The sequence below is a fragment of the Leifsonia sp. LS1 genome (assembly GCF_020521355.1).
In the GTDB taxonomy this organism is placed as follows: domain Bacteria; phylum Actinomycetota; class Actinomycetes; order Actinomycetales; family Microbacteriaceae; genus Leifsonia.
Window position 1 is genome coordinate 169492 of the sequence record NZ_BPER01000005.1, and the last position, 182057, is coordinate 351548.

General features: G+C 71.1%; 173 protein-coding genes, 2 tRNA genes, 2 pseudogenes and 1 riboswitch (1 of these 178 running past the window's edge). Of the genes and pseudogenes, 99 read left to right on the top strand and 78 right to left on the bottom strand.

Translation table 11 applies throughout. The annotated features are described in order from the left end of the window. Positions 1-690, bottom strand: partial view of a glycosyltransferase gene (locus LLS1_RS10960; RefSeq protein WP_226655497.1) — the 5' end (the start) only. 1824 nt of this gene lie to the left of the window's left edge; only the first 690 of its 2514 coding nucleotides appear in the window; the start codon lies at positions 688-690; its stop codon lies beyond the left edge, outside the window. 139 nt (positions 691-829) lie between these two features. Then, positions 830-1342, bottom strand: coding sequence for a MarR family winged helix-turn-helix transcriptional regulator (locus LLS1_RS10965; RefSeq protein WP_223357517.1), 513 nt, complete (start codon positions 1340-1342; stop codon positions 830-832). A gap of 101 nt (positions 1343-1443) precedes the next feature. Between LLS1_RS10965 and LLS1_RS10970 the strand changes: the two genes are divergently transcribed. From LLS1_RS10970 to LLS1_RS10980, 3 genes are all read left to right on the top strand, one after another. Then, positions 1444-1515 (top strand) — tRNA-Gln (locus LLS1_RS10970). Between the two features lie 32 nt (positions 1516-1547). Continuing rightward, positions 1548-2972, top strand: a complete 1425-nt coding sequence (gene glmU / locus LLS1_RS10975) for a bifunctional UDP-N-acetylglucosamine diphosphorylase/glucosamine-1-phosphate N-acetyltransferase GlmU (RefSeq protein WP_226655498.1) — start codon at positions 1548-1550, stop codon at positions 2970-2972. Continuing rightward, positions 2973-3950 (top strand): ribose-phosphate diphosphokinase, encoded by a 978-nt coding sequence (locus tag LLS1_RS10980; RefSeq protein ID WP_223357515.1) that lies wholly within the window; start codon positions 2973-2975, stop codon positions 3948-3950. It begins immediately after the preceding gene. Positions 3951-4052: 102 nt separating this feature from the next. Here LLS1_RS10980 and LLS1_RS10985 read toward each other — a convergent pair whose 3' ends face one another. The 3 genes from LLS1_RS10985 to LLS1_RS10995 all read right to left on the bottom strand — a co-directional run bounded on the left by LLS1_RS10985 (position 4053) and on the right by LLS1_RS10995 (position 6928). Then, complete coding sequence (locus LLS1_RS10985; RefSeq protein WP_226655500.1) at positions 4053-4397, bottom strand: hypothetical protein; 345 nt, start codon at positions 4395-4397, stop codon at positions 4053-4055. Positions 4398-4493: 96 nt separating this feature from the next. Then, on the bottom strand, positions 4494-5903 hold the full coding sequence (gene gndA / locus LLS1_RS10990; RefSeq protein ID WP_374758267.1) for an NADP-dependent phosphogluconate dehydrogenase: 1410 nt from the start codon (positions 5901-5903) through the stop codon (positions 4494-4496). A gap of 101 nt (positions 5904-6004) precedes the next feature. Beyond that, on the bottom strand, positions 6005-6928 hold the full coding sequence (locus tag LLS1_RS10995; RefSeq protein ID WP_226655504.1) for an NAD(P)-dependent oxidoreductase: 924 nt from the start codon (positions 6926-6928) through the stop codon (positions 6005-6007). Positions 6929-7020: 92 nt separating this feature from the next. Here LLS1_RS10995 and LLS1_RS11000 point away from each other — a divergent pair, with 92 nt between their 5' ends. The 12 genes from LLS1_RS11000 to mfd all read left to right on the top strand — a co-directional run bounded on the left by LLS1_RS11000 (position 7021) and on the right by mfd (position 20300). Then, a complete protein-coding gene (locus LLS1_RS11000) occupies positions 7021-8073 on the top strand; it encodes a D-2-hydroxyacid dehydrogenase (protein ID WP_226655506.1) in 1053 nt (350 codons plus the stop codon). A gap of 27 nt (positions 8074-8100) precedes the next feature. Next, a complete protein-coding gene (locus LLS1_RS11005) occupies positions 8101-8901 on the top strand; it encodes an IclR family transcriptional regulator (RefSeq protein WP_223357510.1) in 801 nt (266 codons plus the stop codon). Between the two features lie 180 nt (positions 8902-9081). Then, positions 9082-10512: an MFS transporter gene (locus LLS1_RS11010; RefSeq protein ID WP_226655508.1), complete on the top strand. Its 1431-nt coding sequence runs from the start codon at positions 9082-9084 to the stop codon at positions 10510-10512. Further along, entirely contained in the window at positions 10512-11270 is a 759-nt protein-coding gene (locus tag LLS1_RS11015) for a fumarylacetoacetate hydrolase family protein (RefSeq protein ID WP_226655516.1), read from the top strand. The genes LLS1_RS11010 and LLS1_RS11015 overlap by 1 nt, the downstream gene beginning before the upstream one ends. Then, positions 11267-12037: an SDR family oxidoreductase gene (locus LLS1_RS11020; protein ID WP_226655518.1), complete on the top strand. Its 771-nt coding sequence runs from the start codon at positions 11267-11269 to the stop codon at positions 12035-12037. The genes LLS1_RS11015 and LLS1_RS11020 overlap by 4 nt, the downstream gene beginning before the upstream one ends. After that, on the top strand, positions 12034-13104 hold the full coding sequence (locus tag LLS1_RS11025; RefSeq protein WP_226655519.1) for a zinc-binding dehydrogenase: 1071 nt from the start codon (positions 12034-12036) through the stop codon (positions 13102-13104). The genes LLS1_RS11020 and LLS1_RS11025 overlap by 4 nt, the downstream gene beginning before the upstream one ends. A gap of 65 nt (positions 13105-13169) precedes the next feature. Further along, a complete protein-coding gene (locus LLS1_RS11030) occupies positions 13170-13670 on the top strand; it encodes a gluconokinase (protein WP_226655521.1) in 501 nt (166 codons plus the stop codon). A gap of 178 nt (positions 13671-13848) precedes the next feature. Further along, positions 13849-14466 (top strand): 50S ribosomal protein L25/general stress protein Ctc, encoded by a 618-nt coding sequence (locus LLS1_RS11035; protein WP_223357505.1) that lies wholly within the window; start codon positions 13849-13851, stop codon positions 14464-14466. Between the two features lie 9 nt (positions 14467-14475). Next, positions 14476-15075, top strand: coding sequence for an aminoacyl-tRNA hydrolase (gene pth, locus LLS1_RS11040; protein ID WP_226655522.1), 600 nt, complete (start codon positions 14476-14478; stop codon positions 15073-15075). Between the two features lie 162 nt (positions 15076-15237). After that, positions 15238-15942: an alpha/beta fold hydrolase gene (locus LLS1_RS11045; RefSeq protein WP_223357503.1), complete on the top strand. Its 705-nt coding sequence runs from the start codon at positions 15238-15240 to the stop codon at positions 15940-15942. A 10-nt stretch (positions 15943-15952) separates the two neighbouring features. Further along, positions 15953-16675 (top strand): 4'-phosphopantetheinyl transferase superfamily protein, encoded by a 723-nt coding sequence (locus LLS1_RS11050; protein WP_226655524.1) that lies wholly within the window; start codon positions 15953-15955, stop codon positions 16673-16675. Between the two features lie 10 nt (positions 16676-16685). Next, a complete protein-coding gene (mfd, locus tag LLS1_RS11055) occupies positions 16686-20300 on the top strand; it encodes a transcription-repair coupling factor (RefSeq protein ID WP_226655525.1) in 3615 nt (1204 codons plus the stop codon). A 314-nt stretch (positions 20301-20614) separates the two neighbouring features. Here the strand turns inward: mfd and nhaA are convergent, their stop codons facing one another. Beyond that, positions 20615-21760, bottom strand: a complete 1146-nt coding sequence (nhaA, locus tag LLS1_RS11060; RefSeq protein ID WP_226655527.1) for a Na+/H+ antiporter NhaA — start codon at positions 21758-21760, stop codon at positions 20615-20617. 104 nt (positions 21761-21864) lie between these two features. After that, complete coding sequence (locus tag LLS1_RS11065) at positions 21865-22233, bottom strand: VOC family protein (protein ID WP_226655529.1); 369 nt, start codon at positions 22231-22233, stop codon at positions 21865-21867. A gap of 59 nt (positions 22234-22292) precedes the next feature. On the opposite strand from LLS1_RS11065, the gene LLS1_RS11070 reads away from it, so the two are divergent. The 13 genes from LLS1_RS11070 to LLS1_RS11130 all read left to right on the top strand — a co-directional run bounded on the left by LLS1_RS11070 (position 22293) and on the right by LLS1_RS11130 (position 35079). Then, on the top strand, positions 22293-22955 hold the full coding sequence (locus LLS1_RS11070; protein ID WP_226655531.1) for a MazG family protein: 663 nt from the start codon (positions 22293-22295) through the stop codon (positions 22953-22955). 98 nt (positions 22956-23053) lie between these two features. Continuing rightward, positions 23054-24109: an iron-siderophore ABC transporter substrate-binding protein gene (locus LLS1_RS11075; RefSeq protein WP_226655533.1), complete on the top strand. Its 1056-nt coding sequence runs from the start codon at positions 23054-23056 to the stop codon at positions 24107-24109. Between the two features lie 6 nt (positions 24110-24115). Continuing rightward, complete coding sequence (locus tag LLS1_RS11080) at positions 24116-25177, top strand: iron ABC transporter permease (protein WP_226655535.1); 1062 nt, start codon at positions 24116-24118, stop codon at positions 25175-25177. After that, a complete protein-coding gene (locus tag LLS1_RS11085) occupies positions 25174-26196 on the top strand; it encodes an iron chelate uptake ABC transporter family permease subunit (RefSeq protein WP_226655537.1) in 1023 nt (340 codons plus the stop codon). Before LLS1_RS11080 ends, LLS1_RS11085 begins: the two co-directional genes overlap by 4 nt. Before the next feature lies 1 nt (position 26197). Then, positions 26198-26998: an ABC transporter ATP-binding protein gene (locus tag LLS1_RS11090; RefSeq protein WP_226655545.1), complete on the top strand. Its 801-nt coding sequence runs from the start codon at positions 26198-26200 to the stop codon at positions 26996-26998. Positions 26999-27321: 323 nt separating this feature from the next. Beyond that, on the top strand, positions 27322-28614 hold the full coding sequence (gene hisS / locus LLS1_RS11095) for a histidine--tRNA ligase (RefSeq protein ID WP_226655546.1): 1293 nt from the start codon (positions 27322-27324) through the stop codon (positions 28612-28614). Beyond that, entirely contained in the window at positions 28611-29213 is a 603-nt protein-coding gene (locus tag LLS1_RS11100) for a DUF1349 domain-containing protein (protein WP_226655547.1), read from the top strand. Before hisS ends, LLS1_RS11100 begins: the two co-directional genes overlap by 4 nt. Before the next feature lie 142 nt (positions 29214-29355). After that, positions 29356-30636 (top strand): phosphopyruvate hydratase, encoded by a 1281-nt coding sequence (eno, locus tag LLS1_RS11105; RefSeq protein ID WP_223357491.1) that lies wholly within the window; start codon positions 29356-29358, stop codon positions 30634-30636. A gap of 116 nt (positions 30637-30752) precedes the next feature. Next, positions 30753-30995, top strand: coding sequence for a hypothetical protein (locus LLS1_RS11110; protein WP_226655549.1), 243 nt, complete (start codon positions 30753-30755; stop codon positions 30993-30995). A gap of 133 nt (positions 30996-31128) precedes the next feature. Beyond that, positions 31129-31794 (top strand): septum formation initiator family protein, encoded by a 666-nt coding sequence (locus LLS1_RS11115; RefSeq protein ID WP_226655550.1) that lies wholly within the window; start codon positions 31129-31131, stop codon positions 31792-31794. A gap of 10 nt (positions 31795-31804) precedes the next feature. Next, positions 31805-32320, top strand: a complete 516-nt coding sequence (locus tag LLS1_RS11120; protein WP_226655551.1) for a DUF501 domain-containing protein — start codon at positions 31805-31807, stop codon at positions 32318-32320. Further along, a complete protein-coding gene (locus tag LLS1_RS11125; protein WP_374758261.1) occupies positions 32317-33633 on the top strand; it encodes a S8 family serine peptidase in 1317 nt (438 codons plus the stop codon). Before LLS1_RS11120 ends, LLS1_RS11125 begins: the two co-directional genes overlap by 4 nt. A 39-nt stretch (positions 33634-33672) precedes the next feature. Next, complete coding sequence (locus LLS1_RS11130) at positions 33673-35079, top strand: NAD(P)/FAD-dependent oxidoreductase (RefSeq protein WP_226655554.1); 1407 nt, start codon at positions 33673-33675, stop codon at positions 35077-35079. A gap of 76 nt (positions 35080-35155) precedes the next feature. On the opposite strand, the gene LLS1_RS11135 is transcribed toward LLS1_RS11130, so the two are convergent. Together LLS1_RS11135 and LLS1_RS11140 are read right to left on the bottom strand one after the other, a co-directional pair. After that, positions 35156-35743 carry a YigZ family protein gene (locus tag LLS1_RS11135; RefSeq protein WP_226655555.1) on the bottom strand — a complete coding sequence of 196 codons (588 nt, stop codon included), beginning with the start codon at positions 35741-35743 and terminating at the stop codon, positions 35156-35158. A gap of 28 nt (positions 35744-35771) precedes the next feature. Further along, the gene (locus LLS1_RS11140; protein WP_226655557.1) at positions 35772-36215 is read right to left on the bottom strand and encodes a MarR family winged helix-turn-helix transcriptional regulator; all 444 of its coding nucleotides are present in this window, start codon (positions 36213-36215) and stop codon (positions 35772-35774) included. 118 nt (positions 36216-36333) lie between these two features. Between LLS1_RS11140 and LLS1_RS11145 the strand changes: the two genes are divergently transcribed. Then, complete coding sequence (locus LLS1_RS11145; RefSeq protein ID WP_226655758.1) at positions 36334-37665, top strand: MFS transporter; 1332 nt, start codon at positions 36334-36336, stop codon at positions 37663-37665. A 308-nt stretch (positions 37666-37973) separates the two neighbouring features. On the opposite strand, the gene LLS1_RS11150 is transcribed toward LLS1_RS11145, so the two are convergent. Next, entirely contained in the window at positions 37974-38303 is a 330-nt protein-coding gene (locus tag LLS1_RS11150) for an ATP-dependent DNA ligase (protein WP_223357483.1), read from the bottom strand. Positions 38304-38383: 80 nt separating this feature from the next. On the opposite strand from LLS1_RS11150, the gene LLS1_RS11155 reads away from it, so the two are divergent. Then, positions 38384-38713: a hypothetical protein gene (locus tag LLS1_RS11155; protein ID WP_226655564.1), complete on the top strand. Its 330-nt coding sequence runs from the start codon at positions 38384-38386 to the stop codon at positions 38711-38713. Between the two features lie 27 nt (positions 38714-38740). Here the strand turns inward: LLS1_RS11155 and LLS1_RS11160 are convergent. Continuing rightward, positions 38741-38814, bottom strand: a tRNA-Leu gene (locus LLS1_RS11160). A gap of 227 nt (positions 38815-39041) precedes the next feature. Between LLS1_RS11160 and LLS1_RS11165 the strand changes: the two genes are divergently transcribed. Together LLS1_RS11165 and LLS1_RS11170 are read left to right on the top strand one after the other, a co-directional pair. Beyond that, positions 39042-39413, top strand: a complete 372-nt coding sequence (locus tag LLS1_RS11165) for a VOC family protein (protein ID WP_223357408.1) — start codon at positions 39042-39044, stop codon at positions 39411-39413. A gap of 243 nt (positions 39414-39656) precedes the next feature. Further along, positions 39657-40028 carry a YchJ family protein gene (locus LLS1_RS11170; protein ID WP_223357407.1) on the top strand — a complete coding sequence of 124 codons (372 nt, stop codon included), beginning with the start codon at positions 39657-39659 and terminating at the stop codon, positions 40026-40028. Positions 40029-40046: 18 nt separating this feature from the next. Here LLS1_RS11170 and LLS1_RS11175 read toward each other — a convergent pair whose 3' ends face one another. Next, positions 40047-42173: an Ig-like domain-containing protein gene (locus LLS1_RS11175; protein WP_226655565.1), complete on the bottom strand. Its 2127-nt coding sequence runs from the start codon at positions 42171-42173 to the stop codon at positions 40047-40049. A 235-nt stretch (positions 42174-42408) separates the two neighbouring features. Between LLS1_RS11175 and LLS1_RS11180 the strand changes: the two genes are divergently transcribed. From LLS1_RS11180 to LLS1_RS11195, 4 genes are read left to right on the top strand one after another with little or no spacing between them, the layout of a single operon-like run. Then, positions 42409-43092, top strand: coding sequence for a TetR/AcrR family transcriptional regulator (locus LLS1_RS11180; protein WP_226655567.1), 684 nt, complete (start codon positions 42409-42411; stop codon positions 43090-43092). Further along, positions 43089-44345 carry an MFS transporter gene (locus LLS1_RS11185; protein WP_223357404.1) on the top strand — a complete coding sequence of 419 codons (1257 nt, stop codon included), beginning with the start codon at positions 43089-43091 and terminating at the stop codon, positions 44343-44345. Before LLS1_RS11180 ends, LLS1_RS11185 begins: the two co-directional genes overlap by 4 nt. After that, positions 44345-45610: an amino acid deaminase/aldolase gene (locus LLS1_RS11190; protein WP_226655568.1), complete on the top strand. Its 1266-nt coding sequence runs from the start codon at positions 44345-44347 to the stop codon at positions 45608-45610. The genes LLS1_RS11185 and LLS1_RS11190 overlap by 1 nt, the downstream gene beginning before the upstream one ends. After that, a complete protein-coding gene (locus LLS1_RS11195; protein WP_226655570.1) occupies positions 45607-46929 on the top strand; it encodes a D-arabinono-1,4-lactone oxidase in 1323 nt (440 codons plus the stop codon). The genes LLS1_RS11190 and LLS1_RS11195 overlap by 4 nt, the downstream gene beginning before the upstream one ends. A 3-nt stretch (positions 46930-46932) precedes the next feature. On the opposite strand, the gene LLS1_RS11200 is transcribed toward LLS1_RS11195, so the two are convergent. From LLS1_RS11200 to LLS1_RS11220, 5 genes are read right to left on the bottom strand one after another with little or no spacing between them, the layout of a single operon-like run. Continuing rightward, positions 46933-47370, bottom strand: coding sequence for a hypothetical protein (locus tag LLS1_RS11200; protein ID WP_226655572.1), 438 nt, complete (start codon positions 47368-47370; stop codon positions 46933-46935). 31 nt (positions 47371-47401) lie between these two features. After that, positions 47402-48163, bottom strand: coding sequence for a hypothetical protein (locus tag LLS1_RS11205; protein ID WP_226655573.1), 762 nt, complete (start codon positions 48161-48163; stop codon positions 47402-47404). Beyond that, complete coding sequence (locus tag LLS1_RS11210; RefSeq protein WP_223357399.1) at positions 48160-48483, bottom strand: hypothetical protein; 324 nt, start codon at positions 48481-48483, stop codon at positions 48160-48162. The genes LLS1_RS11205 and LLS1_RS11210 overlap by 4 nt, the downstream gene beginning before the upstream one ends. Next, entirely contained in the window at positions 48480-49022 is a 543-nt protein-coding gene (locus tag LLS1_RS11215; RefSeq protein WP_226655575.1) for a hypothetical protein, read from the bottom strand. Before LLS1_RS11215 ends, LLS1_RS11210 begins: the two co-directional genes overlap by 4 nt. Next, a complete protein-coding gene (locus LLS1_RS11220) occupies positions 49013-49303 on the bottom strand; it encodes a WXG100 family type VII secretion target (RefSeq protein WP_223357397.1) in 291 nt (96 codons plus the stop codon). Before LLS1_RS11220 ends, LLS1_RS11215 begins: the two co-directional genes overlap by 10 nt. Before the next feature lie 295 nt (positions 49304-49598). On the opposite strand from LLS1_RS11220, the gene LLS1_RS11225 reads away from it, so the two are divergent. Beyond that, a complete protein-coding gene (locus LLS1_RS11225; RefSeq protein ID WP_025158674.1) occupies positions 49599-50165 on the top strand; it encodes a LemA family protein in 567 nt (188 codons plus the stop codon). A 7-nt stretch (positions 50166-50172) separates the two neighbouring features. Next, the gene (locus tag LLS1_RS11230) at positions 50173-51084 is read left to right on the top strand and encodes a M48 family metalloprotease (protein WP_223357396.1); all 912 of its coding nucleotides are present in this window, start codon (positions 50173-50175) and stop codon (positions 51082-51084) included. Between the two features lie 71 nt (positions 51085-51155). Here LLS1_RS11230 and LLS1_RS11235 read toward each other — a convergent pair whose 3' ends face one another. After that, positions 51156-51722 (bottom strand): AAA family ATPase, encoded by a 567-nt coding sequence (locus LLS1_RS11235; RefSeq protein ID WP_226655576.1) that lies wholly within the window; start codon positions 51720-51722, stop codon positions 51156-51158. Between the two features lie 102 nt (positions 51723-51824). Next, positions 51825-53051, bottom strand: a complete 1227-nt coding sequence (locus tag LLS1_RS11240; protein WP_226655760.1) for a winged helix-turn-helix domain-containing protein — start codon at positions 53049-53051, stop codon at positions 51825-51827. Between the two features lie 151 nt (positions 53052-53202). Between LLS1_RS11240 and LLS1_RS11245 the strand changes: the two genes are divergently transcribed. Genes LLS1_RS11245 through LLS1_RS11260 form a run of 4 tightly spaced genes read left to right on the top strand, consistent with a single transcriptional unit; the run spans position 53203 to position 57255 of the window. Beyond that, positions 53203-54342: an ABC transporter substrate-binding protein gene (locus LLS1_RS11245; protein WP_226655578.1), complete on the top strand. Its 1140-nt coding sequence runs from the start codon at positions 53203-53205 to the stop codon at positions 54340-54342. Then, positions 54321-55313: an ABC transporter permease subunit gene (locus LLS1_RS11250; RefSeq protein WP_226655762.1), complete on the top strand. Its 993-nt coding sequence runs from the start codon at positions 54321-54323 to the stop codon at positions 55311-55313. Before LLS1_RS11245 ends, LLS1_RS11250 begins: the two co-directional genes overlap by 22 nt. Further along, positions 55310-56125 carry an ABC transporter permease gene (locus tag LLS1_RS11255; protein ID WP_226655580.1) on the top strand — a complete coding sequence of 272 codons (816 nt, stop codon included), beginning with the start codon at positions 55310-55312 and terminating at the stop codon, positions 56123-56125. The genes LLS1_RS11250 and LLS1_RS11255 overlap by 4 nt, the downstream gene beginning before the upstream one ends. Positions 56126-56127: 2 nt before the next feature. Further along, the gene (locus LLS1_RS11260; RefSeq protein ID WP_226655581.1) at positions 56128-57255 is read left to right on the top strand and encodes an ABC transporter ATP-binding protein; all 1128 of its coding nucleotides are present in this window, start codon (positions 56128-56130) and stop codon (positions 57253-57255) included. On the opposite strand, the gene ftsW is transcribed toward LLS1_RS11260, so the two are convergent. After that, complete coding sequence (ftsW, locus tag LLS1_RS11265; protein ID WP_226655583.1) at positions 57173-58483, bottom strand: putative lipid II flippase FtsW; 1311 nt, start codon at positions 58481-58483, stop codon at positions 57173-57175. The two genes, LLS1_RS11260 and ftsW, sit on opposite strands and share 83 nt — an antisense overlap. A gap of 246 nt (positions 58484-58729) precedes the next feature. Between ftsW and LLS1_RS11270 the strand changes: the two genes are divergently transcribed. Together LLS1_RS11270 and ilvA are read left to right on the top strand one after the other, a co-directional pair. Further along, positions 58730-59974 (top strand): AI-2E family transporter, encoded by a 1245-nt coding sequence (locus LLS1_RS11270; protein ID WP_226655585.1) that lies wholly within the window; start codon positions 58730-58732, stop codon positions 59972-59974. Positions 59975-60047: 73 nt separating this feature from the next. After that, the gene (gene ilvA, locus LLS1_RS11275) at positions 60048-61307 is read left to right on the top strand and encodes a threonine ammonia-lyase (RefSeq protein ID WP_226655587.1); all 1260 of its coding nucleotides are present in this window, start codon (positions 60048-60050) and stop codon (positions 61305-61307) included. Positions 61308-61405: 98 nt separating this feature from the next. On the opposite strand, the gene greA is transcribed toward ilvA, so the two are convergent. Both greA and LLS1_RS11285 read right to left on the bottom strand, forming a co-directional pair. After that, the gene (greA, locus tag LLS1_RS11280) at positions 61406-61897 is read right to left on the bottom strand and encodes a transcription elongation factor GreA (RefSeq protein WP_223357386.1); all 492 of its coding nucleotides are present in this window, start codon (positions 61895-61897) and stop codon (positions 61406-61408) included. Positions 61898-62006: 109 nt separating this feature from the next. Beyond that, entirely contained in the window at positions 62007-62408 is a 402-nt protein-coding gene (locus LLS1_RS11285) for a DUF4307 domain-containing protein (RefSeq protein WP_226655590.1), read from the bottom strand. A gap of 129 nt (positions 62409-62537) precedes the next feature. On the opposite strand from LLS1_RS11285, the gene LLS1_RS11290 reads away from it, so the two are divergent. Further along, positions 62538-62804: a hypothetical protein gene (locus LLS1_RS11290; protein WP_223357384.1), complete on the top strand. Its 267-nt coding sequence runs from the start codon at positions 62538-62540 to the stop codon at positions 62802-62804. A gap of 3 nt (positions 62805-62807) precedes the next feature. Here LLS1_RS11290 and LLS1_RS11295 read toward each other — a convergent pair whose 3' ends face one another. Further along, positions 62808-63626 (bottom strand): hemolysin III family protein, encoded by an 819-nt coding sequence (locus LLS1_RS11295; RefSeq protein WP_226655593.1) that lies wholly within the window; start codon positions 63624-63626, stop codon positions 62808-62810. A gap of 72 nt (positions 63627-63698) precedes the next feature. Between LLS1_RS11295 and LLS1_RS11300 the strand changes: the two genes are divergently transcribed. From LLS1_RS11300 to LLS1_RS11315, 4 genes are all read left to right on the top strand, one after another. After that, positions 63699-64493 (top strand): isoprenyl transferase, encoded by a 795-nt coding sequence (locus tag LLS1_RS11300; protein ID WP_223357382.1) that lies wholly within the window; start codon positions 63699-63701, stop codon positions 64491-64493. Positions 64494-64616: 123 nt separating this feature from the next. After that, entirely contained in the window at positions 64617-65732 is a 1116-nt protein-coding gene (locus LLS1_RS11305; RefSeq protein WP_226655595.1) for an aminotransferase class V-fold PLP-dependent enzyme, read from the top strand. A 253-nt stretch (positions 65733-65985) separates the two neighbouring features. Beyond that, a complete protein-coding gene (locus LLS1_RS11310) occupies positions 65986-67329 on the top strand; it encodes a PhoH family protein (protein WP_226655597.1) in 1344 nt (447 codons plus the stop codon). Positions 67330-67436: 107 nt separating this feature from the next. After that, entirely contained in the window at positions 67437-68069 is a 633-nt protein-coding gene (locus LLS1_RS11315; RefSeq protein WP_226655599.1) for a prepilin peptidase, read from the top strand. Positions 68070-68173: 104 nt separating this feature from the next. Here LLS1_RS11315 and LLS1_RS11320 read toward each other — a convergent pair whose 3' ends face one another. Genes LLS1_RS11320 through xseA form a run of 5 tightly spaced genes read right to left on the bottom strand, consistent with a single transcriptional unit; the run spans position 68174 to position 72546 of the window. Next, positions 68174-69580, bottom strand: coding sequence for an aspartate ammonia-lyase (locus tag LLS1_RS11320; RefSeq protein ID WP_223357378.1), 1407 nt, complete (start codon positions 69578-69580; stop codon positions 68174-68176). A gap of 38 nt (positions 69581-69618) precedes the next feature. Then, on the bottom strand, positions 69619-70287 hold the full coding sequence (locus tag LLS1_RS11325) for a carbonic anhydrase (RefSeq protein ID WP_226655601.1): 669 nt from the start codon (positions 70285-70287) through the stop codon (positions 69619-69621). After that, positions 70288-70944: a DUF4245 domain-containing protein gene (locus LLS1_RS11330; RefSeq protein ID WP_226655603.1), complete on the bottom strand. Its 657-nt coding sequence runs from the start codon at positions 70942-70944 to the stop codon at positions 70288-70290. It lies immediately after the preceding gene. Next, a complete protein-coding gene (locus LLS1_RS11335; protein ID WP_226655605.1) occupies positions 70941-71234 on the bottom strand; it encodes an exodeoxyribonuclease VII small subunit in 294 nt (97 codons plus the stop codon). Before LLS1_RS11335 ends, LLS1_RS11330 begins: the two co-directional genes overlap by 4 nt. 10 nt (positions 71235-71244) lie before the next feature. Next, complete coding sequence (gene xseA / locus LLS1_RS11340) at positions 71245-72546, bottom strand: exodeoxyribonuclease VII large subunit (protein WP_226655607.1); 1302 nt, start codon at positions 72544-72546, stop codon at positions 71245-71247. Positions 72547-72623: 77 nt separating this feature from the next. On the opposite strand from xseA, the gene LLS1_RS11345 reads away from it, so the two are divergent. Continuing rightward, positions 72624-73664, top strand: a complete 1041-nt coding sequence (locus LLS1_RS11345) for a 4-hydroxy-3-methylbut-2-enyl diphosphate reductase (protein WP_223360983.1) — start codon at positions 72624-72626, stop codon at positions 73662-73664. A gap of 11 nt (positions 73665-73675) precedes the next feature. Here LLS1_RS11345 and LLS1_RS11350 read toward each other — a convergent pair whose 3' ends face one another. Together LLS1_RS11350 and LLS1_RS11355 are read right to left on the bottom strand one after the other, a co-directional pair. Continuing rightward, entirely contained in the window at positions 73676-74884 is a 1209-nt protein-coding gene (locus tag LLS1_RS11350; protein ID WP_226655609.1) for an MFS transporter, read from the bottom strand. A gap of 7 nt (positions 74885-74891) precedes the next feature. Further along, a complete protein-coding gene (locus tag LLS1_RS11355) occupies positions 74892-75875 on the bottom strand; it encodes an L-tyrosine/L-tryptophan isonitrile synthase family protein (RefSeq protein ID WP_226655611.1) in 984 nt (327 codons plus the stop codon). 302 nt (positions 75876-76177) lie between these two features. Between LLS1_RS11355 and LLS1_RS11360 the strand changes: the two are divergent. Continuing rightward, positions 76178-76296 (top strand): annotated as a pseudogene (locus tag LLS1_RS11360) (4-hydroxy-3-methylbut-2-enyl diphosphate reductase); the annotation flags it as partial. Between the two features lie 7 nt (positions 76297-76303). On the opposite strand, the gene LLS1_RS11365 reads toward LLS1_RS11360, so the two are convergent. Next, positions 76304-77134 carry a PP2C family serine/threonine-protein phosphatase gene (locus LLS1_RS11365; RefSeq protein WP_226655763.1) on the bottom strand — a complete coding sequence of 277 codons (831 nt, stop codon included), beginning with the start codon at positions 77132-77134 and terminating at the stop codon, positions 76304-76306. After that, a pseudogene (locus LLS1_RS11370) lies at positions 77111-77488 on the bottom strand (winged helix-turn-helix transcriptional regulator); the annotation flags it as partial. The gene LLS1_RS11365 and the pseudogene LLS1_RS11370, both read right to left, overlap by 24 nt. Positions 77489-77582: 94 nt before the next feature. Between LLS1_RS11370 and LLS1_RS11375 the strand changes: the two are divergent. Then, on the top strand, positions 77583-78455 hold the full coding sequence (locus LLS1_RS11375; protein ID WP_226655613.1) for an SDR family oxidoreductase: 873 nt from the start codon (positions 77583-77585) through the stop codon (positions 78453-78455). A gap of 41 nt (positions 78456-78496) precedes the next feature. Here the strand turns inward: LLS1_RS11375 and LLS1_RS11380 are convergent, their stop codons facing one another. Both LLS1_RS11380 and fbaA read right to left on the bottom strand, forming a co-directional pair. Continuing rightward, positions 78497-79135: a DUF6264 family protein gene (locus LLS1_RS11380; protein ID WP_226655615.1), complete on the bottom strand. Its 639-nt coding sequence runs from the start codon at positions 79133-79135 to the stop codon at positions 78497-78499. Positions 79136-79198: 63 nt separating this feature from the next. Continuing rightward, positions 79199-80227: a class II fructose-bisphosphate aldolase gene (gene fbaA / locus LLS1_RS11385; protein WP_223357370.1), complete on the bottom strand. Its 1029-nt coding sequence runs from the start codon at positions 80225-80227 to the stop codon at positions 79199-79201. Positions 80228-80432: 205 nt separating this feature from the next. Here fbaA and glpX point away from each other — a divergent pair, with 205 nt between their 5' ends. Further along, complete coding sequence (gene glpX, locus LLS1_RS11390) at positions 80433-81434, top strand: class II fructose-bisphosphatase (protein WP_223357369.1); 1002 nt, start codon at positions 80433-80435, stop codon at positions 81432-81434. 27 nt (positions 81435-81461) lie between these two features. Here glpX and rmuC read toward each other — a convergent pair whose 3' ends face one another. Further along, positions 81462-82868 (bottom strand): DNA recombination protein RmuC, encoded by a 1407-nt coding sequence (rmuC, locus tag LLS1_RS11395; protein WP_226655621.1) that lies wholly within the window; start codon positions 82866-82868, stop codon positions 81462-81464. Between the two features lie 199 nt (positions 82869-83067). Beyond that, positions 83068-83649, bottom strand: coding sequence for an exonuclease domain-containing protein (locus LLS1_RS11400; RefSeq protein WP_226655623.1), 582 nt, complete (start codon positions 83647-83649; stop codon positions 83068-83070). A 97-nt stretch (positions 83650-83746) separates the two neighbouring features. Here LLS1_RS11400 and LLS1_RS11405 point away from each other — a divergent pair, with 97 nt between their 5' ends. Further along, on the top strand, positions 83747-84493 hold the full coding sequence (locus tag LLS1_RS11405) for a class I SAM-dependent methyltransferase (protein WP_226655625.1): 747 nt from the start codon (positions 83747-83749) through the stop codon (positions 84491-84493). A 32-nt stretch (positions 84494-84525) separates the two neighbouring features. Next, positions 84526-85599, top strand: a complete 1074-nt coding sequence (ychF, locus tag LLS1_RS11410; RefSeq protein WP_226655631.1) for a redox-regulated ATPase YchF — start codon at positions 84526-84528, stop codon at positions 85597-85599. Between the two features lie 295 nt (positions 85600-85894). Here the strand turns inward: ychF and LLS1_RS11415 are convergent, their stop codons facing one another. Continuing rightward, a complete protein-coding gene (locus tag LLS1_RS11415; protein ID WP_226655633.1) occupies positions 85895-89023 on the bottom strand; it encodes a LamG-like jellyroll fold domain-containing protein in 3129 nt (1042 codons plus the stop codon). Positions 89024-89208: 185 nt separating this feature from the next. Here LLS1_RS11415 and LLS1_RS11420 point away from each other — a divergent pair, with 185 nt between their 5' ends. The 6 genes from LLS1_RS11420 to LLS1_RS11445 all read left to right on the top strand — a co-directional run bounded on the left by LLS1_RS11420 (position 89209) and on the right by LLS1_RS11445 (position 95273). Then, positions 89209-90495: a sugar ABC transporter substrate-binding protein gene (locus LLS1_RS11420; protein ID WP_226655635.1), complete on the top strand. Its 1287-nt coding sequence runs from the start codon at positions 89209-89211 to the stop codon at positions 90493-90495. A gap of 67 nt (positions 90496-90562) precedes the next feature. Further along, positions 90563-91504, top strand: a complete 942-nt coding sequence (locus tag LLS1_RS11425; RefSeq protein WP_226655637.1) for a carbohydrate ABC transporter permease — start codon at positions 90563-90565, stop codon at positions 91502-91504. A gap of 1 nt (position 91505) precedes the next feature. Beyond that, on the top strand, positions 91506-92360 hold the full coding sequence (locus tag LLS1_RS11430; protein ID WP_226655639.1) for a carbohydrate ABC transporter permease: 855 nt from the start codon (positions 91506-91508) through the stop codon (positions 92358-92360). A gap of 30 nt (positions 92361-92390) precedes the next feature. Further along, the gene (locus LLS1_RS11435; protein WP_226655641.1) at positions 92391-93305 is read left to right on the top strand and encodes a nucleoside hydrolase; all 915 of its coding nucleotides are present in this window, start codon (positions 92391-92393) and stop codon (positions 93303-93305) included. After that, a complete protein-coding gene (locus LLS1_RS11440; RefSeq protein WP_226655643.1) occupies positions 93305-94213 on the top strand; it encodes a ribokinase in 909 nt (302 codons plus the stop codon). The genes LLS1_RS11435 and LLS1_RS11440 overlap by 1 nt, the downstream gene beginning before the upstream one ends. A gap of 19 nt (positions 94214-94232) precedes the next feature. After that, entirely contained in the window at positions 94233-95273 is a 1041-nt protein-coding gene (locus tag LLS1_RS11445; RefSeq protein WP_226655645.1) for a LacI family DNA-binding transcriptional regulator, read from the top strand. Here the strand turns inward: LLS1_RS11445 and LLS1_RS11450 are convergent. After that, positions 95252-96169, bottom strand: coding sequence for a ribokinase (locus LLS1_RS11450; RefSeq protein WP_226655647.1), 918 nt, complete (start codon positions 96167-96169; stop codon positions 95252-95254). The genes LLS1_RS11445 and LLS1_RS11450 overlap by 22 nt on opposite strands. A 73-nt stretch (positions 96170-96242) precedes the next feature. Continuing rightward, positions 96243-96740 (bottom strand): DUF427 domain-containing protein, encoded by a 498-nt coding sequence (locus LLS1_RS11455; RefSeq protein WP_226655649.1) that lies wholly within the window; start codon positions 96738-96740, stop codon positions 96243-96245. 35 nt (positions 96741-96775) lie between these two features. Between LLS1_RS11455 and LLS1_RS11460 the strand changes: the two genes are divergently transcribed. Together LLS1_RS11460 and LLS1_RS11465 are read left to right on the top strand one after the other, a co-directional pair. Then, the gene (locus tag LLS1_RS11460) at positions 96776-97387 is read left to right on the top strand and encodes an LON peptidase substrate-binding domain-containing protein (RefSeq protein ID WP_226655651.1); all 612 of its coding nucleotides are present in this window, start codon (positions 96776-96778) and stop codon (positions 97385-97387) included. A 57-nt stretch (positions 97388-97444) separates the two neighbouring features. Continuing rightward, positions 97445-97786, top strand: coding sequence for a hypothetical protein (locus LLS1_RS11465; protein WP_226655653.1), 342 nt, complete (start codon positions 97445-97447; stop codon positions 97784-97786). A 7-nt stretch (positions 97787-97793) separates the two neighbouring features. Here LLS1_RS11465 and LLS1_RS11470 read toward each other — a convergent pair whose 3' ends face one another. Then, the gene (locus tag LLS1_RS11470) at positions 97794-98141 is read right to left on the bottom strand and encodes a YciI family protein (protein ID WP_223357355.1); all 348 of its coding nucleotides are present in this window, start codon (positions 98139-98141) and stop codon (positions 97794-97796) included. A gap of 49 nt (positions 98142-98190) precedes the next feature. Between LLS1_RS11470 and LLS1_RS11475 the strand changes: the two genes are divergently transcribed. After that, on the top strand, positions 98191-98556 hold the full coding sequence (locus LLS1_RS11475; RefSeq protein WP_226655655.1) for a hypothetical protein: 366 nt from the start codon (positions 98191-98193) through the stop codon (positions 98554-98556). A gap of 103 nt (positions 98557-98659) precedes the next feature. On the opposite strand, the gene LLS1_RS11480 is transcribed toward LLS1_RS11475, so the two are convergent. The 3 genes from LLS1_RS11480 to LLS1_RS11490 are packed head-to-tail and all read right to left on the bottom strand — an operon-like array spanning position 98660 to position 100263. After that, on the bottom strand, positions 98660-99202 hold the full coding sequence (locus LLS1_RS11480) for a sugar O-acetyltransferase (protein WP_226655656.1): 543 nt from the start codon (positions 99200-99202) through the stop codon (positions 98660-98662). A 12-nt stretch (positions 99203-99214) separates the two neighbouring features. Beyond that, positions 99215-99769: a phosphoribosyltransferase family protein gene (locus LLS1_RS11485; RefSeq protein WP_226655659.1), complete on the bottom strand. Its 555-nt coding sequence runs from the start codon at positions 99767-99769 to the stop codon at positions 99215-99217. A 26-nt stretch (positions 99770-99795) separates the two neighbouring features. Further along, positions 99796-100263, bottom strand: a complete 468-nt coding sequence (locus LLS1_RS11490) for a hypothetical protein (protein WP_226655661.1) — start codon at positions 100261-100263, stop codon at positions 99796-99798. A 57-nt stretch (positions 100264-100320) separates the two neighbouring features. On the opposite strand from LLS1_RS11490, the gene LLS1_RS11495 reads away from it, so the two are divergent. Further along, positions 100321-100887 (top strand): GNAT family N-acetyltransferase, encoded by a 567-nt coding sequence (locus tag LLS1_RS11495; RefSeq protein WP_226655663.1) that lies wholly within the window; start codon positions 100321-100323, stop codon positions 100885-100887. 88 nt (positions 100888-100975) lie between these two features. Here LLS1_RS11495 and LLS1_RS11500 read toward each other — a convergent pair whose 3' ends face one another. The 11 genes from LLS1_RS11500 to LLS1_RS11550 all read right to left on the bottom strand — a co-directional run bounded on the left by LLS1_RS11500 (position 100976) and on the right by LLS1_RS11550 (position 113454). Next, complete coding sequence (locus LLS1_RS11500; RefSeq protein ID WP_226655665.1) at positions 100976-101752, bottom strand: ABC transporter permease; 777 nt, start codon at positions 101750-101752, stop codon at positions 100976-100978. Continuing rightward, the gene (locus LLS1_RS11505; RefSeq protein WP_226655667.1) at positions 101749-102537 is read right to left on the bottom strand and encodes an ABC transporter ATP-binding protein; all 789 of its coding nucleotides are present in this window, start codon (positions 102535-102537) and stop codon (positions 101749-101751) included. Before LLS1_RS11505 ends, LLS1_RS11500 begins: the two co-directional genes overlap by 4 nt. Next, positions 102534-102905 (bottom strand): DUF1048 domain-containing protein, encoded by a 372-nt coding sequence (locus LLS1_RS11510; RefSeq protein ID WP_226655669.1) that lies wholly within the window; start codon positions 102903-102905, stop codon positions 102534-102536. The genes LLS1_RS11505 and LLS1_RS11510 overlap by 4 nt, the downstream gene beginning before the upstream one ends. A gap of 1 nt (position 102906) precedes the next feature. Further along, positions 102907-103239 (bottom strand): PadR family transcriptional regulator, encoded by a 333-nt coding sequence (locus tag LLS1_RS11515; protein ID WP_025158723.1) that lies wholly within the window; start codon positions 103237-103239, stop codon positions 102907-102909. 173 nt (positions 103240-103412) lie between these two features. Then, positions 103413-104174, bottom strand: a complete 762-nt coding sequence (locus LLS1_RS11520; protein ID WP_374758262.1) for an ABC transporter ATP-binding protein — start codon at positions 104172-104174, stop codon at positions 103413-103415. Next, positions 104164-105069 carry an ABC transporter ATP-binding protein gene (locus tag LLS1_RS11525; protein WP_226655671.1) on the bottom strand — a complete coding sequence of 302 codons (906 nt, stop codon included), beginning with the start codon at positions 105067-105069 and terminating at the stop codon, positions 104164-104166. The genes LLS1_RS11520 and LLS1_RS11525 overlap by 11 nt, the downstream gene beginning before the upstream one ends. A 5-nt stretch (positions 105070-105074) precedes the next feature. Continuing rightward, positions 105075-107810 carry an ABC transporter permease gene (locus LLS1_RS11530; RefSeq protein ID WP_226655673.1) on the bottom strand — a complete coding sequence of 912 codons (2736 nt, stop codon included), beginning with the start codon at positions 107808-107810 and terminating at the stop codon, positions 105075-105077. Beyond that, positions 107807-110911 (bottom strand): hypothetical protein, encoded by a 3105-nt coding sequence (locus LLS1_RS11535; RefSeq protein WP_226655675.1) that lies wholly within the window; start codon positions 110909-110911, stop codon positions 107807-107809. The genes LLS1_RS11530 and LLS1_RS11535 overlap by 4 nt, the downstream gene beginning before the upstream one ends. Positions 110912-110991: 80 nt before the next feature. Continuing rightward, complete coding sequence (locus LLS1_RS11540) at positions 110992-111651, bottom strand: alpha/beta family hydrolase (RefSeq protein WP_226655677.1); 660 nt, start codon at positions 111649-111651, stop codon at positions 110992-110994. 133 nt (positions 111652-111784) lie between these two features. After that, positions 111785-113185: an MFS transporter gene (locus tag LLS1_RS11545; RefSeq protein ID WP_226655679.1), complete on the bottom strand. Its 1401-nt coding sequence runs from the start codon at positions 113183-113185 to the stop codon at positions 111785-111787. Between the two features lie 23 nt (positions 113186-113208). Continuing rightward, complete coding sequence (locus LLS1_RS11550) at positions 113209-113454, bottom strand: hypothetical protein (RefSeq protein WP_223357324.1); 246 nt, start codon at positions 113452-113454, stop codon at positions 113209-113211. A gap of 78 nt (positions 113455-113532) precedes the next feature. Between LLS1_RS11550 and LLS1_RS11555 the strand changes: the two genes are divergently transcribed. Next, positions 113533-113898 carry a hypothetical protein gene (locus tag LLS1_RS11555; RefSeq protein WP_226655681.1) on the top strand — a complete coding sequence of 122 codons (366 nt, stop codon included), beginning with the start codon at positions 113533-113535 and terminating at the stop codon, positions 113896-113898. Then, positions 113898-114218, top strand: coding sequence for a hypothetical protein (locus tag LLS1_RS11560; protein ID WP_226655683.1), 321 nt, complete (start codon positions 113898-113900; stop codon positions 114216-114218). The genes LLS1_RS11555 and LLS1_RS11560 overlap by 1 nt, the downstream gene beginning before the upstream one ends. A gap of 8 nt (positions 114219-114226) precedes the next feature. On the opposite strand, the gene LLS1_RS11565 is transcribed toward LLS1_RS11560, so the two are convergent. The 5 genes from LLS1_RS11565 to LLS1_RS11585 all read right to left on the bottom strand — a co-directional run bounded on the left by LLS1_RS11565 (position 114227) and on the right by LLS1_RS11585 (position 120264). Further along, positions 114227-115018: a DNA polymerase beta superfamily protein gene (locus tag LLS1_RS11565; protein ID WP_226655684.1), complete on the bottom strand. Its 792-nt coding sequence runs from the start codon at positions 115016-115018 to the stop codon at positions 114227-114229. A 24-nt stretch (positions 115019-115042) separates the two neighbouring features. Continuing rightward, positions 115043-115978: an NADP-dependent oxidoreductase gene (locus LLS1_RS11570; RefSeq protein ID WP_226655686.1), complete on the bottom strand. Its 936-nt coding sequence runs from the start codon at positions 115976-115978 to the stop codon at positions 115043-115045. A gap of 94 nt (positions 115979-116072) precedes the next feature. Beyond that, positions 116073-117239 (bottom strand): NYN domain-containing protein, encoded by a 1167-nt coding sequence (locus LLS1_RS11575; protein WP_226655688.1) that lies wholly within the window; start codon positions 117237-117239, stop codon positions 116073-116075. A gap of 96 nt (positions 117240-117335) precedes the next feature. After that, positions 117336-118751 carry an aspartate aminotransferase family protein gene (locus tag LLS1_RS11580; protein ID WP_374758263.1) on the bottom strand — a complete coding sequence of 472 codons (1416 nt, stop codon included), beginning with the start codon at positions 118749-118751 and terminating at the stop codon, positions 117336-117338. A 28-nt stretch (positions 118752-118779) separates the two neighbouring features. Beyond that, on the bottom strand, positions 118780-120264 hold the full coding sequence (locus tag LLS1_RS11585) for a CoA-acylating methylmalonate-semialdehyde dehydrogenase (protein ID WP_226655689.1): 1485 nt from the start codon (positions 120262-120264) through the stop codon (positions 118780-118782). A gap of 182 nt (positions 120265-120446) precedes the next feature. Here LLS1_RS11585 and LLS1_RS11590 point away from each other — a divergent pair, with 182 nt between their 5' ends. After that, positions 120447-121988, top strand: coding sequence for a PucR family transcriptional regulator (locus LLS1_RS11590; RefSeq protein ID WP_226655691.1), 1542 nt, complete (start codon positions 120447-120449; stop codon positions 121986-121988). Here the strand turns inward: LLS1_RS11590 and LLS1_RS11595 are convergent. Together LLS1_RS11595 and LLS1_RS11600 are read right to left on the bottom strand one after the other, a co-directional pair. Further along, positions 121973-122275 (bottom strand): cupin domain-containing protein, encoded by a 303-nt coding sequence (locus LLS1_RS11595; RefSeq protein ID WP_226655693.1) that lies wholly within the window; start codon positions 122273-122275, stop codon positions 121973-121975. The two genes, LLS1_RS11590 and LLS1_RS11595, sit on opposite strands and share 16 nt — an antisense overlap. Then, positions 122272-123687: an FAD-binding oxidoreductase gene (locus LLS1_RS11600; RefSeq protein WP_226655694.1), complete on the bottom strand. Its 1416-nt coding sequence runs from the start codon at positions 123685-123687 to the stop codon at positions 122272-122274. The genes LLS1_RS11595 and LLS1_RS11600 overlap by 4 nt, the downstream gene beginning before the upstream one ends. A 116-nt stretch (positions 123688-123803) precedes the next feature. Between LLS1_RS11600 and LLS1_RS11605 the strand changes: the two genes are divergently transcribed. From LLS1_RS11605 to LLS1_RS11625, 5 genes are all read left to right on the top strand, one after another. Then, complete coding sequence (locus LLS1_RS11605) at positions 123804-124814, top strand: LacI family DNA-binding transcriptional regulator (RefSeq protein WP_226655696.1); 1011 nt, start codon at positions 123804-123806, stop codon at positions 124812-124814. A gap of 240 nt (positions 124815-125054) precedes the next feature. After that, positions 125055-126359 carry a sugar ABC transporter substrate-binding protein gene (locus LLS1_RS11610; RefSeq protein ID WP_223357309.1) on the top strand — a complete coding sequence of 435 codons (1305 nt, stop codon included), beginning with the start codon at positions 125055-125057 and terminating at the stop codon, positions 126357-126359. Between the two features lie 89 nt (positions 126360-126448). Then, positions 126449-127420 (top strand): carbohydrate ABC transporter permease, encoded by a 972-nt coding sequence (locus LLS1_RS11615; protein ID WP_223357307.1) that lies wholly within the window; start codon positions 126449-126451, stop codon positions 127418-127420. Beyond that, positions 127413-128252 (top strand): carbohydrate ABC transporter permease, encoded by an 840-nt coding sequence (locus tag LLS1_RS11620; protein ID WP_226655698.1) that lies wholly within the window; start codon positions 127413-127415, stop codon positions 128250-128252. Before LLS1_RS11615 ends, LLS1_RS11620 begins: the two co-directional genes overlap by 8 nt. Beyond that, positions 128249-130183 (top strand): cellulase family glycosylhydrolase, encoded by a 1935-nt coding sequence (locus tag LLS1_RS11625; protein ID WP_226655699.1) that lies wholly within the window; start codon positions 128249-128251, stop codon positions 130181-130183. Before LLS1_RS11620 ends, LLS1_RS11625 begins: the two co-directional genes overlap by 4 nt. A 96-nt stretch (positions 130184-130279) precedes the next feature. Here LLS1_RS11625 and LLS1_RS11630 read toward each other — a convergent pair whose 3' ends face one another. Continuing rightward, positions 130280-131734: a helix-turn-helix transcriptional regulator gene (locus LLS1_RS11630; RefSeq protein ID WP_223357301.1), complete on the bottom strand. Its 1455-nt coding sequence runs from the start codon at positions 131732-131734 to the stop codon at positions 130280-130282. Positions 131735-131866: 132 nt separating this feature from the next. Between LLS1_RS11630 and aceA the strand changes: the two genes are divergently transcribed. Together aceA and aceB are read left to right on the top strand one after the other, a co-directional pair. Continuing rightward, entirely contained in the window at positions 131867-133186 is a 1320-nt protein-coding gene (gene aceA / locus LLS1_RS11635; RefSeq protein ID WP_226655701.1) for an isocitrate lyase, read from the top strand. A gap of 32 nt (positions 133187-133218) precedes the next feature. Beyond that, positions 133219-134853, top strand: a complete 1635-nt coding sequence (gene aceB, locus LLS1_RS11640) for a malate synthase A (protein ID WP_226655703.1) — start codon at positions 133219-133221, stop codon at positions 134851-134853. Between the two features lie 25 nt (positions 134854-134878). On the opposite strand, the gene LLS1_RS11645 is transcribed toward aceB, so the two are convergent. The 7 genes from LLS1_RS11645 to LLS1_RS11675 all read right to left on the bottom strand — a co-directional run bounded on the left by LLS1_RS11645 (position 134879) and on the right by LLS1_RS11675 (position 142798). Then, on the bottom strand, positions 134879-135448 hold the full coding sequence (locus LLS1_RS11645; RefSeq protein ID WP_226655705.1) for a carboxymuconolactone decarboxylase family protein: 570 nt from the start codon (positions 135446-135448) through the stop codon (positions 134879-134881). Positions 135449-135579: 131 nt separating this feature from the next. Then, entirely contained in the window at positions 135580-137112 is a 1533-nt protein-coding gene (locus LLS1_RS11650; protein WP_374758264.1) for an MDR family MFS transporter, read from the bottom strand. Positions 137113-137211: 99 nt separating this feature from the next. Further along, a complete protein-coding gene (locus LLS1_RS11655; protein WP_226655706.1) occupies positions 137212-138363 on the bottom strand; it encodes a cysteine desulfurase family protein in 1152 nt (383 codons plus the stop codon). Beyond that, complete coding sequence (gene nadC / locus LLS1_RS11660) at positions 138360-139220, bottom strand: carboxylating nicotinate-nucleotide diphosphorylase (protein WP_226655708.1); 861 nt, start codon at positions 139218-139220, stop codon at positions 138360-138362. The genes LLS1_RS11655 and nadC overlap by 4 nt, the downstream gene beginning before the upstream one ends. After that, complete coding sequence (gene nadB / locus LLS1_RS11665; protein WP_226655710.1) at positions 139214-140776, bottom strand: L-aspartate oxidase; 1563 nt, start codon at positions 140774-140776, stop codon at positions 139214-139216. Before nadB ends, nadC begins: the two co-directional genes overlap by 7 nt. Before the next feature lies 1 nt (position 140777). Next, positions 140778-142067, bottom strand: a complete 1290-nt coding sequence (gene nadA, locus LLS1_RS11670; RefSeq protein WP_374758268.1) for a quinolinate synthase NadA — start codon at positions 142065-142067, stop codon at positions 140778-140780. A gap of 5 nt (positions 142068-142072) precedes the next feature. Continuing rightward, the gene (locus LLS1_RS11675; RefSeq protein WP_226655712.1) at positions 142073-142798 is read right to left on the bottom strand and encodes an NUDIX domain-containing protein; all 726 of its coding nucleotides are present in this window, start codon (positions 142796-142798) and stop codon (positions 142073-142075) included. A gap of 137 nt (positions 142799-142935) precedes the next feature. After that, positions 142936-143031, top strand: a riboswitch (glycine riboswitch). Positions 143032-143206: 175 nt separating this feature from the next. Here LLS1_RS11675 and gcvT point away from each other — a divergent pair. The 3 genes from gcvT to gcvP are packed head-to-tail and all read left to right on the top strand — an operon-like array spanning position 143207 to position 147695. Next, positions 143207-144391, top strand: coding sequence for a glycine cleavage system aminomethyltransferase GcvT (gcvT, locus tag LLS1_RS11680; protein WP_226655713.1), 1185 nt, complete (start codon positions 143207-143209; stop codon positions 144389-144391). 1 nt (position 144392) lies between these two features. Then, positions 144393-144764, top strand: coding sequence for a glycine cleavage system protein GcvH (gene gcvH / locus LLS1_RS11685; RefSeq protein WP_226655715.1), 372 nt, complete (start codon positions 144393-144395; stop codon positions 144762-144764). Between the two features lie 15 nt (positions 144765-144779). Continuing rightward, entirely contained in the window at positions 144780-147695 is a 2916-nt protein-coding gene (gene gcvP, locus LLS1_RS11690; protein WP_226655716.1) for an aminomethyl-transferring glycine dehydrogenase, read from the top strand. Positions 147696-147720: 25 nt separating this feature from the next. Here the strand turns inward: gcvP and LLS1_RS11695 are convergent, their stop codons facing one another. Further along, positions 147721-148515, bottom strand: coding sequence for a CPBP family intramembrane glutamic endopeptidase (locus LLS1_RS11695; protein ID WP_226655718.1), 795 nt, complete (start codon positions 148513-148515; stop codon positions 147721-147723). Between the two features lie 281 nt (positions 148516-148796). Here LLS1_RS11695 and LLS1_RS11700 point away from each other — a divergent pair, with 281 nt between their 5' ends. The 3 genes from LLS1_RS11700 (at position 148797) to LLS1_RS11710 (ending at position 153325) form a co-directional block, all read left to right on the top strand. Continuing rightward, positions 148797-150587, top strand: coding sequence for an ABC transporter family substrate-binding protein (locus LLS1_RS11700; RefSeq protein ID WP_226655720.1), 1791 nt, complete (start codon positions 148797-148799; stop codon positions 150585-150587). Positions 150588-150778: 191 nt separating this feature from the next. Continuing rightward, positions 150779-152311: an ABC transporter permease gene (locus LLS1_RS11705; RefSeq protein WP_223357271.1), complete on the top strand. Its 1533-nt coding sequence runs from the start codon at positions 150779-150781 to the stop codon at positions 152309-152311. Further along, positions 152312-153325: an ABC transporter permease gene (locus LLS1_RS11710; protein WP_223357269.1), complete on the top strand. Its 1014-nt coding sequence runs from the start codon at positions 152312-152314 to the stop codon at positions 153323-153325. 32 nt (positions 153326-153357) lie between these two features. Here LLS1_RS11710 and LLS1_RS11715 read toward each other — a convergent pair whose 3' ends face one another. Next, the gene (locus LLS1_RS11715) at positions 153358-153984 is read right to left on the bottom strand and encodes a PH domain-containing protein (protein WP_223357267.1); all 627 of its coding nucleotides are present in this window, start codon (positions 153982-153984) and stop codon (positions 153358-153360) included. 68 nt (positions 153985-154052) lie between these two features. Between LLS1_RS11715 and LLS1_RS11720 the strand changes: the two genes are divergently transcribed. Together LLS1_RS11720 and typA are read left to right on the top strand one after the other, a co-directional pair. Beyond that, positions 154053-155909, top strand: a complete 1857-nt coding sequence (locus LLS1_RS11720; protein WP_223357266.1) for an ABC transporter ATP-binding protein — start codon at positions 154053-154055, stop codon at positions 155907-155909. A 128-nt stretch (positions 155910-156037) separates the two neighbouring features. Further along, complete coding sequence (gene typA / locus LLS1_RS11725; RefSeq protein ID WP_223357265.1) at positions 156038-157954, top strand: translational GTPase TypA; 1917 nt, start codon at positions 156038-156040, stop codon at positions 157952-157954. 82 nt (positions 157955-158036) lie between these two features. Here the strand turns inward: typA and efeB are convergent, their stop codons facing one another. The 3 genes from efeB to efeU form a co-directional block, all read right to left on the bottom strand. Beyond that, positions 158037-159350, bottom strand: coding sequence for an iron uptake transporter deferrochelatase/peroxidase subunit (efeB, locus tag LLS1_RS11730; protein ID WP_226655721.1), 1314 nt, complete (start codon positions 159348-159350; stop codon positions 158037-158039). Positions 159351-159357: 7 nt separating this feature from the next. Continuing rightward, entirely contained in the window at positions 159358-160539 is a 1182-nt protein-coding gene (gene efeO, locus LLS1_RS11735) for an iron uptake system protein EfeO (protein WP_226655723.1), read from the bottom strand. 66 nt (positions 160540-160605) lie between these two features. Then, positions 160606-161469, bottom strand: coding sequence for an iron uptake transporter permease EfeU (efeU, locus tag LLS1_RS11740; RefSeq protein WP_226655724.1), 864 nt, complete (start codon positions 161467-161469; stop codon positions 160606-160608). A 98-nt stretch (positions 161470-161567) separates the two neighbouring features. Here efeU and LLS1_RS11745 point away from each other — a divergent pair, with 98 nt between their 5' ends. The 4 genes from LLS1_RS11745 to LLS1_RS11760 all read left to right on the top strand — a co-directional run bounded on the left by LLS1_RS11745 (position 161568) and on the right by LLS1_RS11760 (position 164977). After that, positions 161568-161978 carry a hypothetical protein gene (locus tag LLS1_RS11745; RefSeq protein WP_226655726.1) on the top strand — a complete coding sequence of 137 codons (411 nt, stop codon included), beginning with the start codon at positions 161568-161570 and terminating at the stop codon, positions 161976-161978. 90 nt (positions 161979-162068) lie between these two features. Next, complete coding sequence (fdxA, locus tag LLS1_RS11750) at positions 162069-162389, top strand: ferredoxin (RefSeq protein WP_185276994.1); 321 nt, start codon at positions 162069-162071, stop codon at positions 162387-162389. Between the two features lies 1 nt (position 162390). Then, positions 162391-163509, top strand: a complete 1119-nt coding sequence (gene dapC / locus LLS1_RS11755; protein WP_308443810.1) for a succinyldiaminopimelate transaminase — start codon at positions 162391-162393, stop codon at positions 163507-163509. 205 nt (positions 163510-163714) lie between these two features. Beyond that, on the top strand, positions 163715-164977 hold the full coding sequence (locus tag LLS1_RS11760; protein ID WP_223360977.1) for a citrate synthase: 1263 nt from the start codon (positions 163715-163717) through the stop codon (positions 164975-164977). Positions 164978-165037: 60 nt separating this feature from the next. On the opposite strand, the gene LLS1_RS11765 is transcribed toward LLS1_RS11760, so the two are convergent. Further along, the gene (locus LLS1_RS11765; RefSeq protein ID WP_226655727.1) at positions 165038-167656 is read right to left on the bottom strand and encodes a penicillin acylase family protein; all 2619 of its coding nucleotides are present in this window, start codon (positions 167654-167656) and stop codon (positions 165038-165040) included. A gap of 75 nt (positions 167657-167731) precedes the next feature. Continuing rightward, the gene (locus LLS1_RS11770; protein WP_226655729.1) at positions 167732-168346 is read right to left on the bottom strand and encodes a TetR/AcrR family transcriptional regulator; all 615 of its coding nucleotides are present in this window, start codon (positions 168344-168346) and stop codon (positions 167732-167734) included. Between the two features lie 101 nt (positions 168347-168447). On the opposite strand from LLS1_RS11770, the gene LLS1_RS11775 reads away from it, so the two are divergent. The 8 genes from LLS1_RS11775 to LLS1_RS11810 all read left to right on the top strand — a co-directional run bounded on the left by LLS1_RS11775 (position 168448) and on the right by LLS1_RS11810 (position 177334). Continuing rightward, positions 168448-170010, top strand: a complete 1563-nt coding sequence (locus LLS1_RS11775; RefSeq protein WP_226655731.1) for a carboxyl transferase domain-containing protein — start codon at positions 168448-168450, stop codon at positions 170008-170010. A gap of 5 nt (positions 170011-170015) precedes the next feature. Continuing rightward, the gene (locus LLS1_RS11780) at positions 170016-172142 is read left to right on the top strand and encodes a biotin carboxylase N-terminal domain-containing protein (protein ID WP_226655733.1); all 2127 of its coding nucleotides are present in this window, start codon (positions 170016-170018) and stop codon (positions 172140-172142) included. Further along, entirely contained in the window at positions 172139-173356 is a 1218-nt protein-coding gene (locus tag LLS1_RS11785; RefSeq protein WP_374758265.1) for an acyl-CoA dehydrogenase family protein, read from the top strand. The genes LLS1_RS11780 and LLS1_RS11785 overlap by 4 nt, the downstream gene beginning before the upstream one ends. Positions 173357-173382: 26 nt before the next feature. Next, positions 173383-174144, top strand: a complete 762-nt coding sequence (locus LLS1_RS11790; RefSeq protein WP_226655735.1) for a CoA transferase subunit A — start codon at positions 173383-173385, stop codon at positions 174142-174144. Further along, the gene (locus LLS1_RS11795; protein WP_226655737.1) at positions 174141-174788 is read left to right on the top strand and encodes a CoA transferase subunit B; all 648 of its coding nucleotides are present in this window, start codon (positions 174141-174143) and stop codon (positions 174786-174788) included. Before LLS1_RS11790 ends, LLS1_RS11795 begins: the two co-directional genes overlap by 4 nt. Next, the gene (locus LLS1_RS11800) at positions 174785-175270 is read left to right on the top strand and encodes a MaoC family dehydratase (RefSeq protein WP_226655739.1); all 486 of its coding nucleotides are present in this window, start codon (positions 174785-174787) and stop codon (positions 175268-175270) included. Before LLS1_RS11795 ends, LLS1_RS11800 begins: the two co-directional genes overlap by 4 nt. Further along, positions 175267-176106 (top strand): CoA ester lyase, encoded by an 840-nt coding sequence (locus tag LLS1_RS11805; RefSeq protein WP_226655741.1) that lies wholly within the window; start codon positions 175267-175269, stop codon positions 176104-176106. The genes LLS1_RS11800 and LLS1_RS11805 overlap by 4 nt, the downstream gene beginning before the upstream one ends. 163 nt (positions 176107-176269) lie before the next feature. Then, entirely contained in the window at positions 176270-177334 is a 1065-nt protein-coding gene (locus LLS1_RS11810; RefSeq protein ID WP_226655743.1) for an aldo/keto reductase, read from the top strand. A gap of 304 nt (positions 177335-177638) precedes the next feature. Here LLS1_RS11810 and LLS1_RS11815 read toward each other — a convergent pair whose 3' ends face one another. Next, positions 177639-178223, bottom strand: a complete 585-nt coding sequence (locus LLS1_RS11815; protein ID WP_226655745.1) for a TetR/AcrR family transcriptional regulator — start codon at positions 178221-178223, stop codon at positions 177639-177641. A 197-nt stretch (positions 178224-178420) separates the two neighbouring features. On the opposite strand from LLS1_RS11815, the gene LLS1_RS11820 reads away from it, so the two are divergent. Both LLS1_RS11820 and LLS1_RS11825 read left to right on the top strand, forming a co-directional pair. Continuing rightward, positions 178421-179770: a pitrilysin family protein gene (locus tag LLS1_RS11820; RefSeq protein WP_226655746.1), complete on the top strand. Its 1350-nt coding sequence runs from the start codon at positions 178421-178423 to the stop codon at positions 179768-179770. Positions 179771-179809: 39 nt separating this feature from the next. Beyond that, a complete protein-coding gene (locus tag LLS1_RS11825; RefSeq protein ID WP_223357241.1) occupies positions 179810-180412 on the top strand; it encodes a histidine phosphatase family protein in 603 nt (200 codons plus the stop codon). Here the strand turns inward: LLS1_RS11825 and LLS1_RS11830 are convergent. Beyond that, positions 180409-180906, bottom strand: coding sequence for a GNAT family N-acetyltransferase (locus LLS1_RS11830; RefSeq protein ID WP_226655748.1), 498 nt, complete (start codon positions 180904-180906; stop codon positions 180409-180411). The genes LLS1_RS11825 and LLS1_RS11830 overlap by 4 nt on opposite strands. Positions 180907-180972: 66 nt before the next feature. Between LLS1_RS11830 and dapB the strand changes: the two genes are divergently transcribed. Further along, positions 180973-181752 (top strand): 4-hydroxy-tetrahydrodipicolinate reductase, encoded by a 780-nt coding sequence (gene dapB / locus LLS1_RS11835; protein ID WP_226655750.1) that lies wholly within the window; start codon positions 180973-180975, stop codon positions 181750-181752. Between the two features lie 7 nt (positions 181753-181759). Then, the coding region (locus LLS1_RS11840; RefSeq protein ID WP_226655752.1) for a hypothetical protein at positions 181760-182057 on the top strand (298 nt) is incomplete at its 3' end.

A 182057-nucleotide genomic window follows, 5' to 3' on the forward strand; every position in this document is an offset into this window, starting at 1 on the left:
GTAGAGCACGACCGCGCGGTCGCCGAGCGGGATGCCCGCCGCCGTGAGACGGGTGCGCACGGCGGCGCGCCCCGCGTCGTCGAGGAACTGCCGGTCGATGCGCGGGTAGCCCTCCTCGACGAGGGTCCCGCGGTAGATGCCTCTCAGCTTGTACGCCGTCTCGTACATCTGCTCGGTCATGAACGGGTTCGCGGAGAGCAGATAGTCCGCCTGGACGAAGTTGCGGAGGATGTTCGCGGTGCCGAGCGCGCCGTCCTCGATGTCGTATCCCATCCGCTTCAGGGGCGTGCCGTGCCAGGTGTTGAGGTACACCTGGCCGTCGCGCTTCGAGAAGTCGGGAGGGAAGGTCGCATTGTTGACCAGGTACTGGCTGGTCGCGAGCGCCCGGTAGTACGAGGCCGAGCCGTAGCGCACGAACGTCACCCGGGGGTCCCCCGAGAACTCGTCGATCGCCGACCGGTACTGGTCGAAGTCGGAGAGCGCCCACACGTGGGTGAGATGCTGCAGATCGGGAGCGGCGAGCAGCGCCCGGAAGACGGCCTCCGGGTTGTCGAGCATCCCGTTGCCCGAGAAGGACTCGTAGAAGACGCTCCCGGCGACCAGCGGCTGGCGGCGCCAGTGCGCGTGGATCTCGAACCGGGCGGCGCGTTTCACCCGCGACGGCAGGCGCTTCAATCGGGAGAGTCTCATCGCCAGCGAGTTTATGAGAGCGGGATAACGGTCTCCTGGGAGTGGGGCACGAGCCGGCTGCGTGCGCCCCTCCGCGGATGTGGACCAAATGTCGGGTTGGAGGCGCGCTTACGCCACATTCGGCCCACATGGGCGAGGGTCAGGCGTCGAAGCCGAGGCTCAGCTTGCGCAGGAGGGACGCCAGCCGCTCCTGGTCGGAGGGCGAGAGCGCCTCGAGCAGATCGGCCTCCGCGTCCACGAGCCGGGTGATCGCGGCGTCGACGCGCGCGAGGCCCTGGGCGGACATCTGCACCAGGATGCCACGGCCGTCGTTCGGATCGGTGCGACGCTCGACCAGGCCACGGGCCACGAGGCGGTCGATCCGGTTGGTCATGGTGCCGGAGGAGACGAGGGTCTGCTGCAGGAGGGACTTCGGACTGAGCTGGTAGGGGGCTCCGGCGCGTCGGAGCGCCGAGAGCACGTCGAACTCCCAGGAGTCGAGGTCGGAGCGGTCGAAGGCCGCGCGGCGGGCGCGGTCGAGGTGCCGGGAGAGGCGGTCGACGCGGGAGAGCACCTGCAGCGGGGAGAAGTCGAGGTCGGGGCGCTCGCGCAGCCACGCACCGACGATGCGGTCCACCTCGTCGCGCGGTCCATCGTCGCGTGCGTCACCCATCCCTCCATCGTATTCACCGCTCGCCGGTCTCGTCGCGCGCTGTGCCCATCTGATGCACGGGACGCGTCTGGCAGACTGTCATCTGCGCGTCTCCCGCGCGGTCCGCCTTGGTGTAATGGCAGCACGACAGCCTTTGGAGCTGTGAGGTCCAGGTTCGAGTCCTGGAGGCGGAGCGGCATCCCGCCGCACCGACCCTTGGAGGGACATGACCGACCAGAATCTCGCCATCGTCGTTCTCGCGGCGGGGCAGGGGACGCGGATGAAGTCCGCCACCCCGAAGCTCCTGCACGAGCTCGGAGGCATCCCGATCGTGGGGCATGTGCTCGCCACGACGCGCGAGCTCGGCGCGGCGCACGTCGTCGCGGTGGTGCGGCACGAGCGCGACCGTCTGGCCGCGGTCATCGAGGCCGACCTGCCGGAAGCCGTGATCGTCGACCAGGACGAGATCCCGGGCACCGGCCGCGCCGTCGAGCAGGCCGTCGCGGCGCTTCCGGCCGACTTCGCCGGAGACGTGCTGGTCGTCAACGGCGACGTCCCGCTGCTCGACGCCGAGACCCTGCGCGGGCTCATCGCCGACCACCGCGGGAGCGGCTCGGCGGCGACCGTCCTCTCCAGCTTCCCCGCCGATGCCACCGGGTACGGCCGCATCGTGCGCAACGCCGCCGGCACGCTCGACCGCATCGTCGAGCACAAGGACGCCACGGCGGAGGAGCGCGCCATCGGCGAGATCAACGCCGGCATCTACCTCTTCGGGGCGGCGGCACTGCGCGACATGCTCGCGGCGGTCACCACCGACAACGCGCAGGGCGAGAAATACCTGACGGATGTCATCGGCCTCCTCCGCGAGGCGGGCTTCGACGTCGACGCCCTCCCCGTGGCCGACTCGTGGCTCGTCGAGGGCATCAACGACCGCGCCCAGCTCAGCGAGATGGCGGCGAAGCTCAACGCCCTCCTCGTGCGCACCTGGCAGCTCGCCGGCGTCACCGTGCAGGACCCGGCCACCACGTGGATCGACGTCAAGACGAAGCTGGCTCCCGACGTCACGATCCTGCCTGGCACGCAGCTGCGCGGCGCGACCCTCGTCGAGACGGGCGCCACGATCGGACCGGACACGACCCTCCTGGACTGCGAGGTCGGCGCCGGCGCGACGGTCACGCGCACCGACGCGACGCTCGCCGTGATCGGCTCCGGGGCGACCGTCGGCCCGTTCGCCTACCTGCGACCGGGAACCGTCCTCGGCGCGGACGGCAAGATCGGCACCTTCGTCGAGACGAAGAACGCCACCATCGGCGCGGGCACCAAGCTGGCGCACTTCAACTACGTCGGCGACGCCGAGGTCGGCGAGAAGTCGAACCTCGGCGCCGGCGTCATCACGGCGAACTACGACGGCGTGCACAAGCACCGCACCGAGATCGGCTCGCACGTGCGCGCAGCCAGCAACACCGTGTTCGTCGCGCCGGTTAGGATGGGTGACGGAGCGTACACGGGAGCGGGAACCGTCGTCCGCAAGGATGTCCCGGCCGGCTCGCTGGCCATCACCGTCGCCCCGCAACGCAACATCGAAGGCTGGGTCGCGCAGAAGCGACCGGGCACGGACGCCGCCCGAGCTGCGGAAGAGAGCGGAGAATAAGTGTCTGGGATCACCGCGAACGGCCAGAAGCGCCTCGTCCTCATCTCGGGGCGGGCGCACCCCCAGCTGGCCCGGGAGATCGCCGACTGCCTCGGCAGCGAGCTGGTCCCGACCGACGCGCGCACCTTCGCGAACGGCGAGATCTACGCCCGGTTCGACGAGAGCGTGCGCGGGTCGGACGCCTTCGTCATCCAGTCGCACACCTCGCCGATCAACGAGTGGCTGATGGAGCAGCTGATCATGGTCGACGCGCTCAAGCGGGCCTCGGCCAAGCGCATCACCGTCGTCGCGCCGTTCTACCCGTATGCCCGACAGGATAAGAAGGGTCGCGGCCGCGAGCCGATCTCGGCCCGCCTGGTCGCCGACCTGTTCAAGGCGGCGGGCGCCGACCGCATCATGTCGGTCGACCTCCACGCCGCTCAGATCCAGGGCTTCTTCGACGGCCCCGTCGACCACCTCTTCGCCATGCCGGTGCTCCTCGAGCACATGCGGCGCGAGCTCGACCCGGCGACCCTCACGGTCGTGTCGCCCGACATGGGCCGCGTCCGCGTGGCCGACAACTGGAGCGACAAGCTGGGCGTCCCGCTCGCGATCATCCACAAGCGCCGCGACCCGCTCGTCCCGAACCAGGTGTCGGTGCACGAGATCGTGGGCGACGTGGAGGGCCGCGTCTGCCTCCTGGTGGACGACCTGATCGACACGGGCCGCACCATCGTCAAGGCGGCGGAGGCGCTCAAGGCCAACGGCGCCACCGGCGTCGTCGTCGCGGCGACGCACGCTGTGTTCAGCGACCCCGCGGTCGAGCTGCTGCAGTCGGACGTCATCGACTCGGTCGTCGTCACCGACACCCTGCCGCTGCCCGAGCACAAGCGCTGGGACAAGCTCACGGTCCTGCCGATCGCCCCGCTTCTCGCGGACGCGATCGAGCAGGTCTTCACCGATGGCTCGGTGACGTCGATGTTCGACGGGGCCGCGTAGCCCCGGACACACGCGCAGAATCGACCGCGCACTCGACCCCGTCGAGCGCGGCCTGATCCGAGGGCGTCGCCTGATCCGAGGCTGCCGCCGGGTCGGCGACGCTCAGGGGAGGGAGTGCGGCGCCGACGGGATGAGGCCGAGCGGCGCGACGAACGTCGCGTCGCCCTCGGTGTTGAGCGCGTAGCACTGCCAGCCCGGCCCTGCGGGGGCGACCAGCTCGAAGCGGGCGGAGGATCCCGTCGCGTCGGGCTGGTAGTGGCGCACGTAGACGCCGCAGGTGTACTCGGCCGTGGACGTCTGCATCCCGATGGTCAGCAGGATGCCGGGCAGCAGCAGGCCGCCGAGCGCGAGCATTACGACGACGCGGATCACGATCACGCGCCGGGCGCGCGGCGACCGGTCGATGGGCTCGTACGCCGCCAGCTCAGGATGCTCCTCGTACGTCACCCTCCGAGTCTCACCCGTCGCGGCCCCCGAGTACACAGAAAGTGCTCCGAATCGGGCGGATTCGGAGCACTTTCTGTGTACGCGGGGGCTGTGAGCCTAGTGCGAGGAGCCCTCGGTCTCGATCTCGGTGCGGTCGCCCGACCACAGCGTGTGGAAGGTGCCGTCCTTGTCGACGCGCTTGTAGGTGTGGGCGCCGAAGAAGTCCCGCTGTCCCTGCACCAGCGCGGCCGGGAGGCGCGTGGAGGCGAGCGAGTCGTAGTAGGACAGCGCGGAGCCGAACCCGGGGACCGGCACGCCCGAGAGCGCGGCCGTGGCGACGATGCGGCGCCACGCGGCCTCGCCTTCGCGGACCGCGTCCGCGAAGTACGGCGCCTCGAGCAGGGTGGTGATGTCGGGGTTTTCGTCGTACGCGTCGGCGATGCGGTTGAGGAACTGGGCGCGGATGATGCAGCCGCCACGCCAGATCTTGGCGATCTTGTCCTTGTTGATGGTCCAGCCGTACTTCTCGGCGCCGGCGATGATCGCGTCGAAGCCCTGGGCGTAGGCGACGACCTTGGACGCGTAGAGCGCTTTGGAGACGTCGTCCGCGAATGCGGCCACGTCGAACGCCTTCTGCACCTCGGGGCGGGACCGGATGGTCGCCTGCACGGCGGCGCGCTGGTCCGGCTTGGAGGAGACGGCGCGGGCGAAGACGGCCTCCGCGATGCCGCCGACCGGCACACCGAGGTCGAGCGCGTTCTGCACGGTCCACACGCCCGTGCCCTTCGACCCGGCCTGGTCGAGGACGATGTCGACGAACGGCTTGCCGGTCTCCGCGTCGACCTGGCGCAGCACCTCCGCCGTGATCTCGATCAGATACGACTCCAGGTAGCCCTGGTTCCACTCCGAGAACACGTCGGCGATCGCGGCGGGCTCGAGGCCGCCGACGGTGCGGAGCAGGTCGTACGCCTCGGCGATGAGCTGCATGTCCGCATACTCGATGCCGTTGTGGATCATCTTCACGAAGTGGCCGGCGCCGTCGGTGCCGACGTGGGTCACGCAGGGCTCGCCCTCGGCGACCGCGGCGATCGACGACAGGATCGGGCCGAGGGTCTCGTACGACTCGGCCGAGCCTCCCGGCATGATCGACGGGCCCTTGAGCGCGCCCTCCTCACCGCCGGAGATGCCCGCCCCGACGAAGTGGATGCCGGTCTCGGAGATGCGCTTCTCGCGGGCGATCGTGTCCTGGAAGTTCGCGTTGCCGCCGTCGACGATGATGTCACCCGGCTCGAACCGCTCGGCGAGCTGATCGATGACCGCGTCGGTGCCCTTCCCGGCCTGGACCATGATGATGGCGGTGCGCGGCTTCGCCAGTGACGCCACGAAGTCGTCGATGGACTCGGAGGCGACGAACCCGGCCTCCGGGTGGGCGCCGATCAGCTCTTCGGTGCGCGCGTAGGTGCGGTTGTAGACGGCGACCGTGTTGCCCTCGCGGGAGGCGAGGTTGCGGGCCAGGTTCGACCCCATCACCGCCAGTCCGACGACTCCGATGTTGGCGGTTGCTTCCTGTGACACGTGGTGCTCCTTCGTGCTCGGTGGTCTGCTGCGGCGGGTGCCGCGTCGAGGGGTCAGGGGAGGGTGTGGTCGGTGGCCGGGGAGGAGGCGGCGATGAAGCCCTGGGCGACCGTGATGTCGTCGTCGCCGAGACCGGCCTCCACCAGTCGGCGGAAGAAGTCCTGCAGCGTCGTGAGCTGGGGAGTGGCCGTCGCGGTGCGCTCCGCCTCCGCGCGGGCGAAGCCGAGGTCTTTCACCATGAACTTCGCCGGCCCGGAGACCGAGTAGTCCTTCTCGGCCAGACGCTGTTTGCGCGACTCGAGCAGACGGCTTCCAGCGTAGCCGCCGCCGAGCAGGTCGAGCAGTCGCGTTACGTCCAGGCCCGCGCGCTCGGCGATGACCGTTGCCTCGCTGAGGGCGACGATGGTGGAGGCGACGATCATCTGGTTGCAGGCCTTGGCGACCTCGCCAGAGCCGAGCGGGCCGAGCAGGACGGGCGTGCCCATCGTGGACAGGATGGGCTCGGCGCGGGCGAAGTCGTCCGGGTCGCCGCCGACCATGATGGCGAGCGAGCCGGCCTCTGCGCCGTCCGTCCCTCCGCTGACCGGGGCATCGAGCACGCGGACGAGGCCGTCGGTCCGGGTGCCCAGCTCGGCGGCGAGGTCGCGGATCCCGTCGGGCGCGGAGGTGGAGCCCACGATCAGCAGGAGCGGGTGGTCGACGCCGGCCAGGAGGCCGTCCGGACCGTCCAGCACCGAGCGCAGCTGCGGGAGGTCGGGGAGCATCGAGAGCACGATGTCGCTCTGTGCGGCGAGGCCACGGGCGGTCGGAGCGACGACCGCGCCCGCGGCCCCGGCATCGTCGAGGGCGGCGCGCGTGCGTCCGTGCACCACCACGGATGCGATGCCGCTGCGGAGCAGGTTGAGCGTCATCGGGCGGCCCATGTTGCCCAGCCCGAGGACGCCGACGGTGGAGCGAGGCTGTCGTTGGCTCGTCATATGGTCAGTATAGTGAACGCGGTTCAGTAGGGTGAATCCTTGGTAGACTGTGTCCGTCTACCGGACTCTACCCGCAGACAGTGAGGACGAAGGTGACCACCACCGAGCTCCGCGTCGCCGTGGCGACGCCCCTGAAGCCCGAGCATGCCGACCTCCTGGTGGAGCGCGAGCCGCGCATCCGCCTGGACTTCGAGCCGGACCTGCTGCCGCCGATGCGCCACCCGGCCGATTTCGGCGGCGACCCCGGCTTCCGGCGCACGCCCGTTCAACAGGAACGCTTCGACGCCATGATCGACGCGGCGGACGCCGTCTACGGCGTGCCCGATCTCGACCCGGCTCAGATCGCCCGCGCGGTCCGTGCGAATCCCGACCTCCGTTGGATGCACACGATGGCGGCCGGAGGAGGAGGCACGGTCAAGGCCGCGAAGCTCACCGCGGAGGAGCTGGAGCGCGTCGCCTTCACGACCTCCGCCGGGGTGCACGGCGGCCCCCTCGCCGAGTTCGCCCTTTTCGGGCTGCTCGCCGGGGCGAAGGGCCTCCCGCGCCTGCAGGCCGACCAGCGGGATCGCCACTGGCCCGGACGGTGGGGGATGGGTCAGCTGGCCGAGCAGACCGTGCTCGTGCTCGGCCTGGGCGGGATCGGGGCGGAGGTCGCCCGGCTGCTGAAGGCGTTCGGTGCCCACGTGATCGGGACCTCCCGGCACGAACGGGCCGTCCCCGACGTCGACGAGGTGGTGCGACCCGCCGCGCTCGCCGACGTCGCCGGCCGCGTCGACGCGGTGGTGGTCGCCCTTCCCGGGACGGCCGCGACCGAGCGGATGCTGGGCGCGGCGTTCTTCGAGGCGGCGAAGCCCGGGCTGACGGTGGTGAACGTCGGCCGCGGCACCGTGATCGACGAGGGCGCGCTGCTCGCCGCCCTCGAGGCGGACCGCGTCGGCTTCGCCGCGCTCGACGTCACGGCGGTCGAGCCGCTGCCGCAGGAGAGCCCGCTCTGGGCGCACCCGCGCGTGCTGATCAGCCCGCACACGGCCGCGTTGACGACCGGGGAGGAGCGCCGCATCGCAGAATTGTTCGCAGACAACGCCACGCGCCTGCTGGACGGGCGCCCGCTGCGCAACCGGGTCGACACCGTCGACTTCTACTGACGCGGCGACGACCGATGAGGAGCCGACATGTCCGATGCCGCAGAGAAGGCTCCCGCGGTCGCGCGGGCCGTGCGGGTGCTCGATCTGCTCGGCGACGCCCTCGGTGAGCCGCTGACCCTGAGCGAGCTGGCGCGCGGGCTCGGCGCAGCCAAGTCGTCGACGCTCAACGTGGTCTCCGCGCTGGAGGAGGGCGGCCTCGTCCGCCGCAACGACACCGGCTACGTGCTGGGTCGCAAGGTCGTGGAGCTGGGCGGCGCCTATCTCCGTGCATTCGACCCGGTGCTCGAGTTCTATCGGGCCTGCGCCGACTCCGAGCTCCTGCGCCATGAGCGCACCCAGCTCGCGGTGCTCGACGGCACGCACGTCATCTACGTCGGCGCGCACGTGGGCCGCGCGCCGTTCCGCCTCTCGGCCGGTATCGGCTCCCGCTACCCCGCCTCGATCACGGCGGTCGGCAACGCCCTGCTCGCGGAGCTGAGCAACGACGAGATCGCGCGTCGCTTCGCCGACGACGAGACCCGGCCCGGATTCACCGACCAGTCCACGACCTCCCTCGACGGGCTGATCGCCAAGATCGACGCGACGAGGGAGCGCGGCTACAGCCTCGACCACGGCGAGGTCTATCCCGGGCTCGCCGGGTTCGCGATCGTCGTCCCGCCGCAGTCGAGCGGCGAGGTCTCGCTGGCGCTGGGAGCCTCTCTGCTGGAGTCGGCCTTCACCGACGACGTGCTGGCCGCGCTGCTCACGGAGCTCCACATCGTCGGCCGCCGGATGTCCAACCCGATGAATCTCGCGACGGAGGCGCTGACCGGGCACATCGTCGCCTGACGTGCCGGAGTGGTCCTGTCACCAGGCAACAAGTGTTCAGTGGGTTGAACCGTGTTCAGCATAGTGTTATGGTCGACGGCAGCGGGCGACGACGCCCGTGCAAGCCGACCCCCGACGACGATGTCACGCGACGACGTCACGCGACGACGCCGAGGGGGTCCTGTGCAGGAGGACACCCCGATGAGCACTGACCGCTCTGCGAGCGAACTGCGCGGCTCGAACGACCCCGACTACGCGGCGAACCTGCGCCGCGCCACTCTGGCCTCCAGCGTCGGAAGCGCGCTGGAGTACTACGACTTCGCCCTCTACGGACTGGCCTCCGCCCTCGTGTTCGGCCAGCTGTTCTTCCCGGCCCTCGGGCCGGGCGCGGCCGTCGCCGCCGCGTTCGCCACCTACGCGGTCGGCTTCTTCGCCCGGCCGTTCGGCGGCCTGTTCTTCGGAGCGCTGGGGGACAAGATCGGCCGCAAGGCCGTCCTGATCGTCACGATCGCGCTCATGGGAGGCGCGAGCACGCTCATCGGCGTGCTGCCGACCGGGGAGCAGATCGGCGTCTGGGCGCCGATCCTCCTCGTGGTCCTGCGCGTTCTCCAGGGCTTCGGAGCCGGGGCGGAGCAGGCCGGCGCGACCACGCTCATGGCCGAGTACGCTCCCGTCCGCCGGCGGGGATACTTCGCGTCGCTGCCGTTCGTCGGCATCATGATCGGCACCATCCTGGCCTCGGTCGTCTTCTTCCTGCTCGGCCTCGTGGACCGGCAGATCGTGCACGACTGGCTGTGGCGCATCCCGTTCCTCGCGTCGGTGCTGCTCATCATCGTCGCCATCTTCATCCGGCTCCGCCTGCGCGAGTCGCCGGCCTTCATCACCCTCGAGGCGCAGGAGCAGGTCGCGAAGAACCCGCTCGGCGAGGCGTTCACTCAGTCGTGGCGCACCATCATCCGGGGCATCGGCCTGCGGATGGCGGAGAACGGCGGGTCCGCGCTCTACCAGACGCTCGCGGTGACCTTCGTGACCACCGTGGTCGGGGCCGAGCCGTGGATGGGCCCCCTGGCGATCGCCGTCGGCGCCGCCCTCGGCATCATCGTCATCCCGTTCGCAGGCTCCCTCAGCGACCGGTTCGGGCGGATGCGCGTCTACCGCATCGGCGCGCTCATCCAGCTCGTGCTCGCCGTCCCCGCCTGGTGGCTGATGTCGATGGGGTCGGTCTGGCTGATCATCCCCGTGCTCGCGATCACCTACGGCGTCGGCGTGAACGTGATGCTGGGCGCGCAGTGCGCCACCCTCCCCGAGCTGTTCGGCAACCGCCGCCGGTACATCGGCGTCGCGATCTCGCGCGAGTTCAGCGCCGTGCTCGCGGGAGGCATCGCCCCGCTCATCGGCGCCGTGCTGCTCGGCGCGTTCGGGAACTCCTGGTGGCCGCTCGCGGTCTACGTCCTCGCCCTGACGGCGATCACCCTCTGGGCGACGTTCGTCACGCCCGAGACGCGAGCCCGCGACCTCAACCTCCTCACCGACGCCATCGACGACTCGTATGTCGACGTGACGAGCCGCCCGTCGCCGACCGTGTCGCGCCGGGAGCACCAGCGCACGCTCGCGGCGTCGCGCGCCCACTGATGCGGCTCGCCCGCGTCCGCACCGGCCGCGGTCCCGTCCCCGTGGTGTGGTCGGACGGCGAGTGGCACGTCATCGACGACCTGTTCGCCGATGCGCCGCGTCGCACCGGGGAGCGATTCGCCGCCGATGCGCCGCTCGCGGCACCTGTCGAACCGCGGATCGTGCTCGGGATGGCGCACAATTCCGGCCCCGCGGACGCGCTGCTTCCACCGCAGGCGTTCGCCAAATCGGCCCGCACCGTCGTCGGACCCGGGGAGCCGATCGGGCTCGACCCGGCGGTCGGCTCCGTGGTCGCGGAGGGGGAGCTCGCGGTCGTCGTCCGCCGCCGCGCGCGTCACCTCCACGCGGACGAGGTGGCGGCGCACGTGCTCGGCTTCACGATCGGCAACGACGTGACAGCGGTCGAGCAGATCGCCCGCGACTCCCTGCTGACCCAGGCGAAGAACGGCGACGGCTTCACGCCCCTCGGCCCGTGGATCGAGACCGATCTGGATCCCGCCGGCCTCGGCATCCGCGCCGAGGCCGGCGACCGGGTCGCGACCGGTTCGGTGGACGGGCTCGCGCGAGGAGTCGTCGAGCTGCTGGTCCACCTGACGGGCGTGCTCGAACTCGGTCCCGGCGACGTCGTGCTGACGGGCTGCCCCGGAACGGGGGTGCCCGTCGCAGCCGGCGACACCGCACGCATCCACATCGACGGACTCGGCGAGCTCGCGAACCCGGTCGTCGCGGCCGGGCGACACAGGAGAGGATCAGAATGACAGCCAACCCCTTCGATCTCACGGGACGCGTGGCACTCGTGACCGGATCGAGCCGCGGCATCGGCCGGGCGCTGGCCGACGGGCTCGCCGCCGCGGGCGCGACGATCGTGCTCAACGGACTCGACCCCGACCGCCTCGCGGGGACCAGGGACGCGCTCGCCTCCGAGTACGGCGACCGCATCCACGCCCTCCCGTTCGACATCACCGACGAGAGCGCGGTGGTGGCCGCGGTCGACCGCATCGAGGCCGAGGTCGGACCGGTGGAGATCCTGGTCAACAACGCGGGCGTCCAGCACCGGGAGCCGCTGCTCGACGTCAGCCGCGAGGACTGGGATCGGGTGCTCCGCACCGACCTGACGAGCGCCTTCCTCGTCGGCCGGACCGTCGCGCGCGGGATGGTCGGCCGCGGACACGGCAAGATCGTCAACATCGCCTCGGTGCAGGCCGACCTCGCGCGCCCGACCATCGGTCCCTACACGGCGGCGAAGGGCGGTCTGCGCAACCTGACCCGTGCGATGACGGCGGAGTGGGCGGCCAGCGGGGTGCAGGCGAACGCGATCGCGCCCGGGTACATCCACACGGAGATGACTCAGAACCTGGTCGACGACGCAGCGTTCAACGACTGGATCGTCGGTCGCACGCCGGCCGGCCGCTGGGGGCGCGTCGCCGACCTGGTCGGCCCGACCGTGTGGCTCTCGTCGTCCGCGTCCGACTACGTCAACGGCCAGGTCGTCTTCGTCGACGGCGGCATGACGGTGGTGGTGTGACCGTGGACACGACGAGGGCCGTCGTCGCCCACGGCGCCGGCGACCTGCGCGTCGACCACCTGCCGCTCGCCGATCCGGCCCCCGACGAGGCGATCGTCGCCGTCGCCTACGGCGGCGTCTGCGGTTCCGACCTGCACTACTGGACCCACGGCGCGGCGGGGGAGTCGGTCCTCCGCGCGCCGATGGTGCTCGGTCACGAGGTGGTGGGCATCGTGGCGGACGCCGCGGCGGACGGATCCGGCCCGGCCCCCGGGACGGCGGTCGCCGTGCACCCCGCGACGCCCCTCCCGGGTGACGGCTCGCGCTACCCGGAGGACCGCCCGAACCTGGCGCCCGGTGCGACCTACCTCGGCAGCGCGGCGCGCATCCCGCACACCGCGGGCGCCTTCGCCGACCGGGTCGTGCTGCCGACGCGGATGCTCCGCGCGCTGCCGAGCGGGCTCCCGCTGCGGACAGCCGCGCTCGCCGAGCCGGCCGCCGTCGCGTGGCACGCCGTGCGCCGGGCGGGGGAGGTGCGCGGAGCGCGGGTGCTCGTGATCGGCAGCGGACCCATCGGTGCTCTCGCCGTCGCCGTGCTGCGTCGGGCCGGCGCCGCGGAGATCGTCGCCACCGACCTGCACGAGCTGCCCCGATCGATCGCGACCGCCGCGGGTGCGACACGCACCATCGACGCACGCGATGCCGCGGCCGTCGCCGCCGTCGACGCCGACCTCGTGATCGAGTCGTCCGGAACCGTCCCCGGCCTCGCCGCGGCGATCCAGGGCGCGACCCGTGGCGGCCGGATCGTGCTCGTCGGGCTGCTGCCTCCCGGGGACCAGCCCGTACCGATCGCCCGGGCGATCGCACGGGAGCTGGAGCTCGTCGGATCGTTCCGGTTCGTCGACGAGCTGGACGACACGATCGCGGCGCTCGCCGACGGCTCTCTCGACGTCTCCGCGGTCGTCACGCACGAGTTCGCGGCCGACGAGGCGCTGCACGCCTTCGCGATCGCGCGCGACGCCTCCGTGTCGGGCAAGGTGCTCCTGCGCTTCGCCGCGGCGACCGGCGACGACGGCGAGGGCCGGTGAAGGCCGGGCGGAGCCTCCCGTCGCCGCGCGCCATACTGGAGGCGTCGCGAATGGAAGGGGCGTGCGTGGGTCCGCTGGTGGTGGTCATGGGCGTCTCTGGCTCGGGCAAGAGCACGGTCGGCGCCCTCGTCGCCGCCGAGCTGGGCGTGGTCTTCGTGGACGGCGACGCGCTCCATCCCGCCGCCAACGTCGCCAAGATGGCCTCCGGCATCCCGCTGACGGACGCCGACCGCGAACCGTGGCTGGACGCGGTCGGCCGGACACTCGCGGACGCGGCCGCCGACGGACTCGTGCTCGCCTGCTCGGCGTTGAAGCGCGTCTACCGGGATCGCATCCGCTCCCACGCACCGGCGACGCTCTTCGCCGAGCTCGACGGGACCGAGGAGGAGCTGGCCGCCCGCATGGTGCGGCCTGGGCACTTCATGCCTCCCTCGCTCCTCGCGTCGCAGCTGGCGACCCTGCAACCGCTGCAGGAGGACGAGTCCGGGCTGCGGCTGCACGTCGACCAGACCCCGGAGGCGCTGGCCGCGACGATCGCGGAACGCGCCCGCGCGGATTTCCGGTAGACTCGGTCACTGAACTTCGGCGAGGGAGGCCAGCGGATCTCCGCAGGCCTCCGTGATCGACGCGGTGGAGCAGGCTACGCAGTCTTTCCTCGCGCACCTCGATGCGCTCGAGTCGACAATCCCACACTGCGAGCACCGCTCGCCCGATCCCCGGCCTGCGGCCGGCAAGGAGAACATCATGGCTGACGAGTCCAACAAGGTCGTCGCAGAGGTCCGCGACAGCTTCGGCAAGGGCGCCGCCCGCAAGATCCGCGCAGCGGGCAAGATCCCCGCGGTCATCTACGGCCACGGCACCGACCCCCAGCACGTCACCCTCCCGGCCCACCAGGTCGGCCTGCTGCTCCGCAAGGCGAACGCGGTCCTCGACCTCGACATCGCCGGCGCGAGCCAGCTCGTCCTGGTCAAGGACGTGCAGAAGGACCCGGTGCTCCAGATCATCGAGCACCTCGACCTCATCGTCGTGCGCCGCGGCGAGAAGGTCCAGGTCGAGGTCCCCGTTCACGTCGAGGGTGAGCCGTTCTCCGGCACCATCGCGGTGCTGGACATCCCGACCATCAAGCTCGAGGTCGAGGCGACCCACATCCCCGAGCGCATCGTCATCGACGTGACCGACGCCGAGGAGGGCACCCAGTACCACGCGAAGGACTTCGCGCTGCCGACCGGCGCCGTGCTCGCCGAGGACGAGGACCTCCTCATCCTGAACATCGTCGTCCCGGCCGCCGCGCGCGCCGAGGACGAGGAGGGGGCCGCCGAGGCCGCCGCGGAGACCGAGGCCTCCGCCGAGGCCGCGGAGTAATCCCTCCCGATGGAATCCTCCCGTCCGACGGACGGACCCTGGCTCGTAGTCGGGCTCGGCAACCCCGGGCCCGGCTACGCCGCCACCCGTCACAACGTGGGGCAGATGGTGCTCGACGAGCTCGCCTCGCGCGGCCGTCTCACCTTCAAGACCCACAAGACGAACGCGACCGTGGCAGAGGGGCGCCTGACGCCCGGCGGCCCGCGGTTCGTGCTCGCGAAGCCGAACACGTTCATGAACGTGTCCGGAGGGCCGGTCGCGCAGCTGCTGCGCTTCTACTCCCTCGACCCGTCGCGCCTGATCGTGGTGCATGACGAGCTCGACATCCCGTTCGACACCCTGCGCCTGAAGTCCGGCGGCGGTCACGGCGGACACAACGGCGTCCGCGACGTGATCGCCGCGACCGGCACCGGCGATTTCACCCGCGTGCGCGTCGGCGTCGGGCGTCCGCCCGGCTCCCAGGCCGCCGCGGACCACGTGCTCAAGGCGTTCAGCGCCGATGAGCGCAAGAACCTCCCGATCCTCGTCTCCGACGCCGCGGACGCCGTCGAGCAGATCGCGTCCGACGGCCTCACGTCCGCCCAGAATCGCTACCACCCCGCCCGCTGACGCACCGCGGTGAGCCGACATTCGTGCCGAATGTGCGGAAGACCTGACGCTTTCCCGACATTCGTGACGAATGTGCAGGGCTACGCCGCGACGGACGCGAGCACAGGTCCCGCCCGGTGCCCGCACAGTCGTCGCACAGCGCGCCGTCGTACCGTGTCGGCCATGGAGCTGTTCACACGCGAGTGGGGCCGGGGCGATCGTTACGCGATCCTGGTCCACGGTGTGATGTCGGACTCCCGCACCTGGCGCCGCGTCGGCCCCGTGCTCGCCGACCGCGGCTACCACGTCGTCGCCGTCGACCTGCGGGGGCACGGTCACAGTCCGCGCACCGAAGAGTACTCGGCCGAGCTGATGGCGCAGGACATCGTCGACACCGTGCCCGCCGAGCCGGAGCTCGTGATGGGCCATTCGCTGGGCGGGCTGACGGTGAGCCTGGCCGTCGAGCGGCTCCGCCCCGAGCGCGTCGTCTACGTGGACCCGGCGTTCTCGTGCCCGGTGGCCAATCGCCTCCAGCTGCTCCTCGCGCCGGCGTTCCTCAAGACGCTCGCACGCCAGTCCGCCGCGCGCATCGCCCGGCGCAACCCGCGCTGGGACCCGGCCGACGTCGCGATCGAGGTCGAGTCGTTCCGCGCCTTCGACCGTGCGGCGATCCCGACGGTGCTCGCCCCGAGTGTGATGCGCGCCCCGACGATCATGATGGTGCCGTCGCTCGTGATGCTCGCCGACAACTCCCGTCTGGTGAAGCCGGAGGCCGCCCAGCGTCTGCGCGACGCCGGTTTCGACGTGCGCGTGGTGCCGGGTTCCGGCCATGTGATCAACCGGGACGACCACGACGGCTTCATGCGCGCCCTCGACGGGTGGATCTGAGCACGGACGGATGCGGAACGCACCCCGGAGCGACGCCGTGATCCCGTCCGGCTCGGCCCTCGTCCTGGTGGCCTCGACCGCCCGCGTGCTCGAGGCGCTGCCGGACGAGCCTCTCGCAGCGGATGCGGCGGCCCGGCGCGACCGGTTGCGCCGGGCCGCGGACCGCGACGACTTCACCGCCGCCCGCCTGCTCGCGGCGGCGGCTCATCGCGCGCTGACGGGCGACACGATCGCGGCCGAGGAGCTCGTGCAGCGGTGCGACAGCTGCGGTGGAGCCCACGGGCGCCCGCAGCCCACCACGGCCGGTCTCCACCTCTCCTGGTCGCACGCGAACGGAACCGTCGCGGCCGGAGCCGCACGGGGTCGGCTCGGCGTCGATGTGGAGGGCGGGACGCCGGCGAGCGACGGGATGCCCGACGCCGCCCTCTCGCCCGCCGAGCGACGCATCCTCGCCGGGAGCGCCGATCCCGGCGCCGCCTTCCTGCTGAGCTGGACGGCGAAGGAGGCTCTCGCGAAGGCGGGAGCGGCCCGGCTCGACGGATTCGCGGGTCTCACCGTGCTCGCGGACGACCGCCGTCTCGCGACAGGGCACGGCCGGTTCGCTCTCGCTTCCCGCCGCGGGGAGGGATTCTGCGCGTCCGCGGCGACTCCCGGCCCCGTGCTCTGGCGGACGCTCGACGCCGACGGAGGTCTCGTGCCGTTCACCCATCGGGCTGTCGGGGGCGCCGCGTAGACTCTGGCGAGTGATACTCCAGGGCTTGATCACGGCGCTTCAGCGCGCCTCCACGTTCGCTGACGCGCTCACGTATGCTTCGCGCGACGCCGACTTCTCGCTCACGGAGGGGCTGCGTGCGCCGCTGCTCGCCGGACTCATCCGACGCCGCGCGGAGCAGGATTCGTCTCAGGCCGTCCTGGTCGTCACGGCGACCGGCCGCGAGTCGGAAGCGGTCAGGGCCGCCCTGCCGTGCGTGCTCCCGGATGCCGAGATCGTCGAGTTCCCCGCCTGGGAGACGCTCCCGCACGAGCGGTTGAGCCCGAGCGCCGAGATCGTCGGCAAGCGGCTCACCGCCCTCCGGCGGCTCGTCGATTGGGGAGCGGGGGAGCGTCGCACGCCCTTCGTGCTCGTCGCGTCGGTGCGCGCGGCCCTGCAGCCCCTCGCCGACAACCTCACCGACTACGCCACCGTCGACCTGACGGCCGGCGGTCGCGGGTTCGACCTCGCCGGCCTCGCCGCGCAGCTGGTCGACCTCGCCTACGCGCGGGTCGACATGGTGACCCGGCGCGGCGAGTTCGCCGTGCGCGGCGGCATCCTCGATGTCTTCCCGCCCACCGCCGACCACCCGTACCGGGTCGACTTCTTCGGCGACGAGGTGGAGCAGATCCGCGCCTTCTCGGTGGCCGACCAGCGGTCGCTGCCCGAGCCCATCCCGTCGGTGGCCCTGCCGCCGAGCCGCGAGCTGCTGCTCAGCGAGTCGGTGCGCCAGCGGGCGCGAGAGATGGAGCACGAGTTCCCCAGCCTCTCCGGCATGCTCGCCAAGATCGGCGAGGGCATCCCGGTGGAGGGCATGGAGTCGCTGGCCCCGGCGCTGGTCGACCGCCTGGTGCCGCTCACGCACTACCTGCCCGACGGGGCCGCCGTCGCCGTCTTCTCGCCGGAGCGCGTCGCCTCCCGCGCCGTCAGCCTCGCCGAGACGAACCGTGAGTTCCTGTCGGCCGCGTGGAGTGCCGCCACGGTGGGGGCCGCAGCGCCGATCGACCTCGCCGCCGGTGACTTCCTCACGCTCCAGACGCTCCACGACTCGGTGAAGTTCAGCCGGCCGGGAGCTCCCGCACCCGACCATCCGTGGTGGACCATGAGCGGCTTCCAGACGGATGACGTGCTGCCGGAGCACCGCGAACTCGAGGAGCACCTCCAGGTCCGCATCGCCGCCGACGCCGTGCCCAGCTTCCAGGGCAACGTCTCGGGCGCGGTCGGCCACGTCGCGGCGCGGCTGCGCGAGGGCTGGCGGGTCGCCGTCGTCGCCGAGGGCAACGGCCTCGTCGAGCGCGCCGCGCAGGTGCTGGGCGAAGCCGAGCTGCCCGCGCGCCCGGTCGACCAGTTCCCCGTCGATGCGGAGCCCGGCGTCGCCTACCTGCTCAAGGCCAACGTGGAGCACGGCTTCGAGGTGCCCGAGATCAAGCTCGCCGTCGTGGGCGAGAGCGAGTTCTACGGACGCACGATCGGCTACGACTCGCGGCAGGTCAAGAAGCTCGCCGCGCGCCGCAAGAACGTCGTCGACCCGATGCAGCTGAAGCCCGGCGACTTCGTCGTGCACGAGACGCACGGCATCGGCAAGTTCGTCGAGCTGACCCAGCGCGAGGTCCCCAGCGGCGGCCGCAACGCGGTCAAATCGAAGCGCGAGTACCTGGTGCTCGAGTATGCCCCGTCCAAGCGCGGCTACCCCGGCGACAAGCTCTACGTGCCGACCGACCAGCTCGACCTCCTCAGCCGCTACGTCGGCGGCGAGGCCCCGCAGCTCAGCAAGATGGGCGGCAGCGACTGGGCGGCCGCGAAGGGCCGCGCCCGCAAGGCCGTGCGCGACATCGCGGTGGAGCTCGTCAAGCTCTACTCCGCCCGCATGGCCTCCAAGGGCCACGCGTTCGGGCCGGACACGCCCTGGCAGCACGAGCTGGAGGAGGCGTTCCCGTTCGCCGAGACGCACGACCAGCTGCAGACCATCGACGAGGTGAAGGCCGACATGGAGCGGCCCATCCCGATGGACCGGCTCATCTCGGGCGACGTCGGCTTCGGCAAGACCGAGATCGCCGTGCGTGCGGCGTTCAAGGCCATCCAGGACGGCAAGCAGGTCGCCATGCTCGTCCCGACCACGCTGCTGGTGAAGCAGCACGCGGAGACGTTCCTCGAGCGCTTCGCCGGCTTCCCGGTGCATCTGCGCCAGCTGAGCCGCTTCCAGACCGACAAGGAGGCGCGGGAGACCCTCGCCGGCTTGGCCGACGGCACCGTCGACATCGTCATCGGGACGCACCGCATCCTCGCCGACGGGGTCACCTTCAAAGACCTGGGCCTCGTCATCATCGACGAGGAGCAGCGCTTCGGCGTCGAGCACAAGGACCAGCTGAAGAAGCTGAAGACCAACGTCGACATCCTGGCGATGAGCGCGACGCCCATTCCTCGCACACTCGAGATGGCGGTGACCGGGATCCGCGAGATGTCGACGCTCGCGACGCCTCCCGAGGACCGCCACCCGATCCTGACCTTCGTCGGCCCGTACTCCGAGAAACAGGTCGCCGCGGCCATCCGGCGCGAGCTGCTGCGGGAGGGCCAGGTGTTCTTCGTGCACAACCGGGTCGGCTCGATCTCGGCCGCGGCGGCGAAGATCGCCGAGCTGGTTCCGGAGGCGCGCATCGGCGTCGCCCACGGCAAGATGAACGAGCACGCGCTCGAGCAGGTCGTCGTCGACTTCTGGGAGCGTAAGTTCGACGTGCTGGTGTCGACGACCATCATCGAGACGGGGCTCGACATCGCGAACGCCAACACCATCATCATCGACCGCGCCGACAAGTACGGGCTCAGCCAGCTGCACCAGCTGCGCGGTCGTGTCGGCCGTGGGCGGGAGCGCGCGTACGCGTACTTCCTCTGGGATGAGAACAAGCCGCTCAGCGAGACCGCGCACGACCGCCTCTCCACCATCGCCGCGAACAACGACCTCGGCAGCGGCATGCAGGTCGCGCTCAAGGACCTCGAGATCCGAGGAGCGGGCAACCTGCTCGGCGGTGAGCAGTCCGGCCACATCGCCGGTGTGGGCTTCGACCTCTACCTGCGCATGATCGGCGAGGCCGTGTCGACGTTCCGCGGCGAGGTCGCGGAGGGGCAGACCGAGTTGCGGCTGGAGCTGCCCGTCGACGCCCACATCCCCGAGGAGTACGTCGACAGCGAGCGCCTGCGTCTCGAGGCCTATCAGAAGCTGTCGGCTGCGAGCGCGCCGACGTCGAAGGACGGCCAGATCGATCTCGTCGTCGAGGAGCTCTCCGACCGCTACGGCGAGCCGCCCGTCCCGGTGCTCAATCTCGTCGCCGTCTCGCGCCTGCGCCGGCACGCGCAGAAGGCGGGCCTCGGCGAGGTCGTCGCCATGGGCTCCAACCTGCGACTCGCCCCCGCGTTGCTGCCGGACTCCCTGCAGGTGCGGCTGCAGCGCATGTACCCCGGGTCGAAGTACCACGCGGCCCCCAAGGTCGCGACCGTCCCTCTCCCGCGCGTCAACGGCGAGCCCCTCGACGACTCCGCCCTCATCGAGTGGGTCTCCACCCTCCTCGGCGCCCTCTTCCCCCTCCCCGAGCCCGCCCCCGAACCCGCCTGACCCGGTCCCCGCGTGGCCCCGTCCCCGCCTACTCCACCCACACCACCCCGGTAATTCCGGAGATATACGCCGTCGCGCCACGTATCGCCGGAGTTCCGGCGAAATGAGCGGCGCGTCTCGGGAGAACTCCGGAGGAACGGTGCCACGCCCGTCCGGTCGCCGTAACTCCGGCGATTCGAGCCGCCGCGCCGATCATTTCCCCGTTCGGACGGAGGAATCGGCCGGTTCCTGGGACATCTCCGGATTACCGGGGTGGGGTGGGGTGAGGTGGGTGGGTGGTGTAGGTGGGGGCGTCAGGGATCAGGGGCGCGGGATCAGGGGTGCGGGTGGAGGCGGCGGTAGCGTCGGGCGAGCAGAGAGACCAACACGCCGGACACCACGATCGCCACCGCCGAACCGAGGAGAACGGCCAATGTGCCCTCGGCCCGCACGGTTTCGTCGCCCGCGAACGCCAGCTCGTTCATGAGCAGCGACACGGTGAAGCCGATTCCGCCGAGCGCTCCCACGGCGACCAGGCCGAACAGCGGGATACGTGCGCGTTCCTCGGTGCTGCGGGTGAACGACCCCAGCCAGCCGCCGAGCGTGATGCCGACGAGCTTGCCGACGGGGAGGGCGACGAGGATGCCCCAGAACGCGGGCGAGAGCTCCGACGGCGCGACGGCGGGGATGACGACGAGCGCCGCCGAGAAGGCGAACAGCGGCAGGATGAGCCCGTTCGACCACGGTTCCAGCGCGTGGGCCGTGCGGCGCGCCGGGGGCCGCGCCATGACGAGCCCGAGGGCGACTCCGGCGATGGTGGCGTGCACGCCGGACTCGTGGACGAGCCACCACGCGAGCACCCCCACGAGCACCATGAGCACGCCGATCGGCCAGCGCAGCCTCCCGCGCAGCATGCGGCTCAGCAGCCCGAAGGCGACGACGGCGACGGCCGCCAGCGCCAGGTCGAGGAGGTCGGGGTCGGTCGTGAAGAAGACGGCGATGATGAGGATGGCGATGAGGTCGTCCAGCACCGCGAGCGCGAGCAGGAAGACCCGCAGCCGGTTGGGGAGCCCGCGTCCGAACACGGCGAGCACACCGAGAGCGAAGGCGATGTCGGTCGCGGTCGGGATGGGCCAGCCGGCCCCCTGACCGGTGCCGGCCGTGACGGCCAGATAGACGAGCGCCGGCACCGCGACGCCGGCCACGGCGGCGATCGCCGGATGGATGGCCTTGGCGAACGAGTTGAGCTCACCCGCGACGAGCTCGTGCTTCAGCTCGATGGCGACGATGAAGAAGAAGACCGCCAGCAGTCCGTCGCTGATCCAGTGACCCACGCTCATCGAGGCGATGCCGAGGTCGAGTTCGGCGTGCTGCAGGTCGAGCAGGGCGGGCCCGGCGACGGTGTTCGCCAGCAGAAGGCCGAGCGCCGCGGCGCCGAGGAGGAGGCCGGCGGCAGTGCGTTCGGAACGGATGATGCTCATCGGGAGTGCAGCCCTTCTCGCACCGGGTGCGGGTGGGGTCGATCACGGGAGCGACGCGCACGCGTCACCCGCCGACCAGACTTCCCGGCACACCAGGTGGGAGTCTACCCGAGGGGCGACACCAGGCAGAGGAGGTGGCCGTCGCGGTCCCGGAGCACGGCCTGCCGCTCCCGCCACGGCTGATCGGCCGGTGCGTCCACGAGCACGGCGCCGGCGGCGACGGCGGCCGTGGTCGCCGCATCGACATCCGTGACGCCGAAGCTGATCGCGACGCCCGCGTCGCCGGGTGTCGGGGTGCGGCGGTGCAGCAGCACCTGGGTCTCGGCGCCCGTCCGGTCGCCCGGGTCCGTCGTCAGCATCGCGACGTCGTTGGCGGTGTACAACTCGGCGAGCCCGAGGACGTCGCGGTACAGCGCGAGGGAGGCCGCGAGATCGTCGACGGACACGGTGACGCGGGCGATGCGACTGGCCATGCGGCCAGAGTAGCGGGCGGCGACGGTGAGAGGATGGAGCCGTCCTGAGGAGGAGCACGATGACCGACCCGGCCCCCAGCAAACTCGATGAGCTCGTCGCGGTGACGGCGCGACTCCGGGCGCCCGGCGGCTGCCCGTGGGACGCCGACCAGACGCACGAGTCCCTCGTGCAGTACCTCGTCGAGGAGACGTACGAGCTGGTGGAGGCGATCGAGAGCGGCACCCGCGACGACCTGCTCGAGGAGCTCGGCGACGTGCTCTACCAGGTGTTGTTCCACGCGGACATCGCGGCGCACACGCCGGGGGAGGACTTCGACATCCAGGATGTCGCTGCACAGATGACCGCGAAGATGATCGGGCGGCACCCGCATGTCTTCGGGGGAGGCCGCACGGCCGAGACCGCGGACGATGTCGTCGGCTTCTGGGACGACCTGAAGAAGCAGGAGAAGCCGGGCCGGACGAGCGTGCTGGACGGCATTCCGCAGGCGATGCCGTCGCTGGCGCTGGCGGACAAGCTGCTGGGCCGCGCGCAGAAGGTCGGACTCCTCGACCTGGCCGAGGGCGGGGGAGTCGCGGTGGAGAACGAGGACGAGCTGGGCGCGCTGCTGCTGGCGATCGTCGCGTCGGCGAAGTCGCAGGGCCTGGATGCGGAGCGGGCGCTGCGCTCCACGCTGCGGGACCTCCAGGGAGAGATCCGGGAGCACGAGACGGACGGAGTCTGAGCGTCTTCCTGGGAGTTGTGCAGGGTCGCCTTGCTTAGGTTAGGCTCCCCTAATGTGTCGATCGACACATCACCCGCCCCTCCCGAACCAGGAGAGCCATGCTCGAAACCGCACGCCGCGGCCGTCGCCGGTCGCGTCTCGCCCTGATCGCCTCGGCGGTCGTCGCCTCGGCCGCACTCGTCCTCACCGGCTGCAGCGCCGGCGGAGCCGGAGCCGAGAGCACCTCCAGCAGTGACACGGGTGCGTTCCCGGTCACGATCGACAGCGCGCTGGGAAAGACGACGATCGACTCCCAGCCCAAGCGCATCGCGACCTGGGGCTGGGGTGCGCAGGACATCGTGCTCGCGCTCGGCATCGTGCCCGTCGCCATGCCGGCGTTCACCTACGGTGGCGACAAGGACGGCGTGCTGCCCTGGGACGCCGACAAGATCAAGGAACTCAAGGGCGCGACCCCGCAGATCATCTCCTCCGACACGGGGGAGGTGCCGTTCGAGGCGTTCGTGAAGGCGAAGCCCGACGTCATCCTCGCGCCATACTCCGGCCTCACGCAGGCGGAGTTCGACACCCTCAGCAAGATCGCTCCCGTCGTCGCCTACCCGGACAAGCCGTGGGCGACCAGCTGGCAGGACCAGACGGCCATCGTCGGCAAGGCGCTCGGCCTGTCGGGCGAGGCGGATGCGCTGCTCACGAAGACCAAGGACGACATCGCGACCCTCGCCGCGAAGTACCCCGTGCTGAAGGACAAGACGTTCTTCTACGCCGCGGCCAACCAGCCGGGCGTGCTGAACGTCTACCGGGCCGAAGATCCGCGCGTGCAGCTGCTGAACGATCTGGGGCTCAAGAACTCGGCGAGCATCGCCGAGCTCGACACGAGCAAGGATGACGGCAGCTTCTTCTACCAGCTCAGCTACGAGAACCTCTCGAAGATCGATACGGACCTGCTGGTGATGTACTTCGACAAGCAGTCCTCCGTGGATGCGTTCACGGCCGACCCGCTCGTCGCCGCGATGCCCGCCATCAAGGAGGGCCGCTTCGCGCCGATCGTCGGCGAGTCGTTCGTCGCGGCCACGAGTGCGCCCAGTGTGCTCGCCATCCCGTGGATGCTCGACAAGTACGTGCCGCAGCTGGCCGCCGCCGCCGAGAAGGTCAAGTAGCCGTCGATGCCCGCGAGCGTCATCGCTTCCAGCGCCGGCCGTGCCGAGGGGATCTCCTCGCACGGCCGGCGCCGTCGGCGTCTGCTCGCGGGCTTCGTCGTCGCCGTGGTCGCGCTCGTGGCGGTGAGCGTGCTCAGCCTCATGGTTGGCGCACGCACGATCGCCCCCGCCGACGTCCTCGACGCGCTGTTCCACTACCGGCCGGGTGACCCGGAGCACCTCGTGGTGGTCGGGAGCCGGCTGCCGCGCACCCTGCTCGGGCTGGCGGCGGGTCTCGCCCTCGGCCTCTCGGGAACGGTGATGCAGGGCCTCTCGCGCAACCCGCTCGCCGACCCGGGCATCCTGGGCGTCAACTTCGGGGCATCCTTGGCGGTCGTCGTCGCGATCGCCTACCTCGGGGTCACGAGCGTCTCCGGGTACGTGTGGTTCGCCTTCGCGGGGGCGGCGCTCGCTTCCGCGCTCGTCTACGCGGTCTCGTCGGCGGGACGCGAGGGCGCCACCCCGATCAAGCTCGCGATCGCGGGCGCCGCGGTCTCCGCCGCCCTCGGCTCGCTCATCACGGCCGTCCTCCTGACCAGCCGGGTCTCCCTCGACGCGATGCGGTTCTGGCAGGTCGGCGCGCTCGCCGGCCGCACCGTCGACGTGCTCTGGCAGGTGCTGCCCACCCTCCTCCTCGGCGCCGTGATCGCGCTCGCGCTCGGGCGCGTGCTCAACGGTCTCGCGCTCGGGGACGACGTCGCCCGTGGTCTCGGCCAGCGTGTCGGCGTCGCGCGGGCGGTCAGCGCGGTCGCGATCGTCCTGCTCTGCGGCTCCGCCACCGCCGCCGTCGGCCCGATCGCCTTCGTCGGCCTCGTGGTGCCGCACATCGCCCGCTGGGCGGTCGGCGGCGACTACCGCTGGATCCTCGCCTTCTCGGCCGTGGTCGCGCCGACCCTGCTGCTGGCCTGCGACGTGATCGGACGCGTCGTCGCCATGCCCGGCGAACTGCAGGTCGGCGTCGTCATGGCGTTCGTCGGAGCGCCCCTCTTCATCGCCCTCGTGCGGCGCCGCAAGCTGGTCAGCCTGTGAGCGCCGTCACCGTCGACCGTCGCCGCCGCGCCGGTCGCGCCACCCGCGTCGCCGTCGTGCTCGCCGCGCTGCTCGTCGTCGTGGGCGCCGTCTCGCTCACGCTGGGAGATGCGGGGGTCGCCCCCGAGGACGTGTTCGCGGCCCTGGTGGGTCGCGCCGATCGCCTGACCTCGTTCGTGATCCTGGAGCTCCGCCTCCCGCGCCTGCTGGCGGCCGCCCTCGTCGGGGCGTGTCTCGGCGTGTCCGGCGCGCTCATCCAGTCGGTCGCGCGCAACCCGCTCGCCAGCCCGGACATCATCGGCGTCACCGCGAGCGCGAGCGCCGTCGGCTCGGTCGCGCTGGTCTGGTTCGGGCTCACCGGACTCGCGCTCTCCGGAGTGGTGCTGGTCGGGACGCTGCTCGCCGCGGTGCTCATCTATGCCCTCGCGTGGCGCCGCGGCGTGAGCGGCTACCGCTTCGTGCTGGTCGGGATCGGGTTCGCCGCCATCGCATCCGGCGTCGTGTCGTACGTGCTGACGAAGGCCGACATCTCCGACGTGCAGAGCGCGCTCGTCTGGATCACCGGGAGCCTGAACACCGTCGACGGGGTCTCCCTGGCCGTGCTCGCCGTGGGCGCCGCGGTGCTGCTCCCGTGCGCGCTGCTGCTCGGCCGGCCGCTCGCGGCACTGGGCCTGGGCGACGACACGGCGGCCGGGATCGGCGTGCGCGCCGAACGCACCCGGCTCCTCGTCGTGGCCGTGGCGGTCGCGCTCGCCGCCGTCGCCGTCTCGGTCGCCGGACCGATCAGCTTCGTCGCGTTCCTCGCCGCCCCGATCGCACGCCGCCTCGTCGGCCGCGGCTCGCTCGCCCTCGTGTCATCGGCGCTCGTCGGCGCCCTGGTGGTCGTCCTGTCGGACATCGCCGCGCAGTTCGCCGTGCCCGACGTGGTGTTCCCCGTGGGCGTCGTCACGGGCATCGTGGGCGCCCCGTATCTGCTCTGGCTCCTCACCAGGACCAACCGAATCGGCCGGGGAGGCTGACATGACCGCTGATCACGAGCTCGCCGCGCGCGACCTGACCCTCTCGTACGAGGGCCGGGTCGTCGTCGAGGGCCTCGACCTCACCGTCCCGCCCGGCCGCGTGACCGCGATCGTCGGGCCGAACGCGTGCGGCAAATCGACCCTCCTGCGCGGCCTCTCGCGTCTGCTCGCCCCCGCTTCCGGTGTCGTACTGCTCGACGGTGCGGACATCCACTCGCTGCCGACCAAGCAGGTGGCGACGCGCCTCGGCCTGCTGCCGCAGACACCCGTCGCACCCGACGGGATCACCGTCGCCGATCTCGTCTCCCGGGGTCGCTACCCGCACCAGGGCTGGTTCCGCCGCTGGACGGCGGAGGACGACGCCGCGGTGACCGAGGCGATGACGGCCACGGGCATCGCCGAGCTCGCGGAGCGCAGCGTCGACGAGCTCTCGGGAGGCCAGCGCCAGCGCGTCTGGATCGCCATGGCCCTCGCGCAGCAGACCGACATCCTGCTGCTCGACGAGCCCACCACCTTCCTCGACATCAGCCACCAGATCGACGTGCTCGACCTCCTGCTCGACCTCAACGCCGCGCGCGGGGCGACCGTCGTGATGGTGCTGCACGACCTCAACCTCGCCGCACGCTACGCGGACCACCTGGTGGCCATGCGGGACGGCGCGATCGTCGCAGCCGGCGATCCGGGCGAGGTCGTCACCGCGGACCTCGTGCGCGACGTGTTCGGCGTCGAGTCGGTCATCGCGAGCGATCCGGTCACGGCGACGCCGCTCGTCGTCCCTCTGGGGCGGCACCACCGGGTCTGAGCCGGCGGCCCGCTCCGGGGCGACGCCGGCAGCGCGTCCAGCCCTGCGCCGGCTGCCACTCGGGTGAGGGCGCGCTGCGCCACTCCTGGCCTGGGTCTGCTCCGGCGTCCCGGGACGCGTTGCCGGCCCCGTCGTGTCTGGCAGCGAGCATCGCGACCGTGGTCGGACGGATGCGACTCATGCCAGGTCCATTCGGGACACCACCGAACCGCTCCGGTCGGGGAACGGCATCAGGGTGGCAACGCAGCGAGTCTACGTCCGCGGTGCGCGCGCGGCCATCCCCCCGGGAGGTGTCCCGCCCGCCGTCGTGGAAGAATCGTCGCATGGCCTCACCGATCACACCGCCCCGCGGCATGCGCGACTTCCTCCCCGCCGAGAAGGCACGCAGGGAGCACGCTCTGGGCGTGATCCGGCGCAGTTTCGCGGCTCACGGCTTCGACGAGATCGAGACGCCGGTCGTCGAGGACGCCGCCCGTCTCCACTCGGGCCTCGGCGGTGACAACGAGAAGCTCGCGTTCGGCGTGATGAAGCGCGGGCTGGACGCCGACGACCTGCGCGCGGCCCTCGAATCGGGCGACCCGCTCGCCCTGTGCGACCTCGGCCTGCGCTTCGACCTGACCGTCCCGCTCGCCCGCTTCTACGCCACGCACCGTGGCGAGTTGCCGCCGGTGTTCCGCTCCATCCAGATCGCGCCGGTGTGGCGTGCGGAGCGCCCGCAGAAGGGGCGCTACCGCCAGTTCGTGCAGTGCGACATCGACATCATCGGCGAGGGCTCGCAGCTGGCCGAGGTGGAGCTGATCACGGCGACCGCCGCGACGCTCGACGCCCTCGGGCTGACCGACTGCACGATCCGCATCAACGACCGCCGCATCCTGAACGGCCTGCTCGAGTACTGCGGTTTCGCCGAGTCGCGCTGGCCGCAGGTGCTGATCTCGGTCGACAAGCTCGACAAGATCGGCTCGGCGGGCGTGGTGTCCGAGCTCAGCGAGGAGGGCGCGGACGCCGCGGCGGTGCTCGGCGGCATCCTCGCCGATCTCGAGCCGCACCTGGCGGACGGGGGAGTGGAGCTCACCGTCGAGGCGATCACGGGCATCCTTCCCGCGGGCGTCGACACCGACGCGGTCGCGGCGCTGGAGGCGCTGGCCCACGCGCTCGACACGCTCCCGGACGGTGTCACGCTGCGCTTCGACCCGACCCTCGTCCGCGGCATGGGCTACTACACCGGCACGATCTTCGAGATCGCCCACCCGGGCTCCGGCAGCTCGGTCGGCGGGGGCGGGCGCTACGACGGGATGATCGGGCGCTTCCTCGGCACCGACGTGCCCGCGTGCGGGTTCTCCATCGGTTTCGAGCGGGTCGTCGATCTGATCGAGCTGCCCGATGACGAGGGGGCGGAGTCGCTCGTGCTCGTCTACGACCCGGCCGTGCCGCTCGACCGGCTGGTCGCCATCAAGTCGGCGCTCGTGGCCGAGGGCCGCCGGGTTCGACTCGATCGCCGCGCGAAGAACCTCAAGGGGGTGCTCGACCGCGCCGCCGCCTCCGGCTACCGGTCGTTCGCCTTCGTGAACCCGGACACCGCCGATGCCGGCGCGCTCGAGATCAAGGTGCTCGGATGACCGGGGGAGGCACCGCTCCCGCGCGCACGGTCGCCTGGAGCGAGGGGCGCTGGACCACCGCGCCGACGGCCGCCGTCGAGGAGGGGACCGCCCTCGTCGTCACCGCGAAGGAGTCGAGCGACGCCTGGCGCAGTACGGCCTACGGCTTCGTCCACGACACCGAGCACGCTCTCGTCGCGCCGCTGGAGCCGGGATCGGCGATGGAGGTCGCCTTCACCGGCGACTTCTCCGCCGAGTTCGATCAGGCCGGTGTCTTCGTGCGCGTCTCCGACGAGGTATGGACGAAGGCAGGCGTCGAGTTCGCGGACGGCGCCCTGCAGTTCGGAGCGGTCGTGACGCACCGCTTCTCGGACTGGTCGGTCGCTCCCGTTCCCGAGTGGTCGGGACGCCGCATCACCGTGCGGATCAGCCGGGCGGGCGACGCCCTCACGGTGCGCGCTCGCTCCGGCGAGGAGCCGTTCCGGCTCGTGCGCCTCGCCTATCTGGACCCGGACGCCGTGGTCGAGGCGGGGCCAATGGTGTGCGCGCCCAGCCGCGCGGACCTGGCCGTGCGCTTCGAGTCCTGGACTCTCGGGCCCGCGGACTCCGCCCTCCACTGACCCGGTCGCGACGGCACCGTCGACGCGCAGACGTCGGCGCTCCCGCCATTCATCGCAAGCATCCCGCCGTGGGCACGGGCCGTCGACGCGGCTTCACTAGACTTGCCGGTGAAACCCACGAACTACCACTGAGGAGACTGTTGTGGCTCAGATCGAAGCTGTAGGCGCTCGCGAGATCCTGGATTCGCGCGGCAACCCGACCGTCGAGGTCGAGGTGCTCCTGGAGGACGGCACCGTCAGCCGTGCCGCCGTCCCGTCCGGTGCGTCCACCGGCGCCTTCGAGGCCTACGAGCTTCGCGACGGCGACGCCGACCGCTACCTCGGCAAGGGCGTGCAGAAGGCCGTCGACGCGGTCCTCGACGAGATCGGCCCGGCCATCGAGGGGTTCGAGGCCAGCGACCAGCGCCTCGTCGACGAGGCCATGATCGAGCTCGACGGCACCGACAACAAGAAGCGCCTCGGCGCCAACGCCATCCTCGGCGTCAGCCTGGCCGTCGCCAAGGCCGCCGCGGACTCCGCCGATCTGCCGCTGTTCCGCTACGTCGGCGGCCCGAACGCGCACGTGCTCCCGGTGCCGATGATGAACATCATCAACGGCGGCGCGCACGCCGACACCGGTGTCGACATCCAGGAGTTCATGGTCCTGCCCATCGGCGCCGAGACCTTCTCCGAGGCTCTCCGATGGGGGGTCGAGACCTACCACTCGCTCAAGTCGCTGCTGAAGTCGAAGGGCCTCAACACCGGTCTCGGCGACGAGGGCGGCTTCGCCCCGGAGCTGGAGCACAACCGTGCCGCGCTCGACCTGATCTCGGAGGCGATCGAGAAGGCCGGCTTCACCGTGGGCACCGACATCGCCCTGGGCCTCGACGTGGCCTCCACCGAGTTCTTCGAGAACGGTGTCTACCGGTTCGAGGGCCAGGAGCGCACCGCCGCCCAGATGTCGGCCTACTACGCCGAGCTGGCCGCCGCCTACCCGCTGGTCTCCATCGAGGACCCGCTGGCCGAGGACGACTGGGAGGGCTGGGCGCACCTGAACGCCGAGATCGGCTCGAAGCTGCAGCTCGTCGGCGACGACCTGTTCGTCACCAACCCGAAGCGCCTCGCTCAGGGCATCGCCGCGAAGGCCGCCAACAGCATCCTCGTCAAGGTCAACCAGATCGGCACCCTGACCGAGACGCTCGACGCCGTCTCCCTCGCGCAGCGCTCCGGCATGACCGCCGTGCTCTCGCACCGCTCCGGCGAGACCGAGGACACCACCATCGCCGACCTCGCCGTCGCCACCGACGCCGGCCAGATCAAGACCGGTGCCCCGGCCCGCTCCGAGCGCGTCGCGAAGTACAACCAGCTGCTCCGCATCGAGGAGGAGCTGGGCGACGCCGCCGTCTACGCCGGCCGCAGCGCCTTCCCGCGCTTCACCGCGTAACGCACTCCCGCGCACTGAGCGCACTCCCGACGGGCCCCGGCATCGCGCCGGGGCCCGTCGTGCGTCTCCGTGCGTCTGGCGCCCCGCGGCGTGCGGCCGGATGGCAGGATGGCGTCGTGGATGCGGAGACGGACCTGGTCCCGCTCGTGCTGTTCCTTGCGCTGGCGGCACTGTTCTGCGCGCTCGGCGGGTACCTGCTGCTGCGGCCGGCGCGGGCCGCGGCGTTCTTCGCGGACGAGGGGGAGCGTGGACGTTTCAGGTCGCGTGACGCGCGGGCCGTGGGGCTCGTCTTCACCGTCGGCGGTGGGGTCCTCGTCGCCGTGGGTCTCGTACGCCTCCTGGCCCTCGTGCTGCCGTGAGGGCTCGCTGAGGAGTTGCTCACAGCGTCGGCGTGCGGAGGGGCGCGCCGGGGTCCGGCCGCGACGATCACCTACGATGAATGGCGGGGCCGCCGGTCCCCGTCCGTGCTCGTCCGTCCACCCGGGAGGTGTCATGCCGAAGCGGCCAACGCTCCCGAACACGACGCCCAGGCGCGCCGGGAACGGCGACACAGCCTCCACCAACCGCACTCCCGGGGCGCCCGCGAAGCCGAAGTCCTCGGCCACGCGGGGCTCGAGCACGGCGTCCCCTTCGGCTGCGAAGACGAAGCCCGCCACGCGCACGGTCGCCCCGACGCTGTCGGCACCGAGCGGCACCGGCCGCTGGCTGCGCGGCATCCACTTCTCGGCGTTCTCGCTCGTGATGATGGGGATCCTCGTCCTCGCCGTCGTCATCCTCGCTCCGACGCTGCAGGCGCTCGTGCAGCAGCGGCAGCAGATCGCCGACCAGCAGGCCGTCGTCGACAAGCTGACGTCGCAGGTCGACGCCGCGAAGGCGCAGCGTGCCCGCTGGAACGACCCGAGCTACATCCGTGCGCAGGCGCGCGATCGGCTGTACTACGTGATGCCCGGTGAGACCAGCTATCTTGTCATCGACGACCGGCCGCCCGCGGCGGCGCAGACCGACGATCCGGTGAGCTCGAAGCTTCAGAAGACCCGCACCGACTGGGTGGGGTCGCTGTTCGGCTCGTTCATGGGAGCGGGCCTGACAGAGGCGACACCCCAGCAGCTGACCGGTCAGACCGGCACGCCGACTCCCGAATCCACTCCGAGCAAGTGAGCACCGCACCATGACCAGACCGCCGTTCGAACATGTGACCGACGAGGACATCGCCATCGTGAGCCACCAGCTCGGCCGGCCGGCGCGCGACGTCGTCGGAATCGCGGCGCGCTGCGTGTGCGGCCGCCCCACCGTGGTCTCCACCGCACCGCGGCTCGCCGACGGGACGCCGTTCCCGACCTTCTACTACCTGACCCACCCGGCCGCCACGGCCGCGATGTCGACGCTCGAGGCGACCCAGGTGATGAACGAGTACAACGACCTCCTAGCGGAGGACGAGGGGGTCCGCGCGCAGTACGCGGCCGCACACGAGCAGTTCCTGGCCGATCGTGAGTCGATCGCCGTCGTGGAGGAGATCCGCGGGATCTCGTCCGGCGGGATGCCCACCCGCGTGAAGTGCCTGCACGCGCTCGCGGCCCACGCGTTGGCGGCCGGTCCGGGCGTGAATCCGATCGGCGACCTGGCATTGGCGCGGGGCGCGTGGTCGCCGGATGTCTGCGAGTGTCAGGTCGACGTCACGGAATGAGGGTGGGCCAGGGGGAAGCCGGTGGGCACCGGGTGCGGGCGCAGCGCGGCAGCAGGCCGGCACGCCGCGCGGTGACGGCCGTCGCCGCTGCGCTGGCGTTGACGCTCGTCGCTCCCACCGCCGCGCACGCCGACCAGGTGCGCGACCTCGAGTACTGGCTCGCGGACTACGGTTTCACGACCGCCTGGCAGACGACCCGCGGGGCGGGCGTCAAGGTGGCCGTGATCGACACGGGCGTCGACGGCAGCGTCCCCGACCTGGCGGGCGCCCTCGGGGCGGGGACCGACGTCTCCGAGGTGGGCGCGCCGAACGGGCAGAAGCCGCTGGGCGACGGCGACGCGGCGAATCACGGCACCTGGGTCGCCTCCCTCCTCGCCGGGCGCGGCACAGGAGAGGGCAGCGGCGTGCTCGGCGCCGCGCCGGAGGCCACGATCCTCCCCGCGTCCGTCGCGCTCGGGAAGGCGATGGGCCCGGTCGGCAGCGACGAGCAGATCGCGCAGGCCGTGCGCTGGGCCGTGGACAACGGCGCGACCGTCATCAACATGTCCCTCACCCGCAACACCCTCGACTGGCCGACCAGCTGGGACGACGCCTTCCAGTACGCGTTCCAGCACGACGTCGTGATCGTCGCCGCGGCCGGCAACCGGGGGAGCGGCACGACGGAGGTCGGTGCTCCCGCGACGATCCCGGGCGTCCTCACCGTCGCCGGCGTCGACCGGCAGGGGCAGGCCAGCTTCGACGCGTCGTCCCAGGGCATCACGATCGGCGTGTCCGCGCCCAGCGAGCAGCTCGTCGGGGCGAACCCGGGCGGCGGCTACGTCCAGTGGGAGGGGACGAGCGGGGCCGCACCGTTGGTCTCGGGGGCGGTCGCGCTCGTGCGCGCCGCGCATCCCGAGCTGAAAGCGGCCGACGTAATCGAGAGGATCATCAGGACGGCGCGTCCGGCCGGGGGCGGCAGCGTCCCGAGCCCGATCTACGGGTACGGCCTGCTCGACGCGGCCGCCGCCGTCACCGCCTCGGTGCCGCACGTGACCGCCAACCCGATGGGTGACCTCACCGAGTGGATCCGCGTGCACCGCCGGGCGGAGATGCCGACGACGCCGGCCCCGACCGGCGAACCGCAGGCGATCCGTGCCCCCGAGAAGCTCGCCCCCGAACGCGCGGTATCATGGACGCGGTTCTTCTGGCCGCAATGGAGCGTCCTCACCACCTTCTGGATTCCGTTCGCTCTGATCGCGGGTTTCGTGGCCCTCGCCGCCCTCGGCGGAGTGGGCGCGTGGCTGCATTTCAGGCGAACGGCGCGCAGGGGGTAGATTAACACCCATTGTTTCGTGTTGAGGAGACGCATCACTGTGCCCAAAATCCTGATCGTCGGCGGAGGTTACGCCGGTTTCTACACGGCGTGGAAGCTCGAGAAGCAGCTGCGCAAGGGTGAGGCCGAGGTCACCATCGTTGACCCGCTGCCTTACATGACGTACCAGCCGTTCCTCCCGGAGGTCGCGGCGGGCTCCATCGAGCCGCGTCACGCGGTGGTCGCACACCGTCGCCACCTGAAGAGCACGAACGTCATCACGGCGAAGGTCACGTATGTCGACCACGCCAAGAAGACCGCGACGATCCAGCCGCCGGTGGGCGAGGCGTACGAGTTCGCGTACGACATCGTGGTGGTCACGGCCGGGGCCGTGTCGCGCACGTTCCCGATCCCGGGCGTCGCCGACCAGGCCGTCGGTCTGAAGACCATCGAAGAGGCCGTGTACATCCGCGACAAGATGCTCACGAACTTCGACAAGGCCGCGACGCTGCCCGCCGGTCCGGAGCGCGACCGCCTCCTCACCGTGACGGTCGTCGGCGGCGGCTTCGCCGGCATCGAGATCTTCGCGGAGCTGCGCTCGTTCGCCAGCGCGCTGCTGAAGAAGTATCCCGAGCTGTCGTTCGAGGACACCCACTTCCACCTGATCGAGGCCATGGGCCGGATCATGCCGGAGGTCAGCCTCCCCACCAGCCACTGGGTCATCAAGAACCTCGCGGAGCGCGGTGCGGAGATCCACCTCGACACGCAGCTCACCAGCGCGGTCGACGGCGTCATCCAGCTCTCGACCGGCGAGTCGTTCGAGACCGACCTCATCGTCTGGACGGCCGGCGTCATGGCCAACCCGACCATCGTGCGTCACACCGACCTCCCGATCGAGGAGCGCGGCCGTCTGCGCGTGCGCGCGGACCTCCGCGTCGGCACCGACGAGGAGATCATCGAGGACGCCTGGGGCGCCGGTGACGTCTCGGCGGTCCCCGACCTCACCGGTGCGGGCGTCGGCGGTTACTGCGTGCCGAACGCGCAGCACGCGGTCCGCCAGGGCAAGCTGCTCGCGAAGAACCTGGTCGCCAGCATGCGCGGCGAGCTGCCGCGCCAGTACTTCCACAAGAGCCTGGGTGCCGTTGCCGGCCTCGGTCTCGGCATCGGCGTGCTGCAGTCCGGCAAGCTCGCGATGAAGGGCGTCGTCGGCTGGCTGGCGCACCGCGGCTACCACGGTCTGGCGATGCCGAGCTGGGAGCGCAAGTGGCGCGTCATCTGGGGCTGGTGGAACAACTTCTGGCTCGGACGCGACATCGTGTCGCTCGAGGCTCTGCAGACCCCGCGCGCCGTCTTCGAGGAGTTCGCCTCCCGCCCGAAGCCGGCTGTCGAGTCTGCGCCGGCCGAGCCGGCCAAGGCCCCGGCGAAGAAGGCTCCTGCCAAGGAGCCGGCCGAGGTCGCCGCGAAGTAACGCGACACCGTACGTCCCGAAGGCCCGGTCCCGCCCGCGCGGGGTCGGGCCTTCGGTGTCGGCGCGGGCGGGCCGCTCAGGCGACGGCGACGCGCGCGCGGCCGCCCGTCAGGTCGCGGATCGTCGCCGTCGCCTCCTGCGCCCGCCGCGCGGGCAGCATGATCGTGAGCCGCACCGCCTCCTCGTACGCGGTGTCGGGCACGGCGAAGCCCTCGCCGTCCGCCCATCGCCGCACCCGTTCCGCGTCGGCGTAGTCCACCGTGACGATGATCGTCGTCCCCGGGACGCGCTCGACGATCTCCGCTCCCTGCAACGCGGTCGCGATCGCGTCGGTGTAGGCGCGCACCAGGCCTCCGGCGCCCAGTTTCACGCCGCCGAAGTAGCGCACGACGACGCCGAGCACCCCCTCCAGATCGTGATGCCGCAGCACCTCGAGGATCGGCCGGCTCGCAGTCCCCGACGGCTCCCCGTCGTCGGACATCCCCGAGTGACCGCCCGCCAGCAGCGCCCAGCAGACGTGCGTGGCGCCCGGATGCTCGGCGCGCAGTGCCGCCACCCGCTCGGCCGCCTCGTCACGCCCCGCAACCGGGACGGCGAGCGCGACGAACCGGCTGCGACGGACCTCCACCTCCGCGTGCGCGGGGGAGGCGAGGGTGCTGGCCATCCCTCCACGCTACGGGATGGCGCGCAGCTCAGTCGTCCGCGATGGCCTCGAGGATGCTCGCCGCCCGGCGGAGCACCTCCCGATCGGCGACGGAGAGCCCGGCCAGCCGCTCGCGGAACCAGCGGTGTCGCTGCTCGCGTGAGGCGGCAGCCAGCGTGTGCCCCTCTTCCGTGAGTATGAACAGCACGCGTCGCCCGTCGTCGGGATCGGGTGTGCGAGCCGCGAGGGCGAGCGAGGTGAGGCGGTTCACGGTCTGGCTCATCGAGGCCGGCGTGACCTTCTCGTGCTCGCTGAGCGCGCCGAGTGAGGTCGGGCCGTGCCGATGCAGGTGGCCGAGGGCGGAGAGCGCGGCGTCGCCGAGCTCCCCCTCCGCCCGTTCGGCACGGAAACGGCGGTAGATCCGGGCCACGGCCCGCGTGACCTCCTCGTCGAGCTCCCGCAGGTCGTCCGGGTCGGTTGCATCGGCCTCCATAAGTCTTTAGTATACCTAAAGAAGTAGTTAACACTGTTAAACGATCTCGGGAGCCCACACGATCACCACCGACCGCACACCCACCCGCCCCTTCGGCTGGCGCTTCACCGCGCCGCTGCTGCTCGGCTCGACCCTCAACCCGATCAACAGCTCCATGCTGGCGACGGGGCTCCTCGCGATCGGCCTCGACTTCCATCTCGGCCCCGGCAAGACCGCCAGTCTCATCTCCGTTCTGTATCTGTGCAGCGCGATCATGCAGCCCACGATGGGCAAGCTCTCCACCGTCTTCGGGCCGCGGCGCGTGTTCATCTCCGGCATCGTCATCCTGGTCGTCGCCGGCGTCGTCGGCGCCGCCGCTCCGGGCTTCGGCTTCCTGCTCGTCTCCCGTGCCCTGATCGGGATCGGGAGCTCGGCCGCGTATCCCACCGCCATGGCCATGGTGCGCAGGCGGGCCGACGAGCACGGTGTCGGTGTGCCCTCGCGCGTGCTCGGCAACTTCTCGATCGCCGCCCAGATCACCGCCGTCATCGGCCTCCCGCTCGGCGGCATCCTGGCGGGCGCGTTCGGCTGGCGTGCGCTCTTCCTCGTCAACGTGCCGCTCGCCCTCGTCGTCCTGACCTTCACCCTCCTCGGCGTGGAGAAGGACCCACCGCGCGAACGCGGCGGCGTCCGCCCGCTGCTCGCGTCGGTCGACCTCCCGGGGATCGGCCTCTTCGCCGCGACCGTCGTCGCGCTCCTGGTCTTCCTCTCGACCCTCGCCACCCCGATCTGGTGGCTCATCCCGGTGGTCGTCGCGTTCGCCGCCGCGCTGCTGCTGTGGGAGCGCCGAGCCAGCCGTCCCCTGATCGACGTGCGCATGCTCGGCGGCAACGGCCCGCTGCAGCGCACCTACCTGCGGCAGACCCTGTCGGCACTCGTCAGCTACGCGACGCTCTACGGCGTCAGCCAGTGGATGGAGCAGTCCGCCGGCTACTCGGCCACCCAGGTGGGCCTCATCCTCCTCCCGTTGTCGGGGGTGAGCATCGTCCTCGCCCGCATCGTCTCGAATCGCGGCTGGGTGCGCAGCCCACTCCTGCTCGGCGCCCTCGCCATCGCGGCCGCCGCCGCCCTGCTGCTCCTGATGGACGCACACACCAGCGTCTGGCTGCTGCTCCTGATGGCCGCGCTCCTCGGGGTCGCGAACGGCCTCACCGGCTTCGCCAACCAGGCCAGCCTCTACGTCCAATCCCCGCCGGACGAGATCGCCGTCGCCTCCGGCCTCTACCGCACCTTCGCCTACATGGGCGCGATCTTCTCCTCCAGCCTCATCGGCATCACCTTCGGCGAGGCCGCCAGCGACGCCGGTCTGCACACTCTGGCCTGGGTCATGGCGGCGATCGGAGTCGCGCTGCTCGTCATCACAGCGGCCGACCGGCGGATCCCGCGCGCGACTGCGGGGGAGCGGGCGTAGCTCGGGATGTCCAGACCCCCTCGCGCTCCGACGAGGCCGGGGGTACGGTCGCCGGGTCGCGACGTCACACGCCGCGACGGAAGGAGCACTCATGATCGACGACACCGCACGGCCGGACCCCGATGACCTCCCCGACGGCTCCGGGACGGGCGAGGAACAACCCGACGATGGCGCGGACACGGCGTCGGGAGGCGGAGCCGATGACCGCTGATCCGCGACACGACGACGTCCCCGACCCTGCCGAGGTCGACCCCGACGAGGGCACCGAGCCGGACGGGACGCCCGTGGAGAACCCCGGCGGATAGTTCCTAGGGGTGGAGGGAGAGCGTCCCGATCACCGGGTTGCCCTGCTCGTCGAGCAGCTCGAGGCCGTGGTTGGTGGACGCGGCCTCGGCCATCTGCTCGATCCACTCCCGGTTCGTCGGAGCGGCCTTCGGCGAGTCGAGGTGGACCCGCAACGGCATGGACGGGTCCAGCCACACCATGTTCCGTCCCTGGCCGTCGTTCGCGCTGTCCCGCCACCGCAACGGGAAGCCCTCGCGCCGCCGGAACTTGATGATCATGATGATCTCCAGATGCGCGAGAACCCGGTCGTCCAACTGGATCCGGGTCGTACCGTCGTAGACCAGATAGCCCACTGGCCATCACCTCCCGTACAACCGTACTCGCCGGAGACGAACCCCTGTATCCCGCGCCGGGATCGTGGTTCTCTGCGGACATGCGCAGAATTCTCTATCCGGGCGGTTCTCTCGACACCGGCGACGACATCGCTGCGGCGGTGCTGGAGTACGCCCGTCAGCTGGCACGCAGCGAGACCGCGGACACCGTCCTCGTCCCGGGTCGTGGGGTCGAGGGCGGGACCGGCTCCGTCGAGTTCCTCCTCGGCCCCGCGAGCCAGCTCGTCAGCGAGCCGCTGGCGTTCTCCGGCCCGGAGATCGAGGACGCCGAGTTCGTCCGCACCCTGCACCAACGCGCGTCGAGGCTGGCGGGAGGCCCGGGGCGTCCTGACCCGTTCACCGGGTCGGATCTTCCCGGCGCGACGGCATGACGGCGTAGCGCGGAACGAGTTCTGGAGTACCCCCAGTGGGACTCGAACCCACACTGAAGCGATTTTAAGTCGCCTGCCTCTGCCGATTGGGCTATGGGGGCCCGGCGACCATCGTAGCGAGCGACGCGGACGCGGAGAGGCTACGGGAGGGGGTCGAGCTACTTGCCCCGGTAGGGCGACTTGGCCATCTGCACCATCGCCATGAGAGCGGTGACCCCGCCGACCGCGACCACGAGCGAGATGATTCCGATGAGAACGCCTGCCATGACGTCAACGGTACACCGTCGCGGGGCTTGCCTGCGGCACGTCGGCGGGGGAGGGTGGGCCCATGATCCGGATCGGCTCGGTGGTGTGGGGTGTGCGGGACGTGCAGCGCGGGATCGCGTTCTGGTCGGCGGTGCTCGGGTATGAGCCCGTGTACGAGCCCGACGCGGACTGGGCACTGCTCGCGCCGGCATCCGGGCGAGGCCCCCGGCTCGCGCTCAAGGAGGTCGGGTCGGAGACGAACCGGTCGCCGCACCACCACCTCGACCTCTATGCCGACGACCAAGAGGCGGAAGTCGCGCGGCTGCTGTCGCTCGGGGCGTCCGAGGTGGAGTGGGACTACGAGGACGGCGCGGACTACGTGGTCCTCGCCGACCCCGACGGCAACCGGTTCTGCGTCGTCGCCGCCGGCCCGGCCGCGCGCGAGCCCGAGTGATCCGGGCGCCCGCCCCGACACGCGCGGGCGGCCGTCGAGCGTTGTGAGAAGTCCCTCAGGGCCTCCATAGCTGACGCACACCCGGGCGTTGCACACTGGTCTCCGGCACCCTTTCTGGTGAGGTGTCCTCCCCCGGCCGAGGCTTGCGATCCCCCGATACCCGCCTCGGCCGGGTTCTCTGTCTCGGGGCCCGTCGTCTCCGGGCCCCGTCGGGGGTGCACCGCCCGACGGTAGGCTCGACGGGTGACCCCCGACCGATGCCCATGCCTGAGCGGCCGGACCTACTCCGAGTGCTGCGGGCCGTTGCACCGCGGGGAACCCGCGCCGACGGCCGAGCGGCTGATGCGGTCGCGCTTCAGCGCCTTCGCGCGGGGCGACGGCGCCTACCTGCTCCGCAGTTGGCATGCGTCCACGCGCCCCGCGCAGCTCGATCTCGACGACGGTCTCCGCTGGTACCGCCTGGACATCGAGCGCACCGAGCACGGCGGTCCCTTCGACACCGAGGGCGTCGTCGCGTTCCGCGCCTACTACAAGGGCGCCGAACGCGGCGAACTGCACGAGACCTCCCGGTTCGTGAAGGAGGGGCGGGACTGGTTCTACGTGGAGGCCGTCTGACGTCTCCCCGGCGCGTTCCTACCGCGCCGGCTCCACGTACCGCTCCCAGAGCCACGCCGAGACGCTGAGCACGGCGAACGCCAGCGCGACCACGGTCGCGGCGATCATGCCCGTCCCGTTCTCGACGAGCGAGGCGACGGGCAGGAGGAGGGCGAAAAGGAGCGTGAACACGACGAGGCTGAGGCCTGTCCACATCAGCCGGCTCCACTGGAAGACCGCGCGACCGGCCAGACCGCCGAGAGGCAGCAGCGCGATCGCGCTCGAGCCGATGCCCACCATGGCGAGGGCGTTCGCGCACTCGACCACGAAGGCGGAGATCGCGCCGGAGGGCGCCGGCAGCACGCCGGTCAGGAGCCAGGCCAGCACCCCGAGTGCGGCGGTCGCCGAGACCTGAACGGCCGCGATGCTGCCGCGCGCGACGCGCCCCACCTCCGGGGCGACGACGACGCCGAGCACCAGCCCGAAGAGGAGGGCCGGGGCGAGTCCGAACAGACGGGAGCCGATCGCCGCGACCGCCACGAGAACCAGCAGCGCGGGCCGCACGGCGACGGTCGGGAGCGGCCGGCGGAGCCGGCGCGCCATGGCACGCGCGGCGAGCACCCAGACGGCGTTGACCAGCACGATCGCCAGGGCGACGGCGATCAGGAGGCGCACGTACGCGCCGGGGTCCTTCACCGAGGTGGACAGCGTCACCAGCGCCGCGGCGAGGACGCCGGTCACGGGTGCGAGCCAGACAGGCTGGGCGGCCGCGCTGGAGCCGGGGGCGTCGCCGCGGGTCGCAGGCGCGCCCCACGCGGATGCGCGTCCGGAGTCTTCCTCCGCCCGCCGGCCGAGGAGCGCGTCGGCCTCCCCGAGCTCCCCGCGGGCACGGTTGCGGCCGAAGATCGAGGAGCGGCGGCGCGGCGACTCCCCGCCCGCCTCGCGGGCCGCGCGACCGCGCGCGATCGTGCCGGCCAGCAGCCGTGCGGGGAGCACGAGCAGCACGACGGCGGCGAGGGCGAGCAGTGCGGAGCGCAGCCAGCCCGGGAAGGCCTCGACCGACACGACGGGTGCGGAGGCCGTGCTGAACGGGGTGTCGATCCAGCCCTTCGTCCCGGGGTGCTCTCCGCCGGCTGGCGGCGCGGGCAGCGCGGTTCCCGGAGGCGTCGTCGGTGCCGGGGTGGGTGTCGGGGTCGGAGTCGGCTTCGGTGTGCGGGTCGCTGGAGGGGCGGCCGGTGCGCCCGCGCGCGCGACGGTCACGGCGACGGTGTTGCTGCCCGGGCTGATGTTTCCGGCGGCGTCGCGCTGCAGCGCCGTGACCAGGTATCCGCCCTCCGGCAGCGTGCCGGAGCACGACCAGGCACCGCCGGTGACCTGCGCCGTGCAGGCGACGGTCGCGCCCGCCGAGGTGTTGGCGTAGACCGTGATCGATCCGCCCTCCTCGCCACCGCCGGCGAAGGTCATCGCGTCACCGGTGTTCACCGTGGCGCCCGGGGCCGGTGCCGTGATGGTCGGGGCGGCGGGGGCAGCGGTGTCGACCAGGATGGCGACGGGGGCGCTGGCGGCGCTCCGCGTGCTGGAGAACGGCGCCACCTGGGTGGCGGTCACCGTGTGCCTGCCGTCCGGCAGCGAGCCGGTGAGCACGCATCCCCACGCACCGGAGGAGTCGGCGGGGAACTGGCAGGTCGCTCCCGAGTCGGCGGTGACCGTGACGCGGGCGCCGGGATAGGCGGTGCCGTGCACGCCGCCGCCGGTCGCAGCGCCGTCGGCGACGATCACGGGCGGCGAGAGCACGGCGACCTGAGTGGTGACCGTCTGCCCGGTGGCGGCGGACTCGGCGCGGATCGTGACATTCGGGCCGTCCGGGAGGGCGCGGAGATCGCACGAGAAGCGGCCGGACGAGTCGATGGTCGCCTCGCAGCGGTTCGCTGCAGTGGCGGAGGCTCCGGCCGAGACGGCGACCGTGTCGCCGGGCTCTCCTCCGCCGCGGACGGTCAGGGGGAAGCGGGTCACGAGGCCGTCGCCCGGATCGTCGAGCGACAGGGGCTGCGGGGTGGGGGTCGGGGTGCCGGAGGAGGGGACGGTGGAGGACGGCCGGCCGGGCGAGGGCGGGGCGTCGGGCGCGGCGGCCGCGGGAGGGGCCAGCCCGAGCAGCCCGGCGGTCACGAGGAGGAGCGCGGAGGCGGCGGCGGAGGCGAGGGCACGACGACGCTGCCCGGTCGCCCCCCGCGACCGGACTGGAGGAGAAACGTCTGAGAAGTGCACCCGCATTCCACCCCATTCCACGGGCCAGACGCGATGCGTGTCAAACCACCGGGCCGGATTTGGGGCATACTGACATCTGGGTCAACCGTCCCACTTTCTCGCGCGCCGGCGCGCGAGACATCCCGAGGAGACTCCGATGACGCGCATCCCGCCCGCCGCTCGTCGCACCGCCCTCCTCCATGCTGCCCTCCGCGTGGTGGCTCGGGACGGCGTCGCCGCCGCGACCACGCGGCGGATCGTCGCCGAGGCCGGCATGCCGCTCGCCAGCTTCCACTATGTGTTCTCCTCACGGGACGAGCTCATGGCCGAACTGGTCGAGCTGGCCGTCGCGGGGGAGCAGTCCGATCTGGCCCCGGCCTTCGACCCGCCGCCCGGCGACCTCCGCGCCGCGATCCGGAGCGGGCTGCAGCACTACCTCGACGGCGTGCGCGCCGACCCGGACCGCGAGAAGGCCATGTTCGAGCTGACCCAGTGGGCGCTGCGCGAGCCGGGGTTCGAGCCGCTGGCCCGCCGACAGTACGAGCGCTACTACGAGGTCGCGGAGCACGCGGCCGCCGACGCGGCCCGGCTCACCGGGAGCAGCTGGCGCCTCCCGCTGCCCCAGATCGCCCGTCTGCTCGTCACGCTCACCGATGGGATGACCGTCGCCTGGCTCGCGACCCGCGACGACGCGGCGGCCACCGCCGCCATGGACTTCGCCGCCGACGCCCTCGCCGGGCTCGCGGCGACCGCACCACTCGCACCGACTGCACCACTCGCACCGACCGCACCACCCGCGTCACCCTCCCCGTCCCTCCTCCCGAACGCAGGTGCCCGATGACCGAGACCTCCACCCCGGCGGTGTTCGCCGAACCCGCCCGCCGCGTCCCCGGGCGGTGGATCGCGTTCTTCGCCATCGCCTGGCTGGGCGTGTGGATGGCGCAGCTCGCCCCCATCCAGAAGCTTCTGCCCGATCAGGTGCAGAACCAGCTGAACACCACCTACTGGGTCGACAACGTCGTCGTCTTCGGCGTGATCTCCGGCATCTCGGGCGTCTGTGCGATCATCGCGTACCCGCTGACCGGCGCGCTCTCCGATCGCACCACCAGCCGCTTCGGCCGCCGCCGCCCCTGGATCGCGGGCGGCGCCCTGCTGTTCGCCGCGGCGCTGCTGCTGCTCGGCCTGCAGACGACCATCGTGGGCATCGGCGTGTTCTGGTCGCTCGCCCTCACGGGTTTCTGCGTGCTCACCGCGGCGCTCACCGCCACGATCAGCGACCAGGTCCCCGTTGCGCAGCGCGGATACGTGTCGGGGTGGATCAGCGCCCCGCAGGCCATCGGCATCATCCTGGGCGTCTCGCTCGTCACGTACGTCTTCGTCGGCGCCGTCGTCGGCTACGCGGCGATGGCCGTGCTGCTCCTGCTGCTGGTGCTGCCCTTCCTCTTCCTGCCGGACGCCGTGCTGCCCACGGAGCTGCGCCAGCCGATGACGGCGCGCGGCGTCATCGAGGGACTCTGGATCAGCCCGCGCGAGCATCCCGACTTCGGCTGGACACTGCTGAGCCGCATCCTGGTCAACTTCGGCAACGCGTTCGGCACGTCGCTCCTGCTCTACTTCCTGGAGTTCGGGCTGAAGGATCCGGACGCGGACGACGACCTGCTGATCCTGATCCTCATCTACATGGTCTTCGTGATCGTCGCCTCCCTGGTGTTCGGGCGGCTCTCGGACAGGCTCGGCCGGCGCAAGGCCTTCGTCTTCCTGTCGTCGGCCATCCAGGGCGTCGCGGCCCTGCTGCTCGCCTTCGTCCCCGAGTTGTCGGCGGCCATGGTCGCCGCCGGGCTCCTCGGTCTCGGCTACGGCTGCTTCCTCTCCGTCGACCAGGCCCTCGCCACCCAGGTGCTCCCCGACCCGGAGAGCCGCGGCAAGGACCTCGGCATCATGAACATCGCCACGGCCGTGCCGCAGGCGATGGCACCGCTGCTGGGCGCCGGCATCGTCGCCGCGCTCGGCGGGTTCATGGGCCTCTTCATCCTCTCCGGATTGTTCGCGTTCGCGGGTGCTCTCGCGGTCGCCCGAGTGAAAGCCGTGCGCTGATGGATCTGACCACCCCTCCCACCCCCGCCCAGCGCACCTGGACGACGCCCGACGTGTTCTGGCCGTCGCTCTCGGCGGCGACGGCCCGCCTCGATCCGGCGCTCGCCGTGCTCCACCTGCCGGCGCTGCGGCACAACGCGCACGACATGCTGCGGCGGGCGAACCGCAAGCCGATCCGTGTGGCGTCGAAGTCGGTCCGGGTGCGCTCGGTGCTCGACGCCGTGCTCGCGCTCCCCGGGTACGCCGGCGTGCTGGCCTACACCCTTCCCGAAGCCCTCTGGCTCGCCGAGGGCGACGCGGAGCACGCGCCGATCGAGGATGTCGTGGTCGGCTATCCGACCGCCGATCGCGCGGCGATCGCCCGGCTCGCGCAGTCGCCCGAGCTCGCGGCGCGCGTCACCCTCATGGTCGACTCCGTCGCCCACCTCGATCTCATCGACTCCGTCGTCCCGCCCGCCGAGCGCGAGACCATCCGGCTCTGCCTCGAGCTCGACTCGTCGTGGGATGCGCCGGTGCTCGGGCACATCGGCGTGTACCGCTCGCCGCTCCACAGCGTGGAGCAGGTGCGCACGGTCGCGGAGGCGATCGTCCGGCGCCCCGGCTTCGCGCTGGTCGGGATGATGGGCTACGAGGCGCAGATCGCCGGGCAGGGCGACAACCCCGCCGGGCGTCCCGCCTGGGGGGCGACGCTGCGCTGGATGCAGAGGAACTCGCAGCACGAGCTGCTCGCCCGTCGCGGCGAGGCCGTCGCCGCGGTTCGCGGACTCGCCGAGCTGGAGTTCGTGAACGGCGGCGGGACCGGCTCGCTGGAGTTCACCTCCCGGGACGACGCGGTTACCGAGATCGCGGCAGGCAGCGGCCTGTTCGGCGGGCACCTGTTCGACACCTACACGGGCTTCCGGCCGGCGCCCGCCGCCTCCTTCGCCCTCTCGGTCGTGCGGCGACCCGGCCCCGAGATCGCCACCCTGCTCGGCGGCGGCTGGATCGCCTCCGGCCCTCCCGGGGCCGACCGGATGCCGAAGGTGGTCTGGCCCACCGGGCTCTCGATGGTCGACCGGGAGATGGCGGGCGAGGTGCAGACGCCCCTCACCGGTGCCGCGGCCGGCGTGCTGCGCATCGGAGACCGCGTCTGGCTGCGGCACACCAAGTCGGGCGAGTTGAGTGAGCATGTCGACGTGTTCCAGCTGGTCGACACCGTGGACGGTCGCGCCGCCGTCGTCGGGGAGACGCCGAGCTACCGCGGCGAGGGGAAGGTCTTCCTGTGACGGCGGTCGACGCGCGCACCGGCGTCTGGCGCAACTGGGGTCGCAGCGAGTCCATCCGCCCGCAGCGCATCGAGCGTCCCGCGAACGCGGAGGCGGTCCAGCGCGCCGTTGCCGCCGCCGCGAAGCAGGGGATGCGCGTCAAGGCGATCGGCGCCGGCCACAGCTTCACGGCGATCTCGGCCGCGCCCGGCGTCCTGCTCGATCTCGAGGACGTGAACGGGATCGTCGACGTCGACCTGGAGCGCGGCCGGGTCACGCTCGCCGCCGGCACGCACCTCCACCGGCTCCCGGCCCTCCTGCGACCGCACGGGCTGGCCCTGCAGAACATGGGCGACATCGACCGGCAGACCATCGCGGGCGCCACCTCGACCGGGACGCACGGAACCGGAGGCGCGTTCGGCGGCCTCGCGACCCAGATCGTGGCTCTCACGCTCGTGACGGGTGAGGGGGAGATGCTGCGGATCGACGAGACGGAGAACGCCGACCTCCTCCCGGCGGCCCGGCTCGGCCTCGGGGCCCTCGGCGTCATCGTGGACATCACCCTCCAGTGCGTCCCGGCGTTCCTCCTCCAGGCCGTCGAACGCCCCGAGCCTCTGCAGGACGTCCTGGACGCCTACCTCGCCCGCTCGGCCGCCGAGGACCACTTCGAGTTCTACTGGTTCCCGCACACCGAGACGGCGCTCACCAAGACCAACACGCGCCTCCCGCTCACCGAGAAGCGCGCGCCCCTCTCACCCCTGGGACGCTGGATGGACGACGAGCTGCTCGCCAACGGGCTCTATCGCGGGGTGTGCGCCCTCGGCACCGTGGTCCCCGCGATCGTGCCGCCCTTCAGCCGTCTGGCTCAGAGGCTCACCGGCAACCGCGACTTCACCGACCACTCGCCGAGCGTCTACGTCACCAGCCGCACGGTGCGTTTCCGCGAGATGGAGTACGCGATCCCGCGCGAGGCCGTCCCGGAGGCGCTCGCCGAGGTGAAGTCCCTCATCGAGCGCCGTGGCTGGCGCATCTCCTTCCCGATCGAGGTGCGCTCCGCCGCAGCGGACGACAACTGGCTCTCCACCGCCTACGGTCGCGAGACCGGCTACATCGCCGTGCACCGCTACTACCGCGAAGACCCGAGCGCCTACTTCCACGCCGTCGAGGAGATCATGACGGCGCACGGCGGGCGCCCGCACTGGGGCAAGATGCACTACCGCGACGCGGACTCGCTCCGCAGCGTCTACCCGCGCTTCGACGATTTCCTCGCCGTGCGCGACCGCCTCGACCCCGGGCGCCGGTTCGAGAACACCTATCTGCGACGGGTGCTGGGGGAGTAGGCGTCAGACGGTCGGCGGCGCGTACGCGTACGCGTCGACGAGAAGCCAGCGCCGGCCGGCGTCGTCGCGCTCCTTGCGGAGGCGGAGCTCCAGGTTCTGCGGGGAGGGGACGGGGCGGCCGGCCTGGAGGCGGCGGACGTCGACGCCCGGATGCCCCGCGCGAGTGAGGGCGTCTGCGAGGTCGTTGCGCTGCGCGCCCTGCTGGGTCGCCACGACGGCGATCCCGACGAATCCGAGGACCATGAGGGCGAAATTCGCTGCCAAGATGACCGTCACCGGAGTCGCATCGCCGGAGTACAGGGCGACGAACATCAGCACGAGAAACGACAGCCAGCCGGCGATCGCAAGCCCGAGCGAGACGAAGGAGATCGTCTTCCAGGCCACGATCGTGCGCCCGTGGCGGTCGGGTATCCCGACACCGTTCGTCTCCGGTGTGGTCATTTCCATTCCTCGTCTCGTGGTCGAGTGCCGTTCACGCCAAGACGCGCGGCCATGCGGGGATCGTGCCACTCAGATTGCCGGTGATCGATCGAGCGCTTTGCTCGGCGCCGATGAAGACCTGGTAGAACCCGATGGCGGCTGCCACTCCGCCGAGTACCGCTTGAATGATGCCGATGACCGCAGCCGGCACCGTCACCACTCCGACGCAGGCGATGATCGCTTCCACGACACCCAGAATCGCGGTGACGGTGCCGACGACCGCCGCGAGGACGGCGAGGTAATAGTTCTCGATGGCGTCGGCGAGGTCGCCGAGGGCCGACGAGATGGGGTTCGCGTACGTGTCGACGGCGACGACCGCCTCCTGGCGTCCGTCGACCGCGCGCACGTAGCCTTCGCTCGCTTCACCGTCGTTCCAATTGGCCGATGAGGTCGAGGGCAGTTTTCCGAGCACGAGCTGCGGCGCGAGTTGGCGTGATGGGGCTATGACCTTGTCGCCGATCGCCGTCGCTGCGGCCCGCAGCCGATCAGGGCTGCCGACGTAGGCGATCCCCTTCTCCGCGTCGTCCAGGGCGGAACGGATCTCCGCAGTCGCCTCGTGCAGCTTGGCGATGGCCTCGTCGGCGAAGCGGTCTGTGATCGCGCCGGGTATGGGGAGACGCAGGACAGTGTCGAGGTAGACGTTCATCGCGGTCCGGATTATCGCCGGACCATTCTGGTCGATCCAGTCGAGGCCGTCCTTGCCCGACTTGAGTTGCTGAACGATCTGATCGCGGATGAAATCGACGTAGCTCACGATTCGAGTTCCTTCTCCATGCGGGTGATTTCGTCCACGGTGGCTCCATGCGCTTTTCCGTAGGCGATGGCTGCCTTCAGCAGGAGATGCTCGAAGGCGAGGAATTCGTCCTTGCCTCCCGTGATGTACTCGGCGAGCGCCTGGCGCGCGGTGACGTAGAGCTTCGCGGCTTCTTGGCCGCCGGGCATGATCGAGAAATCGGGGGCGGAGATCTCGGGGATGGCTTGGGCCATCTTCTCGAGCGTGTCCGCTCCGGCCTGCCAGGTGTCCTCGGCGTCCTTCTCGAGAATCGCCCCATTGATGACGACGGTATCGCTCATCTCGCTCCCCTTTCGTCCCCGGCCGTCTCAGCCGCCCGTCGTGCGAGAAGGACGATCGCTGCACCGAGTTCTGTCGAAGGCTCCGAGAGGATCCAGCCGGGCTTCGTACGTATGCTCACCGGTCGGCCGTCGATGCTCACGAGTGTGAGGGTCGCGTCGGGATTCGAGTGCTCCGATCGCGGGCGGCGATCGACGCTGTCGGCCGACGCCGACGCGATGAGAGCGTCCAGCATCGCTGCGGCCGCGTTGGGATCACCGGGGACGCCGACCGCCGGTGCGCCGGCGAACGCCGCTTCGATCTGCGCGACGAGTTGATCCTCGGTCAGCTGCTGGCGGGCGTCCTGGTCGATGGTCAGCGCCGAGAGCACACCGTCTGCGCCGAAGTGGGCGCTGACAGCGTCCGGCCCGAGCGATTCGGCGAGCTGCGCTCGCGTCTGCATCACGAATGAGGCGAGATCGTCTTGGACGATGCGCCCCCGATCGAGGCGGGCCCGCGCGTCCAGAGCGAGCCCGTCGACGAAACCCTCATTCACTGCCACAGCTTCGCCACCTCCGCACGTGCCGCGAGATGCCGTCCGACCGCGTTCTCGGCAGCGGCGGCGGACCGGTCGAGCGCGGTGTTGAGCGCACTCAGCGAGCGCGTCCAGTCCGCGTGCGCCCGGTCGTAGGCGGCGGACGCCTCCCCGGTCCAGGAGGAGCGCAGCCGCGCGGCCTCCTCATCCAGTGTGGACAGTTCCTGTTCGATGTCCCGGACGGCAGAGCGCAGCTTCTCCACGAGAGCCCCCATGCCGCCGAGTTCCATTTCGTACTCGACGCTCACGCGATCCACCATAGCCCCGGGCTCCGGGGCCTGCCCATCCGTGCCAGCACGGGTGTCGGATACGTGATTCGTGCCGTGTGCCGCGGCGGCGTGAGCGTGCCGCCCACGACGGCTCCGAGCGGGAGGCCTCGGCTCCCACGCGGCCATCGCTCACCCGTGCGGGATCCGTCCGCCGCCTTCGAAGACTCCGGCCCCTAGCTTTGAGAGTCATGGGAAGGACGTGGGAGGCCGCGCACCCGCCGTTAGGATGAATCTGCGCCCACCAGCCCGCGCCCCACGCAAGGAGTACCCGCCCATGGAATGGCTCATTCCGGTCATCATCGTCGTCGTGATCGTCGCGATCATCGGAATCTACCTGTGGGCCACGTACAACTCCCTCGTGACGCTCAAGGTGCGGGTCGACGAGGCGTGGAGCGACATCACGGTGCAGCTCAAGCGACGCGCCGATCTCATCCCGAACCTCATCGAGACGGTCAAGGGATACGCCGCGCACGAGAAGGGCGTCTTCGAGGCGGTCACGCAGGCGCGCGCCGAGACGCTCTCCGCACAGGGCCCGGCCGACGCGTCGGTCGCCGAGGGTCACATGCAGTCCGCTCTGAAGAGCATCTTCGCCGTCGCCGAGGCCTACCCCCAGCTGCAGGCGAGCCAGAACTTCCTGCGACTGCAGGCCGACCTGGTGGACACCGAGGACAAGATCCAGGCCTCGCGCCGGTTCTACAACGGCGGCGTTCGGGAGTTCAACACCAAGATCAAGGTCTTCCCGAACAACCTCTTCGCCCGACGCCTGGGCTTCAGCGAGCGCGACTTCTTCGAGGTGGAGAACCTCGCCGCGATCGCCGAGCCTCCGCGCGTCCAGTTCTAGGGCCTCGATGTACAGGGCGATCGCCAGGAACAAGCGCAACACCGTCTTCATCATCCTGCTGTTCCTGGTCATCATCGGCGCGCTCGGCTGGCTGGCCGCGTATCTCTACAACAGCTGGACGATCTTCGTCGTCATCGTGATCGGCGCCGTGCTGTTCTCCGTCTTCCAGTACTACATGGCGAGCAGCCAGGCGCTCAGCATGTCCGGAGCCGTGCAGATCAGCAAAGCGGACAACCCACGGCTGTGGAACGTCGTCGAGAACCTCTCGATCACCACGGGCACGCCGATGCCGGCCGTCTACATCGTCAACGACCCGGCCCCGAACGCGTTCGCCACCGGCCGCGACCCGCAGCATGCGTCGGTCGCCGCGACCACGGGCCTGCTCGACATCATGACCGATGCCGAGCTCGAAGGCGTGATGGCGCACGAGCTCGGGCACGTGCGCAATTACGACATCCGGCTCTCGATGATCGTCTTCGGTCTCACCGTGGCGATCGGTCTCGTCGCCGACATCTTCATGCGCATGGCGTTCTTCGGTGCGATCGGCGGCAACAACCGGGGCGGCAACAACAACGGCGGGGGCGGCGGGGGCGGCAACCCCGTGATCCTCGTCTTCGGTCTGATCGCGGCGATCGTCGCCCCGTTGCTGGCGACGCTCATCCAGCTCGCCGTCTCGCGTCAGCGCGAGTACCTCGCCGACGCCACGGGCGCGATGACCACCCGGCACCCGGATGCCCTCGCGAGCGCTCTGCTCAAGCTGGAGGCGCACGCGCAGCCGATGCGTAAGCAGAACACCTCGATGGCGCACCTCTGGATCGCCGAGCCGCTCAAGCCGAGCCTCATGAGCCGCCTCTTCAGCACTCACCCGCCCATCCCCGAGCGCGTCGAGCGTCTCGAGAAGATGGGCGCCGGCTTCTGACCCCTCTCCCATTTGGACCACATCGCGGGAATGAGCGAGCCGAAGGGCACATTTCGTCCAAATCGGCGGGTCTAGGACGGGGTGGATGGGGCTCCGTGGACGCTGACGAGCGCTTCGAGCCGCGCGAGCCGCTCCTCGGGTGAGCCGACGAGCTCGGCGACGCGCAGGTGTGTGCCGACGAGGTCGGGATCGTCGACGAGGTCCAGAAGCGCGTCGTTCATCGCGGCCCGCAGCTCGGGATCCTCCTCCTCCCCGACCTCGATCGGATCCGCCGTGGCGAGGGGCAGGACCACGAGCAGATCGACATGCTCCAGCGCCGCAGCGGTGATCTCCGCCGACCGTTCGAGGAGTGCGGGCGAGGCCGGGGAGCCCGTCGTCTCGCCGAGAGCGACCAGGTAGGCGAGGAAGTCGAGGGGCCCGCGCTCCGCGATCACGTCGCCCGGGTTCTCGCCGGGGTCGAGCCGATCGGCCGCGAGCCGGAGCTGCGAGGCGAACATCGTCGCACGCGGGGCGTCCCACGCTTCGTCGAGGAGATCGAACGGGTCGGGCAGCACGGTGAATCCCGGATGCCGGAGCGCGAAGTCGGAGAGGAGGGTGCTCTTGCCGCTGGCATGGGTCCCGGAGACGACGATGCGCATGTCGTCACCCTAGCCGCAGCGGGCGTCCGCACGACTCGCGGATGTGGACCGAATCGGGGGATCCGCGCCGCGAAACCAAACATCTGGTCCAGATGGCGGGGCTTACAGCTCGGCGGTGAGCGCCGGGATGAGGTCGCCGCGCGCGACGGGCGAGATCTCCACGCCGCCGAGACCCTGCCAGGCCGCGGTCTCGGCCAGGAGCGGGCCGAGACGTTCCGCTGTCGCCGCGGGCGCTCCGGGCTCGGTCCACGCGGACTGCACACGCAGCACGCCGGCCTGACGGTCGCTCTTGAGGTCGATGCGTCCGACGATGGCGTCGTCGAGCAGGATCGGCAGCGAGTAGTAGCCGTAGATCCGCTGCGGCGCCGGGGTGTAGATCTCGATGCGGTAGTGGAAGTCGAACATCCGCAGCCCGCGGTCCCGGAACCACACGACCGGGTCGAAGGGGGAGAGCAGGGCGGCGCCCTCGACGCGGCGCGGACGGCGGGCGTCACGGTGAATCCAGGCCGCCGCGGGCCGGCCGGCCGACTCCCACCCGGGCACCCGGACCGGGATGAGCTCGCCCGCCTCCTCCAGGTCGCGGAGGGCCGCCGTCGCCGGGGCGACCTTGATGCGGTAGTAGTCGGCGAAGTCCTTGGCCGTGCCGATGCCGTGCGCGACGGCCGAGCGGCGGATCAGCTCGCGCACCGAATCCTCCGTGGAGACGCTGCGGTCGAGAATGCTCGCGTCGAGGACATCCTCCGCGAGGGCGTACCGGCGCTGGAAGCGGGTGCGGCCGGCGATCGCGACCTCGCCGAACAGGAACAGGTACTCCAGCGCGCGCTTCACCGCCGACCAGCCCCACCACGGGCCGGTCCGGGTGTTCGCATCGTGCTCGATCTCGCTGGCCGCGAGAGGTCCGTTCGCCGCCAGCTCCCGGCGCAGCCACTCGACGGTCTCGCGATTGGCCTCGAACCAGCTGTCGGCCGCGCCGTAACGGCGGCGGTATGCCTCCATCCGCCAGCGGAACAGCGGCCAGTCCTCTTTGCGCAGGAAGGCGGCCTCGTGCGCCCAGTACTCCGTGTGCGGGCCGCGGGGATCGAACGTCAGCCGGTCGAGCAGCGACCGGTCGTAGGCGCCGAGCCGTGCGAACGCCGGGAGGTAGTGGCTGCGCTCGAAGACGTTGACGGAGTCGATCTGCAGCAGGTTGAGCCGGTCGACGAGCGCGTTGAGCTGCCGGGTGCCGACGACCGCGGGCCGTGGACGGCCGAAGCCCTGCGCGGCCAGGCCGATACGGCGAGCGAGTGCGGGGGAGACGGTTTCGGCGGCGAGCCGTTCAGCGGAGACCAGTGCGACCACGGATCGACCCTATCGAGCACGGCCGACACCGGGAGTTCATCTGCGCGTCACCGCTCGCTGGCCCTCGCGTCTCCCGCCCTGCCTACCGTGACTGTCGGACCGGGCGCACGCCCGGCCTCACCCGTGCACTGGAGGATATTCCGTGATCAACAAGCGCGCACGCGTCGCCGGCCTCGCGGCCGCGGCCACCGTCGTCGCCCTCTCGCTCGCCGCCTGCTCCGGCGGAGCGGAAGCGAGCAGCACCGCCGCCGGCGACCAGGCGGCCACCGCCACCGACGTCGCCTCCGCGGGCGGCATGGACGCTCTCGTCGCCGCCGCGAAGAAGGAGGGCAGCCTCAACATCATCGCGACGCCCGGCGACTGGGCCAACTACCAGGAGATCTTCGACGGCTTCACCAAGAAGTACGGCATCACGATCAACCCGAGTCAGGACAGCGCCTCCAGCCAGGAGGAGATCGACGCCGCCAAGAAGCTCAAGGGCCAGGACACCGCTCCCGACACCTTCGACATCGGCTCGTCCGTCGCGCTCGCGAACACCGAGTACTTCGCGCCCTACAAGCCGACGGGTTTCGACGACATCCCGGCCGACCAGAAGGAGAAGGACGGCCTCTGGAAGGTCGGGTACTACGGCGTGATGGCGGTCGGCTACGACGCCAACAAGATCAAGACCCCGCCGAAGACCTTCGACGACCTGCTCAAGCCGGAGTTCAAGGGCGCGGTCGCGCTCAACGGCAACCCGACCCAGGCCGCCGCCGCGGCCGGCGCCGTCGCGTGGGCGACCCTCCAGGCCGGCGGCAGCCTCGACGACCTGAAGACGGGCGTCGACTGGTTCTCGAAGCTGAAGGCTGCGGGCAACTGGAACGCCGCCGACGGCAAGCCGAACACCATCGCCTCGGGGGAGACCCCGGTCCTGCTCGACTGGTCGTTCAACCAGAAGGGCTACACCACCTCCGACACGATCAAGTCGGGCGGCATCGACTGGAAGTACGTCGTCCTCCCGGGCAAGGCGTACGTCGGCTACTACAACCAGGCCATCAACAAGGACGCCCCGCACCCCGCGGCCGCGCGCCTCTGGGAGGAGTACCTCTACAGCGACGCCGCCCAGAACGCCTGGCTGAAGGGCGGAGCATATCCGGCGCGCGTCGACGCGATGGAGAAGGCGAAGACGCTGGACACCAAGGACTTCCCGGGCACGCTCGACGAGGTCGCCGTCATGACCGAGAAGCAGGCCGCGGACGCCGGTACTCTCCTCAACTCGACCTGGGCCAACGCGGTCGGCTGATGACCCGCACCCTCGCCGACGCTCCGGCGTCTGCGGTCGACAGCGCTGCCGCCGGGGAGACCCGGCGGCAGCCGCCGTCCGGCCCCCGGCCCGCGCGTCGTTCCGGATCCGGCCGCCGCCGGCCGCGCGGACTCGTCGCCGCGCTCGGGCTGACCCCGTTCGCCTTCTACGTCGTGATCTTCCTCGCCGTGCCGACGCTCGTCGCGGTCGGCAGCGGGTTCGTGGACGGGGAGGGCCGCTTCACCTGGGCCAACCTGTCCGGCCTCGCCGAGCCCGCGATCGCCGGCTCCTTCTTCGGCGCCTTCTGGCTCTCGGCGGTCACCGCCGTCGTCGGAGCGGTCGCCGGCGCCGCTGCCTGCTTCGCCCTCCTCGGCTCACGCTCGGGAGGTTTCGGCCGCTCGCTCGTCGACTCGGCCAGCAGCGTGCTCGCCCAGTTCGGCGGTGTCATGCTCGCGTTCGCGTTCATCGCGACCATCGGCGCGCAGGGACTGGTCACCGTGCTGCTGCGCAACCAGTTCCACATCAACATCTACGAGAACGGCGTCTGGCTCTACACCGTGCCCGGCCTCATCCTCCCGTACCTCTACTTCCAGATCCCGCTCATGGTGATCACCTTCCTCCCGGCGCTCGAAGGTCTGCGTCCGCAATGGCTCGAGGCGACGGCGACCCTCGGCGGCAGCCGCTGGACCTACTGGAGGCGCGTGGGCGGCCCCATCCTGCTGCCGTCGTTCCTGGGCAGCCTCCTGCTGCTGTTCGCGAACGCCTTCTCGTCCTACGCGACCGCCGCCGCTCTCGTCGGCCAGGCGAACAACATCGTGTCGCTGCAGATCCGGCAGGCGTTGATCAGCGAGACGGTGCTCGGCCGGGCGAACCTCGCGGGCGCGATGGCGCTCGGGATGCTCGTCGTCATGGTCGTGGTCATGCTGGCGTACTCCGCCCTCGTGCGCCGCACGGCGAGGTGGCAGCGATGAGCCGCCGCAGCGCGCGACTCCGGCTCGGACCCGGACCGGCGGCGAAGGCCGTCATCTGGACCCTCCTCGGGCTCTTCTTCCTCGTCCCGCTGCTCTCGATGCTGGAGTTCACGCTCCGCACCGCGCGGCCCGGTGTCTACAGCTTCGACCGTTGGGAGGCCGTCTTCAGCGGTGAGACGACGCGCTACGACCGCGTGTACCAGGGCCTCGGCAACTCGCTCGTGCTGGCAGCTGTCACGGTGGCGATCGTGCTCCTGGTGCTGCTGCCGACGATGGTCCTCGTCGAGCTCCGTTTCGCCCGCCTGCGGCGTCTGCTGGAGGCGGTGTGCCTGCTGCCGATCATGATCCCGGCGATCGTGATGGTCGTGGGGCTGGCCCCCACCTACGCCGTGGTGACGGAGATCTTCGGCTCGGGTACCTGGACGCTGGCCTTCGCCTACGGCATCACCGTGCTGCCGTTCGCCTACCGGGCCATCCAGAGCAACCTGGCCGCCATCGACCTCCTCACCCTCAGCGAGGCGGCCCGCTCGCTCGGGGCGGGATGGTGGACCGTCTTCTGGCGGGCGATCGTCCCGAACCTGCGGCGCGGTGTCCTCGCCGCCTCGGCGCTCTCGGTCGCGGTCGTGCTCGGCGAGTTCACCATCGCGTCGCTGCTCAGCCGGGTGAACCTGCAGACCTCGCTGCTGCTCATCTCGCAGTCCGACCCGTTCGTCGCGGTCATCTTCGCCCTCCTGGCGCTGGTGTTCGCGTTCGTCCTCCTCGTCGTCGTCGACCGGCTCGTGTCGGTGCGCCGGCGCACCGCGAAAGGCTAGCCATGTCCGTCCTCCCCACCGCACCTGCCGCCGACGCCTCCGTGCTCGGCCTCGCCGGCCACGGCAGCACCGTCGAGCTGCGCGGCCTGGTCCGCGACTTCGGCGGCGGCGTCGGCCTGAACCGGCTCGATCTCGCGGCCGAACCCGGCGAGCTGATCGCCCTCCTCGGCCCCAGCGGCTGCGGCAAGACCACGGCGCTCCGCGCTCTCGCGGGTCTCGAGCGCGTCGACGCCGGCAGCATCCTGGTCGACGGGCGCGACGTCACCGACGAGCCGGCCAACCGCCGGGACCTCGGCATGGTGTTCCAGTCCTACTCGCTGTTCCCGCACCTCACCGCGGGGCAGAACGTCGAGTTCGGGCTGCGGATGCGCAAGGTCCCGGGCGCCGAACGCCGAGGCCGCGCCGCCGAGGCGCTGGAGCTCGTCGGCCTCGGCGCGCACGGCGGCCGGTACGCGCACCAGCTCTCCGGTGGCCAGCAGCAGCGTGTCGCCCTCGCACGCGCGCTGGTGACCCGCCCTCGCGTGCTCCTGCTCGACGAGCCGCTCTCGGCGCTCGACGCCCAGGTGCGCGTGCAGCTCCGGGAGGAGATCCGCCGCATCCAGACCGAGCTCGGCATCACGACGTTCTTCGTGACGCACGACCAGGAGGAGGCGCTCGCCGTCGCCGACCGCGTGGCGGTGATGCGCGCGGGCGTGATCGAGCAGATCGGCCGTCCCGAGGAGCTCTATCTCCGCCCTGCGTCGGCGTTCGTAGCCGAGTTCGTGGGGCTCGCCAACCGCATCCCGGCCACGGTCGCGGGCGGCCGGCTGACGGTGCTGGGCCAGGAGGTCCCGCTCGCCACCGCGGTCGCCGACGGCCCCGTGACCGCCTACATCCGGCCGGAGGACGTGCTCCTCGCGTCTGCGGGTCACGCGGGCGAGGTGCTGACCACCAGCTTTCTCGGCGCCCTCCGCCGCACGCGCGTCCGGCTGGCGGACGGCACGGAGCTCGCGGTGCAGCACGCCGCCGGGGAGGTGCTCGCCGCCGGGGACCGCGTGCAGGTCGTGCTCAGCGGCGCGCCGGCCACCGTGTCGCCGGTCGCCGTGCCGCCGGTCGCTGCGCTGCCGGTCGCTGCGCTTCCGGTCGCCTGAGCCCCGGCGGTGCGTCCCCGGCGGGGCGGGCTCCGGCGATGTGCTCGCCGTCCGGCTGCGGGCGCGGCGGTCTGCGCGTATAGGAGAGCACCACGCCCATCGCGACCAGGGAGGCGATCAGCGCCGTGCCACCCGCCGAGATGAAAGGCAGCGGGACACCGAGCGTGGGGATGAGCCCGAGCACGACCCCGATGTTGACGAAGGCCTGGAAGATCAGCCACACCAATACCGTGCCGGTCGTCACGCGGACGACCGGGTCCGCCGTCGAGCGCACCATCCGGATCATCAGGACCGCCAGAAGAGCGAACAGCAGCAAGACGATGCACGCGCCCACGAGCCCGAGCTCCTCGCCGATCACTGCGAAGATGAAGTCGGTGTCGGCGGAGGGCAGCCACGACCACTTGGCGTGCGAGTTGCCGAGTCCGACACCCCAGAGCCCTCCCGACGCCAGGGCGTAGTGCGCGTTGTCGACCTGCCAGTTCACGTCGGGGTTGACCGCGCTCGTGCCGCCGAAGAAGGCGGAGATGCGGCCGCGCCGGGTGGCGCTCGACAGCGCGATCAGCACGGCGGCGAGCGCCCCGGCGCCGAGCACGACACCGAGGTGCTTGAGCCGCGCCCCGGCGAAGAACAATGCGGCGATCGTGAACGCGGCCATGACCACGGTCGTGCCGAGGTCGCCGCCGAGGACGACGAGCAGCAGCGACGGCGCCGCCACCGGGAGCACGCGTTTGGCGAGCAGCCGCCAGTCCTGGAGCTCCTCGGGCCGCCGGCCGAGCGCCATCCCGAGCCAGATGACGAGCCCGAGCTTGGTGCCCTCCGAGGGCTGCCCGGCGAGCGGGCCGATGCGGATCCAGTTCGTGTTGTCGCCGATCTTGACACCGAGCGGCGTCGCGAGCGCGAGGACCTGCAGGACGCACGAGACCACCAGCACCACCACGGCGACGCGTTGCACCAGCCGGCGCGGCAGCCGCGACACGATGAGCATGAGCACCACGCCCAGCACCGCGTATCCGCCCTGTGACTCGAACCGGCCGAAGAAGCCGTTCCCGTCGGTGTACGACTCCACGGACGACGCCGACAGCACCATCACCAGGCCGAAGACGACGAGGAACAGGACGACCGAGGCCAGCAGGGTGCCGAACGCGGACGGCAGCGCGGCACTCTCCTTCAACCGGATGAGGATACGGCGCGGTCCGGCCGGAGGCGCGGGGAAGGGAGGTGCGGTCATGCGGTGCTGCTCGGTGCCTGTGCTGTTCGACGGTGGACGGCCGTGCGCCGGCCGTGTGCTGTCCTCCGACCGTAGAGGACGGGCGCGGCGACGGCTCGCGCCCCTCCGCGTGCCCAGGCATCTCACGGGATCGGTGCAGGTGTCCGGACGGCGTTCCCGCCGCTTACTGGACGCCGGCCGTGAGTTCGTCAGACCCCGCTGAGAGAGCGCTGAGGGAGCCGGGGCCGCGAGCCTAGACTGGCCAGCATGGCCGACAGCGAGACCTCCGTCCCCCCTTCCGCCGGTGAGAATCGCGCCCCCGCGCGCACCCGGTTCCTCCGCCGTCGGCGTGGACCGGAGGAGCCCGTCGAGCTGCTGGAACCGGTCGACGCCTCGCTGCCGCGCGGTGTGCGTCTCGCCGGCGCCTGGTCGTGGCGATTGCTGGTCATCGGTGCGGCGATCGCCGTCCTGATCTTCCTGATCGTCCAGCTGCGGCTCATCGTCATCCCGGTGCTCATCGCCGTGCTGCTCGCCGCGCTGCTCGTCCCGTTCAGAGACCTCCTGCATCGCCACGGCTGGCCGCGCTGGCTCGCGATCGTGACGGCGCTGGTCGCGCTGATCGTGGTGGTGGGCGGACTGCTCTACCTGGCCATCTGGCAGGTCAGCCGGCAGAGCGGGGAGCTGCAGACGCAGTCGGTCGCGGCCTACGACCAGTTCCGGTCGTGGCTGACGACCGGGCCGCTGGGGCTCACGGAGTCGCAGATCAACGGGGCGTTCCAGTCGCTCTGGACCTCGATCCAGGAGGACGGCCAGGTCTTCATCTCCGGTGCGCTCTCGCTCGGCTCCACGCTCGGTCACGTGGCGGCGGGGGCACTGCTGACCCTGTTCAGCGTCCTGTTCATCCTGATCGACGGCAAGAGCATCTGGGGGTGGATCGTGCGGATCTTCCCGCGCAACGCCCGGGCCGCCGTCGACGGCGCGGGGCGGGCGGGCTGGGTCACGCTGCGCAACTTCGTCAAGGTGCAGGTGCTCGTCGCATCGATCGACGCGCTCGGGATCGGGCTCGGCGCGTTCTTCCTCGGCCTGCCGCTCGTGCTGCCGATCGCCGTGCTGGTCTTCCTCGGCTCGTTCATCCCGATCGTGGGCGCCGTGGTCACCGGCGCGCTCGCCGTGTTCATCGCACTGGTGTTCAAAGGATGGGTGTTCGCACTCATCATGCTCGGCGTCGTGCTCCTCGTGCAGCAGCTGGAGGGGCATGTCCTCCAGCCGCTCATCATGGGCACCGCGGTCAAGGTGCACCCGCTCGCCGTCGTGCTCGCGGTGGCGGGAGGCTCGCTGCTGGCGGGCATCCCGGGCGCCCTGTTCGCCGTCCCGTTCGTCGCCGTGCTCAACGTGATGGTGCACTACATCTCGAGCGGCGCGTGGCGGAGCAGGCAGGAGAGCGCGTTCAGCATGCCGCAAGGTGCGATCTGGGAGACCGTGCCTCGCGCGGTGCGCCGCCCGCGCGTCTGAACCGGGTCGGGACCGTACGGCGCCCGCCGAACCCATACACGGAGTGGAATATGGCGGCGAGTAGGCTGAGCGAGTGGCTACCGTGACCGACTCCACGCGCACCCCGTTCGCCGGCCCTGGGCTCGACGAGATCGAGGCGGCGCGCGCGATCGTGTCGCGCATAGCGCAGCCCACGCCGATGGAGAGCTCGCGCTATCTCACCGACGTGCTCGGCGCGCCGGTGCTGCTCAAGTGCGAGAACCTCCAGCGCACCGGATCGTACAAGATCCGCGGTGCGTACAACCGGCTCTCCAAGCTGACGGCCGAGGAGCGCGCCCGCGGTGTGGTCGCGGCCTCCGCCGGCAACCACGCGCAGGGCGTCGCCTTCGCCGCGCGCGAGCTCGGCATCCACGCCACCATCTTCATGCCGGTCGGCGTCGCCATCCCCAAGTTCCAGGCCACCCGCGCGTACGGCGCGGACGTGGTTCTGAGCGGCAGCATCGTCGACGAGACGCTGCGCGCTGCCGCCGACTTCGCCGCCGAGACCGGTGCCGTGCTCATCCCGCCCTTCGACCACCCCGACGTGGTCGCGGGCCAGGGGACGCTTGGCCTCGAGATCCTCGACGAGGCGCCCGATGTGGAGACCATCGTCATCCCCATCGGCGGAGGCGGACTCATCTCGGGCGTCGCGAGCGCGGTCAAGCAGCGCGCTCACCGGGACGGCCGCACCATCCGCGTCATCGGCGTGCAGGCGGCCAACGCCGCGGCCTACCCCGTCTCGCTGGCGGCAGGCGAACCGACCGAGATCTCGACCGTGCCGACCATCGCCGACGGCATCGCCGTGAGCAAGCCCGGCCTCCTCAACTTCGAGATCATCCGCGACGCCGTCGACGAGGTCGTCACGGTCACCGAGGACGACATCGCCCGCGCCATGCTCGTGCTGCTGGAGCGGGCCAAGCTCGTCGTCGAACCCGCGGGGGCGGCCGCTGTCGCCGCCATCCTGGCCGACAAGGTGTCCGCCTCCGGAACGACGGTGGCCATCCTGTCCGGAGGCAACATCGATCCGCTACTCATGCAGCGCGTCATCAGCCACGGACTCGCGGCGTCCGACCGCTACCTCAAGCTCTCGATCATGATGCCCGACCGCCCCGGCCAGCTCGCGCGCATCGCCGAGATCCTGGCGGGCGTGAACGCGAACGTCGTGGAAGTGCTGCACACCCGGCACGGGCGCGGCCTGCAGATCAGCCAGGTGGAGCTCGACGTCAGTGTCGAGACCCGCGGCACCGAGCACCGCCAGCAGGTCATCGAGGCGCTGCGGACCGCCGGCTACGACGCCGTCGTCGACTACGAGTAGCTGCGCCCAGGCGGCCGAGTGTCGGCCGCCTCGGCGTTCTGGGCCCGATTTCGAGCCGCTTCGCGGTCGCGCGCCGAACGATGAGGTGGTCTCGCCGACTACTGGCCGGCGTAGGTCTCGACCTTCGTGATCTCCACCGCGATCTGCCGGCCGTTCGGGGCCGTGTACTCGGTCTTGTCACCGACGTTGAGGCCCAGGATGGCCGCGCCGAGCGGGCTCTGCTCGCTGTAGACGGGGAGCTCGGTCCCGGCCGCGATCTCGCGGTTGCCGATCAGGAAGACGCTCTCGTCGCCCGCGATGGTCGCGGTGATGACGGTGCCCGGCTCGACAACGCCGTGGCTCTCCGGGGCGTCGCCGACGGTGGCGCTGCGCAGGAGGTTGGTCAGCTGGACGATGCGGGCCTCGATCTTGCCCTGCTCGTCCTTGGCGGCGTGGTAGCCGCCGTTCTCCTTGAGGTCGCCCTCCTCGCGCGCCGCCTCGATGCGCTTGGCGATCTCGTTGCGGCCGTTGACGCTGAGCTCCTCGAGTTCCGCCGCGAGACGGTCGTACGCATCCTGGGTCAGAAAGGTGACCGGGGTCTCCTGGGACATGGTGAGCTCCTTCGCGCCCGCGGCGATGGGCCGCGTGGGCAGATAGGCCGGCCGCAGCCGGTGGGTAAAGTAGACGCCCCGACCTCGGTCGGGGCGTATCCACAGAATGCTAGGTCAGCCAGCAGGTGTTAATCAAACCTGTGTTGCTCTGCTGGATGGTGCGGATGGTCTCCGTGTGCTGGGTGACGCGGGCGTCGGATCCCGGGTAACTGACGATGCGCCAGCCGACGATCGCGAAGTCCTCGTTGAGTGCCTGGATCGCGCATGTGACGGGCGTGCCCTTCGGGGCGTTGATCGTGAAGCTGATGTCGACGTGATGCGCGTCGGTGATGCTGTACGCGGTGTCGGTCGCTTCGAGCTCGGACTGGTTGTTGTCCCAACCGGCCCAGAACGACCAGGCCACGACGACGGCCAGGACGGCTACTCCGCCGCCGATGAGGAGCCAGCGGTCGCGCCGCTTGCGCTGCGGCGTGCGTCCGTAGCGGCGATCGATGGTCTGCGTCACGGCCATGCGCGCCGGTTCCGCCTCTCGGTCCACGTTCAGGCCTGCCGTCGGGGCGGCGGTAGGCTGAGTCAAGACTAGGAGACGAAGCTGTGAATCACGGCTTCCTCCCGACTCGAGAGAAGAGATCCCCGAACGATGATCGCCGACGCCCTCCTGCGCGCCTCCGTCTGGCTGGCGGCCACGCCGACCCCGACTCCGTCGAGCGGCCCCAGCGAGGACCAGGTCACTCCGGGCGTCGTCGGCTTCGTCGTCACGTTCGTGATCGCGGTCGCCGCCGTGCTGCTGATCCTCGACATGGTTCGCCGCATCCGCCGCGTGCGCTACCGCGAGGAGATCGCGCAGAAGCTCGACGCCGAGCAGGCGACCGATCGCCCGGACCCCCGCCCGGGCGACGAGCGCTAGGCGTCAGCCCGCGTTGTAGGCGGGGTGCAGCGCGATCAGCAGCGTCGCCGTCCAGTGGCAGAGGAACGCCAGCACGGTCAGCGTGTGGAAGATCTCGTGGAAGCCGAACCTCCCCGGGAACGGGTTCGGACGCTTGAGCCCGTAGATCACGGCGCCGACGGTGTAGAACACGCCGCCGACGAGCACGAGCACCATCATGGCGACGTTCGCCTCGACGAGGTCGACGATGTACATCATCGCCGCCCAGCCCAGCGCGACGTAGATCGGCACGTACAGCCAGCGCGGCGCGGTGATCCAGAACACCCGGAAGCCGATCCCGAGCAGTGCGCCGCCCCACACGAGGCAGAGCAGCAGGATGCCCTTCTCCGGAGGCAGCGCGAGGATCGCGAGGGGGGTGTAGGTGCCGGCGATCAGCAGGAAGATGTTGGCGTGGTCGATGCGCTTGAGCACGACCTTGGTGCGCGGCTTCCAGTTGAACCGGTGGTAGAGCGCCGAGTTGCCGAACAGCAGCATCGACGTGAGCATGAACACCGCCGACGCCCACTTGGCGGGCGCTCCCTGCGCGAGGCAGATGAGGACGATGCCCGCGGCGATCGTGACGGGGAACGTCCCCGCGTGGATCCAGCCGCGCCACGTCGGCTTGATGTCGGCGACGTTGGCCGGAGACGCGTCGAGCAGCGGGATGTTCGGGAGGTCGCGTCCGTGCGATCGGGCGGCGGCGTCGTCAGCCTGGACCGCGGCGTCCGACGCGTCGAGCTCGGTCGCGGGCTCGTGCAGGAGCTCGGCGACATCCTCGGGCTGATGACGGTTTCGGGGCGACATGGCCCAAGCGTAGGGGACGAGGGTGGCGGGATGCTGAGAGCCGCACGGGACCGGGGGCGCTAACGTATCCCCGTGAGCAAACGCAGTTCGGCCCCCGGCAGCGGCCTGCTCTACGGGCTCTATCAGAAGCGGCTGCGCCGCGAGCTGGCGGGACGGGGGGAGCAGGCCCTCCCGAAGCACGTCGCGATGATCATCGACGGCAACCGCCGGTGGGCGCGGCAGGCCGGATTGACCACCGTGGCGCACGGCCACCGCGCGGGCGCCGCGAAGATGCGCGAGTTCCTCGAGTGGTGCGACGACCTCGGCGTCTCGGTCGCCACGCTGTACCTCCTGTCGAGCGACAACCTGACGAACCGCGAGAGCACCGAACTCTCCGATCTCATCGAGATCATCGCGGAGCTCGCCGACGACCTCAGCCGGTACCGCGATTGGCGCGTGCAGCACGTCGGCTCGACCGCCGGGCTGCCGGAGCCGCTGGTCGCCGCCCTCTCCGGCGCCGAGCAGCGCACCGCCGGCAACACCGGGATGCACATCAATCTCGCCGTCGGCTACGGCGGCCGCAAGGAGATCACCGACGCCATGCGCAGCATCGTCGCCGCGCACCACGCCGAGGGCGGCAGCCTCGAGACGCTCGCCGACCTCCTCACCCCGGACATGATCGGCGAGCACCTCTACACCGGCGGCCAGCCCGACCCCGACCTCGTGATCCGCACCTCCGGCGAGCAGCGCCTCAGCGACTTCATGCTCTGGCAGAGCGCGCACTCCGAGTTCTACTTCGTCGAAGCGCTCGGCCCCGACCTGCGCGAGGTCGACTTCCTGCGCGCGGTGCGCGACTACTCCCGACGTCAGCGGCGCTTCGGCGGCTGAGCCTCCGTCGCCAGCCGAGGAGATTCGCGCCTCCGAGGCGAGGATTCCCTCCCTTCACCGCCGACACGCCGTGTGCGGCAGCAGAACTCCTCCGTTGCCGCCAGAATCGTACGGGAGGTTCGGATGACGCCAGTCGAAGAGTTCGCGCGCGGGTTCGGCGAGGAGCCGGGATACCTGGACTACGGACGGGTCGGGCCGATCTCGGCCGCCGTCCGGGCCGAGGCCACGGCCCAGTACGAAATCCTGGCGCGGGCGCGCTACGGGACGGTCGACCGGCTGCAGGGCGAGGACGCCCGGGTGCGCGAGGCCGTGTCGGCGCTCACCCGTTTCCCGGCAGATCAGGTCGCGTTCCAGCCCAACGCGTCCCTCGGCCTTATGCACGCCGCCTTCGGGCTCACGGGCGGGGAGGTGCTGTTGTCGAGCGCCGAGTTCCCGTCGGTCACCTACGCTGCCGTCCGCGCTGCGCAGGCGATGCGCGTGATCACGCCGACCTGGCTGGAGACCGACCACGGACGCGTGACGCCCGCACAGATCCGCGACCAGATCACCTCGGCCACGGCCGCCGTGATGGTGAGCCTCGTCGACTCGCGCACGGGCTACCTCGCCGACATCGACGGGATCCGTCAGGTCATCGGCGACCGGCTGCTGATCGTCGACGCCATCCAGGGCTTCGGCGTGGTCGACGCCCCGTACGAGGTGGCCGACGTCGTGCTCGCCGGGGGCCAGAAGTGGGCGCGCGCGGGTTGGGGGACCGGCTTCCTCGCGCTCAGCGACCGCGCGATCGACCACCTCACCCCCGTCTTCAGCGGCTGGACCGGCACCGGCCAGGGGCTCACCTGGGACGAGGTCGTCGAGCCCGCCCACGGTGCGCAGGCGTTCTCGATCTCGAATCCGGACTCCGTGGCGCAGGCGCGCTTCGCGGCGGCCCTCGAGGAGATCGCGGCCGCCGGGGTCGCGGACGTCAACGCGGCGATCGCCGACGGCGTGGAGCGCGTCATCGACCTGGCGGACGAGTTCGCCCTGCCGGTGGTCTCGCCCCGCAATCCGGCCGAGCGCGCGGGCATGGTCGTGGTGGAGCCGCCGGAGAGCCTCACCGCGCTCAGCGCCTCCCTGTTCAACCACGGCGTGAGCGCGTCGGTGCGCCAGACGTCGGTGCGGTTCAGCGTCCACGCGGGCACCACGGAGGAGACGTTCGACATGCTGCGCGCGGCGTTCACCTCCTACGCATCCGCGATCTGACGCCGGGTCGGAGGCCGCGCGCGCACTCCGCGACGGCGGCGCTGTCCAGTTCCCACAACTGGGGGCGATTGTTCACCCGATGGAAACACGACACGCGGCCCCCGCGACTGTCCGTGTCGGTCGTGCGGCGTAGTTTCGTGGCATCGGGCATGGCGCCCGGTCGAGACGGCCACATAAGTTCGTTTCGGGACCCAGCGGCCGACTCGCCAAGTTGATCCGCAGCCCTCGCGGGGGCTGCGGGGTGGGAGTGGTCGTGGCTGAATCAAAGACCCGGCAGTTCGAGGCGGCACCCGACGGAACCAAGCAGGCCGAGCGCACGTACGTGCTCGACACCTCGGTCCTCCTGTCGGATCCCAAGGCGATCCACCGGTTCGCGGAGCATTCCGTCGTCATCCCGGTGGTCGTCGTCAGCGAGCTGGAGGGCAAGCGCAACGACCCGGAGATCGGGTACTTCGCGCGTCAGGCTCTGCGCAACCTGGACGACCTGCGGGTGGAGCACGAGCGGCTCGACTTCCCGATCCCGATCGGCGACGGCGGCTCGCTGCGGGTGGAGCTGAACCACTCCAACATGGGAGTGCTCCCCAGCGGGCTGCAGCTCGGCGACAACGACTCCCGCATCCTTGCCGTGGCGCTCAACCTCGCGAACGACGGCCTCGACGTGACGGTCGTCTCCAAAGACCTCCCGCTGCGCGTGAAGGCCGCCTCGATCGGGCTGGCCGCCGAGGAGTACCGGCACGAGCAGGTCGTCGACTCCGGCTGGACCGGGCTCTCCGAGATCGCGCTGGGCAGCGACCAGATGAGCGACCTGTACGAGAACGAGTGGATGCGCACCCCGCTGGTCGACGGCCTCCCCGTCAACACAGGCCTCGTCATCCACTCGGATCGTGGCTCGGCCCTCGGCCGCGTCGTCGCCGAGGGCGAGGTCAAGCTCGTGCGCGGCGACCGCGACGTGTTCGGCCTGCACGGCCGGTCGGCGGAGCAGCGGCTCGCGATCGACCTCCTGCTCGACCCGGAGGTCGGCATCCTCTCGCTCGGCGGACGTGCCGGCACCGGCAAGTCGGCGCTGGCACTGTGTGCCGGGCTGGAGGCGGTGCTCGAGCGGCAGCAGCACAAGAAGATCATGGTGTTCCGCCCGCTCTACGCGGTCGGCGGCCAGGAGCTCGGCTACCTGCCCGGCGACCAGGGCGAGAAGATGAACCCGTGGGGCCAGGCGGTGTTCGACACCCTGGGGGCCCTGGTCTCGCAGAACGTGCTGGACGAGGTGCTGGACCGCGGAATCCTGGAGGTGCTCCCGCTCACCCACATCCGCGGACGCTCCCTGCACGACGCCTTCGTGATCGTGGACGAGGCGCAGTCGCTGGAACGCAACGTGCTGCTCACGGTGCTCAGCCGCGTCGGGCAGAACTCGCGGGTGGTGCTCACGCACGACGTCGCCCAGCGCGACAACCTGCGTGTCGGACGCCATGACGGCGTCGCGTCGGTGATCGAGACGCTGAAGGGGCACCCGCTGTTCGGGCACGTCACCCTGACGCGCTCGGAGCGGTCGGCGATCGCGGCGCTCGTGACAGAGATGCTGGAGGCCAACGAGCTCGCCTGAGCGGGCGCACCGCGCACGCGGCGCATGCCGGAGTGTGGACGGGGTGCTCTCTCCACGGGATCGTCCGGGAGGGGAGCACCCCGTTCGCCGTCTCCTAGCGTGGACCCATGGGGGAGTGGAGGGGGATCACGGCCGCGACAGCGGTCGGTCTCGGCGCCGCGCTGCTGCTCGTACGCGGCGCCGCGCCGGCCACCGTCGTCGGCCTGTACATCGCCGCGGTGACGGCACCGCTGATCGCGACGGACGTGCGCGAGCGGCGGCTGCCCGACGCGCTGGTGCTGCCGGGGTACGCGGTGACGGCCGTGGGTCTCGGTTCCGGGACGGGAGCACGTGCCGCGGCCGGGGTGGAGGCCGGTCCGGGGGTGGAGGCGGTCGTGTGCGCGCTCGTCGTCCTCGCGGTGATGGCGGTGCTATGGGCGGCCGGTGGTGTGGGGATGGGGGATGTGAAGCTGGCCGGATTGCTCGCTGCGGCCCTCCCCGCGCTGCTGGATCACGGTGACGGATCAGCGAACGTCGCGGTCTCAGCGTGGCTGGGGGCGGCGTTCGCGACCGTGGCCATGGTCGGGGCGGTCGAATGGGCCGCGAAGAGAGCGGCGCGGTGCGGCGTGCGGGCGACGGCCGCACCCGATGCCGGGTCCGGCACCGGGGTCCGCGGTCGCGGGCTCGGCGCTCCCGGGCGGGAGGTGGCGTTCGGTCCGGTGCTGCTCGGGAGCTTCTGGGCGGTGGTGCTGCTCGCGTGAGGTGCCGTGGAAACACCACAGGGGTCGCATTCTGCCGGTATCGCGGTGGCGAAGCGGCGGGATGCGACCCCTGTGTGGCCGAGGGCTGTGTGGCCGAGGGCGGGTCAGCCGGGGTGGGTCATGCTCAGGACGTCGAGGGCCTTGTCGAGCTGCTCGAGGGTGACCTCGCCTCGGTCGACGAAGCCGAGGTCGATGACGGCCTCGCGAACGGTCATCCCCTGGGCGACCGAATGCTTGGCGACCTTGGCGGCCGCCTCGTAGCCGATCACGCGGTTGAGCGGGGTGACGATCGACGGGCTCGACTCGGCGAAGGCGCGCGCGCGGTCGAGGTTGGCTTCGAGACCGGCGACGGTCTTGTCGGCGAGCACCCGGCTGGCCTGGGTGAGGAGGCGGATGGATTCGAGCAGCGCGGTGCCCATGACCGGGATGGCGACGTTGAGCTCGAACAGGCCGGAAGCGCCGCTCCACGCGATGGTGGCGTCGTTGCCGACGACGCGGCTGGCGACCATGAGCACGGCCTCCGGGATGACCGGGTTGACCTTGCCGGGCATGATCGACGAGCCGGGCTGCAGGTCCGGGATGTGGATCTCGCCGAGGCCGGTGTTCGGGCCGGAGCCCATCCAGCGCAGGTCGTTGCAGATCTTGGTCAGGCTGACGGCGATCGTGCGGAGCGCTCCGGAGGCCTCGACCAGGGCGTCGCGGTTGGCCTGGGCCTCGAAGTGGTTGCGGGCCTCGGTGATCGGCAGCTCGGTCTCCGCGGTCAACAGCTCGATGACCAGCTGCGGGAAGCCGAGGGGCGTGTTGATGCCGGTGCCGACCGCCGTGCCGCCGAGCGGGACCTCCGCGACGCGGGTGAGCGAGGACTGCACGCGCTCGATTCCGTAACGGATCTGCGCGGCGTACCCGCCGAACTCCTGGCCCAGGGTCACCGGGGTGGCGTCCATGAGGTGGGTGCGGCCGGACTTCACCGCGGTCGCCCACAGCTCGGCCTTCTCCTCCAGAGCAACCGCGAGGTGGTCCAGGGCAGGGATGAGATCGTCGATGAGGGCGCCGGTGACGGCGATGTGCACCGAGGTCGGGAAGACGTCGTTCGACGACTGCGACGCGTTGACGTGGTCGTTCGGGTGCACCGGCGCACCGAGGCGGCGCGACGCGAGCGTCGCCAGCACCTCGTTCATGTTCATGTTGGAGGAGGTGCCCGAACCGGTCTGGTAGACGTCGATCGGGAACTCACCGTCGTGCGCTCCGCTGACGACGTCGTCCGCGGCGGCGGCGATGGCGTCGGCGATCTCCTGATCGAGGACCCCCAGACGCGCGTTGGCGAGCGCAGCCGACTTCTTGATCCGGGCGAGCGCTGCGATCTGTGCCGGCTCGAGCACCGATCCGGAGATCGGGAAGTTCTCGACGGCCCGCTGCGTCTGCGCGCTGTAGAGCGCGGCCGCGGGAACGCGCACCTCGCCCATCGTGTCGTGCTCGATGCGGTACTCGGCGTCCGCCTGGGTGTCCACCACGGTGTGTTCTTCCTTTCTGATGCCGACGACGCTGCGGTTCAGCGCTCGGACTGCTGTTCGGCGACCGGATCGGCCATGCCGACGACGATGTCGGGGACGACCCGACCTTCCTGAAGACGGTAGTTCGCGCCGACGATCGCGAGGATGTTCTCGGCGACGGCGGTGCTGATGATCTCCGAGCGCGCGAGCAGCTCGGCGACGGTGTCACGCAGGTGCTCGCGGCCCACCTCCGACGGGTCGGCGGCGGCGACGTCGATCGCCTCGCCTTCCGGGGTCCCGGTCACCCGGTGCACAGCGGGGACGATCGGCGCGATGAGGTTCGCGATGTGCGGGGGGAGGGGATCGGCGTCCGGGGCCTGGGAGGCGATCGCCGATGCGACGGCGCCACAGGAGTCGTGGCCGAGCACGAGGATGAGCGGCACCTTGAGCACGGCGACCGCGTACTCCAGCGACCCGATGACGGAGTCGGAGGCGACCTGGCCCGCGTTGCGCACCACGAAGGCGTCGCCGAGACCCATGTCGAAGATGATCTCCGCGGCCAGACGCGAGTCCGCGCAGCCGAAGATGGCGGCGACCGGTGCCTGCCCGCCCGCGACCGACTGTCGGCGCTCGACGTCTTGCCGCGGGTGCTGCGGGGTGCCCGCGATGAAGCGCTCGTTTCCGGCGAGCATCGCGCTCCAGATCCGTCCGGGCCGGGTGGTGGGCATCTATTCGCCTTTCAGTGCGGTGATCTGCTCCGCCAGCGCCGAGGCGACCGTGCGGAACTCGGAGTCGTCTGCGGTGCCGACGAGGACGATGGAGCTGCGGCCGGCGTTCGTGGTCAGGCCGTACTCGACATCGCCCGGGACGGTGCCGGCCTTGCGGTTGTCGTAGACGTCCCACGTGACGCCGTCGATGTCGCGGGTGCCGGCGATGCGCGACTTCGCGACCTGATCGGCGACCCAGCTGTCGTTGGCGTCGAAGCCCTGCGTGATGCCGATGTACTCACCCTTCGGGGTGAGCAGCCCGATGTACCAGGAGTCGACCTTGTCGGCGGTCTTGGTGCGCAGCTCGGCGCTGTTCGACTTCCAGCCGTCGGGCAGTCTCGGCACGAGGAGGCGATCGGGCTCGCTGCCCTGCGCCTCCTGCGCGATGGTCGTGTAGTCGACGGGAGGGGTCGTCGCGGTGGGGTTGCCGCGCGGTACGACGAGGACGATCACGATCACGAGCGCGACCGTCGCGAGGAGCGAGTAGACGAGGTTGTTGATGGTCTGCCGGTTGCGATGGTTCGCAGAGTTCTGCGCCTTGCGCGCGGCCGTCTCCTCGGGGGTCTCGGGGCGCCCGAGTTCGGCGACGACCGCCGGAGGCTTGGTGCGGGGACTCATTCGCTGTCAGCGGCTCCCGCGCCCGTGCCGACCGCCGCCGCATCGCCGGAGACGCCGGAGCGTGCGGCGTCGAGCCGGGCCTTCGCGCCGATCAGCCACTCCTCGCACCGGCGGGCGAGGGCCTCGCCGCGCTCCCAGAGGGCGATGGACTCCTCGAGGGTCGCCGACCCCTGCTCGAGCTCGGTCACGACACGGACCAGCTCGTCGCGCGCCTCCTCGTAGCTGAGCTCGCCGAGGGGGTCCGCGCCGGGGGTCGACCCCGCGGCCGGGGTCGTCTGGGAAGTCGGCATGGCACCCATTCTATTTGCCCCGCCGAGTGCCCGCTGAGTCCGGGCCGGCATCGGCGTCCGGATGGGCGGGCGAGGGCACCTCGTCGCCCGCGGTCGCCGCGAACGCGCCGCCCGAGACGGTCACGCGGAGCGGGCTTCCGGGCACGGCCTCCGCCGGCGAGGTGACGACATGGCCCGTGGCATCCTGCACGATCGCGTAGCCGCGGTCGAGCGTCGCCTGCGGTGAGAGCGCCCGCAGGTGACCGCGCAGTTCGGCGACCCGGCGCGTCTCGCGCTCGACACCGCGCTCGACGAGCTCGACGCCCCGGGCGACGTACCGGGTCAGCTCCTGCGCGCGCGAGTCGACGATCCACCCGGCCGAGGCGAGGACGGGACGCGTGCGCAGGTGCCCGATCCGGTCGATCTCGTGCCCGATCATGTGTGTGAGCCGCGCGCCGATGCGCGCGCGGGCCTGATGCACCCGCGCGAGCTCCTCGGCGACATCGGGGACGACGCGCTTGGCGGCGTCGGTCGGCGTGGAGGCGCGGAGATCGGCGACCTCGTCGAGCAGCGGGCGGTCGGCTTCATGCCCGATCGCACTGACCAGCGGTGTCGTCGCTGCGGCTGCGGCCCGCACCAGCGTCTCGTCACTGAAGCCCAGGAGGTTCTGGAAGTCGCCGCCGCCGCGCGCGACGATGATGACCTCCACCTCGGGATCGGCGTCGAGCGCACGGATCGCCGCGACGACCTCCGGAACCGTGCGGTCGCCCTGCACCGCCGCGTAGACGGTGCGGAACCGCACCTGAGGCCAGCGCAGCTGCGCATTGCGCAGCACGTCCTTCTCGGCGTCGGAGTCGCGGCCGGTGACCAGACCGATGGTGTGGGGGAGGAACGGGAGGCGCTTCTTCCGCTCGGGAGCGAACAGCCCCTCCGCGGTCAGCTGCTGCCGGAGGCGCTCCAGTCGCTCCAGCAGATCGCCCAGGCCGACGTGGCGCATGTCGGAGACCTGCATGGTGAGCGTGCCGCCCTTGACCCAGTAGTTGGGCTTGACGGCGGCGATGACCCGGTCGCCCTGCGTGAGGTCGGCGGGGATGCGGGCCTTGACCGACGACCAGATGGTGAAGCTGATCGTGGCATCGCCCTCGAGGTCTTTGAGCTTGCCGTAGACGTTGCCGCCCGACACGCCCCACTGGGTGATCTCGCCCTCCACCCACGCCGTGCCCAGCCGGTCGATCCAGCCCTTGATCTTGCCGGCCAGCACCGAGACGGGCCACGGCGCGTCCAGCGTCGGCGGGCCCGGGGTGAACGAGGGCGCGTTCGTCGTCTCCGTCACGCTCGGGAGCCTCCCATCCGTTCCTCAGCGCTCTCCCGTACGATCGAGGGGTGAGCGACGCGACAATCAGCCTGCCGATGCCCCGGATCCCGCGGACCCCCGGTGCGCGCGGCCGGCTTCAGGATAACCCGGTCGCCGGGAGCAAACGCGTGCTGCTCGCCGCGCCCCGCGGCTACTGCGCCGGCGTCGACCGCGCGGTCGTCGCCGTCGAGAAGGCGATCGAGCACTACGGGTCGCCGGTCTACGTGCGCAAGCAGATCGTCCACAACGTGCATGTCGTCTCCACTCTGGAGAAGCAGGGCGCGATCTTCGTCGACGAGGTCGACGAGGTTCCCGAGGGCGCGCACGTGGTGTTCTCGGCGCACGGCGTCTCCCCGGCGGTCGTCAACGCGGCCTCCGACCGCGGGCTGCACGCGATCGATGCGACGTGCCCGCTCGTCACCAAGGTGCACCGTGAGGCCGTGCGCTTCGCCCGCGACGACTTCGAGATCCTCCTCATCGGCCACGAGGGCCACGAGGAGGTCGAGGGCACCGCGGGGGAGGCCCCCGACCACGTCACCCTCGTCAACGGCCCGGACGACGTCGACAACATCGTCGTGAAGGACCCGGACAAGGTGGTCTGGCTCTCGCAGACCACGCTCTCGGTCGACGAGACGATGGAGACGGTGCGCCGCCTGCGGGAGCGCTTCCCGAACCTCCAGGACCCGCCCAGCGACGACATCTGCTACGCCACCCAGAACCGTCAGGTCGCGATCAAGAAGGTCGCCGAGCAGGCCGAGCTGGTCATCGTCGTCGGCTCCGCCAACTCCTCCAACTCGGTGCGCCTCGTCGAGGTCGCCCTGGAGTACGGCGCGAAGGCCGCCTACCGCATCGACTACGCCAGCGAGATCAAGCAGGAGTGGCTCGACGGCGTCGCCAGCATCGGCGTCACCAGCGGCGCGTCCGTGCCGGAGGTGCTGGTGCAGGAAGTCCTCGACGATCTCTCCGGCGCCGGCTACCGCGATGTCGAAGAGGTCAAGACGGCCGAGGAAGACCTCATGTTCTCGCTGCCCAAGGAGCTCCGCAAGGACATCTCGGGCAAGCAGGACTCCCGGGCGCTGGGCGGCCGCGGGCGCTGAGGGCCGCTGGGTCACGAATCCGCTCGATCCTCGATGGACGACTCGACGAATCGCTGACTCAGCTGTCTCCGTATCGTTCCCCGCAGAGCCATCCCGACCGCGAGAACCGCGACACAGGCGCCGACCCACGCCGCAACAGTCGGGTATCCCGCCGCTGAGACGGATATGCCGGTCAGCGCGCTGGCCGTGGCTCCTCCGACGTTGATCAGGGTGTCGAGCCGTCCCTGTGCCCGGAGGCGTTTGGGTGGGGGCGCCGACGCGAGGATGGCGGAGCTCGCGATCATCCCGAACGACCAGCCGAGACCGAGCAGAGTGAGGCCGATCGCGAAGGTCGTCGTCGACCCCGTGCCGACGACGATGAGAGCACATGCTCCCGCGTCCACCATCAACGCCACTGCGCACGAGTGCTGGGCAGTCAGACGCCGCACGACCACACCTATGAGCGGGCTGGCCGCGTACATCGCGACGAGATGGGCGCTCATCACGGCACCGATCATCGCTCCCGACGCGCCGGCCGATGCCAGGAAAGGCGGAGCCAATCCCATGAGTCCGGTCATCGCCATGTGACCCGCCACCGCTGTGATGGAGGCGTTGACAAGCGCTATCGGCGGCGCAGCGCTCTCGGGTTCGATCGGGCGCGAGCGAGGGTCAGGAGCCATCGCATGTGGTGGGCGTCGCAGAGTGGAGACGACCGCGATGTTGGCGGTGTACGTTGCGGCGATCATCACGAACGGAGCGGCCCGACCCCACTGCGTGTCGAGCATCGACGCGATGTTGGGTCCGACGAGACCGCCTACCGCAGCCATCCAGAGCACCAGCGCGATGCTTCCCGGGCGCCGGGTCGTATCCGTCTGCAGTTCGGCCGCAGCGAAGCGAAGCGCGAGCCCCGCGACCGTGCCTCCGCCGAGAGCGGCAAGAGCTGCGAAGAAGAGTGCGAGCGATCCGATCATCACACCTATCGCTGCCGCAAGCCCGCCGACGGTGGCAACGGCATAGGCGACGATGAGAGCGGTTCGGCGCCCGTGGCGCGCTGCCAATTGCGCGATCGGCATGCTGAGCGCTGCGGCGCCGACGACCGTTGCGCTCTGTGCGAATCCTGCAGACCATGCCGCCCCGGAGAGTCGTGACGCCGTCATGGCGCTGACGGTGACCGATGCTCCCGCTGCGGCAGCACCGAGCGCCTGCGCAACCATGAGCGGGGCGAGTGCACAGCGGGTCACGCCGTGCTCACCGACGCCGCTTGTAGTAGAACGGCGCTTCATCCCCGTCGACGAAGACCGCCGTGAAGTCCTCGAAATCCTGGTAGACAACCGCCTCGTACCGCGTGACGATGCTCCCATCGGGCTGCTCGATGGCGACTCCGTGCCACGGAGAGATCGTCGTCCTGGGATCGCTCAGTCGGGGTGAGTACTGGCCCGGCTTGGGGTGCACCGTGCCTCGGACGGCGCCCTCGAACGCTTCGGCGATCACGTTGAGCTCGCGGAGTTTCGTCATCAGGACGGCATATTCGAAGGCGGTGTGCTCGGCGCGCTCCTGCATCGCGGTCTCCGCCTCCCCGAAGAAGCGTCGGAGGTCGATGTGCTCGTGAGCCCCGCTCTTGTAGAGCTCGATCACGGCAGCGGAGATCGCTGTGGTCTCGGTGCCCTGCCGGAGCGCGCGCACCAGTGCATCCCGTTCGGCGACCGCCCCCGACTCCCACGCCAGCCGCACCTCGTGTCTGACCAGTTCATCGATGGACTCGAGTTCCGAGGAACGCGCGGCCATGATGTCGTGCATGTCCACCAGGCGGAGCTGACCGTGAGCACCGAGGGCTGTGATCTGGCGCTCGAGGTTCGCGCGGTACGGCATGGCCTCGTCGTCGCTGTAGCCGTAGAACGGGCGATATGCGCGACCGTCGAGGATGAGGGTGAAGATCACGCCGGGTTCATAGAAGCTCTTCACGGCGTCGGCGATGTTCTTGAGCCGTTGCAGCGCGTAGAGCTCACCGAGATCGGGACCGACTCGACGGTGGGCGGCGGGGTTGTGTGGCCTCCCGGCGAACGATGGGAGCACGATCTCGATCGGAGCGTTGCGGCGAACTGCACGGTCGATCTGCCGATACACCGGACCGCCGGGATCCTCCGTGTGCTCGGCGGAGCCTTTGCGGAAGAGCGGATCGTTCAGTACGTGCACGACGCTCTCAGTCGTCGGAGGGAGGTGTGACAGGCTCATGCGGAGCGTGTGGCGAGCCTGGAACGACCGCACGTCGTATGCGGGGAGAGTGAGCGAGTCCATCGCGTGCCAACGTCGAGCAGCGTCCAGGAGCTTCCAGGGATCCGCTTCCCATCCCGGGCGTGTGAACGACACGTGAGCGAAATCGAGCGGAAGAAGGAGTGACATGATTCCCATTTCTGATTGACGATCAGAAATATGGAATCAGAACCCCGAATCTGAAAGAAGAATATTAACGCGTGTGACGGCCTTTGTTCTCGGCCACTCTTTCGTCCGTGTTCGCCGCGATCCATGCCATCGACCGCGATGTCGAGGAGGTCAAGACGGCGGAGGGGGACCTCATGTTCTCGCTGCCCAAGGAGCTCCGCAAGGACGCTCGGGCAAGCAGGACTCCCGGGCGCTGGGCGGCCGCGGGCGCTGAGGCGCCGTCAGAGCTCTCGCGACGAGGCCGGATCGTCGGCCGCCGAGCCGCCGAAGACGGGTGCGTAGGCGGGGTCCTCGGGATACTCCACGACGTCCGCGACGATCACCGACACGTTGTCCCGCGCCTCGTGCGCCCGCGCCAGCTCCAGGAGCGCGTCTGCGGCATCCTGCGGCGACCCGGAGGCCAGGGTCGCCGCGATCGCCTCGACGGTGACGTAGTCGGTGAGCCCGTCGCTGGCGAGCAGCCAGCGGTCCCCGCGACGGGCGGCCTCGACGGTGATGTGCAGGGCGGCGGCGTCCTCCGGCGCTCCGCCGAGGACGTGCGTGACGACGGAGCGCAGGGGGTGCGAACGCGCATCGTCGTCGGAGAGCGCGCCGGAGGCGACGAGCTCGGCGACGAGGGAGTCGTCCTGCGTTCGCGGCTCCAGGCGGCCGGACCGCAGCCGGTAGGCACGAGAGTCGCCGGTGTGCGCGACCCGCAGGTGTGTGCCGTCGGCGAAGAGGCCGACCAGCGTGGTCGCCATCCCCGCCAGAGCGGGGTCGACCCGCACCCGCAGGCCGAGGTCGGCGTTCGCGATCGCGATCAGCTCGCGCAGGCGCTCCTCGGACGGGACGCGTCCCCGGGTGGCGTCGAGGATGGAGGCGAGCCGGATGGCGACGGTCGCCGAGGCCACCTCGCCTGCCGCGTGGCCGCCCACGCCGTCGGCGACGAACGCGGACCACGCGGACGCGTACAGCGAATCCTCATTCCCGTCCCGGAAGTCGCCCGTCGTCGACGCCTGTCCCGTTGCGAGGCCGAGCGGAGTGGGCGCGGTGACCGGCTCGTCTGCCAGGATGTCGTCCGCATTCGCCGCGATCCAGGTCATCAGCGGCAGCAGATGCTCGGTCAGCTCGTGGCCGCGTGAGGTGAGGCTGTAGTCGACGCGGGGAGGGATGGTGGGCTGGGCCGTGCGGAGGACGAAGCCGTCGGCTTCCAGGGTCCGGAGGGTCTGGGCCAGCATCTTCTCGCTGATGCCCTGCACCGTGCGGCGCAGCTCGCCCCAGCGGAGGTCGCTCTGGGAGAGCGCGACGAGGACGAGCACACCCCACGTGCTCGTGACGTGGTTGAGCACGATCCGGGTGGGACAGGCCGAGGGCAGCACGCCGTCGGTGAAGCCGAACCCGTTGAGCGTCGAAAGACTGGTGTCCACGTCAGTAACTTACCAAGAAGTGGGTACCTTCGATCGGGAAGTAACAGGAAGGAGCGGCGGTTGGAGTGAGTGTCCGATCGAAAGGAAACACTTCATGACCATCGTCGTCACCGGCGCCACCGGCCACCTCGGCCGCCTCACCGTCGACTCCCTCCTCGCCCGCGGCGTCGCCGCCTCCGACATCCGCGCCGCCGGCCGCTCCGCGGACCGCCTGGCCCCGCTGGCCGCGCTCGGCGTCCAGACGGCGGTCATCGACTTCGAGCAGCCCGAGACGCTCGCCGCCGCGTTCTCCGGCGCCGACGCCGTCCTCCTCGTCTCCGGTTCGGACATCGGCAAGCGCGTCGCGCAGCACCGTAACGCGATCGAGGCGGCCGAGGCCGCGGGCGTGAGCCGTCTGGTCTACACGAGCGCGCCGAAGGCGACGGACACGGACCTCGTGCTCGCACCGGAGCACAAGGCGACCGAGGAGCTCCTCGCCGCCTCGTCGCTCGCCGTCACGATCCTGCGCAACAACTGGTACACGGAGAACTACGTCGGCCTGATCGAGCAGGCCGAGGCGACCGGCGAGCTGGTCGGCAGCGCGGGAACCGGCCGCGTCGCGAGCGCCTCCCGCAAGGACTACGCGGAGGCCGCGGCGGTCGTGCTCATCGAGTCGGGCCACGAGGGCGCCGTCTACGAGCTGAGCGGCGACACCGCGTGGACCTTCGACGAGCTGGCGGCCACCATCGGCGCCCTGGTCGGCCGCGAGGTCGTCTACCGGTCGGTGACCGCGGAGGAGCACGCGAGCATCCTGAGCGGCGCGGGCCTGGACGAGGGCACCGTGGGCTTCGTGGTCGCGCTCGACGGGAACATCCGCGACGGTGCGCTGGCCGACGCGACCAGCACGCTCAGCGGGCTCATCGGCCGCCCCACCACCCCGCTGGCGCAGGGGCTCGCCGAGGCGCGCGAGGCGCAGGCCGCGGCCTGACCGGGAGCCTCAGCGGTTCAGGAGGTCATGCGGTCCGTGCCTCAGGGCGTCGCCGGTGCCGAGGGCGCCGGCGACGCCGGCATCAGGCCGCTGTAGAAGTCGAGCAGCACCGGGTCGGTCGTGAGGATGACGGCGAGGAACACGAAGAGCGCGACCATCGCGACGATTCCCGCCACGAGAGGGATGTAGAACGACATCCGCCGCCGCAGCAACTGCCACACGGCGAGGCCGGTGGAGACCGCCCACAGGCCGGTCATGGTCAGCGTGCCGATCGTCACCAGCGTGCCGACCAGCGGCTCGGGGTGGAAATCCCCGAGCCCCTGCGAGCTGTGCAGGATCGCCATCGACGCCGGGAAGCCCTGCAGGACGACGACCGAGTACGCCATCCCGAAGAAGCCGAAGGCGATCAGCAGGACGGTGAACGTCGTGTTCCAGCGCGGCGGGGTCGTCGTGCCCGGCGTGGCGCCGTGGGGACCCGCGGACGGATGGCCGGGCCGCGGCGTCGAACCATACGGCGCGGGGGAGGGCGGTGCCGTGGCCTCGTCCGGGGCGGTCGGGTTGGGGCGTGCGGTGTCGAGCCGGTCGACGTACTCCGGCGGCGTCCAGACCCAGCCGGGCGGCGCGAGCTCCCCGAACTTGGGGCGCGGCCGTTCGTCCGGCTGCGGTTCGTGATCGGCCACGGCGGCCGCCTCCTTGCGAAAGGGGAAGCGGCGGCCGGCCGGAGCCGGCCGCCGCTTCGGGGACTACTTGCCGGAGTGGCCGGCGGAGCCGAGCTGCTGCGTGGCCTCGATGACGCGGGCGGCCATCGCCGTCTCCGCCACCTTGCCCCACGCGCGCGGGTCGTACAGCTTCTTGTTGCCGACCTCGCCGTCGACCTTGAGCACGCCGTCGTAGTTCGAGAGCATGTAGCCGGCGATGGCACGGGTGTAGGCGTACTGCGTGTCCGTGTCGATGTTCATCTTGATGACGCCGTTGCGGACCGCCTCCGCGATCTCCTCGTCGGTGGAGCCGGAGCCGCCGTGGAAGACGAGATCGAGCGGCTTCGGGCCGGTGCCGTACTTGGCGGCCAGGCCGTCCTGGATCTCCTTGAGGAGCTCCGGGCGCAGCTTGACGTTGCCCGGCTTGTAGACGCCGTGCACGTTGCCGAAAGTGAGGGCGGCCATGTAGCGGCCGTTCTCACCGAGACCCAGGGCCTCGACGGCCTTCTCGACGTCGGCGAGGGTGGTGTACAGGGCCTCGTTGGAGCCCTCGTGACGCACGCCGTCCTCCTCGCCGCCGACGACGCCGATCTCGACCTCGAGGATGGCGTTGATGGCCTTGGTGCGCTTGATCATCTCCTGGGCGATCTCGAGGTTCTCGTCGAGCGGCACAGCGGAGCCGTCCCACATGTGCGACTGGAAGATCGGGTTGCGGCCGGCGCGGACCTCCTCCTCGGAGGCGGCGATCAGCGGCAGCACGAAGTCGTCGAGTGCGTTCTTCGGGCAGTGGTCGGTGTGCAGCGCGACCGTGATCGGGTAGTTCTTGGCGACCTCGGTGGCGAACTTCGCGAAGGCGAGGGCACCGGTGGCGCGGGCCTTCACGGACTGGCCGGCGAAGTAGTCGGCGCCGCCCGTGGTGACCTGGATGATGCCGTCCGAGCCGGCCTCGGTGAGGCCCTGGAGCACCGCGTTGATCGTCGACGACGACGAGACGTTGAACGCGGGATAGGCGAAGCCGCCGGCCTTCGCTTTGTCGAGCATCTCTGCGTACTGGTCCGGCGTGGCGATGGGCATTGCAGCTCCTTGGGAATCGGGGTGTCGAACGGGTCTCATCATACCGACGCGGCCTCGCACTCGGCCCGCCGCGTGGACGGATCGCGCACGACGGATGAACGTTCGTGCGCATTCCGGTGCGTCGGCGCACCGCGCGGATACACTGGCAGCGCCGCCGCGGGCGGCTTTGACACCGTCGTTCGATTCCGTCCGGGAGGACCCACTCATGACCAGCACCGACACCGCGTCCCTGTATTTGCACCCCGATCGGAACCTGGCGATGGAGCTGGTGAGAGCGACCGAGGCGGCGGCGATCCGGGCGACGCCGTGGATCGGGCGCGGGGAGAAGAATCTGGCCGACGGTGCCGCAGTGGACGCGATGCGCAAGTTCCTCGGCACGGTCAATTTCGACGGTCTGATCGTCATCGGCGAGGGCGAGAAGGACAACGCGCCCATGCTGTTCAACGGCGAGCACGTCGGCAACGGGCGAGGGCCGGCCTGCGACATCGCGGTCGACCCGATCGACGGCACCTCCCTCACCGCGGCGGGCCGGCAGAACGCGCTCTCGGTGATCGCCGTGTCGGATCGCGGCAGCATGCTCGACGCGTCCAGCGTCTTCTACATGTCGAAGATCGTGACCGGGCCGGAGGGCGCCGGCGTCGTGGACCTGTCTCAGTCGATCGGGGACAACATCCGGGAGCTGGCGAAGGCCAAGGGCAAGCCGGTCGGCGAGATCCGCGTGGCGGTGCTGGACCGGCCGCGTCACGCGGAGCTGATCGAGGAGATCCGAGCCGCGGGGGCCGGGACGCGCCTGCTCTTCGACGGTGACGTCGCCGGGGGGATCAACGCGGCTCGCTACGAGTCGCGCATCGATATGTGCGTGGGAGTCGGCGGAAGCCCTGAAGGCGTCATCACCGCCGCTGCCGTCAAGGCGCTCGGTGGCTTCATGCAGGGCAAGCTCGCCCCGAAGGACGATGCGGAGCGAGCCGGCGGCATCGCCGCGGGTCTCGACGTCGACCGGATCTATGGCGCGGACGACCTGGTGAAGGGCGACAACACGTTCTTCGTGGCGACCGGCGTGACCGATGGCGGGCTCGTCGAGGGCGTGCGCCGCAAGGGGCCGATCATCCGCACCGAGTCGATCGTGCTGCGCTCCAAGTCGGGCACGATCCGCCGCGTGATCGCGGACCACCTCGCCGAGAAGTGGCTGGAGCCGGAGCAGCTGTAGGGCAGAGCGCCGGCGCGCCCGCGCGCGTCAGGCGGCGCCGGACTCCTCGGCGTCCGCGTCGTGCGCGTGGGCGCGCTCCTGCTCCTCGATCGCGAGCTTGTCGATGCCGTGCATGTCGCGCGGCTCCAGCTCGTTCGTCAGCTCGAAGGCGGTGAGTTCGCGTGGAGCCTCCTCGATGCCTTCGTTGACGCCGATGACCTTGGACTCGTCGAGGGCCCCGAGCTTGCGCGCGGCGGGGAACACCTGCCGCTCGAACGAGCCGACGAAACCGTTGTAGTCCTTCACGGTGCGCTCGATCGAGCGGCCGAGCTTCTCGATGTGAGTGGCCGTGGTGGCGAGGCGGCTGTACAGGGTGCGGCTGAGATCGAAGAGCTGCTTGGCCTCCTGGGTCAGGACGTCCTGCTGCCAGCTGAACGCGACGGTCTTGAGCACCGACCACAGGGTGACGGGGGAGGCCAGCGCCACCCGCTTGCCGAACGCGAACTCCATGATCGACGGATCCGCTTCGAGCGCCGACGAGATGAGCGACTCGCTCGGGATGAAGGCGATCACCAGCTCCGGAGACGACTCCAGGCCCGTCCAGTACGCCTTGGTGCCGAGGGTCGTGATGTGGTCGCGGACGGCCTTCACGTGCTGCTTCATCAACGCCTCGCGGCGGGCGCCCTCGGCTCCGGTCGCTGTCGCGGGGATCTGGCTGGCCTCCAGGTAGGCGTTGAAGGGAACCTTCGCGTCGAGCGCGATGCTCTTGCCACCGGGCAGGCGCACGATCATGTCCGGCCGGCCCGCGCCCGACTCCGAGTGGATGCTGGACTGCACGTCGAAGTCCACCCGCTCGAGCAGGCCCGCCGCCTCCACCACGCTGCGCAGCTGAGTCTCGCCCCAGACACCGCGGGTGCTGTTGGAGCGCAGGGCGGACGCCAGCGCCTCCGCGGTGCTGCGCAGCCGCTCCTCCGACTCCGCGGCCGTGCGCAGCTGCTGCGTCAGCTGACCGTGCTGCTCGCTGCGCTGCGACTCCAGCTGGACCACCTTGCGCTGCATGTCCGTGAGGCTCTCGGCGACCGGCGCGAGCGCCTGCAGCACCTTGCTCTCCGCCCGCTCGCGCTCCGTCTGGGCCTGCAGCTCGGCGCGGTGGCGCTCCACCGTCTCGCGCTGCAGCTCCTGGGCGCCGCGCAGCTGCTCGGCGAGGGCGTCCACCCGGGACTGCGCCGCCGCGAGGTCGGCGCGGATCTCCGCCTGCACCGCCTGCTCGGCCGTGCGCAGCTCGGCGAGGGCCGCCGCGTGACGCGCCTCGACGACCGCCGGGTCGACGACGGGCGCCGTCGGTGCGGCGCTCGCTGCGCGGTCGCGCAGCAGCTTCGCCACCGCGAACCCCGCGCCGGCGGCGCCGACGACGAGCCCGAGGAGGAGACCGATGAGCAGCGCGAGGAAGTCCATGCCGTCAGTGTGCCAGGGGGGTCCGACACTGCGGTGGTCCCGCGCCGCGGTCCGGCGCCGTGGTGGGCGGCGGGAACGGAGGGGATCGGGTGCGCCGCGCCGACGGACGGCGGGCGACGGAGGAGATGGGGCGCGGAGCGGCCGGGAAACCCTCCCTTGCCGACGGCCAGGTGAGCCGACGGATCAGGCGGCGGAGGGATCAGGCGGCGGCGGCCATCCCGATGCGGCCGACGCGGGCGCCGGTGAGCGCCGCGAGGTCGTCGATGGTGCCCGCGCCGTGGCGTTTCGCCGCGTGGACGACGATCGCGGCGCACGCCTCGGCGTCCGCGAGGGCGTCGTGGTGGGCGAAGTCCTCGAAGCCGGCGGCCATCGCCGCGACGGGCAGACGGTACGAGTCGAGCGCGTACGTGCGGCGTGCGACCTGGAGGCTGCACAGGTAGCGGTACTCCGGGCAGGCGATCGCGGTCGCGGCGCATGCCGCCCGGATCACGCCCATGTCGAAGCCGGCGTTGTGCGCGACGAGGTGGTCGTCCTCCGCGAACTCGACCAGGTCGGCGAGCTGCTCCTCCCATCCCGCGGCGCCGACCACGTCGGCGGGCCGGATGCCGTGGATGCGGATGTTCCACTCCTGGAAGTGGTCGTGCCCGAACGGTGGCTGGATGAACCAGCCCGCGCGGTCGACGACCCGGCCGTCCCTCACTTTCACCAGCCCGACGGAGCAGGCGGACGCCGCGGACGAGTTCGCGGTCTCGAAGTCGATGGCGGTGAAGTCCAGGGTCACGCAGTCATGCTCGCACGCGCCGCCGACACGGCCCGGTCACACGTCGGGCGCGCCGCAGCATCCGGACCGCGCGGCACCGCGCGCGTACGATCGGCGCATGCGCTCCCGTCACGACCGCGACCTGCACGCCGCTTCCTTCGACCGCGCCGCCGACGTCTACGACGCGTCGCGGCCGAGCTATCCCGCCGAAGCGGTGGCCTGGCTCACCGACGGTCGGGAAGGGGCGGCGCTCGACCTCGGCGCGGGCACCGGCAAGCTGACCGCAGCGCTCGTGGACAGGGGGTTCGACGTCACGGCGGTGGATCCGTCTCCGGAGATGCTGCGGGTGCTCGGGAGCAGGCTGCCCGGGGTCGAGGCGCTGCTCGGCACGGCGGAGCGCATCCCCGTGGCGGACGCGTCGCAGGGGCTGGTGACCGTCGCGCAGGCGTGGCACTGGGTCGATGCCGCGCGGGCCGTTCCGGAGGTCGCCCGGGTGCTGACACCGGGCGGTCGCCTCGGCCTCGTCTGGAACTACCGCGACGAGCGCGTCGAATGGGTGCGCCTCCTGAGCGAGCTGATCGGCGCGGGCGACGCGTACACGGGAGGGGAGGAGCAGCCTGTGGTCGGCGCCCCGTTCGGTCCGCTGGAGCGCCACGACGTGCCGTGGACGCAGCAGCTCGACCTCGGCGGCCTGCTCGACCTGGTGCGGTCGCGCAGCTACTTCATCACCAAGGACCCCGACGCGCAGGCGGCGGTCATCGCGTCCGTGCGGAGGCTGCACGCCGAGCATCCCGAGCTCGCCGGCGCGGAGACGATCGCACTGCCGTACGTGACGCACTGCTACCGGGCGGACCTCGCGGGCTGAGGGCACGCGGTCGCACCGTAGAATGGACGACCGTGGCTCTCACTATCGGTATCGTCGGACTCCCCAACGTGGGCAAGTCCACCCTGTTCAACGCGCTGACCAAGAACGACGCGCTCGCCGCGAACTACCCGTTCGCGACCATCGAGCCGAACGTCGGCGTGGTGAACCTCCCCGATCCGCGGCTCGACAAGCTCGCCGAGCTGTTCGGCAGCGAGCGCATCCTCCCGGCACCGGTGTCGTTCCTCGACATCGCCGGCATCGTCAAGGGCGCCAGCGAGGGGGAGGGCCTGGGCAACAAGTTCCTCGCCAACATCCGCGAGGCCGACGCCATCGCGCAGGTCGTCCGCGGCTTCAGCGACCCCGACGTCGTGCACGTCGCCGGAAAGGTCGACGCCGCCGGCGACATGGAGACCATCAACACCGAGCTCATCCTCGCCGACCTCCAGACCCTCGAGAAGGCGGAGGCCCGGTACGAGAAGGAGGTCAAGGGCCGCAAGCTCGAGCCCGTCGTTCTCGAGACCGCCCGGGAGGCCACCGCGTGGCTCAACTCCGGCAAGCCCCTCTCGACCTCCACGATCGACCTCGAGCCGATCCGCGAGCTCGGGCTGCTGACGGCCAAGCCCTTCATCTACGTGTTCAACGTCGACGAGGACGTCCTCACCGACGACGCCCGCCGCGCCGAGCTCGCCGCCCTCGTGGCCCCCGCGCAGGCCGTGTTCCTCGACGCCAAGCTCGAGTCCGAGCTCATCGATCTCGACGCGGAGGACGCCGCCGAGCTCCTCGCCTCCACCGGCCAGACCGAGAGCGGCCTCGACCAGCTCGCCCGCATCGGCTTCGACACCCTCGGCCTGCAGACCTACCTCACCGCCGGCCCCAAGGAAACCCGCGCCTGGACCATCCCCAAGGGCGCCAAGGCCCCCCAGGCCGCCGGCGTCATCCACACCGACTTCGAGAAGGGCTTCATCAAAGCCGAAGTCATCTCCTTCGACGACCTGGTCGAATCCGGGAGCGTCGCCGAGGCGCGATCGCGTGGAAAGGCGCGCATGGAGGGGAGGGATTATGTGATGCAGGACGGGGATGTGGTGGAGTTCCGCTTCAACGTCTGAGTGCCTGCTCGTCCCTCACGGAGGAGATCCCGGCCGAACCCCGGGCGGATCCCCTCCGTTACCTGAATTTCCCCCGGCGTGTCTCTGGTGATCCCCTCCGTTGCCGACGATACTCGCCGCCCTTCGCTGCCGTAGCTGGTCGAGAACAGCTGTCCCAGGACGAACGTCGGGGGACGCGCGGTGAGGCCCGGTCACCTCACGCCGAAGACCTCCGCGGCGTCCGCGGCGCGTAGCGCGGATCGCGCACGGAGGTCTTCAGGGCGTCAGCCGCCCGCGAAGAGTCGCGGAGCCCGCCTCACCCTGCGGCGAGGTTCGTCGCGTCGGCCGGGCTGAGCACTCGGTTCCAGATGAACACGTCGTCGATGGCGCCGTTGGCCGGCCAGCGATAGCTGGAGGCGCCCGGCGCGGCGTTTCCGACGGTCCACGGGGTGGATCCGTAGGGATAGGTGGACTTCCCCGGCGTGAAGTACCACTCGTTCTGCCAGGTGCCGTCGACGTAGAGGAAGACCGTCCCGGTCGTCTGGTTGACGGTCGCGGTGATCGTGTGCCAGCTGTTCGGCTGGAAGGACGAGACCGAGCGCACGTCGACGACGGAGTTGTCCGCGAAGACCTGCGCCATGTGGAAGTGGCCGTCCGCGTCGTAGAAGATCCCCGAGTGGAAGCCCTGTTTCGTCAGCACGGCCTGGTTGGCAGTGTTGGCGGCGCCAGTGCCGGTCGGAAGGGTGCTGGGCTTGTAGCGCGCGCTCAGGGAATAGCTTCCGGTCTGCACGGCATCCAGTGCGGGAGTGCTGGGCAGCGGCACGACCGCGTCGGACCCGTTGAACGCCACCGCGCCCGCGTGCACGCCCGCCGTCCAGGAAGCGCCGTTCTGAAGTGCGGCGGTCCCTCCCGCCCCGAGCACTGCCGTGGTGGTCCCGGACCCTTCGTCGAGCGGAAGCCCGCCGACGAGCCCGTCGCCGGCATCGACCGTCCCGACGACGGAGATGTCGTCGATAGCGACGGCGCCGCCGTTCTTGAGGCCGAAGATCAGCTGGTAGTCCGGGTAGGCGCCGGTGGTGAACGTCACGGACCGACTCTTGACCGCCCCGTCGCCGGGGTCGTTCCAGACGGTGAAGCCGACGTCCTTCGCGACCCCTGCCGTGGCGCTCCTGGCGAGCACGTAGTCGCCGCCGCCGCTGCCGGAGGCGGTCGTCATCCGCGAGCGGAACGACACGGTGTAGGAGGTCAGCGGCTTCAGGGCGAGCCTCGACGGGTTGGAGGTCAGGAACTCGGTGAAGGGGGTGGATGTCGGAGCGCTCCCGCGGGCGGAGTACCCCGAGATCGCCGTCCCCGACGCGTTCGTGAGCGAACCGGTCGTGCCTCCTGTGCCGGCGGTGTAGAGGCTGTCGGCGAAGGACGAGGTGCGGAACGACTCGAACGCGTTCTGCGTGACGGTGATGTCGTCGAGGGAGACGGCGCCGCCGTTCTTGAGGCCGAAGATGAGGTAGTAGTCGCTGTACGCGCCCGTCGTGAACGTGACCGAGCGGTTCTTCACCGTTGCGTCGCCCGGATCGTTCCACACGGTGAAGCCGACGTCTTTCGGAACGCCTCCTGTGGCGGTGCGGGCGAGGACGTAGTTGCCGCCGCCGGAGCCGGACGCCGTCGTCGTCTTGGTCGCGAAGCGGACGGTGTACGACGTCAATGGGGCGAGGGGGATCGCCGCCTGGTCGGAGTAGGCGTACTCCGTGTACGGCGTGGTGGCCGGTGCCGAAGCGGTGACGGAGCGTGTCCCGGTGACGACCTTGGCCGGATCGGAGGTGATCGTCCCGGTCGTCCCGCCGAGGCCGGCCGTGAAGCCGCTCCCCGCGAACGTGCCGGACTCGAACGTCGCCGCGACGGGCGCCGTGGACGCGCTGGCGGCCACCGAGACGGTGCCGACCGGGTAGGTGGTCGCGGCGTCCACGCCGGCGATCGCCAGCTTGATCGGGACCCCGAGGTCGGTGTCGCGCAGGCCGAAGCGCAGCTGGTAGCTGCCGCTCGCGACCGTGTTCGGAATCGTCATCGTGACGTTGCTGGTCAGCGGACGCCCCTCGACGATGTCCCGCGGGTCGAACCCGGCGGCGACGGAGCTCCAGACGGTGGTACCCGAGGAGTTCACCAGCGAGTAGGTCAGTTGGTACTTCTTCCAGGCGCGGCCGACGGCGACGTTGGACCAGACCTGCCGGATGTCGAACGCGGTGCCGGGGACGATGGTCCTGGGCAGCGCGGATTCGTTCACTACGAACCGGTAGCCCATCCGGAGATTGCCCTCCTTGATGGCGGCCGCCTCGTTGGCATAGAAGCCGAGCGCGCCCTCGCCGCCGTCCCAGCCCATCACGGTCGCGTAGTTGGCATGCAGCGACAGGATGTCGTCGAGCCGGTTGCGGACGCTCGACCACGAGTCGACCGGGTAGCCGCCGCAGTACTCGAGGGTGACCGGGAGCCGATTGGGGTTCTGCCAAGCGGCCTCGAGGCCGCGCCGGTCGTCGTCCTGCAGGCAGCCGGAGACGCCGTCCCGGCGGAAGGAGATGTTCGGCTTGGTCAGGGCGTAGTCGAAGGCCGAGTTCTTCATGAAGTCGGCGTAGGAGGCGGGGGAGGTCACCCCGGCGGGCTGTTGCGCCGTGCGCCATTCGTACGAGTCGGACAGGTTCAGCACCTTGTCGGGGAAGGCGTTCGACCACGCGTCGATGACACTCTTCAGCGCGCTGATCCTGGTCGTCATGGAGGTGATGTCGTAGCCGCTGTGCCACTCGCCCCACTCGCCGTAGCCGCGGAGATCGATCGTGTCGATCCGGGAGTCGTGGTCGTAGCGGGCGCCGAATGCGGCCATGAAGCTCTGCAGGCGGGCGAGGTACTGCGCGTCGGCGATGTTCCAGACCCGGAACTTCGCGGCCTGGCTGCCGTTGGTGTTGAGGCACGACGGGGCCGTCAGGGTCTGGTTGTCGCACTTGGTCTGATAGGCGACGCCGTAGGGCGCCGAGGCGAGCCAGAGGGGCGCGCCGCCGCTGTACGTGGTGCCGGGGCCCACCTCCATCCCGTCGGTGCCGATGCGGAAGTGGATGCGCTTGCCCTGCGAGCTCCAGTAGGAGATCGCGTTGTCGAGCAGCGTCCAGTCGTAGGTGCCGGGTGAGGGCTCCAAGGTACCCCAATCGGAGAGCACCGAGACGTTCGTGAACTCGGGGAAGGTCCCGTATGTGCCTTCGTCGTGCAGGCCCGGGAGGGCGTTGTCGATGTACTCCCAGCCCATGCCGGGATTGTCCAGCACGGTGTCGATGGGCTGCGGGCGCACGAGCTGCGCTCCGGGGTCCACCGACGGTTCCAGCGCGGCCGCGGCCGTCGGTGCGGTGATCAGCACGGCGAGGGCACCCGCCGTGGTGAGCGCCGCGACGATCCGTGATCGAATCATGTCGTTACTCCTCCACATCGTCGTGTTGGCGTGCAGCGGCCGCATACGGATGCAACCGTGGCCGCGACTCTACTGCAGTAACTTGTCTGGAATCCAGTTAAAAATTGTCCTTGCGTTCACGAAAGTTACTGCAGTAACTTGTGATTCACCCGACCCGGCAGAGACGCCGGGGGAAATGGAGAACCATGCGCACCAAGCAGCAGACGCGCGCCATGCTCGGACTCGTGGTCGCGACGACGGTCGTCGCGTCACTCGGGGCGTGCAGCGCGCAGACCACCGGCTCCGACACGGTCACCCTCACGTTCCTGCACACGGCCAACTCCGGTCCGACGTGGGGCAAGGCGATCGCAGCCTTCGAGAAGCAGCACCCCGGCGTGACCATCAAGGAGCAGCAGACGTCGTTCGACGATCTCAACTCCCAAGTGCAGGCGCGTCTCGGCACCAAGGACCCCTCGATCGACGTCTACACGGTCGACGGGCCGCGTCTCGCCAACATGGCGGCGCAGGGCTTCCTGACCGACGTCTCCGCGGACAAGTCCGAGATCACGGCGCAGACCGGTCAGAGCTCGGTCGACGAGGTGACCTACGACGGCAAGCAGTACGCCTTCCCGCAGTGGACGTCGACCAACCTGATGTTCTACAACAAGGACCTCGTCGCCAAGGCCGGGCTCACCGCGCCGAGCGCTGATCCCGACCAGCGGATGACCTGGGAGCAGGTCGTCGACGACGCCACGAAGGCGCAGGCCGCCGGCGCCAAGTACGGCTTCGGCTTCGAGCAGGTCGACCGCTACTACCAGCTCCAGCCGCTCTTCGAGTCGGCCGGCGGCGGAAGCGGGCTGACCGGCACCGGCAACCTCACGCCCGAGGTCACGAGCCCGGAGTGGAAGACCACGGCGGGCTGGTACGGCGGCCTCTTCGAGTCGGGCCTGTCCCCGAAGGGCATCCCGTCGGAGCAGATGCCCGACCAGTTCGCCTCGGGCAACATCGCGTACTACGTCGGGGGACCGTGGAACACGGCGGCGTTCGAGAAGTCGAGCGTGAACTGGGGTGTGGCGCCGCTGCCGTACTTCGAGGGCGGCAAGGTCGTCACGACCACCGGTTCCTGGCTGGTGGGAGTCAGTCCATACAGTAAGCACGCGGACATCGCGACCGAGTTCTCGCGCTTCATCACCCTCGACGCGACCGGCGCCTCCCTCGTCACCCCGGAGGGCTTGCCCATCCAGAAGGACTCGCTGAAGACCTACCTGGAGGCGTTGGCCGCGAAGGGCGGGACGGATGCGGACCTCGCGGGCATCATCAAGTACGAGATCGCGAACGAGACCGGCATCGCCCGGCCGACCACGGTCGGCTACGTCGACTTCGAGACGATCATGAACAACGCGTTCTCGGACATCCGGAACGGGCACGCGGTCGATCAGACGCTGCAGACGGCCAGCGACAAGATCACGTCCTCGTTCGCCCGCTACAAGTGACCGCCGTCGCCGGAGGCGGCGGGGCCTCGAGCTCCGCCGCCTCCGGGATGGCACTGGAGAACCAGCCATGAACGCACTCGCCCAGGCGACACGCCCTCCGCGGGCGGACGCAGCCGCGCCGGTCCCGGCCACGCCACCTCGGCCCCGGCGCCGCCGCGGCGCCCGTGAGGCCGGGGTCGCCGCCCTGTTCCTCCTCCCGGCTCTGCTGGCGCTCGTCCTGCTGCGGCTGTGGCCGCTCGCCGACGCCGTCGGCACCTCCACCCAGGCCGCTGGTCTCGGCAAGTCCGGATTCGTGGGCCTCGACAACTTCGTCCGCATCCTCGGCGACGCCACCTTCCTCGACGCGCTCAAGGTGACATTGCTCTTCACGCTGGTCGTCAACCCGTTCCAGATCCTCCTGGCACTGGCGTTCGCGGTGATCCTCGTGCAGCGGATCCCGGCTGTCGGGGTCTGGCGATCGCTGATCTTCCTCCCGTCGGCGGTCCCGCAGAGCGTGTCGGCGATCATCTGGGGGATCGCGTTCCGCCCGGACGGCCCGTTGAACGGCGCGCTCCGCCTGCTCGGCATCCCCGCCCAGCCGTTCCTCACCTCCGAGGGACAGGCGCTCATGTGCATCGTGCTCGTGGTGAGCTGGGTGGGCATCGGCTTCTGGATGATGTTCTTGATCGCGGGCCTGAACGACATCCCCCGCGAGCTCTACGAGGCCGCCTCGGTGGACGGCGCCGGCTGGTTCCGGACTTTCTTCACCATCACGATCCCGCAGCTGCGACGCCCGCTGCTGTTCGTGCTCGTCGCCGACACGGTCGCGAACTTCCTGATCTTCGCGCCGGTCCAGATCCTGACCCGAGGCGGGCCGAACGGATCCACGAACCTCGTGATGGTCGAGATCTTCAACCGGGCGTTCGTGACCGGGGATGCCGCCGGGGCCGCCGCGGGGACGATCCTCCTCGTGCTCGTGGTCCTCGCGGTCGTCTCGATCCAGTTCCGCCTCCTGCCAGGGAAGGACTGACATGTCCATGTCCACCGCCGCGATCCGCCGCCGCCCGGTGCGGGTGCTGCTCCTCGTCGCCGCCATCGCCGCGTCCGTCTACGCCCTCCTCCCGCTCGCCTGGGCCGCGGTGGGGGCCTTCCGGCCGGAGAGCGACATCTTCCGCTTCATGGACCCGCTGTCCTGGCAGTCGTTCGTGCCGGTCCCGTTCACGTTCGACAACGTGCGCACGGTGCTGGAATCCTCCTTCCCGCTCGCGCTGGGCAACTCGCTGCTGGTGACAGTGCTCACGGTGGTCATCGGGCTGGCCGTGTGCATCCCCGCGGCGTTCGCCCTGTCGGCTCTGGAGTTCCGCGGCCGCAACGTCGTCTTCGCCGTGATCCTCGTCAGCTTCCTGATCCCCTTCGACAGCATCGCCATCCCGCTGTCGTCGACGTTCCGCACGCTGCAACTGCAGGACAGCTTCCTCGGGATCCTGCTGCCCGGCATCGCGAACGGGCTGGCCATCTTCCAGCTGCGCCAGTTCTTCCTGAGCATCCCGGCGGAGCTCAAGGAGGCGGCCCGGATCGACGGCCTCGGCTGGTTCGGCATCATGCGCCGCGTCTACATGCCCCTGGCGACGCCCGCGATCATCGGCGCCGCCCTCCTCCTCTTCGTCTTCCAGTGGCAGTCCTACCTCTGGCCGCTGCTCGTCGCCCCCGACCCCCAGTTCGTCCTGGCGCCGATCGCGATCGCCAACTACGCGGGCGAGCACTCCGTCGCCTACGGGGCCATCTTCCTCGCGGGGATCGTGACGGCGCTCGTGCCGCTCGCGGTCTTGCTCTTCACCCAGCGGTACTTCACCGCATCCATCGCCACCACCGGATCCAAAGGCTGAGGCCGGACCGTGCGACCCGAAAGGACATCCGTGTCACCCCTCTCCCTCCTGATCGAGACCGACATCTTCTCGGACGTGGATGACGTCGGAGCGCTGGCGATCGCCCACGCTCACGCGGACGCCGGGAACGTGGAGCTGCTGGGCGTCGGTGTGAACACCCCGAGCCGCTGGGGCGTCGCGATGGCGGACCTCGTCAACCGGCACTATGGCCGCCCGGAGATCCCCGTCGGCGCGATGCTCCCGCTCGACGACTCCGTCGCCGACACCGACTATGCCCGCGGGACCGTGCGGGCCTTCGGCATCGTCGACCCGATCGGCGCCGAGAGCGCACCGCAGCTGCTCCGGCGGGTGCTGGAGGCGGCCGACGACGCGAGCGTGACGGTCGTGTCGCTCGGTTTCTTCCAGAACCTGGTGGCCCTCCTCGACGAAGAACCGCCCGGAGGGCTTCCCGGCCGCGACCTGGTGCGCCGGAAGGTCGCCCGCACGGTCGTGATGGGCGGCCTGTTCCCCTCCGGCACGGAGTTCAATGTGGCAGAGTTTCCCACGACGGCGGGCTCCTTCGCCCGCCGATGGCCGGGCCGGATCGAGTTCCTCGGCTGGGAGGTGGGCGACGACGTGATCACGGGCACCGAGCTCTCGCGGACGGGTGCAGCGGACGATCCGGTCGCGGAAGCCTATCGTCGCTTCTCCGGGCCGGGGGCAGGGCGTAAGAGCTGGGACCTCATGACGGTCGATCTCGCCGTGCGCGGCGCCGCCGACCATTACCAGTACTCGGAGCCCGGGCGGGTGGAGGTCGACGACGACGGCGCGACGACATGGCACCCCGCACCCGATGGACCCCACCGGTACGTCACGCGTGTCGCGTCGGCCGACGCAGTCGCGGCTCACCTCGACGGGCTCCTGGCCAGGACTCCGGCGCGTCGCACGGTGAAGGTCGGCGCCTGATGGGTGTCGTGGTCGTCGGCTCGACGAATCTCGACTACCTGCTCGACGTCGCCGAGCTCCCCGCGCTGGGCGAGACCGTGCTGGCGACCGCGCTGACCAAGCAACCGGGGGGCAAAGGAGCGAATCAGGCCGTGGCGGCCGCCCGGATGGGCGCTCGCGTGACCTTCGTCGGCTGCGTCGGCAACGACGACGACGGCACGCTGATGCTGCGTCAGCTGCGTGCCGAGGGGATCGATACGAGCGAGGTGGAGGTGCTCGGCGCCCACTCCAGCGGGCTCGCCATCGTCTACGTCGTACGGAACGGCGACAACTCCATCGCCGTCGTCCCGGGCGCGAACTCCCAGCTCTCCGCGACGCGGGTGCGCCGGGTGGTCTCCTCCCGGGCGAGTCGCGGCTCCGTCGTCGTCGTCCAGCAGGAGATACCCGCGGATGCGGTGCGCGCAGCGGTCGCCGCCGCTGATGAGGGCGGCGCGCGGGTGGTCCTGAACGCCGCACCGGCCGGAGGCCCGGCCCACGAGCTCCTCGGCCTGTGCGATCCGCTCGTCGTCAATGAGAGCGAGGCCGGCCACCTGGTCGGCGGCGCGGTGACCGATCGTGCGGCGGCACTCCGCGCGGCGGACGAGCTCGCACTGCGCGCGCGTTCCGTCGTGATCACCCTCGGAGCGGACGGAGCCGTGTGGTCCGACGGACACGGCGCCACTCACGTGCCCGCTCCGGCGGTGCACGACGTCGCCGACACCGCAGGCGCGGGGGATGCGTTCGTGGGGGTGCTGGCGACGGTGCTCGCGGACGGTGGAGGACTCGGCGCCGCCGTCGAGGCGGGCGTCCTGGCGGGGTCGTATGCTGTAGCCCACACGGGCGCTCAGTCTTCATACCCACGCCGAGAAGATCTCGCCATTCCGGCCTGAGCGGCGCAGGGAGGTGCAGGTGAACGCGACGCGACGCGATGTCGCCGACCGGGCGGGGGTCTCCACCGCCGTGGTCAGCTACGTCGTCAACAACGGACCGGGCAAGGTGGCCGCCGCGACGCGGGCGCGGGTGGAGGCGGCGATCCGCGACCTCGACTACCGGCCGAACGTCATGGCCCGGGCGTTGAAGGGCGGCGTCACGGGAACCGTCGGACTCCTCCTCCCGAGCCCGTCGAACCCCTTCTTCGCGGAGCTCTCCGAAGCGATCCAGCGCGTGCTGGTCGACTCCGGCAAAGTCGCGTTGATCGGTGTCTCGGGCGGCGCGACGAGGAGGGTCGAGCAGTATCTGGAACTGTTCGCGGAGCGCCGCGCCGATGGGCTCATCGTCGCGTCCGACCGAGCCCTGGAGAACGGGTTGAAGTCGCACGACGTCGGTATCCGGGTGGTGAGCGTCGACCGGCCGTTGGAATCCATCGCCGCGTCGACCGTGCTCCTCGATAACGAGAGCGCCGCGGAGCACGCGGTCGCGCACCTGCAGGACCACGGTCACACCGTGATCGGCTGTGTCGCCGGACCGCCCGGAACCCTCCCGACCTCCCGCCGGGTCGCGGGGTGGCGCCGCACGCAGTCCGAAGCAGGCAACCCGGCCGGAGACGACCTGGTCGCCCACGGCGAGTTCACGGAAGTCGGCGGCGAGATCGCCGCGCACGCTCTGCTCGGGCGGGAGCGTCGTGCCGGGGCCGCCGACCGACCTCGGCCCACTGCGCTGTTCGTCTCCTCAGATATCCAGGCCATCGGCGTCATGCACGCGTGCGAGGCGCTGGGACTCGGCGTTCCCGACGACGTCGCCATCGTCTCGGTCGACGGCACGCGAATCGGCGAGTATGCCCGGCCGTCCCTGACCTCGCTGCGTCAGCCGGTCGACGAGATCGCCGCGACCGCCGTCGACGAGTTGCTCTTCGGCACCGGGGCAACCCGCCACGAGCTCTCGGGCAATCTCTTCATCGGGTCGAGCTGCGGCTGCGGGTCGGCGTCGGCTCAGGGAGCGGTGTCCGTCTGAGCCCGGAGCGCCTCGATCTCGGCCGTGTACGGCAGAGAGTCGAGCACGCCCTGGCGTTCCACGACGAGCAGAGCCGCATCCACCGCGAAGCGCACGGCGTCTGCGAGCTCGTGGCCGCGAGCGAGACCCGCCGCGAGAGCGCCGGAGAAGCCGTCCCCCGCACCTGACACGTCCACGACCCTCCCCGCGCGGCGGGGCGGCACGTGGGCGGACCGTTTGGCGGACGCCCATGCCGCACCGTCCGCACCGAGGGTGACCACGGCCGATCGCGCACGCGAGGACAGGGCCTCCGCTGCGCGGATCCCATCGCCAACGGTGTCGACCGGGGCGCCGATGAGCGACGCAGCCTCGGCACGGTTGACCACGACCGGATCGAGGCGGGAGAAGTCGCTCGGATCGAGCGGAACGATCGGAGCCAGGTTGGCCACGATTCGAGCGGTGCCGGACGCGTCGACCAGCCGACTGAACAGCTCCGGCCCGAGCTCGCCCTGGAGAAGCACGATCGCCGGGCGGTCGTTCGAGGAGAAGACGTCATCGATCGTCTCCGCCGGGAGATGGAGATTCGCTCCGGGGTCGACGGTGATGGAGTGGCCCCCGCTCGTCAGCAGGACGAACGCTGTCCCCGTCGGAATGCCGTCGACCACGGCGACGGTGGTGGCGTCCAGTCCCTCGGCCACGAGTGCGCCGCGCAACGCGGCGCCGTGGTCGTCGTCTCCCACGCACCCGGTGAACGAGACGTCGTCGTGGAGCCGGGCGGCCGCGATCGCCTGATTCATGCCTTGGCCGCCCGGGCGGCGCACCATCGCCGACGCGAGCTGGCTCACGCCGTGAGCGGGAGGAGCCGGACTGCTCACGAGGTAGTCAAAGTTCGCCGAACCGAAGACTGCGAGGCGCATCCTGTAATGATGACAGGACTGAAGCGGCGGCGCTGGCGACGGCGGAGCTCTGAGACATGCGGGGGCCAGCCGCTCACCACCTCAGCGACCCCGGCACCCCCTTGAACGGCCCGACCACGGCGCTCGTGATCCAGCCGCCGTAGAAGCCTCCGGGTTGCGGGGTGACGGCCTCCCCGTCGACCGTGCACTCGTCCATCTGCTGCGCGTAGACGGCGACGCGGCCTCGGAGCGACTCGTATCCGGGCGATGGATGCGGGTAGTTCCACGCGCACGCGGTCCGCACCTCGCCTCCGCCGCGCACGTCGAGATAGCGTGCGGTGCCCTTGAACTCGCAGAACGACGAACCGTCGGCGTCGGCCAGCGCGCCAGGAGCGAAGTCCGCTATCGGGAGGTAGTAGACCGGGGGATGGCTGGTCTCGAGCACGCGGACGACGTCGTTCGTATCGACGATGAACTGCCCGCCCAGGCGGATGGTGACAGCGGCGGTGACGCGTTCGATGCGTGGCGGTCTCGGGTAGTCCCACACGGACTCCTGCCCCGGTCCGGGGGTCTCGGGACGCGGTCGGGACACCTGTTCACTCTATGCCGGCGGTGCTTCACTGGAGTATGGCCGTCTCCCCGATGTTCCCGCTCGGATCCGTGCTGTTCCCCTTCGTGCCCATCCCGCTGCGGGTGTTCGAGCCGCGGTATCTGACCCTGGTCGGACGGCTGCTCGACGAGGACGAACCGGGATTCGAATTCGGCGTCGTCCTCATCGAGCGCGGGTCCGAAGCCGGGGGCGGCGACCAGCGCGCCGCCGTCGGGACGATGGCGCGTCTGGTGAGCGCCGCCGCGGGCGCGGACGACCTCCTCATCGTCGGCGTGGGAACCCGGCGGTTCTCGGTCGAACGCTGGGTCGACGACGACCCGTATCCGCGGGCCGAGCTCGCGATGCTGCCGGAGCTGGAGTGGTCGGAGGCGCTCGCACCCCTCCTGGCCGAGGCCGAAGCGATCGTCCGCCGCTCGATCGCCCGCGCCGCGGAGCCGTCGTCCGACGCCGACATCGAGCTGTCGGACGATCCCGTCGCGGCCGCGTGGCAGCTGGCGGCGCTCGCCCCGCTCGGCGAGTACGACAGGTACACGCTGCTGCGGGCGACGTCGGTGGGAGGTCTGCTGCGTCAGGTGATCGACCTGACCCTCGACGCGGAGGAGCTCTGGGCAGCAGGGGGAGGTGTCTGATCACGTGCCGAATGCGAGGCCATAGCCGCGCTTCGACATATCTGCCAGAGTGCTGCTGTGACGACTGACGCCACTCGACGAGTGAGCCCGGCACCACGGGTCGTGCCGGCGCTCTGCATTCTGCTCACGACCTGGGTGCTCCTGTGGCTCGCACAGGGCGTTCCCACGGTGTGTGCGCTCGCGTACCCGTGCCCCGATCCCGACGTCCGTGTCGCTCCGGCACTGCTCTTCGGCGGGCTCATGCTCGTGCCGACGGCGAGCCTGCTCCTCACCGCTCGCGGACGACGCTCCGCGGGCTGGGTGCGGGGCCTCTCGTACACCGTGCTCGTGGGGTTGGCGGTCGTGGGCCTGGGAGCCGTGTTGTTCTCGGGAGGGTTCGGCATCCCGTCGATGTTCTGAGCGTTGCCTACGGCTCCACCACCCCGCCGCTGTGCACCTGCCGCACCTCCACACCGCCGTCCCCGCGGATGGCCGGGTTCGTCGCGGCGATCGCCAGTGCCGCATCCAGGTCGTCCGCCTCGATGACGTAGACGCCCGCCACGGCGACGGGGGCGTCCACGAACGGGCCGTCGGTCACTCCATCGGCACGCACGGAGCGGGCGAGGTCGCGTGGAGTGAACGCGTAGGCGGCCCGCATGGCGCCGGAGGCGGCGAGCTCGTCACCGTGGCCGTTCGGCTCCGCGAGGTCCTCGGGGGTGGCGTCGAGGCGGTGGGCGGAGTCGTTCGCGTAGATCAGGACGGCGTACTGGGGCACGAGGGTGGTCCTTTCGACGGACTCGACGGTACACGCGACACCGGGGACCATGGCGTCCGCCGTCGTTCGGGACAACCGCGGTAGGGCGCGAAGCGGCGGTCGTCCCGAAAAAGGGCGCTCGCCGGCCCACCGCTGCCACCCCTTCGGGGCTGATGCGGCATCCCGCAGGCTCCGCCAGGATCGGCAGAGACGATTCGGTGGGCAGGCGCCGCTGCCGCCCGGGCCCATCGTCGACGACTCGTTCGGGCCTGCCGCCTCCGACGGGTACACGGCCGACCACACGAACGGCGATCCCAACGCCCTGTACGTCAACGTCCAGTATTTCGATGGCGATGCGTTCGCGTTCTCTGCACTGTGTGTCGCCTCGGGCGATCCAGCAGCCCCGAAGGTCGAGTTCATCCGCACGCTGGACTGACGGGCCCGCCGCGCGGTCGTCTGCGGTCCGTCCGGACGTTCGCGGCGCGGCGCTCAGTGGCATACGTTGCGTGGCGTAGCAGTCGCCGTGCGAGGCGCGCGCATCACCAGCGTCGCTTGATCGCGCCCTTCGGGCCGGTGACCAGGCTCGCGGCGGGCACATCCTCCGCCACCACGGTCCCGGCGGCGATCACCGCGTCGCGGCCGATCGTCACCCCGGGGAGGATGGTCGCGCCGGCGCCGATCCACGCGTTCTCCTCGACGACGATGGGGCCGCCGGTCAGCCAGGTGCGGCGGTCGTCGGTGTCGACGGGGTGGCCGACGGTGATGAAGGTGACCTTCGGGGCGACCATGACGCGTTCGGCGAGGCGGATGCCGGCGTAGTCGAGGAAGGTGCAGTTCTGGTTGATGAAGACGCGTTCGGCGAGTTCCAGGTTCAGCCCGTGGTCGGTGAAGAACGGCGGGTAGATGGTGGTGCGGTCGGGAACGGGGCTGCCGAGGATCTGCGCGAGCAGCCCTGCCTTGCCGGCCTCGTCGTCGAAGGGGAGGACGTTGAGGCGGGAGGTCAGAGCGGTCACCTTCAGGACGCGCTGCGACATGGCCTGGAACTCGGGGCTGTGGATGCGCATGAGGAGGTCGCCGGGCATGGGGAGGGCCTCTCAGAGTTCGCGGGAGTGGAAGACGGCCTGGAGTCGGAGCTCCCGACGCGTGGTGTTCAGCGAGAGGAGGTCGAGGACCACCGAGCTGCCGACCCAGGTTGCGCCGACATGCTCCACCAGTCGTTTGAGCGCCAGCAGCTGGCTCCCCGTGTCCGCGACGTCGTCCACGGCGAGCACGCGGTCCGCGCTCGTCACGACGCCACGGCGCAGTCCCATCGTCAGGTGGCGGTCGCGGTAGTCGGGCGGCGTCGTGACGGTGATCCAGTTGTCGCTGTCGATCAGCCGGACCGGATCCTTCGCGACCGCACCGAAGCCCGCACCCATCTCGGCGGCGACCAGCGGGCCGAGGAGGTGCCCGCTGGACGGTGGACCGATCACGACCGTCGGCGCGGCCTCCGCGAACGGTGCGGCGAGCAGGGGCCCGATCCCGGAGAGGATCTCGGGGTCGCGCCACAACCGCTGGAACTCGACATAGCTCGAGCGCGTGCCGTCGTCGGTGACCCATTCGAAGAGGTCAGCCATCCGCGCGCGGACGGGGGAAGCCGAAGAGGTCACGGCGACGAGACTACCGCCACGCGACGTCACCGGATGGAATCATCCGTCCCGTGGCTGGCCACCCAACGGAAGACCACGCCGTTGCGCTGGGCCTCGACGATGCGATCGTGGTCGGCACGCGTGCGCTCGGCCATCCGTGCGAAGGCGGCGACGGCCACCGGGTTGCTTCCGGGATGGTCCCGGCGGAGGGTCGTCCGGTCGCCCCCGGTGGACAGGTACTCGACGGCGAACGCGTCGCCGAGCTCGTCGGACAGCCGGCCGGCCAACGACAGCCCGTCGGCGTCGAACGCCGCGCTGAACTCCTCGCGCACTTCGTGGTGGTCGTCGAGAATCATGTAGTAGCGGTCCTCCCAGGTCTGCAGGTCCCTGGCGAGCTCCGGGCTGATGTGCGCATCCTCGTAGGCCACCGGCCCCGGCGAGAACCAGATCACCGAGTCCGCGTAGTCCGGGAAGACCCGGACGACGGTCGTGAGGTACTCCACGGGATCGTCCACAGCGACAACCTAGCGGCCCGCAGCCCCGATGTCGCCCCCTCCCGCTACGCTTCCCGCATGTCCATCGAAGTGCTGCCCGCGACCGGACGCTGGGACGATTTCGCGACGTTCATGGTTCCGCGCAAGCCCGGAGGCGGGGGATGCGTGTGCATGTCGTACCGGGATGCGCGGCTCGACATGCCCGCGCGGATCGACTACATGCACGCCGAGTGCGAGACGGAGCCCGGGCCCGGGGTGCTGGCCTACCTCGACGGGGAGGTGGCGGGGTGGTGCTCGGTCGCGCCGAAGTCGACCTACCGGCGGCTGTTGAACTCGCGGACGATCCCGCACCTGGACGAGGAGCTCGACCCGTGGTCGATCGTGTGCTTCGTGGTGCGTGGCGGGTTCCGTAAGCGGGGGCTGATGCACGAGTTGCTCGACGGGGCGGTGGAGCACGCGCGGACATCCGGAGCGGCGATCGTGGAGGGGTACCCCGTCGACACCGACGGGAAGAAAGTGGATGTGATCAGCGGGTACGTGGGAACGGTCGCGCTGTTCGAGCGACACGGGTTCGAGCGCTACGCCGAGACGAACGCGCACTCCGGGGGAGCGGACCGGTGGGTGATGCGGCGGACGCTGCGCTGACACCGGCCGGCCCGGAGACGAGCGTCGCGGTTAAACACGACCACCGCCGGCCCGGGCGGGGCGGCGGGAGTCGGTGCCGGGAGAGTGCTCACCCGGCGGTGATGCGGCGGCGGTAGGCGACCATGGCGAAGGCGTAGGCGAGCACCAGGATGCCGACGCACCAGGCGAGGGCGATCCAGATGTCGGTGCCGACGGGCTGGCCGGCGAACAGGGCGCGGATCGAGTCGACGATGGAGGTCACGGGCTGGTTCTCCGCGAACCAGCGGACGGGACCGGGCATGCTCTCGGTGGGCACGAACGCCGAGCTGATGAACGGCAGGAAGATGATCGGGTAGGCGAAGGCGCCCGCCCCGTCCACCGTCGTGGCCGACAGGCCGGCGATGACGGCGATCCAGGTCAGCGCCAGGCTGAACAGGATCAGGATGCCGGCGACGCCGAGCCAGGCGAGCACGCTCGCGCCGGTGCGGAAGCCGACCAGCAGGGAGACGAGCACGACCAGGACCACCGAGATCATCGTGGAGACGAGCGACGTGAGCACGTGGGCCCACAGGACGCTCGACCGGGCGATCGGCATGGACTGGAAGCGCTCGAAGATGCCGCCCTTCAGGTCCATGAACAGCCGGTACGAGGTGTACGAGACCGCCGTCGCCACCGTGATCAGCATGATCCCGGGCAGCAGGTAGTCCACGTACGAGCCCGAGAACGAGCCCGTGTCGATCGCGCCTCCGAACACGAACACGAACAGCAGCATGAACGCGATCGGCATGAGGGCGGTGGTGATGATGGTGTCGAGGCTGCGCGTGATGTGGCGCATGGACCGCCCGGTGAGGACGGTGGTGTCGCTGATGAAGGTCGCGGTGCTCATGACTCCTCCTTCGGGGTGGGCTCGCCGACGATGGCGAGGAAGACGTCTTCGAGGCTGGGCTGCTTCTCCACGTACTCGACCTGCGCTGGCGGGAGCAGCTGCTTCAGCTCGGCGAGGGTGCCGTTCGCGATGATGCGGCCCTCGTGCAGGATGGCGATGCGGTCGGCGAGCTGCTCGGCCTCGTCGAGGTACTGCGTGGTGAGCAGCACGGTGGTGCCGCGCCCGGCGAGCTCCTTCACCGCGTCCCACACCTCGATGCGGGCCTGCGGGTCGAGACCGGTGGTCGGCTCGTCGAGGAAGACCACCGGCGGGTCGCCGATGAGGCTCATCGCGATGTCGAGCCGGCGGCGCATGCCGCCCGAGTAGGTGGAGACCCTGCGGCCTCCGGCCTCCGTGAGCGAGAAGCGGGAGAGCAGTTCGTCCGCGATCGCGCCGGGCTTCTTCCGATGGCGCAGCTCGGCGACGAGGACGAGGTTCTCCCGCCCGGTCAGGATCTCGTCGACCGCGGCGAACTGCCCGGTCAGGCTGATGGAGTCGCGCACCTCCGCCGCCTCGGTGGCGACGTCGAAGCCGTTCACGACGGCCTCGCCGGCATCGCCCTTCAGCAGGGTCGAGAGGATCTTGACCGCCGTGGTCTTGCCGGCGCCGTTGGAGCCGAGCAGGGCGAAGATGCTGCCGCGCTCGACTTCGAAGTCGACGCCGCGCAGGACGCTGAGCTTCTTGTAGGACTTCTCGAGACCGTGCACCCGGATGGCCGGGCCGCGGTCGAGGGTGGTGGCGGTCATTGGTCCGTCCCCTTCTTCTCGGCCTCCTCGACGGCGGCGTTCAGGCGGGCGCGCTCCTTGTCGATCCAGCGCTTGCCGGTGTAGGCCTCGGCGAACGCCTCCGCGAACTCGACCGGGTCGTCGCCGACGATGTCGCGGACGGGGGTCCCGTCGGCCGCGGCGCGCTCCCAGAGCTCGACGAAGTCGCCCATCATGGTGAGGAGAGTGTCGCCGTCCTCGACGCCGCCGTTGTACATGAAGTACCGCTGCACGGCCTTCGCGACGGCGTTGTAGGGCTCGGGCAGGGCCTCCAGCCGCGCCCGGTACTGCCGGTACTGCTTCTTCTGCTCGAGCGATCCCGTGATCGCCTCGACCCATTTGGCCGCCATCTCAGTTCTCCCCTTCGTGTCGGAGCTGTTCCAGTCGTTCTGCGAGGAAGCTCCACGTCCTCCAGAACTCGTCGAGGTACTCGTGACCCGCCCGGTTGAGCGAGTACACCTTGCGCGGCGGGCCCTTCTCGGACGGGACCTTCTCCACGTCCACGAGGCCGCGCTGCTCGATCCGCACGAGGAGCGCGTAGATGGTGCCCTCGGCGATGTCGGTGAAGCCCTGATCCCGCAGCCACGAGGTGATCTCGTAGCCGTACGCGGGCCGGGCCTGGAGGATGGCGAGGACGATGCCCTCGAGGGTTCCCTTGAGCATCTCCGTCGCTTGCTTGCTCATCGGACGCTCCTTCCGGCTACTCAGTGTTGCTTGGTACTGCTAGATAGTAACGCCGAGTACCGGTAGATAGCAACACTGAATAGCTAGAGTTCTGCGACGCGGCTCGAGGGCCGCATCAGAAGCAGCCGGAGCGTGCGGCGAGGGCGCGAGCCCGGGCCGGCGACGGGAGGCCGCTACTCCCGCACGTGCGCCCCGCGCCGCCGCGGGACGGTGCGTCCGTCGTGCAGCTCGATCACACGGTCCGCGCGTGCCATGAGGATCGGGTCGTGCGTGGTGACCACGGCCGCGACCCCCGCGTCGTGGACCAGTTCGACGAGCAGGTCCATCATCGCGGCACCCGTCACGCTGTCGAGCTGGCCGGTCGGCTCGTCGGCGAGCAGCACCTGCGGGCGGGCGGCGAGCGCGCGGGCGATCCCGACGCGCTGTTGCTGGCCGCCCGAGAGCTCGGCGGGACGCTGAGCCGCATGACCGCCGAGGCCGACGCGATCGAGGAGCTCGGTCACGCGGGCGTCGCGCACGGCCGGGTCGACGCCGAGAAGGCGCAGCGGCACCTCCACGTTCTCGGCGGCGGACAGCACGGGCACGAGGCCGAACGCCTGGAACACGAACCCGACACGGGAGCGTCGCACGGCGACGAGCTGCGACTCGCTCGCCGTGGTGAGATCGAGCTCGCCCAGCCGCACGGTGCCGGAGGTGGGGGTGTCCAGCCCGCCGAGCACGTTCAGGAGGGTGGTCTTGCCCGAGCCGGAGCGGCCGCGCACGACGAGCAGCTCGCCGGGGTGGACATCCAGCGAAACGTCGTCGAGGGCGGTGACGGGGCCGGCGGCGGTGGAGAAGATGCGGCCGACGCCGTCCGCGCGCAGCAGCGGCACGAGCCTCTCGCCGTCGCGCGCCGCGCCGGAGACGGGTGCGCCCAGTGCGTCGTCAGTGCTCACCGGAGGCCTCCTCGTCGTGGTCGTCGGCGTGCGGCCACACGCCCACGTGGTCCGTCTCGAGTGCGAGCCGCACCCGGTCGCGCAGGTCGAGGCTGCTGAGGTACTCGGGCGGCAGCTGGAGGCGGCCCACCTTGTCGAGCACCGCGAACTCCTCGGCGATGGTGTGCTCGTCCCCGGCCGCGGTGACCCCGGTGCGGCGGAGCACCTCGGTCGACGTGCGTCCGTCCCGGATCTGCACGGTGCGGGCGACGTGCTCCGACACGGCCGGGTCGTGGGTCACGATGAGCGTGGTGACGCCGAGCTCCCGGCTCACGCCGCGCATGGCCTCCAGCACGTCGGCCGAGGTGTGCTCGTCGAGCTCGCCGGTCGGCTCGTCCGCGAGGAGCACAGCAGGCTCGTTCGCCAGGCCGACGGCGATCGCGACGCGCTGCTGCTCGCCGCCGGACATCTCGGCCGGCCGGCGGTCGGCGCAGTGCGAGACCTCGAGCAGGTCGAGCAGATCGCGGCTGCGGGCGACGCGGTCGGGGCGGCGGGCGATCGTCATCGTGAGGGCGATGTTCTCGCGCGCGGTCAGGTAGGAGAGGAGATTGCGGGAGGTCTGCTGCCAGACGAATCCGACCGTGCGGCGTCGATAGTCGACGCGCTGCTTCGCCGTCATCGTCAGGAGGTCACGACCGGCGACCGACGCCGCGCCGGCGGTCGGCTTGTCGAGTCCGGAGAGGATGCCGAGCAGCGTCGACTTGCCCGAGCCCGAGGCGCCGACGATGGCGACGAGCTCGCCGCTGCGGACCCGCAGGGTGAGGCCCTGGAGCGCCTGCACCTCCACCCCCTCCGCGGTGAAAATGCGCACGAGGTCGGAGCACTCGATGCCCGCGTCCGTCCTGCCCGATGTCATGGCTGTCATTCTTCCCCTCCTGCCCGGAGCACCGCGGCCGGCGAGCGGCGCCGTGCGACGGCGAGTGCGATGAGCGTGACGGCGAGGGTCACGAGGACGAACCCTCCGGCCGCGGCGGCGATGAGCAGCGGGTCGACGACGACCGCGGGAGCGATCGGTCCGCCGGTGAAGCCGCTGAGGTCGATCGGGGCGAGCACGATCGCCGGGAGCGCGAGCCCGACCGCGATGCCGGCGACCAGCCCCGCGACGAGCAGGGGGCCGAGCTCCCACGCCAGCAGTGCGCCGGTCTGGCGCGCGGTGTAGCCGATGGTGCGCAGTGTCGCGACCAGCCGGGTACGGGAAGCCGCGCCGATGACGAGGGCGAGCAGGAGCGCCCCCACGCACATCAGTGCGGAGAGCGTGATCGAGAGGAGGGCGATGGTCTCGAGGCCTGCGACGAGGGGAGCCGCCCGCAAGGTCTCCTGCTCCCGCTGGGCGTCGCCGATCGTGGCGCCCGTGCCGGCGATCGCGGCGAGCTCGTCGTGCACCGTCGCGGCGTCGGCGCCCGGTGCGAGGGAGACCAGCACGGTCTGCGGGCGCCCGGTGAGCCCGGCCGACGCGGGTAGCGCGGTCCGGTCGATGATCACCCACTGGGCGTCCCGGATGTAGACGCCGGGTGCGAAATCGAACTCCGTCACGCCGAGATGCACGGCGGTGCCGGCGTAGAGGATCGCGCTCGTGACAGGGATGGTCGGGTCGAAGCCGCCGATGACGGCGCCGGTACGCGCCCGATCCTTCTGCACCAGCGCGGAGGAGACGCGGGCGGCCTCCGGGATGCCCGACTGCACCCGGGCGAGCTCCGCCGGGTCGACGAGGTAGCCGGAGAGGTCGCCGCCCTGCGACCCCGCCTGTACGCGCACCCCTCCCGCCCACTCCACGACGGCGCTCGCCGCGACGCCCCGCACCGAACGCAGACGCTCGACCTGCTCGTCCGTGAAGGTCGTGGGCGCCGTCACGCTCAGGTCGGCTCCGACGCGGGCGAGGGCGCCGCTCTCGATGCCCGCCCGCTCCGTGCTGAGCACGCCGGCGGAGAAGACCGCGATGGCGACCCCGGTCACGACCGCGAACACCGGCCACAGGCCGCCCGCGCGGGAGCGGAGCGCGCTGGTCGCGCCGATGAAGGCGACGGGCCCTCGGCGGCGGCGCAGCGCGCGTGTCAGCCACGACAGCGGCACCGGGTAGACCCGGAGCACCACGACGCACGCAGCGAGGGCGAGGAGCACCGGGGTGAGGGCGAGCAGAGGGTCGACGCCCAGGCCGGCGGAGGCCGGCTCGGGCCCGCGCTGCAACAGGGCGGCGACGCCCAGCGCGGCGAGGCCGAGCACGAGGACCTCCAGCACCCACCCCCAGCGGCGCCGGGCCGTCCGTCCGCCGCGCAGGTCGTCGCCCGGGCCGAGGCGCCCGGCCGCCGCCGCGCTGAGCGCCGGAGGTGCGAGCGCGCACGCGAGGGCGAGCGCGACGGGAAGCAGGAGGCTGTCGGCGCCGGGCGTGAGAAGCAGGGCGGCGACGAGCCCGAGACCGGCTCCCGGCACCGAGACGAGCGCGGTGTCGATCGCGAGTTCGCGTCGCAGGCGTGCCGGCGAGGCGCCGCGCGCCGCGAGCAGGGCCAGCGCCTCCCGTCGCCGCCCGAGCAGCAGGCGCACGCCGAGCACGAGGACGGCGAGCGCCACGCCGAGCGGTCCAGCGGCCAGGATCGCGAACAGGGTGTTCGCCGGCTGGGCGCGGGCGCTGTAGGCGTCGAGGGTGCGGTCGAGGGACGTCGAGAAGCGCAGGGTCGTCGGCACGCCGCCGAAGGACGGGGTCGGCGCGGCGGAGAGGAAGCGGCCGAGCGCGGAGCGGACCGGGTCGAGCAGGGAGACCGAGAGAGCCGCCGGGGCGACGGGGAACCAGCCCTGGGTGAAGGTTCCGGCGAACAGCGGGGCGACGCGCGTCCACGACCCGGGATCGACCCAGGCGACGGCGCGGTAGAGCTTGCCCGCGTCGCCCCGGTCGACATAGCTTCCGTGCGCGCGAACGGTCTCGAGGGACCAGAAGTCGGAGCCGGTGTCGAGCGGGCGGACGGTGCCGGAGAGCCGGAGCCGGAACGCGGAGCCGGAGGAGGCGGTGCGCGTCTGGCCGACCGTCCAACCGACCAGGCGTGCGGCGTCCGTCGTCAGGACGACGTCGACGGTGGGTGGGGTTGCGGTCGTGCCGACGGTCGCGATGGGGGACGGCCAGGCTCCCGCGTCGAGGGCGGCGGCAGCGCGGAGGCGCGCGTACGACTCGACGACCGTGACGTAGCGGCTGTCGGAGGCCGCATCCGGCGGCCCGGTGGTCGTGGCGTCGTCGCTGCGGGAGGCATAGTCCCCCGTGCCGGTCACCGCGCGCAGCGCGGGCGCCATGGCCGAACGCGCCGAGGCGAGCGCTCCCGGCATCCGCTGCCAGACCGCGCCCGGCTCGGCGGTCCCGCCGAACGATCCGCCTCCCGCCGATTGCACAGTGCCGGTGATGGTGGAGGTGAGCAGGTCGCGGTTGACCGGTGTCGCCTCCTCCACGCGGTAGCGCAGCTCGGCGCCGAGCAAGCCCTCGGCGAATCGCGGCCAGGCCGAGACGGCGGTCGTCGCGATGAGCACGACCACGCCGAGCAGCGCGAGCGCGCCCCGCGAGGCTGCGAACGCGCGGGCGGCGAGACCGGTGCCGGAGAGGAGCGAGCGCCGGCTCATCGGGTCTCCTCCCGGTGCGCGGTGTCGAGCACCTGGGCGCGCACGGCACGCCCGTAGAGCCAGAGCACGACGCCGACGGCGAGCGCGAGGGCACCCAGCGCCGCCGGCAGGGCCGCATCGATGCGCCCCTGGACCGACAGCGTGCTCGGAGCGGTCACGACGGAAAGGCGGGCCAGCGCGTTGCCCGCCAGCAGGACGACGGCGAGGCCACCGAGCAGGCCGACGATCGCCGCACCCGCGACCACGCCTCCGAGCTCCCACCGCCGGGCGGCGGCCTGCTGGCGGGAGCCGACGCCGACGGCGCGCAGCACCACGACCTCCCCGCGCCGGGAGCGCAATGCGGAGAGCGCGGTCGCGGCGAGGGCGACCACCGCGAGCAGCGCGCATCCCGCGGCCCCCAGCCAGAGGGCGGCGACGGCGCTCCCCAGGAAGCGAGCGACGAAGGCGCCGGAGGCGTCGGTGACGACGGCGTCGGGTCCCGCGGCCTGCGCCGCCGCCCGGGCCACGCGCTGCGGGTCGGGGGCGGCGAGCCAGACGGAGCCCAGGCGGGGGATCGTGGGCGACGTGCTGAGGAGGCGATCGTCGAGCGCGGGCAGATCGATGAGCACGGCGTTCTGGTCGGCGGTGCCGGGGACGGCGTCGACCACTCCGGCGACGGTGCCGGTGACCGATCCCCACGGGGCGTCGATGTCGATGCGCGAGCCGCTCCCGAGCCCGGAGGACTCGGCCGCAGCGCGGGTGACCAGCACGGGCAGCTCGTCGGCGGCCTTCGGGAGGAGGCGCACGACGCTCTCCCGTCCGGCAGCGACGAGGGGCGCGTCGAAGCCGAGCCCGCCGTCGTCCAGCGCGGTCGCCTGAGCCCCGGTCCCGGAATCCCGGAACGCGCGGGGTTCCGGCCGCCAGCCCGGGGTCGCCACGGTCGCCCCGGACGTCAGGCCGGTGAGCCGCACCTGCGCCGCGGAGGCGGTGTCGCCGGGGTCGAGATGCACGTCCACCGCCCGCAGGCGCCAGGGGCCGCCGGTCGTCGGGAGCGTCGCCGACACCGTGCCGGCCGCGCCTCCGGCCGACGGAGCGGCAGGCAGGGGAGCGAGGGCGCCGTCGTCGTCCGCGATCCAGAAGATGACGCGGAGGGCGGGAGGCGGAACGGACGCGTCGGGTGTCGTCGCGGTGGCCACGACCGAGATCGTCCGGGCATCGGCGCCGAGCGGAGCGCCGGGGAACGGGTCGCCGGAGCCCAGCTCCTCCTGGGCGGTGAAGGCGTCGAACATGTACGACCCGGTGTCGAAGAGCTGCGCGAGCGTCGGCGCGTGAACCGCGACCACCGTCACATCGGCCTGGCCGAGCGTGGCGTCGGAGATCAGCGCGGGGACGGCGGACGTCACCGTCGGGATCCCCCCGAGCCGCGCCGTGTCCGGCAGGTCCTCCGGACCCCGGACGCTCCCCGCGATACTCCTGTCCACCCGTACGTCCGCCCCCGTGACGAGCCGGGAGGAGTCGTGCAGGAACCCGGACCAGGTGCCGGCGTAGCCGGCGGCGAACGTCGCTGCGCCGACGCTCAGGACGATGAGGGCCGCCGGGGCGGCGACGAGCCCGACGCCGCGGCTCACCTGCCGCGCGGGCAGGACGCCGGACAGCCGACGCCGGCGGGCGGCCAGACGCTCCAGCACGCCTGCAGCCGGTCCGAGCAACACCAGCGCGAGCACGGAGACGGCGCAGAGCACCGCCGCCGGAGCGATGGTCCCGACGGGATCGACGCGGCCGTCGGCGTCCGGCGCGCCGAACGCCAGGAACCGCCAGAGCGAGACAGCCGCGGCGGCGAGGGCGAGCACCCCCAGGCTCAGCGGGGCGGCCGAGCGGGCACGTCCCGCCTCGGCGGGACCGAGGGCCCCGTCGGCAGCGCGGGCGGTGAGGGCCGTGACGACGGCGGCCACGGAGACGGCGGCCACGACGACCCCGAGGGCGGGCACGAGGGTCGCGAGCACGACCTCCCGGATCGGGGTCCCCGACGCTCCGGCGACGTCTTCCACGAGCACGACGGAGAGGGCCGCTCCGATCGCGGTGGCGATGGTCGCCACCAGCGCGGCCTCGACGGCATCGGCACGGACGAGCCTCCCGACGGAGGCGCCGCGGGCTCGGAGCACGCGGGTTTCGAGCAGGCGGGAGCGGGCGAGGAGCCGTGCCAGCAGCACCAGGGCCGCCACCGCGCTCACGGCGAGCAGCGCGAGGGGCGCCGGCAGCACGGCCGCGAGCGCGCCGATCGACCGCTGCATGTCGGCCGTCGTCGACGCGGCCTCGCCGAGCGACGAGAAAGGGGAGGAGGAGGCGTCCGCCTCGGTGAGCGCGTCGGACGCGCCCGCGAAACCGGCCCGCAGGTGCGGGAGGTCGGCCGCCGTCACGCGCTGGGGATCCGGGGCGATCGCCCACTGGGCCGTCGCCGAGTCCGTGACCTGCGCGAGCAGCGCGGCGCTCCCGATCGCGCGGCCGTCCGTGCCGTCGACTCCCGCCGTCACCCCCAACCACGCCGGTGCGGAGGCGTCCGTGGGCGACCAGACGCCGGAGACGACGACAGGGGTGCCGCCCGTGCCGGTGTCCGCGTCGGCGCTGAGCCGGAGGCGCGATCCGGGGGCGAGGCCGGCCTCCCGGGCCAGCGTCGCGTCCACGGCGATCTCGTCGGTGGCAGCGGGCCAGCCTCCGGAGCGCAGCGTGACCCGGTCTCGCAGCTCGGCGTCGTCGGAGAGCACGAGGGCGGAGCGCCCGTCGCCCAGGTCGACACCGGACGCGAAGGCGGTGCGGTCGACGGTGACGGGTGCCCCGTGGAACAGTCGCGACAGCACCGACCGCACCGTGCGGTCCTGCTCGTCGGCCTCGCGCGGATCGAGAGCCGCCTGGTACGTCTCGGCGACGGTGGCGGCCGGTCCCGCCTGCACCGTCTGCCGCACGGCGTTGTTCGGGGAACGCACGGCGAGCCCGGCCATGGTGCACGCCAGGAAGGCGATGACCAGCACCGTGAGGGCCGAGGACGCGAGCACCCCGGTCTGTGCGAGCGAGCGCTGCGGCCAGAACGCGCGGAGGCGTTCTTCGGTCGGAGCCCCCACGCGCATCCACACACCGTATCGCGGACGGGACGGCGAATTCGCGCGCGGACGAGCGCGCCTGTCAGGGTGATCGTCAGTGCGGATGGTCAGTGTTCCGAACGGACGATCGCGTCGATGAAGCCGGCGACGCCCGTCACGACGAGGTCCGCGACGCCGTGCGCGTCGAGCGGCGAGGACCTCAGGGTCTTCATCCCGTGATCGGCGCCCGGGACCGGGATCACCCGGACGCCTGGTCGTCCCGCCACTTCGTCGGCGACCGTCGCCGCGGTGCCGAACGTGTCCCGGTCGCCCTGCAGGACGAGCACCGGAACCTCGGGGAGCAGGAGCTCGTCGAGCCGCGAGCGCTCGGGTCGCCCCGGCGGGTGGAGCGGGAACGCGAGGCACACGACCCCGACGGCCTCCACCTCCTCCGCGGTGCGACAGGCGACGCGGGCGCCGGCGCTGCGACCGCCGACGACGAGCGGGAGGCCCTCCGCGAGCGAGCGCACCAGCGCGGCGGTCTCGCGCCAGGCGAGGTCGAGGGCCGCGGGTCGGGAGGCGACGCGCTTGCCGGCGACACGCCACGGCTGCTCGTACCGGGCCACCGTGACATCCCGTTCCGGCAGCGCGCGGGCGAGGGCGACGAGGTCCGGTGCGTCGATCCCGCCACCCGCACCGTGCCCGAGCCAGAGGAAGGCGCGCGGCGAGGCGGCCGCGGCGACCACGAGGCGGCCGGGCCCGAGCGAGCTGGGGGCGGAGAGGTCCATCGGTCCGACGGTACCGGACGCCTCGGGGAGGTGCGACGCCGGTGCTGCCGGGCGAGCACAGCGGGGTCGCATTCCGCCGCTTCGAGCGCGCCGAAGCGGCGGAATGCGACCCCTCTGCGCGCGCCGATGCGGCTCAGTTGTCGGCGGCGGCGCTGCGCTGCGGTCGCACGAAGACCAGCAGCGCCAGGTGCACCACGGCCAGGCCGGTCGCGACGGCGACGGCGGTGAGCCAGCTGCCGGAGGTGGTGCCGCCGCTGAAGAGCAGGCCTAGGACGGTCGTCGCCACGATCGCCCCGACGTAGCGGGAGGTCTGGAAGATGCCCGCCGCGACGCCGCTGTCCTGGGGGCGGGCGGAGGCGTACAGCGCCTGGTTCATCGCGATGCTCACGACGCAGTACGGAACGCCCAGGGCGGCCGTGAGCAGGAGCACAACCCAGGGAGCCGTCGACGCCGATGCGACGGCGAGGAGCCCCGCTCCGACGATCAGCGCCGACGCGCCCCACAGCAGGGTGGTGCGCAAGCCGACCCGCTCGATCGCGCGTGCCGCCAGGGGAGTGGCGACGATGGTGACGGCGGCGAGCGGGAACATCAGCAGCCCCGCGACGCCCGCAGGGTATCCGGCGTGGGCCTGCAGATACTGCGGGAGGCCGAAGAACGCCGAGTAGTAGACGACGCTGAAGATCGCGAAGGACAGGTAGACCATCATCAGCCGCCGGTTGGCGGCGAGCAGGCGCAGGTCGAGGAACGGGTGGGCGGTGCGCAGCTCGCGCCACACGAACAGGGCGCCGGCCGCGACGAAGACGGGGATCAGCCACCAGAGCGGCGCGGGATGCAGATCGAGCAGGAACACGAGCACGGCGCTCAGCGTCGTGACGAAGAGCAGGATGCCCGGGATGTCGGACTCCGCCAGGGTGCGCGACAGGGGCACGCGCTCGCGGTCGGCGTCCCGGGGCGCGAACAGCCACACGCCGGCGAACGCGAGCACCGCGAGGGGCACGTTCACCCAGAAGATCGCCTGCCAGCCGAGGAAGGTGACGAGCGCTCCGCCGAGCACGGGCCCGATCGCCGCGCCCGAGGTGTTGGCGATCTGCAGCCTCCCGAGCAGCCGCGGGGTGCCGACGTCGGTGCCCGCGGAGAGCGGCCGCAGCATCGCGATGGCCGACGGGAACGCGGTCGCCGTGCCGATCGCGAGCGCTACACGTCCGGCGCAGACCGCGGCGAACGACTGCGCGAACGGCGTGACCGCGCACGAGATCGCGACCACGATCATCCCGAACAGGAACAGCCGGCGTGGACCGAACCGGTCGGCGAGCCGGCCCATGAGCGGCTGCCCCGCGGCCGACGCCAGGTAGAACGAGGTGACGACCCAGGTGACCGTCGTCACGTCGACACGGAAGTCGCGCTGCAGCGACACCAGCGCGACCGCGATCATCGACGAGTTGAGCGGGTTGAGCACCGTCCCGACGCTGAGCGCGGCGACGGCCGCGCCCACCCGGCTCCCGCGGGGGCGCGGCGGCTGGGCGGGAGGAGTCACCCGCCCAGCCTAATCAGCCGGCGTCAGCCGTCGAGGTCGGCTGTCGTCATCGGGATGGTGGAGCGGTAGGGGTACGCCGGCACACCGCCGTACTCCTCCTCGTCCGCCAGCTCGTACACGTCGTACGCGAGAGCACCGGCGAAGAGGGTGGCGACGCGGATCTCGCCCGGCGGACATCCGCCGATCAGGGGCACGACCACGACGCTGTCCAGGGTCTGGCCGTCCTCGTAGAGGAGAGCCGCTTTGATGGTTCGCGTGAGAGCGTCCATGCGGCGGACTCTACGCCGCACGTGGCGGATCACTTGACGGCGCGCCCGCTCGCCGCGAAAGTGGGACCGGAGGAACCGATGGGCACACTGATCTACGACGGCGCGGACGGATTCGCGTTCGACGACCGCGTGCTGGCCCACCTGCAGGCCGTCATCGCGACGAAGCTCCGTCGCCGGGAGGGCTTCCTCCTGATCTGGACCGACCGCACCGGCGGCATCGAGGGCACCCTGCGTTCGATCTGGCTCGACCCGTCGATCAGCCTGCAGTTCGTCTTCGCGCATCCCGAGCTCCCCGAGCTCAACCGGGACTGGCTGGGGCTGCTCACCGAGCGCGCGAACGGCAACAGCGGGCTGGTCCTGGAGGACGCCCTCCGCGCCGAGATCCGTGAAGAGGTCCCGGCCGGCAGCTTCGCGGCCGCGCGGGCGCACCGGAGGGACGCCTGATGGGCACGCTCCTCTACGGCAGCACGCAGGAGTACGAGTTCGACGACCGCACTCTCGCCCACGTCAAGATCGCCGTCGTCACCAAGCTCCGCCGCCACGAGAGCTTCCTGCTCAACTGGCAGGTTCCCGCCGAGCAGGGCGGCGGCCGCATCAGCCTGTGGATCAGCCACGAGGTCCCGCTGGCGTTCCTCTTCGCCGGCAGCCGTCCTCCCGCCCTCAACGAGCGCTGGATGGAGGCCCTCCTGCACTCCAGTCAGCGCACCGGAGGCATCGTCGTCATGCGCGAGGAGGAGGCGGAGGCCGGGCGGATCGACGAGTAGGACCGCCGTCAGGCGAGCCCGTTGAGCTCGAGGAAGAACGCGTCGGCGGCGGCCTGCGCGGCAGCCCGGTCCGATCGGGGGCGTGCGGGGCGCTCCGCCGCCCGCTGCAGCTCGTCGTCGACGTAGCGGCGCAGCACCGCGGGCGGCTCGCCCGCTCCCAGCTCGCGGGTGACGGCCTTCTGCGCGATCAGCTCCGTCGCGGCCTCCGCCACTCCGGCCGGCGGCTCCGACTCGGCCAGGAGCGTGGGCAGGTCCATCGGCGCGACGGACTCGGCGGGGTGGGCGTGCAGCCATCCCAGGACCGCCGCGGGGCGCAGCGCGTAGAAGAACCGCTTGAGGCGGCCGTCCAGACCGTCACGGTGCCGGACGCCGATGTGGAGGTAGTGGTCGAGCACCCGCTCGCGGTCGAGCACGTCGGCGGCGAGCCGGAGCATCCCGTCGCGGAACGCCGCGTCACCGGTGTAGACGATGGGGGAGCGCAGCCATTCGACGACGGTGGCGTTGCCACCCACGAGGAGCGAGAGGGCCTTGCGGACGTCCCAGCCGTTGACGTCGTAGATCGCGTCGAGCGGGGTCTCGATGACGTCGCGCAGCGGGGTGAGGCGCAGATAGTCGGCGGTCGGGCGCAGGTAGAGGAACCGGCCGTCGTAGTCGCTGTCGGGTGACGGGAAACCCCAGGCGCGGCTCCCGCTCTCGATCGCCCACGGGATGACGACACCCTCCTCCTCCGCGAGGCGGGCGAGACGGGCGTCGATGTTCGCGACGACGGAGACGTCGAGGGTGTCGGGGACGGCGCGCATGAGCCCGATGCTATCGGCCGCGCGTCAGGGGATCAGCGCGATCTTCCCGCCGGGGTGCCCCTCCGCGAGGAAGCGCAGCGCCTCGGGAGCCTCGGCCAGCGGGTAGGTGCGCGCGATCGGCACCTGCAGGCGGCCGCTTCCGGCGAGCTCCAGCAGCGGCGACCGCACCGAGTCGCGGTAGGCCTGGCTCTCGGGCTGGGCGCCGAAGACCGCGGCGAACCCCTCCTGCGCGGCGCGCGCCGCAGCGACGATCGTGACGATGCGGGAGCGGTCGGCGACGAGCTCGAGGGAGACGTCGACGGCCTCGTCCGTGCCGACCGTGTCGAGTGCCGCGACGATGGGCGCATGGGTGGCGTGCCTGACCCTTTCGGCGAGCCCGTCGCCGTACTCCACGGGCGTTCCGCCGAAGCGGCGCACCCGGGCGAAGCTCGCCTCGCTGGCGGTTCCGACGACGTGGACGCCGAGCTCGCCGGCCTGCTGCAGGACGCTGACGCCGACCGCGCCGGAGGCGCCGTGCGCCAGGATGGTCTCTCCGGCACGGGCCCGGACCGTGTGCAGCATCTGCGCCGCGGTCGTTCCGGCGAGCAGAAGGTTGGCGGCCTCCTCGTCCGGCAGCCGGTCCGGCTTGGCGAAGACGTCCTTCGCGGGCACGGTCAGCTCCTCCGCGTATCCGCCCTGGATACGGAACGCGACGACGGCGTCGCCGACCTGCGCGTCGCCGGAGCCGATGCTCGTCCCGGGGCCGATCGCGGTCAGGACTCCGGCGACCTCGTAGCCGATCGGGATCGGCAGCTCCGCGCCCGGGCGCGGAGCTGAGACGTGCTTGTAGTCCGCCGGATTGACCCCGGCGGCGCGCACCCGGATCGTCACCTCTCCCGCGGCCGGCGCGGCGACCTCCCGATCCACGAACTCCCAGCCCTCCGGCTCACCCCACTGCGTCGCGATCCACTGTCGTGCCATGCGGTCAGTCAACGCCCGGAGGCTGTGTGCCGGCTCCGTGTCGTCGCGTGGCGCCGCCAGGAGGAGACGGCGCCGTCAGGACGAGACGGCGCCGTCAGGAGGAGACCGGGTCCGTCGCGCGGCCGCTGTGACGTGCGCGGCGCGAACGGGTGCGGGCCAGCCGCAGCATCTGCGCGGTGGAGCTGTCGTCCAGTTCGACGAGGGGGCTGCGGGACTTCACGAAATCGCTGAACGACCGATAGCCGAGCGCCTTCTCGCTGAACGAGGGGTCCATCCGCTTCATCTGGCCCTTCACCGACGAGCTGTGCAGCCACTCGGTGTCGTCCTTCTCGTGGCCGAGCTGCAGGGCGCGGGTGAGCAGCCGGGTGGCCTCCGCCTGCAGCTCGTCGTCGGACTGCTCGCCGTCGGCGGGTTCCGCGGCCTCCGCGGCCGGAGTCGCGGCCGGGCGTTTGCGGCGGGAGCCGCGGCTCCGGGCGGGTGCGGCGTCGTCGGCGGTCGCGGCGTCGTCGGCGGGTGCGGCCGCGTCGGCGGCACCGGCCGCGCGTACATCGGGTGTGTCGGCCGACTCCGTGGGGGCCGGGCGCTGGTCCGCGGCGGCGGCACGTGAACCGGCTGAGGCGGTGCGCGCCGGTGCGGTCGTCGCCTCGGCCCCGGCCTCCGTGTCGTCCGCGTCGTCCGGGTCGGTCGCGTCGTCGTGCGCAACACCGGGGATGTCGTCGTAGCTGTCGAACTCGTCGCACGCCGCGGCGAGGGACTTGGCGGTGGACCCGGCCACCCCGATCCCGATGACGTAGCGGCCGAGGCGCTTGATGCGCTGGGCGAGCGGCACGTAGTCCGAGTCGCCGGCGACGACCACCACGTGGGTCAGCTCCGGGAGGCGGAAGAGGTCTTCGACAGCGTCCACCGCGAGCCGGATGTCGGCGCCGTTCTTCGCGTACGCCGCGGCGGGGAAGAGCTGCACGAGGTCGACGGCCCTGCCCACCAGCTGCCCGCGGTACTCCGCGTTCACGGTCGCGGACCAGTCCGCGTACGCCCGGGTGAGCACGAGGGTGCCGAACGACGACGCGAAGTCGATGATCGCGCCCAGGTCGACCCGGGCCTCCTCGAGCTTCGCCGCGAACGTGGGCTTCGGCTTGTCGCCCGCGGACTTCTGGCGGTCGCGCATGAACTGCCCGCGCCCGTGCACCTGGTCGTACCGCGAGATGATGATGTTGTCGAAGTCGATGTAGACCGCGACGCGGCCGTGCCCAGGTTCACTCATGGCCCCACGATATCCCGCCTGAGCGGTGCGCGATCTGGACCGAATGTGGGGAAAGCGTCACGCTTTCCCCACATTCGGTCCAAATCGCGCCCGGGGTCAGGCGGTGACGTACGTGTCGGCGACGTCGAGCGCCGCGTCGATGGCGGCGAGGCCGCGGCGCAGCTCATCCTCCTCGATCACCAGTGGCGGCGCGATGTGCACGCGGTTGAAATGCGTGAACGGCCAGACGCCCGCCTTCTTGCAGGCGGCGGCGACGGCGGCCATCGGCGCGGCGTCGGCGCCCGCGGCGTTGAACGGCACGAGCGGTTCCCGCGTCCCACGGTCGCGCACCAGCTCGAGCGCCCAGAACAGGCCGCGCCCGCGCACCTCGCCGAGCGAGGGGTGCCTGTCGAGCCAGGAGGTGACCTCCGGCGCCACGACGCGCTCGCCGAGATCGCGCACGCGCTCCAGGATGCCGTCCCGCTCGAACACCTCGAAGGTCGCGACGCCCGCGGCGCACGCCAGCGGGTGCCCGGAGTAGGTGAGTCCGCCCGCGAACGCGACATCGTCGAAGTACGACGCGATCGGCGCGGAGATGACGACGCCGCCCAGCGGCACATAGCCCGAGTTGACGCCCTTGGCGAAGGTGATGAGGTCCGGCACGACGTCGAAGGCGTCCACGGCGAACCACTCGCCGATGCGCCCGAAGCCGACCATGACCTCGTCGGCGATGTAGACGATCCCGTACTTGTCGCACAGGGCCCGCACGCCGGGCAGGTAGCCGGGCGGCGGTACGAGCACCCCATTGGTGCCGACCACGGTCTCGATGATGATCGCGGCGACCGTGGCGGCCCCCTCCAGCACGATGACGCTCTCCAGATGCTCGAGCGCGCGCTGCGTCTCCTCCTCCGGGGTGGTCGAGTGGAAGGCGGAGCGGTACGCGTACGGCCCGAAGAAGTGGGCGACCGAGGGGTCGCTCGGCTCGTTCGGCCAGCGGCGCGGATCCCCGGTCAGCGAGATGGCCGTCGACGTGCCGCCGTGGTAGGAGCGGTACATCGACAGCACCTTGCGCCGGCCGGTGACCCGGCGGGCGAGGCGCACGGCGTACTCGTTCGCGTCCGCGCCTCCGTTGGTGAAGAACACCTTGTCGAGGCTGCCGGGCGCGACGCCGGCGATGCGGCGCGCGAGCTCCCCGCGCACGTCGTTCGCCATCGACGGCTGGATGGTCGCGAGCCGTCCCGCCTGCTGCTGGATGGCGGCGACGAGGTCCGGGTGCTGGTGGCCGAGGTTGAGGTTCACCAGCTGCGAGCTGAAGTCCAGGTACGCGTTGCCCTGATAGTCCCAGAAGGTCGACCCGGAACCTGCGGCGATGGGCAGCGGGTCGATCTGCGCCTGCGCGCTCCAGGAGTGGAACACGTGGCTGCGGTCGTCGCTGCGCACCTGGGTCTCCGCGTCGGTGTCGCCGAACGGGTGCCGCACGCCGCGGCGGTCGTCGAAGCCGGTGCGGGCTGTGGTGGGGAGGGTGTCGGTCACGGGAGGCTCCTCGGTCTGGTGGGGCGGGTCAGGAGTTGCCGGGGAAGGCGAGCTGGATGCTCGACTGCACCGGGTCGGGCCAGCGCGTCGTGACGACCTTGCTGCGGGTGTAGAAGTGGAACGACTCGGGGCCGTAGATGTGCGAGTCGCCGAACAGCGAGTTCTTCCAGCCGCCGAACGAGTAGGCGCCGACGGGGACGGGGATGGGCACGTTGACCCCGACCATCCCGACCTCGATCTCGAACTCGAACTGCCGGGCCGCTCCGCCGTCGCGAGTGAAGATCGCCGTGCCGTTGCCGTACGGGTTGGCGTTGACGAGGGCGATCGCATCCTCGAAGGTGTCGACGCGCACGACGGAGAGCACCGGCCCGAAGATCTCGTCGTCGTAGACGCGCATCCCGGGCTTCACCTGGTCGACGAGGCTGACGCCCACGAAGAAGCCGTCGCCCTCGAAGCGCTGCGCGGTACCGTCGACGACAACGGTCGCACCTTCGGCGGCCGCGCCGGATACATAGGATGCGACCTTGTCGCGGTGCTCACGGGTGATGAGCGGGCCCATCTCGCTGGCCGGGTCGGTGCCCGGCCCGATGGCGAGGGCGCCGAGCCGGCGCTCGATGGCGGGCACCAGGCGGTCGCCGACCTCGCCGACGGCGACGAGCACGCTGACCGCCATGCAGCGCTCGCCGGCCGAGCCGTACGCCGCCGAGACCGCGGCGTCGGCCGCCGACTCGATGTCCGCGTCCTCGAGCACGACCATGTGGTTCTTCGCGCCGCCGAGCGCCTGGACGCGCTTGCCGTTCGCGCTCGCCCGCTGGTAGATCGAGCGGGCGATCGGCGTGGAGCCGACGAAGCTGACGGCGGCGACCTCGGGGCTGTCGAGCAGGGTGTCGACGGCCTCCTTGTCGCCGTGGACGACGTTGAGCACGCCGTCGGGGAGGCCGGCCTCCTGGAACAGCCTCGCCAGGAAGACGGAGGCGGACGGATCCTTCTCGCTCGGCTTGAGGACCACGGTGTTGCCGCACGCGATCGCGCTGGCGACCATCCACAGCGGCACCATCACCGGGAAGTTGAACGGGGTGATGCAGGCGACGACGCCGACCGGCTGCTTGACGCTGTGCACGTCGATGCCCGTCGAGACCTGCTCGCTGAACTCGCCCTTGAGCTTGTCGATCAGCCCGGAGGCGAACTCCACGTTCTCGAGCCCGCGTCCGATCTCGCCCGCGGCGTCGGAGAGCACCTTGCCGTGCTCGCTCGTGACGACGGCGGCGAGCTCGTGCCTGCGCTCAGTCAGCAGGTGGCGGAGACGGAACAGCACGTCGGCGCGCTTGGTCAGGCTCGTCGCCCGCCACGCGGGAAGGGCCGCACGTGCGGCCGCGATCGCCGACTCGACGTCGGCGCGGCTGCCGAGCACGACCTCGTGCTGCCGTTCGCCCGTCGCGGGATCGAACACCGGGCCGGTGCGTACCGGCTCTCCGGTCTCGGCGCCGGCGATGAGATGACGGATCAGGGCCACGGAAACCTCCAGAGGATGCGCGCCGGACGGATTGCCCGGTGCGGCGCGTAAGCTTGTGTCCCCATGATCACAGAGCGAAGGTGTGACAGGTGATGCCAGATCGTCGGGGCTTGTCCCGCGACAGTACAGTTCGTCCGGATGGTGCTCCCGCAGTGCTCCCGACCGTGCGGGAGGTGCTCAGGATGGAGGCCGTCGCCCGCGCGCTGCCCGAACTGCTGACGGGCGCCGCCGCCCTCGACGCCCCGGTGCGCTGGGTGCACGTGGCCGAGACGGCGGAGGCCGCCCGCCTCGTCTCCGGCGGGGAGCTGCTGCTCGCGACCGGCATCGGCTGGCCACCCGACGACGACGCGCTCGGCCGCCTGGGCCGGCAGCTCGTCGGCGGTCGTGTCGCCGGGCTCGTGCTGGAGCTGGGCGAGCGGATGCCCGCGGCCCCCGGGGCCCTGGTGGCCGAGTTCCGGGCCGCGGGGCTGCCCTTCGTGGTGCTGCACCGGGAGGCGCGGTTCGTCGCGATCACGGAGGCCGTGCACGCGCGCATCATCGCCGACCAGATGGGCGCCCTGCGTGCCCGGGACGAGATCCACGCGCTCTTCACCGAGCTGAGCCTGCGCGGCAGCCCCGCGGACTTCATCGTCGCCCAGGCGGCACGGGTGCTCGGCTGCCCCGTCGTGCTCGAGGACACCGGTCACCAGGTCGTCGCGGCGGCGGGGGCGGAGGACGAGCGCGATCTGGCGGCCTGGGAGCAGCGCTCGCGCGCGGCACATCGGGGAGCGGGCGACTGGACGATCGCACCGGTCGAGGCGCGCGGCATGCGCTGGGGGCGGCTGATCGCCCTCCCCGGTCAGCCGCATCCTGCCGGTCGCAGCAACGTCGTCGAGCAGGCGGCCGTCGCGCTGGCGCTCAGCAGACTCGCCGACCGGGACGCCGACGAGTGGACCCGCCGCAGCCACGACGCACTGCTCGGAGCCCTCCTCGGTCGGCGGTTCGCGGGGGAGGCGGGCCTCGCCGCCCGGTTCGAGGCCGCCGGGTTCCCCCTGCGCGATCGGCTGCTCTGCGGGGTCGCGCTGCGCTCGCGGACCGGCGCCTTCGGGGCGTCCGCCGCCTCCCGGGTCGTCGACGCGGCGCGGGCGGCCGGTGCCGACGCCGTCGCCGGACGGCATCCGACGGAGCCGGGCGTGCTCGTGGTCGCCCTGTCGGCGCGGCCCTCCCGCCCGGCCGCCGACGCGTTCTTCGAGGGACTGGCCCGCGCCGCCGACGACACCGGTGCGACCGCCGTCGCGGTCGGCTCGGACGCGCGCAGCGTCTCCGGCCTGCTGAGCTCCGTCGAGGAGGCGGTCGAGCTGGCGGGCCGCGCCGAGCCCGCCCGGGCCGGTGGCCGTCCGAGCGTCCAGCGCGTCGACAGCCGCCCACTCCTCCGCCTCGTCAACGCATTCGGCAGCGACCCACGCCTCGCCGAGCACACCGAGCAGATGCTCCGCCCCCTCATCGAGCACGACCTCACCACCGGCGGCGACCTCGTCCCGGTGCTCGCCGCCTACCTGACCCACCCCGGCAATCGCACCCGAGCCGCCGCCGCCAGCCACCTCTCGCGCTCGGTGTTCTACCAGCGCATCGCCCTCATCGAGGAGCTGCTCGGCATGGACCTCGACGACGGCGAGACCGTGAGCGCCCTGCACGCGGCGGTGCTCGCGCGGCGGGCGGGCTCCCGCGCCTACCCCGCTATGTAGACCTTGCGCAGGGTCTCCGTGACCGTCCACACCGTCTCGTCGCCGGCACTGAGGCGCACCACATCGCCCGGGGCCAGGTCGAGGCGGCGGCCGGTGCGCGGGAAGTCGATGGTCGCGCGGCCGGCGATGACGATGAAGAGCTCGTCCGCCTCGACGTCGGTGTCGGTTCCGGGCGCCATCTCCCAGACGCCGACCTCCAGGCCGCCGAACCGGCCGAGCTCGGCGGCGCCCTCGGTCAGCGGCACCGTCAGCGCCGGGATGCGCGTGGTGCTGTCGAGGGCGGTCACGAGTCGAAACCCAGGCCGACGGCGTCGAGGGTGCGGAGGAATGCGTTGCGTTCGCCGCGGCGGTGATCGGCGCGGTCGAGCGACCAGCGGGTGAGGTTGATGCCGATCGCGGCGGCCGGTTCGGGCGGGAAGGGGAGGGGGCGGCTGCGGACCATCTCCAGCTCGGTGCGCTCCGTGCGGCGGCCGGCGAGGAGGTCGAGCATGACCCGGGCGCCGAAGTGCGTGGCGGCGACACCGAGGCCGGTGTAGCCGGTGGCGTAGGCGACGCGGCCGGCGCGTGCGGTGCCGAAGAAGGCGCAGAACCGGCTGCAGGTGTCGATCGCGCCCGCCCACTTGTGGCTGAACCGCACGCCCTCCAGCTGCGGGAAGGTGGTGAAGAAGTGCGCGGCCAGCCGGCGGAACGTCTCCGGGCGGTCCTCGTAGCGTTCCCGCACGCGTCCGCCGTAGTGGTAGACGGCGTCGTAGCCGCCGAAGAGGATGCGGTCGTCTTCCGTCAGCCGGTAGTAGTGGAACTGGTTGGCGGAGTCGCCGATGCCCTGCCGTCCCTCCCAGCCCAGGGAGGCGCGCTGCTGCGGGGTCAGCGGCTCGGTCATGAGCACGTAGTCGTAGACCGGGACCGTCGCCAGGCGGTTGCGCTTCAGGAGGCTCGGGAACACGTTGGTGCCGAGCGCGGTCCGCTGCGAGCGCACGACGCCGTCCGGCGTGTAGAGGGTGATGCCGTCGCCCAGCGCCTGTACCGGAGTGTTCTCGAAGATCTCGACCCCGGCCTCCACGCAGGCACGTGCCAGCGCCCGTGCGAGCTTGGCGGGGTGGACGAGCGCCGAGTCGCGGAATCGTTGGAGGCCTCCCTCGTAGGTGGGCGAGTGCACCGCGGCGCGCATCGCCGCCGCGTCGAGGAAGACCGGATCGTCGCCCCCGGCCAGCTCGCGGAGCCACTCGACCTGGTGCGGCTCGGTCGCGACGTCGAAGGCGCCGTTGCGCTCGAAGCCGGCGTCGAGTCCGAGCTCGGCGACGGTGCCTTCGATCTCATCGAGGTTCCGCATCCCGAGCCGTTGCAGCTCGTCGAACTCGCCCGGGAAGCGGGTGCGCCCGTTCTCGTCGCCGTGGGTGAGGCTCGCCTCACAGAAACCGCCGTTGCGGCCGGAGGCGGCCCAGCCGATCCGCCGGCCCTCCAGCAGCACCACGCGGGCGTCCGGGTCCTGCTGCTTGGCGAGCAGCGCCGTCCACAGGCCGGTGTAGCCGCCGCCCACGACGGCGAGCTCGCAGCTCACGTCGCCCTGGAGACGCGGGTAGTGCTCGCCCGGCGCGTCCTCGGTCCAGAAGACCGCCTGGCGCGTGGGCGCGAGGGCATGGCGCACGACGGAGGCGTCGGGACGGTGGCGTTCGAAGACGGTCGACTCGGATCGGGACACGGCGCCATTCTGCCCCGCCCGCCGGTGTCTCGGTGTCAGTTTTTCGCGGTCGGTTCGGGCATTCCGTCCGGCTGTGCGACCGGGGGTCCCGGCGTGCGCGCACTAGCATTTGTCGCGTGGCAGCAGCGCACGTGACGATCAGCGGCCTCGCGGACCGCCTCGGTCTGTCGAAGGCGTCGGTCTCGTACGCGCTCAACGGTCGGCCCGGCGTGAGCGAGGAGACCCGCGCCCGTGTGCTCGCGCTCGCCGACGAGCTCGGCTGGCATCCGTCGTCGTCCGCCCGCGCGCTGTCGCGGGCCCGGTCGGATGCGATCGGCATCGTCCTGCGGCGCGATCCGAGCCTGCTGGGCGCGGAGCCGTACTACATGAGCCTGCTCGCCGGAGTGGAGGCCGAGCTGGCGACGACCGGCCAGTCGCTCCTGCTGCGGATGGTCGGCCCGGACGGCGGTCAGGACAGCGCCGCCTACCGGCGCTGGAGCGCGGAGCGGCGCGTCGACGGAGTGATGCTGTTCGACATCGCGGTCCGGGATCCCCGCCCGGCGCTCCTCGACGACCTGGGGATCGAGTTCGTCGTCCACGGCAACCGGGACGACGTGGCGCCGGGGCACGTCCTCCTCTACGACGCCGACGAGGACGCCCGTCTGCTGGTGGAGCACATGGCCGACCTGGGTCATCGGTCGCTGCTCCACGTGAGCGGGCCGGACGAGTTCGAGCACGAGCGGGAGCGCCGGGACGCGATCGCGCGGCACGCCCGAGCGCACGGGATCCGCGTCGCCGCGGTCGCCTCGGACTACTCGATGGACGCGGGGGAGCGCCTCGTCGGCGAGCGACTGGCGGAGGATCAGGAGCCGTTCGCCGTCGTGACCTCCAACGACCTCCTGGCGCTGGGTGCCCAGGAGGCGGTCGCGCGGGTGGCGCGGCGCGACGTCGCGGTCGCGAGCTGGGACGACTCGCTGCTGTGCCGGCTCGGCTCGCGGCCGATCACCGCTCTCGACCGATTCCCGGAGGAGCAGGGGAGGCGCGCCACCCGGATGCTGCTCGACCGCCTCCAGCGCAGCGACGCCCCCGCACTGCGCGCCCGTCGCTCGGTGCTGGTCCCGCGCGCGACCAGCGTCCCCGCCCCGTGACGCCCCCGCCCTGTGACGTCCCCGCCCCGTGACATTCGGACCGAATGTGCACTCTGACGTCGCCATTCGCCACATTCGGTCCACATCGTCGCGCTGCCCTTACCTCGTTCGAGGGTAGAATTCAATGCTTGGTTTTACTGAACCGGTTCAGTTATCCTGCCCGTGGCACGCCGCGCCGCTCCGTACGAGGATGACGGACGAGCAGGGCCGGCGGGCACATCACGAGACGAAGGAGTCATCATGAGGAAACGCGCCATCGCGGTCGCCGCGGCGGTCGCCACGGCCGCACTCGCACTCGCGGGGTGCAGCGGATCGGGATCGGGATCCTCGTCCAGCGGGTCGACGATCACCTACTGGGCGAGCAACCAGGGCACCAGCCTCGACAACGACAAAGAGGTCCTGACGCCGGTACTCGACGAGTTCACCAAGCAGACGGGCGTCAAGGTCAAGCTCGAGGTGATCGGCTGGAACGACCTCCAGACCCGCATCCAGACCGCGGTCACCTCCGGCCAGGGCCCCGACGTGCTGAACATCGGCAACACCTGGGCGGCCTCGCTGCAGGCGACCGGCGCGTTCCTGCCGTTCGGCGACAGCGAGATGAAGGCCATCGGCGGCAGCGACAAGTTCGTCAAGACCGCGCTGGAGACCGGTGGCGCGGCCGGCAAGACGCCCACCAGCGTCCCGCTCTACGGCCTCGCCTACGGGCTGTACTACAACAAGCAGATGTTCACCGACGCGGGCGTGCAGCCGCCGACCACGTGGGAGGAGCTGGTGACCGACGCGAAGAAGCTCACCAACGGCACGACCTACGGCTTCTCGCTCGCCGCGGGCAGCTACACCGAGAACGCCCACTTCGCCTTCATCAACTCGGCGCAGAATGGCGGCGCGTGGTTCGACAGCAAGGGCGATCCCACGTTCACGACCAGCGCCAATGTCGACGGGATCAAGCGGTACCTCGACCTGATGCAGACCGACAAGGTCGTCAACACCTCCAACGCCCAGTACGACAACGGGGTGCAGGCGGTCAACGACTTCGCCACCGGCAAGGTCGCGATGATCCTCAGCCAGAACAACGCCGACTCGTCGATCGTCGCCAACGGCATGAAGTCCGACCAGTACGGCGTCGTCCCGTTCCCGGCGCCCGACGGCGGCAAGCCCGTCGCCAGTCACGTCGCGGGCATCAACCTGTCCATCTTCAAGAACACGAAGAACAAGGATGCGGCGCTGAAGTTCGTCAAGTACATGACCAGCGAGGACACCCAGACCACGCTCGGCAAGCCCTACGCGTCGCTGCCCGTGCTCAACGGTGCGAAGGCCGTCTTCACCGACAACGCCGACGAGGCCGCCACCTTCACGAAGATCTACAACGAGATGTCCAAGCCGCTGCCGCTGGTGCCGGCCGAGGACCAGTTCGAGAACACGGTCGGCAAGGCGATGAACGACATGTTCGCGAAGATCGCCACCGGGAGCACGGTCTCCGACTCCGACATCAAGGCGGCGCTCCAGTCCGCCCAGGACCAGGTCAAGCAGTCCCTGGGCGGCTGACCGCGCCGTCCGCTCGGCGGCCGGGCGGGCCTCCCGCCCGGCCGCCGAGCGACGACCCCTCGACGCCTTCTCGACCCCGAAGGAGACCCATGTCGACGACGACATCCGTCCGCACCGGACCCGCTCCGGCGGCCGCCCCCGCGAAACCGCGCCGGCGTCGCCCCAAGGGCTGGTGGCTGCCGCTCGTGCTGCTGGCCCCGGCCATCATCTTCGAGCTGGTGATCCACGTCATCCCGATGCTCACGGGAATCTGGATCAGCTTCCTCCAGCTCACCAAGTTCTTCATCGCCAATTGGAGCGAGGCGCCGTTCGTCGGCTTCAGGAACTACCAGGTGGCGCTCGATTTCAACACGTCGATCGGCGCCGGGCTGCTGAAATCGTTCCTCATCACGGTCGCCTTCACGATCCTCGTGGTCGGTCTCTCGTGGGGCATCGGGATGGCCGCGGCCGTCGCCCTGCAGGGGAAGTTCCGCGGTCGCGGGTTCTTCCGCACGCTCTTCCTCGTGCCGTACGCGCTGCCGCTCTACGCCGGCATCATCACCTGGAAGTTCATGCTCCAGAAGGACACCGGCGCGGTCAACCACTTCCTCTTCGACAACCTCGGGCTGCCGGGAGCCAAGCCGTTCTGGCTGATCGGCGACAACGCCTTCTGGTCGATCGTGATCGTGGCGATCTGGCGGCTGTGGCCGTTCGCGTTCCTGATGCTGATGGCCGGGCTCCAGTCCATCCCTGACGAGGTGTACGAGGCCAGCGCGGTCGACGGCGCGAAGCCGTTCCGGCAGTGGCGAGCGATCACCCTGCCGATGCTGCGGCCGGTCAACGCGGTACTGCTGCTCGTGATGTTCCTGTGGACGTTCAACGACTTCAACACGCCGTTCGTGCTGTTCGGCAACGCCCAGCCGCCCTCCGGCGACCTGATCTCGTTCCACATCTACAACGCGTCCTTCCTCACCTGGAACTTCGGGTCGGGCGCGGCGATGAGCGTACTCCTGCTGATCTTCCTGCTCATCGTGTCCGGCCTCTACCTCGTCGTGCTGAACCGGAGGAACCGCAATGCGTGAAACCGCGTCGTCCAAGGTCTTCCGCTGGGTCGTGATCGTCGTGCTGACGCTCTTCACGGCCGTACCGCTCTACGTGATGATCACGTCGTCGCTCAAGCCGCTGTCGGACGTGCAGGGTGCGTTCACCTGGTGGCCGACGAACATCACCTTCCAGCCGTTCATCGACATGTGGACGACCGTGCCGCTCGCGTCGTACTTCGTGAACAGCCTCATCGTGGCGAGCTCGGCGACCATTCTGAGCCTGATCATCGCGGTGTTCGCCGCCTACGCGGTCTCCCGCTACCGGTTCAAAGGCCGCAGCGTCTTCACGACCACGGTGCTCTCGACCCAGATGTTCCCGGGCGTCCTGTTCCTGCTGCCGCTGTTCCTGATCTTCGTGAACATCAACCAGGCGGTCGGCATCCAGTTGGTCGGCACGCGCTGGGGCCTCGTGATCACCTACCTGACCTTCGCGCTGCCGTTCTCGATCTGGATGCTGGCCGGCTACTTCGACGGCATCCCGCGCGACCTCGACGAGGCGGCCATGGTCGACGGCTCCGGTCCGATGGGCGCGCTGTGGCACGTGGTGCTGCCCGCCGCGAAGCCGGGGCTGATCGCGGTCGCGATCTACTCGTTCATGACGAGCTGGGGGGAGGTGCTGTTCGCCTCCGTGATGACGACGGACGAGAACAGGACCCTCGCCGTCGGGTTGCAGCTGTACTCCACGCAGACCAACGTGTACTGGAACCAGATCATGGCGGCCTCGCTCGTGGTGTCGATCCCGATCGTCGTGGCGTTCCTGCTCCTGCAGCGCAGCTTCGTCGCCGGGCTGACGGCGGGGGCGGTCAAGTGAGTGCCGAGCGTCCGTCGCCCGTCCTCTCCGTGGAGGGTGCGCCCGCGATCTGGCTCGGCGCCAACTTCTGGTCGCGGTCGGGCGGCCCGCTGATGTGGACCCGCTACGACCGGGAGGTCGTGCGCCAGGAGCTGCGCGTCCTCGCGGACCACGGGCTGAACATGACCAGGTCGTTCTTCTACTGGCCCGACTTCCATCCCGCGCCCGACACGCTCGACGAGCAGTGCGTGGCGAACTTCGCGGACTTCCTAAATGCGCACACGGCCGTGGGGATGACGACCGTGCCCACCTTCCTGGTCGGGCACATGTCCGGCGAGAACTGGGATCCGGTGTGGCGGGAGGGTCGCGATCTGTATCGCGATGTGTGGTTCGTCGGCCGCCAGGCCTGGTACGTGCGCGAGCTGACCGCGCGTTTCGCCGCGCATCCCGCCGTGGCAGGCTGGCTGCTGACCAACGAGGTGCCCATCTACGGCGGGGAGGCGCCGCGTCCGATCGTCGACGCCTGGGCTTCCCTGCTGGTGGACGCGGTGCGTGCGGGAGGCGGCACCCAGCCGGTCGCGGTCGGCGACGGCGCGTGGGGCATCGAGACGACCGGGCACGACAACGGATTCTCCGTGGGCGACCTCGCCGGCTTCACCGACTTCGTCGGGCCGCACGTGTATCGGATGGAGACCGACCAGCTCCGCCAGCACCTCAAGGCCGCCTACGTCGCCGAGCTCTGCGCCGGGACCGGCCTGCCGGTGGTGATGGAGGAGTTCGGCGTGACGAGCGACTTCGTCGCCGCCGACGGGGCGGCCGCCTATTACCGCCAGCTGCTCTACTCGACGCTGCTCGCCGGCGCGACGGGGTGGATCGCCTGGAACAACACCGACTACGACGATCTCGCGGACCAGCGGCCGTACTCCCACCATCCCTTCGAGATGCACTTCGGCATCACCGACCGTGCAGGCGCGCCCAAGCCGCCGCTGCTCGAGCTCGCCCGGTTCGCCGCCGACCTCGCGGCGATCGACCTGCCGAACGCGCGCCGCTCCCCGGTGGACGCCGCGCTCGTCGTGCCCTCGCACCTGGCCGCCGATTACCCCTTCACGCAGGAGGAGGAGCGGGCCCACATCGTCGCGACGGGCGAGCAGGCCTACCTCGCGGCGCACGAGGCGCACGTCCCCGTCGCGGTGGTCCGGGAGCGAGAGGACGGCGGCCTGCCGGAGGGGTACGGCCTCTACCTCCTGCCCTCGGTCAAGCAGCTGTGCGCGACCTCCTGGCTGCAGCTGGAGGAGCTGGCCCGCGACGGCGCGACCGTCTACGCGTCGTACGCGCACGGCGGGAGCGGCGTCCAACGGGGGCCCTGGTGGGCGAACACGGAGGCGCTGTTCGGGGTGCGGCCGGCGAGCGCATACGGTCTCGCCGAGCCGGTCGAGGACGAGGTCGTCACTCTGCGGCTCACGGAGGCGTTCGGGACGCTCCCGGCCGGCGCGGCTCTGTCGTTCCGGCCGGCGGGCAACGAGAACGGCCGCACGTTCCTCCCGGTGGTCGCGTCGTCCGGGCGGGTGGTCGCCGTGGACGGCCACGGCCGCCCGGCGATCGTGGTGCAGGAGCACGGTCGCGGCCGCGCGGTGCTGTGCACGTACCCGCTCGAGTACTTCGCGTCCGAGCTCGCGCGCGTGAACCCCGAGGAGACCTGGCGGCTGTACGACGCGCTCGCCGCCGTCGCGGACGTGGAACGCGACGTGCGCCTCGACGACCCGCTCGTCTTCGTCGACATTCTGGTGCACGAGGACGGCCGCCGGTTCGTGGTCTTCCTCTCCGAGCATCCGGAGCCGGTCACGGTGCGCCCGGAGACGGAGGGCGAGCTGCAGACGCTGGACGGAGAGCCGGCCCCGGACGTCGCCCTGCCGCCGTACGGCGTCGCCCTCCGTCTGCTGCGCTTCGACTGACGTCGCAGTGCTCGTCACAGGGGTCGCATCCTGCCGCTCTCACCTCCGCATTCCGGCGGAATGCGGCCCCGGTGCGGGCGCGTCGCGTGTCGGGAGTCACGCCGGCGCGTGCCGCTCCAAGAAGTCGTAGACCTCGGTCGAGTCGACGCCCGGGAACGTCCCGGTCGGCAGCGCCGCGAGCAGGGACGTCGGCGTGCGCGCGGCCGGCCAGGCCTGCCCCTCCCAGCGGTCCGCGAGCGCACCGGACGGCCGCCGGCAGCACGACTCCTCCGGGCAGCGGGAGACCGCGCGGTGGGCGGTCTCCCGCCCGCGGAACCACTTCACGTGCGCGAACGGCACGCCTACGCTGATCGAGTAGTCGCCCTCCTTGGCCTTCTCGATGCGGGAGGTGCACCAGTACGTCCCGCTCGGGGTGTCCGTGTACTGGTAGTACGGGCTGAAGCGGTCCTCGACGTCGAAGACGGTGCGGGCCGTCCAGCTGCGGCACACCGGCGTTCCCTCGATGGCTCCGAGCGCGTCCGAGGGGAACGCGACCGCGTCGTTCTCGTACGCCTTGATGATCGTGCCCGACTCGTGCACCTTCATGAAGTGCACCGGGATGCCGAGCCGTGCCGTCGCGAGGTTGGTGAAGCGATGTGCGGCGGTCTCGTAGGGCACCGCGAAGGCGTCGCGGAGATCCTCCATCGAGATGCGGCGGAAGTTCTTGGCCTCCGTCAGGAACGCGACGGCATCCTTCTCGGGCAGCAGCAGCGCCGCCGTCAGGTAGTTGGTCTCGACGCGCTGCCGCAGAAATTCGGCGTAGTTTCCGGGCTCGTCGTGACCGAGCAGCTGGGAGGAGAACGCCTGCAGGATGGGCGAGCGGGAGTCGCGGGAGGCCGACTGCTCGGTGGGGAGGTAGATGCGGCCGTTGCGCTTGTCCGTCACCGAGCGGGTGGAGTGCGGCAGGTCGCCGACGTAGTGCAGGGAGTACCCGAGGTGGTCGGCCATGTCGGCGACGGTCTGCTGCGAGACCGGGCCGCCCGTATGACCGACGGCGCCGAGCAGCTCGGCCGCGATGCCCTCCAGCTCGGGGAAGTGGTTGTCCCGCGCGCGCATGGTCGCGCGCAGCTCGGCGTTGGCACGGCGGGCCTCCTCCGGGGTCGCGGCGCGCTCCCGGTGCAGGCGCTCGACCTCCTGATGCAGCGCCAGGATCGCCCGCAGGGTGGCATCGGGGACCGCCTTGGAGACGCGGACCGGGTCGATCCCGAGGGCGCCGAACACGGTGCCCCGCTGGGCGCGCTCCACGGCGATCTCCAGCGCTGCGCGCTCGTCGGGGGCCTCCGGGGCGAGCAGGTCGTCGACCGTGACGCCGAGCGCCGCGGCGATGGCGCGCAGCTGGGGGAGGCGCGGCTCCCGGTTGCCGTTCTCGATGGTGGAGACCTGCGACGGCGCGCGGTCGATCGCCGCGGCCAGGGCCTCCAGGGTCATCCCTCGTCGCGTGCGCGCCGCACGGATGCGCCGCCCGAGGGTGAGCGCGTCCGCCGCCAGGTCGTCGTCGACCGTGTCTGTCATGCAGGCCATGGTGACACTGTCGCGAAGTTCTAGCAAACAGAAGAACCGCCGAATTTCTGTCGACGGATCCGGTCGCGGCCGGTGACGACGGTCGCAGGATCGTCTCAACCGATCCGACCGATGGAGGTCACGATGAGCACCGCAGCCCACCCCGAGCACCGCCCCGGCGACACGACGCAGACCGCCGCCGCGCTCCAGCTGGAATGGGACGCCGACCCGCGCTGGTCCGGCATCCGCCGCGACTACACCGCCGCCGATGTCGTCGCGCTCCGCGGCCCCGTCCGTGAGGAGCAGACGCTCGCCCGTCGCGGCGCGGAGCGGCTCTGGGAGCTGATCCAGCGCGACGGCGCCGGTCCCGACGCGCAGTGGGTCGCCGCCCTCGGCGCACTCACCGGCAACCAGGCTGTACAACAGGTGCGCGCCGGGCTCGAGGCCATCTACCTCTCCGGCTGGCAGGTCGCGGCCGATGCGAACCTCTCCGGCCAGACCTACCCCGACCAGAGCCTGTACCCGGCCAACTCCGTCCCGGCCGTCGTGCGCCGCATCAACAACGCGCTGCTGCGGGCGGGCCAGGTCGAGGGCGTCGACGGCGCCGTGTCCGACTGGATGGCGCCGATCGTCGCCGACGCGGAGGCCGGCTTCGGCGGCCCGCTCAACGCATACGAGCTCATGCACGGGATGATCCAGGCCGGCGCGGCGGGCGTGCACTGGGAGGACCAGCTCGCCAGCGAGAAGAAGTGCGGTCACATGGGCGGCAAGGTCCTCATTCCGACCGGGCAGCACATCCGCACCCTCAACGCCGCGCGGCTCGCCGCCGACGTCGCGGGAGTCCCGACCATCGTCATCGCCCGCACGGACTCGCTGGCCGCGACGCTGCTGACGAGCGACCACGACGAGCGCGACCGCCCCTTCCTGACCGGCACCCGCACCGCCGAGGGGTTCTACGAGGTGACCAACGGCATCGACCCCGTGATCTCGCGCGGGCTGGCGTACGCGCCGTACGCCGACCTCCTCTGGGTGGAGTCGGCCGAGCCCGACCTGGAGCTGGCCCGTCGCTTCGCCGAGGCGATCCACGCGCAGTATCCGGGCAAGAAACTTGCCTACAACTGCTCGCCGTCCTTCAACTGGCGCTCGCACCTCGACGACGACACCATCGCGCGCTTCCAGCGGGAGCTGGCGGCCATGGGCTACGCCTTCCAGTTCATCACGCTGGCCGGCTTCCACGCCCTCAACCACTCGATGTACACGCTCGCCCGCGACTACGCCTCGCGGCAGATGAGCGCCTACGTCGACCTGCAGGAGGCCGAGTTCGCCTCCGAGGCCGACGGCTACACCGCCACCCGCCACCAGCGGGAGGTCGGCACCGGCTACTTCGACCGCGTCGCGACCGCGCTCAACCCCGACAGCGCCACCCTCGCCCTCGTGGGATCCACCGAACAGCACCAGTTCTGACCGGCTGGCGCACTGACCAAGGAGACACGACCATGATCGAGATCACCGGTCCGACCGTTCCCGGCTCGGACGACATCCTGACCCCGGAGGCCCTCGGCTTCCTCGACCACCTGCACCAGGCGTTCGCCGCCCGTCGCCAGGAGCTGCTCGCCGAACGCCAGCAGCACCGCGGCGAGGCCGGCAACGGGCGCGACCCGCGCTTCCTGAGCGCGACGGCCGCCATCCGCGAGGACCCGACCTGGCGCGTCGCCGGAGCCGGGCCCGGCCTCGACGACCGCCGGGTGGAGATCACGGGCCCGACCGACCCGAAGATGGCGATCAACGCCCTCAACTCCGGTGCCCGCGTCTGGCTCGCCGACCAGGAGGACGCCACGAGCCCGACCTGGAGCAACGTCGTCGGCGGCCAGCGCACCCTGCGCGACGCCGTCCGCGGCGAGCTGGAGTTCACGAGCCCGGACGGCAAAGAGTACCGCGTCACCACCCCGCTCGAGCACACGCCGACCATCGTGATGCGCCCCCGCGGCTGGCACCTGGTCGAGAAGCACCTCGCGTTCACCGACCGCGCCGGGCGCACCGCCCCCGCGAGCGCCGCGCTGACCGACTTCGGTCTGTACTTCTGGCACAACGCCCAGGCCCTGGTCGACGGCGGCCGGGGGCCGTACTTCTACCTGCCGAAGCTCGAGTCTCACCTCGAGGCCCGCCTGTGGAACGACATCTTCGTCTTCGCGCAGCAGCGCATCGGGATGCCCGTCGGCACGGTCCGTGCGACCGTGCTGATCGAGACGATCCCCGCCGCGTTCGAGATGGAGGAGATCCTCTACGAACTGCGCGACCACTGCGCCGGGCTGAACGCCGGACGCTGGGACTACATCTTCTCGATCATCAAGACCTTCCTCGGCCGCGGCCGCCGCTTCGCGTTCGGCGACCGGGACCGGATCACGATGACCGTCCCCTTCATGCGCGCCTACACCGAACTGCTCGTCGCGACCTGCCACAAGCGGGGTGCGCACGCCATCGGCGGCATGAGTGCCTTCATCCCGAACCGCCGCGATCCGGAGGCCACCGAGCGGGCGCTCGCCAAGGTCGCCGAGGACAAGCGCCGTGAGGCCGGCGACGGCTTCGACGGCACCTGGGTCGCCCACCCCGACCTCATCCCCACCGCGCTCGCCGAGTTCGACGCGGTGCTGGGGGAGCGGCCCAACCAGGTCTCCCGGCTGCGCCCGGAGGTGTCGGTCAGTGCTGCGGACCTGCTCGACGTGACCACCGCCGACAGCACGGTCACCGACGCCGGGGTGCGCTCCAACGTCTCGGTCGCCCTCCGCTACATCGCGGCGTGGCTGGGCGGCACCGGCGCCGTCGCCATCGACGGGCTCATGGAGGACGCCGCCACCGCCGAGATCTCCCGCTCCCTCCTGCGCCAGTGGATCGACAACCGGGTCACGACAGCGGAGGGCACCCCCGTCGACCGGGCTCTCGTCCAGGGGATCCTCGACGAGGAGGTGACCCGGCTGCGTTCGGCCGACGGCGACGACCACTACACCGAGGCCGCGGACATCCTACGGGAGGTCTCCCTCGGCGAGGAGTTCCCGACGTTCCTGACCATCCCGGCCTACGCCCGTCACCTCGTGGACACGCCGGAGCCCGCGCGGCTCGCGTTGGCGGGCTGAGGCCGCCGCCCTGCTGGTGCCGCCGTCAGAGCGGTGCCAGCAGGGCGGCGCGCAGCCGGTCGCTCAGGCCGGGAGGGACATCCACCGCGACCCCGAGCGCTTGGATCGCCCGGCTGAAGTAGTTGCGAGCGGCGGCGGCGAGCGTGATGTCCACGATCTCCCGGTCGGTGAATCCGACCTCCCGGAGCCGCTGTGCGTCCGCCTCCGTCATGTCCGGCGCGTCGGTGCTGATGCGCTCGGCGTACTCCATCATCGCGACCTCGGCGGCGCTCAGATCGGCGTGACGGTAGTCCCTCGCGATGGCTTCGAGCTGCTCCTCGTCGATGAGGGTCCGCATCCGGTTGCCGTGGGCGAGCCGGCAGTGCGCGGAATGGCCGCCTTGTGCGGCGGCCAGTGTGACCAGCTCATAGCGGCGCAGCCCGAGTGGGGAGGCGATCGCGCGGATCAGCTGCTCCCAGGCCCGGTACGCCTCGGGGTTGACGGCCATGACCCGCGTGTGCTCGGGGACGTAGCCGATGGTGCGCTCGTCGTCGGCGTAGATCTCGGCGACATCGCCTGTCGCCTCGCCCGGTTCGGTGGTCTGGATGATGGACACGGCTGCCTCCTCGTGACGCCCCGACCCGCCCATGATGCCACCCGGCGTCCCGCCTGGCTACCGGTCCCGAGGTTCACGTCGTGGCCCTCATTCGGCCGGAATAGCGGCCACGACGTGAACCTCGATGCGGGTCAGTGCGCGAACGTGCCCTCGGGCAGCGCGTCGGCCGGTTTGCTGATGAAGAAGGAGCCGACGATCGCGAACAGGGAGATGATCGCCGCGGCCACGAACGCCAGCTTGATTCCGCCGGCGGTGGCGGCGTCCAGGGAGGCCCCTCCCGCCGAGAGCGCGGCGGTCTGGGCGGACAGCACCGCGACCAGCAGGGCCGTGCCGGCGGCGCCGCCGACCTGCTGCACGGTGCCGACGATCGCGCTGCCGTGCGAGTACAGGTGCGGCGGCACGGCGCCCAGTCCCGCCGTGAACAGCGGGGTGAACATGAGGGCCAGGCCCAGGCTCATCACGACGTGCGCGGCGAGGACCATCGGCACCGGCGTGTGCTCGCCCACGAACGTCAGCGACCACAGCGCGAGGCTGACCAGGATCGAGCCGGGCACGACGAGGACGCGCGGGCCGAACCGGTCGTAGAGGCGGCCGACGAACGGTGCCGCGAGGCCCATCACCAGCCCGCCGGGGAGGAGGAGCAGACCCGTGGACAGCGTGTCGAGGTGGAGCACGTGCTGCAGGTAGAGCGGCAGCACGATGATCACGCCGAACATCGCTGCGGTGCTGATCGTCATCAGGACGATCGATACCGTGAAGACGGGGGAGCGGAAGGTGCGGAGGTCGAGGAGCGCCCGGTCGCTGCGCTGCAGGATCAGCTGGCGCAGGATGAACGCGGCCAGGCCGGCCACGCCGACCGCGAGCGAGATCCAGAGCGCCGGCCCGGCCGACGTGCCGCCCGACTCGCCCGACAGGCTGAGACCGTAGACGAGACCGCCGAAACCGAGCGCGGAGAGCACGACCGACAGCACGTCGATGCGCACCTTCTGCGTCTCGGTGACGTTCTCGACGAAGCGCATCCCGATGAGCAGCATGACGAGCGCGATCGGCAGCACGATGAGGAAGATCCAGCGCCAGGCCAGGTAGTTGAGGATGAACCCCGAGATGGTCGGGCCGATGGCGGGCGCGACCGAGATGACGATGGAGACGTTGCCCATCGTGCGGCCACGCTTCGCCGGGGGCACGAGCGTCATCAGTGTCGTCATCAGGAGCGGGAGCATCATCGCCGTGCCGGACGCCTGGATGACGCGCGCGCCGACCAGCACCGCGAAGCCCGGGGCCAGCGCCGCGGTCAGGGTGCCCAGCGAGAAGAGGGACATCGCCGTGATGAACATCGCGCGGGTCGTGAACCGCTGCAGCAGGAACCCGGTGATCGGGATCACGATCGCCATCGTCAGCATGAACGCGGTGGACAGCCACTGCGCGGCCAGGGCGTCGATCTTCAGGTCGTCCATCAGCTTCGGGATGGCGACCGTCATGATCGTCTCGTTGAGGATGACGACGAACGTCGCGGCGAGGAGCAGCCAGATCACGCGGTTGTTGCGGCGCTCGACCCGCGGGTCGGCGGCGGCCTCCGCGGCGGCGGCCGTCACCGCCGGCTCGGTCACCGCGGGCGCGGCGGGCTCGGCGAGGGCGTCGGGCACAGGTGAGGTCTGCTCAGTCACCGGTCAACAGTATCCGTGACCGCGGACATCCGGGGTTTCGCGCGGGTAAACGATCCCGCCGTTCACTGACCGCGAAACCGGGAATAGAACGGGTTCCGGTCAGCGGCCCAGTCCGCGCACGGCACGCACTGCGTCGCCGACGGCGGGCGCGACCGCGGCGAGCTCTGCCGCCCCGACCTCCGGCCCCCACGAGAAGCGGACCGCGGTGCGCGCGAGGTCCTCGGGATACCCGAGGGCGAGGAGCACGTGCGAGGCGTCCTCGCTTCCGGCGGCGCAGGCGGACCCGCTCGAGGAGACGATCCCGTGCCGTTCGAGTTCGAGCAGCACGGCCTCCCCGTTGGTGCCGGGGAAGACGAACGACGCCGTGCCCGGGAGGCGCCGGGCCGGATGCCCCGTGAGCTGTGCATCGGGCGCGGCGGCCAGCACGGCCGCGATGAAGGCGTCCCGTGCCCTCGTCGCGGCGGCGGCGTTCGCCGCGCGACCCTCCACCGCCAGCCGTGCCGCGGCGGCCAGGCCGACCGCGCCCGCGACGTTCTCCGTCCCCGAGCGGCGCCCGCGTTCCTGGCCTCCGCCGTGCAGCACGGGCTCCAGCGGGATGCGGCCGCGCACGAACAGCGCGCCGATGCCCTTGGGCGCGCCGATCTTGTGGCCCGAGACGCTCAGCGCGTCGACCCCGAGTTCCCGGACGTCGAGCGGCAGCCAGCCCGCCGCCTGCACCGCGTCGGTGTGGAAGGGGATGCGGTGCTCGTGCGCGAGCGTGGCGAGCTCGGCGATCGGCTGCACCGTTCCGACCTCGTTGTTCGCGAGCATGACGCTCGCGAGGGTCGTGTCCGGACGCAGCGCCGCGGCGAAGGCCACGGGGTCGACGAGGCCGTCCGCGCCGACGGGCACCATCGTCGCCTCGAAGCCGTGCAGCCGAACCAGATGGTCGACCGACTCCAGCACCGCCTCGTGCTCGATCGACGTCGTGACGATGTGGCGTCCGCGCGGGGACGCGAGGGCGATCCCCTTGACGGCCAGATTGTCCGCCTCCGTGCCGCCGGAGGTGAAGACGACCTCGGACGCGCGGCACCCGAGCCACGTCGCGACGGTGGCGCGCGCGTCGGCGAGGGCGCGCGCGGCGGACTCTCCGACCGTGTGATGGCTGGACGGGTTGCCGAAGTCGCCGGTCAGGTACGGCCACATCGCCTCCAGCACCTCGCGGCGAACCGCGGACGTCGCGGCCGCGTCGAGGTACAGCCCGCCGGTCACGGCGACCCGACCACCACGTCCAGGCCGAGGTCGAGCGAGCGCACGCTGTGCGTCAGCGCGCCCGACGAGATCACGTCGACCCCGGTCTCGGCGATAGAGCGCACGGTCGCGAGGCTCACGTTGCCGCTGGCCTCGACGATCGCGCGTCCGCCGACCAGGGCGACGCCCTCGCGCAGCTCGTCGACGGTGAAGTTGTCGAGCATGATCGTGTCGACCCCGGCGGCCAGCACCGCCTCGATCTGATCGATGCGGTCGACCTCGACCTCCAGGTGCGTCGTGTGGGAGAGCTGCGCCCGCACCGCGAGCAAGGCGTCGGTGACGCTGAGGCCGGACCGCGCCGTCAGCACCGCGAGGTGGTTGTCCTTGGCCATGACGGCGTCGGAGAGCGAGTAGCGGTGGTTGTGGCCGCCGCCGGCGCGCACGGCGTGGCGCTCGAAGGCACGCAGTCCGGGGGTGGTCTTGCGCGTGTCGACCACCCGCGCGGACGTTCCGGCGACCTCGGCGACGAACGCGGCGGTGAGGGTGGCGATGCCGCTCATCCGCTGCACGAAGTTCAGGGCGACCCGCTCGCCCTGGAGCACGGAGCGGGCAGGTCCGCTCACCGTCGCGAGCACGTCGCCCGCCGCGAACTCCTCCCCGTCTGCACGTTCCAGGATCACCTCGACCGCCGGGTCCGTGAGCGTCATCGCGGCGGCGAAGACCTCGCCGCCGGCGAAGGTCCCCGGCTCGCGCGCGACGAGCCGGGCGGTCGCGTATGCCGTCTCGGGAATGAGGAGCTGGCTGGTGAGGTCGCCCCAGGGAGCGTCCTCCACGAGGGCGGCCCGGACGGCGGTCTCGATGATCTGGCTGGTCAGCATGCGAGGGCGGCTTTCTGCACGTGCGCGACGGGCAGGAGCACCGTGTGCCGCGCGGGAGGGTCGGCGGGGGCGGGGAAGTCGGAGCGGAAGTGGGCGCCACGCGACTCCTCGCGGGCGAGGGCGGCGGCGACGACGAGACGTCCGACCTGCAGCAGGTCGCGGTCCTCGCCGGGCTCGGGATCGGCGGTGGCGGCGAGCTCCGCGGCGGCCTTCGTGAGCCCGGCGCGGTCGCGGTGGACGCCGGCGGCGTCCCACATCAGACGTTGGAGTCGCGCGCGCTCGAACCGCATGCCCGGAACGGCATGCAGGTCTTCGGCTGTGCCGTCGGGGTGGGGCGAGGACGACGGTGCCATCGCGACGGACGCCTCCGCGATCCACTCCGGAGCAGCCTCCCACGATCGCCCGATCGCGCGGGCGGCGCGGTGCGCGAAGACCAGCCCCTCGAGCAGCGAATTCGACGCGAGCCTGTTCGCCCCGTGCGTGCCGGTGCACGCGACCTCGCCGACGGCGAAGAGACCGGGAACGGTGGTGCGGCCGCTGGTGTCGGTGGCGACGCCGCCCATGGCGTAGTGCGCGGCCGGGGTGACCGGCACCGGTTCGCGCGCCCAGTCCATCCCGGCCGCCCTGCACGCGGCGTCGATCGTGGGGAAGCGGCGTGCGAGGAACGCGGCGCCGAGCGCGGTCGCGTCCAGCACCACGGGAGCGCCGCCCTGTGCGGCCATCTCGACCGCGATCCCGCGGGCGACCACGTCGCGCGGGGCCAGCTCGGCATCGGGATGCACGTCGAGCATGAACCGCTCGCCGCGCGCGTTGCGCAGCACGGCGCCCTCGCCGCGCACGGCCTCCGACACCAGGAACGACCCGGGCACGGCCAGTGCGGTGGGGTGGAACTGCACGAACTCCAGGTCGGCGATGGCCGCTCCCGCCCGCCAGGCGGCCGCGACGCCGTCGCCGGTGGCGACGGCGGGGTTGGTCGTGTGGGCGTACAGCTGTCCGAGGCCGCCCGTCGCGAGGACGACGGCGTCCGCCGCCACCTCCCGCACGGCGCCGTCGGCTCGGCGCACCAGAACCCCCGCCGCTGCGCCGTCGCGCATCACGACGTCGAGCAGGAAGGCCTGCTCGACGATCCGTGCGGCGGAGGAGCGCACAGCGGCGACGAGCGCCCGCTCGATCTCGGCGCCCGTGGCGTCGCCCCCCGCGTGCAGCACTCGCGCACGGGAGTGCGCCGCCTCCAGGCCGCGGGCGAGCCCGTCGCCGTCGCGATCGAACCGAACACCGAGGTCGATCAGCTCGCGGATGCGCTGCGGGGCGTCCGCGCAGAGCGCGTCCACGGCTTCGAGCACGGCGAGGCCGGCGCCGGCGCGCAGCGTGTCGGCCGCGTGCGCGGCCGGGCTGTCGTCCGGGAAGAGCGCGGCGGCGATCCCGCCCTGGGCGTACCGGGTGTTGCTCTCGGCGAGCACGGCCTTGGTGACCAGCACGACCTCGTGGTCGCGCGCCGCATCGAGCGCCGCGACCAGGCCGGCGATCCCGCTGCCGACGACAACCACACGTGCCACGTCAGGCCGCCATGGTCGTGTCCGGCCGCGCCGCGAGCATCCGCTCCAGCGCGACGCGGGCGGGCTCGGCGACCTCGGCCGGCACGCTCACCTGGTTGAGGACCTCGCCGCGGACGAGGCCCTCCAGCACCCACGCCAGGTAGCCGGGGTGGATGCGGTACATCGTCGAGCACGGGCAGACGACCGCGTCGAGGCAGAAGATCGTGTGCTGCGGGAACTGCGCCGCGAGCCGTTGGACGAGGTTGATCTCGGTCCCGATCGCGAACGTCGATCCGGCGGGCGCCGCCTGGATGGCCTTCACGATGTAGTCCGTCGAACCGTACTCGTCGGCCGCGTCGACGACGTCCATCGGGCACTCGGGGTGCACGATGACCCGAACGCCCGGGAACTCGGCGCGGGCGTGCTCGATCTGCCCGACCGTGAAGCGCTTGTGCACCGAGCAGAAGCCGTGCCAGAGGATCACGCGGGCGTCCTGCAGGGTCTGCTCGTCGGTCCCGCCCCACGCCTTGCGCGGGTTCCACAGCGGCATCTGCTCCAGCGGCACGCCCATCGCCTTGGCGGTGTTGCGGCCGAGGTGCTGGTCGGGGAAGAAGAGGACCCGCTGCCCGCGCTCGAACGCCCACTGCAGCACGGTCGCCGCGTTGGAGGAGGTGCAGACGATCCCGCCGTGCTCCCCGCAGAAGGCTTTGAGCGCCGCCGACGAGTTCATGTACGTCACCGGGATGACCGGCACGCGCCCCTCCGCATCCGGCTCCGTCCCGTACAGCTCCTCGAGCTGCTCCCAGCACTCCTGCACCGAGTCGAGGTCGGCCATGTCGGCCATCGAGCACCCGGCGGCCAGGTTCGGGAGGATGACGCGCTGGTCGGGGCGCGACACGATGTCGGCGGTCTCGGCCATGAAGTGCACTCCGCAGAACACGATCGCCTCCGCCTCCGGACGCGCCTTGGCCGCATTCGCCAGCTGGAAGGAGTCGCCCACGAAGTCGGCGAACTGCACGACCTCGTCGCGCTGGTAGAAGTGACCCATCACCGCGACGCGGTCTCCGAGTGCGGCCTTGGCGTCCAGGATGCGCGTGTGCAGCTCGTCGGCGCTCGCCGTGCGGTACTCCTCCGGCAGCTCGCCTTGCCGCGGTGCGAGTGCGGGGATCGGGTCGGCCATCGAGGCGCCGGGCCCGTACGACGGGGGAGCGGAGTCGAAGTTCCAGGGCGCCTCGACGAGGTCGGGCGTGCAGGTCGCGCCGTCGACCTCGCCGCGGGCGATGAGCTGGATGGTCGTGTCGACCGAGGCGATCGTGGTCATTTCTCTCCTCCGAATGGATGCTGCTGGCGCGGCAGTGGGCCCGCGTCGGCGAGGTCGATCGAGTCGTTGTACCGGTAGAGCCGCGGGGGGCGGTGCGGTGTGCCGGTCAGGTATTCGTCCGTCGCCTCCACCGTGCCGGAGGCCTCGATCGTGCGGCGGAAGTTGGCGGGGTCGAGCGCGCGCCCGAGGACCGCCTCGTGCACCTCCCGCAGCTGGGCGAGGGTGAAGCGCTCGCCCAGGAAGGCGTGGGCGATGCGGGAGTACTCCATCTTGGTGCGCAGCCGCCAGAGGGCGTACTCCGCGATGAGCTGGTGGTCGAAGGCGAGCGGCGGGAGGTCGTCGGCCGGGAACCAGCGCACGTTCTCGCCGACGCTCGCGCGCTCGGCCTCCTCCGAGCGCACCAGCGCCCAGTAGACGATCGAGACGACGCGTTCGCCGGCGGGGGAGCGGGAGGTGTCGCCGAAGGCGTACAGCTGCTCCAGGTACCGCGGGGTGAGGCCGGTCGTGTCGCTGAGGGTGCGGGCGGCGGCGAAGGCGAGATCCTCCTCGCCGTGCAGCGGCCCGCCGGGGAGCGCCCAGCGGCCCTCGAACGGATCGCGGATGCGGCGCACCAGCGGCAGCCAGACCTGGGGGACGCCGCCCGTCGCGTCGTCCGTGCGCAGGGCGAAGATCACCGTTGAGACGGCGAGCATCACGCTCGGTCTCTGGTGCTCCCCTGCCATCGCTGCTCCCGTTCGGACGGAACCGCTACTAAAAGTCATTCTGACTCTAACTTGACCCATCTTAGTGTCAGATCGACCAGAACACCAAACCGCCGCGTCCGTTATGCTGGCCCCATCCAACTGAACACAGGGCCGACGAGGTCGATGCGGGAGAGTCGCGCGCGCGAGCGTGGCGACACCGAAGGAGCAATCCTCCCCGACAATCTCTCAGGTACGCGTACCGCATCGGACTGGCCACTCTGAAAAGCAGGACGGCGACCGCCGTCCTCGCCCACGGTGAAAATCGGCGGCGCCCGCGCGGGTGCTCGCCGGTGAAACTCTCAGGCCGGATGACAGAGGGGGAGTTCTTCCCGTCAGCGGGCGACCGCTGCGACAGCCCCCGGCCGACGGCCGGCGATCGGAGAACTCATGACCTCGCAGGACGACCGGCCGCACGACGGCGGACGCACGTCGCCCCTCCACGACGCCCACGCCGCCGCGGGCGCCTCCTTCACGGACTTCGCCGGGTGGCAGATGCCCGTGCGCTACTCGAGCGACCTCGCCGAGCATCACGCCGTCCGCACCGCGGCGGGGTTGTTCGACCTCTCCCACATGGGCGAGATCGTGCTCATCGGGCCGGAGGCCGGGGACGCCCTGGACTACGCGCTCGCCGGCAAGCTCTCCGCTCTCGCGATCGACCAGGCGAAGTACTCGCTGCTGCTCTCGCGCGCCGGCGGGATCGTGGACGACCTGGTGGTCTACCGCACCGGCGACGACCGCTTCATGGTGGTCGCCAACGCCGGCAACCGCGACGTCGTCGCCGAGGAGTTGCGCGAGCGCACCGCCCCGTTCGATGTCGAGGTCTACGACGAGAGCGACGACATCGCCCTGATCGCGGTGCAGGGGCCGGCGAGCCTGTCCATCCTGCTCGCGACCGAGGGCTTCACCGTCGAGGGCGGCGACATCGCCGAGCGCCTCACCGCGCTCAAGTACTACTGGAGCGTTCCCGCCGAGTTCGAGGGCCACCAGGTCCTCATCGCGCGCACCGGCTACACGGGTGAGGACGGCTTCGAGCTGTATCTCGCGCCCGACGAGACGCGCACCCTGTGGGACGCCCTCCTGGAGGCGGGCACCGAGCAGGGCCTCGTGCCCGCCGGTCTCGCCAGCCGCGACACCCTCCGTCTGGAGGCCGGGATGCCGCTGTACGGTCACGAGCTCGGCCTCGACACCATGCCGGCGTCGGCCGGCCTCGGCCGCGTCGTGAACCTCGCGAAGGACACCGACTTCATCGGCCGCGCCGCCAGCGAGGACGGCCCCCACCCCGACGCCCGCGTCCTCGTCGGCCTGACCGGCCAGGGGAAGCGCGCCGCCCGCGCGGGCTACCCGGTGGTCGCCGCCGCCGCCGACGGCGCGGACGAAGAAGTGGGCGTCGTCACCTCCGGCGCCCTCTCGCCGACCATCGGCGTGCCCATCGCGATGGCCTACGTCGCGCCCCGGTTCGCCCGTCCCGGGACCGAGCTGCACGTCGACGTGCGCGGCACGCGCCTCCCGTTCACCGTCACCGCCCTCCCCTTCTACCGCAGGAAGACCGACTCCCCACGAAAGGACGGCTGACATGGCCGCAGAGCAGGACCTCAAGTACACCGCCGAGCACGAGTGGCTCCTCGTGGAGGGCGACGTCGCGACCGTGGGCATCACCTCCTACGCCGCCGAGAAGCTGGGCGACGTCGTCTTCGTCGAACTGCCGGCGGTGGGCAGCTCCGTCGCCGCCGGTCGTGTCGTCGGCGAGATCGAGTCGACGAAGTCGGTCGGTGAGCTGTTCGCGCCCGTCGACGGCACCGTCACCGCCGTGAACGACGCCGTCGTCGATTCCCCCGAGCTGGTCAACAGCGACCCGTTCGGCGAGGGCTGGCTCGTGAAGGTCTCCTTCACCGAGCTGCCCGCCCTGCTCAGCTACGACGAGTACGCCGCCCTCACGGGCGAGTGAGGCTGTTCCCCGCACATGACTGAACTCTTCCAGGCGCGCCACATCGGGACCGACGGCGACGCTCAGCGCACCATGCTGTCCGCACTCGGGGAGGCGCACGCGCGCTCGTACTCCTCCGTCGAGGAGGTCGTCGCCGCGGCCGTGCCCGCCGGCATCCGCGTCGACCCCGCCTACCGGCCCGCGCTGCCGTCGCCCGCGAGCGAGCGTGCCGCGCTCCGCGAGCTGCGGGAGATCGCCTCGCGCAACACCGTCAACCGCTCGCTGATCGGCCTCGGCTACTACGGGACCATCACCCCCGCGGTCGTCAAGCGGAACGTGCTCGAGAACCCCGGCTGGTACACGGCGTACACGCCCTACCAGCCCGAGATCTCGCAGGGACGCCTGGAAGCCCTGATCAACTTCCAGACGATGGTCGCCGACCTCACGGGGCTCGACACCGCGAACGCGTCGATGCTCGACGAGGGCACCGCCGTGGTCGAGGGGATGCTGCTGGCCCGGCGCGCCTCCAAGGCCGCGTCCGCGCGGTTCGTCGTCGACGTGGACACCTTCCCGCAGACCCTCGCCCTGCTCCGCAACCGGGCGGAGGCCGTCGGCATCGAGCTCGTCGTGCGCGACCTCGCGTCGACGGCCGCCGATGCCCCGGAGCTCTCCGACGCATTCGGTCTGTTCGTGCAGTACCCGGGGGCGTCCGGGCGCGTCTGGGATCCGTCCGCCGTGATCGCGACGGCCAAGGCCGCCGGCGCCGTCGTGGTGGCGGCCGCCGACCTGCTCGCCCTCACGCAGCTCCGCTCGCCGGGAGAGCTCGGCGCCGATGTCGCGGTGGGCACGAGCCAGCGCTTCGGGGTGCCGATGGGGTTCGGCGGCCCGCACGCCGGCTACATGGCCGTCCGTTCCGGACTGGAGCGTCAGCTGCCCGGCCGCCTCGTCGGCGTCTCGCAGGACGCCGCGGGCAAGCCGGCCTACCGCCTCACCCTGCAGACCCGCGAGCAGCACATCCGCCGGGAGAAGGCCACCTCCAACATCTGCACCGCGCAGGTGCTCCTGGCCGTCATGGCCGCGATGTACGCCGTCTATCACGGCCCGCGCGGGCTCCGCGCGATCGGCCGCCAGGTGCACGCGAGCACCGCCGCGGTCGCGGAGCTGCTGCGCGCCTCGGGCGTCGAGGTGGTGTCCCGGTCGTTCTTCGACACGCTCCAGGTCGCCGTCGACGACGCGTCTGGCGTCGTCGAGCGCGCCCACGCACGCGGGCTGCTGCTGCACGCCACGGACGCGGGCCTGGTCTCCCTGAGCGTGGACGAGGAGGTCGCAGCCGACCTGCGCGACGGCGTCTTCCCCCTCGCGGACCTGATCGAGGCCCTCGGCGGCACGGTCGACGGCGAGCCCGCGCTGTCGCTGCCGTCCGCCGCGTCCTTCGACTCCGCCCTCGAGCGCCGCTCGGAGTACCTGACCCATCCGGTCTTCAACACCCACCACTCCGAGACCGCCATGATGCGCTACCTGCGCCAGCTGCAGGACCGCGACTACGCGCTCGACCGCGGCATGATCCCGCTCGGCTCCTGCACGATGAAGCTCAACGCCGCCACCGAGATGGAGGCGGTCACCTGGCCGGAGTTCGCCGCTCTCCACCCGTTCGCCCCCGCGGCGGACGTGAGCGGCTCCCTCGAGCTGATCGACCAGCTCGAGGCCTGGCTCGCCGACGTGACGGGCTACGACACCGTCTCCCTGCAGCCCAACGCGGGCAGCCAGGGCGAGCTCGCCGGCCTGCTGGCGATCCGCGGCTACCACCGTTCGCGCGGGGATGAACAGCGCACGGTCTGTCTCATCCCGCAGAGCGCGCACGGCACGAACGCGGCCTCCGCCGTCCTGGCGGGGATGCGCGTGGTCGTCGTCGCGACCGACGAGCTCGGCAACGTCGACCTGGACGACCTCCGCGCGAAGATCGCGGAGCACGCCGAGACGCTCGCCGCCCTCATGATCACCTACCCGTCGACGCACGGCGTGTACGAGCACGAGGTCGTGGCGATCACCTCCGCCGTCCACGACGCCGGGGGACAGGTCTACGTCGACGGCGCCAACCTCAACGCCCTGCTCGGCTACGCCCGGTTCGGCGACTTCGGCGGCGATGTCAGCCACCTCAACCTGCACAAGACCTTCTGCATCCCGCACGGCGGCGGGGGTCCCGGCGTCGGCCCGGTCGCGGCGAAGGCGCACCTCGCGCCGTTCCTGCCCGGCCACCCGCTCGCGCAGGACGCCACGCACGTCCTCGCCGGCGGAGGGCGGGTGGAGCACGGCGGCGCGCCGGTCTCGGCCGCGCCCTACGGCAGTCCGAGCATCCTCCCCATCAGCTGGGCGTACGTCCGCATGATGGGCGCCGAGGGTCTGCGGGACGCGACCGGTGCTGCTGTGCTCGCCGCCAACTACGTCGCCGCGCGCCTGCGCGACCACTTCCCGGTGCTGTACGCGGGCGAGGACGGCCTCGTGGCGCACGAGTGCATCCTCGACCTCCGCCCGCTCACCGAGCGCACGGGCGTGACGGTGGACGACGTGGCGAAGCGCCTCGTCGACTACGGCTTCCACGCGCCGACGATGTCGTTCCCCGTGGCGGGCACGCTGATGGTCGAGCCGACCGAGAGCGAGGACCTCGCCGAGCTCGACCGCTTCGTGACGGCCATGATCGCGATCAAGGCCGAGGCCGACGCCGTCGCCGACGGGGCCTGGCCCGTCGACGACAACCCGCTGCGCGGAGCGCCGCACACGGCGGAGTCCGTCGTCGCCGCCGACTGGGACCACCCGTACACGCGCGAGCAGGCCGTCTACCCGGTCCCGGGGCTGGTGCGCGGCAAGTACTGGCCGCCGGTGCGCCGCATCGACCAGGCCTACGGCGACCGCAACCTGTTCTGCGCCTGCCCGCCGCCGGAGGCGTTCTCCTGAGTCGCAGCCGTCGCCCGGTGGCCCGTCACGCGAAGATCGCGGGCCACCAGGCGACGGCGAGCGGATAGCCGACGAACGAGACGATGTCGATGACGACGTGCGCGATCACCAGGGGCATCGTCCGGCCCCAGCGCGTGTAGCACCAGCCGAAGACGACGCCCATGACGGCATTGCCGATGAACGGGCCGAAGCCTTGGTAGAGGTGGTAGCTGCCGCGCAGCACCGCAGCACCCAGGATGATCGTCCAGGTGCCCCAGCCGAGCTGGCGCAGCCGGGTGTAGAGGTACCCGACGACGATGACCTCCTCCTGCAGCCCCGCCCGCAGCGCCGCGAGGATCAGGACCGGCACCGTCCACCAGTGGGTGGTGAGCGACGACGCCTCGACGGTGACGGTGATGCCGAGCACGCGCGTGAGCGCGAAGAACAGGATGCCCGGGATGCCGATCACCAGGAAGAGCAGCCCGCCCCGCCCGAGGTCCTGCCACGGCCGGGTGGCGTCCAGGCCGATCCGCCGGAACCCGCTGCGCCCCGGCTGCCAGAGGAGGAAGATCACCAGCGCGACGGCGAACAGCGGGAACAGGTTGCCCAGCACCTGGTACACGACGTCGAACAGCTCCCGGCTCGACTGCGACGGGTTGACCTGGGCCACCTGGTCGGCCAGCGCTTGCGACCGCGTGCTCTTGTCGACGATGTCGACGATCGCGTAGATCGCGGACTGCCCGAGGGACAGCCCCAGGACGATCACGATCTCCCACCACAGCCGCGCCCGGCCGGGCCGCTCGACGGGCACCTCGCCGGTCCAGGTCGGTTCACTGCTCATATGTGCATCCTGCCAGCCCCGAGGCCGCGCCGCCGGGGGAGTCCCGGAAGCGTCTGAGAGCGTTCGAAGGCCGTGGAAGCGCTTGAAATCGTGCACGCGACGACGCTTTCCGGGTGTTTCGGGCGAGGGTGCGCAAGATTCCGCCGACTGAGTTACCACTGTGTAACGTTTTCGGGCCTCATTTTGCATTGATGGCGTGCGCTACCTAGGGTCATTCTTATCGAGCGCGGCCTGGGCACTCTCGCACGCCTGTGCCGCGCACACTTCGCACAGGAGGAACATTGCACACCAAGGGAAGAAAGGTCAGGTTCGCGGTCAGCGCGGTCGCCGTCGCAGGCGTCGCCGCACTCGCCCTCTCCGCCTGCACCACGTCCGGGAGCACCGGCGGTTCGACCGCTGCCAAGGGCGGCACCGTGACGGTCGCCGTCGTGAACGACCTGACCTCGCTCAACTCGCAGACCCCCCAGGGCAACCTGGACACCAACGGCCAGGTCGGCTACCTCGATGGATCGTACGGCTCCGGCTTCCAGTACATCGACAACAACTACAAGATCGTCCACGACGACTCGTACGGCACGTTCGAGAAGACCTCGGACGACCCGCTGACTGTCAAGTACACGCTTCCCAAGGACGCCAAGTGGTCCGACGGACAGCCCGTCACCGCCGACGACATGGTCCTCGGCTGGGCCATGCAGTCCGCCTACTACGACTCCGCGACCCTCGACCCCGACTCGGGTGAGGTCAAGTCGGGCACGCAGTACTTCACCCCGGCCGCCGGAACCGCCGGCATCGACCAGACGTCGTTCCCGACCATCGGCGACGACAACCACTCGATCACCCTCAAGTACGCGAAGCCCTTCGTGGACTGGGAGCTCTTCAACCCGATCGCGCAGCCCGCGCACATCGTGGCCAAGAAGGCGGGCCTCTCGTCGGCCGCCGACCTGACCAAGCTGCTCAAGGGCCTCCCGAAGGGCGACCCGTCGAACCCGGCCGCTCCGGACGCGACGCTCAAGAAGGCCGCCGACTTCGTCAACACCGGCTACGACATCACCGCGTTCCCGACCGACAAGGACCTCCTCGTCGCCTCCGGCCCGTACGTCGTGTCCAGCTGGACCCCCGGTCAGTCGATCACCATGACGAAGAACAAGTACTTCTGGGGCAAGAACAAGGGCAACGTCGACAAGATCGTCTTCCGCATCATCCCGGACCCGAGCGCCCAGGTCACCGCTCTCCAGAACGGTGAGGTCGACATCATCAACCCGCAGGCCTCGGCCGACACGCTCACTGCGCTCAAGCAGACGAGCGCGAAGGTCCTGACCGGCGACCAGGCGTCGTACGACCACCTCGACCTCAACTTCGGCTCGCAGACGTTCGCCGACCCGAAGGTGCGCGAGGCGTTCCTCAAGACGATCCCGCGTCAGCAGATCCTCGACTCGATCGTCACCCCGGTGAACTCGAAGGCCAAGGTCCTGAACTCGCAGATCTGGCTGCCGAACCAGTCGGAGTACGCGGACGCGGTCAAGATCAACGGCTCCGACGCCTACGACAAGGTGGACATCGACGGCGCCAAGGCCCTGCTGGCCGGCGCGACCCCGACGGTCCGCATCCTCTACAACACGAACAACCCGAACCGTGTCGACGAGTTCCAGGCCATCCAGGCCTCGGCCTCCAAGGCCGGCTTCAAGATCGTCGACGCCGGATCGCCCGACTGGAGCAAGCTCCTGCCGGGTGGCGACTACGACGCCTCGCTGTTCGGCTGGATCAGCCCGGGTGCCGGCACCTCGCAGATCCCGCAGCTGTTCACCACCGGTGGCGGCGGTAACTACAACCGCTACAACGCGATGAACGATGTCGCGGTGCAGACCCAGACCACCCTGGACAAGGACGAGCTCACCAAGCTCGAGCTGCAGATCGACACGGCCACCTTCAAGGACGGCTACGGCCTGCCGCTGTTCCAGCTGCCCGGCGTCTTCGGCGCCAGCGCTCGCGTCGAGGGCGTGAAGTACATGGGCAACCAGACCGGTCCGTTCTGGAACTTCTGGGAGTGGTCGGTCAAGTCCTCCTCGAAGTAACACCTCCGACAGCGAGAGTGCCCGGGTGAACCCCGGGCACTCTCCTGCGGCGGGGCGTCGGCTCTCCGGCCGGCGCCCCGTATCATGTAGTCGGTGGACGCGATCCGTCCGCCCATCCGAGACGCGCCCAGGCGAGCCCAGCCCGCCGCCCCACCCGTTCGGCGCGTCCTGTCAGTAAGGGTTCCCCACCTATGGCGAGTTTCATCCTGAGACGCCTACTGGTCTCAGTGCTCATCATCATCGCCGCTTCGTTCCTGATGTACATGCTGGTGGCCTACAGCGCCGACCCGCTCCAGGATCTCCGGAGCAGCAACTCCCCGAACAAGACGCAGCTGATCGCCGCCCGCGTGCAGCTGCTCGACCTCGATGTCATCCCGCCGTTGCGGTGGCTGCTCTGGCTCGGGGGCGCGGCCAAGTGCCTCATCCCGTTCGCCAACGCGTGCGACCTCGGTTCGACGGTGTCGAACGCCAAGGTGGTCGACATCCTCCCGCAGGCGCTCGGCTCGACCATCCAGCTGGTCACGGTCGCGCTGATCCTCGCGATCCTCCTCGGTGTGACGATCGGAATCGTCACGGCCCTCCGGCAGTACAGCGGACTCGACAACGTCGTCACGTTCCTCAGCTTCTTCCTGTACTCCCTCCCGGCCTTCCTCGTGGCCGTCCTCCTCAAGGAGTTCGTCGCCATCGGGTTCAACAACTTCCTCGTGCACCCCGTGATCCCATGGTGGGTGGCGGTGATCATCGGCATCGTCGCCGGGTTCATCTGGCAATCCCTGATCGGCGGCGACCTGCGCAGGAGGGTCTGGACCTTCGGCATCTCGGGCGTCGCCACCGCCGGTGTGCTGCTGCTGATGTCGGCGCTGAACTGGTTCCTCCAGCCCGGCCTCGGCCCGGTGGTCATGATCATCCTGATCGCCGCCGTGATCGTCGGAACGACCGCGCTGATCTCGGGCCTCCAGAACCGCCGCGCGCTGATCTCGGCGGCGATCACCGGAGCGATCGCCCTCGTCTGCTACTTCGCCCTGCAGGGCCTGTTCGCGGTCTCCACGCCGGCGACGATCGCCATCCTGGCGGTCGTCGCGGTCATCGTGAGCCTCGCGGTCGGCTGGTTCGTCGGCGGATACGACCGCGGTCAGAACATGCGCATCTCCGTCATCGTCGGCATCGTCTCGGGCTTCCTGATCCTGGTCGACCGCTTCATGCAGGCGTGGCCGCAGTACTTCCAGGACACCAACGGCCGTCCCATCGCCACCGTCGGCTCCTCGACGCCGGGCCTCACCGGCGACATGTGGGAGACCGGGCTCGACACCTTCACCCACCTGCTCCTGCCGACGATCGCCCTGTTGCTGATCTCGTTCGCGTCGTACACCCGCTACTCGCGGGCGGGCATGCTCGAGGTCCTCAACCAGGACTTCATCCGCACCGCCCGGGCGAAGGGCCTCCCCGAGCGCACGGTCGTCGTGCGCCACGCCTTCCGCAACATGCTCATCCCGATCACCACCCTCGTGGCGTTCGACGTGGGCGCGCTGCTCGGTGGCGCCATCATCACCGAGAAGGTGTTCGCCATCCCCGGCATGGGGTCGATCTTCGCGGCCGGACTCAGCCGCGGCGACCTCAACCCGGTCATGGCGTACTTCCTCGTGATCGCGGTCATGGCCATCCTGTTCAACTTCCTCGCGGACCTCGCCTACGCCGCACTCGACCCGAGAGTGAGGGTCCGATAAATGTCTGCTCCCGAATCCCGCATCGCCGACGAGCTGGAGGCGCCCAGCGCCCCGCCCGTCAGCCAGGGCAAGCTCATCTGGAAGCGATTCCTCTCCAACAAGGTCGCCGTCGGCAGCGCCATCCTGTTCATCCTGATCGTGCTCTTCTCCGTCTCGGCGATCGGTATCGGCCCGATCCACGGCTGGTGGAAGTACTCGTACACCGAGCTGAACGACCAGTTCCAGCAGGGCTCGCCCTCGGCGGAGCACCCGTTCGGTCAGGACCGCATCGGCAAGGACTACTTCGCGCTCACGATGCGCGGCATCCAGAACTCGGTGCTCGTCATGATCGTCCTCGGCCTCATCGCGAGTGTCGTCGGCGTGGTCGTCGGCGCGATCGCCGGGTACTTCCGCGGCGTCGTCGACGCGATCCTGATGCGCATCACCGATGTGTTCATCGTCATCCCGGCGCTCGTGATCGGCTCCGTGGTCGGCCACGCCTTCGGCGGACTCGGCGCGTTCTTCCTCGCGCTGATGCTCGGCTTCTTCTCCTGGATGGGCATCGCCCGACTGGTCCGCGGCGAGTTCCTCTCCCTGCGCGAGCGCGAGTTCGTCGAGGCGGCCCGTGTGGCCGGCGCGTCGGACATGCGCATCATCTTCAAGCACATCCTGCCGAACGCGATCGGCGTCGTGATCGTCGCGTCGACCCTGATCATGGCCTCGGCCATCCTGCTCGAGACGGCACTGTCGTTCCTCGGCTACGGCATCAAGGCGCCCGATGTGTCACTCGGTCTCCTGATCAGCTCGAACGAGTCCGCGTTCCAGACCCGGCCGTGGCTGTTCTGGTGGCCGGCGGCGTTCATCGTCTCCCTCGCGCTGCTGGTCAACTTCGTCGGCGACGGACTGCGCGACGCGTTCGACCCGCGCCATCGCCGCTTCAACCTGCGCAAGATGCGCGAGCAGGAGCCGGAGTCGGGTGAGGGCGGCGACGGCGGCCCGACGACGGGCGCCGCCCTCGCGGAGGACGTGCTGTGACCTCCAGCTTCGCCGTCGTGCTCCTGGACCCGCTAGGCCAGGAGCAGGGCGGCGACCGTGCCGGCCAGCAGCACGGCGATGCCGCACAGCGTCGCCACGTGCCAGCGGCTCGTCACGGGCGCCTGTTCGGCGCGGCCCGCCTCGATGGCGCCGGACGCCTGGAGCTCGCTCCAGCGGCGGCGCACCACCTCGGCGGCGGCGCCCGACTCGGTCGACAGCAGGTCGCCGGGACGGCGCACCGTGGCCTCGACGCTCGGCCGGCCCACGCGTCCCTTGGTCTCGTCACGGGTGGCGCGCAGCGTCCGGCTGGTGCCGGGCGCGGGTGCGGACCACACCGGGATCTTCCGGCCCGGGGTGTAGAGCGTCAGCGCGTACTTGGTGTCGACATGGATCAGCGCCTCCCAGGGGATGTGCACGGTCCGCGTCACGTTGACGGCGGTCAGGCCGTCGCGATCGACGACGAACAGCGGACGCCACAGCATCGCCCAGCCGATGAGCGCGAACAGCGCGCACGGAACGACGTACAGCAGACGGGCGTCGTGGACGCTCACCAGCAGCCCGACGGTCAGGACGGCGGCGGCCGCCCAGACCAGGACGGCAAGCACCCGGTTGAACCGGGACACGAAAACCTCGCGGTCGGGGGAGGGGACGTAGGGCATGGTTCCATGCTCTCATCCCGCCCACACGGCATCCCGACGCCGACCGCTCCCGAAAGGAACCTCGAATCATGACCGACACCACCACCGGTCAGGCCGGCGTCGTGACCGGAGCCCCCGTCCTGGAGGTCAGCGGCCTCTCCGTCGACTTCGGCGTCGACGGCGTCTGGGTCCCCGCGGCCAAGAAGCTCGACTACTCGATCAAGGCGGGCGAAGTGCTCGCGATCGTGGGCGAGTCCGGCTCCGGCAAGAGCGCGAGCTCGATGGCGATCCTCGACCTCCTGCCGAAGAACTCGCGCATCCGCGGGTCGATCAAGCTGGAGGGACGCGAGATCACCGGCCTCTCGCAGTCGCAGATGCGGCGCGTGCGCGGCAACCAGGTCGCCGTGATCTTCCAGGAGCCGATGACGGCGCTCAACCCCGTCTACACCGTCGGCTTCCAGATCGTGGAGACGCTGCGCATCCACTACGGGATGTCGCCGCACGAGGCGAAGGAGCGCGCGCTCGAACTGCTCGACATGGTCGAGCTGCCGGACCCGGTGAAGGCCTTCAACTCCTACCCGCACCAGCTCTCCGGCGGCCAGCGGCAGCGCGCGATGATCGCCCAGTCGATCTCGTGCGACCCGAAGCTGCTCATCGCGGACGAACCGACCACGGCCCTCGACGTCACGGTGCAGGCCGAGATCCTGGAGCTGCTGCGCAGCCTCCGCGACCGGCTCGACAGCGCCATCCTCCTCATCACGCACGACATGGGCGTGGTCGCCGACCTGGCCGACAACATCGTCGTGATGCGCAAGGGCGACATCGTCGAGGCGGGCACCGTGGAGGGCGTCTTCGCGGCTCCGCAGCACCCGTACACGATCGCTCTGCTCGACGCGGTTCCGCACCTCGGCCAGCGTGAGGACGAGGAGATCGACACGACCGCCGCCCTCGCCGCCGGCACCGAGAACCCCGACGCCGCCTTCGCCGAGCGCATCCGCGCCAACGAGCGCCTCGCCGCCGCCGAGCACGAGAAGTCCGAGATGGACAAGCGAGCGGTCGTGGTCGACTTCGACAAGGTCTCGATCGAGTATCCGAAGCACGGGCGTGTGCCCGCGTTCCGGGCCGCGACCGACATCGATCTGACCATCCACGAGGGCGAGGTCGTCGGCCTCGTGGGCGAGTCGGGCTCCGGCAAGACCACCCTGGGCCGCGCGGCCATCGGCCTTCTGCCCATCCACTCGGGCAGGCTGGTCGTCGCCGGGCAGGACATCAGCAACGCCAAGCGCGACGAGATCCGCAAGCTGCACCGCAACGTCGGCATCGTCTTCCAGGACCCGTCGTCGTCGCTGAACCCGCGCCTGCAGATCGCCGACTCGATCGGCGAGCCGCTGCGCCTCGCCAAGGGCCTCAAGGGCGCCGACCTCGCCAAGGAGGTGGACCGCCTCCTCGACAGCGTCGAGCTTCCCCGCGCGTACCGCAGCCGCTTCCCGCACGAGCTCTCGGGCGGTCAGAAGCAGCGTGTCGGCATCGCCCGCGCCCTGTCGCTGAAGCCGCAGGTGCTCATCGCGGACGAGCCGACCAGTGCGCTGGACGTGTCGGTGCAGGCCCGGGTGCTGGAGCTCATGCAGCAGCTCCAGAAGGAGATGAACTTCGCCTGCCTGTTCATCACCCACGACCTCGCGGTCATCGACGTCCTCGCCGACCGCATCGCGGTGATGCACCACGGCAGCCTGGTCGAGGTCGGCACCCGCGACGAGATCCTCCGCTACCCGAAGGAGGCGTACACCCAGCGCCTCCTCGCCGCGGTTCCGCTCCCGGACCCGGAGCAGCAGCGCGCCCGCCGCGCTCTGCGCCTCGAGCTGCTGGCCGCCGGCTCCGACGAGGCCGCCCCGGTCAACGAGGGTCTGCCGCAGGAGCCCGAGCCGCCGGTGGCGCAGGGCCTGTAACCTCCCGTCCACCGGATCGTCACGGAACGCCGTCCCCGCCGAGCGCGGGGGCGGCGTTCCGTGCTGTCCGGAGGGGATAGAATGGACCGTTCCCCGAAAACCTCCTGACGAGAGTCGAGCCCTCACGCATGTCCGAGAACGCCGTCGCCCACCGCGACGATCTGCGCAATGTCGCGATCGTGGCCCACGTCGACCACGGCAAGACCACGCTGGTCGATGCCATGCTGCGCCAGACGAACTCGTTCGGCGACCACGAGCACGTCGAAGAGCGTGCGATGGACTCCAACGAGCTGGAGCGTGAGAAGGGCATCACGATCCTCGCCAAGAACACGGCGATCTCGTACAAGGGCAAGCACGCCACGAACGGCCCGATCACCATCAACGTGATCGACACCCCGGGCCACGCCGACTTCGGCGGCGAGGTCGAGCGCGGTCTGTCGATGGTCGACGGGGTCGTCCTGCTCGTCGACTCGAGCGAGGGCCCGCTCCCGCAGACCCGTTTCGTGCTGCGCAAGGCGCTCGAGGCCAAGCTGCCGGTCATCCTGGCCGTGAACAAGACCGACCGCGGCGATGCCCGCATCGAGGAGGTCGTCGGCGAGAGCCAGGACCTGCTCCTCGGACTCGCGAGCGACCTCGCGGACGACGTGCCCGATCTCGACCTCGACGCCATCCTCGACGTGCCCGTCGTGTACGCGTCCGGCCGCGCCGGTGCGGCGAGCCGCAATCAGCCGGCCAACGGCGAGCTGCCCGACAACGACGACCTCGAGCCGCTGTTCGAGGCCATCCTCGAGCACATCCCGGCACCGAGCTACGACCCCGAGGCGCCCCTGCAGGCGCACGTCACCAACCTCGACGCCTCGCCGTTCCTCGGCCGCCTCGCGCTGCTCCGCATCTTCAACGGCACCCTCCGCAAGGGCCAGACCGTCGCCTGGGTGCGTCACGACGGCGACGTGCACAACGTCCGCGTCACCGAGCTGCTGATGACGAAGGCGCTCGACCGCTACCCGGCCGAGTCCGCGGGCCCGGGCGACATCGTCGCCGTCGCCGGCTTCGCCGACATCATGATCGGCGACACCCTGGCCGACCCGGACGACGTCCGTCCGCTTCCCGCCATCCACGTCGACGAGCCCGCGATCTCCATGACCATCGGCACCAACACGTCGCCTCTGGTCGGCAAGGTGAAGGGCCACAAGCTGACGGCCCGCATGGTCAAGGACCGCCTGGACCGTGAGCTCATCGGCAACGTGTCGCTGCGCGTTCTCGACATCGGCCGTCCGGACGCCTGGGAGGTGCAGGGCCGCGGCGAGCTCGCGCTGGCCATCCTCGTGGAGCAGATGCGCCGCGAGGGCTACGAGCTCACCGTCGGAAAGCCCCAGGTGGTCACCAAGAAGGTCGACGGCAAGACGCACGAGCCGTACGAGCACCTGACGATCGACGCCCCCGAGGAGTACCTCGGCGCGATCACCCAGCTGCTGGCCGCCCGCAAGGGACGCATGGAGAACATGACCAACCACGGCACCGGCTGGGTGCGCATGGAGTTCATCGTGCCGTCGCGCGGCCTCATCGGCTTCCGCACCGAGTTCCTCACCACCACGCGCGGCACCGGCATCGCGAACGCCATCGCGCACGGCTACGACGAGTGGGCCGGTCAGATCGTCACCCGCAGCAACGGCTCGATCGTGGCCGACCGTGCCGGCGTCGTGACGCCGTTCGCGATCATCGCGCTGCAGGAACGCATGAGCTTCTTCGTGAACCCCACCGAGGAGGTCTACGAGGGCATGGTCATCGGCGAGAACTCGCGCGCCGACGACATGGACGTGAACATCACCAAGGAGAAGAAGCTCACCAACATGCGCTCCTCCACGGCCGACACGTTCGAGTCCATGACGCCGTCGCGTCAGCTGACCCTCGAGGAGTGCCTCGAGTTCGCCCGCGAGGACGAGTGCGTCGAGGTGACCCCGGAGGCCGTGCGCATCCGCAAGGTCGAGCTCGACGCCACCGCGCGCGGCCGCGCCGCCGCCCGCCTCAAGCGCCAGGACGCGTAGCGCCGACGACGAAGGGGCGGGGATTCGTGACGAATGTCGCGAATCCCCGCCCCTTTTCGTGCATTCGGCACGAATGTGCGGGCTACGTGAAGAGCCCGGCGCCCACGTAGGATCCCTCGGTCGCCCCGGGAGGCACGGCGAAGACGCCGGAGCCGACGTGCTTGAGGTACTCGTTGAGCAGGTCGCTGCGGGAGAGCCGGGTCTGGATGGGGATGAACTGTCTGCGCGGGTCGCGCTGGAACGCGATGAAGAACAGCCCGGCGTTGAGCCGGCCCAGGTCGTCGTTGCCGTCCACGAAGTTGTAGCCGCGGCGCAGCAGCTGGGCGCCGTCGTTCATCGTGGGGTGTGCGAGGCGGACGTGCGAGTCCGGGTCGATCTTCGTGCCGCCGTCGGAGGCGAGCGCGAGGAAGTTCGGGTCGCTGAACTCCGTGCCTCCCGAGAGCGGGGCGCCCTCGCCTTTGTCGCGGCCGATGATGCGCTCCTGCTCGCCGAGCTGCTGGCGGTCCCAGTTCTCGATGACCATGCGGATCTTCCGGGCGACGAGGTACGAGCCGCCTGCCATCCAGGAAGCGCCGTCGGAGCCGGCGGCCCACACCTGGTCCTCGACCACCTTCTGGTCCTCGGACTTGATGTTCGCGGTGCCGTCCTTGAAGCCGAACAGGTTGCGGGGCGTCACCTGGCTGCGGGAGGTGGAGGAGGTGCGGCCGAAGCCGAGCTGCGACCACCGGATCGCCGCCCGCCCGAAGGCGATGCGCGACAGGTTGCGGATGGCGTGCACGGCGACCTGCGGGTCCTCGCTGCAGGCCTGGATGCAGAGGTCGCCCCCGCTGGCCGCGTCGACGAGAGCGTCGCCGGGGAAGTGCGGGAGATCGACGAGTGCGTCCGGACGCTTCGACGCGATCCCGAACCGGTCCCGGCCGTCGGCCGCGGTGAAGAGGGTCGGCCCGAAGCCGAAGGTGAGGGTGAGCCCCCCGGGCGGCAGGTCGAGGGCCTCGCCCGTGTCATCCGGCGGCTGGTCTGACGGGCCCGAGGCCGGGCCGTACGTGCCGGCGGCCTTGCCCTGGCTCATCCGAGCAGCGGCTACCGTCCAGTCGCGCAGCAGGTCGATCAGGCCGTCACGGTCGAGTCCGGGGGCGACGTCGAACGCGGCGAAGTGGAGGCGGTCCTGCACGGGCGTCGTGATCCCCGCCTGGTGCTCTCCGTAGAACGGGTAGACGGCGCTGGTGGCGGCCTGGGCGCCCGAGACCGCGCGATCGACCGCGATCCCGGCGCCGAATCCGACGACCCCGGCGCCGACTCCGAGCCCGGCCAGGCCGAGCAGCCCACGCCGGGACAGTCCGGACCGCCCGGGGTCCTCGGCGGACCCCGGGCGTTCCGCGGGTGTTTCCTCGCTCACGCGACTCCTACTTGACGAGGATCGATGTCAGCTGGCTCAGCGGCTCGCTGAGGGCGTTCACCTCGTCGGAGAGCTCCTTCACCTGCTCGGTCGTGAGCTGGGTGTAGCTGACGTAGCCGTCGCCCGAGGTGTACTGGGCGAGGAGCTTGTCGATGGCGGCGAACTCCGTGTCGAGCGTCTTCGCGGCGCTCTTCCCGGTGCTGCCCTTCTCCAACAGGATGTCACGGACGGTGCCGTACGCGACCTCCGCGCCCTCCACGTTCGCTTTGAAGTCCCACAGGTCGGTGTGCGAGAAGGTCTCCTCCTCACCGGTGATCTTGCTGCGCGAGACCTCCTCCATCAGGCCGCTGGCGCCGTTGGAGATCTGGTCGAGAGTGAGGGTGAAGTCCTTGGCGTACACGAGGTCGTAGAGCTTCTGGGTGTCGGCGACGAGCTGATCGCCGAGCACCTTGCGCCCGGCGGCGTCGGACGGGGTGAACCCGGCCGGAGCCCAGAGGTCCTTCTCGATGCGGTGCCAGCCGGTCCAGTCCTGACCCTGCTCGAGGTCCGCCTCGCGCAGATCGAGCGCCGGGTCGATGTCGCCGAACTGCTCGGCCGTGGGCTCGATGCGCTCGTAGAACATGCGCGCGGCCGGGTACTGCGCCTGCGCTGCCGCGTCGTCGCCGCTCTCGTACGAGGCGGCGAACGCCTTCGTCGCGGTGAGGAGCTGACCCGCCTGGTCCTTGACATAGCTGGTGTAGTTGGTGACCGCCTGGGCGACCTGCTTGCTCTCGCTCGCGGTCTTCGTGTCACCCGATCCCTTGGTCACGGTGAACGCGGTGACGGAGGTCGGGCTGCCGACCATGCCCTTCTTGCAGGCCGTGAAGTAGTCGCCCTCGGCGAGCTGCACGACGTAGTTGACCGTCGTGCCCGGGCCGATGTTCTCCTTCTCGCCCGCGATGCGGAGCTTGTCCTGCGCGAGCACCTCGAACTCGTTGACGTCGGTGCCCTTGTTGGTGACCTGGAAGGTGACGGGGCCAGACGGTGCCGTCGCGGTCGACACGGTGCAGGCGTCGTCGTCGAGCGTGACGGAGATCGCCTCGGCCTCGGCGGTCGCCTTGTTGGGGACGCAGCCGGTGAGGGCGGCGGCGAGGGCGGCGGCGCCGGCGATGCTGCCGGCGATCACGCCGAGCGGACGGTATCGAGCCATGTGGGTGCTGTGCTTTCTCTTCGGGTGCTGTGGAATGCGGTTGTGGGGTGCGTGCGTGGGGCCGCCTCAGGAGGCGACGGGGGTGCCTGCCGCTTGGCCGGGGGCTCCGGACGCCGCCGGCGGGCGGTGGACGGCGCGCTGGGCGCGGATGTAGAAGAACGAGACGACGATGATGTAGCCGAACCAGGCGATGACCTGGAACCAGGTGGGGGACGGGTTGAAGTTGATCACACCGGCGAGCACGGTGCCGTACCAGCTGGAGGCCGGAATGGCGGCGCTGATGTCATAGGCGTGGATGCCCGCGCCGGGGATCACGCCGGCCTCCTGCAGGTCGCCGACGCCGTACGCCAGCACGCCGCCCGCGACGAGGATGAGGAACGCGCCCGTCCAGGCGAAGAAGGTGCCGAGGTTGATGCGGACCATGCCGCGGTAGAGGAGGAAGCCGAGCACTCCGGCGGTCAGCAGGCCGAGCAGCGCGCCGACGAACGGCTCCCAGCTGCCGCCCGCGCTGTCGACGGTGGCCCACACGAAGAGCGCGGTCTCGATGCCTTCGCGGCCCACGCTGAGCATGGCCAGGATCACGACCCCCCATCCCGCGCCCACCAGCACCGAGTCGAGTCGCTCGTGCAGCAGGGACTTCATCGACCGGGCCGTCTTGCCCATCCAGAAGATCATCCACGTCACGAACGCGACCGCGACCACCGAGAGCCCGCCGCCGACGATCTCCTGCGCCTGGAAGCTCAGGCCGTAGGGGCCCCAGGTCAGCAGGGCTCCGATGCCGAGCGGGACGACGAGGGCGATGCCGACGCCGATCCAGAGCTTGGAGAGCACGTCCTTCCGGCCGACTTTGACGACGTAGGCGATGAGGATGGTGACGATGAGCGCCATCTCGAGGCCTTCGCGGAGGCCGATCAGATAGTTCGCGAGCACAGAGGACCTTGCTGGAGAGGGAAAGGGGGTTGGTAAGGCTAACCTTACCGATCGAGCGTACGTCCTGACCTCTCGATCTGTCCAGATAGGATGCGAGAATGCTCAGCCGGATCCTCAACGCCGTGCTGCTCGTGCTCGCCGGGCTCCTGGTCGGAGCGGTCGGCACGGTCGCGCACCCGATCGACGTCACCTGGGGGGTGGGCATCCCGCTCGGGCTGATCGGCGCGCTTCTCGCGTACACCTCGCTGCTGGTCGGACTCCGGCTCCTCGCGGCGACCCGGGTGCCCGCCATCCTCGCCGCGCTCGGCGCGATCGCGACCGTGCTGCTCTTCGCGCAGCAGAGCCCGGGGGGCTCGGTGCTCATCCCGAACACGCTCGCCGGGCAGATCTGGCTCGTGGCGCCGATCCTGATCGCCGCCGTGGTGGTCGCCTGGCCCGACGTGCGTCGCCGACCGGCGCGCCCCGAGCTCGCGGCGGCCATGGAGCCCGGCCCCGCCGTTTCGGAATAGGGCTCCGCGGATATCGGAATAAGCTAGACGGGTAGCTCCCGAGGCTCGCCTCGAACCTCTCGAAGCTCTCGCGAAGGGATCAGAACCACCGTGACCTATGTCATCGCCCTCCCGTGCGTCGACGTCAAAGACCGCGCGTGCATCGACGAATGCCCGGTCGACTGCATCTACGAGGGTGAACGGTCGCTCTACATCCACCCGGACGAGTGCGTCGACTGCGGCGCCTGTGAGCCCGTGTGCCCCGTCGAGGCCATCTACTACGAGGACGACCTCCCCGAGGAGTGGGCGGACTACTACAAGGCCAACGTCGAGTTCTTCGACGACATCGGCTCACCCGGCGGCGCGGCCAAGGTCGGCGTGATCGCCAAGGATCACCCGCTGATCTCCGCCCTGCCGCCGCAGGCGCACTGACGTGGCGCTGACGGAGCTCCCGGAGTACCCCTGGGATCAGATGACGCCGTACGCGGAGCGCGCCCGTGCGCACGCCGGCGGAATCGTCGACCTCTCGATCGGCTCTCCGGTCGACGAGACCCCCGCGCTCATCCGTGCCGCGCTCGCCGAGGCGACCGACGCGCACGCCTACCCGCAGACGGTCGGCACCCCGGCGCTGCGGGAGGCCATCGTGGGGTGGTTCGCCCGTCGCCGCGGGGTCCCCGGCCTCACCGTCGACAACGTGCTCCCGACCATCGGGTCGAAGGAGCTCGTCGCGTTCCTGCCGTTCCTGCTCGGACTGGGGGAGGGCGACGTCGTCGTGCATCCGCGCGCGGCCTACCCGACCTACGCCATCGGGGCCGCGATGGCCGGGGCGGAGACCCTGGCGAGCGACGACCCGGCCGAATGGCCGCAGAACACGCGCCTGATCTGGCTGAACAGTCCCGGGAACCCCGACGGGCGGGTGCTGTCGGTCGACGACCTGCGCGCGGCCGTCGAGCGGGCCAGGGAACTCGGCGCCTACCTCGCGAGCGACGAGTGCTACGCCGAGCTGGGCTGGGACGCCCCGTGGGACGCCGAGCGCATCCCGAGCGTCCTCGATCCGCGTGTGATCGGGGACGACCGTCGCAACATCCTCGCCGTCTACTCCCTCAGCAAGCAGTCGAACCTCGCGGGCTACCGGGCGGCGTTCGTCGCCGGCTGCCGCACCGTGGTCGGGAGGCTGACCACCGTGCGCAAGCACGCGGGTCTGATGCTTCCCTCGCCGCTCCAGGCCGCCATGGTCGTCGCCCTGGGCGACGACGCCCATGTGGCGACGCAGCGCGAACGCTACCGCGCGCGTCGCGAGCTGCTGAAGCCCGCTCTCGAGGCGGCCGGCTTCCGCGTCGATCACAGCGAGGCGGGCCTGTACCTGTGGGCGACGGAGGGCCGCGACGCCTGGGAGAGCATCGGCCGGCTGGCCGACCTCGGCATCCTCGCCGGCCCCGGCCACTTCTACGGCGACCACTATCCCGAGCACGTGCGGCTTTCGCTCACCGCGACGGATGAGCGCATCGCGGCGGCCGCAGAGCGTCTCCGCACACTTGGAGACTCCCTCTAACCCGATCGGCCGGGCTTTGCGTGATGCGACAGTTGCCTCGCGCGTTCGTTAGGCTGTACCCGCACGAATGATGCAGCGCTGCCACGATCGGCGCGCTCAACTCTGCCCAACCCCAAGACCTGGAGGCGTTGTGACTGGACTCGGCACCGAGAATGCACCGACGGAGCGTACCGGCCCCGTCGAGCAGGAGGCGGCCGTCGCCGAGCTGCGCTACCCGGGCGGGGTCGCCGAGTTCCCCATCCTGCCGAGCACGTCGGGCGCCTCGAGCATCGACCTCTCCAGCCTGACCAAGCAGACCGGCCTGACCAGCCTCGACTACGGCTTCGTCAACACCGCGGCGACGCGGTCGGCGATCACCTACATCGACGGCGACCAGGGCATCCTGCGCTATCGCGGCTACCCGATCGAGCAGATCGCGGAGAACTCCACCTTCCTCGAGGTGGCCTGGCTCCTCATCCACGGCGAGCTGCCGACGCCGACCGAGCTCGCGGACTTCGACGAGCGCATCCGCCGCCACACCCTCCTGCACGAGGACCTTCGCCGCTTCTTCAGTGCGCTGCCGCACGACGCGCACCCGATGTCGGTGCTCTCCAGCGCCGTGTCCGCGCTGTCCACCTTCTATCAGGACTCGCTCAGCGTCTCCGATCCGGAGCAGGTCGAGCTCTCGACCATCCGCCTGCTCGCCAAGCTCCCGGTGATCGCCGCGTACGCGCACAAGAAGAGCGTCGGCCAGGCCTTCCTCTATCCGGACAACTCGCTGAGCTTCGTCGACAATTTCCTGCGTCTCAACTTCGGCACGCTCGCTGAGCCCTACGAGGTGAACCCTGTGCTGTCGCGGGCCCTCGAGCGCCTGCTCATCCTGCACGAGGACCACGAGCAGAACGCCTCGACGTCGACCGTGCGCCTGGTCGGGTCGACGCAGGCGAACCTGTTCGCCTCCGTCTCCGCCGGCATCAACGCCCTCTACGGCCCGCTGCACGGCGGGGCGAACGAGGCCGTGCTGCAGATGCTCGCGGGCATCCGCGATTCCGGCGAGAGCGTGCAGAAGTTCGTCGAGCGGGTGAAGAACAAGGAGTCGGGTGTCAAGCTCATGGGCTTCGGGCACCGCGTGTACAAGAACTTCGACCCGCGCGCGCGGCTCGTGAAGCAGTCGGCGGACGAGGTCCTCGCCGCGCTGGGCGTGCACGACCCGCTGCTCGACATCGCGAAGGAGCTCGAGGAGGTCGCGCTCGCCGATCAGTACTTCGTCGACCGCAAGCTCTACCCGAACGTGGACTTCTACACGGGCGTGATCTACAAGGCGATGGGCTTCCCGACGCGGATGTTCACGGTGCTCTTCGCGATCGGCCGTCTCCCCGGCTGGATCGCCCACTGGCGGGAGATGAACCTCGACCCGGCCACCAAGATCGGCCGCCCGCAGCAGCTGTACACGGGCAGCGGCGAGCGTTCCTGGCCGACCGTCCGCTGATCGGAGTCGTTCCGGCCCCGGCGGACCGGGCTCCCGAGGCGAAGACGCTGCCGCGCGTGGTCAGCGGCGCGCGGGTCGCAGCGTCAGCGTCTGGTGCGCGCCCGCGACCACGGCCGCGCGGCTGAACGCCCACGGGAGCGTCTCGTTCCTCACCCAGAGGTCCGTCTGGTCCGTGTAGTGCGGGTCGAACGCGTGCCCGGAGGCGCCGGCCAGGTTGATCCAGCGGCTGCGGTCGAAGTCGGCCAGGTCGACGATCATGCGCATCGACGGGACCCGGTCGGCCTGGTAGCCGACGGAGGCATCCCAGCCGTTCGCCTCGACCACGCTCGAGCCGCCCGAGACGGGGTACGGGCCGCGGTTGAGGAGCCACTCCACCGGCGCCACTCCGGAGACCCCCAGGCTGGCGTTCGTGAGGGTGAGCGTGTGGATGCGGTCCCAGCGCCAGCGTGCCGGGTCGTCGCCCATCAGGCTCCGCGCCTCCGTCCAGGCCTGATCGGCCGCGCGCTGGAGCATCCCGTCTCGGTCGGACACGCCGAGCTTGGCGTCGGCCCACCAGGGTGAGTCCGGGTGGGCCGCGAGGTTCTGCACCACGGCGAACCAGCGATCGCCGCCGGTGGGCGGGGCGGATGCGGGGAGCTTGCGCCCGAACGCGTCGTGCAGCAGGTTCTTCCAGAACACCGCGAAGTACGCTGCGGCGGCGCTGTCCCCGTCGTCGTGGTAGTCCCAGCCCGCCAGGAGCGCGGCGCCGCGGGCCGCGCCCGAGCCCGGCTCCGCCGCCGCGCCGACGGTTTGCAGCAGCGGGACCAGTGTCGCGGCGTTGGCGTCGTAGGTGTCGCCCTGGATGTCCGCGAGCTGCGCGGCGGAGATCTTCTTCCCCGACGCGACGAGTGCCTGGAGGCGGACCGCGATCTGGTTGGCGCGGTAGCCGTACTCCCAGTCGCGCGTGATCATGACCGGGTAGTCCGGGCCGACCGCGGCGTTGTTGGCCGTGACGATGTACCCGCTGGGCGGGTCGAGCACCGAGGGAAGCTGGTCGTACGGCACCGTGCCGATCCAGCCGTACTGACTGGTCCATCCCGGCACCGGCATCGTGCCGTCGCCGGCGGCCCGGATGGGGACGCTGCCGGGCGCCTGGTAGCCGATGTGCCCGTCCACGTCGGCGTAGACGAGGTTCTGCGACGGCACCTGGAAGCGCTCCGCCGCGGCGCGGAAGCTCGTCCAGTCCGTTGCGGTGTCGAAGGCGAAGATGGCTCCGGCCGTCGGACCCGGGGCGAGCGCGGTCCACTGCAGCGACAGCTGGTACTGCTGTGCCGGGATGCCGAGCTTGCCGGCCTGGTCTTTGGCGATGTCGGCGTAGTCGTCCGACAGATCGGTGACGATCGGCCCGTGCCGGGTGGACCGGACGGTCACCTTCACCTCCTTTCCTCCGGCGACGGAGATCGTCTCCGTCCGGATGTCGAGCGGCACCTGCGCGCCGTCGTACTCGTACGTGTCGCCGGTGACCTTCTCGACGTAGAGGTCGGCGACGTCGGGCCCGAGGTTGGTGAATCCCCAGGAGATGCGGTCGTTGTGGCCGATCACGACCCCGGGGAAGCCCGAGAACCCGAAGCCCGAGACATCGAACGGGCACGCGGGGCCCACCGTCGCGCAGTGCAGTCCGACCTGGTACCAGACGGACGGGATCGAGGCACCGAGGTGGGGGTCGTTGGCGAGCAGCGGCTTCCCCGTGTCGGTGAGGGAACCCGAGACCACCCACGAGTTGGAGCCGATGTCGCTGCCGGCCGGGCCCATCAGACGGGGGAGGGACTCCAGGCTCGCGGAGACCTGCTCCAGCTGGGCGCGGTAGTCGGCGGGCGGTGCCGCGACGAGGGCGGAGGCAGACCCGTCGCCGTTCGCGCTCGCGTTCGCCGCGGTCGCGCCGGTCGCGTCCGCGGTGGTGCGGCCCGGATCCCCTCCGCCCTCCGCCGTGATCGTCGGATGCGCCGCGTAGTCGTAGCCCGGATGGAGGTCCGCGATCTGCTGCGGCGTCATCGTCGCCGCGAGGAGCGCGCGGTCGACCTCCTCCTCCAGGTTGGAGCGCAGATCCCAGGCCATGGCCTTCAGCCAGGCGACCGAGTCGGCGGGCGTCCATTTCTCCGGCTTGTAGCCCGGGTTCTGCAGGCCGAGGACCGCGTACTCGACGCTCAGCTCCGCGCCGGAGTGCGCGGCCAGGTACGCGTTCACGCCGTCGGCGTAGTCCTGGAAGTAGCGGAGCGCGGTCGGGTCGAGGAGCTTCACCTCCTGCTCGGCGACGCGCCGCCACCCGAGCGCGCGGATGAAGGTGTCGGTCGGCACCTGGCTGGCGCCGAACATCTCCGAGAGGCGTCCGGCGGTGACGTGCCGCCGGAAGTCCATCTCCCAGAAGCGGTCCTGCGCGTGCACGAACCCCTGGGCGCGGAAGAGATCGTCGGCCGTGGACGCGATGATCTGCGGCACGCCCGCGGAGTCGCGGTACACGGTCACCGGCTTCTGGAGGCCCGGGACGTCGATCGAGCCGGAGGTCTGCGGGAAGGAGCGGGTGACCGTCCAGAATCCGACGCCTCCCGCGACCGCCGCGATCACCAGCACCACTGCCAGTACGACGCCCAGCGCACGCCAGAACCGGTGGTGCAGCCGCAGTCGGGGGGTGTCGTCGCCCACGTGCCTCCTCGAGCTCGATGCCTCCCTTGGACCCTAACCCACGCGTCCGACGCGGGGACGTGGACCTCCGGCGGGTCAGCGCGACGTCAGCGCCGCCCAGGCCATCCGTTCCAGCACCGGGCGCACCTGCGCCTCGGCGACGGGCTCGGATCCGATGCGCGCCGAATGCGGAGTCGAGTTGATCAGGCCGAAGGTGGCCTGCACGCGCACCCGCAGTTCGTCGGCGCCCAGGGCCGGGTGCAGGGTGCCGAGCACGTGCGTCCACACGTCCACGTACCGGCGCTGCAGGCGCCGGACCTCGCGCCGCTCGGCGGTCGGAAGGGCGTCGAGGTCGCGATCCTGCACCCGGATGGTGTCGGGCGCGCCGAGGGCGAAGTCCACGTGGAACGCGATCAGGTCCCGGAGCGCGCCGGCCGCGTCGTCGCTCCGCTCTTCGACGGCGGCGCCCCCGTCGAGGAGGCCCTGGCTCACGTCGACCAGGAGTGCGGCGAGCACCGCCTGCTTGGACGGGAAGTGCCGGTACACCGCCGGACCGCTCACCCCGACCGCGGAGCCGAGGTCTTCGATGGAGACCCCGTTGTAGCCCCGCTCGGCGAACAGGGCAGCGGCGGCGTCGAGCAGTGCGGCACGGCGGTCGGCCTTCGCGCGGCTGCGCTGCGTCGGCCGCTCGACGGCGGGCTGTTCGGTCATCGTCGCGTCTCCGGGAGGCTGGACATTTGGGTTAATGAACACTAACCTAAAATCGGGTTAGCGACCACTAACCGAGAAGTCGACGACGACGAGGGAGCACGATGCCCGCCACCACCACGCAGCGCGAGCTGGTCGCCGAGCTGCACGAGCGCCTCGCGGCCGCGGCGGCGGGCGGCCCGGAGCGAGCCCGGGAACGCCATCTGGCCCGGGGCAAGCTCCTGCCGCGCGAGCGCATCGACACCCTGCTCGACGAGGGGAGCCCGTTCCTCGAGATCGCGCCGCTCGCCGCGACGGGGATGTACGACGACGAGAGCCCCGCGGCCGGCGTGATCGCCGGCATCGGCCTCGTCCGCGGACGGCACGTCATGATCGTGTGCAACGACGCGACCGTCAAGGGCGGCACCTACTACCCGATGACGGTCAAGAAGCACCTGCGGGCGCAGGAGATCGCGCTCGAGAACCATCTCCCGTGCATCTATCTGGTCGACTCCGGCGGGGCGTTTCTGCCGATGCAGGACGACGTCTTCCCCGACCGGGACCACTTCGGCCGCATCTTCTACAACCAGGCGCGCCTCTCCGCCGCCAAGATCCCTCAGATCGCGGCCGTGCTGGGCTCCTGCACGGCCGGAGGCGCCTACGTTCCCGCGATGAGCGACGAGACCGTCATCGTGCGCGAGCAGGGCACGATCTTCCTGGGCGGGCCTCCCCTCGTGAAGGCGGCCATCGGGGAGGTCGTCACGGCCGAGGAGCTCGGCGGCGGGGACCTGCACGCCCGCACCTCCGGCGTCGTCGACCATCTGGCCGAGAACGACGAGCACGCGCTCGCCATCGTGCGCGACATCGTCGCCACGCTGCCTCCGCCGGCCGCGCCGGCCTGGGAGGTCGTCCCCGCGCTGGACCCCGCAGCGGACCCAGCCGGACTCTACGACGTCGTGCCGGTCGACGTGCAGGCGCCCTACGACGTGCACGAGGTGATCGACCGTCTCGTCGACGCCGGCGGCCTCCACGAGTTCAAGCCCGAGTACGGGACGACCCTGGTGACCGGGTTCGCCCGCATCCACGGCCACCCGGTGGGCATCGTCGCGAACAACGGCGTGCTGTTCAGCGAGTCGGCCCTCAAGGGTGCGCACTTCATCGAGCTGTGCGATCAGCGCGGCATCCCGCTGCTCTTCCTCCAGAACATCTCCGGGTTCATGGTGGGTCGTGACTACGAGGCGGGCGGCATCGCCAAGAACGGCGCGAAGATGGTCACCGCGGTCGCGACGGCGCGCGTCCCCAAGCTCACGGTCGTCATCGGTGGGTCGTTCGGGGCGGGCAACTACTCGATGTGCGGGCGGGCGTACTCGCCGCGGTTCCTCTGGATGTGGCCGGCCGCGCGCATCTCCGTCATGGGCGGAGCTCAGGCGGCCAGCGTCCTCGCCACCGTCAAGCGCGACCAGCTGGAAGCGCGCGGCGACGAATGGAGCGCGGAGGACGAGGCCGCGTTCCGTGCGCCCATCGCCGAGCAGTACGAGAAGCAGGGCGACCCGTACTACTCGACCGCGCGGCTCTGGGACGACGGCGTGATCGACCCCGCCGAGACGCGCACGGTGCTCGGGCTCGCCCTCGACGTGATCTGCCGCTCCCCGCTTCCCGACACGGCCTTCGGCCTCTTCCGGATGTGATCGCGATGACCGTGCCGTTCTCCTCCGTCCTCGTCGCCAACCGCGGCGAGATCGCCTGTCGTGTCATCCGCACCCTCCGCCGGCTCGGGATCCGCTCCGTCGCGGTCTACAGCGACGCCGACCGCGACGCCCCGCACGTCGCCCTGGCCGACCTCGCCGTGCGGCTCGGACCCGCCCCGGCCCGGGAGAGCTACCTCGACGTGGACGCGATCGTCGCCGCGGCGACCGCGACCGGGGCGCAGGCGGTGCACCCCGGCTATGGGTTCCTCTCCGAGAACGCCGCGCTCGCTCAGGCCTGCGCGGACGCCGGGATCGCCTTCGTCGGCCCCGGTGTGCACGCCCTGGAGATCATGGGCGACAAGATCGCCGCGAAGCGCGAGGTCGAGGCGCACGGCGTCCCGACCATCCCCGGCATCGCCGCGCCGGGCCTCGGCGACGACGCCCTGATCGCCGCCGCCGAGCGCATCGGCTACCCGGTGCTGGTGAAGCCCTCCGCCGGCGGTGGCGGCAAGGGGATGCAGGCGGTCCGCGCGGCCGCCGACCTGCACGAGGCGCTCCGGGCCGCCCGGCGGGTCGCCGCGTCCGCGTTCGGCGACGACACCCTGTTCCTGGAGCGGCTCGTCGACTCCCCGCGCCACATCGAGGTGCAGGTTCTCGCCGACGGGCACGGATCCGTCGTGCACCTCGGCGAGCGCGAGTGCTCGCTGCAGCGGAGGCACCAGAAGGTGATCGAGGAGGCGCCGTCGCCCCTCCTCGACGCGGAGACACGGGACCGGATCGGCCGGGCGGCCTGCCGGGTCGCCGACAGCGTCGGCTACCGCGGTGCCGGGACGGTCGAGTTCCTCGTCTCGGCCGACGCCCCCGGGGAGTTCTTCTTCATGGAGATGAACACGCGACTGCAGGTGGAGCACCCCGTCACCGAGCTCGTCACCGGTCTCGACCTGGTCGAGTGGCAGCTGCGCATCGCGGCGGGGGAGGCGCTGGGGTTCGCGCAAGCGGACGTGCATCTCGACGGGCATGCGGTGGAGGCGCGCGTCTACGCGGAGGATCCGGAGCGCGGCTTCCTGCCCGGCGGTGGCACGGTGCTCGCGCTCCGCGAGCCGGACGGCGAGGGCGTGCGTGTGGACAGCGGACTCGCGCCCGGTCTCGCGGTCGTGACGGAGTACGATCCGATGCTCGCCAAGGTGATCGCCTGGGGCGAGGACCGCGCGACGGCGATCGCGCGCCTCGACGCCGCGCTGGCCGGGACGAGCATCCTGGGCGCGACCGGAAACGTCGCGTGGCTGCGCGAACTGCTCGCCGACCCCGATGTCCTCGAGGGGACGATGGACACGACCCTGATCGATCGCCGCCACTCCGACCGGGAGCCCGCCCCGCCCGCCGTCGCCGAGCTCGTCCTGGCCGCCCTGCTCGCGCATCGCGAGCGCTCGGCCGCGACCGCTGCCGTCGTCGGCCCGCTCTGGGCCGCTCCGTCCGGCTGGCGGATGAGCGGATCGCGCGCGGTCCGGTACGAGGTCGACGGTGTGCCGGTCGCCGTCTCGGCGCAGGGCTCCGCGGTCACCGTGGGGGAGTCGACGCACACAGCCGCGCTGACCGTGCGGCCGGGCGCCGGCGGGGCTCCCGACCGCGCCCTCCTGACGCTCGACGGCATCACCTCCGCCTACGACACCGTGTGCGACGCCGGCACGGTCTGGCTCGCCGCCGGCGGTCGTGTGCGCGCGCTGCGGCTCCGCAGCAGGGAGGAGCGGCTGGCGGACGAGCTGGCCGCCCTCGACCGCGGCGAGGCCGCCGCGCACCCGGAGGTCCGCTCGCCCATGCCGGGGACCGTCGTGGCCGTGCCCGTCGTGGACGGGGACGCCGTGGCGGCGGGCGACACCCTCGCCGTCGTCGAGGCGATGAAGATGGAGCACCGCCTGCTCGCGCCCGTGGCGGGAACCGTCCGCCTGCACGTCGCTCCCGGCGATCTCGTGCGCCGGGACCAGCTGGTCGCCGCCGTCGACCGGGACGAGCACACCGCCCCCGCCGCTTCCTCCGAGCTCCCGCCGATCGCGGCGGACGGCGACGACCCGACACGATCGCCGGTCGCCGCTCACCACCAGGGACAGTCACCACAACAGACAGGAACCCCATGACCATGCAGATGACCCGACCGGCGCAGACCGCCGCCGATCACGACATCGCCGGCTTCGTGCTCACCGACGAGCAGCGCCGCCTGCGCGACCGCGTGCGCGACTTCGCCGACACCGTCGTCGCCCCCGCCGCCTACGACTACGACACACGCCGCAGCCTGCCGTACGAGATCATCGCCGAGATGGGCGCGATGGGGCTGTTCGGCCTCCCGTTCCCGGTGGAGTACGGAGGCCAGGGCAAGGACTACCTCTCGCTCTGCCTCGCCGTCGAGCAGCTCGGCCGCGTCGACCAGTCGATCGGCGTCACCCTGGAGGCCGGGGTCGGCCTGGGCGCCATGCCGGTGTTCCGCAGCGGCACCGAAGAGCAGAAGCAGGAGTGGCTGCCGATGCTGGCGCGCGGGGAGGCGCTCGCCGGGTTCGGTCTGACGGAGGCCGACGCCGGATCCGACGCCGCGGGCACGAAGACGACCGCCGAACTGCGCGACGGCGAGTGGGTCATCAACGGCAGCAAGCAGTTCATCACCAACTCCGGCAGTGAGATCACCCGCCTGGTCACCATCACCGCCGTGACCGGCGAGAGCCGCCGCGCCGACGGCTCGATCAAGAAGGAGCTGTCGGCCATCCTGGTCCCCGTGCCCACTCCGGGCTTCGTGGCCGGGGAACCGTACGACAAGGTCGGCTGGCACACGTCCGACACCCATCCGCTCACACTGACCGACGTGCGCGTGCCCGAGGCGAACCTGCTCGGGGAGCGCGGCCGCGGATACGCGAACTTCGTCGCCACGCTCGACGAGGGCCGCGTTGCGTTCGCCGCTCTGTGCACGGGCGCGGCGCAGGGCTGCCTGGAGGAGGTGCTGCGCTACTCCCGGAGCCGGAACGTGTTCGGCCGCCCGATCGGCTCCAACCAGTACATCGCGTTCAAGATCGCCCGGATGCAGGCGCGAGTGCACACCGCGCGCCTGGCCTACTACGACGCCTGCGCGAAGCTCATGGCGGGGCAGCCCTTCAAGCTGGAGGCATCGATCGCCAAGCTGGTGTGCAGCGAGGCCGCCATGGACAACGCGCGGGACGCGACGCAGATCTTCGGCGGCTACGGGTTCCTCAACGAGAGCCCCGTGGCGCGGCATTACCGTGACTCGAAGATCCTGGAGATCGGCGAGGGCACGTCGGAGGTGCAGTTGATGGTCATCTCGCGGGCCCTCGGCTTCGACGCCTGATCCGGCAGCGCGAGACAGGAGGAACCGTGATCGACAAGACGGTGGGCACGGCGGCCGAGGCCGTCGCCGACATCGGCGACGGCGCGACTCTCGCGGTCGGCGGCTTCGGGCTGTGCGGCATCCCGAGCGCCCTGATCGGGGCACTGCTGGAGGCCGGGACGACCGACCTGGAGGTGGTGAGCAACAACTGCGGCGTCGACGACTGGGGCCTCGGGCTGCTGCTCGCCGAGCGGCGGATCCGCAAGATGATCAGCTCGTACGTAGGCGAGAACAAGGAGTTCGCGCGACAGTTCCTCTCGGGCGAGCTGGAGGTGGAGCTCACCCCGCAGGGCACGCTCGCCGAGAAGCTGCGGGCGGGAGGGGCGGGGATCCCCGCGTTCTACACGCCGGCGGGGGTCGGCACGCAGATCGCCGACGGCGGCCTGCCGCGCCGCTACGCGCCGGACGGGTCGGTGGCGGTCGCGTCCGAGCCGAAGGAGGTGCGGAGCTTCGACGGAGCGGACTACGTCCTCGAGGAGTCCCTCCGCCCCGCGTTCGCGCTCGTGCACGCCGCGAAGGGCGACCGGCACGGCAACCTCGTCTTCCACGCCGCCGCGATGAACTTCAACCCGCTCGCCGCGATGGCCGGCCGTGTCACCGTCGCGGAGGTGGAGGAGCTCGTCGAGCCCGGCGAGATCGACCCGGGAACGGTGCACTGCCCGGGCATCTTCGTCCAGCGCGTCGTGCACGCGCCGGACGCGGAGAAGCGCATCGAGCGCCGCACCGTCCACGAAGGGAGCACCGCATGAGCCTCACCCGCACCGAGCTCGCCGCGCGCGTGGCCCGCGAGCTGCGCAACGGCCAGTACGTCAACCTCGGGATCGGGATGCCGACGCTCATCCCGAACTACATCCCGGCCGGTGTGGAGGTCATCCTGCACTCGGAGAACGGCGTGCTCGGGGTGGGGCCGTATCCGGCCGACGGCGACGTCGACCCCGACCTCATCAACGCCGGCAAGGAGACGGTGACCGTCGAACCGGGCGCCGCGTACTTCGACTCGTCGCTCTCCTTCGGCATGGTGCGCGGCGGCCATGTCGACGTGGCCGTGCTCGGGGCCATGGAGGTGTCGGAGACCGGCGACCTCGCCAACTGGATGATCCCCGGCAAGATGGTCAAGGGCATGGGCGGCGCGATGGACCTCGTCTTCGGCGCCAAGCGGCTCATCGTGATGATGGACCACGTCGACCGCGAGGGCCGACCCAAGATCCTCCGCGCGTGCACGCTCCCGCTCACGGGCGCGGGGTGCGTCGACCGCATCGTGACGGATCTCGCCGTCATCGATGTCACGGAGGCGGGGCTGGTGCTGCGCGAGGTCGCCCCGGGGGTCACGGTCGCCGAGGTCGTCGCCGCGACCGGCGCGCCGTTGACCGTCGACCTGGAGCAGACGCCGTGAGGGAGATCGAGCAGCGCGGCCTGTACTACGAGGAGCTGGAGGAAGACGTGCGCTACCGGCACCGCCCGGGCCGCACGCTCACCGAGGCCGACAATGTGCTCTTCACGACGCTGACGATGAACACGCAGGCGCTGCACCTCGACGCCGCGTGGTCGGACGGTCAGCCGTTCGGCGAACGCCTGGTCAACTCGATGCTCACCCTCTCGACGCTGGTCGGCCTGTCGGTGGCGCAGCTGACGCAGGGCACGATCGTCGCGAACCTGGGCTTCGGGCAGGTGGCGTTCCCGCACCCGATGCGGCACGGCGACACTCTCTATGCGGAGACCGTCGTCACTGCCAAGCGCCTCTCGGCCTCCCGCCCGGGTCAGGGCATCGTGACGCTGGAGCACACCGGCCGCAATCAGGACGGCGTGGTCGTCGCGACCGCCACCCGTCAGGTCATGGTGTGGACCAGGGCGGCGCACGAGCGGGCGGCGAGATGACGGCGCCCGCGTTCCCGTGGGGACCGGCGCTGCTGTTCTGCCCGGCCGATCGTCCCGACCGCTACGCGAAGGCGCTCGAGCGCGCCGACGCCGTCATCCTCGACCTGGAGGATGCGGTGGACCCCGGCCGCCGCCCCGCGGCACGGGAGGCGCTCGCCGCCTCGCAGCTCGATCCGGCGCGCGTGATCGTGCGCGTGAATCCGGCCGGCTCCGACGACCACGACGCCGATCTGGCCGCCCTGGAGCAGACGCCGTACCGCGCCGTCATGCTGCCCAAGGCGGAGCGCGCCTCCGACCTCGCCCGGTTCGGGGGGATGGATGTCATCGCGCTGTGCGAGACGGCCGCGGGAGTGCTCGCGGCGCCGGAGCTGGCGCGTGCGGAGAACGCGCTCGCGCTCATGTGGGGCGCGGAGGACCTCGTCGCCTCCGTGGGCGGCTCATCGAGTCGTCATGCGGACGGGACGTACCGCGATGTCGCCCGGCACGCCCGCTCCGCAGTGCTGCTCGCGGCGGGGGCCGCCGGCATCCACGCCGTGGACACCGTGCACCTCGACATCGCCGATCTGACGGGGTTGCGGGCGGAGGCGGAGGACGCGGTCGCGGTGGGGTTCGCGGCGACGGCGTGCATCCATCCGGGGCAGGTCGAGACCATCCGCGCGGCCTATCGGCCGACCGCCGAGGAGGAGGCGACCGCGCGTGCGCTGCTGGCCGCCGCGGACGCCGCCGGGGGAGGGGTGTTCCGCTTCCGCGGCGGCATGGTCGACGGCCCGGTGCTGGCGCACGCGCGTGCCGTCGTCCGCCGCGCCGTTCCGCCGATCGCGGCCCCGCAACCGTGATGAAACCGTGACCAAGGTTTCTGCTGCAGTTCACCCGTTTCCGGGCTGGCGGGTCGGGGGTTTGCCGTACTCTGCAAGTACAGTTCGGGAGTAGACCATTCTCGAATCGATTCGATACGACGATCCGGCCGGTCAGAGGCAGGATCGGGTGCAGGGGGATGTGATGCCGCAACTGCTTCCCCTGCGCCTTCTCGAGACGGTCGGCCTGCGCACCGCACCGGTCGCGACGCCGGTGGTCGATCCCTCCACCGACACCGGTGGACCGCTCGACATCGATCCGGCGCTGGAGCGCACGGGTCCTCTTTCGATCATCGCCCCGCGCCGCATCGGCGAGAGCGACCTGACCGTCTATCCGCTCTCGCTCGGCGCGAGCGTCTTCGGCTGGACGGCCGACGGGGACACCTCACTGGCCATCCTCGATCGCTTCGCCGCGCTCGGCGGCGACTTCATCGACACCGCCGACAGCTACGTCGGCGGGCGCAGCGAGGTCCTCATCGGCAAGTGGATGCGCGAGCGCCGCAACCGCGACCAGCTCGTCGTCGCCACCAAGGTCGGCCGGCACCACGAGAACCCGGGTCTCGGCTCCGTGAGCATCGTGCGTGCGGTGGAGGCCTCCCTCGAGCGTCTCCAGACGGATCACATCGACCTGCTGTACTTCCACGACGACGATCCCGAGGTCCCGCTGGAGGACAGCCTCGCGACCGCGGAGTGGCTGATCGAGTCGGGCAAGGTCCGTTACCTCGCCGCGTCGAATTTCGGTGCGGACCGGCTGATCGAGGCGCGCATCCTGGCATCGTCCGGCCTGCCGAAGTTCGTCGCCATCCAGACGCAGTACAACCTCATGCACCGCGCCGAGTTCGAGAGCGCCCTGCGCATCGTCGCGGCCGCGCAGGGTCTGTCCGTCATGCCGTACTACGCGCTCGCCAACGGATTCCTCACCGGCAAGTACCGCTCGAAGTCCGACCTCACGGCGGGCGCCCGCAGTGTGCGCGCGTCGGCGTACGTCAACCGCCGCGGCCAGCGCGTGCTCGCCGTCGTCGACCGGATCGCATCCGAGCACGGTGTGCAGCCCGCCAGCGTCGCCATCGCCTGGCTGCTCGCCAAGCGCAGCATCGCGGCGCCCGTCGCGAGCGCCAGCCGCCCCGACCAGGTCGACGCCCTGATGGCCGGGGCCGGCATCCGCCTCACCCGTGCCCAGATGCTCGACCTCGACCGCGTCTCCGAGTAGCTGTCGCCCGCGCCGCCCACGCGCGCCGGTTCCTCCGGATCTCCGGAGTCTCGCTTCGACACACCGCTCACGGCACCGTACCTCCGGAGATGTCCGGCCGCCCGGCTCAGATCTCCGGATCCACCAGGTGCGCCGCGGTCGCTCCCGCGCGTACCGAGCCGCGCTCGCTCCCGCCTGCGCGCCGAGTGATTCCGGAGATGTGCGCCGTCCGGCGACGAAGCTCCGGAGTTGCGGCGATTTCTGCGGCGTGGCGCGACGCAACTCCGGAGTTCCGGAGGTCGGGCGTCGAAGCAGGGGAGGAGCGCTACGCCTCGCCGAGGATGCGCTCCAGGGAGCGGTGGAGTGCGGCGCCCGCGGCGATCGGGTCGCCGACGTAGCCGCCGGCGAGGGCGCCGTCGCGCGCGAGGATGAGGTCGTCCGCCGCGTCGCCCGGGTGGGGGTGGCCGATCTCGCGGAACAGCTGCTCGATGCGCTTCGCATACCAGTCGCGGTGCGCGGTGACGGCGACGCGGACGGGGTGGCTCTCGTCGGCGAACTGCGCGGCCGCGTTGATGAACGGGTCGCCGCGGAATCCGGGGCGGACGGCCTCCTCGTTGATCGAATCGACGAGCGCGCGCGCGATGTCGCGCGGGTCCGCGCCGGCCTGCTCGAGTTCCGCGAACCACTCGCGCACCTGCCGGTCGCGGCCTTCGACGTACGCGATGATGAGGAGGTCCTTGGAGCGGAAGTGCTTGTAGAACGTCGCCTTCGTGACCCGGGCGCCCGCGATGATGCGATCGACGCCGACGGTGTGGATGCCCTCCTCGTAGAAGAGCTCGTCCGCGGTGGCGAGGATCTTGATCTTCGACGGCGCTGGGGGCCGGATCGTCGCTCGGGCGCTTACGACCATCGGGCGCGACTCCTTCTGTCACGGGAGGCGGTGCATGCCTCCTCGGCGGTTGGGAACCACCGGGCCGGTCGGGACGGGGGTCCGGGGGATGCGACCGGTCCGGGTGGTGAGTCCAGTATATAGGTAGACAGACCAGTCTGTTTGTCCTCATCGGAGAGTCTCAGGCATTCCGAAGCCGCTGGCGTAGGGTGGAGGGGATGAACAGCGCAGTCGACCTCCCGCTCGGTCTGGCCGACCTCTCGTTCGCCGCATCCGGCGACGCGCTGGTCCGGCGCACCGTCCTCCCCAGCGGCGTCCGCGTGCTCAGCGAGCAGGTTCCCGGCGCGCGCAGCGCGACCCTCGGCTACTGGGTCGCGGTCGGCTCGCGCGACGAGACGGCGGACGTCCCCGGCAGCCTCGGCTCCACCCACTTCCTCGAGCACCTGCTGTTCAAAGGCACACGCTCGCGAACGGCCCTCGACATCGCGATCTCATTCGACGCGGTCGGCGGCGAGCACAACGCGATGACAGCCAAGGAGTACACCTGCTACTACGCCAAGGTGCAGGATCGCGACCTGGCCATGGCGGTGGAGGTCATCGGCGACATGCTGACCTCGTCCCTCCTCGACCCGGTCGAGTTCGAGAACGAGCGCGGGGTCATCCTGGAGGAGCTCTCGATGGCGGAGGACGATCCGGGAGACGTCGCGAACGAACGGCTGTTCCAGGCGGTCCTGGGCGCTCACCCGCTCGGGCGCCCGATCGGCGGTCGCCCGGAGACCATCCGCGCCGCGACGCGCGATGCCGTGTGGTCCCACTACCAGGCGAACTACCGGCCCCAGGATCTCGTGATCACCGTCGCGGGGGCCGTCGACCACGACCTGCTCGTCGACGGGGTCGTGCGTGCGCTCGCCGCCGCGGGCTGGGACCCCGAGCGCGCCGCGGACCCGGTGGACCGCCGCTCCTTCTCGGCCGCCGCGATCGAGCGCGGCGCCGCCGTCGTCACCGTGCAGCGCCCGACCGAGCAGGCGAACCTCCTGATCGGCGTGCCCGGCATCGTCGCCACCGATGAGCGTCGCACGGCCATGAGCGTTCTCAACTCCGTACTCGGCGGCGGGATGTCCAGCCGGCTCTTCCAGGAGATCCGCGAGCGGCGAGGTCTCGCGTATGCCGTCTACTCCTTCTCCGGCTCCTACTCGGACGCCGGGGTCTTCGGGCTCTACGCCGGCTGCGCGCCTGCCAAGGCCCGTCAGGTCGCCGAGCTGATGCTCGCCGAGCTGCACCGCCTCGCCGACGGGGGGATCACCCCCGACGAGCTGCACCGCGCCGTCGGGCAGCTCTCCGGCGGGGCGGCGCTCGCCCTCGAGGACTCCGACACCCGGATGTCCCGCCTCGGGCGGGCCGAGATCAGCCTGGGCGAGTTCGCCGATCTGGACGAAAGCCTCCGTCGCCTGCACCTCGTCACCGCCGACGACGTGCGCGACCTCGCCCGAGACCTGGCGGACCGCCCGGTCTCGGTCTCTGCGGTGGGGAGCGTGACCGACGGGATGTTCGCCGGTCTCGCTCCCTGATCCGCCTCCTTCGAACGACTTCTGCGAAAGGTCTCCCCGGTGCCCCACTACCTCTACCTCGTCCGACACGGCGAGCAGCAGGACGCCGAGCACGGCCTGCCGGACGGCCCGCTCTCCCCGCGCGGCAAGCGGCAGGCGCAGCTGATCGCCGAACGGTTGAGCGGCATCCCGTTCACGGCGATGTACCACTCGCCGCTCGTGCGCGCGGCCGAGACGGCCTCGATCATGGCCGAGCGGATGCCCGCGCTGCTGCCCGAGCCGTCCAGCCTGCTGTTCGACTGCATCCCCTCCGGTCCGACGCCGGACATGCCCAAGGCGTTCGAGTCGTTCTTCGGCTCGGTGACGGAGGCGGAGATCGAAGCGGGCCGCGCACAGATGGACGACGCGGTGGGGGAGTTCCTCACCCCCGCCCTCGGCGACAGGCACGACCTCCTCGTCACCCACAACTTCGTCATCGGCTGGTTCGTGCGTCACGTGTTCGACGCCCCCGCCTGGCGCTGGCTCGGCCTCAACCAGGCCAATTGCGGGCTGACGATCATCCGCGTGCGCTCCGCCAAGCCGCCGGTGCTGGTCGTGCACAACGACCTCGGCCACCTGCCGGTGGAGCTCCGCACCGGCCTGCCGGAGCTGCAGCCCGTCTAGCCGACGTCGAGCCGCTTGCGGAACCAGTCCGTGGCATTCGGGTTGTCGTTGTAGGGCGGGATCTCCTCGTAGCCGTGCGAGCGGTAGAGTCCGCCCGCCGCCTCCAGGCTGGCGTTCGTGTCGAGCACGACCTCGGTGGCGCCGAAGCCGCGGGCGCGGTGCTCGAGCTCGGAGAGGATGGTGCGGCCGAGCCCGTGGCCGCGGTGCGCCGGCGCCACCCAGAGGTGCTTGATCTCGTAGCGCACGACGGGCATCCCCTCCTCGAGATCGGCATCGGGCACGCCCAGCTCGCGGATACCGCCGCAGCCCGCCTCGTCGTCGTCGTACGCCAGCAGGAAGACGCCCGCCGGGGCGACGAACTGCCCGGGGTCCGGGAAGGTCGTGCGATAGGCGCCCTGGGTCGCGGGGAAGGTCTGCGCGCGCTCGGCGAAGTAGGCGGCGAGCATGCGGTGGGCGGTCGCGTCGGTGACGGCGACGTCTGCGAAAGACACCATCGGTCCAGGGTAATCCCCGCGCCCGTGCGCGACGGCAGCGGCGCGGCGCCCGGGTAGGCTGGGCGGGTGACTATTCGCGTGGCCGTCGCGGGGGCGAGCGGAAAACTGGGAAGCGTGGCCGTCCGGCTCATCGAGCAGGCGGACGACCTCGAGCTCGTCGCGACCCTGGGCTCGTCGTCGGCGCTCGACGACATGCTCGGCGCCGACGTCCTCGTCGACATGACCCTGCCGCAGGTGAGCCCCGGGATCGTCGCGTTCGCCGTCGACCACGGTCTCAACGTGCTCGTCGGCACCTCCGGGTGGTCGGCCGACCGCATCCTCGACCTCGAGCGCCGCGTCGCCGAGCACGAGGGGCAGGGGGCGGTCGTCATTCCGAACTTCTCGCTGGGCTCCGCGCTCGGCACCGCCTTCGCCACGGTGGCCGCCCGCTTCTTCGACTCCATCGAGATCATCGAGACCCACGGTGCGACCAAAGTCGACTCGCCGTCGGGGACCGCGGTGCGCACGGCCGAGCTGATCGGCGCCGCCCGGGCCGCCCGGGGGCCGGTGGACGCGCCGCACACCGATCAGCGCGCGCGGGGCCAGCAGGTCGCCAGCGTACCCATCCACAGCCTTCGGATGCGCGGCGTCGTCGCCGAGCAGCGGGTGGTCTTCGGGGGCCCGGGCGAGACTCTGACCATCCACCACGACACGGTCGGGCCGCAGGCGTACGAGGCGGGCATCCTGCTCGCGCTGCGGGCCGCCGCCACGGCGACGGGCGTCACGGTCGGCCTCGACGCCCTGGTCGACCTCGGCATCGCCGGGCCGGACGGCGAGCCGCCGCGACCCACCGTGCGCGAGCGCTGAGGCCGCCGTGAGGAACCGCGTCGCCGCCATCGTGATGGCGATCATCCTGCTCGTCTACCTGGTGCTGGTCTTCCAGCGCTCGATCATGCTGATCGCGACCGGCGAGATCGTCGGTGTGGTGATGGGAATCGCGCTCGTCGTGCTGCCGGTCATCGCGGCCTGGGCGATCGGCCGGGAGCTGCTGTTCGGCGCACAGACCGAGAAGCTCGTGCGGATCCTGGACGCGGAGGGGGGCCTCCCGGTCGAGCAGCTGCCGCACCGCGCGAGCGGACGTGCCGGGGGGGGGGGCGCCGGCGCCCCGGTTC

Excerpts from the sequence above, each read along its gene's own strand:
- LLS1_RS10965 (WP_223357517.1), bottom strand. The coding sequence starts at position 1,342 with ATGGGTGACGCACGCGACGATGGACCGCGCGACGAGGTGGACCGCATC.
- glmU (WP_226655498.1), top strand. The coding sequence starts at position 1,548 with ATGACCGACCAGAATCTCGCCATCGTCGTTCTCGCGGCGGGGCAGGGG.
- gndA (WP_374758267.1), bottom strand. The coding sequence starts at position 5,903 with ATGGGGTCGAACCTGGCCCGCAACCTCGCCTCCCGCGAGGGCAACACG.
- LLS1_RS10995 (WP_226655504.1), bottom strand. The coding sequence starts at position 6,928 with ATGACGAGCCAACGACAGCCTCGCTCCACCGTCGGCGTCCTCGGGCTG.
- LLS1_RS11005 (WP_223357510.1), top strand. The coding sequence starts at position 8,101 with ATGTCCGATGCCGCAGAGAAGGCTCCCGCGGTCGCGCGGGCCGTGCGG.
- LLS1_RS11010 (WP_226655508.1), top strand. The coding sequence starts at position 9,082 with ATGAGCACTGACCGCTCTGCGAGCGAACTGCGCGGCTCGAACGACCCC.
- LLS1_RS11015 (WP_226655516.1), top strand. The coding sequence starts at position 10,512 with ATGCGGCTCGCCCGCGTCCGCACCGGCCGCGGTCCCGTCCCCGTGGTG.
- LLS1_RS11020 (WP_226655518.1), top strand. The coding sequence starts at position 11,267 with ATGACAGCCAACCCCTTCGATCTCACGGGACGCGTGGCACTCGTGACC.
- LLS1_RS11035 (WP_223357505.1), top strand. The coding sequence starts at position 13,849 with ATGGCTGACGAGTCCAACAAGGTCGTCGCAGAGGTCCGCGACAGCTTC.
- pth (WP_226655522.1), top strand. The coding sequence starts at position 14,476 with ATGGAATCCTCCCGTCCGACGGACGGACCCTGGCTCGTAGTCGGGCTC.
- LLS1_RS11045 (WP_223357503.1), top strand. The coding sequence starts at position 15,238 with ATGGAGCTGTTCACACGCGAGTGGGGCCGGGGCGATCGTTACGCGATC.
- LLS1_RS11050 (WP_226655524.1), top strand. The coding sequence starts at position 15,953 with ATGCGGAACGCACCCCGGAGCGACGCCGTGATCCCGTCCGGCTCGGCC.
- nhaA (WP_226655527.1), bottom strand. The coding sequence starts at position 21,760 with ATGAGCATCATCCGTTCCGAACGCACTGCCGCCGGCCTCCTCCTCGGC.
- LLS1_RS11065 (WP_226655529.1), bottom strand. The coding sequence starts at position 22,233 with ATGGCCAGTCGCATCGCCCGCGTCACCGTGTCCGTCGACGATCTCGCG.
- LLS1_RS11070 (WP_226655531.1), top strand. The coding sequence starts at position 22,293 with ATGACCGACCCGGCCCCCAGCAAACTCGATGAGCTCGTCGCGGTGACG.
- LLS1_RS11075 (WP_226655533.1), top strand. The coding sequence starts at position 23,054 with ATGCTCGAAACCGCACGCCGCGGCCGTCGCCGGTCGCGTCTCGCCCTG.
- LLS1_RS11080 (WP_226655535.1), top strand. The coding sequence starts at position 24,116 with ATGCCCGCGAGCGTCATCGCTTCCAGCGCCGGCCGTGCCGAGGGGATC.
- LLS1_RS11090 (WP_226655545.1), top strand. The coding sequence starts at position 26,198 with ATGACCGCTGATCACGAGCTCGCCGCGCGCGACCTGACCCTCTCGTAC.
- hisS (WP_226655546.1), top strand. The coding sequence starts at position 27,322 with ATGGCCTCACCGATCACACCGCCCCGCGGCATGCGCGACTTCCTCCCC.
- LLS1_RS11100 (WP_226655547.1), top strand. The coding sequence starts at position 28,611 with ATGACCGGGGGAGGCACCGCTCCCGCGCGCACGGTCGCCTGGAGCGAG.
- LLS1_RS11115 (WP_226655550.1), top strand. The coding sequence starts at position 31,129 with ATGCCGAAGCGGCCAACGCTCCCGAACACGACGCCCAGGCGCGCCGGG.
- LLS1_RS11120 (WP_226655551.1), top strand. The coding sequence starts at position 31,805 with ATGACCAGACCGCCGTTCGAACATGTGACCGACGAGGACATCGCCATC.
- LLS1_RS11125 (WP_374758261.1), top strand. The coding sequence starts at position 32,317 with ATGAGGGTGGGCCAGGGGGAAGCCGGTGGGCACCGGGTGCGGGCGCAG.
- LLS1_RS11135 (WP_226655555.1), bottom strand. The coding sequence starts at position 35,743 with ATGGCCAGCACCCTCGCCTCCCCCGCGCACGCGGAGGTGGAGGTCCGT.
- LLS1_RS11140 (WP_226655557.1), bottom strand. The coding sequence starts at position 36,215 with ATGGAGGCCGATGCAACCGACCCGGACGACCTGCGGGAGCTCGACGAG.
- LLS1_RS11155 (WP_226655564.1), top strand. The coding sequence starts at position 38,384 with ATGCGCAGAATTCTCTATCCGGGCGGTTCTCTCGACACCGGCGACGAC.
- LLS1_RS11165 (WP_223357408.1), top strand. The coding sequence starts at position 39,042 with ATGATCCGGATCGGCTCGGTGGTGTGGGGTGTGCGGGACGTGCAGCGC.
- LLS1_RS11180 (WP_226655567.1), top strand. The coding sequence starts at position 42,409 with ATGACGCGCATCCCGCCCGCCGCTCGTCGCACCGCCCTCCTCCATGCT.
- LLS1_RS11185 (WP_223357404.1), top strand. The coding sequence starts at position 43,089 with ATGACCGAGACCTCCACCCCGGCGGTGTTCGCCGAACCCGCCCGCCGC.
- LLS1_RS11190 (WP_226655568.1), top strand. The coding sequence starts at position 44,345 with ATGGATCTGACCACCCCTCCCACCCCCGCCCAGCGCACCTGGACGACG.
- LLS1_RS11200 (WP_226655572.1), bottom strand. The coding sequence starts at position 47,370 with ATGACCACACCGGAGACGAACGGTGTCGGGATACCCGACCGCCACGGG.
- LLS1_RS11210 (WP_223357399.1), bottom strand. The coding sequence starts at position 48,483 with ATGAGCGATACCGTCGTCATCAATGGGGCGATTCTCGAGAAGGACGCC.
- LLS1_RS11225 (WP_025158674.1), top strand. The coding sequence starts at position 49,599 with ATGGAATGGCTCATTCCGGTCATCATCGTCGTCGTGATCGTCGCGATC.
- LLS1_RS11230 (WP_223357396.1), top strand. The coding sequence starts at position 50,173 with ATGTACAGGGCGATCGCCAGGAACAAGCGCAACACCGTCTTCATCATC.
- LLS1_RS11235 (WP_226655576.1), bottom strand. The coding sequence starts at position 51,722 with ATGCGCATCGTCGTCTCCGGGACCCATGCCAGCGGCAAGAGCACCCTC.
- LLS1_RS11255 (WP_226655580.1), top strand. The coding sequence starts at position 55,310 with ATGAGCCGCCGCAGCGCGCGACTCCGGCTCGGACCCGGACCGGCGGCG.
- LLS1_RS11260 (WP_226655581.1), top strand. The coding sequence starts at position 56,128 with ATGTCCGTCCTCCCCACCGCACCTGCCGCCGACGCCTCCGTGCTCGGC.
- ftsW (WP_226655583.1), bottom strand. The coding sequence starts at position 58,483 with ATGACCGCACCTCCCTTCCCCGCGCCTCCGGCCGGACCGCGCCGTATC.
- LLS1_RS11270 (WP_226655585.1), top strand. The coding sequence starts at position 58,730 with ATGGCCGACAGCGAGACCTCCGTCCCCCCTTCCGCCGGTGAGAATCGC.
- greA (WP_223357386.1), bottom strand. The coding sequence starts at position 61,897 with ATGTCCCAGGAGACCCCGGTCACCTTTCTGACCCAGGATGCGTACGAC.
- LLS1_RS11285 (WP_226655590.1), bottom strand. The coding sequence starts at position 62,408 with ATGGCCGTGACGCAGACCATCGATCGCCGCTACGGACGCACGCCGCAG.
- LLS1_RS11290 (WP_223357384.1), top strand. The coding sequence starts at position 62,538 with ATGATCGCCGACGCCCTCCTGCGCGCCTCCGTCTGGCTGGCGGCCACG.
- LLS1_RS11295 (WP_226655593.1), bottom strand. The coding sequence starts at position 63,626 with ATGTCGCCCCGAAACCGTCATCAGCCCGAGGATGTCGCCGAGCTCCTG.
- LLS1_RS11305 (WP_226655595.1), top strand. The coding sequence starts at position 64,617 with ATGACGCCAGTCGAAGAGTTCGCGCGCGGGTTCGGCGAGGAGCCGGGA.
- LLS1_RS11315 (WP_226655599.1), top strand. The coding sequence starts at position 67,437 with ATGGGGGAGTGGAGGGGGATCACGGCCGCGACAGCGGTCGGTCTCGGC.
- LLS1_RS11325 (WP_226655601.1), bottom strand. The coding sequence starts at position 70,287 with ATGCCCACCACCCGGCCCGGACGGATCTGGAGCGCGATGCTCGCCGGA.
- LLS1_RS11330 (WP_226655603.1), bottom strand. The coding sequence starts at position 70,944 with ATGAGTCCCCGCACCAAGCCTCCGGCGGTCGTCGCCGAACTCGGGCGC.
- LLS1_RS11335 (WP_226655605.1), bottom strand. The coding sequence starts at position 71,234 with ATGCCGACTTCCCAGACGACCCCGGCCGCGGGGTCGACCCCCGGCGCG.
- LLS1_RS11345 (WP_223360983.1), top strand. The coding sequence starts at position 72,624 with ATGCCCCGGATCCCGCGGACCCCCGGTGCGCGCGGCCGGCTTCAGGAT.
- LLS1_RS11355 (WP_226655611.1), bottom strand. The coding sequence starts at position 75,875 with ATGAGCCTGTCACACCTCCCTCCGACGACTGAGAGCGTCGTGCACGTA.
- LLS1_RS11375 (WP_226655613.1), top strand. The coding sequence starts at position 77,583 with ATGACCATCGTCGTCACCGGCGCCACCGGCCACCTCGGCCGCCTCACC.
- fbaA (WP_223357370.1), bottom strand. The coding sequence starts at position 80,227 with ATGCCCATCGCCACGCCGGACCAGTACGCAGAGATGCTCGACAAAGCG.
- glpX (WP_223357369.1), top strand. The coding sequence starts at position 80,433 with ATGACCAGCACCGACACCGCGTCCCTGTATTTGCACCCCGATCGGAAC.
- rmuC (WP_226655621.1), bottom strand. The coding sequence starts at position 82,868 with ATGGACTTCCTCGCGCTGCTCATCGGTCTCCTCCTCGGGCTCGTCGTC.
- LLS1_RS11405 (WP_226655625.1), top strand. The coding sequence starts at position 83,747 with ATGCGCTCCCGTCACGACCGCGACCTGCACGCCGCTTCCTTCGACCGC.
- LLS1_RS11415 (WP_226655633.1), bottom strand. The coding sequence starts at position 89,023 with ATGATTCGATCACGGATCGTCGCGGCGCTCACCACGGCGGGTGCCCTC.
- LLS1_RS11420 (WP_226655635.1), top strand. The coding sequence starts at position 89,209 with ATGCGCACCAAGCAGCAGACGCGCGCCATGCTCGGACTCGTGGTCGCG.
- LLS1_RS11425 (WP_226655637.1), top strand. The coding sequence starts at position 90,563 with ATGAACGCACTCGCCCAGGCGACACGCCCTCCGCGGGCGGACGCAGCC.
- LLS1_RS11430 (WP_226655639.1), top strand. The coding sequence starts at position 91,506 with ATGTCCATGTCCACCGCCGCGATCCGCCGCCGCCCGGTGCGGGTGCTG.
- LLS1_RS11440 (WP_226655643.1), top strand. The coding sequence starts at position 93,305 with ATGGGTGTCGTGGTCGTCGGCTCGACGAATCTCGACTACCTGCTCGAC.
- LLS1_RS11450 (WP_226655647.1), bottom strand. The coding sequence starts at position 96,169 with ATGCGCCTCGCAGTCTTCGGTTCGGCGAACTTTGACTACCTCGTGAGC.
- LLS1_RS11460 (WP_226655651.1), top strand. The coding sequence starts at position 96,776 with ATGGCCGTCTCCCCGATGTTCCCGCTCGGATCCGTGCTGTTCCCCTTC.
- LLS1_RS11475 (WP_226655655.1), top strand. The coding sequence starts at position 98,191 with ATGGCGTCCGCCGTCGTTCGGGACAACCGCGGTAGGGCGCGAAGCGGC.
- LLS1_RS11480 (WP_226655656.1), bottom strand. The coding sequence starts at position 99,202 with ATGCCCGGCGACCTCCTCATGCGCATCCACAGCCCCGAGTTCCAGGCC.
- LLS1_RS11495 (WP_226655663.1), top strand. The coding sequence starts at position 100,321 with ATGTCCATCGAAGTGCTGCCCGCGACCGGACGCTGGGACGATTTCGCG.
- LLS1_RS11500 (WP_226655665.1), bottom strand. The coding sequence starts at position 101,752 with ATGAGCACCGCGACCTTCATCAGCGACACCACCGTCCTCACCGGGCGG.
- LLS1_RS11505 (WP_226655667.1), bottom strand. The coding sequence starts at position 102,537 with ATGACCGCCACCACCCTCGACCGCGGCCCGGCCATCCGGGTGCACGGT.
- LLS1_RS11510 (WP_226655669.1), bottom strand. The coding sequence starts at position 102,905 with ATGGCGGCCAAATGGGTCGAGGCGATCACGGGATCGCTCGAGCAGAAG.
- LLS1_RS11515 (WP_025158723.1), bottom strand. The coding sequence starts at position 103,239 with ATGAGCAAGCAAGCGACGGAGATGCTCAAGGGAACCCTCGAGGGCATC.
- LLS1_RS11525 (WP_226655671.1), bottom strand. The coding sequence starts at position 105,069 with ATGACATCGGGCAGGACGGACGCGGGCATCGAGTGCTCCGACCTCGTG.
- LLS1_RS11530 (WP_226655673.1), bottom strand. The coding sequence starts at position 107,810 with ATGAGCCGGCGCTCGCTCCTCTCCGGCACCGGTCTCGCCGCCCGCGCG.
- LLS1_RS11535 (WP_226655675.1), bottom strand. The coding sequence starts at position 110,911 with ATGCGCGTGGGGGCTCCGACCGAAGAACGCCTCCGCGCGTTCTGGCCG.
- LLS1_RS11540 (WP_226655677.1), bottom strand. The coding sequence starts at position 111,651 with ATGGACCTCTCCGCCCCCAGCTCGCTCGGGCCCGGCCGCCTCGTGGTC.
- LLS1_RS11550 (WP_223357324.1), bottom strand. The coding sequence starts at position 113,454 with ATGGACGCTCTCACGCGAACCATCAAAGCGGCTCTCCTCTACGAGGAC.
- LLS1_RS11555 (WP_226655681.1), top strand. The coding sequence starts at position 113,533 with ATGGGCACACTGATCTACGACGGCGCGGACGGATTCGCGTTCGACGAC.
- LLS1_RS11560 (WP_226655683.1), top strand. The coding sequence starts at position 113,898 with ATGGGCACGCTCCTCTACGGCAGCACGCAGGAGTACGAGTTCGACGAC.
- LLS1_RS11565 (WP_226655684.1), bottom strand. The coding sequence starts at position 115,018 with ATGCGCGCCGTCCCCGACACCCTCGACGTCTCCGTCGTCGCGAACATC.
- LLS1_RS11570 (WP_226655686.1), bottom strand. The coding sequence starts at position 115,978 with ATGGCACGACAGTGGATCGCGACGCAGTGGGGTGAGCCGGAGGGCTGG.
- LLS1_RS11575 (WP_226655688.1), bottom strand. The coding sequence starts at position 117,239 with ATGAGTGAACCTGGGCACGGCCGCGTCGCGGTCTACATCGACTTCGAC.
- LLS1_RS11590 (WP_226655691.1), top strand. The coding sequence starts at position 120,447 with ATGGAGGCCGTCGCCCGCGCGCTGCCCGAACTGCTGACGGGCGCCGCC.
- LLS1_RS11610 (WP_223357309.1), top strand. The coding sequence starts at position 125,055 with ATGAGGAAACGCGCCATCGCGGTCGCCGCGGCGGTCGCCACGGCCGCA.
- LLS1_RS11615 (WP_223357307.1), top strand. The coding sequence starts at position 126,449 with ATGTCGACGACGACATCCGTCCGCACCGGACCCGCTCCGGCGGCCGCC.
- LLS1_RS11620 (WP_226655698.1), top strand. The coding sequence starts at position 127,413 with ATGCGTGAAACCGCGTCGTCCAAGGTCTTCCGCTGGGTCGTGATCGTC.
- LLS1_RS11630 (WP_223357301.1), bottom strand. The coding sequence starts at position 131,734 with ATGACAGACACGGTCGACGACGACCTGGCGGCGGACGCGCTCACCCTC.
- aceA (WP_226655701.1), top strand. The coding sequence starts at position 131,867 with ATGAGCACCGCAGCCCACCCCGAGCACCGCCCCGGCGACACGACGCAG.
- aceB (WP_226655703.1), top strand. The coding sequence starts at position 133,219 with ATGATCGAGATCACCGGTCCGACCGTTCCCGGCTCGGACGACATCCTG.
- nadC (WP_226655708.1), bottom strand. The coding sequence starts at position 139,220 with ATGCTGACCAGCCAGATCATCGAGACCGCCGTCCGGGCCGCCCTCGTG.
- LLS1_RS11675 (WP_226655712.1), bottom strand. The coding sequence starts at position 142,798 with ATGGCAGGGGAGCACCAGAGACCGAGCGTGATGCTCGCCGTCTCAACG.
- gcvT (WP_226655713.1), top strand. The coding sequence starts at position 143,207 with ATGACCTCGCAGGACGACCGGCCGCACGACGGCGGACGCACGTCGCCC.
- gcvH (WP_226655715.1), top strand. The coding sequence starts at position 144,393 with ATGGCCGCAGAGCAGGACCTCAAGTACACCGCCGAGCACGAGTGGCTC.
- gcvP (WP_226655716.1), top strand. The coding sequence starts at position 144,780 with ATGACTGAACTCTTCCAGGCGCGCCACATCGGGACCGACGGCGACGCT.
- LLS1_RS11695 (WP_226655718.1), bottom strand. The coding sequence starts at position 148,515 with ATGAGCAGTGAACCGACCTGGACCGGCGAGGTGCCCGTCGAGCGGCCC.
- LLS1_RS11705 (WP_223357271.1), top strand. The coding sequence starts at position 150,779 with ATGGCGAGTTTCATCCTGAGACGCCTACTGGTCTCAGTGCTCATCATC.
- LLS1_RS11710 (WP_223357269.1), top strand. The coding sequence starts at position 152,312 with ATGTCTGCTCCCGAATCCCGCATCGCCGACGAGCTGGAGGCGCCCAGC.
- LLS1_RS11715 (WP_223357267.1), bottom strand. The coding sequence starts at position 153,984 with ATGCCCTACGTCCCCTCCCCCGACCGCGAGGTTTTCGTGTCCCGGTTC.
- LLS1_RS11720 (WP_223357266.1), top strand. The coding sequence starts at position 154,053 with ATGACCGACACCACCACCGGTCAGGCCGGCGTCGTGACCGGAGCCCCC.
- typA (WP_223357265.1), top strand. The coding sequence starts at position 156,038 with ATGTCCGAGAACGCCGTCGCCCACCGCGACGATCTGCGCAATGTCGCG.
- efeO (WP_226655723.1), bottom strand. The coding sequence starts at position 160,539 with ATGGCTCGATACCGTCCGCTCGGCGTGATCGCCGGCAGCATCGCCGGC.
- LLS1_RS11745 (WP_226655726.1), top strand. The coding sequence starts at position 161,568 with ATGCTCAGCCGGATCCTCAACGCCGTGCTGCTCGTGCTCGCCGGGCTC.
- LLS1_RS11770 (WP_226655729.1), bottom strand. The coding sequence starts at position 168,346 with ATGACCGAACAGCCCGCCGTCGAGCGGCCGACGCAGCGCAGCCGCGCG.
- LLS1_RS11775 (WP_226655731.1), top strand. The coding sequence starts at position 168,448 with ATGCCCGCCACCACCACGCAGCGCGAGCTGGTCGCCGAGCTGCACGAG.
- LLS1_RS11780 (WP_226655733.1), top strand. The coding sequence starts at position 170,016 with ATGACCGTGCCGTTCTCCTCCGTCCTCGTCGCCAACCGCGGCGAGATC.
- LLS1_RS11785 (WP_374758265.1), top strand. The coding sequence starts at position 172,139 with ATGACCATGCAGATGACCCGACCGGCGCAGACCGCCGCCGATCACGAC.
- LLS1_RS11795 (WP_226655737.1), top strand. The coding sequence starts at position 174,141 with ATGAGCCTCACCCGCACCGAGCTCGCCGCGCGCGTGGCCCGCGAGCTG.
- LLS1_RS11805 (WP_226655741.1), top strand. The coding sequence starts at position 175,267 with ATGACGGCGCCCGCGTTCCCGTGGGGACCGGCGCTGCTGTTCTGCCCG.
- LLS1_RS11810 (WP_226655743.1), top strand. The coding sequence starts at position 176,270 with ATGCCGCAACTGCTTCCCCTGCGCCTTCTCGAGACGGTCGGCCTGCGC.
- LLS1_RS11815 (WP_226655745.1), bottom strand. The coding sequence starts at position 178,223 with ATGGTCGTAAGCGCCCGAGCGACGATCCGGCCCCCAGCGCCGTCGAAG.
- LLS1_RS11820 (WP_226655746.1), top strand. The coding sequence starts at position 178,421 with ATGAACAGCGCAGTCGACCTCCCGCTCGGTCTGGCCGACCTCTCGTTC.
- LLS1_RS11830 (WP_226655748.1), bottom strand. The coding sequence starts at position 180,906 with ATGGTGTCTTTCGCAGACGTCGCCGTCACCGACGCGACCGCCCACCGC.